Genomic DNA, 174,373 nt, shown 5'->3' with positions numbered 1-174,373 from the left:
GTTGGCCTACAAGGACTCGAACCTTGAATGTCGGTACCAAAAACCGGTGTGTTACCAATTACACCATAGGCCAATAACTTATTGCGGGTGCAAATATAGAACAAAATTATATTTTGACAAATTTTTTGTGTTTTTTTTCATTTAACACAACTTTATATACACAAAGAGTTAGTTAACTACTTCAAAATTATATTTTTGTTTTCAGTAAAAAATCAACAGTTATTAATACTTTCGTACTTTATTATACAAAAAACTATGAACGAATTTAACTACAAAAAGTGGAATATCATTTTAGGATGGTTTTCATTTGCCGTGGCATTAATTACATATACATTAACTTTAGAACCTACCGTTAGTTCGTGGGATTGTGGAGAATACATTTCTACCGCAGTAAATTTAGAAGTTGGGCATCCACCTGGAGCTCCGTTATTTCAAATGCTTGGCGCATTCTTTGCAATGTTTAGTAACGACCCTAGTCAATGGGCTAAAATGGTAAACTTTATGTCGGGCTTAGCCAGTGCTTTTACCATTCTTTTTATGTTTTGGACTATTACCAATTTAGCCAAAAAAATGGCATTTAAAAATGGTAAATTCAGTAAAAACGAAGCGATTGCCGTTTTAGGTAGTGGATTGGTTGGTGCTTTAGCATACACATTTTCTGATAGTTTTTGGTTTAGCGCCGTAGAGGGAGAGGTTTATGCAATGTCATCTTTTTTAATGGCTCTATTATTTTGGTTAGGCTTAAGGTGGGAAAGCGAAATTAACACCCCAAGAGGTAATAAGTGGCTGGTAGTAATTAGTTTTGTAGTAGGATTATCTTTCGGAGTGCACATTTTATCTCTTTTAGTAATTCCATCAATTGTTTTATTATATTTCTTTAAAACATATAAAAACATCAATTTAAAATCAACTGCCATTGCAACACTTATTTCAATATTTGTTTTGGCTTTTGTTTTTAAATTTTTATTCCCGTTTACATTAAAGTTTTTTAGTGTATCAGAATTATTTTTTATCAATCAAATAGGATTACCATATAACTCAGGAACCATAATTGCTGGCTTAGTTTTAATCGGATTATTTTACTTCGGATTAAACTATACACGCAAAAAAAACTTGGTAACGGCAAACACCTTAGTATTGTCGGTTTTATTTATTATGATTGGTTTTTCATCTTGGCTAATGCTACCAATTCGTGCAAATGCCGATACGATTATTAACGAAAACAATCCATCGAGTGCGCGTGAGTTATTAGCTTATTATAATCGTGAACAGTATGGTGATGCTAACGTGTTTTATGATAAGTATTACTCAGTTACTTACGATAGAGAGCAAGATGCAAATCAGCCTTACAAAGATGACAAACCAAAATATGAAAAGAAAAACGGTAAATATGTTATTGTAAACAAATACAAAAACGTATTACCTAATTACTCAAGCAAACACAAAGGTTTTATCCCTCGAATGGTAAACCCTGCTTCTGAGCAACATTACAAACGAATTGCCGGAATTCCTGCACGAAGTAAAAGACGCCCTACATTTATAGAGAACATGAAATTTATGATTGATTATCAATTTGGATACATGTACGGACGTTATTTTATGTGGAATTTTGTTGGTAGACAAAACGATGCACAAGGACATTTAGATATTGAAAACGGAAACTGGTTAAGTGGAATCGATTTTATTGATGAAGCTCGCTTAGGTTCGCAACAAAACTTACCTGACGACATAAAAAACAATAAAGGACGAAACAAATATTTCTTTTTACCTTTAATTTTAGGACTAATTGGGTTGTTTTATCAATATAAAAAAGACAAAAATAATTTATATACACTTGCTTTATTTTTTGCCTTTACTGGTTTTGCAATTATATTTTACACCAACCCAAAACCTTTTGAGCCTCGTGAGCGTGATTATGCCGTGGTAGGTTCGTTTTATGTTTTTGCTATTTGGATAGGTTTCGGAGTGTTAGCATTATATGATTATTTGAAAAATTACGCCAATAAAAAAACTGTTGCCATTGCCGTTTCTACTATTTCATTATTAGCAGTTCCTGTGCTAATGGGAGCTCAAAACTGGGATGATCATGACAGAGGCGATCGCTATATTGCTCAGTTAAACGCACAAACCTATTTAGAAAGTTGCGACCCAAATGCGATAATTTTTACCATTGGTGATAATGATACATTCCCTTTATGGTATATGCAACAAGTTGAAGGTGTACGAAGAGATATTAAGATTGTAAACACAAGTCTTTTTCAAACCGATTGGTACATCGATCAAATGAAAAAGAAAACCTATGAAGCAGATCCTATTCCGTCGCAATTAACGCACGATCAATACAAGTACGGAACCTTAGATGTTGCCTACCACATTCCACATCCAAGGTTTAAAGACTCTATTATCTCTATCAAAAATTTTATGAGATGGATTGAAAGCGACAATGATGCCACCTATTATATTGATGAGGAAAACGATGTAAGAGAAAAATTTTATCCAACAAATAAAATTCGAATTCCGGTAAATAAAGCCAATGTTTTAAAAACAGGCTTAGTAGCACAAAAAGATGCTGATAAAATTCTAGATTATATAGATATTACTGTTGATGCCCAAGCTTTAGCAAAAAACAGAATTTTAATGCTTGATATTTTAAATAATTTTGATTGGAAACGCCCTATTTATTTTACAGGTGGTGCCAATGCCGATGAAGAATATATTTGGTTAAAAGATTATATTCAGTTAGACGGAATGTCGTATAAATTTGTTCCTATAAAAACACCTAACAAAGGAAAAACAATGTTTAATATGGGACGTATCGACACTAAAAAAATGTACGACAACGTTAAAAAATGGGATTGGAAAACCATAAACAATGGCAAAGTTTATTTAGATGAACAAAGCAAACGCAATGCAATATCTATCCGTAATAATTTAATGCGTTTATCTGAAGAGTTTTTAAAAGAAGGAGATTCTGTAAACGCAAAAGATGTGTTAGATTTATCGTTATACAAAATGCCAATTAACGATTTTGGTCATTATAGTATTTCTTTAGGATATCCAGAACTATACTATCGCATAGGCGATATTGACAAAGCTCATGAAACTGTAGAAACTTTGATTACTGTTTTTCAGCAAAAATTAAAGTATTACAGCACTTTTAAAGATGAAGACGTTGATTTGATTCTTGACAATTTAGAGACAACTTTATATATGTATCAAAATCTAATTCAGCAAATTTCACGTTATGACAACGACACTGAATATGGTAAAAAAGCATTTCAGGATTATTTAAACCACGCACGTTTATTTAAACACCTAATGTCTGACGAAGAAGAACAGGAGCAATTTCCTCAAGAATTAGATACTATTAAACCTTAATATTTTAAGAATATTATTATATAAAAAAAGCGCAGTTACTATATCGTAGCTGCGCTTTTAACGTAGTAAGTTTAGCTTTAACACTTAAACTTTAAAAAGACAAGTGAAATAACACCTGTTTTATGGTAATTATATTAAAATGGTTTTAAACGTACTGCTGTACCAAACCAATTAAAGTATTTGCATCTTGTTCACCTGTTTGTCGCCATTTCATTCGCCCCTCTTTATAAATCATAAAAGTAGGGTTACCTTTAACCCGTAAAGCTTCAGCTAAAATTTCGTTTTGTCTAATATCAATCTTAATTACTTTTGCTTTATCGCCTAAAGCTGCAGCAACATCACGAAGCGTATCTAAACTAGGCTCTAACTCACTCCAATCTGCGTAAAAATCAATTAAAACAGGCTTGTTAACACTTATAATTTCACCAAATTTTGTCATGGTATTTTATATTTTTATAAATAAAATCTTTCAAAATTACTATTTTTTTTTCAATTAGATATTAACATTTGTTAAAAACCCTGAAAATCAAGCTTTTTTCAATTCAATTACCGTAATTTCAGGCCAAATACCTACCCTACCAGGAAACGCATGATATCCAAAACCTCTATTTACATTAATGTAACGACCAAACTCTTCATATAAACCAGCCCATTGCTTATAAACATATTGTGACGGACTCCACTTAAACCACCCTGGTATTTCAATACCAAATTGCAACCCGTGCGTATGCCCACTTAACGTTAACTGGTAATTAAAATCATCTTTTTTTACTTTATACTCCCAATGACTTGGATCATGGCTCATTAAAATTTTAAAATCATCTTTTTCAATTCCTTCAGACGCTTTTTTAAGATCACCAGCTTTGTTAAAACCTTTTCCCCAATTTTCTACCCCAACTAAAGCTATTTTTTGACCATCCTTTTCAATATATCGGTTTTCATTACACAATAACTCAAAACCAATTTTTGGATGAATTTCTTTTATTGCTTTAAAATTTGCAGCTTTATCTTCTTCACTTTTCCATTTTGAATAATCACCATAATCATGATTTCCTAATATCGAATATTTACCAACCGGAGCTTCTAATTTTTTAAAAACATCAACCCAATCATCCATTTCATGGGCAAAATTATTTACAATATCACCTGTAAACAAAAGTAAATCAGATTTTTGCTCATTAATCAAATCAACACCATAGCTTATTTCCTCTTTATTGGTAAAACTACCAGAATGTATGTCGGTTACTTGCGTAATCGTAAATCCATCAAAAGCATCAGGTAAATCTTTAAATAATAATTGATATTTTATAACCTTATAATTATACTTTCCTTTAAAAATACCATATAAAATACTTGCAAACGGAATTGCAGCAATACCCAAAGCTATTTTTGCAACAAAACTTCTTCGGCTTGCCAAGGGCTTTGTTTCATTTGCTGATAAAAAAGAAATTCCTTTTTGAATAAACCTAACAACATCTTCGCCAAACATAACTAATAAGATAATTAATTTTGGTATTAATGCTACCAAAAGCATTGCTACTGCCAATTGAAATTGTGGCGTTTGCCCAGAATTTCTATCATAAAAAACCATTGTATAAAAAAAATTAGCGTACGCTAAGAAGCCTAAGAACAACCACCCATAACGGAAAAAATTATTTTTAGTAATTGTTTTTATTGCCTGAAAAGCATAGCTTTCAAACACTATAATAAATAATAAAAAAACAACGATGGTTACCAATAAACGAGACATATACAGTTTTTAAAAGTCATACAAAGATAGGTTGATTATTAAAAATCAATTTTTAACATCTTGTTAAAGTTTTGTAGTTTTACCATCGAAGATAACTTCGATTCTTTTACCGATTAATTTTCGACAAATAATTACTGATAATCAACCTATTTTAATGGGTTTAACATATAAAAATGGCAGATCAAAAACGACTTTTTTTACTCGACGCTTTCGCATTAATATTCAGAGGATATTACGCTTTTATAAAAAATCCACGAATTAACTCAAAAGGAATGGATGTTTCAGCAATTTTAGGTTTTACAAATTCGCTGTTAGATGTTATAAAACGTGAGCGTCCTGATCATTTAGCAGTGTGTTTTGATCGTGGCGGATCGGTTGCCAGAGTGGATGCTTTTCCTGAATACAAAGCCAACAGGCAAGAAACGCCTGAAGCTATAAAAATTGCCGTTCCGTATATCGAAGAAATATTAAAGGCGATGAACATTCCTGCTATTGTAAAAGAAGGATTTGAGGCAGATGATATTATAGGAACCTTAGCTAAAAAAGCCGAAAAAGAAGGCTACCAAACTTATATGGTAACGCCAGATAAGGATTTTGCCCAACTAGTTTCTGAAAATATTTTTATGTATCGCCCACGTTTTGGCGGTGGATATGAAACTTGGGGAATACCCGAAGTACAAGAAAAATTTGGTGTAGAAAGACCCGAACAAGTAATCGATTTTTTAGGGATGATGGGAGATTCTGTTGATAATATCCCTGGATTACCTGGTGTTGGTGAAAAAACGGCCAAGAAATTCTTAGCCCAATATGGTTCTATGGAAAATTTATTGGCAAATACAGCTGATTTAAAAGGTAAAATGAAAGAAAAGGTAGAAGCAAATGCCGAACTTGGACTTTTATCAAAAGAACTAGCAACCATTATGTTAGATGTTCCGGTAGAGTTTCATCAAGAAGATTTTGAAATGTGCCAACCAAATATTGAAGCGACCAAAGAGATTTTTACTGATTTAGAATTTCGTCGTTTAACTGATAATTTTCTAAAAACTTTTGGCGTTTCTGAAAACGCATCCGAAGTTAAAAAAGAGGAAAAAACAACAGCTAAATCAAAAAAGGCAGCTGATAAAAATACCGCTGGACAATTTGATTTATTTGCTACACCTGGCGCAGGAAATTTAACTGAAGATGAAAGTATTTCTGGTTATAAAAACTTACAAAACACTTCTCATTTTTATCAACACATAAATACACTGCTATCAAGAAAGTTATTATTAGCAAAGTTATTACAACAAAAATCCATTTGTTTTGATACCGAAACTACAGGTTTAAAAGCCTTAGAAGTTGAATTAATCGGAATTTCTTTTTCATGGGAAACTGGTAAAGGATACTATGTTTCTTTTCCTGAAAACCAAGAGGAAACCAAAACTATTTTAGAAGAATTTCGTCCGTTTTTTGAAGCTTCTGAAATTGAAAAAATTGGCCATAATTTAAAATACGATATCAAAGTTTTATCAAATTATAACATGCCCGTAAAAGGAAGGTTGTTTGATACCATGATTGCGCATTATTTGATTAACCCAGATATGCGCCACGGAATGGATGTTTTGGCAGAAACGTATTTAAATTACCAACCAATGCCAATTATTGATTTAATTGGTAAAAAAGGTAAAAATCAACTTTCAATGCGACAAGTTGAAATTACCAAACAAACTGAATATGCTGTTGAAGATGCTGATATTACGTTGCAATTAAAAGAACATTTTACAAAAGAGTTAGAAAGCGGAAATGTTACCAAATTATTTAACGATATAGAAACACCTTTAGTTTCGGTTTTAACCGCAATGGAAATTGAAGGAATCAATTTAAATGTGCCGTTTTTAAAAGAGCTTTCTGTTGATTTAGCGAATGATATTGCCCGCTTAGAAAAAAGCATTTACGAACAAGCTGGCGAAGAGTTTAATATTGCTTCACCAAAACAGTTAGGTATTGTATTGTTTGAAAATATGCAATTGGTTGACAAACCAAAGAAAACAAAAACAGGACAGTATTCAACCGCCGAAGATGTATTGTCGTTTTTAGCAAAAGACCATCAAATTATTCGCGATATTCAAGAATATCGCCAGTATAAAAAACTACAAAGTACCTATGTTGATGCTTTGCCAAACGAAGTAAACACTAAAACGGGACGTATTCATACATCTTATGCACAAGCTGTTGCTGCTACAGGTAGATTGAGTTCTAATAACCCGAACTTACAGAATATTCCTATTCGTACAAAACGCGGACAAGAGGTTAGAAAAGCTTTTGTTCCGAGAGATGAAAACCATGTATTACTTGCTGCCGATTATTCGCAAATAGAATTACGAATTATTGCTGCTTTAAGCGAAGAAGAAACGATGATTGAAGCCTTTAAAAATGGAGAAGATATTCACGCTTCAACGGCTGCAAAAGTTTTTAATGTTCCGTTAAATGAAGTTACTCGCGAGCAACGTAGCAACGCAAAAACGGTAAATTTCGGAATTGTATATGGAGTTTCAGCCTTCGGTTTAAGCAATCAAACCGATTTATCTCGTAAAGAAGCAAAAGCATTAATTGATACGTATTACGAAACCTATCCGAAACTTAAAAAATACATGGCTAACCAAGTTGATTTTGCACGTGATAATGGTTATGTAGAAACGATTTTAAACCGTCGTAGGTATTTAAAAAACATCAACTCAAGAAATGCCATTGTTCGCGGAGCTGCTGAGCGTAATGCTGTAAACGCACCAATACAAGGAAGTGCTGCCGATATTATAAAGTTAGCTATGATTAACATTTATAATCGATTTGAAAAAGAAAACTTTACATCGAAAATGCTATTACAAGTGCATGATGAATTGGTTTTTGACACTCATAAAGACGAGTTAGAAATAATTAAGCCGATTATTAAAGAGGAAATGGAAAATGCTTTTAAAATGGCTGTTCCGTTAGATGTAGAAATGGGAATTGGGCAAAACTGGTTAGAAGCACATTAATAAGAAAAAATGGAACTGGATTATATAGCAAATATAAATGGGCATGATGAAAATCTTGTAAGACTCTACAATTTTAATAAAGCAGAGGCTATTAAGTTTAGAAATTTACTTAAAGAAACCATTATTGAAAAAAGACAGAAGTTAGATTTATCTGAAGTAGATTTTATTGAACCCCGTAATTGTAATTTAATATTCGGTTTGTTTAAATCTGATGAAGGCATTTTAACAAAAGATAACGAAACATTTTTTTGTATTCTTACCTTAAGTGGATTTGAAACTATGTTAAAATTAATAGCACCTTTTTGCGAAAAAGAAACCAGAAGTTATCAATATTTATACGATATTGATAACCCTACCGATTTGTTATTTTGCCCAAGTGCTACTAGTTACGAAGAGTAAAAATTATTAATTTATTTAATAACAAAAGTTTCATTTTGAATCCAATTAGCTCTTAACTTAAAAACTTTATCAAAGTATATAACCTGTTCTGGTTGCTTTTTTAACAGAAAACTTCCTGTATCCCAAACATGGTTATTATTTTCATCAATAATTGCTCTAACGGTATACTCTTTTGGTTCTAATAAATTGAATTCTATTTTTTTAGAAGATGAAATATATCTTGTTTTCAACACTTTATCTTTATGTAAAAGTTGAATTATAACGGGGTGATTTGTTTCTTTATTAAGATCTAAAATTATGCTTCCATAATCTTCTGAGGTAAGTGTTTTAAAATTATAGTTTAACGAATCGTTTGGTGTTTCATATAAGTCGATAATCCCTTTTGGTAAAACATCAAATTTATAAGTCATTTTTGGTGTTTTTTCAAATAGAATAGCCAATTTGTTAATTGCTTGTTTTTTTACTTCAAAATTAACATTTACGGTATCTTTATCTACAATCGAAAATTTAGATGTATCAATTCTAACAATGGGATTATTACTTTCTAAAAATAAGGTATCGTTTAAATGTAGTGTTTTACTAATACTTGAAGACATTGTTAACGAGTCTATTTTCTTTTTACGCAAACGAACTTTTATAGTATCAATAAAGTTTTTGTTGGTTACCATAAAGTTTAACGAATCCCTTTTTAAAGGAGTATGCCAGTAATTAAGAGTATCTTTGTCTTTTTCATATTGAAAAAACGATTTAAAAGTATCAGGAACTTTAGACAACAACTTAATGTTCATATTACCCTTTTCACCTTCATAACCAAACTGAATTTTACCTTTTACAATTTCTTTTCCTCTTTTAAATTTAAACGGCTGTTTTTCTTTAAAAATACGAATTGGCTTAGTTATTAGGGTATCTTTTGGTAAAGAAATAGTATCTGTGTAAAAACCTATTTCATCAGTTTTACTATTAAAAAGATAATCACTTGAAGCCTCTTTTAACCCTAGCAATAAATACTTTCCGTCTTTTAAATTGGTAAACTCAAAATTAGTAGAATCTAAGGTATTAGTAACATAATTAGGTTTTTGTTTGTAAATAACCGAATCAGTATAACTACTATCTAATCGGTATAATAAAACACTAATGTTTTTTAATTTTTCTTTGGTAAAAGCTGTTGTTACCGCTCCTTTTATTTTTAAAGAATCAATATAATTTCCGGTAGAAAAAACGTACTTAAAACTCTCTAATGTATTTTTTTCATTATTATCTTGAACTGCGTTTCCAAAATTAAAAGTATAGGTCGTATTGGTTCTTAAAGTATCTAAAATTTCAATATTAATATATTTACTTGGTGTACCTTGAGGGGTTATTATTGGCGGGTATTTCAAGGGTGGTGAAATTACTAATTGCTTAGAAATATTTTTTAGTACAATGTATTCATCAAATTCAATTTTAATCTCTTTTTTATTAAAATGAATCGATTCATAGGGTGGGTTGGCTGTAACCATAATTGGCGCGTCTTCATCTTTCGGACCTCCATCTGGCCTACCTCTACGAGCACAACTTATAATTACAATTGATACTAAAACGACTAAAAATAACACCTTATTTTTCACAAATTGATTGTTTAATTTCAACATCAAAAGTACTAAAATAACAGCAACAAAAATTATCCTTTTTTAGTATATGCCATCGTAGCAATGCTTATCGTAATATTTTTTACTTTTAATAATTCTTTACTACAAGCTACTAAAGTTGCTCCAGTAGTAATTACATCATCAATTAACAAAATATGTTTGTTTTTAAATATTTCAACATCAATTAGCTCAAACGTTGTTTTTACATCTAAAAAACGTTCAAAACGATGCTTAAATGTTTGTGTTTTTGTAATTGATGTTTTTACTAAAACTGCTGGCTTATATTCAATATTTAAAATTTCGCTTAATCTTTGTCCGAACATTGTAAGCTGATTGTACCCTCTTTTTTGCCTCTTTTTTTTGTGCAATGGCACTGGAACAATATAATCTATTTCGCTAAAAACACCTGACTTCTTTAAACATTCGCCAAACCAATTGGCAATAAATATTCCTAGTTCAGGCTGGTTTTTATATTTTATTTCATGAATAATTTTTTGACTAATACCTTTTTTTTGATAATATATAAAGGAGCGTACATGTTTAACCGATACCTTACCATAAAAAGGAGTCAATAACGTATTATTTACATATTCATTGTCATTTATAATAGGTAATTGATTATTACATAATGTGCATAAATATTGTTCGTTTTGTAATAATGTTACACAACAATTAACACATAAATTAGGATAAAATAAATAGAATATGTCTTTTAAATATTGCATATTTACAAGCAAATTTTTCATAGAAATATACAAAAAACATAATAAAACTACATTTTGAGTAAAAGATTTAATTTTTTTAAGGAAGCTATAAAAAACTACAAAACATCTGGTACAATTGTACCTAGCTCTAAGTATTTAGCTAATAAAATGCTTAAATATATCACTTTTAAAAAAGCAAAAGTTATTGTTGAACTAGGCCCTGGAAATGGTGCGATAACCCATGCTATTTTAAATAAAATACAACCAAATACCGTATTAATATGTTTTGAGATTAATACCGTATTTTACAACGAATTGAACAAAATAAAGCATCCACAATTAATTATTTTAAAAGCTTCTGCCGAAAAAATAATCCCCGAAATAAAAAAACTTGGTTTTACAAATGTTGATTATATAATTTCTAGTTTACCCTTAACTATTCTTCCTAAAAAAATATCACATAATATTCTACTTAAAAGTCATCAGGCTTTAAATAATAATGGCTTATTTATTCAATACCAATACAGCCTAACTTATTATCAGAAACTACAAAAAGTTTTTGGTAAAAATATTAAACTAAGTTTTGAGCCACTTAATTTTCCACCAGCGTTTATTTATAACTGTGTAAAAAATAGTATATTAGTGCCAAATACATCAAAATATTCCTTGTAACCCCCAATGAGTACTACAAAAATAAAGAATACTGGTTTTATAGCCTTTTTACTTGTGTTGATTATTACCATTGGGCTATTATCGTATCAAAATGCTAGTGAATATGCTGATTTAAAGGATGCTTTTAAAATAGAAAAAAAAGAGTTAGAAACAGAGTTAAATAGTGTTATAAAGGATTATGAAACGGCTGTTTCAAACAATAATAATATTTCTTTAAACCTAAGCAATAAGCTTTATGATATTATAAAACTTAAAGACACCATTAATAGCTTAAGAACTAGTGATTATAGATCGTTTCGTTTTTATCGTAGACGAATTTCAGAATTAGTTACTCAAAATAAAGCTCTTTTTAACCATATAGATTCTTTAAACTTAATAAATAATCAATTATTAACAAAAAATGATAGTGTAACTGAAGTTTTAATTACAAAAGAAAAGCAAAATATTAAATTAAAACATAAAAACAATTCCTTAGATCAGCAAAAAAAAGAGTTGAAACAAAAAATTGCAATTGCAGAAATTATTGAAATTTCATCAATAAAGGTAGTAGCGATGAAAAAAAGAAGGAGTGGCAAACATACTTCTACCTCTAGATCTAACAAAACAGATGCTTTTAAAATAGAGTTTAATCTGTTAGAAAATAATATTATTAGCCCAGGGCCTAAACCTATTTACATTCAAATAATAAATAATAAAAACGTACTTTTTCCTGCAAAAGAAGTAACCTTAAAAAACAAAGATAAAATACTTTGCAACGATATATTAGCTGCTAAATATCATAATAAACAGCTTTCGATAGTATCATTTATTAATGTAAATAGAAATAAAATTAATAAAGGCCTCTACAAAATTAATGTTTTTGTTGATGGCTTTTATGCAAAAAGTACATCTATAGAACTTAAATAACAATGACATAAAAACGATATAGCTAACTAACCCCCCTTAAATTATGACCCCTCAAAAAAGAAAAAACGCGTTTGTAGTTTTATTACTTGTAATAACCCTCTTCCTAACACTATATTCATTTCAAAAAACCAGTCAATACAACGACTTACAGGAAATATTTCAGCAAGAAAGAGCTGATTTAGAAAAAGAACTAGACGAAATGATAAAAGACTATACAGATGTAGTTGTACGTAAAAAACGTCTTTCTAAACGCCTAAAAGTTGAACTTGTTAAAATGAATAATCTTCGCGATTCTATTAAAAATTTGCGAATAGACAATTATGATTTAATCATAAAATATCGAAAAAAGATTACCACTTTAGAGCGTGAAAACAGAAATTTGTTTATTCGAGTAGATTCACTTAACACAGCCAATCATGTATTAGCTCAAGAGAATATTATTACCAATGAAATTTTACAACAAAAAGAAACAATCAATACTTCTTTAACTGAAAAGAACAAGGAACTAGAAGAAAAACAAAGAAAAATGGAAACCAAAATAGCACTTGGTGGAGTTATTAAAACTAGTTCTGTTAAAGTTGTTGCCATGAAAGAACGTAGTAGTGGAAAACTAACCTCCACTTCAAGGTCTAGTAAGACAGATGCTTTTAAAATTAACTTCGATTTATTAAAAAACTTAGTTGCCAGTTCAGGAGAAAAATCTGTTTATATTCAAATTATAGACCAAAATAAAAAAGTAATCGCTCCAAAAGGAGTTACCAAATTAAAAGACGGAGGAAAAGTACAATACACCGACTCTATTGAAGTAAATTATAATAACGATAGGCTGAGCCTTGTTTCATTAGTTTTAGTTAACAGAGATGACATTAATAAAGGTAAATATACTGTGAGTGCTTTTGTTGATGGCGTTTACTCAGGAGCTACAGCACTTAATCTTAAATAAAATACTTAAAACAACAGAAAAAGTGAAGAATTTACACAAATTCTTCACTTTTTTCTTTTAGAATGGTATTAGTTTAAAACCTTCTTTTATTTTTGCAGTATGGCAAAACAAGAAGATCAATTTAAAAAAGTATTATCGCACGCAAAAGAATACGGTTATGTATTTCAATCTTCTGAAATATATGACGGATTAAGTGCCGTATACGATTATGCTCAAAACGGAGTAGAGTTAAAGAAAAACATTAGAGATTATTGGTGGAAAGCAATGGTGCAAATGCATGAAAACATTGTTGGTATCGATGCCTCAATATTAATGCATCCAACCACTTGGAAGGCTTCAGGCCACGTAGATGCCTTTAATGATCCATTGATTGATAACAAAGATTCAAAAAAAAGATATAGAGCCGATGTTTTAGTAGAGGACTATTGTCTTAAAATTGAAGGAAAAATTGAAAAAGAAGTTAAAAAAGCTGCAAAACGATTTGGAGACTCTTTTAATAAAGATGAATTTATTACTACCAATGGTCGTGTTTTAGGCTATCAAGAAAAAATAAATACCATTTTATCTCGCTTAGGGAAATCTCTAGAAAACGAAGATTTAGATGATGTAAAATTATTAATTGAAGAATTAGAAATTGCCGATCCGTTAACAGGTTCTAAAAACTGGACAGAGGTTAAACAATTCAACTTAATGTTTGGTACTAAATTAGGTGCATCTGCCGAAAGTGCAATGGATTTATATTTACGTCCAGAAACAGCACAAGGTATTTTTGTAAACTTTTTAAACGTTCAAAAAACTGGTCGAATGAAAATTCCTTTCGGAATTGCACAAACCGGTAAAGCTTTTCGTAACGAAATTGTTGCGCGTCAATTTATTTTTAGAATGCGTGAATTTGAACAGATGGAAATGCAATTTTTTGTAAAACCAGGAACACAAGAAGAATGGTATAATAAATGGAAAGAAACACGTTTAAAATGGCATTTATCACTAGGTATGGGTGCTGACAATTATCGTTTTCATGATCATGAAAAATTAGCACACTATGCAGATAATGCTGCTGATATTGAATTTAAATTTCCTTTTGGATTTAAAGAATTAGAAGGAATTCATTCACGTACAGACTTCGATTTAAAAGCACATGAAGAATTTTCAGGAAAAAAATTACAATATTTTGACCATGAAGATAACCAAAGTTATACACCATATGTAGTAGAAACTTCAATCGGATTAGATAGAATGTTTTTAGCGGTATTTTCAAACGCATTACAAGAGGAAACTTTAGAGAACGGGACAACCAGAACCGTTTTAAAGTTACCTGCTATTTTAGCACCAGTAAAAGCAGCTATCTTGCCATTAGTTAAAAAAGATGGTTTACCAGAAATTGCGCGTAAAATAATGGACGATTTAAAATGGGACTTTAACGTTTCTTACGATGAAAAAGATGCTGTAGGTCGTCGTTACCGCCGTCAGGATGCCAATGGTACACCTTTTTGTATTACTGTTGATCATGATACGTTAAATGATAATTGCGTTACCATTCGTCATAGAGATACGATGGAACAAAAACGCGTTAAAATATCTGAATTGAACGAAATTATAAATCAAGAAGTAGCTGTAAAAAATTGGTTACAAAAAATGTAATTTTTTGTTTTTTACAATTTCAAAAAGAAAATCCTAAACTATCTGTTTAGGATTTTTATTTTTACAGCAATTAAAATCATCAGTAAATGAAAACTTTAATCAAAATATTATTTGCCATCTTTTTATGTTGGATGGCTATTGGCGCTTACTTATTAAACACTAATCACTCTAAAGCACAAATAATTATGGGTTTGGGTGTTTTGTTTATGGCTTTTATTTTAATGCCCATATTTATTTATTATCGGTATAGAGACAATAAGTACAAAAAATACATTATCAATGATAAAAAAATAAAAGAATGGATTGATAACAGTAACGAATAAAAAAAGGCTTCATTTAAAAATGAAGCCTTTTTAGTTTATTTATCCGTAACGCTATTAAGTACGCTACATAAAGTTATTCTTAGTTATTGATTGTCCAAGAAACAAAGTACTGAGAACCTATTGCTCCAACACCTGGTGCACTAAAGTATTCTTTACCACCAATATTAGCTGCACCCACTTTAAATGTAGTTTTCCAAGAAGGAATTCTATAATTTAATTGAGCATCAACAACAGTTCTAGCATCTACCATACCATCGTAGAAAGAAGACTCCCATAAGAAAGCATCTTGCCATCTTACGTTTACATTAAATCCTAAGTTTTCAATTATGTTTGTTTTACCAAACTGAAACTTTACTTTATGCTCTGGAGTATTAAATCCTGCTTCAAAATCAGCAGCTTCATCTAAGTCAATTTTAGAATATGTATAGTTTAAACCTACATTAAATCCGTCTAATACTTTTGTATTTAAACCAATTGTTGCTCCATAAGAACTCACATCCTCATCTGAATTACTATCTAAAGCCACACCTTTATAGTCACCAGCTCCTAAAGCTGCAATTGCCATAAAATCTGGAGCTCCAACTGTACCATATAATGGTGCTGCTACATTTTCAGCAGCAATAAAATCTTTGTACTTGTTGTAGTATACGTTTAAATCAATTGCAATCCCTTTAACAACCCCTCTATAACCTACTTCAAACGCAGTAACGTGCTCTGGTTTTACAAAATCTACATCAGATTTTTCTAATAAAGCTACTGCTGTTGGTAATGGTGTACCACTAGCTACTGCTGCTGCAAATGCTCCAGCTGAAGCCTCAGTGTATGAGTTTTCATATGCCATTCTACCTGTTAATACAGCTGTACCTCCAGTACTTAAATTATATGGAGTAGATGTATATCTATCAATATTGTCAGGAGCTGTACCTAATAATATACCATTACCAGCATCTAAACCAATATATTGATCTTGTGTTGTTGGGTTTCTAAAACCTGTTTGTACTGAGGCTCTAAAGTTGTGGTTTTTATCTTCACCTGCTGCATAAGCCAATGATAAACGAGGTGATACATTACCTTTAAAGTTTTGTGCTTTATCATAACGAGCAGAAGCTGTAACTTTTAAACGATCTTCCATTAATTTTTTCTGAATTTGTGTATATACACCATATTCGTCATAATCAATAGGACCATCATAATCTGTAAAAATTGTTCCGCCTGAATTTAATACATATTGTCTGTATGAACCACCTACTTGTACTTCAGCCCAATCAATATAATCTTGTAAATTTAAATTTGCATCTACGTGGTATAGTTTTGTCTCATCTTGAAATTTAGAACCTGTTGCTAAATCTGGATCTTGCTTAACTTTTTCAAAAGCTGAATTATAAGCACTTGATCCTGGCTCAAATCTTCCTGCATCAGCTTGAGAACGGGCGATTGAATGTGCTAAAGGACCGTTACCTGCAGGAACACCTGGTATAGCCCCTCCAAATGCTTGTGCATAAGCACCTACATACTCACCAAACCATTGTGTATCTCCTTTCCATGCTCGGTTGATATTAATTGCAGCAAAACGAGTATCATAAGAATCTCCAGCATCTTCCTTTGTCATGTAACCACGAACAAAGAAACTTTTACCTTTAAATTCTAATTTATGTTGCTCCATGTAAAAATTCTGGATATTATATCTGTTTTGTCCTTGGTAAATAGTGTTACCGGTACCATACTTAGAATTCCAAATAATTTCTAAACGATCATTCCCCCAAGGTCTGTAATGTAATGAACCACCAAATTTTACACTCTTAGCTTCATTAGTCATTAAATCAACGTCTGTATATCCTGTTCTTGAGACAGATTGTGTTCCTTTTGCTGGTAAAGCTGCAAGTGCAGCTGCAGGTAAACGCCCAGCTCCAACTAATAATTCTCCTACAGAATACATATCTTGAGAAACCTCGTCACCATAAGTGTTTAAACCATTATAGTTAGGGTTAGTTGAGTGATTTAGAGAAGTTAAATCTTTTTCATCTCTATAATCAGTTGCATGCCATTCTTCACCTTTTAAGTAAGATAATGTTGCCTTTGCTGCAAATTTATCACTAAAAGCATGTGCCATACGAATGCTTGTATCGTAAAACATATTGTTTCCAGCCGCTTCTTGACTTGTCATTCCTGTTTTTAACACATAGCTGATTCCTTGATCATCAAAAGGACTTTTACTAGTCATAAACATAATTCCGTTAAATGCATTTGCTCCGTATAATGCAGATGAAGCTCCTGGTAATAACTCTACTGTTTTTACATCTAATTCAGACATTCCTAAAAGGTTACCTAATGCAAAGTTTAAGGCTGGAGATGAATTATCCATACCATCTACTAACTGCATAAAACGCTCATTTGCAAACGTTGCAAAACCACGTGTATTTACCGATTTAAATGTTAAACTGTTAGAGTTAATATCTACTCCTTTTAAATTTTCTAAACCATCGTAAAAAGAAGGAGAAGATGTATTTCTAATTGCTCTAGCATCCATTCTTTCAACCGTAACTGGAGATTCCATAATACGTTCTGGAGTTCTAGAAGCTGAAATTACAACTTCGTCTAAAGATGTTGCATTTTCAGTTAAACTAACCTCAACAACTTGATTATTTTTAGTTATTTCAACGTTTTTTGACTGGTATCCTAAAGATGATACTTCAATTGTGAAAGGCGGAGTATCAGTTACCGTCATGGTAAACTTTCCATTAAAATCAGTAGATGTTCCTACAGATTTTCTTAAAACCTTAATGTTTGCTCCTGGTAATGGTCCTCCAAGAGATGCGTCATTTACCGTACCTGTTATGGTCGTCTGAGCAACTATAGTTGCCGTACCAAACAGTACTAATGCAACCAAAAATAGTTTTTTCATCATAATGTATAAAATTTGTTAACTGTAGCGCAAAATACGATTTTTTTTTATTTGTAAAAATTTATCCTTTATTTTATCACTATCCTATTTTAATTGATTTTTATTATCATTTTCATGATTTTATAAGTTTATTTTAACAAATTGTATTTAAGGTCTTTTACAAATTGTATTTTTGCTTAAATTTTGTACTACTTTGAAAGTTATTCACTCTATTTTCGATTTTACTCCAACCCAAAAAACAATAGTTACTATTGGTACTTTTGATGGGGTGCATATTGGGCATCAAAAAATCATAAAAGAATTGGTTGACGAAGCTAAAAAAACAAATAAAAAAGCTGTTTTATTAACTTTTTTTCCGCATCCGCGGATGGTTTTACAGAAAGATTTATCTATAAAACTGATTAACACGATTGATGAACGCGCACAATACCTGAAAAAACTAGGGTTAGATTATTTAATTATTCACCCTTTTAGTAAAGAGTTTTCAAGGCTTACCGCTTTAGATTTTGTTCGTGATGTTTTAGTTAATCAACTAAACACATCGAAATTAATTATTGGCTATGATCATCATTTTGGTAAAAACCGTGAAGGTAATATTGAGCAATTAACCGAATATTCTCATTTATATGACTTTACAGTCGAAGAAATCCCTGCACAAGATATTGATGAAGTTTCTGTGAGTTCAACTAAAATTAGAAAAGCCCTTGCTAGCGGACAACTAAAAACGGCAAATAATTATTTAGGGTATAATTTTTCATTAACGGGTAAAGTAGTTAATGGAAAACAATTAGGTGGACAAATTGGGTTTCCAACCGCAAATATTAATGTTTTAGAAACCTATAAATTAATTCCTAAAACAGGAGTTTATATTGTACAGTCTATAATTGATAACAGTACTATATTCGGCATGATGAATATTGGTAACCGACCAACAGTTAACGGAAATCATCAAACCATTGAAGTTCATTTTTTTAATTTCAACGCCAACTTATACAATCAAACGCTTACCATTGAATTGTTATATTTTTTAAGAGATGAGCAAAAATTCAATTCAGTAAATGATTTAGTTATTCAATTAAAAAAAGACGAAGAAACCGCTATTAATTTTTTAAAAAGATAAAATAACTCAAAAAAAAAGAGCGCTTTGTTTAAAAACATTGCGTGATGAATATAATATTACTTTGAATGATTTTTATATTGATAAAGGCATTCATTTAGCAAAAATTGAACAAGGAAAACTAATGTAACTATATTTACGCTTCACAAAATATGTGATTACTTTAATATAACTATGTTAGATTTTTTTATACGACTTGAAAAAATATAGTCTAAATAATACATTGCCAAAGTCTACTACTTCTTATATCTTTGCGATTCTTAAAAATTTAAAAAGATGTTACAGGTTCAGTTTATTAGAGAAAACAAACAAACTGTTTTAGACGGATTAGCAAAACGTAATTTTGCAGATGCCGAAACAATTATTAACGATGTATTAACTTTTGATGAAACTCGTAGAGCTACACAAGTTTCTTTAGATAATATATTGGCTGAATCTAATAAAATATCCAAAGAAATTGGCGGTCTTTTTAAATCTGGTGAGGTTCAAAAAGCAAACCTTTTAAAAGAAAAAACAGGACAGTTAAAAGAAGAATCTAAGCAATTAACGGAAGATTTAAATCTTACAACTTCTAAACTACAAGACTTATTATATCAAATTCCAAATGTTCCGCATGCATCAGTAAAAGCAGGAAAGAACGAAGAAGACAATGAGAAAGTTTTTAGTGAAGGAATTATTCCTGATTTAGGTGACAATGCTTTACCGCATTGGGAACTAGCAAAAAAATACGATATTATAGATTTTGAGTTAGGAACTAAAATTACAGGAGCAGGTTTTCCTGTTTATAAAGGTAAAGGTGCACGTTTACAACGTGCATTAATCAACTATTTTTTAGATAAAAATACAGATGCTGGTTATAAAGAAATGCAAGTTCCGCATTTGGTAAACGAAGCTTCAGGTATTGCAACTGGGCAATTACCAGATAAAGAAGGCCAAATGTATCATGCTACCATTGATGATTTATATTTAATTCCAACAGGTGAAGTACCAATTACCAATATTCATAGAAATGATTTGGTAAAAGAAGCTGATTTACCTATTAAATATACGGGTTACACACCATGTTTTCGTCGTGAAGCAGGTAGTTACGGTGCACATGTTCGTGGCTTAAACAGATTACATCAATTTGATAAAGTAGAAATTGTTCGTGTAGAGCATCCTGATAATTCATACCAAGCTTTAAACGGAATGGTTGAGCATATTAAAGATATTTTACGCGAGTTAAAATTACCATATCGTATTTTACGCTTGTGTGGTGGCGATACTGGTTTTACCTCAGCCTTAACTTTTGATTTTGAATTGTACTCAACAGCGCAAGAGCGTTGGTTAGAAATTAGTTCGGCTTCAAATTTTGAAACTTTTCAGGCTAACAGATTAAAATTACGTTTTAAAAACAAAGAAGGTAAAAGTCAATTAGTACATACACTAAACGGAAGTTCATTAGCGTTACCGAGAGTTTTAGCTGGAATTTTAGAAAATTATCAAACTGCTGATGGAATTAAAATTCCTGAAGTATTAATACCTTATTGTGGTTTTGATATGATTGACTAAAGTACTAAACCTAAACTTGTTTTAGATTTACATTAACAGAAATCGTTTATAAGATTCTGAAATAAATTCAGAATGATATTAAAAATAAAAAATGCCAAGTTTCAATTAAGAAGCTTGGCATTTTTAGTAATTCACCCTTCAAAATGAATTAATTTTATTTAATTGGCAACAACAGCCACCATTAACCTTTTATATTTATTCATTTCTAATAATGCTTCAAAATACTTTGTTATTTGACCGTTTTTCATAAACTGATCTGCATTATTCTTAGCTATCTGATATTGTATGTTTAAGTTTCTCATAGTATAAATTGTTTGGTCTTGTTATAAGTAAGACAAAGTTCGTGCCAAAATGTTACAAGACTTTCTAAAAAAGGAGCTCTTTTAATACAATTTTAACAATTTTCTTCCCTATTTTTGATAGATGAAAAAAATCATTATCCTATTTAATTTACTCATATTTAGCTTGTTTTGTAACGCGCAACGAAATGAATATATACTTGCTGAAAATTATTATAGAAATAATGAATATGAAAAAGCAATTCAACTTTACAAACAATTAAACAATAAAAATCCTTATAATAACACCTATTTAGTAAGACTTATTACTTGTTATCAAGAAACTGAACAGTTTTTAATTGCCGAAAATTTTTTATCAAAAAAAATAAAAGAAAAACCCGATTTAACCTACCTTAATGTTATAAAAGGGTATAATTATGAGCGCCAACAAAACGATATTGAAGCTACTAAAAATTATCAAATAGCTTTAAAATCATTAAATAAGAAAGGAAAATATGGAAACGTTATTGCCAATCTTTTTAAAAACTACAACAAATTAGATTTTGCAATTGAAGCCTATAATAAAATAATGACTAATAATCCGAAAGCAAATTATGGTTTTCAATTAGCACAAATTCATGGTGAAAAAGGCGATTTCCCTAAAATGTTTGCTTCATACATTAATTTAGTTGATAAAAACGAAAAATATCTTAATAATGTAAAACGTTATACTAGTAAATACATTAATGATGATGCCGAAAATGAAAATAATATTTTATTTAAAAAAGCATTATTACGAAAATCTATCAGTAATCCTAAGGATATTTGGAACGACTTATTAGCTTGGTTATTTGTAAAACAAAAACAATACAACAAAGCCCTTATCCAAAACAAGGCACTACTTGCAAGAAACCCAGATAATTTAGGTAAAATTAATGATTTAGGTAAAATAGCTCTAAAGAATAAAGACTATGAAACTGCAAAGAAGTGTTTTGATCTTATTATTGAGAAAACAAATTATCCAAGAGATAAGTTCAATGCCATAAACAACAACTTAAAAATAGCAATTGATATAAAACAACCTGATGTAGATGAACGTTTTAATTCCATCTTCAAAGAGTATGGAATTAATTCTAAAACTCTTTTTACACAGGTGGAATATGCCAATTACTTAACTTTTACAAAGAACAATCCAAAAGAAGCATCTGCTATTTTAAAAAATGCATTAAACTTTACCAATTCAAAGTTTATAAAAGCTACTATAAAACTTAAACTTGGTGATGTTTTTGTTTATATGGATAAGTTTAACAAGGGGTTAATTTACTTTTCTCAAGTTCAAACACTCTTCAAAAATCATTATATAGGTCAAGAAGCACGTTTTAAAGTTGCACAAACCTCTTATTTTAAAAATGATTTTAAATGGGCAAAAGCACAGCTAAAAGTATTAAAAGGATCAGCAACACAATTAATTGCTAACGACGCGGCAAATTTGTTTTTAACAATTTCAGACAATCAACCAAAAGATAGCATTGCTTCAGGCTTAGAAGAATACGCAAAGGCCGATTTATTAGCCTTCCAAAATAAAAACGAGCAAGCAATTAGTCTTTTAAACGAAGTTATTACAAAGTACAAAGGGCAGCCTATTGAAGACGAAGCTTTGTATAAAAAAGCAACGTTATTGTCAAAATTAAAAAAGTACGATGAAGCAATTTTGAACTATGAGAAAATAATTGCTTTAGATACAAAAGGAATTTATATTGATGATGTATATTATCAATTAGCCGAATTGTATAACATAAAATTAAATAAGCTCGAAAAGGCTAAAGAATACTATCAAAAGATTATTTTTGACCACGCTTCAAGCATCTATTTAGTAGATGCTCGTAAAAAGTTTAGAAAACTAAGAGGCGACCTAATTAATTAATCAATGTACCAATAAGTTAGTATAGCAATTATTGCTATATTATATAATTGCTACATCTTTACATTAAATAACAAAATGTATATATACAATGTAACTATAAATATAGACGAAAGCATTCATAACGAATGGTTAATTTGGATGGAAAATCATATTCCTGAAGTTTTAGCAACTGGCCATTTTTTAAGCGCAAAAATGACACAGGTTTTAGTTGAAGAAGAAATGGGTGGCGTAACTTACTCTGTTCAATACACAGCTAAAACTCGTGAAAATTTAGATAACTATTATAAAAATGATGCTGAAAAACTTCGTATTGCGGGCATGCAAAAATTTGCAGATAAAATGTTAGCCTTTCGTACCGAATTAAAAATAGTTAAAGAGTTTTTTCCTGCGGTAGCTAGTAATTAAAAAACATCTATTATTATAGTGTCAGCACGTCATTCTGAATTTATTTCGGAATTATATTTTTATAATAAATAGTGTATTATGATGATAACCTGAAATAAGTTCAGGTTAACGTATATATTAATTGTTATTAATTTCCCCAAAGTAAAATCTTTTAGCATAAAAACCATGACCGTAAAAGCAAAAAAACATTTAGGACAACATTTTTTAACCGATGAAAACATCGCAAAAAAAATAGCCGATTCGTTAACTGAAAATGGCTATGATAATGTTTTAGAAATTGGTCCAGGAATGGGAGTTTTAACAAAATACTTGTTAGCTAAAAAACCAAAAGTAACGGTAATGGAACTCGATTCTGAATCAGTAGAATATTTACATGATACTTTTCCGTTAGAACACATAAAACTAAACACTACCAAAGATAACTTTACAATTATTGAAGGTGATTTTCTTAAAAAAAACATTGTAGATACTTTTAAACAACAACAAGTTGCTATTATTGGTAATTTCCCTTACAATATTTCAACTCAAATTGTTTTTAAAGCAATTGAAAACAGGGAGTTTGTTCCTGAATTTTCTGGAATGTTTCAAAAGGAAGTAGCTAAAAGAATTGCTGAAAAAGAAGGAAGTAAAGTATACGGAATCATGTCTGTTTTAACACAAGCTTTCTATGATGTTGAATATTTATTTACCGTTCCGCCAACAGTATTTAATCCACCACCAAAGGTAGATTCGGGTGTTATTAGACTTATCAGAAAAGAAAATTACACCTTACCTGTTGATGAAAAGTTATTTTTTAGAGTCGTAAAAACAGCCTTTAATCAACGAAGAAAAATGTTGCGATCTAGTTTAAAATCTTTCAACCTTTCAGATATTTTAAAAGAAGATCCTATTTTTACCATGCGTCCAGAACAACTTTCTGTTGAGCGCTTTATTGAATTAACAAGAAAAATTTCTGAAGACAATAAGTAAAGCTTATTCGAAATAAAATGTAGTATTTTTGAATTTTAATATTCAAATATCGGTTATCCAATAAAATCACAATAGATGGCATTTGAAATCACCCAAGAACTTCTAAATAATGTAACACAGTACATCGAAAATAAAAATAACGATGCGCTTAATCAATTATTTAACGGCATGCACCATGCTGATATTGCTGAAATATTAGACGAGTTATCCTTTGATGAAGCCGTTTACATCATCCGTTTATTAGACAGTGAAACCACTGCCGAAGTATTAATGGATGTTGATGATGATGTTCGAGAAAAAATACTAGAACAACTAACCGCCAAAGAAATTGCGGAAGAAATTGATGAGCTTGACACTGATGATGCTGCCGATGTTATTGCTGAACTTCCTGAAAAAAGGAAAAAAGCTGTAATGCAAGAAATTGAAGATGATGAACATGCCAAAGAAATTGTAGAGTTATTACGCTACGACGAAGATTCTGCAGGTGGATTAATGGCTAAAGAATTAGTAAAAGTTAACGAAAACTGGTCGGTGCCTCGTTGTGTAAAAGAAATGCGTATTCAGGCCGAAGAAGTTACCAGAGTACATTCAATTTACGTTATTGATAATAGTGGAAAATTAAAAGGTCGTTTATCTTTAAAAGACTTATTAATGGCTGAGGCTAAAGCAACAATTGCCGATGTATACATACCAAAAGTAGATTTTGTTACTGTTACCGATGAAGCCGAAGACGTTGCTAACATCATGCGTAAATACGATTTAGAAGCCATTCCTGTTGTTGATGAATTAGGAGTTTTGGTTGGACGTATTACCATTGATGATATTGTTGATGTGATAAAGGAAGAAGCTGATAAAGATTACCAATTAGCAGCCGGTATTACACAAGATGTAGAAGCTGATGATACCATTTTAGAACTTACAAGAGCACGTTTGCCTTGGTTATTTTTAGGGTTAATTGGTGGTGTTGGAGCCGCAAGTATTATGGGCTTTTTTGAAGATGCCATATCTGAAAATGCAATTTTATTTATGTTTACACCTTTAATCGCTGCCATGGCAGGTAATGTAGGGGTTCAATCATCAGCAATTATTGTACAGGGTTTAGCAAATGATGATGTTAAAGGTAGTATTACCGACCGATTATTAAAAGAAGTATCATTAGCAATGGTAAACGGATTGGCTTTAGCTATTTTATTGTTCTTCTTTATTTTTGCAACAGAGCAAGATTTAAATGTTGCTACCGCTATTTCTATTTCGCTTTTTGTAGTAATAATTGTAGCCGGTTTAATCGGTACTTTTATTCCATTATTTCTAGATAAAAGAGGTATTGATCCTGCTATTGCAACAGGACCTTTTATTACAACGAGTAATGATATTTTTGGAATTCTTATTTACTTTTGGATTGCTAAAATGATTATTGGTTTTTAGCCGAATGTTCAATTTTAACGCTATCTAATAAATCGTCAATTTTTTCTTTAGGAATAAAACCTTTTAGCATTAAAACAGCTCCGAAAACAATTAGTAAAACTCCCATACCTCGTTTTATTCTATAAATAACCAACGGGGTTAATTTACTTTTTAGCTGTTTTGCTAGTAAAATTTTGCCTAAATCGGTAAATGCATATCCTAAAATTACAGTTGCAAAATACCAAAATAAATACCTTGGATTCATGTCATAGGTAGGTCCAATAACAACAATTAAACCTAACCAAAAAGCCAATACTCCAATATTTATAAAGTTTAAAAAGAAACCTTTTAAAAATAATTTAAAATAATTATTACTTTCTGGTAAAGTTACATCAGGTGCTTCGGTTTCCTTTTTATTGTTTTTATCTAAATATGTTATTAAGCCATAAACAATAAGTATCAAGCCTCCAATTAAAAATAATCTAGGGTCGTCTTTTATTTTTTCTAACAAACTTCTACTACCAAAATAGGCTATTAACATAAAAGAAATATCTCCTAAAATTACTCCTATATCAAAAGCTATAGCTGCTCTTGCACCTTTTAAAACACTTGTTTTTAAGAGCATAAAAAATACTGGCCCAATCATAAAAGCCATAAAAACTCCTACTAAAAAAGCGTTTTTAAAATCGTAAAAATCCATTATTAAATATGTGTTTATGACTATTTGTAATAAATGACAAACTCCATTCGTCAACCTGAACTTGTTTCAGGTTCTCATCACAAATCATTGTTTAGTTATGTAATGAGATTCCGAAATAAATTCGGAATGACGTTAAAAATTATATACTATACAGATGTTAATATATATTAACTACTAAACATCATCAAAATCAACTACTACTTTCGGGGTTGTAGGGTGTGCCATACAGGTTAATATAAACCCTTCTTCTAATTCACCATCAGATAAAATAGAATTTTTAGACATTACCGCTTTTCCTTCAGTAACTTTAGCAATACAACTACTACAAACACCTCCTTGACAAGAATATGGAGCATCTAATTTATTACGCAAAGAAGCCGATAAAATAGTATCGGTTTTTTCCATCGCAAAAGTAGTTTCTTCGTCATCTAATAAAACAGTAATTTCCGATTTTCCATCAGGATAGGTAAGCGGAATTTCTTCAGATGTTGTGCTTGCGGTAAATAACTCAAAATTGATTTGCTCTTCGTTAAATCCGTTTTCTTGTAAAGTTTCAGATACTAAATTAATCATAGCCTCTGGCCCACATAAATAAGCAGCATCAAAAGAAATATCTTTATGAATATCTTTTATAATATCATTTACATTATTTTTATCGATACGCCCTAATTTGGTATTGCTTTTAACCTCTTTACTAAAAATATAATGTAAATTAAATTGCTGTTTATACTGATCTTCTAAAGCATTTAACTCTTCGTAAAAAATAGTAGTTTCTGCCTTTTTATTCCCAAAAATTAATGTAAAAGTTGATGATGGCTCATTTTCTAATACAGCTTTTATCATTGATAAAACAGGTGTAATTCCACTACCTGCAGCAAAAGCAAGGTAATTTTTATCCGCCGTAGGCTCTAATATAAATTTACCCTCAGGTTCAGAAATCTCTAAAATTGTGTTTTCTTTTAGTTTTGTAGTTGCATACGTAGAAAAAACTCCTTTTTCTACCGCCTTAACTGCAACCTTAATTTGATTGGAATTTGGTGAGGCACAAATAGAATAAGCTCTTCTAATTTCTTGATCGTTCAGGGTCGTTTTAATGGTAATATATTGACCTGCAACATAAGTGTATGCTTCTTTTAATTGGGCAGGAACTGTAAATAAAATAGAAACAGCGTCGGCAGTTTCTTTTATTATTTTTTCTATCGTTAGTTTATGAAATGTAGACATTTATTCTTTTTATAAACGCAAAAATAAGCAATAGTAAACGAACCTTTTGTTAGGAATAACATAAAAATAATACCTAAGAATTTTATACATAAGAAAATTATGTATATTTGTATACCTAAGTTTTTTAGGTATAACAGAATTTATTATGGGAAATCAAAAATTATATAAAGGTTCGTTACAAACTATTATTTTAAAGCTATTGGCACAAAATGATAAAATGTACGGATATGAAATTACACAAAAAGTAAAAGAACTTACCAAAGGGGAATTAAAAATTACCGAAGGCGCTTTGTATCCTGCCTTGCATAAATTAGAAGCCGAAGGTTTGTTAGATGTAGAAGTTGCTAAAGTTGGTAATCGTTTACGTAAATATTATAAACTTACCGAAAACGGCACCAAAGAAACCGCTAATAAATTATCAGAAATGCAAGAGTTTTTAAATACAATGCAACAATTGGTGAATCCTAAATTTAGCTTGGAGTAAGATGGAGTTAACCCAAGAACAAACAAAAAAAATTAACGATTTTTTAGAAGGAATTGGTGTTGATTATATTGATATCCGTTACGAAATGGTTGATCATATTGCATCTGAAATTGAAGAAAAAGTAAGTGATACTGATGCTTTTTTTGAAAACCAACGCTTTCAAACCATTTTTGTAAAGTATATGTTGAGTAAAAAAGATGCGTTGCAAAAAAAGTATCAGAAAATAGTTAAAAGAAAATTTTGGGGAGATTTTAAAACGATTAGTAAAAACATATTGTGGGAATCTGTTAAAATTAAAAATATTGCGATTTTTATAATTTTTGGCGTTTTAACCTATTCTCTAAGTTTATTTAACAAAAAAAAATCACTAATTTTTTTGTTTGTATTACTATTAATTAACTATTGTTATAACGGTTATATATTTAGTAGGGCATATAAAAAATACGGAAACATAAAACTCTTACAGTCGTACACATTAATATTAACATTCTTTTCTTATTTCCCATTATATATAAATAACCCTGTACTAATGTCTTCAAAAACAGATGTTAAAATATGGAATATTTATATACATGTTACTTTTATTTATTTAATGTTTTTACTGTATAAAACATTTATGAATCAAAAAGAAAAAATTGATAAGAAATACCAATATTTAACAGAATAAATGATATTGGAACGTCATTCTGAATTTATTTCAGAATCACATCATCATAATAAACAACATGTTATGATGAGAACCTGAAACAGGTTCAGGTTGACGTAGCGCAAGTTATTATAAAATCAAAAAACATTCATTAAGACTATATGCAGATAACTAACGAACAAATACAGCAAATAGATAATCGTTTAAAAAAACGAGGTATTAAATACTGGGATTTACGTATTGAAATGGTAGATCATATAGTTTCTAACATGGAAAGTAATGCTACAACTAATGATTTTAAGGTTGAATTAGAAAAATCACTAAGAAAGTTAAATTGGAATGGAGGTTTATTTGGTGTAAATACTTTAGGCTGGCAAAACGCCAATAGAAAATATAGAAAAGAATATTTTACAGAAATTACAGCTGTTTTTAAGTCATTTAAAAACATAACAATTTATGTACTGTTTTCAATTTTGTTATACATTATTTCGAATTTTATTGCTTTCAATATTTTCGAATTAATAAGCTTAGGATTATTAATATCACCAATGCTTTTTTTCTTTTTTGTTACAGCAAAACAATTATTTAAAAAGTATGGAAGGTCAGTAAACCTAGATTATGGTGTAAGTTATTTTTCTTTTGCTTTTTTAATGATGATGCTTCCTATTCAATTTCTAAAAGATTTATCTACTGAAATTCGAATAACCGCCTTTATAGTATTTATACCTATCTTATTTGTTACTACTTATGCTGGGTATAAAACATACAAAAAAGCACTTACTAGAGTTGAAAATATGAAAAAAGAATTATCTCTATAAACTATGCAACTAACCCAAGAACAAACCAAAAGAATTAACGATTTTTTAGAAGGAATTGGTGTTGAATATATTGATATCCGTTATGAAATGGTTGATCATATTGCTTCCGAAATTGAAGAAAAAGTAAGTGATACTGATGCTTTTTTCGAAAATCAACGCTTTCAAACCGTTTTTGTTAAATACATGTTGAGTAAAAAAGATGCACTGCAAAAAAAATATGAAAAAATTGTAAAAAGAAGATTTTGGGGCGATGTTAAAACGATAAGTAAAGATATTTTAAGGCTTAGTATTTATCCTAAAAACTTAATAATTCTTATTTTAATTCTAACATTAATACCTAACTTAAGTCAATATAATACTGAATATACTCTTTATTTATTGTATGGTTTTTCTTTAGTTATGTTTTTTATAGGCACTTCTTCTTTGAGTAAATTGGTTAAAAAATATGGAAATATAAAATTTGTGCAAACATATATTTCATTATTTACTGGGTTAGCATATATACCAATATGGATAAATAGTATTAATAATAACTGGCTTATATACATTCAAATAACAGCTCTTTACTTAACATTTTTATTGTTTAAAAGTTTTGAGTCGAAAAAAGAAAATATTGAAAATAAGTATAAATATCTAATCTAATAGACATGAAACTTACCGAACAAAACATAGAGCAATTATACAAATTCACACGTCAACATTATGTTGAGCATTACGATGTACAAACCGAATTGGTAGATCATTTAGCTAATGATATTGAGCTTATTTGGGAAGAAAGTCCAACCTTATCTTTTGAGCAAGCTAGAGATATCTCTTTTAAAAAATTCGGGATATTTGGGTTTATGGATGTTGTTGATCAAAAAATAGTACAATTAAATAAAAAGTACTTCAAGCTTATTTTAAGTTTTGTAAAACAATGGTTTATGTTGCCTAAAATTATACTTACGTTTTGTATCGTTGTATTATTTTATTTACTACAACAAATACCAAATGCATATTATATTTATACTGGAATCTTTTTTACAGTTATCCTTTTAGATACTATTAAAATATTTCAGTCAAAAAGAAAAATCAATAAAAAAGTGGCATTAACGAGTAAAAAATGGTTGTTAGAAGACATTTATTTAAAGCAAAGTTTAGGAAACTTAGCGTTAATTATATTTTATACTTATGATTTGTTTTTACCACACGATAATGGTTTTACAGAAATGAATGAATTTAGCCGGTGGTTATCGGCATTTTTAATCGTTTTTACAATGTTGGTTGGGTATATTACATTAATTGTTATTCCAAATAAATCAGAAGAGTTACTTGAAGAACATTATCCTGAATATAAACTTATTTAACTACTTTTTACCATCAACAACAATCACAATTTCGCCTTTGGCGGGTTTTTCCGTATAATATGATAACACTTCTTTTACTGTTCCTCGCTTGGTTTCTTCAAACATTTTTGTCAATTCTCTAGAAACTGATATTTGTCTGTCCTCACCAAAATACTCGCTAAAATTCGTTAAGGTTTTTAATAATTTATGCGGACTCTCATAAAATATCATCGTACGATTTTCTTCTGATAAAAAAGTTAAACGCGTTTGACGTCCTTTTTTTACGGGTAAAAATCCTTCAAAAACAAATTTATCATTCGGTAAACCAGAATTTACCAACGCAGGTACAAAAGCTGTAGCGCCCGGTAAACATTCCACCGCAATATCTTGCTGTACACAAGCACGCGTTAATAAAAATCCAGGATCAGAAATTGCAGGCGTTCCGGCATCAGAAATTAAAGCACAAGTTTCACCATTTTTCAATCTATTTAAAACACCTTCAACCGATTTATGCTCATTATGCATATGATGACTGTACATTTGTGTTGCAATCTCAAAATGCTTTAATAATTTTCCGCTTGTACGCGTATCTTCCGCCAAAATAAAATCCACTTCCTTTAAAATTCTAAGTGCTCTTAAGGTAATATCTTCTAAATTTCCAATAGGTGTTGGTACCAAATACAATTTGCTCATACAGCAAAGCTACAACAAAGTTTTAGTATCTTTTTAAATTTTACAAATGTCATGTAAAAAACTATGGTTTTGTGAGCTTGAGTAATTTTGAGACACAAAAATTGTATCGATGTATAATTAAAAATTCTACATAATTTACTTCTCTATACAAATTTTATACATTTCAATCTTAAAATTCACTCGAAGTTACAAAATTGACTCTTTTAGCAATGTATTGGTGCTGTTTTGAATTTAAAAAGGTATTACATTTGTACTATGCCAAAAAAGCTATTACAAAATATAAATTTTCCTTCGGATGTAAGGCTATTATCTTCGGATGAATTGCCTTTATTGGCAAAAGAATTACGTGAATTTATTATTGATATAATTGCTACAAAAGAAGGTCATTTAGGTGCAAGTTTAGGGGTAATAGAACTTACCATAGCTTTGCATTATTTGTTCGATACTCCAAACGATCAATTAGTTTGGGATGTTGGTCATCAAGCCTATGGACATAAAATTTTAACTGGTAGAAAAGATGTTTTTCATACCAATCGTCAACTAGGTGGTATTTCAGGGTTTCCAAAAAGAAGCGAAAGCACCTACGATGCTTTTGGGGTTGGGCATTCATCAACTTCAATTTCGGCTGCTTTGGGTATGGCAATTGCTTCTAAGCTACAAGGAAACGATAAGCATCATATCGCTATTATTGGTGATGCTTCTATTGCAAGCGGAATGGCTTTTGAGGCTTTAAACCATGCGGGTGATACCAATGCCAACTTATTAGTCATTTTAAACGACAATGCTATTGGAATCGACCCTTCTGTAGGTGCTTTAAAAGATTATTTGACTAGAATTAAAGCAACAAGATCAGATATTGAGCAACATAATATTTTTGAAGCCTTAAACTTTGATTATTCAGGGCCAATAGATGGGCATAATTTTGATGAACTTATATCAGAATTAGAACGTTTAAAACAAGTAAAAGGGCCTAAATTTTTACATGTAATTACAACTAAAGGTAAAGGATTACGGCAAGCAGAACAAGATCAAGTAAAGTATCATGCCCCAGGTAAATTTGATAAAATATCTGGAGATGTTTTGCCAAAAGAAGCGAGTAAATTTACTAAGTTTCAAGATGTTTTCGGAAAAACAATTGTTGAACTAACACATAAAAACGATAAAATTGTAGGTATTACACCTGCAATGTTAACCGGAAGCTCATTAAAGCGAATGTTAGATGAATTTCCCGAACGTACTTTTGATGTTGGTATTGCCGAACAACACGCTGTTACATTGGCGGCTGGTATGGCAACCCAAGGAATGATTCCTTTTTGTAATATTTACTCTACCTTTTTACAACGTGCCTATGATCAAATAATTCATGATGTTGCTTTACAAAATTTACCCGTAGTATTTTGTTTAGACAGAGCCGGTTTGGTTGGTGAAGATGGTGCTACGCATCACGGAGTATTTGATTTAGCATATTTAAATTGCATTCCGAACTTATTAATTTTTGCACCTCGCAACGAAATTGAATTGCGAAATATTTTATATACAGCACAATTAGGTTTAAAAAAACCGATAGCAATTCGGTACCCTAGAGGATACGGAAAATTAGAAAATTGGCAACTTCCGTTTAAAAAAATTAAAATAGGTAAAGGAACCTGTTTAAAAGATGGAAACAAACTCGCTATACTTTCTGTTGGCACAATTGCTAATAACGTTTCTGAGGCTACAAATCTGTTAAAAAACAAAGATTCCGTTGCGCATTATGATATGCGTTTTATAAAACCTTTAGATGTTAGTTTACTAAATATTATTTTCAATAAGTTTGATACTATTATCACTATTGAAGATGGAACTATTAAAGGTGGATTTGGTACTAGTATTTTAGAATATGCTGCTGAAAAAAAATATAAAGGAATAATTAAAGTTTTAGGGATTCCTGATAATTTCTTTCATCATGGAACTATAAAACAACTTCAAGAAATTTGTGGTATTGATGCTAAAGCTATTCAAAAAGAAGTAGAGAAGTTTTTATATTAACAATATACACAATTAAATAACTTAGCCCTGATTGAACGGTTTGTTTGAGCTCTTTTGAAGTATGAAAAAAGCGAGTAGTGAAAGCAGGTTTTAGCTTCAAAGAATAATAAATAACTGTTTTAGAACAAGATTTTAAACATAAAAAAAATCGAATCACTTTCATGATTCGATTTTTAATATAAAATAATTGCTATTTGCTTAATTATTCAATGCTTCTGCACCACCAACAATTTCTAAAATTTCGTTGGTAATAGCAGCCTGACGTGCTTTATTATACGTTAATAATAATTCGTCACGTAATTCAGTTGCATTATCTGTAGCCTTATGCATTGCAGTCATACGAGCTCCGTGTTCAGCAGCAAATGAATCGCGAATTGCTTTGTATAATTGTGTTTTTAAAGACTTTGGAATCAATTCTAATACAATTTCTTCTTTAGAAGGCTCAAAGATGTAATCTAAATTTACATTTTCATCGCTTTCTACTGGTTCTATTGGTAAAAATTGCTCTACTTGTGGTATTTGTGTTGCAGCATTTTTAAATTGATTGTAAACAAGCTCTATTTTATCGTAAGAACCATCTACATATAAATCCATTAATTGCTCTGCAATTACAGCTACATTATCAAAGGTTAAGTCATCAAAAATATCATTTCTATTTTCTATAACTTTGTATTCTTTTGATAAAATATCGTGTGCTTTTTTACCAATGGTAAATAAATCAACAGTAACACCATTGTATTTATTATCAATAGTTTTAATAGTTTCTTTAACTATAGATGAGTTAAAACCACCACATAAACCTCTGTTTGAAGTAACGGTAACTAGTAATACTTTATTTACCTCTCTTTGTGTTGAATATGCTCCGCCAGCATTACTATCTAAAGTAGCACTTAAGCTTTGTAATAATTCAGTAAGCTTAGATGAATACGGGCGCATTGCTGTAATTGCATCTTGAGCTTTTTTCAACTTTGCAGCCGATACCATTTTCATGGCAGAGGTAATCTGCATTGTTGATTTAATTGAAGTAATTCTGTTACGTATTTCTTTTAAGTTTGCCATACAAATAGTATTTAGCATTAAGTATTAAGTACTGAGAATACTCTCAATACTTAATACTAAAATCTTTTATTAAGCTGAAAATTTAGCAGATACTTCTGCTGCTGCTGAAGTTAACACATCTGTTACTTCATTAGTTAATTTACCTGCTTTTAAGGTATCTAAAGTATCTCTGTGCTTTGCATTTAAATACTCGATATAATCTCTTTCAAATTCTTTTACCTTGTTTACAGGCACATCTTTTAACAAGTTTTTAGAACCTGCATAGATAATTGCAACCTGATCTTCTACGGTAAAAGGATCGTTTTGTGCTTGTTTTAAAATTTCGACATTACGTTGTCCTTTAGAAATCACATTCATAGTAGCAGCATCTAAATCTGAACCAAACTTAGCAAACGCTTCTAATTCACGATACTGAGCTTGATCTAACTTTAAAGTACCAGATACTTTTTTCATTGATTTAATTTGAGCGTTACCTCCAACACGTGATACTGAAATACCTACGTTAATTGCTGGACGAACTCCTGAATTAAATAAATCTGATTCTAAGAAAATCTGTCCATCAGTAATCGAAATTACGTTTGTTGGAATGTATGCTGAAACGTCTCCTGCTTGTGTTTCAATAATTGGTAATGCAGTTAAAGAACCTCCACCTTTTACGATTCCTTTTAAAGAATCTGGTAAATCGTTCATTTCACCAGCAATTTTATCATCGTTGATAACCTTTGCTGCACGTTCTAATAATCTTGAGTGTAAGTAAAATACATCTCCAGGGTATGCCTCACGTCCCGGTGGTCTTCTTAATAATAAAGATACCTCACGGTAAGCAACTGCTTGTTTAGATAAATCATCATAAACAATTAAAGCTGGTCTACCAGTATCACGGAAATATTCTCCAATTGCAGCTCCTGCAAATGGTGCATATACCTGCATTGGTGCAGGATCAGATGCATTTGCAGCAACGATTGTTGTATATGCTAAAGCTCCTTTTTCTTCTAACATATTAGCAATAGCTGCTACTGTTGAAGCTTTCTGACCGATAGCTACGTAGATACAGTACACTGGTTGCCCTGCATCATAAAATTCTTTTTGATTTAAGATTGTATCAATAGCAACTGTTGATTTACCAGTTTGACGGTCACCAATGATCAACTCACGTTGACCACGACCTACAGGAATCATTGCATCAATAGACTTAATACCTGTTTGCATTGGTTCAGTTACAGGCTCTCTATAAATTACCCCAGGAGCTCTACGCTCTAATGGCATTTCATAAGTTGTTCCTTCAATTGGTCCTTTACCATCAATTGGCTGACCTAATGTGTTTACAACACGTCCTACAATACCTTCACCTGCTCTTAAAGAAGCAATTCTTTCTGTACGTTTTACAGTTGATCCTTCTCTTACTGATGTAGAAGCTCCTAATAATACAACACCTGCATTATCTTCTTCTAAGTTTAATACGATACCTTCTAGTCCGTTATCGAATTCTACTAATTCACCATATTGTACATTAGACAAACCATATACACGAGCAATACCATCACCTACTTGTAATACGGTACCTACTTCATTTAATGAAGCTTTAGACTCGAAATTTGTTAATTGTTCCTTTAAAATTGCTGAAACTTCAGCTGGTTTAATTGCTGCCATCTTATTTCTTTTGATGTATAATTAAATTTGTGGAATGTAATGACTATTGTCAAATTCTCTTCTTAATTCATTAAATTGATTAGAGATACTTGCATCATATTGCACATCTCCAACACGTAAAATAAATCCTCCTATAATATTTGGATTTACTATATTCTCTATACTAGCACTATTTCCTGTAATTTCTACAATCTTAGCTTGTATTTTATCTTCTAAAGTTTTTGTTAAAGCTACTGCGGTAGTAACTTTAGCAATTTGTATTCTTTTATCGTAATCGTAAATAATTGAATATTGCTTTGCTATTGATGCTAACATTAGCATACGTTTATTTTCTTCTAATAAGTTAAATAAACCTTTTACAATAGTATCTACTTTATCGCCAAAAAGTGCAGTTAAAACCTTGCGTTTATCTGCAGCTTTAATTACAGGGCTTTTAAGCATTGTTTCTAAATCATTACTTCCTGCAATAGTTTCAACGATTAACTTCATATTATCGTTTACTAAAGAGTCATTATTGTTTTCTTTAGCTAAATTTAATATTGCTTTTGCGTAACGTAATGCTGTTCTTGTTCCTTTCATCGGTTGACTTAATTTAAAGTAACGTCTTCTAACATTTCTTCAACAAGTTTTAAATGATTTCCTTGAGAAGTTAATTCTTTTTTAACAACAGATTGAGCGATACCTATTGATAATTCTGCTACGTTCTTTTTTAGTTCAGCGACTGCAGCTTGTTGTTCTTGTTTGATTGTTGCTTTAGCGTTTTCAATCATAATAGATGTTTGCTCTTGTGCTTCTTCTTTTGCCTCTGCAATGATACTTTCTTTAATATCACGAGCTTCTTTTAACATTGAATCTCTCTCTGCACGTGCTTCTTTCAATAATTTATCATTATCAGCTTGTAAATTTTGAAGTTCTTTACGAGCGTTTTCAGCTTCGTCTAATGCATTTTGAATACCTTCTTCTCTATCATTTAAAGAGCTTAATATTGGTTTCCAAGCAAATTTTGCCAATAAGAAAATTAATACACTTAAAATTACAAGTTGCATAAAAAACAACCCAACTGAAAAATCGTTAAATATTCCCATTATATTTTATTACTTTTTTGTTTAATTTTTTTTTTTAAATACTTCCTGCAACCAATCGTTGCAGGAGTATTAACTTTTTTTCGAATACTATTATCCTAAAAGTAAAGCACCAAATGCTAAACCTTCTAATAATGCACCGATAATAATCATTGCTGTCTGGATTTTCCCAGCTGCTTCTGGTTGACGTGCGATAGCTTCCATTGCACTTCCTCCGATTTTACCTAATCCTAATCCTGCTCCGATTACGATTAAACCTGCTCCTACTAAATTAAGACCTGTCATAATAATTGATTTATATATAAATTAAACAAATTCTCTACTCTAAATAATCATCCTTAATGATGATCATGCTCCTCAACTGCCATACCTATAAACAATGATGATAACATTGTAAATATATATGCTTGTAAGAAGGCTACTAACACTTCAATTAATGTTAAAAATAAGGTTAAAACAAATGAAATTCCGGTTGCTCCCGCAGTTCCAAACTTTGCTTTTAAAATAATCATTAATGCTGCAATACCCATTACTACTGAGTGTCCTGCTGTAATATTTGCAAACAAACGAACTAATAATGAAAATGGTTTTGTAAACATTCCTAACACCTCAATTGGCATTAAAACAATTTTCATAACTGTAGGTACTCCTGGCATCCAAAAAATATGTCTCCAATAATCTTTATTTCCGCTAAACTGAACAATTAGGAAAGTCATTAAAGCTAAACACACCGTCACAGCTATTTGCCCTGTAACGTTAAACCCTAATGGAGTTAACCCTAATAAATTCAAAATCCAAATAAAGAAAAAGACAGTTAACAAGAACCCCATAAATTTACGGTAATGCTTTTCACCAATATTAGGTCTTGCTATTTCATCTCTTACGTAGATAACTAAAGGCTCTAAAACACGAGCAAATCCTGTTGGAATCGGACCTTTTTTGTATCCTTTTGCTAAAGATCTAAATCCGAAAAGCATTAACAACCCTGCTAAAAACATTCCAAAAATACTTTTAGTGATTGAAAAATCTAAAACTTTGTGTGCATTTGTTGCATGATGAGCCTCATCAAAAGTCACCTCATTAGCTCCTTCGTTTAACTCATAAATTTTACTGTGAATTTTAGTCAATTTAACATCTCCCGCATCTACTATCAATTTTCCGTCATCGTTATGATGAAACTTTGAAGACATAAATGTTTTTAACCCCTTACTTGTCCATACAATTACAGGTAAAGGAAAACCTACATGCACACGCTCGTTTGTATCATTTGTATAAGAAAACAGAGAGAAATCGTGAGAATCTGCCAGGTGATGCTTAATGTAAGCATCAATTTCTTTTTCTGTATTAACTCTTCCACCATCATTTTGCGGATTGCTTTGATCTTTTGAAAAAGATGTTAATGAAGTAAATACTAAGGCTAAAGCCAATATAAACTTGATAGTTTTGTTTGCTACCATCATACCTTGCTAAATATAGTTTTTGGTCTGTAAATTTCGGTGCAAAGGTACACATTTAATTAAAACTACAAACCGTTTTTTTATCTTAGTTTTTTCTTTGTTTTATAAATAACCATCTAAAGTAAACTACTTGTTGTTCAACAGCTTTGAAACAACAATAGCTTCTGTTGCTAGGAATATAAATAAAGGAATCACTAAAGATACCTTTTCTAGCTTTACTAATTTCTCCTCACCAAACACAGTGTCTTGAAATATTAGTAAGAAAAAGCCAATTTTTAACAAGATAAAAGCTAAATATCCATAACCAGCTTCATTGGGTAAATTATCTGCTAAAAACTCTAAAGAAACATATATTATAATTGTTGCAATTACGTGGAATATATATATCGAAAGTAATGAATATGGTAAATTTACTTCTTTTAAAGTTAAAACATATTCATGCACACTATAACTCACTAAAAATAAAATAATTACAGTTAAAATTAAATATAAAATTCGTTTAATCATTTTCTTTTGAAATTTTTGATACTTGAATAATTACAGAAAGCATTGCTCCTAAAACAGCAAATAAAGTGCATAATTTCGTATATAACTTATCTTTATTTGAATACAAGAGGTCTAACCATTCTCCGAGTAAGTTACCCAAATAAATGATTAGACCCATTTGAAAAGCAATACCTGTAAACTGAATAAATTTATTAAGCGGTTTTTTCTTTTCTTTTTTGTTCATCTTTATTTAACTCCTTTACAGCGCCCTTCATTGCACATGTTGCATTAAATGATGCTCCAGGCTCTACCGAAAGTTTTCCAATAACAACATCTCCATTAATATTAGCAGATGTTTTTATTGTTAAGGTGTTAGATACCAACAACTCTCCTGAAAACTTACCTTCAACATCAGCATTTTCACACTCTACTTTACCTTTTATAAAACCTGCTTCTCCAATAATAACTCTTCCGTTTGTTTTTATTGTTCCCTCTAAAGTTCCATCAATTCTAAAATCTCCTTCTGAAATGATATCACCCATTATCTGAGTATTTCTTCCTATTATATTTCTTTCTGACACTTTGTTTTCACTAGTTTTTTTGTTTTCTTTACTAAACATAATTTATGGGGAATTTAATTGTATTATTTTTTTAACTGCGCTAATATTTCTTTCGCTTTCACACCCTCTTCTTTATTCGCATAGCCTATTGCTACAAACTCTAAGGCTTTTATATAGGTTTGTTTATCTTTATACTTACCTAAAGATAACGCTTTTAAAAGTGCAAATTTAGGAATCAAAATCGAATTTTTATTTATTTTAGACACACTATCTATCTTACTAACAACCTCTTGAAACTTATGCTGCTTGTATAAATAATAAACCTCTTTGTATTTTTTAGAAACAATATCTTCCTTTTTTTCGGTAATCAGTTTTTCTTTGGGGTTCTTAATTATTTGTGCAAAGGTAGTTTTTGGGTACTTTGTTAAAATAATTTCTTTATGATAAGTTGCTTTTTCACCATCATTAACACTTGTATAGATTTGATATAGATGATAATTAATTGGCAACTCTAAATTATTATTTAATTGCTCTTTTTGTAATCTTTCTAAATTTTTGATTGCTAAACTACTATTTTTAAATTGCTCTTTATAAATTAAACCTAGTTGATACAAAGCATCATTACGACCTTCTTTTAAATTTCTTATTGTATTTTTATTCGTAGGTATTGCATCTAGATAAGTTGCTAATACATATCGTTTATCTATTATTGGCTCAGTCGTCGCTGCAATACTGCTATTATTTACATTGTTTGATTTATCTGACAACCTCCAATTATCTTCTAACGGACGCGTACCCCAAACTTTTTGAAAATCAGCTTTTCCAAAACCTAAAGCCTGTGTATTATAAAAATACCACTTTCCTTTATTACTACTTACAGATGCTACGCCGCCAAAAGAGTTTCCAAAGTTTTGAGCGTTTAGTAATAATTGTTGTTTAGCTGCGTCGGCTTCTTTAATTTTTTCTATATGATTTTCAAAAAAAGATGTTCTTTCATCTGATGTCATTGCAACAAGTTTTAAAATACTGTCATTTTTTTTAATCAGGGCTTCATATTTTCTTAAAGTAGTTAATCCTTTGTTTTTTCTTCTAACTCTTCTAATTCGTTTTTCTTGATCAAACTCTTTTGATGTAACTTGTAAAACACTGTCGTAATAAAAACCTGCCAGTAAATAATCTTGTTTATCAAAGGCAATGTTACCTAAACCTTCGTAAGCATATGTTTTTTGATAATTAGTGTTGTTTTTTGCTGAAATTGATTTTTTAAAATAGCTAGTTGCATTTTCTATTTTATTTCTGCCCACCTCTAAAACTCCTGCCTGATAATAAAGTGCATTTAAAAATTTACGATTATCAGGGTTTCTGATTAGCTTTTTAAGCTTTGCTAAAACAACAATTGATGCCGAATCATTTTCGGTATTCTTAGCCATTTCTATATTTGCTCGTATACGATATTTATAAGGGGCTTTTTTTGTTTCAGCTAGTTTATGAAATACCATTCGTGCAGAATCTCTTCGATCTAGCTCGCTATAAATTTGCCCTAAAACAAACATATTACGTGCTGACTGTTCTTTGTTTTTAAATATTTTTGATGCCGCCGTTAAGTGCTCAATAACTTTATGAATTGTATCGGTTTTTTCATACGCCATTGCCATTGCCGTATGTGCTTGTTCTCTTATACCATCAGGAAGTTCTTCTTCATTTTCTTCAACTTCTAATAAAAACTTTAATGACTCTATTGCTAACTTTTCATTATCTAAACGAATATTTGTTTTAGCTCTCCAAATTTTTGTTTCGTTTATTAGATCTGCATTCGGGTAATTTACGATAATATAATTAAAAGATTCTATTGCAGGTATAAAGCGTTGCGTGTAATATCTTGATTTTCCTAAAAGTAAATAAGCATCATCTATTTGACTGTTTTTTTCATAACCGTTTATATTCATTGAATGCTTCTGGATAGCTTTAACTGCTTTTTCTTCTGCTTTATCAAATGATGTTAAAACTTCTTCACTATCTTCATCATCATTAAATCCAGTACCAGGTTGTAAAACAGGTGTTGCGATTACATTTTCATCAAAACTAATTGGCTCTATCTGCAAACGTTTCCAAAAGTTATCTTCATGCTTACTTTCAATATCTTCAAGCCCTTTTAAATAAGCTTGCTCACCATTAAAAAGCACATTATACTTGGTTGTTAATGCGTGAAAATTTCGATTTAAAAAAGCATCTTTTTTTACACTACATGCTAACATGACGGTTAAGAAAATACTAAAAACTAAGAATTTAAGTGATTTATTCATATAGTTACACTTTCACTGTACAACAACTATTTTAGTGAGTTTATTGTATGTAAAGGTGTAAAAATAACAATAAAATGGTAATTTTTTACGCACCTCTTTAAATTTAAACTAAAAGTGAATGATTCTATAAATCTTTTTTACTTTTATTTATGCCGAAAAATAACTTTCTAATTCTTTTAAAGTTTCTGGAGATGTGTTTATATCTTTTACAACCGTTCCTTTATTTAACACTACTATTCGCTCGCAAACCTCAGTTACATGACTTAAATCGTGACTAGAAACTAGTATAGTAACCTCTTTGTTTTCAGTTAATGCTTTAATAATTTTTTTCAGTCGAATTTGTGTTGTTGGATCTAAATTTGCAAAAGGCTCATCTAAAATTACAACTTGAGGGTTTCCCATTAAAGCAGCTACGATACCTGCTTTTTTCTGATTTCCTTTACTTAAATCACGTAAATATTTTTTCTTTCCTAAAATTTCATCATTAAAAAATTCGGTAAACTGTGTTAAAAATGAAGCTACATCAGCTTTATTCATACCTCTTAAATCACCAATAAAATCGAAGTATTCTTCAGGAGTTAAGTATCCTATTAAAAAAGATTCATCAATAAAAGATCCTGTAAATGTTTTCCAATCTTCGCTTTTATTTACCACAACATCATTATTAGTAATTTCACCTGTTGTTGGTCTAATTAAATCTAGTAATATATTAAACAATGTTGTTTTACCTGCCCCATTGTTTCCTACCAAGCCAAAACTTTGCCCACGAGGAATATCAATCTTTTCAACATTTAAAACTTCTGCTTGTCCGTATTTTTTTGAAACTGTATTTATTGTAATCATTGTTTTTTCTTTAAAATTTTTATTATTTACGCTTCTTTTCCAAAGGCATTAATCATTGCATATTTGTCTTTGATATATTTTTTTTCAATCAAATTCATAAAATAGTTTTTAAAAACCAAACCTAACAACCCAATCAAAGCAACTACTACAAACCCTGAATTATACCCTACAAAATGATTAAATACCCAAAATATAGCCATAGGGAACAACATTAACGGAATAATAATTAAAAACTGTGTTGCACTGGTACCTTGTGTATTACCAAACCCCCCTTTGGTTAAATCAATTCTTTTTCTGTTAAACGAACCCGCATACAATAAAAACAATGAATTAAAGCCAATATTAAAAATTGCCCCACAAGTAATCATTAAGAATATTTTTGTACCAAAATACAAGTAAGGAACACTCATAAAATATAAAATTGAGGTCATTGCTACCATTAAAAACCATTTAGAATCTAAAAATTTTCGATACCTAAAACTCTGGCTCATTAACATTTTGTAATGTGCGCTATCCCAAGCAGGTATGAATTGACCGTAATTTAACGTGAATCCGCCAGAAACAAATAAGGATGCAAACATCAACATTGCTGGCATTTTTTGATAAGTAGGTTGAGTAAAGAAAATCAAACCATAAAACAAAAATAAGAACGACATTAAAAAAACTGTTTTAGTTCTTTTATTTCGCCAAATTAATCGGATGTCATTTTTTATAAACGGTGCTATATCTCCTAGTTTTTCTGTCCAAGATAAATCAGCTGTATTTGCTTCTTCGGTTTTTATAGCAACTAAATCATCTAAATAAACTCTTGCTCTTAATAATTTAAAGTTTAAGTAATACAGTACAATTGCTATAATTAAGGGTACAACTGCTAAAATGGAGTTTACAACAATAGCGTCAAATATTTTTTGACTATATATTGATACATCAAAATCTGTAAAGTTTTGCAACCCTAATAAACAAACAAAAATGGTTGCTATAAAAGCAAATACTTTGTTGTTTTTATTGATTAAAAAATTTAAAAAGTTAGTAGCCTGAATTATAAAAATCATAGCTAACAACCATCCTAAAACCTCAACTGTATTATAATTTTGTGTTATTAAAACAACTGTAAACGGAATGTAAAAAAACAAGGATAAGAAGTTAAATCCTGAAAAAGCAGACTTTCCCAATACATAATGTACCAACTTTTCTTTTTTGATTGGGAGTATTAGCATTGGTTTAATATTCATTACTGGTAATTTTTGCATTAAATAACGAAAAACTAAATCGCCTAAAATAGCAAAAACCAATATTGAGTTTACAATTTGTAATGGATCCTCTGTTGGAAATGATTTTTTCAATATAAAATATCCTCCTACTCCAATACTTAAAAAAACAGCTACCATATATAACACGAAAAAACCCATTATTATTTTTAAAGCAATTCCTTTTTCCCAGTATGATGAACGAAAGTATTGTTTCCATTCTAATTTTAAAAAGTGTGCAATCATTTTTAGTTGTGTATTAATTGATTACTTAATTGGTATGCCTAAAATGAATTTTGTTACAAAAAACATATTTTATTTTTTAAAAAAATCGTGTTTTGCTCTATTTTATATCATTAATACAAAAAACGACACCATTTATACAAAAGTCAAATTTCACAATATGTTTCTGTTATATATTTGCCCTATAATACACAAAGACGTCGTATTGATAAATTGGGGGATTAATCAATAATGATAATAAACAAAAGCACTACTTAAATGTAGTGCTTTTTATTTTGTGAAAAATTTTTATTTTTAAGCACAAAAAAAACTCAAACAACAAGTTGTTTGAGTTTTAATTTCTTAAATCAAAAATTTCTTAAGCCTCGAAAGGAGTTATAGAAACGTATGATCTGTTATTTCTTTTCTTTTGGAATTTTACAACTCCATCAACTTTAGCATGTAAAGTATGATCTTTACCCATGTAAACGTTTTCACCTGGATTGTGAGTTGTTCCTCTTTGACGAACGATAATATTACCTGCAATTGCTGCTTGTCCTCCAAAAATCTTTACTCCTAGTCGTTTCGATTCTGATTCTCTACCATTCTTCGAACTACCGACACCTTTTTTATGAGCCATCTCTCTAAGTTTTTAAAGTTAATTATTTGCTTAATGCTTCAATTAATTCAGCTTTCTTTAAAGAAGTATATCCTGTGATACCATTTTCTTTAGCTAAAGCTTTTAATTCAGCAACAGTCATTGAACTTAAATCTTTAGATGCTGATTTTGCTTCAGTTTTAGGAGCCTCAGTTTTTGCTGCTGCTTTCTTAACACCTGATGCAGAAATTCCTTCAATTTGGATTTCAGTTAAATACTGTCTGTGTCCATTTTTCTTTTTGTAACCTTTTCTTCTTTTCTTTTTGAAAACGATTACTTTATCACCTTTTAAGTGACCTAATACTGTTGCAGTTACTCCTGCACCTGCTATAGCTGGGGCGCCAATAGTTACGTTCCCTTTGTCTTCAATTAGCATTACATTATCAAAAGTTACTTTTGATCCTTCTGCCTCTTGTAAACGGTGTACGTATACTTTTTGGTCTTTTGCTACTTTAAATTGCTGCCCTGCTATCTCTACGATTGCGTACATACTTTTTGTTTTGCGTTATACTTAAATGCACCTTCTTCATGAAAATGCGGATGCAAATATACTATTTTTACATCAAAACAACCTCTTGTTCAGAAAATTAATACAACTTTTTTTTAAATATACATCTTTTTTTATTTTTTATGTTACGAATAACTTAGTTTCACGTCATATATATCAAAATCAGTTAAAATTAAAAATTAATCAATGAAAAAAAGTATCACAACTCTTGCTATTGCTTTGTTTATTGGATTTTCAGCCAATGCACAAAAAGTAGATTTTGAAGAGTACGATTTAGACAACGGAATGCATGTAATTTTGCATCAAGACAAATCTGCTCCGGTAGTAACAACTGCCGTAATGTATCATGTAGGTGCAAAAGATGAACAACCTAACAGAACAGGAATGGCTCACTTTTTTGAACATTTATTATTTGAAGGTACTAAAAATATTAAAAAAGGTGAATGGTTTAAAATAGTTTCTTCAAATGGAGGAAAAAACAATGCAAATACAACCGATGACAGAACTTATTATTACGAAGTATTTCCTTCTAATAATTTAGAATTAGGTTTGTGGATGGAATCTGAACGTTTATTACATCCAGTAATTAACCAAGGAGGTGTTGATACTCAAAATGAAGTTGTAAAAGAAGAAAAAAGATTACGTGTAGATAATCAGCCTTACGGTAGCTTTTTAGAGAATGTTAAAAAGAATATTTTTAAAAAACACCCATATAAAGGAACCACTATTGGAAAGATGAAACATTTAGACGATGCTACTTTAGCCGAGTTTTTAGCTTTCAACAAAAAGTTCTACGTTCCTAACAACGCTACTTTAGTTGTTGCTGGTGATATTGATATCAAAACAACTAAAAAAATGGTGCAAGATTATTTTGGTTCTATTCCAAGAGGTGCTGAAATAACGAGATCATTCTTAAAAGAAGATCCTATTACAAAGCAAATAAATGCAAAAGCATATGATGCTAATATTCAAATTCCGGCAGTAATTAATGCCTACAGAACTCCATCTATGAAAACTAGAGACGCTAGAGTTTTAGATATGATTTCAACATATTTAAGTGATGGAAAAAGTTCTGTTTTATACAAAAAATTAGTAGATCAAAAGAAAATGGCCTTACAAGCAGGTGCCATCAACTTAAGTCAGGAAGATTATGGAACTTACATTGTTTACGGACTTCCTTTAGGAAAAACATCTTTAACTGATTTAACAAAAGAAATTGACGAGGAAATTGTAAAGATTCAAACTAATTTAATTTCTGAAAAGGCATATCAAAAATTACAAAACAAGTTCGAAAACAATTTTGTAAACGCTAATGCAAGTGTAGAAGGAATTGCAAATTCATTAGCGCGCTATAATGTGTTATATGGAGACACTAATTTAATAAACACTGAGATTAATATTTACCGATCTATTACTCGTGAAGAAATTAAAGCAGTTGCTAAAAAATATTTAAATCCTAACCAACGATTAGTTTTAGAATATTTACCAAAAAAGAAATAAATCAAAAGACAATAATATATTATGAAAACAAAAATAGTATCACTTATCGCAATCATAGCAATGTCTTTTGCTACAACTGCACAAATAGATAGAAGCGTACAACCCAAACCAGGACCTGCTCCAAAAGTACAATTAGGTAAAGTTGATAAATTTACATTACCTAACGGATTACAGGTTATTATGGTTGAAAACCATAAATTACCTAGAGCATCGGCAAGTTTAACAATTGATAACAAAGCTGTTGCAGAAGGTAACAAAGCTGGTTTATCAAATATGATGGGAAGCTTATTAGGACGCGGAACGACTAATATTACAAAAGATGAGTTTAACGAAAAGGTAGATTATCTTGGTGCTCGAGTTAATTTTTATAGCTCAGGAGCCTCAGCAGCTTCACTAAAAAAATACTTTCCAGAAATATTAGAGTTAATGGCTGATGGAGTTAAAAACTCTCAATTTACCCAAGAAGAGTTTGACAAAGAAGTTAAAATTACTTTAGATGGATTAAAATCAAACGAAAAAAGTGTAACCGCTATCGCAAGGAGAGTTGAAGATGCTTTAATTTATGGTAAAAATCATCCTTTTGGTGAGTTTACAACCAAAGAATCTATCAGTAATATTTCACTTACTGATATTCAAAACAATTTTAATACGTATTACAAACCAAATAATGCTTATTTAGTAATTGTTGGAGATATTAATCCATCAGAAACTAAAAAATTGGTAACAAAGTTATTTGGTGACTGGAAAAAAGGAAATGTACCAGCGGTTGCGTTTGCAAAGCCAAAGAACGTAAGCACTACTGAAATTAACTTTATTAATATGCCAAATGCAGTACAATCAGAAATTGTAGTTGCAAATAATATCGAATTAAAATTAGGCGATAAAGATTATTACGCTGCTTTATTAGCAAACAGTATTTTAGGTGGCGGCGGAACTGCGCGTTTATTCATGAATTTACGTGAAGATAAAGGATATACTTATGGCTCATATTCAAGTGTTAGGCAAAGTAGAGATGCTGCAACATTTAGAGCAACAGCAAGTGTTCGTAATATGGTAACAGATAGTTCGGTTGTAGAAATACAAAAAGAAATCAATAAAATTCGTTATCAAAAAGTATCTGCTGAAGAATTAAAAAATGCAAAAGCTAAATATGTAGGTAATTTTGTAATGGAAGTTCAAAAACCTGCAACTGCTGCTCGTTATGCTCTAAATATTGCTCTTTATAATTTACCAGCAGATTTTTATGAAAACTACTTAAAAAATATAAATGCTGTAACTTTAGATGATGTTCAAAACGCAGCAATTAAATATTTTAGAGGAGATAAAGCTCGTATTATAATTACTGGTAAAGGAATTGAAGTTTTAAAGAATTTAGAAAAAAATTCTGATTATAAAATCAACTATTTTGATACTGAAGGAAACCCAACTACTAAACCTGCAATGAAAAAGCCTCTTCCTGCAGGGGTTACTAAAACCTCAGTAATTAATAATTATTTTAAAGCTATTGGTGGTATTAATAAAGTAAAATCTTTGAAAACTACTATGGTGGTTTATACTACTGAAATACAAGGAATGAAGATTGAAAGCACAGAGAAAAGAAATACAACTCATTTCTTAACTGCAACTGCAATGAACGGAAATGTAATGCAAAAAGCTCTAATGAATAAGTCATCTCTTAAAATGAATGGACAACCTCTACCTCCTGCCATGGCTAGTGAAATGAGACACTTATTAGGAACCTTACCTGAATTAGGTTTATTAGAAAATGTAGATACTAAATTAACAGGTATCGAAACTGTTGATGGTAAAGAGGTATATGTTATTTCAAAATTAGGAAAAACAGTGTCTACTAATACTTATTTTGATGTTAAAACTGGTTTAAAAATAAAAGAATCTCAAAAAATTATTTTCGGAGGAAGATCTCAAAATCAAGATACATTTTTTAGTGATTACAAAGATTTTGGAGGAATTAAATTTGCAACTAAAAAAATTGGAAGTTTAGGACCACAAAAAGCTAAGTTCACTTTAAAAGACGCTAAAATTAACGAAGGTGTCACTGATGCTGATTTTCAGTAAATAGAAAGCAGTTAATACAATTTACAGAGAGTCAAAGCGAAAGTTTTGGCTCTTTTTTTATAGATATACCCGTAAAGTTTCAACCATTTTTAAACCTTTATCATTTTATCTAGTCAAAAAAGTACAACTTTAAAAATATAAATGATGAAAAAAATCATTCTTTTGTTAATGATTTCTTCTTTAGCACTTCAATCTTGTGCGGTTAGAAAAAGAAATACAGGAGTTCACAAAGTAGTGGCAATTAAAAAAGCTCCTAAAAACCATAAATTAGTAGTTATTAAAAACAAACGTTATTACACATGGGGAGGAAAACATTATAAAAAAATTAAGAGAGAGTTTATAGTAGCGCGTTTATAAACAAAACCTATGCTACTTTGCCCTATTGGTCATCCAAACGCCAAGTAAAATAATTCCGCCTGCTAATAATTGAATTACCCCTAATTTTTCACCATCTATAATTCCCCAAATAACAGCTACAATCGGAATTAAATAGGTTACAGATGAAGCAAAAATTGGTGAAGAAATATGTACTAAATCATTAAATATCACCTTTGCCATTGCCGTTCCTAAAACTGATAAAATAATTATATACAATAGCGCTGACTTAGTTTCTAAATTTAGTTCAAATTCTGTAAAAAAACCAGTACAACCTAATATCATTATAACAGGTATTATTACTAACAAAAAATGTCCCGTAGTAATAGTTAGCCCATCCAACTCATGTAAATGTTTCTTTATAATATTGACATTAAACGCATAACCCACTGAAGATATAATAGGTAACAAAGCATACCAATAATTCTGATTTGGATTTAAATCTGCTCCTTTTAATATTAAAATAAGCGTTCCAATCAGACCAATAAAAATTCCTATAAATTGCTTTTTATTAAATGCAAAACCAAATACTAAAGCACCAATAATAAAAGTATTAAAAGGCGTTAGTGAATTTAATATTGATGCTATTGAACTATCTATCCCTTTAATTGCGTATGCAAACAAAAAAGCAGGAAAAAAAGTTCCTACTAAGGCACTTAAAAAAACATATTTCCAGTGTCTTTTCTTTATTTTTCGTAAACTTTTAAAACCAACAAGAATTACAAAAATAGCAGCAAAAAATGTTCGCAAAGCAGCTACTTGTATGGGCGATATACTAATTAATGCCTTTTTCATTAAAATAAAAGAGCTTCCCCAAACTAGCGAAAGCACTATTAAATACAACCATTTTCGTTGTTGATTACTCATTTTCATGTTATTTAATCACAAAAATCGGTCATTTTCGTTTATAAACTTTAATTTATTAATAACTTTGCTAAATAACCCAATAAATTAAAATGATGAAAATTCAAAAAATAATATTCGCGTTAACTTTTATTAGTTTTTTAGCTGTTGGTTGTAAAACAGAAGTAAAAAAAGAAGAAACTTCTAAAGAAGTAAAAACGGAAGTTGCTGCAAACACAAAAGAACTTTCTTTAAGTATTTCAGGAATGACCTGTGAAATAGGATGTGCTAAAAAAATAGCTTCAGATTTATCTAAAAAAGAAGGTGTTTTAAAAGCCAATGTTGTATTTACTGATAGTATTGCAAACATTAAATACGATGAAAATATTACCAATAAAGCAGATTTAATTGCTTTTGTTGAAGGAATTGGTAGTGGAGACATGTATAAAGCTTCTGAAACTTCTAAAAAAGCTTGTAGCGCTAAAACTGATGCTGAAAAAGAAGCTTGTGCAAAAAAAGAAACTTGTAAAAAAAGTGACAAAAAAAACTGCATTGCCGAATGTAAAAAAGAATGCTGCACAAAAAGTGAAACTGAAAAAGTTGCCTGTGCTACAGATTGTATAAAACCATGTTGTGCTGACACAAAAAAAGCATAGTTTTTATTTCTATAAAAAAAATCAAGCTTCTCAAAAGAGAAGCTTTTTTTATACGATTATAGTATCTTTGTAAAAACTTTATTCTGATGAAAAAGCACTTTCCTCTTATTGTAAAAATTTCGTTGATTGCTGTATATCTTATTTTTTTAGCAGGCTCTGTAGTTCGTATGACAGGATCTGGAATGGGATGTCCAGATTGGCCAAAGTGTTTTGGATATTATATCCCTCCAACATCAGAAGAACAAATTACTTGGCAACCTAATACAACTTATGAAAAAGGAATGATAATCGTTAAAAACGAAGCATTGTTTGTTGCTGAAAACGATTTAAAAACCGCTAAAAAATTTAACTCAAACAATTGGGTTAAATACACTAAGCACAGTTATGCTAAATTTAATAAATTTCATACTTGGACAGAATATATCAATCGATTATCGTCTGCATTGGCTGGTTTTCCGTTTTTGTTTTTAATTTTTGTATCCACTAAATTTTGGAGTGAAAAGAAACTAATTACACTTTTATCTTTCGGCGCTTTCTTTTTAATGCTTTTTGAAGCTTGGTTAGGTAAAACCGTGGTAGATTCTAACTTAAAACCAACCATTATTACCATTCATATGGTAGCCGGTTTAGTTATTATAGCATTGTTATTATGGCTACACTTTATTGTTTCTAAAGATAAAACTACTACAGACGCACTTGAAAAAACAACCTTAAAAAAACACAGTTCGTTGTTTAATAAATTATTAATTATTTCGGTAGTATTTTCTTTAATTCAAATAGCTATGGGTACCCAAGTACGCCAATTTATTGATGAACAAGTAAAGCTATTTGGTTTTGATAATAAACAGTACAGCTTACTAAACCCTAGTTTTAAATTTTATTTTCATCGTTCATTTACCATTGCAATTGTGTTGGTAAACTTAGGTATATTTTATTTGAATCAAATTAAAGATTTGGGTTACAAATTGGTAAACTGGATTGTGTTTTTAATTTTTTTAGAAACCATAACAGGGATTTTAATGTATTATGCTGATTTTCCTATCGGAACGCAAGCAATACATTTACTTTCGGGTGCTATTTTATTCGGATTACAGTTTTATTTATGGTTACAGAGCAGAAATTAAGTTAAAAAACATTTCACTTGTTTTTTTACTTTCTGTCGCTATAGTATATAATGCATGAACATCAAACTTAGTACTAAACACTTCTTTATTTTTATTATCCACCATTTTAAAATTAACGTAATGTTTAGTTTTTCTTTTCTTTACGTATTTCAAATCTCCCCAAGTTTTTGGAGTTTCTGGAAAAGAACATGAAATAACACAAGTATTAACATAGTCACTATCATCTTCTTTACTTTTTGGGATGCTTGACAAATCATCATTTAAAGGATTGACTGATTGCAAATTGTACTTAAACCCTACTGTTATCTTATTTTTTCTCGCTTTTTTCTTTAACTTTTTGGTTAAAATTAAATAATAGTTAATTAAATGTGTGTCTCCTTCAAATGTGAATAAGATTGATTTTGGCGTTTTAAAATCAATATATCTTTTATTTTCAACAACATTAACTCCTTTTTCAAATTTTACATCTTCCTGAGCAAAACAAGTAAATGATGTAAGTAATAGTAATAAAAAATACTTTTTCATGTTCTTTAAGTTAAATTTTAGTCTTCCCAAGTCAGGGTTTCTAACATTTTAATCATATCCTTTTTAATATATTCAACGGCTGGCAATATAGAATCGTAATTAGGTTTGGTGTAAAAAAATAGTGATCCTTTTAAAAAGTGGTTGGTACTATCGGTAACATGAAATTGAATTTGCGATGCCGCATCACCAGATATTTCACACATTTTTCCGTACACTTTTGTTTCTTTATTTGTGTAATCGCGCCAAGAAATATGGTCGGCTTTTACGGTATGTTCTAAAACCAATTTTTCGGCTTCAATTAACAGTTCGCGAAGGTTATTATTAATTGGTCGGTATGTAATATCAACCGATGCCTTTAGTTTAGGGTATTGGATTTTTAACCAGTGATTTGGGAGTGATTTTAAGGTAGTATTTTTCGCTATATCAAAACGATATGGTCTACTTTTATTCAATTTATTATACCCTAACTCTGGATATTCTAAGTTTAAATATGCTTTGGGTTTTGGTAAACTTTCTTCACCACAACTAATTAATAAAACTACGGTTATTAGTACTAAAAACTTACGCATTTCGGGTTACTTTTATTTGTTTTATACGTTTTTTATCAAGAGCTTCGATAGTAAACATATATTTGTTAAAATTTATCTTTTCTTCTTTTTTTGGAAACTTACCTGATACTTCTAAAATAAAACCAGCTAAGGTTTCACTTTCTCCTTTTGCTTCTTCAAATTTTTCTTCATCATCATCTTCTAAAACGCGACAAAAATCTTTTATTGTTGTTTTACCTTCAAAAATATAATTGTTTTCATCAAGCTTTGAATAACTTAAATCATCATCATCAAACTCATCATTTATATCTCCTACAATTTCTTCAATAACATCTTCAAGTGTTACAATTCCACTTGTTCCGCCATATTCATCTACTACAATCGCCAAGTGTTTTTTCATTTCTTGAAATTCGCTTAACAAATCGTCTAATTTTTTGTTTTCTGGAATAAAAAAGGGCTCTCTAAGTAATTTTTGCCATTGAAAACTCTTTTTATTTAAATACGCTAATAAATCCTTGGCATATAAAACTCCTCTAATATTGTCTATATTTTCGTGATAAACTGGTATTCTTGAATATCCGTTTTTTAAAATTATTTTTAGAACTTCTTCATATAAAGTATCGTCAGAAATAGCACAAACATCGGTTCTGGGTTTCATTATTTGAACAGTTTCAGTATTACCAAAACTTACGATTCCTTCTAAAATTTTTTGTTCTTCTTTTGTGGTTGCTCCACTTGATGTTAATTCTAAAGCTTGTGATAAACGCTCTACAGAAAGATTATTGTTTTTGTTCCCTAATTTATTTTCTACAACACTTGTTAATTTGATAAGCGGAGCACTTAATGGCGTTAAAAAAACGTTTAAAACCTGAATCGGTTTAGCCATAAAACCTGCAAATTGCATTGATTTTCTGGTTGCATAGACTTTAGGTAACACTTCACCAAATAATAAAATTAAAAAGGTTACTAAAACAACTTCTATTAAAAACTTTACGCCACTTGATAATCCACTAAAAAAAAACTCTCCTAAGGAAGCAAATATTAATACAATGAGAATGTTTATAAAGTTATTTGTTATTAAAATCGTTCCCAATAACTTTTTAGGGTTTTCGAGTAGTTTTACAACGGTATTATTTTCTTTTGAAGATGCTGAAAGGGAATCTAATTCGGTTTGTGAAATAGAAAAAAAAGCTACCTCAGTTCCTGAGACTAAAGCCGAACAAAGCAATAAAAAAAGTAATAAAAAACAATTTACTGCTGTTAGTAAATCGATACTTGACAGTACTAAAAACAAGGAATTGGGGTCTGTATCCAAAATTTAAAATTTAATTAAACTAAAATGGTAAATCATCTTCTTTTTGTGGTGTTGCATTAGCAGCATTGGTACTTTGAGACACTTGATTTGTATTAGCAGCATTGGTATTTGGGTCTTTTTTTGTTGATAAGAAAGTCATGTCCTGCACCTGAATTTCGGTTGCATAACGTTTTTGTCCATCAACTTCGTACTGGCGTGTTTTGATACGTCCCTCACAATATACTTTATCGCCTTTAGTTAAATATTTTTCACAAATTTCTGCCAATTTATTTCGCACTACAATATTATGCCACTCTACATTGGTTACTTTTTCACCTGTTTGACGATTTGTATATGTTTCGTTAGTTGCTAGTGGAAAACGACCAATAGCATTTCCTCCCTCAAAATAATGCATTTTTAATTCGTCACCTAAATGCCCTATTAAAATAACTTTATTTATTGTTCCTGCCATGACTTATTTTTTTGTGTAATCTCAAATATACAAAATTTACTATTTGTTATTTATAAAATCATTTAAAAACTTATCAATCAATATTGGTACTGGAAACTCTTTAATATCTTTCCATAAAACTGTTTTTTCAGTTATATTACGTGTTCTTACAATCCAAAATTTTGTGTGTAAATGCTGGTGAGATAGTTTATGAACAATATCTTTTGTGTTAAATAATGACAATGTTGTTTCTGTTGGAAAGAGAGCATAAAAATCTTTGTTTTCAATTAATGCTATTTCTGAAATTGGTTTTTCTGTTTCAATCAACGGAAATTGATATAAGCCTTGCCAAATACCTTTACCTTTTCTTTCTTTAATAATTGTTTCATCATTATCAGTAACAATAACTAAAAAATTAAAATATCGTTTTTTTATTTTTAACTTTTTCTCTTTTACAGGAAGCTCTTTAACTAGTTTTTTAGCTAACGCAACGCAACTCTCAGAAAAAGGACAAGTGTCACATAATGGGTTTTGTGGTTTGCATTGCATTGCTCCAAAATCCATTATTGCTTGATTATAAGTTCCTGGTTGTGACACATCAAGTAAACTTTGTGCTAACTCTTTAAATTCTTTAATTCCTTTTGTAGAATTTATGGGTGTCTTAATTCCGAAATAACGCGCTAAAACACGGTATACATTACCATCAACAACCGCTACTGGCTCATTAAAACATATCGAAGCAATAGCTGAAGCAGTATAATCTCCAACTCCTTTAAGTTTTAACAACTCTTTATAGTTATTGGGGAAAACTCCGTTAAGCTCATTAGCTATATATTTTGCCGTGAAATGCAAATTTCTTGCTCTTGAATAGTATCCTAATCCTTGCCATAGTTTAAGAACCTTGCTTTCTTCTGCTTTTGCTAAGTCGAAAACCGTTTTAAACTCACTAGTAAAGGCCATAAAATAAGGTAATCCTTGCGCCACTCTTGTTTGTTGCAACATAATTTCACTTAACCAAACCATATAAGGATCTTTAGTTTTACGCCAAGGTAAATCTCTTTTATTTTTTAAATACCAGTTTAAGAGGTGATTTTTATCCATGTATAAATTATAACTTTAAAACAAAATTACGATTATTAAATTTTTATTGTTTTGTTAATTTATTTAACTTAATTTTAATAAATTTTTAACTTTAAAGTAGGGTAAACATAAATTAACCTGTTTTAAAGTATTAATAGCAAAAACCAAAACAAGGAAATTCCGTTGCTATAAACAAAACGAAGGAATGACTTACAAATACTAATTCAAATATTTAATTTTATGCACAAAATTACAAAAACACTAATACTGTTTTTTATTTTAGCTTTCCAACTCACTTATGGTCAGGAAAACCTGACTATTACAGGTGTAGTCTCGGATCAAACAGGCCCATTGCCTGGCGTTACTGTTTTAGTTAAAGGTACAACTAGGGGTACTGAAACAGATTTTGACGGTAAATACTCAATTAAAACAAAATTAAAAGAAACACTTGTTTTTAGTTTTGTTGGAATGACAACAACAGAAAAAACAGTTAATTCAGCTGCGTCACTAAATGTTGTTATGACTGAAGATAGTAACCTTTTAGAAGAAGTAGTTGTTACAGGTATAACAGTTACTGATAAAAGATTATTTACAGGGGCTTCTACATCAATAAAAGCAGCAGATGCAAAACTAGATGGGGTTCCTGAAATAAGTAGAGCGCTTGAAGGTAGAGCTGCAGGGGTTACTGTACAAAACGTTTCTGGTACTTTTGGTGCTGCACCTAAAATTAGAATTCGTGGAGCTACTTCTATATATGGTAACTCAAAACCTTTGTGGGTTATTGATGGGGTTGTAATGGAAGATGCTATCGAATTAACTGCAGATGCCCTTTCATCTGGAGATGTAACAACTCTTATTAGTTCTTCTATCGCTGGATTAAACTCAGATGATATTGAAAGTTTTGAAGTTTTAAAAGATGGATCTGCAACTTCTATTTATGGAGCAAGAGCTATGGCTGGGGTTATTGTTATAACAACTAAAAAAGGTAAAGCTGGTGTTAGTTCATTTAACTATACAGGAGAAACAACCTTTAGAATGAGACCTTCATATAATAATTTTAATATTATGAATTCTCAAGAACAGATGTCTGTTTATGAAGAAATGCGAAGAGGAGGATGGTTAAACTATAGTGATGTTGCCAATGCTTCTGAAAGTGGTGTTTATGGTGAAATGTACCAATCATTTAATCAATTAGACAGTAATGGTAATTTTTTAGTTGAAAACTCTCCTGAAGGTAGAGCTGCTTTTCTTAAAAAAGCTGAACTAAGAAACACTGACTGGTTTAAAGAGCTATTTAATGTAAACGCTATGCAAAGTCATTCTATTAATATGTCGTCAGGTACTGATAGAGCAACTTACTACGGTTCTTTAAGTGCTTTAATTGACCCGGGATGGACAAAATCAAGTAAAGTAAATAGGTATACTGCTAACTTTAAATCAATTTTTAAACTAAATGATAAGCTAACATTAAACACTGTTAGTAATGCATCTTTTAGAAAACAAAAAGCTCCTGGTACCTTGTCTCAAGATACAGATGTTGTTACAGGTAAAGTAAAAAGAGATTTTGATATAAACCCATATTCTTTTGCTTTAAATTCTTCAAGATCTTTAGACCCTAAAAAATTCTACACAAGAAATTATGCAGATTTTAATATTCTAAAAGAATTACAAGAAAACTATATTGATGTTAATGTAGCTGATTTAAGATTTCAAGGATTATTAAGCTATAAAATAACTCCTCAAATAGAAGCTAATGTGTTAGGGGCTATAAAGTACCAAACAACATCTCAAGAACACCATTCTACTGAGTTTTCTAATCAGGCAAATGCATTTCGTGCAATGGATAACGCAATTATACGAGGTGCCAACCCTTTCTTATATACTGACCCAGATAACGAGTTTGCAGAACCTATTACTGTTTTACCAGAAGGAGGTATATATAGACGTACAGACTACAGTATGTTCGGTTATGATTTAAGAACTACTTTTTCATATAAAAATGTTTTTAATGAAGACCATACATTAAATTTTTATGCTGGTTCAGAAATTAATTCAGCTGATAGACACAGAACAAATTTTACTGGTTGGGGAATGCAATATTCTTTAGGTGAAGTTCCTTTTTATGCTTACGAATTATTTAAGAAAGGTGTTGAAGAAAATAGCTTATACTATGGTTTAAGCAACACAAAGTATAGAAGTTTAGCTTTCTTTGGAAACGCTACATATTCGTGGAAAAGACGTTATACTATTAACGGTACTTTACGTTATGAAGGAACAAACAAACTTGGTAAAGCTACAAGTTCTAGATGGTTACCTACCTGGAATGTATCTGGAGCATGGAATGCTCATGAAGAAGAGTTTTTCGAAAACTTAAATCCTGTTTTAAATAGATTTACCTTAAGAGCTTCTTACAGTTTAACAGCAGATAGTGGTCCATATTATGTTACTAATTCAATTGTTGATATTAGAAGTGGTAACCCTTGGAGACCTTCTTCTGGAGACAAAGAAAGTTCATTATACATTAACTCACTTGCAAATGGTGAATTAACTTATGAGAAAAAACACGAGTTTAATATTGGTTTTGATGCTAGTTTCCTTGAAGATGACCGCATAAATTTAAGCTTAGATTGGTATACTAGAAATAATTTCGACCTAATTGGTAGAATAAATACTCAAGGAATTGGTGGTGAGTTAACAAAATATGGAAACGTAGCCTCTATGAAATCGAGTGGTCTTGAATTATCTTTATCTACATTAAACGTTAAAACTGAAGATTTTTCTTGGAGATCTAATTTTGTATACTCAAAAACCAAAAACGAAGTAACTGACTTAAATACACAACAAAGAGTTATTGATTTAGTTACAGGTACTGGTTTTGCAAGAGAAGGTTACCCTGTTCGATCTATATTCTCTATACCTTTTGACGGGTTAAACGAACAAGGTTTACCTACGTTTATTGATCAAGATGGTAACAAAACTATAGGAGATTTATATTTCCAAGAAAGAGACAAATTAGACTTTTTAAAGTATTCAGGTTCAGCAGACCCAACTGATGTTGGTAGTTTTGGTAACATCTTCAACTATAAAAACTTAACCTTAAACATCTTTACAACATTCTCATTTGGTAATGTTGTTAGATTAGATCCTGTTTTTAGTAGTTCTTACACTGATTTAAGTTCTTTACCAAGAGAATTTCAAAACAGATGGGTTGCTCCAGGTGATGAAGATCATACAAATGTACCTGTAATTGCAACTACAAGGCATAGATTTAATGTAGGTAACACGGCGTTAGCTACTGCTTATAATGCTTACAATTACTCAGATGTTCGTATTGCAAAAGGAGATTTTGTACGTTTAAAAGAAGTTTCTTTAAAATACAATTTCCCTTCTGATGTTGTAAGTAACCTTAACATTAACAGTTTATCACTTAAGTTACAAGCTACTAACTTATTCTTATTATACGCTGATGATAAGTTGAATGGTCAAGATCCTGAATTTTTAAACTCAGGTGGTGTAGCTAGTCCTTTAGCTAAACAAATTACATTTACATTAAAATTAGGTTTATAATTAAAAAACAATAAAAATGAAAAATAATAAAACAATATTATTCGTTTTATTTCTATTCTCTCTATGCATAACATCATGTGATAATTTCTTAGATGAATTACCTGATAATAGAACAGAATTAGATAATAGCGATAAAATAAGAAAATTATTAGTTTCTGCATATCCATCTACAGGAGAAGCTATTGTAACTGAATTTTCATCTGACAATTTTCAAGATTTAGGAGAAGCAAACCCTGATTGGGATAGAGTACATAAAGAACTTGTTTATTGGGAAGATGTTTCTGAAAATGATAATGATGGCCCAAATTCAGTTTGGGAAGGTTGCTATTCTGCTATTGCTGCAGCAAATGAAGCATTAGCCTCTATAAATAAAATTGGAGGAACTTCTTTAAATGCTGAAAAAGGAGAAGCTTTAGTAGCAAGAGCTTATGCTCACTTTGTATTGGTTAATGTTTTTAGTAAACATTATAATGAAACTTCTAGTAATACAGATTTAGGTATACCTTATCTAGAGTCTCCTGAAATTTTACTTGACCCTAAATATGAAAGGGGTACAGTAAAAGAAGTATATGAAAAAATAAACAGAGACTTAGAAGCAGGTTTACCACTTATTGATGATAATATTTATGAAGTATCAAAATATCATTTTAACACTAAAGCTGCTTATGCATTTGCTGCTAGATTTAACTTGTACTACCAGAAATGGGAAAAAGCAAGAGATTATGCTACAGCTGTTGTTACACAAGCACCTTTAGGCCTTTTAAGGAATTGGGAAGCTCAAGGTTTAGTTACATCTGATCAAGATCCACGTACGAGGGCTTATTTTTCTGATAATAGTACATTATTAAATATAACCTCTGGTTCAAATGCTGGTTTAATTTATGGAGGATATCGTATTGTTACACGTTTCAACCATACTCGTTTTATCGCTGACAATGAAACAATGTATGCCCCTTTACCTTGGAGTAATGCTGTATCTACAGCTGACTACCACTATAGACCAGCTAATTATACAGCTACAAATTTTGATAAAGTTGTATTAATGAAGTTACCATTTATCTTTGAATATACTGATGTTGTTGCGGGTATTGGGTATAGAAGAACCGTACATTCTCCTTTTACAACCGACGAAACATTATTAGTAAGAGCCGAAGCAAACGTTATGCTAAATAATTATGATGAAGCTATGAGTGATTTAAACACTTGGTCTAAAAACTTCTTTAAAAACAAAGAAACTACTGTTGCTGGTGTTAATACTTTTTACAATGGAATGGCATACTCTTCAGAGGCTGCTCCTACACAAAAGAAAACGTTAAGCCCTAAATTCTCAATTAGTGCAGGAACACAAGAAAACATGTTACATTATACACTTCAATGTAGACGTATTTTAACAATACACGATGGTTTAAGATGGTTTGATATTAAGCGATATGGTATAAGCGTACCTCGTTATATTTCTGATTTATCAGGAGGAATAAGTGTGGCTGATGTTCTTAGTGTAAATGACCAACGTAAGGCTGTTCAATTACCTGCCGATGTAATTGCTGCTGGATTAACTCCTAACCCTAGATAAAATTTAATTACATATAATTATGAAAAAAATAAAATATATAATACTTATCTGTATAATCTCAATGATTGCTTTTAGTAATTGTCAAGAATCAGATGTGCCAGACCCAAGTAAAAGTGTTATTAAGGTTGATAATGAAAATCAAAATCAATTTGATATCTTTTTAAAAAGAGAATTTGTAGCTCCGTATAATGTTGAGTTACTTTATAAATTACCAGATATTGAAACAAACCTTAATAACTATGTAGTACCATCTGACTATAACCAGTCTATTAAAATGGCAAACCTTATAAAGTATTTAGCGTTTGAACCATATACTAAAGTAGTATCTCAAGAATTTATGCAAAAGTACTTTCCTAAAATGATTGTACTAGTTGGTTCAGGTGCGTATAATAACAACGGTACCGTAATTTTAGGAACTGCTGAAGGTGGATTAAAAATAACATTATATGATATAAATAACATGGATGTTACTGATATTGATAATTTAAATGATCGTTATTTTAGAACTATATATCATGAATTTTCTCATATTTTGCACCAAAACATTCCTTATACTAGAGATTTTAATCAAATAACTTCAGCTGATTATGTTCAAGATGAATGGAATAGATATTGGCCATCTAATGGAGTAACGTCACTTGAAAAAGGCTTTATAAGTGATTATGCAAGTAAATCACCTGATGAAGATTTTGTTGAATTAATTGCTCATTACATGACAAAACCACAATCTGAATGGGATACAATAATAACTAATGCTGGTGCAGGAGGGGCTATTATTACTCAAAAAATAACAATTGTAAAAAGTTATTTACAAAGTAGCTGGAGTATTGACTTAGATACTTTACGTGATGAAGTTCTTTTAAGACAAAATAATTTAGATAGTCAAGATCTTGATAACATAAACTAAAAAGACATGAAAAAAAATATAATAAAAAACTTATTATTTATAGCAATAGCAATCATTACTACTGCTTGTAATAATGATAATTTTGAATCAACGTTTAATGAAACACCTTCTGCAAGAGTTGAAAAAGTAATGAATGAGTACTCTGATTTACTATCTTCTTCTGAAAATGGATGGATTATTGAATATTACCCTGAAAGAAATCAAGTTTATGGAGGTTTCAATTATGCTGTAAAATTTGACGCCGCTAAAGCAGCAATAGTTTCTTATGAAGGGGCTGATGATATTACAAAGACAGAATCTTCAACTTATGATATAATTGCTTCAGGTGGACCAGTGTTAACCTTTAACACTTATAACAAATACATGCATGAATTTGCTAATCCAAGCTTTAGTGAATACCAAGCCAAGCAAGGTGATTATGAATTTTATTTAACATCGAAAGATGATAATACAATCACTATACAAGGTATTAAATCAGGTAATACAATGCGTATGATAAAACTTGATGAAACACCTGAGGTATATTTGACGAAAGTTACTGATGTTAAAAACTATATTAATGGTACTAGTGGTGTAATCGTTATTGATGGGTCTAATTATAGTGTAGCTTTAAATAATCTTCACTTATCTTTATCTATAACTGAAGATGAGGCCTACAATATGGCTTACAATTTTACTGACAAAGGTATAAGATTATATAAACCTATAACTGTAGATGGAAACGAAGTAATCGAATTTACTTTAGACAAAGATAAAAATCAATTAATATCATTAGATGGCAATACCATTATTGAGCTTATAAAATCTCCAATTGATTTTAGTAATATTTATGTAAATCTTGCAACTTCAACATTTTACTCGAATACATTCTTAGCCGCATTTAATACAGCACAAACAATTCAAGCTGGTCAGTTTGGTGGTGCTTACCCTTTACAGAATATTATTAGATTTGGTGGTGCAAACCCAAGATTAATTTTTGACATAAGAGGTCCAATTGGTGCTCATGAGCTAAAGTTTTCAGGAATATTAGGTGATCCAACTGGATTATCAATTGACAAAGGTTCTCCAAGTACCAACTGGGGTTTATTACCTCATTTTACGCCAATGTTAAATTTAATCGTTGATAACTCACCATATAATACGCAGGAATTAGCTGCTAATACATATAGGATAGAAAGTAAAAATGACCCAAGTTTTTGGTTTATAATAACTCAATAATAATATAAATTTTTATTTTAAAAACCGAGATTTAATAGATCTCGGTTTTTTTAGTTCTAATTGTGTTTTTTTATTTTTCATATTAACTTTTTGGAATAGATATAATTATCATATATTTGCACCCTCATTTCAAAAAACAAATATCAAATATATATAGAATGACAAAAGCAGATATCGTATCTAAGATTTCAGATAAGAGTGGAATTGAAAAAGCAGATGTTTTAGCAACTGTTGAAGCGTTTATGGACGAGGTAAAAGATGCATTAGAGAGCGGAGATAATGTATATTTAAGAGGTTTTGGTAGTTTTATTATCAAAACTAGGGCAGAAAAAACTGGTAGAAATATTTCTAAAAATACAACTATTAAGATTCCTGCTCATAACATTCCAGCTTTTAAACCATCAAAAGTGTTTACAGAGGGTGTTAAAACTAAAGTATCTGTAAAATAATAAAATTATTAACCAAAGGTCTTTACTAATAAAGACTTTATAAAACATTTTTAATTATGCCAAGCGGTAAAAAAAGAAAGAGAGCAAAAATCTCTACACACAAAAGAAAGAAAAGAGCAAGAGCAAATCGTCATAAGAAAAAGTAAGCTAACGCTTACTTTTTCGTTGCTTTTATAGCTTATTAAGTTCATTGACATTAAGGTTTTAACACCTTAAAACGGTATAAAAATTATACCTGTTTACAAATTTTAATCCGTCTTCGTAAAAATTTACGTTGGCACAAAACTATATTCAGAATGAAAACAGAATTAATAATTCGTTCAAATTCTTCTGATATTGATTTCGCCTTACTAAGAGATGGTAGACTTATTGAATTAAACAAAGAAACAAGCGATAACAAGTTTTCAGTCGGTGATGTTTTTCTAGCCAAAATAGGAAAAGTATTAACGGGTTTAAATGCCGCTTTTGTAAATGTTGGGTATCCTAAAGATGGTTTTTTACATTATCATGATTTAGGTCCACAAGTACAATCTTTAAATAAATTCATTAAAAAAGTAAGCACAGGTAATTATAAAGAATTCACTTTAAAAAACTTTCGTCCAGAAAAGGATATTAACAAAGACGGAAGTATTAATGATGTACTAAAATCAGGTCAAAATTTATTAGTACAAATTGTAAAAGAACCAATATCTACCAAAGGTCCGCGTATTAGCTCGGAACTATCAATAGCTGGTAGGTTTTTAGTTTTAGTTCCTTTTTCTAATAGAGTTTCTGTATCTCAAAAAATAGCAGATCCGAAAGAAAAAGAACGTTTAAAAAAATTAGCAAAAAGTATCAAACCAAAAGGGTTTGGACTTATTTTACGTACTGTTGCCCAAGGTAAAAAGGTAGCAGAACTAGATAAAGATTTACAAAATTCACTTGATCGTTGGAAAAAAATGTGCAATAGTATTGCAAATCAAAATACCCCAACAAAAATATTAAGTGAGTTGAACAGAGCATCTTCTATTTTAAGAGATGTAATGAACGATTCTTTTACAAGTATTGTAACCAACGATGAAGATTTAATGATTGAAATCAAAGAATATTTACAAGAAATATCTCCTGACAAGGAAAATATTGTAAAACTTCATAAAGCTGACACTCCAATTTTTGAAAAATATGGTATCGAGCGCCAGATAAAAACATCGTTTGGTAAAACAGTTTCTATGAGTAAAGGTGCATATTTAGTTATTGAACACACCGAAGCTTTGCATGTTATTGATGTAAATAGTGGTAATCGCTCAAATAAAGCTTTAAGCCAAGAAGAAACTGCTTTAGAAGTCAATCTAATTTCTGCCACAGAAATAGCACGTCAATTACAATTACGTGATATGGGAGGAATTATAGTTGTTGATTTTATTGATATGAAGACTACTGAAAACAGACAGAAATTATATCAGCATTTAAAAGATGCAATGTCTTTAGATCGTACTAAACATAAAATATTGCCTCCGAGTAAATTTGGTTTAGTACAAATTACAAGACAGCGTGTACGACCTGAATTAGAAATAAAAACACGCGAACCAAACCCAAATAAAAATGGAGAAGTTGAGGCTCCTATTGTTTTAATAGACAAAATGGAAGCTGAATTAGAACGCATATTAAATAGTAATAAAGAATACAAGGAGATAACATTAAACGTACACCCTTTTATAGCTGCTTATTTAACTAAAGGCGTAAACTCTATTCGTTTTAAATGGTTTGTACAACACAAAAAGTGGATTAAAATATTACCTAGAGATGCTTACCAATACTTACAGTATAAATTCTTTTTAAAAAAGAATAAAAGTAAGTAAGGCAATCTTATTATGAAATAAAAACCCGTTTCAAAAGAAACGGGTTTTTTTATGCCCTAAAACCAAAATCCCATATTAAATAACCAGTATTTTTCATTATGGTCTGGCGACCAACTATATTTTAATTCAACTGGGCCTAAAAATGTTTCAACACTATAACCTAAAGCATATCCTGATTTTACATCATCAAAAATATCCTTTAAAATATTTTCTTCTACACGAGCATAATTAGCAATAAAAACAGCATGATGCTTAGGGTATACCTGATATCTGAAATTGAAAATGGTTTTTAAATACGATTGATTAATCAAATCACCTGTATCATAACCATAAAAAGAGGTGAAATTATTAATATAGTTTTTATTGTAACCTCCCAATCTGTAATCAAAAATCTGTGATGATTTTTTACCTAAAGTAAATCCAATCTCACTTGTTTGCTGAAGTGTTAACTTATTAAAAAAACTAGTTACAAAACCTAAAGTTCCTTCAACTTGAGAAAATTGATGAAACGAATCACTGTCATCTATTAATAAATCAATATTATTATTTCTATCAGACCATAAATACCATTTAAAACCAACATCTGCATAAAACCCTTTTGTTGGAAACATTTTTTTATCGTAAGTATCAAATTTTAAAAAAGAATATGCATTTATATAATTACTTTTGTCAAAGAAAACTTCTTTACCATTTGATAAAATATTATCTGAACTTAAACTAACATGTTTATTTTCAACCCCTATACCAAATGCAAATTTTTCATTAATAGTTGTTTGAAAATATATAGCATTAGTAAAATCAGTATAATTAACATTTATTAAATTTTCTTCATGTAAAAAACCACTTGTAAACCTATTATAACGTGATTTAAAACCATAACTAGGTAGTAAACCATTATCTATAAAATAATCTAAATTATAACGTAATCTATCACCCAAACCTACATCAAAAGACAACTCATCATTTTGTGTTAGTAATTTTTTATGCGTGTAATTTAATAATGCTGCCGATTTATATAACAAATCATAATGTAACCCTATTTTAAAATAAGAATGAATTTTTTCTTCCTTGACGATAAGTTCTAACTTTTTGCCTTGAAAGGATTTTTTTAGATGATAATTAATTCGATTAAAATTCTTGGTTGCGGTTAGTTTATTAATTTTTTTAGAAACTTGTTTGTACGAAACACTATCACCTTCTTCAAGTTGTAATTTTCCTAAAATGTAATTTTTAGTATAATTTTTATTTCCTTTGATAACAATTCTATCTACCAAAAACCTTTTTTCTTTTATTTCGTTTTTAATTCGTTCATTTTTAAATATTTGTAATTTAGCAATACTATCAAAAACACTTGAAAATTCTTGTGCATTCTTTACACCTTCTTCAATTATTTCATTTTTCTTATCAAACGATATAACGCTATAATCTAAAATATCGGGATTAAGATAAACATCTAAAATATCAATTTGTTTATCAATATTTTTATACATCTGAAAATTTACTATTTGCATCAACACTGAAGCAACTGAAGACAGTTCTTCTTCTTTCATTAATTTTCCTTGAACATTAACGCCAATAATAATATCTACCTTTTTCTTTTTCATTATATCAACAGGAAAGTTGTTTACCACCCCTCCATCTACTAACAATTTACCATCAATTTCAACAGGGGTTAATAATGATGGAAACGCTGCGCTAGCCCTTAATGCCAAAGGTAAAGAACCTTCATTTAAAACAACTTCATTACCAGTAACAATATCTGTTCCAATACAATAAAACGGTATTGGCAGTTTAGAAAAATTGGTGATATTATCAACAGGTGCTAATAGCTCTGTTAAATAATTTAAAACATTTTGACCTTTTGATAATCCTAAAGGAAGACCAATTTTACCCTCTTTTATTGGTAATGAAATCGCATATTTTTCTCCATTTGTTTTGGTAAAAAAAGGTCTATCACTTCTATCAACTTTATCTTGTATTAACTTCATAAAGTCAATATCTAAAATGATATCTTCAATCTGTTTCGCAGAATAACCCGAGGCATATAACCCTCCAATAATGGCCCCCATACTAGTACCACCAATATAATCTACATGTACTCCAGATCTTTCAAGTTCTTTTAAAACCCCCAAATGAGCAAATCCTTTGGCTCCACCTCCACTTAAAACTAAACCAACTTTAGGTGAGTTTTGAGCCCATGTAAATACCGTAAACAATAATAGTATAAGCAACTTTTTCATTATTTTTCTTTTTGATAAAATTCATGTATTTTTTTTGCTCTTGAAAAACCGACTGTTTCTTTTAATTCTTCAAATGTAGCTTCTTTTACTCTTTTAGCAGACTTAAATTTACGCAATAAATTGGTAATAGTTTGCTTACCAATATCCGGAATTTGTTCTAACTCAGACTGGATAGCACTTTTACTTCGTTTATTTCTGTGCAAGGTAATTCCGAAACGATGGGCTTCATTTCTTAAAAACTGAATTATTTTTAAACTTTCTGATTTTTTATCTAAATATAACGGTACAGAATCTCCTGGATAGTAAATTTCTTCCAGGCGTTTTGCAATACCAATAATGGCAATTTTACCTCGCAAACCTAAAAGATCTAAACTTTTTAATGCTGATGATAATTGTCCTTTTCCTCCATCAATAACAATTAATTGTGGTAATGGTTGCTTTTCTTCCAACAAACGCCTGTAACGACGAAAAACAACCTCTTCCATCGATGCAAAATCGTCAGGCCCTTCAACTGTTTTAATATTATAATGACGGTATTCTTTTTTACTCGGTTTTCCGTCTTTAAAAACCACACAGGCTGCTACAGGATTGGTTCCTTGAATATTCGAATTATCAAAACACTCTATATGACGTGGCTCTTCATGTAAACGTAAATCTTTTTGCATTTGACTCATGATTCTTTTCACATGACGATCTGGATCTACAATTTTTATTTGCTTAAACTGCTCCATACGATAATACTTCGCATTTCTTTCTGATAATTCAACGATTCGCTTTTTATCTCCTAATTTAGGTACGGTCACTTTTATTTGCTCTCCTAAATTAACTTTAAAAGGCACATAAACTTCTCTTGACAACGAGTTAAATCGGTTACGCGTTTCTACAATAAACAACTCTAACAATTGTTTATCAGTTTCTTCTAATTTCTTTTTTATTTCAGTGGTGTATGATTGCACGATTGCGCCATTCATTACTTTAAAAAAGTTTGCATAACCGTGAGTTTCATCAGAAATAATAGAAAAAACATCTACATTATTAATTGATGGATTTATAATGGTAGATTTCGCCTGATAGTTTTGTAGAGAATCAAGTTTTTCTTTTATTTTTTGTGCCTCTTCAAATTTCATATCCGAAGCAAAATCTAGCATTATATTCTTTAAATGCTGTAAACTCTCTTTAAAATTACCTTTTAATATACCTCTTACAGCTTTAATACTTTCTTGGTAATTATCTTCAGTTTGATTCCCTTCGCAAGGACCTTTACAATTACCTAAATGATATTCGAGACATAATTTATATTTACCTGCCGCTACTTTCGACTTACTTAAATCATACTTACAAGTTCTTAGCGGATATAATTCTTTTATTAAATCTAATAAAGCATATACTGTTTTTGTGTTTGTGTAAGGTCCAAAATATTCAGAGCCGTCCTTTATGACTCTTCTGGTTGAAAATATTCTTGGAAAACGTTCTTTTTTAATACATATCCAGGGGTAAGACTTATCGTCTTTTAATAAAATATTATAACGTGGTTTGTATTTCTTTATCAGGTTATTTTCTAACAGTAAAGCATCTGTTTCTGTATCAACAACAACATGTTCAATACGAACAATTTTTCTAACTAAAATACGAGTTTTAGCAATTTCATGGTTTTTGTTAAAATAAGAAGAGACTCTTTTTTTTAAATCTTTTGCCTTACCAACATAAATAATCACATCTTCTTTATCAAAATATTGATAAACACCAGGCGAATTAGGTAAGGTTTTTACTTGAAGTTCTAATGAAGTTGGCATACAACGAAAATACAATTTTATAAAGATATTTACCTAGCTATATGTACATTTACACTAATATTTATTTACCATACAATGCAACAACCAATTCCTTTTTACAAAGAAGAAATCAATAGTTTAAATACCGTTTTAACTGGGTTAAAAAAACGTTTACTTACAACTCGTTTACTACGTCTTTTTGCCTTCTTAACCATTTCTTTATCAGCCTATATAGCTTTTACAAAAAATAACTTATACTTTATTATAAGTGTTATCTCTTTAATCGCTTTTGTTTATTTAGTAACAAAACACTTACGTTTAAAGCAAACAAAAAGTATCATAGAAGCTAAACTGACTATTAATAAAACAGAAATAGCCGTTTTAAATGGTACATTTTCTGACTTAGAGAGTGGAAAAGAGTTTATAAACCCCGAGCATTATTTTAGCAATGATATCGATCTGTTTGGTATTGGCTCTTTCTTTCAATACATAAACAGAACGGCAACCAACGAAGGAAAAAAGCTATTAGCTACTGTTTTAACAAGTAACGATATTAACAGTATTGAAGAAAAACAAAAAGTAACACAAGAACTTGCATTAAAAGTAAAATGGCGTCAACATTTTACGGCTGTTGCTAGTTTAATAAACACAAAAACGGCAATACCTATTATTGTAAAATGGGTGCATTCTTATGAGCAGAAACTCCCTACTTTCTTAACACTGTTTTCGTATATTTTTTCTGCTATTTCAATTGTTTTAATTGGCTTATTAAGTTTTGATGTCATTACGTTTTCTGTACTTTTAATCTGGTTTATAATTGGTTTAATAACTACTGCTTTCTTTTTTAAAAACATTCAAGAATTAGCCACTGAAACTACCAAAGCAAAAGAAACTTTTAATCAATACCATCAGTTATTAGCGCAAATAGAAAACGAAGAATTCACCAATTCGACATTAAAAAACAAACAAGCAAAAATTCAACAAAAAAACAAAAAGGCATCTACTATATTTAAAGAGTTTTCTAAAATATTAGATGCTTTCGATCAACGTAATAACATTATTATTGCTATTATTGGTAACGGACTTTTTCTTTGGGATATTCGCAATACCATTAAAATAGAAAATTGGATTACAACTTACAAAAGCACTGTTGAAGAATGGTTTAATGTTGTTTCTTTTTTTGATGCACAAAACTCGTTAGCAAATTTTGTTTTTAATAAACCTGAATATGTATTTCCTATTATAAATAACGAAAAATCAGTTTTAAATGCAGTGAATTTAGGACATTCTTTATTAAATGCCACTAAAAGAATAGACAATGATTTTGTAATAGATAATGAAGAATTTTTTATTGTTACTGGAGCAAATATGGCAGGGAAAAGCACTTTTTTAAGAGCTGTTTCGTTAGCAATTGTAATGTCTAATAATGGTTTACCAATATGTGCTGAAAAAGTAAAATACAATCCGGTTAAATTAATTACAAGTATGCGAACTTCAGATTCTTTAAGCGATGATGAATCTTACTTTTATGCCGAACTTAAACGTTTAAAATTTATCGTAAACAAAATTAAAACAGAAAATTATTTTATCATTTTAGATGAAATATTAAAAGGAACAAATAGTAAAGACAAAGCAATCGGTTCTAAAAAATTTGTTGAAAAACTTAACAATTCTAAATCAACTGGAATTATTGCTACACACGATGTGAGTTTATGTGAATTATCAACAGAATATCAAACAATTGAAAACTATTATTTTGATGCTGAAATAATTGATAACGAGTTAAATTTTGATTACAAGATGAAAAACGGCGTATGTAAAAACATGAACGCCTCTTTTTTATTAAAAAAGATGGAAATAATTTAATTTTGTTTCTCGTAAACTATGATAAATGACATGAAAAAATTGCAGCATTAAACCGTATATTTGTTAGATGAGCAAACTTATCGACAATTTTGGCAGACAAATTAACTATGTGCGACTTGCTGTTACCGATCGTTGTAACCTACGTTGTCAATACTGTATGCCTGCTAACGGCATTGATATTGTACCACGAAAAGAGTTACTCACCTATAAAGAAATGTACCGAGTTATTCGCGTGCTTACCGAGTTAGGTGTTAATAAAGTTAGGCTAACTGGTGGCGAGCCTTTTGCTCGTAAAGATTTTATGTCGTTTTTAGACATGTTATCTTATAACGACTTGTTAGAGGTGATTAATATTACTACAAACGGAGCATTAGTTGCTAATCATATTGAAACTTTAGAAAAATTAGAGAAAATAAAAAACATAAATTTAAGTATTGATAGTTTAGACACTCATAAATTCGCAAAAATTACTCGCCGCGATGTATTTCCAGAAGTGTATAAAACTTTTGAATTATTAGAACAAAGTTCATTAAGTTTAAAGCTAAACGTTGTGGTACAATCAGGTTTTAATACTGATGAAATTAATGATTTTGTTGGATTGACTAAAGATAAAAATATTGCCGTTCGTTTTATTGAAGAAATGCCTTTTAATGGAAAAGGACAGCGAGAAATTGGTGAAAATTGGAATTACCACAAAATTTTAGAAGAAATAAAATCTGAATATTCTGTAACAAATATAGTTTCAGAAAAATCATCTACTTCTAGAAATTTTTCTATTGAAAATCACATAGGTAGCATCGGAATTATTCCTGCATTTACACGTACAATTTGTAACGATTGTAATCGAATAAGAATTACCTCAACTGGTACTTTTAAAAATTGTTTATTTGATGATGGTGTTTTTAACTTGCGTGATTTTATAAGAAAAGGCGCAAGTAATGACGATTTAAAAAAACTTTTTTTATCATTGATAAAAGAAAAACCTGAAAATGGTTTTGTAGCCGAAGCAAACCGTAAAAAAGGAAGTGTTACTGAAAGTATGAGTACTATTGGTGGGTAACTTAATGTGTCTATTAATTTAAAAATATAACAATACGTTATTCTGAACTTGTTTCATAATAACATCAAGAATATGATTTCAGTACAAAAAGCAAAAAATATAATATTAAGTAAAACCCAAGATTTCGGAACAGAAGAAATTCCGTTTATACAATCAGTTGGTCGAATTTTAAAAGAAGATATTGTTGCTGATAGAGATTTTCCGCCATTCAATCGTGTAGCAATGGACGGAATTGCCATCAACTTTTCTTATTTTAAAAAAGGGCAACGAAATTTTAACATAGAAGGTATTCAACCTGCCGGAAGCGAGCAATTAACAATGCAAAAAAGTGAAAATTGCATTGAAGTAATGACCGGTGCTGTATTACCCAATAATTGTGATACCGTAATTAGATATGAAGATGTAATTATTAACAACGGTATTGCCACCATTACTGTTGATATTATAAAAGACAAACAAAACATTCATGTTAAAGGGTCTGATAAAACTCAAGGACAACTTTTAATACACAAAAACATTGTTATTTCTCCTGCTGAAATTGGAGTTTTAGCCACCGTAGGAAAATCGATGATAAAAGTTGCCAAACAACCCAAAGTGATGATTATTTCTACGGGTGATGAATTGGTTGAAGTTGATGAAAATCCGTTAGCCCATCAAATTCGCAGAAGTAATGTTTATACTTTAGTTGCTTTATTAAAAGAATTAAACATTTTTTCTGAAACTGCACATATTACCGATGATAAAACCATTTTAAAAGAAAAAATAAACAACTATTTACAACAGTATGATGTATTGCTTTTTAGCGGTGCAGTAAGTAAAGGTAAATTCGATTTTTTACCCGAAGTTTTAAGTGAATTAGGCGTTAAAAAGTTGTTTCATAAAGTTGCTCAAAGACCCGGAAAACCTTTTTGGTTTGGTACCAGTGATGCTTTAAACATTAGTGAGCAGCATGTTTATCAGAATAAAAAAAACAAAACAGTTGCCTTTGCTTTTCCTGGCAATCCGGTTTCAACTTTTGTAAATTGTTTAGTGTATTTTTATCCGTGGTTAAAAAAATCTATCGGAATTTCATCCGAAGAAAAAACAGCTATTTTAACTGAAGATGTAAACTTTAAACCCAACTTAACTTACTTTTTACAAGTTAAAATTGAAAATACAAACGGACAAGTATTTGCAACTCCAATAAGAGGAAATGGTTCTGGTGATTTAGCTAGTTTAACAAAAGCTGATGGATTTTTAGAACTACCAAAAACAACAAAAAACGAATTTAAACAAGGAAGTGTTTATCCTATAATTAGATATAAAAGATAACTTCTCTATACAATTGTCAGTTCGAGTGGTTTTATTGAAATGATAATGGAAATAAAAGCGTATCGAGAATCATAGCATATAAAAAATGAACAAATTCACCCACATAAACGAGCAGAATCAACCTAAAATGGTGAATGTTTCTGATAAGAAAATCACCAAACGAACTGCGATTGCAAAAGCAACCATGTTTTTAGGCGCTGAAATAGTTTCTCATTTTAAAAATGATGATTTAATCACCAAAAAAGGCCCTGTTTTTCAAACCGCAATTATTGCAGGGATTCAAGCCGTAAAAAAAACATCTGATATTATTCCGATGTGTCACCCCTTATTAATTAATGGCGTTGATATTGACATTGAAATTATTGATAACGAAAATTTAGAAGTTTTTTGTAAAGTAACTATCGAAGGTAAAACAGGAGTTGAAATGGAAGCTCTAACGGGCGCTTCGGCAACTTGTTTAACAATTTATGATATGTGTAAAGCCATCAGTCAAAAAATGGTAATTAAAGAAATAAAATTAGTAACAAAAACAGGTGGTAAATCAGATATTAACAATGGGTAAAAAGCATCAAAAACACGCAAATATTACTAAAAAACAAAATGATACTTATGCCGTAAATGAGGTTGCTATTTTAGGAACTAAATGTGGAGTGATTGCGGATTTAGTTACAAAAGTATCTACAAAATTATCGAACTATAATTTAGCATATTTTGATGCATCACATGCTAAAAATGCTGCTGATAATGTTTTTACTGAATATACTTTTCATCACGAAGGAAATGTGCAAATAAACACAACATCAATAATAAATAAATTTGAACAACGCTTGCAATTTGTAAATCATGATTTTGTGTTTATCAACGGTAATCATTATCAAGGTGCCAAACAAATTTTAATTTTAGATGATGAAAAAGAAGCATCTATCAAAAAACGCTTAGATCAAATTACCAACATCCAATTTATTGTAAAACTAAATCCTGATACCAAAATTTTTGAATGTTTGGTTGAAAAATTTCCACAGATAAAAAACATTACAAGTTATAACATTAATGATATTAATGATATTACAAATCACATTGAAAATTTAATAAAAGAACATATTGCTCCTGTAAACGGATTGGTTTTAATTGGCGGAAAAAGTACCCGAATGGGAACCGATAAATCTGAGTTAGATTATTACGGGAAACCTCAAAAATTATATGTTAAAGAATTACTTGAAAACAATAATTTGAAAACCTATTTTTCTGTACGCGAAAACTCAGAAAAAAACGATGAAATACATGATACTTTTTTAAACCTTGGCCCTTTTGGCGGAATTTGTTCTGCTTTTCAAAAAAATCCAAATTCGGCTTGGTTAGTTTTAGCTACTGATATTCCTTTTGTAAATGAAGCCTTGATTCAATTATTATTACAAAAACGGAATCCAAGTAAAATAGCCACAACAATTAAAGGTAAAAACAAAGAATTTCCAGAGCCTTTAATTACCATATACGAACCAAAGGCGTACACTAAATTATTACAATACTTAGCTCAAGGATATTCTTGCCCACGAAAAATGTTAATTAATGCAGACATTGAGATTATCCAAGTAGATGATAACTTAATTAGAAATATTAATACTCCTGAAGAATTTAATATTGCTAAAAAAGAGATTAAAAACTATGAGTAAATTAGTAATAATAAAAGGCGGCCAAAAACATTTTATCTTTCGGTTTATGGCTGCCATTCTTTATGCTTTTGCCGTTTTTATTTTAGTGAAGTTTTTTATCAACACCCAAATATCAACTATCGAAAATTATACCATTTCCTTTTTACATGTTCTAGAAATGGAAATTTATGTTATAACACTTGCATTGTTAGCTTCTGTTGTAAATAATCATCATTTTAATCTTAAAGCGAAAACATATCGTAAATACTATTCTGTTGGCCCTTTAGGTTACGGAAAATGGCAAAATATAAGTGACCTTACTTACGTATCTATTTATTTAAACAATAATGATATTTACGAAGTAATTATTTGGGATAAAAACAATGATCGTTTTAAAGTTTCATTTCATAAATTAGAAAAAGATGCTATAGAAACAGCAAAATATGTAGCAGATAAATTAAGTATTGATTATTACACGAAATCAGTTGACAAGTTATTTTAAAAACACGATACTTATAAAACAGTGTAATTTTAAATGTTTCAAATGGAAAATAAATAACAATAAATAGCACTAATTTTTGATGAAAATTTTATATTTTTTTATCAATAACTATTAGTAATTTTACTATTCATATTTTATATAAAAATGAAAATTGTAATTGGTAGGATAGACAAAGCTGATTTTCCTGAATTATCTCTTTCGGGAATAGATTTAAAAATAGATTCAGGTGCATATACATCCTCTATACACTGTACAAAAATTGAAGAAATTAAAATTGATGGAGATAATTTTATTAAATTTACATTATTAGACCCAGAACATTCCTTGTATAATAATAAGGAATTTACAACAAAAAATTATACCTCTAAAGTTGTTAAAAGCTCGAACGGGATTTCTGAAACACGTTTTTTAATTAAAACTGAAATATTTATTTTTAATACATTATTCCCAATCCACTTAACTTTAACAGAAAGAAAGGATATGAAGTTTCCGATATTATTAGGTAGGAAATTTCTGAATAAAAAATTTATTATAGACACAGCAAAAAAGAATTTATCTCACAAATTAAAATATAAAGAATAATGAAAATTGTAATTTTATCTAGAAACCCAAAATTATACTCTACAAGTAGGCTAGTTGAAGCCGCTGAGAAAAGAGGTCATGAAGTTTTGGTCGTAGATCACTTAAAATGCAATATTGAAATTGAAAAAAAAGCACCTAAAATATTTTATAAAGGAGAATATTTAGATGATATCGATGCGATTATACCTAGAATCGGTGCTTCGGTAACCTTTTATGGTACAGCTGTAATTCGTCAATTTGAAATGATGAAAATTTTTAGTGCTGTTTCGTCTATTGGCTTGGTAAGATCTAGAGATAAATTAAGTAGTTTACAAATTTTAGCAAGAGCTGGTGTTGGTTTACCAAAAACTGTTTTTACGAATTACACAAAAGATGTAGAACATGTTGTAGAATCTGTAGGTGGCGCTCCTTTAGTATTAAAATTATTAGAAGGTACTCAAGGTTTAGGAGTTGTTTTAGCAGAAACAAAAAATGCAGCAACGTCTGTATTAGAAGCTTTTAACGGCTTAGGAGCAAGAGTAATTGCTCAAGAATTTATTAAAGAAGCAGGCGGAGCAGATATAAGAGCTTTTGTAGTAGACGGTAAAATTATTGGAGCTATGAAACGTCAAGGAAAAGAAGGAGAATTTCGCTCTAACTTACACAGAGGTGGAAATGCATCTATCATAGAATTAACAGATGAAGAAGAAAAAACAGCTTTAAAAGCAACAAAAGCGTTAGGTTTAGGTGTGGCTGGTGTAGATATGCTGCAATCATCTAAAGGACCTTTGGTACTAGAGGTTAATTCATCTCCAGGTTTAGAAGGAATTGAAACTGCTACAGGAAAAGATATTGCTAAAGAAATTATACGTTATTTAGAATTAAATGTTGAATAAACCTTTTGTTCTTTTAGGGAAAGAAATACCCAAAGGGCAACGCACTGTTTTAGATTTAAAAATTGCCAAATTACATACCAGAACAACTGTAAGTGTTCCTATAATTATTGAGCGCTCTAACAAGCCAGGCCCTGTAGTTTTATTACTTGCGGGTATTCATGGTGATGAAACTAATGGTGTTGGAATTATTAGGGAAATCATCAGTTTAGGTATTAACAAACCTGAAACAGGAACTATAATTTGTATTCCTGTTTTTAATATTTTTGGGTATTTAATTCAAACTAGAGAGTTTCCTGACGGAAGGGATTTAAACAGAATGTTTCCTGGAACTGTAAATGGCTCATTAGCCAGTCAGTTTGCCTATCAATTTACCAAAGAAATAGCGCCTTTTGTAGATTATGTAATAGATTTTCATACTGGTGGTGGTGATCGAGACAATATTGCGCAAATAAGATGTAGCAAGGGTGATGAAAAGGCCTTAGAATTGGCGAAAGTTTTTAATCCGCCAATGATTGTTTTTTCTAACAACATAAAAAAATCTTTAAGAGATACATTACATAAAATGGGTAAAACTGTTTTGCTTTTTGAAGGTGGAAAATCAAAAGATTTAAATCCCACTATTATTAATGAAGGTGTAAATGGAACAAAAAATATATTGATTCATCTAGGTATGATTAAAGGTGAAATTACCGTTAGGGCTACTCCCGTTTTTGTACATAAAGCAAAATGGTTACGCGCATCAGATTCTGGGATGTTTAAAGTAGTTGCAAAAAACGGAACCTTTGTAAAAAAGAAAGAGATTTTAGGTATTATTCAAGACCCTTTTGGTGAATTTAAAAAAGTGGTTTATGCGCCATTTAATGGCCATATTTTTTGCATCAATAAAACACCTATCGTAAATAAAGGAGATGCTTTGTTTCATTTAAGTATAGAGCAATCTGTTGTTTCCAACGACAACTTGTAAAACTTACAATTGGCACCTACCTCCAATCACATTATAAATTATCAAAGTTTATAATATGATTGGAAGTAGCTTTAAAACCATTTTTTTCTTTTAAAGAAATATAACAATCCAAAGAAAATAAAAATCATAAAGCCCCACAAAATATAATATCCGTTCTCATAATGTAATTCTGGAATATTATCAAAATTCATCCCGTAAATACCTGCAATAAAAGTTAATGGAATAAATATGGTAGAAATTACAGTTAATACTTTCATTACCTCGTTCATCCTATTACTAACACTTGTCATGTACATGTCCATCAATCCCCACAACATATCTCTATATATTTCTATGGTCTCAATAACCTGAATTGTGTGGTCATATAAATCTCTAAAATAATTTAGCGTTTTAGTTTTTACTAGTTTACTTTCGGCTTTTTCAAGTTTACTAACAATCTCTCTTAATGGAAAAATAGAGCGTCTAATTTTTAAAGCTTCTTTTTTTAACGCCTGTATTTCTTTAACAGTATCGTTATTGGGATTTGTAAACAAAAGTTCTTCTAAACTTTCGACTTTCTCACCCATGGTTTCTATAATTAAAAAATAATTGTCTACCACAGCATCCATTAAAGCATATAATAAATAATCAGAACCATTGCTTCTTATAATACCTTTTGATGCTCTAATCCGTTCTCTGATACCATCAAAAACATCTTCTTCAGATTCTTGAAAAGAGAGTACATATTTATCACCAAGTATAATACTAATGTGTTCTACTTTTAAATGTTGGTTTGTATCATAGTACAACATTTTAAAAACTACAAAAATATAATCGTCATATTCATCTATTTTTGGACGCTGATTTATATTCACAATATCCTCTAATATTAAAGGGTGTAGTTTATAATGGTTTCCGATTTTTTGAATAGACTCTGAGTTATTAAGTCCGTTTATATTTATCCAGGTAGTAGTATCTGTTTCTTTATAACTAAAACAAGCTTCAATTTTATTTATTTTTTTTTCCTCTAAACTATCTTTTGTATAATCAAAGGTGTTAATAAATAACTGAGTATTTTCTTTTGTACCTGTATAAGTAATTGTTCCAGGAGGAAGACCTATTTTGCTTTTAAATTTAGATTTTCTCATTTAAATAAGTTAAATACTATCACATCATAAACATTTCATCTTCTTCTATACAATGTGTTAAACTCTATTGTGTAACTATTAGGGTGTTTTACAAAACATAAATTAAATAAACCTACACAAAAGTAATCATTATCATCCTAACACAATTAAGTGAAAATTCATTTCTGTGAATAATTAATTCGTCTGATAAGCTTTAAATTTAATAAATAAAAAGCTTATCAGACTATCGTAAATAGGTAAAACTGAAATTAACTATGTACAATATTCTACACAGTTTTTATTTTTTGTGTTAAATTTAAGTTCAAGATTTCTCTTTACTACATACTCTTTCAAACTTCTCAATCCATTTTTATTATAAATACTTAAAGAAAGAGACACCGTTATTAATCTAATATAAGGTTTTAAAAAATTAGATATAAAAAACAACATTAATTTTACCCTACTAACCTCTATTTATTTTTATTTTATCTAAATTAAAACACTAAAAATTAACATTTTTAGTCATATGTTAATTTTTTTAAGATAAAAATCCATTATTTACTTATTATATATTATAAATGTAAACACTTCAATTTCAACCACTAAGAACAAATACATTTTCCTTAACAAAAAAGATTTAAAAAATAATATTGTGTAACATAATGATACTATAGTGCAATATATTAACAACAAATAAGCCTTAAATTTGAATTTATCACAATAGATAAAACCTAACTTTGGAATTAAAAGAACTATTAAAAGAAACGAAATCAAAAGCCATATTCCTTTTAAAAAACGATGGAGAAACTATTGATTTTTACCCTAAAAAAAACGTTTTAGGTGATTTACAAGATAAAATAGCAGTATTTAAAGCTACTATTTTTAATATGAGTAATCATTTTTTTAGCAATTATTTTAATACTGATTTAAAAGAAATCATATTAAAATCTAACAATGAGAATATACTTATAATTAAGCACAACGAATATATTTTGTGTTTTTTATCTGACAAAAGTATAAATGTTGGTTTATTAGAACATCTATTAAAAAAAGAATTTAATCAATAACTATAAACTCAAACGAAATGCAACAAATTTTAGACGACTTAGTAAAAAACGTAAAAGAAAACATTTCTGGATACATAGGGATTAGCGTAGCTGAAATGGCTTCAGGAGAATCACTAATTTCTGACTCTGCTTTAGACGGTTTTGACCCTGCTCTAGCTTGTGCCTACAATGTAGAAATTATTAACTCCAAACGTAAAGCAATGAAATCTTTAGGTTTAAATGAAAACTTAAACGACATTCATTTCAATTTAGACAGTCAAATACACATTATTAACATTTCGCCTAGTGGTGATTATTTTGTTTATTTAGCTGTAGATTCTAAAAAAGCAAACTTAGCGCTTACTAGAACACTTTTAAACAAATATAAACAAGAGCTAAACAATGAGCTATAATGCCATTGATTTAACTAATTATAATTTTGAGGACACATTTATTAATTTTATAAATAAATATCAAGATATTTATACAAAAAAGGTTCTGCAAAATGCAACAGCTCCCCCAGGAGTACAAAAAACTACTTCAGAGAAAAGAGATATTAAAGCAATACTTGAAGATTTCTTTTTTTCTCCAAAATATGATAATCTTTTGGACGCTATAGGTTTTGGAAATACAAAAATTATAGAAAATTAAAAAAAGCGAGAAAAATTTCTCGCTTTTTTTGTACTCGAGGCGGGAATCGAACCCGCACTCTCGAAAGAACTGGATTTTGAATCCAGCGCGTCTACCAGTTCCGCCACTCGAGCATTATAAAGAGAATGCAAATCTATAAAATATTTTAATTAATTCATTTAAATAACTTTTAAACTCTTAAAATAGTTTTACTTTTGCACTAACAACAACACTAACAAAAACAAAAACTACTTTAAATGGCTGTAAATCAATTAAGCCCAAAAATATTTGCTTGTTCTCAAAGTATTGAACTTGCTAAAAACATTGCAAAAGAATACGGAGTTTCACTTGGTAATGTAATAACTACTCACTTTAGTGATGGTGAATTTCAACCAGCTTTTGAAGAATCTATACGTGGAAGGCGTATATTTTTAATCGGTTCAACATTTCCATCTGCAGATAATTTAATGGAAATGCTATTAATGTGCGATGCTGCTAAACGAGCATCTGCAAGACATATTACTGCCGTTATGCCTTATTTTGGGTGGGCACGTCAAGACAGAAAAGACAAACCTCGTGTTGCTATTGGTGCAAAATTAGTTGCAAAATTATTAGAGTCGGCTGGAGCTACTAGAATAATGACTATGGATTTACACGCTGATCAAATTCAAGGCTTTTTTGAAAAACCTGTTGATCACTTATTTGCTTCAACAATTTTTCTTCCTTATGTAAACAGCTTAGGATTAGATAACCTTACCATTGCCTCTCCTGATATGGGTGGATCTAAGAGAGCTTATGCATATTCAAAATACTTAGAAAGTGATGTTGTTATTTGTTATAAGCAACGTGAAAAAGCTAATGTTATTTCTCACATGGAATTAATCGGAGATGTAAAAGGTAAAAATGTAATTCTTGTTGACGACATGATTGATACCGGAGGTACACTTACAAAAGCTGCAGATTTAATGATAGAAAGAGGTGCATTAAGCGTACGCGCTATTTGTACACACCCAATACTTTCAGGAGATGCTTATGATAGAATTCAAAACTCACAACTAACCGAACTAATTGTTTCAGATACAATTCCTTTAAAAAAGAATGTATCTAAAATAAAAGTAGTATCTTGCGCCACTTTATTCGCTGATGTGATGCATAAAGTTCAAGATAACACATCAATTAGCGATGAATTTTTAATGTAAATAAATATAAAAAAGTAATGAAATCAATTACAATCAACGGATCACAAAGAGAAAGCGTAGGTAAAAAAGCAACAAAAGCCTTACGTAATGCTGGAAAGGTTCCTTGCGTATTATACGGAGGAGATAAGCCTGTTCATTTTTCAGCGGAAGCAAAATCGTTCAAGCCATTAGTTTATACTCCAGATGTATATACTGCTACGATTGAATTAGATGGTGCAAAATACACAGCTGTATTACAAGACATCCAATTTCACCCAGTAAATGACAGTATTTTACACGTAGACTTCTACCAATTATTTGACGATAAAATGGTAACTATGGATATTCCTGTACGTTTAGTAGGTACATCTAAAGGTGTTATGATTGGTGGAGCTTTACGTCATAATTTACGTAAATTAAAAGTAAAGGCATTACCAGCTAACTTACCTGACTTTATCCAAGCAGATATTACTGAATTAGAAATTGGTAATAAACTATATGTTACTGAGTTAAAAAACGAAGCTTATACGTTTTTACACCCAGACAACACAGTAGTTGCTCAAGTACGTATGTCGCGTAACGCAACGAAAGCTGCAACTGAAGAGGAAGAAGCTGAAGCATAAAAATAGCAAAACTATTTTAATAAAAAAGCGTTACCATTGTGTAACGCTTTTTTTATTTTTGATAAATAATTGTTATTTAAAACAAAACTAAAAAGATATAGATAGTAAATCTGATGAAAAAATTCTTAATCGTAGGCTTAGGTAATATTGGCGAGAAATACCATAACACACGCCACAATATAGGCTTTAAAATAGTAGATGCTTTTGTAAAAGAGTATAATACTACTTTTGAAACCGATAAACTTGGTGATATTGCTAGACTAAAAATCAAGGGAAAAACTGTTATTGTTTTAAAACCAAGTACCTATATGAATTTAAGCGGTAAAGCAGTAATGTATTGGATGAAACAAGAAAACATTCAAGTAGAGAATCTATTAGTAATTACTGATGATTTGAATATCGATTTTGGTACACTTCGAATAAAAGGAAAAGGAAGTTCTGGTGGACACAATGGGTTAAAGGATATTCAAGAAAAATTTAATACTGGTGCCTATCCTCGTTTTCGATTTGGTGTTGGTGCTGATTACGGTAGAGGTCGCCAGGTAGATTATGTATTAGGTCAATGGAATAAAGAAGAAGAAAGCGAAATGATTGAACGCATACCTACTTCAGTTAACGCAATAACTTCATTTATAAATGCTGGCTTAGCAAACACAATGAACGCCTTTAATGGTAAATAAATTATAATAAAAAAGGCTCAAAAATTAAATTTTAAGCCTTTTTTATTAATTATCACTAGCAAACCACTCGGCAAAGCTAGTTTCGGTTTCTTGAAGTTTTAATGAAAATAATTTAATATTATCAGGAAGTCTTTTCTGAATTTTATCAGCAAAATCAATAACCATCATCTCACTTGTTGGCTGATAATCTACTAAAATAACATGATGATCTCGAGCTTTTAATTCCTTAGCTAACTCAACATGTGGTGTATTTTGATTAAATACCGTAGCATGATCAAAAACATCTACAATTTCTTCTATTACAATTTTCTTTAAATCGCCAAAATCTATGACCATTCCGTATTTAACATTTGATACATCTGTAATTGGTTGTCCAATTACCGTTACTGAAAGCTTATAACTATGCCCATGAACATTTTTACATTTACCATCGTAACCATACAATGCGTGTCCAGTTTCAAAAGAAAACTGCTTCGTAATTCTGATATTAGCCACTATCTTTTAAATTTTTTATTACTTCTATATTTATTGTAAAAATACACAATTGCAACTCCTGCTGCTAATATTGCAAATAAATAATCTCCTCCCATAATATATATTTTATTCGCCGAAAGTACGAATTTGTTTTACAATTTTAGTCAATAACCACACGAAACCTACTGATAATAAAATTCCGATAAGCACCGATAGTGTTGGATGCTGTGCTATCCATTTTCCTACCTCATACCCTGTTTTATATGCGTCACTTTTTTCCATCTCTAAAGATAATTATTTTTTAAACTTTGATAACGCTTTTTTTGTAAAGTCAGACAACACCAATTTTCCTGAAGTTTCAGCTCTTTCTAGCAACAAGTCCTGCCAAGGCTCAGTTCCTTTCCATAAAGCTTTTTTCATTTCTGATAAAGCTTCTGGGTTATACGATGCTATTTTTTCTGACAACACCTCAACTTCAGTATCTAAATCGTTACTATTTTCAAAAACGCGGGCATATAAACCTTTTTCTTTTGCCCAATATGCATTTTTCCAACTTGTAGCATCTAAAGTTAATTCTGCCAATCCACTTACACCTATTTTACGTTCTACGGCAGGCGCAATTACAAAAGGACCAATACCTATGGTAAATTCAGAAAGTTTAATAGAAGCATGCTCAGTTGCCAATACATAATCACAAGCAGCTGCCAAACCAACACCTCCACCAACGGTTTTTCCTTGCACACGACCAATAATTAATTTTGAACAACGACGCATGGCGTTTATCACATTTGCGAAACCTGAAAAGAATGCTTTTCCGTCTTGTAAATTATCAATTGCAACTAGTTCGTCAAAAGAAGCACCGGCACAAAAGGCTCTATTTCCTTCAGATTTTAATACAATTACAGCAACCTCATCATTGTTTGACAAGTTGTCAAATTCATTTGCCAAACGCGCTAATAATTCACTAGGAAATGAATTACTTGCCGGATGCCCAAATTCAACAGTAGCTATTTTATTATCAATTCGTGTATATAAACTTCCGTTTTGTCTTGTTGTAGTCATTGATTTTGATTGTTTTTTCAAAATTACGTTTTTTGAGCTAAGGGTAAAAACTTTCTTCTAAACTTAACAATTAATGGTATCGATCGGGCAATCATCCAAAGAAAAAAGGCAATCCAAATTGCATGTAACTTGTAATTAAAATAATCAAAAATTAGTAATGTAGGTACAAATACAAAAGTGGTTGCGAGTAACAGTAGGTTTCTTAAAAACTTCATTTCGCCCATTCCTTTAAACATACCATCGTAAATAAAGGCAATTGCACAGATAGGTTGCATTAATAAAATTAGCCAAAATGTGTTATAAAACTCAATTAAAACTTCAGTTTCTTTTGTAAAAATGGTTCCGATATACTTATATAAAACAACCCCTATAACTGCTAAAAACAAACCAAATATAAAACCATACTTAATCAATCTATTTCCTAAAACAATTAATGATTCGTATGCTTTTGCGCCTAATAATTTACCTGACAAGATATTTCCTGCGGATGAATATCCATCAATCATAAAAGCGCCCATCAACCATAAATTAAACCCAATTGTATAGGCAGCAATATAGGCATCGCCATAATTTGTTGCGTAGGATGTACCAAAATACAAGGCAATATTTAAAGCAATAGTTCGTACAAATAAGTTTAAAACCATCGTAATAAAGCGTGGTATTTCTTTATTAAAAGGCAGCTGTAACTTTAAGGAAATTGTTGTTGTTTTTACTAATAAAAGTACTGACATTAACGCCATAATAATTTGCGCTATTACACTTGCATATGCGGCTCCTTGAATATTCATTGCTGGGATGACCCCTTCAATTCCATACACTAAAACAATGTCTAATAAAATATTTACAACGGTACCTACTAATGCAATTAACATTGGGTAATAGGTATTTTGTAAACCTCTAAAAGTTCCAAAAATAGCTATGGTAAGTAGTGTAAACGGAAAACCAAATACTCTAATTTTATAATATGCAATTGAATATTCTAATATTACCCCTGAAGCATTGTAAAATTTAAAAATTTCTTCGGCAAACGGGTAACTAATTGCTAAAACAAGCACACTTATACTTACTACAATAAAAATAGCTTGCGCAGGTAAATTTTTAACCTCATCTATTTTATTCGCTCCTAAGTATTGCGATATAATTGATGAAATTCCGCTACGTATTTGTCCAAATACCCAAATTAACATTGATAAAAATGCACCTACAATTCCAATAGCAGCAATGCTTTGCGTACTATTATGAGTTATATTTCCTACAATAGCTAAATCTGCCGTAGAAAGCAGTGGCTCTGCAACACCTGCTATTAAAGCTGGAAAAGCAAGTTTATTAATATTTTTAAAGCTTATATCGTGTTGCAATATTTTTATTTTTTTACCAACATTCGTTTAATTTCATTCAACTTCATTAAAGCTTCAATTGGTGTAAGTGTATCAATATTGGTTGCTAAAATTTCTTCGCGAATATCTTCTAATAAAGGATCGTCTAACTGAAAAAAGCTCATTTGCATTTCTTCATGCTGCGACTCTTTTAGCACCTCTTTTACTTCGGTATTCGATTGATTTTCTTCTAACTTTTTTAATATTTTTTCAGCTCTGTGGATTACCATATTTGGCATTCCTGCTAACTTTGCAACATGAATACCAAAACTGTGATTGCTACCACCAGCCACTAATTTACGTAAGAAAATAATACTATCTTTTAACTCTTTTACAGAAACATTAAAGTTTTTTATACGTTTAAACGTACTCGTCATTTCATTTAACTCATGATAATGCGTAGCAAACAATGTTTTTCCTTTTGATGGATGTTCGTGTAAATATTCGGCAATAGCCCAAGCGATTGAAATTCCGTCATAAGTAGATGTTCCACGACCTATTTCATCTAACAATACCAAACTACGTTCAGAAATATTATTTAAAATAGAGGCTGTTTCATTCATTTCAACCATAAAGGTAGATTCGCCCATCGAAATGTTATCACTGGCACCTACTCTAGTAAAAATTTTATCAACAATACCAATTCTAGCATTTTGAGCTGGCACATAACTTCCCATTTGAGCCAATAAAACAATTAAAGCAGTTTGACGCAATATTGCCGATTTACCCGACATATTGGGCCCGGTAATCATAATTATTTGTTGCTGATTACGATTTAAAACCACATCGTTAGCAATATACTCTTCACCTATCGGAAGTTGTTTTTCAATTACAGGGTGACGACCATTTTTAATTTCAATATCTGTGCTTTCATCTATAATCGGACGTACATAATTATTATCCATCGCTAAAGTGGCAAAAGATAATAAACCGTCTATTTTAGCTACATTCTGTGCATTTTGTTGCACAGGTTGTACAAAACCGATAATAAATTGGACTAATTTTGCAAAAATTTCGGTTTCTAGCTGCTGAATTTTTTCCTCAGCCCCTAAAATTTTTGCTTCATACTCTTTAAGTTCTTCCGTAATATATCGCTCAGCATTTACCAACGTTTGTTTACGAATCCATTCTTCAGGAACTTGGTCTTTATAACGATTTCTAACTTCAATATAATAACCAAAAACGTTGTTAAACGCTATTTTTAAACTCGAAATACCAGTTCTTTCCGTTTCACGAGCCAACATTTTATCTAAATACTCTTTTCCTGAGTTAGAAATGTTACGCAACTCATCTAACTCGGTAGAAACTCCACTTGCAATAGCATTTCCCTTATTAATATTTACAGGAGCATCCTCTAATAAACTCTCGGTAATTTTATCAATCAATATCTTACAATCATGTAATTGTTTTCCGATTTCATTAACCGCTTTGTTCTTGCTTTTTTCTGCGGATATTTTTATCGGTAAAATTGCTTTCAGCGAGTTTTTTAATAAGATAACTTCTCTTGGCGAAACCTTACCTGTAGCTGCTTTTGATATTAATCGTTCAATGTCAGAAATTTGTTGTAGTTGATACGTTACCGTTTCATAAAAAGCATCATTATCAATTAAAAACTTAACCAATTCGTGTCGTTGTTGTATCTGTGATAAATCTTTTAAAGGCAATGCCAACCAACGCTTTAATAATCGTCCGCCCATTGGCGAAATGGTTTTATCAATAATGTTTAAAAGCGAAACCGAGTTTACATCATTACCACCATATAACTCTAAGTTTTTAACGGTAAATCTATCCATCCACACATAATTATCTTCCGCAATTCTGCTAATAGATTGTATGTGTTCTATTTTATTATGTTGTGTTTCTGACAAGTAATACATGGCAGCTCCACCAGCTATAATTCCACTTTCTAACTCAGCAATTCCAAATCCTTTTAAGGTTTTAACTTTAAAATGATTTTGTAATAATTCGGTACCATATTCTTTTTGAAAAACCCAATCATCTAAATAAAATGTATGAAAACGATTGGTAAATAACTCTAAAAATCGCTGCTTGTATTTTTTTTCTACTAAAACTTCACTTGGTGTAAAATTTTGTAATAATTTATCAATATATTCTTCGTTTCCTTGCGCAATTAAAAACTCACCTGTTGAAACATCTAAAAATGATACTCCAACATTTTTTTTAGCAAAATGAACTGCCGCTAAAAAGTTGTTAGATTTTGATTGTAACACCTCATCATTTAACGCAACTCCAGGAGTAACCAACTCTGTAACACCACGTTTTACGATAGTTTTTGTCATTTTAGGGTCTTCTAACTGATCGCAAATGGCAACTCTTAATCCTGATTTTACTAACTTAGGCAAATAGGTATTTAACGAATGATGCGGAAAACCTGCCAAGGCTGTTTCACTTTCGCTACCAGCACCTCTTTTGGTTAAAATAATTCCTAAAACTTCGGATGCTTTTACAGCATCTTCTCCAAAGGTTTCGTAAAAATCACCCACTCTAAAAAGCAACATTGCATCCGGATATTTTAGTTTAATACCGTTGTATTGTTTCATCAATGGTGTTACCTTTTTTGCCTTTGTTTTTGCCAAGTTTATGGATTTTTTGGATTAGTTTTGCGAAGATATAAAAGTTTAGAGTTTCTTTTGTTTCAAGTTATTCACAACTTTATATTTTCAGCTTAAAAACAAACGCATGAGAAAATTAAAAAACAACGAATTAGGACGATTATCGGTTGATGAATTTAAACAAACTGAAAAAACACCGATCATTGTGGTGTTAGACAACATTAGAAGTTTAAATAATGTAGGATCGGTTTTTAGAACTTCGGATGCTTTTTTAATTGAAAAAATATACTTGTGCGGAATTACAGCTACTCCACCCAACAAAGAAATTCATAAAACAGCTTTAGGTGCCACAGAATCTGTTGCATGGGAATATGTAGAAGATACTTTAACGTTGGTTACTAAATTAAAAAACGATGGTGTTTTTGTAGCTTCAATAGAGCAAGCTGAAAACAGTACTATGCTAAATGATTTTATTCCTAAAAAAAATCAGAAATATGCAATTGTAATGGGTAATGAGGTAAAAGGAGTACAACAAGAGGTTGTTTCAACTTCTGATGCATGTATTGAAATTCCACAATTAGGCACTAAACACTCTTTAAACATATCGGTAAGTTGTGGTGTTGTTCTTTGGGATTTATTTAATAAGATGACTTCATAACGTGTCATTACGAGAGAAGAATGAACGAAGTAATCTCTCGATTAAAAACTCCTAAGCTAAAGATTGCTTCGTGCCTCGCAATGACGAAGAAAGAAGCAGTATCATAAAAAACAGCTAATTTTTTTTGTTTTTTATTTAAAACAAGCTAATTTAGTTGCCTTAATTAGTCCCCCACTAAAATTTTTAACTAAAATTATTATTATGAAAAACAAAAAATTACAAGAAGTGGAAATGACATCAAACTCTGTTGTTGCAGATAATCCAAAAACTGGTGGTGGTGGTAACAACACTGGTGGTACAGGTAATACTGGCGGTGGTACTAGTGGTGGTGACGGGGGTGATAAAGTATAAATTCTTCAAGAAGAAATTAAAATAAAACCATTACTTTTGAATAGTAATGGTTTTATTTTATAATTAAAAATGAACAAGCTTATTTATTTTTTTGTTTTTTACTCTTTTTTACTTGTTTCACAAGAAAAAAGGAGTATTAATTCTATTGAAACAAAAGAAAAACTTATAGAAATAGGTAGGCAAGCATATTTTAAAAAAAACCTACCTTATTTATTAAATACAATTACGCAAGTTGACTCTTTATATAAAAAAACGAAAGATTCTACTTTACTCGCAAAATATTATCATTTCAAAGCTCTGCAAAACAAACTTACTTATACTAACGATAGTGCTTTTTACTATTATCAGCTTTCTAAAAATATTTCTATAAAAATAAATGATTCATTAGCAACAGGAAGACGTTTATTAAGTCTTTCCATACTTCAAAAAGAAGCTAAAGATTTTTTAGGAAGTGAAATAAGCTCTATTGAAGCTTTACAGTATTTAGAATTTATAGAACCTTCCGTCTATTTAGGAAGAATTTACAATAATTTAGGTGTTATTTCAGAAGAACTTAATCAAGAAAAAAATGCTATTCAATACTATACTAAATCCTTAAATAATAATAATAAAGTTAAAGATAAGCGTAATTATTTATTTACAATAAATAATTTAGGGCTACTATATCAAAAGAAAAAACATCATCATAAAGCTATTTCTTATTTTAAAAAAGGGCTAGAATTTAATAAAATTAAAGAGAAATATCCAGAACACTATGCTTTACTATTAGAGAACTTAACCTTTAGTAAAAACTCTATTAATAAGAAAGAAAAAACATTAGATAAATATAACGAAGTATTAAAAATCAGAAATAAGTTAAAAAAATATATAGATCTATCTGTAACACATATTAATATATCAAATTATTATAGAGCACTTAATCAAAATGAAAAAGCTATGTTTCACTCAAATGAAGCATTGAGATACGCTAAACAAACTCACAACAACAACAGTTGGTTAGAAGCGCTACAAAACCTTTCAGATTTAACATCTGGAGAACAATCAAAAAAATATTTACAAGAATACATCTATTTAAACGATAGTTTATTTCAAAAAGAGCGACAATTAAAAAATCAATTTGCTAAAATTAGATACGAAACTGATAAAAAAGAAAAAGAAAACACCGTTTTAAAAACTGATAATATAAAAAAACAAGCAGAAATAACTTATCAAAAACAACAAACTACTATTGGTTGGTTAGTAGCTGCAAGTGGTTTATTATTATTTGGGGTAAGTATCTTATTTTATTTCTTTAGAAAAAGAAAACTATTATACTTTGCGCAACTAGAAAGAGTTAAAGCAAGAGAACATGAACGACAGCAAATTGCAAAATCATTACACGATGAGGTGGCTGGAGATTTGCGTTTATTGCATCAAAAATTAGAAAAATCAAATTTATTAGAAGAAGCTAAAAAATTAGATACCGTTAAAGAAAACGTACGTAATTTATCACATCAATTAAGTAGCATTAGTTTTGGTAAAGTTTCGTTTAAAGATCAGATAATTAATTTAGTAAGCGATTATTTTGAACTAGATTTTAGGATAACTGTTGCAGGTTTACAAGAAAACGAATGGCATACTATAAATGATGCTATTAAACGCTTATTATATTTAAGCACTCGTGAAAGTATACAAAACAGTAAAAAATATGCACAAGCAAGTAAAATAAGTATTGATTTTACAGTACATAAAAAATATGTACATTTGACCATTGCTGATAATGGTATTGGTTTTGATACCGCTATTAGTAAAAAAGGAATTGGTTTACAAAACCTACAAGAACGTGTTGAAGAGTTAAACGGCTCTCTAAATATTGAAAGCGAAATAGGTAACGGAATCAAAACTAGCATACAAATCCCCATAAATGTCTAGACAAACAAAAATACTTTTAGTTGACGATCATCAATTAATTATCGAAGGAATTCTTTCGTATTTAAAAGATATTGATAATTTAGAAATAGTAACTGCAAATTCTTGTGATGAAGCTTTTTCTAAAATAAAAACAGCACTTCATAGCAATCCGTTTCATATTGTTTTTACCGATTTAAGTTTTGACAACAATAACGGAAATGTTATTTTAGATGGCGGTGAAGCTTTAATAAAAGCTATTCAACAAAAAGAAATTGATATAAAAACTGGTGTAATTACTGGTCATTCAGAAACAAATCGTGTTTTTAATGTTATTCATAACTTAAACCCTTCTGCTTATATTTTAAAAGGAAATTGTAGTACAGATGAATTAACTTTTGCAATTCAAAAAATGTTAAAAAATGAAGTGTATTACACCCATGAAATACATCAAAAACTTTTAAAAAGAGCATTAGTTGAAATTCAAATGGATGAGATTGCCATTCAAATTTTAAAAGAGCTACCAAACCATGCTAAAATTGCCAATTTAGAAGGTATTATTAAAAAAACAGATGGTTCTTTAATTAAAATACGGTCTATAGAGAGTAAACTAGCCAAACTTCGCACCGATTTACAAGCGCATAACAATACAGATCTAATATTAAAAGCCAAAGAATTAGGTATTATTGATTAACCATACGGTAAACTACACTTTTTTTTGCGGTAATTACATTTTTTAAACACAGTGTTTATTATAGATTTGCTGTATAGTTTAATACTATATGGGGAAATTGAGAAAAGAAAAATCAAAATAAACCTTTCGGGCACTACTGAAAGGTTTATTTTTTTTTACAAAAACACCACCACGGAAACACACATTTTTTTTTGCGGTAATTACATTTTTAAAACAAAAAAACCACTATATATTTGTAACATCAAATTTTCGACTATATGGGGATAAAAACGAAAAAATGATATTTAAGGGGAATAACCTTCTAGAAATTTCTAGGAGGTTTTTTTATTTAAAAAAAAGTTAAAAAACTAATATTCAATTAAATACTGAGTAAAAACACAGTTTTTTTTGCGGCAATCCCTTTTATAAATTTAAAATACTGTTATATATTTGTAATGTTCTTTTGAACAAAATTTAGGGGGTATTAATTAAATTTTTAAAAAAATGGGGATTTTTTTATTAAAGAAAACTACACGTGTTTTTAACGAGTTCTTATCAACTTTATCTGAGTTAGGTAAAGGTGCTGGTTACGCTTTAAAACACTAGTGTTAGTAAACTTAAGGGGTAAAAACCTTCTTGATTAAAATTATCAAGGAGGTTTTTTATTACACAAAATTTAAATTTGTAAATTGCTTTTTTAATTATTTATTACAATTTTAAATGGCAAAATATATTGTTGCGTTAGATCAAGGTACTACAAGTTCTCGTTCAGTGGTTATTAACGAATCTGGAGAAATTATTGCTATAAATCAACAAGAGTTTGAGCAAATTTTTCCACAACATAGTTGGGTAGAACATAATCCTGAAGAAATTTTACAATCACAACTTACAACCTTAAAAAAAGTAATTCAACAAGCAAATATTCATCCATCAGAAATTGTAGGAATTGGTATTACCAACCAACGTGAAACCACTGTTGTTTGGAATAAAAAAACAGGTAAACCTATTTACAATGCTATTGTTTGGCAAGACAAACGAACGGCGGATGTTTGTGAACAATTAAAAGAAAAAGGTTTACAAAATCATGTAAAAAAAACTACAGGCTTAGTAATAGATAGTTATTTTTCTGCCACCAAAATAAATTGGATTTTAAACAACGTTGAAGGTGCAAAATTAGAAGCTGATAAAGGAAATTTATTATTCGGTACTATTGATACTTGGTTGCTTTGGAATTTAACCAACGGTAAAGTTCATGCTACAGATTATAGTAATGCTTCTCGTACAATGTTATATGATATTAAAAAACTGTGTTGGGATAAAAAATTGTTAGAAGAACTCAATATTCCGATTGCTATGCTACCTGAAGTAAAACCTTCTTCACATCATTTTGGAGATTATGACTTAGATGGGTATCAAATTCCGGTTGCAGGAATGGCTGGCGACCAGCAAGCTGCACTTTTTGGACAAGCATGTTTTAACAAAGGAGAAGCTAAAAATACTTATGGCACAGGTTGTTTTATGTTAATGAATACTGGTGAAAATCTTGAATATTCTAAAAACGGATTATTAACTACTATTGCTTGGGGAATTGATAATAAAATATATTATGCTTTAGAAGGAAGCGTATTTGTTGCAGGATCAGCAATTCAATGGTTACGTGACGGATTAGAAATTATTAACAACGCTGATGAAAGTGAAGCTTTAGCAAAAACTATAACAGATGAAAACCCCGTATATGTAGTTCCTGCTTTTGCTGGTTTAGGTGCGCCATATTGGGATATGTATGCACGCGGTGCCGTTTTTGGACTAACCCGTGATACTGGAAAAAATCACCTCGTAAAAGCTACTTTAGATTCACTTTCTTATCAAACTAAAGATATTTTAAAGGTTATGCAAAAAGATAGTGCTATTACTTTAACCTCTTTAAAAGTTGATGGTGGTGCTTGCGCTAATGATTACTTAATGCAATTTCAAGCAGATATTTTAAACACAAAAGTTGAACGACCAGAAATTATTGAAACCACAATTATGGGTGCTGCATATTTAGCAGGTATTTGTGTTGGCTTATGGAAACAAAACGATATTTTAAATAGACGAAAAATTAACAACACCTTTACTCCTACTTTTTCTTCAGAAAAAAGAGAAAAATTATACACTAAATGGCAAAAAGCTGTAGAACGTACTAAAGATTGGATAAATTAAAAATTATGGCAAAATTCAACACTAAAATTACCACTAGAGTTCAGCAATTTATAGCAGCGCAAAAAGTATTTTTTGTAGCAACTGCTCCTAAAAACGGACGTATTAATTTATCTCCTAAAGGAATGGATTCTTTTCGTGTTTTAAACGAAAATCGCGTAGCTTGGTTAAGTGTTACGGGTAGCGGTAATGAAACCTCAGCTCATTTATTAGATGATAACAGAATTACCATTATGTTTTGTGCTTTTGATGGCGCTCCTAATATTTTACGCTTATACGGACATGCTAAAGAAGTTTTACCCGAAGATTCTGAATGGGATGAGTTAATTTCACAATTTCCTAAACTATCTGGTACACGTCAAATATTTGATGTAACCGTTGAAACAACACAAAACTCTTGTGGAATGTCTATCCCATTTTACGAATACAAAGAAGAACGTAACGAATTATTAGACTGGGCAAGTGAAATTGGCGAAAACGGAATAAAACAATACTGGAATGCTAAAAATCAAAAAAGTATTGATGGGTTAGAAACTAAACTTAAAGAACAATCCTAATTATAATTAAATTAGCTTGTCTTTATAGTAACTTTGTATAAATTATTAGAAATGAATGTATTTTTTCTAGTTTTATCACTAGTACTTATATTTTTTAACCTGCTGCCATTTATAAAAAATCAGCATTGGGCTTTTCGCGTTCCTGAATTTATTAAAATACAGTTATTAATACTTCAAATAATTGCAAGTATTGGTCTTTTTGTTTTTACTGATAAAACTAGTTGGTTTTGGTTTGTTTTAATATTTCAGGTAACTTTAATTATTTATAACTTCTACCTTTTAGCTCGTTTTACAAAGTTTTACAAATCCGACAACAAAAAAATCACTGATTTACAGGTGTTTAAAATTATTTCTGCTAATATTTATCAGTTTAATACTCAGTTTAAAAAGTTTAAAGAATTTATCCGAAGTGAAAAACCTGATTTTTTTGTTACTATCGAAAGTAATAAAGATTGGGAAGTTGAAATGCGCAGCCTCGAAAACGATTATCCTTACACCGAAAAGATAACGCTAGAAAACACTTACGGAATGCATTTTTATGCAAAAATTCCGTTTCAAAAAATAAGAACACATTATTTTGTTGCAAATGATATTCCGAGTATTGAAGCTCACTTTAAAACAAAAAAAGGGGAAAGTTTTGTAGTTTTTTGCGTGCACCCGCCACCACCTAGTCCAACAGAAGAAGAAACTTCCAAAGAACGCGATGGTGATTTAATGTGTATTGCAAAACGAGTTAAAGAAATTAATAAACCAACTCTTGTTGTTGGTGATTTTAACACTGTATCTTGGTCTAGAATTGCTAATTTGTTTCGTAAAAACAGTGGCTTAATTGATGGTAGAAATGGTAGAGGTATTCTTGCTTCTTATCATGCAAAATATTGGTTTTTTAGAGCTCCTTTAGACCTAGTTTTTCATAGCACTTCTATCATTATAAAAGAGCTACGTCTTTTAGGTTATACAGGTTCTGATCACTTTCCTATTTGCTGTGTTTTCAACATCAATCCATCCATAATTAAAAATACTACAAAAACAACTACAAAAGAAGAAGATAAAGAAACAACTGAACTAATTAATAGCGGTAAAAAAGAAAATAGCAATAACAGGTCTAAATAATTTTTTTGCAAACTAGTTAAATTAAAAGAACAAAATAAAAGCTATTTTCTAATTATTTTTTTTATGAATATGATTTTTGTCATATTTTATAGTAAGTGTTATATCTATTTTTGGAGTATAATTTATATACAATATGATAAAATTGGTTAATACCCCTTTAGTTTCATGGACAAACGGAACCATTATGATTGCTATTTTTGGTTTTGTTTGTCTTGGTTTAGTTATTACTCTTTTACTTCTTATAAATAGTGGAAATAGAAAGAAATAACAAATGGTATATATCGTTTTTTAATAGTTGATTTTTAGAAGAGGTGCTCTTTATATAATGTTGGTGGTTTAACGTTTAGAGCACTTCTTCTTATTTAAATGCATTTAGTCCTGTAATATCTAAACCTGTGATTAGTAAGTGAACATCATGTGTTCCTTCATACGTAATCACACTTTCTAAATTCATTGCGTGTCTCATTATAGAGTATTCTCCTGATATTCCAATTGCTCCTAATACTTGTCTTGCTTCTCTTGCTATTTTTATAGCCATATCAACATTATTGCGTTTTGCCATTGATATTTGTGCAGATGTTGCGCGTTCTTCATTTTTTAAAACTCCTAAACGCCAAGTTAATAGTTGCGCTTTGGTAATTTCGGTAATCATTTCAGCTAACTTTTTTTGTTGTAATTGAAACTGACCAATAGGTTTACCAAACTGTGTACGTTCTTTTGCGTAACGTAAAGCGGTATCATAACAATCCATAGCAGCGCCAATTGCTCCCCAAGCAATACCGTAACGAGCCGAATCTAAACACAATAAAGGTGCACCTAAACCAGATTTGTTTGGCAACAAGTTTTCTTTGGGTACTTTAACATTATCAAAAATAAGCTCACCAGTAATTGATGCTCTTAACGACCATTTATTATGTGTTTCTGGAGTAGAAAATCCTTCCATACCACGCTCAACAATTAATCCATGAATGCGACCTTCTTCATTTTTAGCCCAAACCACAGCAACATCACAAATTGGCGCGTTTGAAATCCACATTTTTGCTCCGTTTAATACATAATGGTCGCCCATGTCCTTAAACTTGGTTTCCATCCCTCCAGGATTACTTCCATGATTAGGTTCTGTTAACCCAAAACTTCCCATCCATTCGCCTGAAGCTAATTTTGGTAAGTATTTTTTTCGTTGTGCTTCGTTTCCATAATTAAAAATTGGTCCCATTACCAAAGAAGATTGTACCGATGCTGTTGAACGAATACCACTATCGCCACGTTCAAGCTCTTGCATAATTAATCCATAAGAAATTTGATCTAAGCCTGCACCACCGTATTCTGTAGGAATGTATGAGCCAAAAGCACCAACCTCAGCTAAACCACCAACTAATTGTGTTGGAAATTTTGCTTCTTGCGCAGCATCTTCAATAATTGGAGATAAATTTTTCTTTACCCATTCACGGGCTGTATCTCTAACAAGTTTGTGCTCATCTGTTAATAAATCATCTATTTGGTAATAATCTGGTGCTTGAAATAAATCGGGTTTCATAAGTTTACTTTAAAATTAATTACTGATGTTATTTTTGTTGATGATTTATTAAATACAATAAAGTATTCTTCCAAAAATACTCAAAAAAATGGTTTATAGTATCGATTTATGTATGTTTGTAGTAGATGAGATTTACACTAGGAAAACAAGAACGATTAAAGAGCAAAAAGCTAATTGGTAAATTATATGAAGAAGGAAAGGTTGTCAAAAAATTTCCGCTTCGTATGGTATACATACAAACCGAACATACTTCTAAGTTTCCTGTTCAAGTAGGAGTTTCTGTTCCTAAAAGAAATTTTAAAAGTGCCGTTGACCGAAACCGAATAAAACGCTTGTTACGAGAAACTTATCGAAAAGAAAAACATACCGTTTACGATGCTGTTGGTAAACCTTATGTGTTTATGATTTCTTATATTGCAAAAGATGAATGGAAATATGTTGATTTGGAACGTAAAATGCAGCAATTATTAACGCTTTTTATAGCTGAAACTACTAAAGATGAAGAATAGAAAACTTATTTTTTTAAGCACTTTCCTTGTTATTTTCTTATTATTCTCATTTCAATCTCGCTTTTTTGAAATTGCAAAACAAATAGAAATTTATAACAACTTATTTAAGGAATTAAACATTAATTATATTGATGAAATAAACCCTGGTGAGTTAACTAATAAAGCAATTAAAAATACACTTAAAAGTTTAGATCCTTACACTAATTTTTACAACGAGCAAGATGTTGAAGATGCGCGTATTCGACGAGAGGGAGAATATGGCGGTATTGGAATTTCAACTTTTTACATAAAACAAGGTATTGTCATTGCAGATATTCACAAAGGTTTTTCGGCAGATAATGCAGGTTTAAAAATTGGTGATATTATTACTACTGTAAATGGGCAAAAGTTGGCTGATTTAGAAAAAAGTCAGTACTCTCAAATGATTAAAGGAACTCCAAATAAAGAGATTTCATTAATATTTACTAGAAACGGAAAAGTAAAAAAAACACGTTTACAACTTGATAAAATTATTGTAAACCCTGTTCCTTTTTACGATATGATTGATGATGAAACTGGTTACATTATTTTAACACGTTTTACCAATCAAAAAGCAACACAACAAGTAGCAAAAGCTTTTACTGAACTGAAAGAAAAAGGGATGAAAAAGCTGGTTTTCGATTTACGAAGTAACCCTGGTGGCTCGTTATTTGATGCTGTAAATATTACCAATTTATTTATTCCGAAAGGATTAAAGGTCGTAGATACTCGTGGAAAAATTAAAAAAAATAGCAGAACTTATAAAACCAATCGAGAGCCTTTAGATACCGAAATTCCTATTGTAGTTTTAATAAATGATCGTTCAGCATCAGCCTCTGAAATTGTATCGGGCGCTTTACAAGATTATGATCGGGCAGTAATTATGGGCGAGCGTTCTTTTGGTAAAGGTTTGGTGCAACGTTATTTCGAGTTAAATTACGGTACACAAATGAAAGCTACCATTTCTAAATATTATACGCCAAGTGGACGTTGTATTCAGGAATTAGATTATGCTAATCGTGATGCTAAAACAGGAAAAGTGCCTAAATTTTCTGACGGAAATGTAAGTTTATTTACCACAAAAAACGGAAGAACAGTTTATGATGGTGGTGGGGTAACTCCTGATATAAAGATGGGCTTTTCTAAAAAAACATCAGAAACTAAAAAACTGTTAAAATCAAGAGTTATTTTTAACTTTGCTACTGATTTTGCCAATAACAACCCAAATTTTAACACTGAAAATTACCTATTTAAATCTAACGATTTTAAAAAATTTAAAAACTATTTACTTCAAAAAGACACTGCTTTTGTTACCAAAGAAGAAAAGTTATTTAAAAGTGCTTTTACAGCTGTAAAAAACAACACCAATATATCTACAGAATACAGTACAATTTTAGAAAAACTAAAAAAAGAAAAAGTTAAAAAAATAGCTTTAAACGAAGATGTTTTATTAAAAGAAATACAAAACGAAATTATAAAAAGATACGTTTACAAAGAAGGTGTTTTTAAACATCAACTTAAAAATGATAAAACCATCAATAAAGCAGTAAACCTATTAAAGAATCAAAAAAAATATACTGCTATTTTAACAAAATAGTATCCATAACATTATTTGTACCTTTACATTTTAAAAGAATATATGTCAAAACCAAATCATAAAGAACGTACTAGAGCCCAAGAATCTACCAATGCCATCGAAAAACTATATATTTCTATGCGTCATTTATTTAGTCGTGGTTTTTATAAACCAATGGGAATTTCTGGTGAAACTTTGCGTAAATCATTATTACAATTAAGGCCAGAAATTTACGGATCAATCGCTGAAGACAAAACCGAGTTAAACGGGTTGACCTATATTATTGAACGTTTACCTGAAGGAATTGAAGAGTGCCAGTTTATTTATTTAACGGCTGATGAAGGCTATAGAAATTCAAAATTCAAAGCCATCGTTCCGCCAAAAAGAAGAAGAAACTGTTACCGTATCGATAAAGATCAAATGAATATTGAAATTACGCGTGGACGTTCTGAAATTTACGATATTCTTACACACCTTACTTTCTTATTTATCGAATCTCATAAAATTAAAGATCGCGTTGTTATTGATAATGGCGAAGGTTTTATTAGAGAATGGACACATTTAGAAGAAGCTGTTTTATATAACAAAACATTAACCGATGAAGAAAAAGATGTGATTGTTGTACATCTTGGAAATATTTTAGGAAGAACATATGACGAGGTATACGATGCCTATAATACCTTTGCATCAGAAGAAAATCCTAACAGATTTTTTCACCTTATTTATTGGTTAGGTAAATTAGCTATAAACGAGGCACTTTTAGAGCAAAAACGCTCGGTAAAATTTAGTTCGGTTTTAATTGAAGAAATCGGGCATCATTTTTATGGTGAAATCTGGGCAAATAACATTAAAAAGAATCTTTTAGATAATAATTTATTAGAACGCCCTATTCATATTATTAGTGCAAACATGCATAGTGTTATGAACAGTATCTATGCGCAAAAAGCACTACCAAAAGAAGTTAAAAAACACAAAGGTTTTGAACTTTTTGAAATATTAAGTAACGCTAATAGCCAACCTTTACAAAAAGCGGTAAAAAAACATGCTTCAGAAAACGGATTAATCTATTTAAAAGATTCATCAGGAACCAATATCAATGTACAAATTATTGATACTGAAAAAATAGATTTTGATACAACTTTATTTCAAAAAGTAAATTCGGTAGGAGAAAAACCTGTAATTATCGTGATGGATTATGCCTTTGGTGAGCAAGCTTACGAAACGATGGATGAATTATTAAAACCTTATAAAACGGGTAAAGAAACAATTCATTTAAATGTTGATTCAGTTTCAATAATGGGTAAAGCGGGCATCTTAGAAGGAGGAAAAGGAGATATTATGATTCCTTCTTCACATATTTTTGAAGGTACTGCAGACAATTATCCGTTTAAAAATGAATTAACAAAACAAGATTTAGAAGGTTTTGGCGTACAAGTTTTTGACGGAGCTATGGTTAGTGTATTAGGAACATCATTACAAAATAAAGATTTATTAAACTTCTTTCACGACTCAACTTGGAATGTTATCGGTTTAGAAATGGAAGGTGCACATTACCAAAAAGCCATACAATCTGCCTCTAAAATTAGAGGAAACGTACGAGAAGATATTAAAGTACGTTATGCATATTACGCATCAGATAATCCACTAGAAACAGGTGCAACTTTAGCTTCTGGTGGTTTAGGTATGAGTGGAGTTACACCAACATATGCGATTACTCAAAAAATATTAGAGCAAATATTTTAATCGAAAGGCAATAATCAAAAATAAATTTTAAAAAGACTTCTTTTACCTAAAAAGGAAGTCTTTTTTGTTTTTTTGATACTTGTTTTGCTCATAGCCTTTTTTCTTGTTTTATATTTGCAGTTACAACGCAACAACACACATAATGAATATCTTAATTTTAGGATCTGGAGGTAGAGAGCATGCATTTGCTAAAAGCCTGTCAGAAAGTAACAAAACAAAAAATCTTTTTGTAGCACCTGGTAATGCAGGTACAAGTAAAGTAGCCACAAATATTGCTATTAATCCTACCGATTTTAACAAAGTAAAAGAGGTGGTTTTACAACACAACATTACGATGGTGGTGGTAGGTCCTGAAGCTCCTTTAGTGGCAGGAATTCACGATTTCTTTTTAGCAGATAATGACTTGAAAAACATTCCTGTAATTGGCCCTAAAAAAGACGGTGCTTTATTAGAAGGAAGTAAAGATTTTTCGAAGCAATTTATGATAAAACACAACATTCCTACTGCAAAGTACGAATCGTTTACAGCAAACACCTTAACACAAGGTAAAAGCTTCTTAGAAACCTTAAAACCACCATATGTTTTAAAAGCAGATGGATTGGCAGCAGGTAAAGGTGTTTTAATTTTAAATGATTTAGAAGAAGCTAAATCAGAATTAGAAGAAATGTTGTCGAATCAAAAATTTGGAGAAGCTTCATCTACCGTAGTTATTGAAGAATTTTTAAACGGAATTGAACTTTCGGTTTTTGTTTTAACTGATGGAAAAAACTATAAAATACTACCTTCTGCTAAAGATTACAAACGTATTGGTGAAGGTGATACTGGATTAAATACAGGTGGAATGGGAGCGATTTCTCCAGTGCCTTTTGCTACTGATGATTTTTTACAAAAAGTAGAAGATTTAGTAGTAAAACCAACTATTGATGGTTTACAAAAAGACGGAATTGATTATCGTGGATTTATATTTATCGGATTGATGAACGATAACGGAAATCCGTCGGTTGTAGAATATAATGTTCGTATGGGAGATCCGGAAACTGAGGTTGTTTTACCAAGAATTGAATCGGATTTAGTAGATTTATTTGAAGGAGTTGCCAACCAAACTTTAGGAGAAAAATCATACGAGGTTACCAATCAAACAGCGACAACAGTTATGTTAGTTGCTGGTGGATATCCTGAAGGATATGAAAAAGGTAAAGAAATTACAGGTTTCGAATCGGTAAATGATTCTATCGTTTTTCATGCCGGAACTACCGAAAAAGAAGGAAAAGTAGTCTCAAACGGAGGTAGAGTAATGGCAGTTACTTCTTTTGGTAATTCTATTGAAGAAGCCTTAGAAAAATCTTATAAAAGCATTGATAAAATTTCTTTTGAAGAAATGAATTATCGAAAAGATATTGGATTTGATTTAGTGTAAAAACGATAATGTTATATAAAAAAAGCGTCACTTTAAACAAAGTGGCGCTTTTTTTTAATTATCATTATTGATTAATCCCCCAATTTATCAAATATGATTTTCCATGTGTATTATGGTACAAATATCATCATTAAAAACAGTTCAATGAATAAAAATTGTATCAATTGCTTTGAATTTTGTGTAAATGACAATAACATTTACACAACTACACAACCTGTTAAACTTTATAGTTTTTACATCATTTTTTCTAAAGTAAATGAAAATTCAGACCCTTTACCAAAATCACTTTTTAATAAAATAGTTTCGTTATGAGCTTCAATAATATGCTTTACAATAGATAAACCTAAACCTGAACCTCCTTGTTCGCGTGAACGGCTTTGATCTACACGGTAAAAACGCTCAAATAATCGTGAAATATGTTCTTCTTTTATTCCTTCACCGTCATCTGTTATTTTTATAATAAACTTATTTGGGTTATAGCTTTCTATACTCACTCTAGTTACTCCTCCTACTTTTCCGTATTTTATAGAGTTGACTATTAAATTAATTAAAACTTGTTCAATACGTTCTATATCCCCTTTTACAAAGTGCGGAAAATCATAGATACGATCAAACGTTAAGGTAATATTTCGTTTTTTTGCTTTCATTTCAAAAAGATCAAAAACATTTTGAATTAACTCTAAAATATTAAAAGTCTCAACATTCATTTTCATCCCCTCAGTTTCTAATTTAGCAATCATATCTAAATCTTTAATAATTGAGGTTAGCCTTTCTACCCCTTTGTTTGCTCTACTCAAATATTTAGAGCGTATTTCTTCATCATCTGCAGCACCTTCAATTAACGTTAAAATATAGCCTTGTACGGTAAAAAGTGGTGTTTTTAATTCATGTGCTACATTTCCTAAAAAATCTCTTCTAAAAGAATCTCTTTGTGTTAATATGGCTATTTCTTTACTTCTTTCTTCTACGTATTTTTGTACACTTTTTGTTAGTTCTTCAACATCAGTAGTTACCGTTTTTCTTTCTAAATCATTTACATCTAAAATAGAAATGTCTTGATATAATTTTTTTATCCTTTGATAAATAAAATATTCAGCCCTATATTGAATGATAAAAAATGATGCAATAAACATCACAATACCAAAAATAATTATAGCGCTTATTCCCATGCGGTTAATTAAAAGAAAATATGATAATAATGCTATTATTATTGAGATTGAAGTAGAGTAAAATGCCGACCAAAGGGCATATCGATATGTTTTTTTTATTTTATTCATTATAAAAAAATAGATTGCTTATTCAGCAATCTATAAAATTTTTAGCTTTATTTCTTATTTTTCTTCTTCTAAAACAAACTTATAGCCCACACCTTTAACTGTTTTAAAAAAATCATCTCCTATTTTTTCTCTAAGTTTTCGAATATGAACATCAATTGTTCTACCTCCTACCACAACTTCATTACCCCAAACACTGTCTAAGATTACTTCTCTTTTAAATACTTTTCCTGGTTTAGATGTTAATAATGATAACAATTCGAATTCTTTTCTTGGTAAAGCTATTTTTTTATCACCCTTAAAAACCACATACTCATCTCTATTAATAATAATGTCTCCTACTTTAGTTGTTGAGTCGGTTTTTTCATCAGTTTTTAAACGTCTTAGTAGTGATTTTACTTTACTAACCAATATTTTTGGTTTTACTGGTTTTGTAATATAATCATCAGCTCCAGCATCAAAACCTGCCATTTGCGAATAATCTTCTCCTCGAGCAGTTAAAAAAGATATAATTACATCTTCTAACGATTTTACTCCTCTGATTTTTTCGCAGGCCTCAATACCGTCCATTTCTGGCATCATAATATCTAATAAAATTAAATGCGGAATTACCTTTTTAGCTAATTTTACTGCCTCTGCACCGTTATTAGCTGTAAAAACTTGATAGCCTTCTGATTTTAAATTGTACCCAACTATTTCTAAAATATCAGGTTCATCATCGACTAATAAAATTTTAACATCGTTCGTATTCATAGTTCATTTATATTCTGTTATCCAAAAGTAACCATAATATTATAAACCCTATTAACTCTTGTTTAACTTAACATTCATTTAATCTTTCATAAACATTTACTTAAATCTATTTTTTTCTGAGGCAAACAATTAATAGTGGTTTTTGTATCTTTAAAAAAAGAAATAAAAAATGCTAGGTAAAATTAACTTACAGAATATCTTATTTTTAGATATCGAAACTGTTCCTGAAGTGGAATTATTTGCTGATTTATCTGATGAAAAAAAAGAATTGTATGCTTTAAAAACTCAATATCAACGAAAGGATGAAATAAATGTTGAAGATTTTTACCATCGGGCTGGTATTTGGGCTGAATTTGGAAAAATAATATGTATATCAGTAGGATATTTTGTTGAAAATAATGGAACAAATCAATTAAGAATTACTTCGTTTTCGGGAGATGACGAAGCATTAATTTTAAACAACTTTAAAGAATTACTTGATAAGCACTTTAACCAAAATAAACATATATTATGTGCACACAATGGTAAAGAATTTGATTTTCCTTACATCGCACGTCGAATGATTATCAATCGAATTAATTTACCTAAAAAACTGAACTTCTTTGGTAAAAAACCATGGGAAATTCCGCATTTAGATACTTTAGATTTGTGGAAATTTGGTGATTATAAACATTATACATCTTTAAGACTACTAACATCTATTTTAGGCATTCCTTCGCCCAAACAAGACATTGACGGCAGCGAGGTTGCCAAAGTGTATTATCAAGAAAAAAACTTGCCTCGTATTGTGCAATATTGCGAACGCGATACCATAGCCGTAGCACAATTGGTTTTGCGTTTTTTAAATAAACCAATGTTAGATGTTAAAAACATTGTGACTGTATAAACTGGCTGTACATTTTTACAAAACGTTTTTAAACAGATAGAGGTACAATAATTCGATTTATGAAAGACATATGAAAAAATCAATAATATTCTCTAAATTCGTATTCTTTAAAAGATGAATTGAAATATGGCTAATAAATATTTAAGTTTTATATCTGATGAACACCTAATATCTTGTATTGAGAATCTTTATAAATCGTATTTAAAAGCCAAAGCTAATATAAGCAAGAAGAAGTTCTACAAAAACAAAATTGATACTATCAAATTAACTTTTGACGCTAAATTCAATGATTTAGATGAAGAAACATTGATTAAAACCGAAATAAATCGCCAAATAGATAAATCTACCAACAACTCTATTGGAACTTTCCATGAAGAAATACTAGGGGGAATTACAGGTTTTGAAATAGGAAATCTAAGTGGATTTGATATAAAGGCAATTGATAATACTTTATTTGCTGATATTAAAAATAAACACAACACCATGAATAGTAGTTCTGCTGAAAGTTTGTTTCAGAAATTAGCAAAATATGCAGATACATATAAACAAGCCAAGTGTTATTGGGTGCAAGTTTTAGCTAAAAACAGCTTTAATGAAAAATGGTTTGGCGAAATTAACGGAAAGGAATATAGCCACAGTAGGGTATATAAAATATCAGGAGATCAATTTTATAAATTGTTATCAGGAAAAGAAAACGCTTTGTTTGAATTATACCAAGTTTTGCCACAGGCCATTTCTGACTATTTGAAAAAGCAAGAAAGTGAGAAAACGCAAAATAACTCAGCGCTTGAAGAAATTTCTGTAAGTTCTAAAGAATCAAATAGGAGTATCTTAGATGAAATAACTTTTGAAAACTACAGTTATTATGTAGGTTTTGATAAGCTTAAATAGTGAGTATTTAAGAATTTAATTATCGAATAACCTATTTCTCTTCCTAAATTACAAGGAACTGCATTTCCAATTTGCTTATATTGTTGCGAAATTGACCCCATAAACTTCCAATCATCTGGAAAAGTTTGTATTCTTGCATATTCTCTTACTGTAAAAGGACGTGTTTCTTCTGGATGACATCTTTCAGTTTGTTTTTGAGCTGGACTACAAGTAAGCGTTAAACTTGGTTCATCCCAACCTATTCTACGTGCAATACCTGTCTTTCCTCCTCCTAAATAAAAACTTTTCCCCATATATTCCTTTTGAATATCTAAAGGTAAATTTCTCCAATATCCTTTTTGAGGAACTAAATCTAAAACAGCCTTTTTATGATCGGGGTATTTTGAACCTTCAGATTTTGGAACATTACAATCATATAACTCTCCTTTTTTTAGAGCATCAACTAAGTTATAAATTTTGTTATGTGGTTTCGGATATTCATATTTCAAATCAATATCCTTTCTAATTCCGACTAAAATTACACGTTCTCGTTTTTGAGGAACTTTATAATTGATAGCTTTTAAAACTTGTACAGGAACAACATTATAGCCAATTTCATCTAAAATTGAAATCATTCCCTCTATTGTTTTTCCTTTTTCGTGAGACAGTAATCCTTTTACATTTTCTCCAATACAAATAAGAGGATTCACCTCTTTTACAACTCTTGCGAATTCATAAAAAAGCGTACCTCTTGCGTCTTGAAGACCTAATTTTTTCCCAGCATAACTAAACGCTTGACAAGGAAATCCGCCAGTAACGATATCTACTTGATTATTATATTCTGTAAAATCAAAAGATTTAATATCTCCCTCAAGTACATTCCAATTCGGTCTATTTTCTCTTAACGTTTGGCAAGCCCATTTATCAATCTCATTTAGAGCTACACATTTTATTCCTGCTTTTTCCAAACCTACAGCCAAACCTCCTGCTCCAGCAAATAATTCTAAAACTTTAAATTCTTTAACTGGTGCTATAAAGTTGTCTACTGTATCTTCATAATCAATAGATAACTGTGCTAATAGAGCGTTAATTTGTTCTTTTTTGTATATTCTATATTTACTAATAGGTTCTCTAACAGCAGAAAATTTTCCTTCTCTATCCCAACGTCTTAGCGTTTCTTTACTCTTTCCTAAAATTTGAGAAACTTCATTTAACGAATAATACTCTTTTGTAACCATATTACACAACCTTATACATTGGTTACAAATTTACAAAAAAAAGATCTATATAAACAATATTAAGAAAGTAAAGAATACAGTAGGTTTGGTAATTTTATTAAGGTTATCAAATATACTAATCTCTGTAAACTAAAAAATCTTACTCCCCTTCTAATTTCATTGAAAGTTCTAACCAACGTTCTTCTTTTTCTTCTAAATCGTCGGTTATTTGCTGAAGTTCTACAGATTTGTCATTGATTTCTTCTGGTAAAAATTCGGCTCTATTAAACTTACCTTCAATAGTTTCTTTCTTTTTTTGAAGTCTTTCAATATCTTTTTCTAACAAACCCCATTCACGTTTTTCGTTAAAACTTAACACGCCTTTTTTAGCTGTTTTTACAGGAGCTATTGCTTCTTTTTTAACTTCTTTTGCTTCTCTATACTCTTTTACTTTAGAGTCTTCATATGCTCTAAAATCAGAATAATTTCCAGGAAAGTTATCAATTTGTCCTTCGCCTCTAAACACAAATAAATTATCAACGATTTTATCCATAAAATAACGGTCGTGAGAAACCACCATTAAGTTACCTGGATAATCTAATAAAAAGTTTTCTAGTACATTTAGTGTTACAACATCTAAATCGTTTGTAGGTTCATCTAATATTAAAAAATTAGGGTTTTGAATTAAAACCGCGCATAAATACAGACGCTTTTGTTCACCACCGCTTAATTTTTCAACAAAATCGTGTTGTTTTTTTCTATCAAATAAAAAGCGTTCTAATAATTGACCAGCAGATATTTTTCGTCCTTTACTTAACGGTATATACTCTCCAAATTCTTTTATTACTTCAATTACTTTTTGCCCTTCTTTTATTGTAATTCCTTTTTGGGTATAATAGCCAAACTTTACTGTTTCACCTATTACAACTTTTCCGCCATCTAACTCAATAGCTCCTGTTAACATGTTTAAAAAAGATGATTTACCAGTACCATTTTTACCTATAATACCAATACGTTCTCCTCGTTTAAATACGTAATCAAATCCGTCTAAAATTACTTTATCATCAAATGATTTCTTCATTTTATGAAGCTCAATAATTTTGCTTCCTAAACGTTCCATATTAATTTCTAACTGAACTTCGTGCTCATTACGACGTTTGTGTGCTTTTTCTTTAATTGCATAAAAATCATCGGTACGAGATTTAGATTTTGTTGTACGAGCCTTTGGCTGGCGACGCATCCAATCTAATTCTTTTTTAAACAAACTTTTTGCTTTGCCTAAATTGGTGGCTTCTAAAGCTAAACGTTCTTCTTTATTTTGTAAATAATATGAGTAATTTCCTTTGTATTTATATAGTTGACCGTTATCTAACTCGATAATCTCGTTACATACACGTTCTAAAAAATAACGGTCGTGTGTAACCATAAATAAGGTTATTTTTTCTTTAGCAAAAAATGCTTCTAACCATTCAATCATTTCTAAATCTAAATGATTAGTAGGCTCATCTAAAATTAATAAATCTGGTTTTTTAATTAATACAATGGCAAGTGCTAATCGTTTTTTTTGTCCACCAGAAAGCTTTCCTACTTTTAACTGTAAGTTGTCTAGCTTTAATTTAGATAGTATTTGCTTGTATTGCGTTTCAAAATCCCACGCATTGTATTGTTCCATTAGCTCAAAAGCTTCTTGAAACGCATCTGCATTATCAGGATTTTGTACTGCTTTTTCGTATTGTTTTATTACTGATAAAACTTTATTATCAGTAGAAAAAATAGTTTCTTCAATGGTTAAATCAGGATTGTGATTATCCGCTTGCGATAAATATGCGATATCGATTCCTTTTCTACTAACTACTTGCCCAGAATCTGGCTCATCTATTCCGGCAACAATATTTAAAATAGAAGTTTTTCCACTACCATTTTTAGCAACAAAAGCTATTTTTTGATCTTTGTTAATTCCGAAAGAAATGTTATCAAACAGTACTTTTTCTCCGTATGCTTTTGCTATGCCTTCAACTGATAGGTAATTCATATTCTAAATTTTATGCAAAGAAACAAAAAACCCGAGCAATTGCTCGGGTTTTATTTATTTAAGTAAGAAAGTCTTCTTATTTTTTTATCAATTTAGTTTTTAATATTTTTTGACCATCATTAACTTCTAAAATATATACACCTTTCATTAGGCTCGAAACATTTAAGTTATTTAATGAATTTAAGCGTCCTTTTTGTACTACACGACCTACTACGTTTACAACTTTATAAGTTACATTTTTAGCTTTAGATGCTAATTTAACCTGAACATTATCAATTGCAGGATTAGGATATGCCGTTATATTTACGGTTGCTTCATTTCCTAAGTTTTCTGCATTGCTTATGTCTGTAAAAATAGTATTAAAATTAGCTGTTGATGCTGTAATGTTTACAGTATAATCTTCTACTTCACCATCTGCAAAAGTTTCACATGACGTTTGTGCAGCATTATATTTCATTGAAACACGCATTCTTGTTTGTCCTAATAATGCTCCAGACGGAACAGCAACTGTTGCTGTTAAGTTATTAGCACTTGATGAAGATCCTGAAACTACTTTTTCACTATCTGCAAATGTACCATCTTGATTAAAATCAATCCAAACAGCCCAGTGCTCATTATAAGCAGTTCCTGAAAAACCAGCACTTACAACCATTTGATTAGAACTACCTTTAGCTAAAGTAGCTACTTTTGATGTAAAATCTCCATAACCATTATTTCCTGCCGATGCATTGGTCATACCTCCTAATTCTACATTATCAATCCACTCATAACTTGATCTGTTTCCTTTAGAAGCACAGTAACTAACTTGATTTGATAAAGTTGTCACATTTACAACATTACTCGAAGTTGAAACATTATCAGCAGCATCTTTTGCTTTTACAGAAAAAGTATAAGTAGTTGCTGCTGTTAAACCTGTAATATTTGCTGATGTATTTGCTGTTGATCCTATTATTGTTGCTCCTTGATATACATCATATTCTGTAACTGCTACATTATCTGTAGATGCTGACCAGTTTAACGTTAAAGTAGTTTGTGTTACACTTGATGCTGTTAAACTAGTTGGTGCAGTTGGTGCAGTAGTATCTGCCTGAGAATTTCCAATTACTACGGTATAGTCTTCTACTTCACCATATTGAATAGAAGCCTCACATGCTGTTGGTGTTGCATTGTATTTTAATACCACTCGCATTCTTGTTGCTCCGTTTAGTGCTGATGTAGGTACTGTAAACGATCCACTTACTGGAGTTGTTTTAGATTTTGCTTTTGTCCAAACTGTTTCTCCTGCATCAGAAAAATCTCCATCTTGATTATAATCAATCCAAACTCCATAACCTTCATCATAAACAGTGCCTGTCCATTTTGGAGTTATTGTAATAGTATTAGATTCTCCTTTTGATAAGTTTGTTGTTATCGAGGTAAAATCAGAATATCCATTCCCACCAGTTGAAGTATTACTTATAGTACCTAATTCAACTTTTTGAATATACTCATCATTTACACTTGCTCCTTTTGAGTTACAATAAGAAATTACAACTGCTGGTGTTGTAAAGTTTACAGATGTACTATAATTTGAGTTTCCTGAAGAACATTTACTACGCACTTGTACTTCGTATTGAGTTGAAGCTGTTAAACCAGTTAACACTTTTGTTGTTGTTGATACTGTACTAGTTGACCAAGATGAAGCTGACGTAGCTTTATATTTAACATCGTACGTTGCACCTGTAACTGTTGCCCAATTTATCGTTGCGCCTGTGTCAGAAACTCCTGAAACTGTAACTCCTGTTGGTACTGTTGCATTACACACAACTGGTGTACCTGTAATACCTGTTACAATTAATGAGTAATTTTGGCTACCACCAACTAAAGAACCTTTGTGGGTTACGGTAATTGTATATGTGCCTGAAGCTCCTGTAACATCAACTCTTTCAAAAGGATCTACATTATTGTCTCTTTTTGCACTCGTAGTTGCTCCTGTTAACTCGTATGGTAAAAATGTGTTTCCATTTTTAGAAACTCTAATATCTAAATCATTTACTAAAACTGGTGTTGTAGCATTTACTGTTGAAGTAGCTGTACCTGGTCTGTCAGTCCAAGATATTGATGCCAATAATGGATTAACTCCATCAGCATCAACAGTAATTGTATATGTTTGACCAGAGTTTAACGTTAATTCTTCTATTTTAGACTCGTTTCCTTTGTTTGTAATTGCTTCTGCAGCTCTTTTTGTGTGTAATAATCCCCATCCAAAAACAGCATCTGGCCCTGTAGCACCAGCATCATCAGCAGTATGTAAAGCCAATCCTTTTAAAGTAGCAGCTCTCATAAAATCACCACTGTTTAGATTTTTATAATGTTGTTGTAACAATAATAAAGATCCTGCAACATTTGGTGATGCCATTGAAGTACCTGTAATTGAGTTATAAGCAGTATCGCTACTTTCATAAGTAGAATATACTCCTGAACCATTACCGGTAATATCTGGTTTTATACGAAAATCATCCGTAGGACCTTCACTACTACTAGGTGCAATTACTACTGAAATTAAATTTCCGTTTGCATCAACATTTGCGTCTTGAGCATTGGCTACTACTAAGTTATTTTTAGAAACTGAATGCCCTGTTAATTTATCAAAACCATAACCTCCTGTTGGGTTGTTATTTGCAGTATTATCACTACCATCGTTACCCGCTGCTACCACCATTAAATAGTTTGGAGCATTGAATAAAATTTGATCCCAATCTCTAGCTTCATCAATATAACCTCCAAAATAATTTTGAGGTAATTGTACTTGGCCTTGTTGGTTTCTAGTTGCAAAACCATAAGAGTGATTAGAAATTAACATTCCACCAGCTACCGCATTGGTAACTTCTGTTTTATCGTTATTCCAATCATAACCGATTGCTTTTGAATGTGGTGCCATACCTTTTGCATTAGCTACTACACCTGAAGCCATAATCGTTCCTGTTACGTGAGCAGCATGATAATGTCTTGCCGTAGTACCATCACCAACAGAAAAACGATTATTTCCTCCGGCACCATCATATTCTTGATGCGTTATTCTTGCTAAACCACCATCCCAAACATGAGCAGTCATTCCTTGTCCCATTAAATTTAAACCTAATGATCCGCCTGAATTTAAATGGTTTGTTCTTGTAGATTTAGCAGCATCAACATTGTAAGTTGTATAGTAAATTGGTTTTCCGTTTACAACTCTTTGTAATTCAACTAAATTACCTTTACTTGTTGTAAATTTAGTTTTCCAACCTTTTTGTTTTGCTAATTGTACGGCTAATGCCTTTTCTCTTTTTGAAGTCTTTTGAAAATCTCCTTTGATTTTTTGAAGTTTTGCTAAATCATAATTACTACGAATTTTAGCTACTTCGTTTTTGTCTTGAGCTTGTGTTTGGAAATTTAATCCTAAAACAACACCAGCTAATACAAGACTTTTTAAGTACTTGTGTTTCATTTTTTGAAGGGTTATAAAGTTAGTTTTATCTATTAAAAATAAAAATTACAACTTAATATAATTACATTAAAAACTCTTAAATTTTTAATAAATAGACGACAAATATATAAAAAAATACAAAAAATGATATTTTTACACACAAAAAAATACATTTTCAATAAAACCAAAGCGAAAAAATACCTCTTAACCCTATACAAATACTAGGTTTAGTGTTTTTATCTAAAAATCAACAAACTACAACTCAAAGTACTTTTTAAAAGTTAAATATAAATATAAATCGTATTTTTATTAAAAATTACACCAATGCTTCAAGTTAAAAATTTAGCAATAAGTTTTAAAAATGCTCCTGCAATTATTCAAAATGTTTCTTTTAATATATTACAAAACGAAATTGTGGGTATTGTTGGAGAAAGTGGAAGCGGAAAATCAGTAACTTCTTTAGCTATTTTAGGGCTGCTTCCTAAATTTGCAAATATTAAAGGAGAAATTCTGTTTGAAAAGCAAAATTTATTGACCTACAACAACAATAATTTTCAAAAAATTAGAGGGAGTGAAATAGCCATGATTTTTCAAGAACCTATGAGTTCTTTAAACCCTACCTTAACTTGTGGTACTCAGGTTTCTGAAATTTTAGAACAGCATACCAATCTATCAAATAAACAAATAAAAGAAGAGGTTATTTCACTTTTTAAAAAAGTAAAACTTCCTAGAACTGAAACTATTTTTAACTCCTATCCACACCAAATAAGTGGCGGACAAAAACAACGGGTTATGATTGCTATGGCAATTGCTTGCAAACCAAAACTTTTAATTGCCGATGAACCTACAACAGCTTTAGATGTTACGGTTCAAAAAGAAATAATTTTACTTTTAAAAGAATTACAACAAGAGTATAAAATGGGAATTATTTTTATTTCTCATGATTTGGCTTTGGTTTCTGAAATTGCAAACAACGTAGTAGTAATGCATAAAGGAAAAATTGTTGAACAAGGTAAAGTTGATCAGGTTTTTATGAATCCGACAGAAAACTATACCAAGGCACTTATAAACTCAAAACCGAATACTAAAAAGCGTTTTAAAATATTACCAACGGTTAACGATTTTATTAATAATACGGTAAATAAAACTGTTTATTCTGATAGTGAACGTGCTGAATTTCAGCAAAAAATTTACAAAAAATCGCCGTTATTAGAAATTAAAAACTTGCACAAAAATTTTATTTCTAATGCTTCTTGGTTTACAAAACCAACAATTGTAAAAGCAGTTAATAATGTATCTTTTAAAATTTATGAAGGTGAAACTTTAGGTTTAGTAGGGGAGAGCGGTTGTGGAAAAACCACGTTAAGCAGAACTATTTTACGATTAGAAAACGCAACTTCAGGAGAAATAATTTATAACGGAGTAGATATTACAAAACTTTCAAAATCTGGTTTTAAAAAATTAAGGAAAGAAATTCAAATTATATTTCAAGATCCTTTTTCTTCTTTAAATCCAAGAATTACAGTTGGTAGCGCTATTCTGGAGCCCATGAAAGTTCATAATATTTTAAAATCATCAAAAGAACGAAAAGAATATGTATGCGAATTATTAGAGAAAGTTGGGTTAGAAAAAGAGCACTTTTATAGATATCCGCATGAATTTTCTGGCGGACAACGTCAACGAATTGGTATAGCACGTACCATTGCTTTAAAGCCAAAATTAATTATTTGTGATGAGTCTGTTTCTGCTTTAGATGTATCAGTACAGGCACAGGTTTTAAATTTATTAAATCAATTAAAAGCAGCGTTTAACTTTACCTATATCTTTATTTCTCATGATTTATCGGTAGTAAAATACATGGCCGACCAATTAGTAGTGATGAATAAAGGTAAACTTGAAGAAATTGCAGATGCTGATGAAATTTACAACAATCCAAAAACCGAATATACCAAAACATTAATATCAGCAATACCAGAAGGTTTGTAACTTTTTTCAATGCTTTATTAATGGTATATTGCACCGTTAAAAAACGAAAAGAAAAACATGAAGATAATCGTTCCAATGGCAGGAATCGGGTCTCGTTTAAGACCTCATACACTTACAACTCCAAAACCGTTAACCGTTATAGCTGGTAAACCAATTGTACAACGTTTGGTTGAAGATATAACTTCGGTTGTAAACCAACCAATAGAAGAAATTGCCTTTATAATTGGTACAGCTGCTAAAGGTTTTCCTACGGATACTAAAGATAAATTAATAGCAATTGCCGAAAGTTTAGGCGCTAAAGGATCAGTATATGTACAAGAAGAAGCGTTAGGAACTGCGCATGCTATTTATTGCGCTAAAAAATCATTAAACGGCTCGTGCGTTGTGGCTTTTGCAGACACTTTATTTAAAGCTGATTTTACGTTAGATGCTAACGCAGATGGTGCTATTTGGGTAAAGCAAGTAGCAGACCCAAGTGCTTTTGGTGTGGTGAAATTAAAAGACGGATTCATTACTGATTTTGTTGAAAAACCGAAAGAGTTTGTTTCTGATCTAGCAATTATTGGAATTTACTACTTTAAAGATGGTGATAAGCTTCGTGAAGAAATAAAGCATTTAATTGATAATGATATTCGCCCTTCAGGTGAATTTCAATTAACAGAGGTTTTAGAGTCTTTAAAACAACAAGGTGCAAAATTTATACCTGGTAAAGTAGATGCTTGGATGGATTGTGGTAAAAAAGATCCAACGGTTGATACCAATAAGCAAGTTTTAGGTTTTGAGCAAGCTGATGGCAACAATTTAGTTGCTAACGACGTTGTATTAGAAAACTCAGAAATAATACAACCTTGTTTTGTAGGTAAAAATGTGGTTTTAAAAAACACAAAAATTGGACCTTTTGTTTCAATTGGTGAAAATAGTGTTGTTGAAAACTCAACAATTGTAAACTCATTAATTCAAACAAACGTTCATATATCTAACGCAAAATTAGATAATGCAATGATTGGTAATCATGCAAAATACAATGCTAATTATACATCGGTCAGTATAGGTGATTATACAGAACTTACATAGTAAAACAATCCATAAAAAATCAAGAATTAAGATGTTTTTATCTTTTTTCTTGATTTTTTACGCCTTTATATGTTATTCACAAGACAGTATTCCTGGTGTTATAGCTATTAACGAAAAAAACAATATCGATTTTCAAGAAAACTTTTTTAAAGCGCTTTCACAAAAAGCTGTTTTCAATCACAAAAAAGCCATTGAATATTTAAACAACTGCAATGAAATAACACCTGATGATACGGCTGTTTTATTTGAACTTTCTAAAAATTATTTAAAATTAGGTAGAAATATTGAAGCTTTAGAATACATCGATTTATCTTTAAATATAGAGGAAGGTAATCTTTGGATGCTTGAACATAAGGTTGCTATTTTACGAAGAACTGCAGATTTTAAGCAAGCCGTAACAGTTCAAAAACAACTTGCAAAAAAACATCCGAAGAAAAAAAGAGTACTTGTCTATTTGCATCTTCAAAATCGTGATGTAGCTTCAGCTAAAAAAGTCTTATCAGAACTAAGAAACGAAAAATTATTAGATTCAAGACTTCGAAGAATTGAAGAAAGATTGAATAATCAAACAATCAATAAAGTTAAAAAAACACCTAAAAACATTGTAAACGCAGATTTACGTGTAATTTTTGAAAAAGAAAAAACATTTGCAAACTTAAAACCTTTATTAAATAAGTTACATATAAATACTCATACTGATTTATTAAAATATAGTGAGCAAGGTTTAACCTTATTTCCGGCACAGCCTTTTGTCTATTTAATGAACGGTAAAGCACTTAACAATAATCATCAATATAAGAAAGCGCTACAAAGTTTACAAAACGGCATTGATTTTGTAATTGATAACACTAAAATTGAAGCACAATTTTATTTTGAAATGGCAAAAGCTTATCAAAAATTAAATGATACTAAAAAAGCTTCATTTTTTAAAAATAAAGCCGAAAAAACGCTAAAATAGTTTTCCTTTTATAAATTTTATGAAATACGTTACCCTACTTATTGTTTTATTTTTAAGTTTTTCTTCGTGTAAGTCGAGTAAAAACATAGCAAATAAACCAACCATAATTAAAGAAATGTCTGCTCGTAGAGTAGCAAAAAAACATACTAATGCTAATTTTGATGAGAAAACCGTAGATGCTCGTTTAAAAGTAAACTATAAAAGTAATAAAGAAAAAGTAGGCTTTAAAATACGAATGAAAATTAAAAAAGATGAAGTAATTTGGCTTAAAGGAACCAAATATATAACTGTTTTTAAAGCCAAAATTACGCCTACAAAAGTGCAATTCTATTCGCCTTTTTATAAAAACTATTTTGATGGCGATTTTTCAATGCTCAAAAAATTATTAGGTACCGATATTAATTTCAAGCAACTACAAAATATGTTGTTAGGAGAATCGTTATTTAATGTAAGACAAAAAAGACATGCTGTAACAATTACAGATAAATCGTATCAACTTACCCCAAAAAAACAATCCGAATTATTTAATCTCTTTTTTTATGTAAATTCACTTCATTACAAATTAAATAAACAATCGGTTGTAAGCACAAAAAAAAATCAACGTTTAGATATAGCATACCCTAAATTTTTAAATAAAAAAGGAGTGTTATTTCCAGAAAAGATAAAAATCAACGCAAAACAAAACAATAGCTATACAAATATTGATATTTCAACTCGATCTGTTGATTTTAATACTAAGTTAAATGTTGATTTTAAAATGCCTAAAGGTTATAAAGAAATAAAATTATAATGAAAAAAACTGTTTTATATATCTCATTTTTAAGTGTTTTTTTAATAGGTTTTCCCTCTTATAGTCAAGAACGAAAAACACTAGAAAAGAAGCATCAAAAACTAAAAAATGAAATTAAACAGATTAACAATTTACTGTTTAAAACAAAAAAAGAAAAAGGGAATGCTTTAGATGATTTAAAGGACTTAAGTCAAAAAATTAATACTAGAGAACGTTTAATAAAAGTTATTGAGTTAGAATCACAAAAACTATCAAAAGAAATAACATTAAACGAAAAACAACTTTCCACATATAATGAGCAGTTAAAAAAATTAAAAAAAGAGTATGCTGATATGGTTGTAAAAACCCATAAAAGTAAATCGCAACAAAGTAAAACCATGTTTTTACTCTCTTCTGAAAGTTTTTACCAAGCTTATAAGCGATTAAAATACATGCAACAATACAATGATTACCGAAAAAAACAAGGTGAAGATATCATTGTAAAAGCAAATGAAATTAAACATTTTAATGATTCTTTAATACAAAAGAAAAAAGACAAAGAATTATTAATTATTGCTAAAAAATCACAAAAAGAAGAAATAGAATCTGATAAAAAATCGCAAGAAAAATTAGTTTCTAAAATTAAAAAAGAAGAAAGTAAATACAAGCGAAATTTACAGAAGAAAATCAAAGAAGAAAAACGAATAACAGCTCGTATAGATCGTTTAATTAGAGAAGCAATTGCAAAGGCTAATAAAGGAAAAAAGAAACCTAAAAAAGGTGGGACAGGATTTGTTTTAGATGCTGCCGAAAAAAAATTACTGGCAAGATTTGAGCAAAATAAAGGAAATTTACCTTGGCCTGTTACAGGGATTATAACCAGAAGATACGGTGTGCAACCTCATCCAACATTTTCTGGTATAAAAATTAACAGTCCTGGCTTGCATATTGTTACCAAAAAAAATACAGATGCTAAAAGTATATTTAACGGTAAAGTATTAGCATTACAATCGCAATCTGGTGGTAAAAAATCAGTATTAATACAACATGGTAGTTATATATCCTCTTATAATAATCTTGAAAATGTGTATGTTAAAAAGGGTAGTATAATAAAAACAGGCGATAAAATAGGAAAGGTTTTTACCGACAAAATTTCAGGTAAAACCACGTTACTTTTTATTTTATCAAAAAATGTTACTAAGTTAAATCCAGCAACATGGATACGTACTAATTAATATAAGTGTATGAAAAATTCTACAAACTTCATTATTATTTTTGTTGCAATCATAGCTGTTTTAGTTGTTGGTAAAGGAATTTTAATACCGTTTATATTTGCCATAATTTTTTGGTTTCTAACACGTGAAATTCGTAAAACAATTTACAAAATACCGTTTGCTAAAAAATTTATTCCTAGTTGGTTAAGTAATGTTTTTGTATTTACTTTTATTGTATTGGGTTTTGGTTTTGTTTCTGAAATTATTACCAATAGTATTACAAATTTATCAACATCATACTCCAAATATGAGCCAAATATTGATGCAACTATTAAAAGTTTAGATACTTATTTTCATATTGATATCATAAAATCAGTAAAATCGGTAATTGGTGATTTTAATTACGGATCGGTTTTAGGAGATATTGCTAACGGTATTAGTAGTTTATTAGGCGATACTTTTATGATTATCATCTATGCCTTATTTATCTTCTTAGAAGAAAGTAGTTTTAAAAAGAAACTTGTTAAAGTATTTGAAAGAAAAGAAGATAAGCATACAAGTATGCAATTAATGTTAACAAAAATTGAATATTCTATTTCAAATTACTTGCGTTTAAAAACCTATGTAAGCTTACTTACAGGTGTTTTAAGTTATATTGTTTTATTAATTGTAGGCGTAGACAGCGCACCGTTTTGGGCTTTTTTAATCTTCTTATTAAACTATATACCCACCATTGGTTCGTTAATTGCTACAATTTTTCCAGCAATTTTTAGTTTGATACAATTTGGAGAGTTTACTCCCTTTTTAATAGTACTAATTGCTGTTGGTTCAGTACAAGTAATTGTAGGTAATATTATAGAGCCTAAACTATTTGGTAAGTCTTTAAATCTAAGTCCTTTAGTAACTATATTATCCTTAGCTATTTGGGGTAAGATATGGGGAGTAACAGGCATGATTTTAAGTGTGCCTATTACTGTAATTATGATTATAATTTTCTCTCAGTTTGAAAAAACAAAATCTATAGCCATATTTTTATCTGAAAATGGTGATTTAGACAAGATTTAAGCTTTTTTTAACCTAAAAACAATGCTTTTAACTCCTTAGCTTCTTTAGGGTCTAATTTACCTGCTAAAACCAAACTTAATTGTTTTCTACGTAAAGCCGCATCGTAACGTTTTTTCTCTAATTCAGTTTCTGGTTGAATTGGTGGAACCGGAACTGGTTTTCCTGTTTCATCAACAGCAACAAATGTATAAATACCTTCGTTTACTTTTGTTTTTTCACCAGATTGACGATCTTCAATCCAAACATCTACATAAATTTCCATAGATGATTTAAACGCTCTAGAAACTTTAGCTTCTAAAGTAACCACACTTCCAACAGGAACTGATTTTGTAAACGCAACGTGATTTACTGAAGCAGTAACCACAATTCGTCTAGAATGACGACGTGCTGCAATACTACAAGCTCTATCCATACGAGCTAATAATTCTCCTCCAAAAAGATTGTCTAAATAATTAGTTTCTCCTGGTAAAACAAGATCGGTAAGTACTGTTAATGATTCTTTAGGTGTTTGCGCTTTCATCAATTAATTTTTGATGCAAAGATATACATAAAGCTAAAAAAATAAGTAATTTAAAAGAATGATTATTTAACCAATAACCATGCATCTTCACTAACTGTTTTTTTAATTTCTAATAAAGATTTACGAGCTTCTTCTTTAGAATTAAAACTAGTAAATGTTACTTGTGTTAAACCAAATTTATTTTTACCTAATATTTTAGCGTCGTAACCTAACTCTTGCAATTCTTTAAGCTTGTTTTCAGCATTTTTTATTTCCTGAAAAGCACCTGCAATAATATGAAAACTCCCTTTTGATGTTTTCGTTGCGTTTAAATTGATGGTCGGTAACGGGTTATTAATAACAAAAGTTGCTGATTGAATTTGTTTTTTTTCAGCTTGTTGTTTAGCTGCTAACAAATCATTTTCAGGTTGATTTTTAATTCCATTCCAACCAGCATAGCTAATTCCTAATAAAATTGTCACTGTTGCTGCATATTTTAATAAAACAGCTGTGTTACTTTTTTCTTTAACAACTACTGGCAATGGTTTTACTGTTTGCTTAAATCTTTTTACAGATTCGCTTTCTACAGTAGCTAAACCAAAAGATGTTGTTAAAAAATTACTAGTAGTATTTGGTTCAAAAACAATTTGCTTTGCTTCATTTAAAGATAAGCTACCTACAGAGGCAACTTTAACAGCAGTATTGTTTAATTCATTTTTCCATTGAGCCACTTCATTTGCAATAAAAGTAGTTGCCTTTTCAAAAGAAATATTTTTATTTGAAGCAATATAATTTGCCAATAAACCATCATTATGCTGTAAATACGCATTAAAAGTAATTTGCTTTTTCGGCGGATAAAATGTTTGAGTAGCATCGTTCATTTTAGCGCCTATTTTATTGGTTACAAAACCACCAAAATTAGGAACAATTACGCAATCGTATCTGTATAATAAATCGTTTATATAGTTGGCTAATGTCATAATAACAAATATAGTTTTTTTACTAAGTCGTTTTAAGTTTTCATACAAATGTTATCAACAGTTTTTTTGTATATTGATAATCAAATTATTGCTGTATGAAATCTGAAAAATTAGTGGCTATTTTACGATTAAAAGCAACCAAAAACATTGGTGATATTTTAGCAAAAAAGTTAATTACTGCCACAGGAAGTGTAGAACAGGTGTTTAAAGAAAGTGCAAATACTTTGCAAAAAATAAACGGAATTGGCACGCATGTTATAAAACATTTACTGGATACAACTAACTTAAAAAGGGCAGAGGAGGAGCTAAAGTATATTCAGAAAAAAAAATTGCAGTTTTCTTATTTTTTAGAAGATGATTATCCAATTAATTTAAAAAACTGTATTGATGCCCCTATCTTATTTTTTAAAGACGGAACTATTAACCTCAACAGTCAAAAAATTATTTCTATCGTTGGTACACGAAATATTACTTCTTACGGGCGTGATTTTTGTAATCAACTTGTTGAAAACTTAGCAGCATATAATCCCATAATTATTAGTGGATTTGCCTACGGAATTGATATTTGTGCTCACAAAGCCGCTATAAAAAACAATTTGCAAACCATTGGAGTTTTAGCACATGGTTTTGAGCAAATTTATCCGAAAGTTCATAAAAAATATATTAATGATGTAAATAAAAACGGTGGATTTATTACCGAGTTTTATCATAATGAACAACCACTACGCGAAAATTTTTTAAAACGAAATCGTATTGTTGCGGGTATTTCAAAAGCAACAATCATATTAGAATCTGCCGAAAAAGGAGGCTCATTAGTAACTGCCGATATTGCTAATTCTTACAACCGAGATGTATTTGCCTTACCCGGAAAAACTACCGATATGTATAGTAAAGGCTGTAATAAACTTATTAAAAATAATCAAGCGCATTTATTAACCTCAGCTACAGATATTGTAAAAATGTTAAACTGGGATCTTAAACAACCTAAAAACCAACCTTTACAACAACAGTTATTTGTTGATTTAAATAACGTTGAACAAAAAATTTACGACTACCTACAACAAAATGGTAAACAATTACTTGATGTTATTGCACTTGATTGTGAAATTCCCACTTATAAATTAGCATCTATCTTACTTCAAATGGAACTTAAAGGCGTAGTAAAACCTTTACCTGGTAAATTGTTTGCCATTTAGTACCTTTGATGCATGGCTGAAGAAAAATTAATATCTCAAAAAAAACCTGCATATCCTGTTAATAAAAAGCTTTCGCTTTACTTAAAAAGACATAACAGAACCATTCAAATTCCTATTTTTTATGATGATTTATTGCGTTTTCAAGGATCAATAGCTGTATATGATAAAGATGATAATGATACTTTATGGGTCCGTGTTTATTACAACGAGTTTGAACGAGAAGAAATCGATTTAAGTCTTAAAAAAGTGTATAATATTTTACACTCAAACGGTTCAGACGCTAGTATAAAACACTTAAATATTGATGCTGTAGATTTTTGCACCTTTGGTAATTCACAACCTTTTAGAGTAAAAGTTCGTAATATTTTAAATGATAATTACACGTATTTTTATGTAAAAAAAACCGATGCTTCTCGTATTTACGGGTTAGAATTAGAAGATATTTTATCACCTTATAATTTAAATTTTTTGGTGCATAAAGACACCTTAATTGAAGAACATATTTCTGGAATTCCAGGAGATGTTTTTATCAAAGATTATTTGGCCGATTGTTTAGAAATTGAAAAAGCACAAATAGCTAAAGAATTTGTAAAATTTAACGAACGTTGTATGATTCGTTTGTTAGGCGACATGCGCTCGTACAATTATGTTGTAGTACCTACACACGATTTTGAAAACGTAGTGTATAAAATACGTCCGATAGATTTTGATCAACAATGTTATGAAGGAAAATTTAAGGTCTATTACCCTCAATTTTTTAAAGAAAATTTAAAAATGGTTCAATTAGTTACTAAAAAACTTGATTCTGAATCAATAGAACAGTACCAACTTGAAGAACGCTCAATTGTTGCAAAACGCATATTAGGGTCTCGTTCTCGTTTAAATAGATTACTTACTGCCATGAAATCTGATAATATTTCCATTCCTAAACATATTAAAAAATTAAAAACAGAAATTTTTGAATTTACTGGCGATATCAATTTTAGAGATAGTGATGGAATGGGAGAGGTGTTAGATAGTGCCCTTACCTTTGTTCGTAGAAATTATGAAGATGTAACCCTAAAAAGCATTATACAGCAACAACAAAAAATACATTAGGATACTCTTCAACGTACTTGTGTATGGTTTCGTTACGGAAAATTGCTGCGCTCTTTTCCGATTTTAGACCAGAGATTTTGAAAGTGCAAGGATCTTCTGCAAGAATCCCCCGTAATCAAACATATCCATTGTTGTATATAGTGCTTCATTCATACACTTTTCAGTTCAATTTTATAATTCGATTGTTGTATTATTTTTTAATAATTCCAATATCTTTTTGTTGTCAGTTATGTTATCATAAAAAATCCAATTCGACAAGGTTCCATTAGTTTTCTTGTATCTTTTTTCTAATGCTGTTGCGTTTCTGTTCATAAGTGGGTCATTGGTCAAATTGTTTTTAAATTCAGTAATTAGTTTGTCAGCATAAACATCATCTATTTCAAACCAGTTTTCAATTTCAGGCGTAGATAATGATTTCTCAAAATTTTCTAAATCAGTGCTTCTCCAATAATTTCTCAAAAATTCTACATCTATTTTTGTCGAAGATATCTTATTGATTTTTTCAATAGTTTTTTCTGCAGATTCAAGCTCATTTTGAAATCCAATTATTAATTCCTTTATTTCTTTTCTTGTTTTTTCCAATGTTTCTGGGATATTATGCACAACTACCTGCATTGACGAATAAACTCTAACAGTTTTAAATAAAATTTAATACTTCATTTAATGTTATTTTTTACTTCGGATGCTTTCAATAATTACGGTTGCGAGGATTAAACTTCCACCTACAAAAGTGTTCCACGTGGGAACTTCATTTAAAAATAAGAATGCTAAAACAATTCCGAATATTGGTTGTACGCTACTAATAATACTTGCTGTTGAAACTGAAAAAAACTGTAACGAATGTACCATTAAACTATGACCTATTGCTGTAGTTAAAAAAGCAATTAATAGTACATACGGATATTGAGTTTCTAACCCAGAAACATCCATGAAAAACAATACTGGTACTAAACAAATAGTAATTATTAAGGTTTGATAAAACATTAATAATACCCCGTTATACTGCAATACGTATTGTTTTAAAATTAAAATTCTGATAGCATAACATAGAGCAGAGAGTAGTCCAAATAATATTCCTTGAACATTTTCACTTTCTAAATTAAAATCTGGCGCTAGCATATAAATCCCTAACAAAACCATGCAGCCTAGAAGAATATATATTGGATTAAATTTTATCTTTAAAAACAATGGTTCTAAAAAAGCAATCATTACCGGAAAAGTATATAAAGACAGCATACCGATAGCTACATTAGATCGTTTTAATGCGTAGAAATAGGTAATCCAATGCAATGCCATAAAAATTGCGCTAATAATAAATGGAATCACATGTTTGGTAGATTTTAATGGAATATCAATTTTTTTTAAACGGCAAAAAGCGTATAAAAACACCATAGCAAAAGCAGAGCGAAACCATACAATAACCTCTGATGGCATAGCAATATATTTGCCCAAAACACCTGAAGTACTCACAAAAAATGTAGCTACTAATAGGCCTGATATATTTTTAAGATGGTTATTTTGCATTGGTTATTTTTTGATTCTTTTAAAATAGCTCGTAATTAACATATAAATCACACTCGGAATTCCTATCCAAATAAACTCACTCATCAATACTTTAACACCTCTTTCACCAAAAAAACGTTCAATTCCAATCGGCGATACTTTAATTGGTCGCCACGGAAAAAAATAACGACTCGTATCGAAAGGAGAAAAAAATGCAACTCCTAAACCACCAGTTGTTAAAGCATCTAAAATAGCATGTGAAGCGGTACTTATTGTAAAAAATAAAATGAGTGCTACACCTTTTTTTGTAAATATTTCTTTTCTGTAAAATATTAAGGTGATTAAAAACCCTAAAATAAACGCAAAGAAAAGTGAATGCGAAAAGCCGCGATGTCCCCAAAAACTATTGTATTTGATTCCGAAACTAAAGCCTATTACATCAGCGTCTGGTAGTATTGCACAACCAATACCTAATAAAAGGAACTTCCAATTTACAAGCGATTTAGAAAATCCTTTTCCGAGAGCAAACGATGCTAGTGCGTGACCAAATATTGATGCCATTTTATGTTTTTAAGTATCTCCTCAAGCGCAGGCGAAAGGTTAAAAATCTAATCAATATTTATTGACTCCGCTCAAAATGATATGAACCTATACTTTTTGTAATATTTTTAAAGCTGTATTTACCGAATCAATTCTAATAAATGTGATTAATAATCGTAAGCCATTTTTGGTTTTCTTCTCTTTCATAACACAACTCTTCGAGTTTTTTTGAACATACTGCAACATTTTTGTAAATGCTGGAGTTTGATAAAATCCGCTTTGTTGATCAGAAACAAAATAACCAATCATACGTTTTTGCTTTAAAATAATTTTTTCTAAACCGAGTTCCTTCGCTAACCATTTTATACGAACAGAGTCTAATAAATCTTGAACCTGAGTTGGATATTCACCAAAACGATCGGTAATTTGACTTTCAAATTCTACCAATTCTTTTTCTTCGGTTAAGGTTCCTAATTTGTTATACAAACTCAATCGTTCGGTTACTGAATTTACGTAATCATCAGGAAAAAGAATTTCAAAATCAGTATCTATTTGTACTTCTTTTACATACTCTTTTGGTTCATTTTCATCTACCGGATACAGTTCTTTAAACTCGTTTTCTTTTAATTCCTCAATAGCTTCTTGTAATATTTTCTGATAAGCATCAAATCCAATATCATTAATAAATCCGCTTTGCTCACCACCTAATAAATCACCAGCACCACGAATTTCTAAATCCTTCATGGCTATATTTAATCCGCTTCCTAAGTCAGAAAATAATACTAATGCTTCAATACGTTTACGAGCATCATCTGTCATCATATGAAATGGTGGCGTAATAAAATTACAGAATGCTTTTTTATTAGATCGACCTACACGACCACGCATTTGGTGCAGATCAGACAATCCGAAGTTATTGGCATTATTTATAAAAATAGTATTGGCATTTGGTACGTCTAAACCGCTTTCGATAATCGTGGTAGACACTAATACATCAAACTCATTGTTCATAAAACCGAGCATCAATTCCTCTAACTTTTTACCCTCCATTTGCCCATGACCGATACCTATTTTTGCCGATGGAACCAAACGTTGTAACAATCCTGCTACTTCTTTGATGTTTTCTATTCGATTATGGATAAAAAACACTTGACCACCACGAGAAATTTCATAAGAAATAGCATCACGAATCGTTTCTTCGCTAAAGCGGATTACATTGGTTTCTATCGGATGACGGTTTGGTGGCGCCGTTTTTATAACTGATAAATCACGTGCAGCCATCAAACTAAATTGTAATGTTCTTGGGATAGGAGTGGCGGTTAACGTTAAGGTATCTACATTTTCTTTGATGGTTTTCAGCTTATCTTTTACGGCAACTCCAAACTTTTGTTCTTCATCAATAATTAACAACCCTAAATCTTTAAAATTGACTTTTTTATTGGTTAATTGATGTGTTCCTATCACAATATCTACACTTCCGTTTGTAACACCTTCTAAAACACCGTTACGCTGTTTTGTGGTTCTAAAGCGGTTTAGATAATCTATGGTAACCGGAAAATCTTTTAAACGCTCAGAAAAGGTTTTAAAGTGCTGAAACGCTAAAACGGTAGTTGGCACTAAAACAGCCACTTGTTTTCCGTTATCTACCGCTTTAAAAGCGGCTCTAATAGCAACCTCTGTTTTACCAAAACCAACATCACCACACACCAAACGATCCATAGGTTGGGCTTTTTCCATATCATTTTTTACATCTTGCGTTGCTGTAAACTGATCAGGTGTATCTTCATAAATAAAACTTGCTTCTAACTCGTGCTGCATGTGCGTATCGGGTCCGAAGGCATATCCTTTTTGTAATTTTCGTTTTGCGTAAAGTTGAATTAAATTAAAGGCAATATGTTTTACTCTTGCCTTCGTTTTTTGTTTTACTTTTTTCCAAGCATCAGAGCCTAACTTATATATTTTAGGCGGTTTACCGTCTTTACCATTAAATTTTGATATTTTATGTAACGAGTGAATACTTACATATAAAATATCGCGGTCGCCGTAAATAAGTTTAATAGCTTCTTGTTTTTTGCCTTCTACATCAATTTTTTGTAAACCTGCAAACTTTCCAATTCCGTGATCAATATGGGTTACATAATCGCCAATTTCTAACTTGGTAAGCTCTTGTAATGTGATGGATTGCTTTTTCTCGTACCCATTTTTTAAGCGAAATTTATAATAACGTTCAAATATTTGATGATCGGTATAGCAAACAATTTTATTTTCTAAATCGACAAATCCTTGATATAATGGAAATACAATGGTTTCATAGGAAACATCAGCTTCATTATCATCAAAAATATCATGGAATCTTTGTGCTTGTTTATCGTTAGAGCAAAATATATAATTGGTAAATCCTTTTGTTGAAAATTCGTTAAAATTCTGAATTAATAAATCGAATTTTTTATTAAAAGAAGGCTGTGGATGGGTATTAAACTTTATTTCTGAAATATCTCTCGACTGTGTTTGAGATGACATTTCAACCAATGTAAAATCTGTTAATTGTTTTTTAATCAAACTACCATTACAAAATAATTCTGAAGGTTTTGAATGGTTAAGTTCGGTAGATAATTCATTAAATGAAAATTCGGCTTTTTTATAAAACTTATCTAAATTTTCGGTAAGAATCTCAGTATTTTTAACAAAAATGGCTGTTTTTGCTGAAATATATTTTAAAAAACTTTCTCTACTTTCTTGTAATGTTTTGTTTTCTACATTGGGCATTATAGATACTTTCTTAAGTTTTTCTTTAGAAAGTTGCGTTTCCACATCAAAAGTTCGAATACTATCTATTTCATCCCCAAAAAACTCTATTCGATATGGTTCATCATTAGAAAAAGAAAACACATCGATTATTCCACCTCGTACTGAAAATTCTCCAGGTTCTGTAACAAAGTCTACGCGATTAAAGTTATATTCAAATAATACTTCGTTTACAAAATCGGGCGATAAACTCTCTCCAACCGTAATTTTTAAGGTGTTTTTTTCGAGGTCTTTTTTAGTAACTACTTTTTCGAATAAGGCAGTAGGATAGGTAACAATTATGGCTGTTTTTTTTTGCGAATTAATTCGGTTTAAAACCTCTGATCGTAACAACACATTAGCATTATCAGTTTCCTCAATCTGATAAGGTCTTCGATAAGACCCCGGATAAAACAACACGTTTTTATCGCCTAATAATTGTTCTAAATCGTTTAAATAATATGCAGCTTCTTCCTTATCATTAAAGATTAACAAATAGGGTTTATCTGCTTTTTTAAAACTTTCAGAAATAACAAAAGACAACGAAGAACCAACCAAATTCGCTATTTGAAAATGGGGTTGTTCTTGTTGAAGTGCATCTACAATCTGCTTAACATTGCTAGATTGTTGGTAATGATTTACAATAGTTTGCTTGCTCAACCTAAAAAAATTTACGCAAATATACGAGGAATGTTTTTTGTTATAAATTAAAAATAATCTATAAACTTTATTTTTTGGATTACTTTTTTTAAAATTTGTCTTTTGTTACAGTTAAAACAGAAATATTTATTTTAAATATGTTTTAAACTAACAAAAACAATAAATAATAATTATATATCCTCTTATTATTTTATGAGCTTAAAACATATTCTTAGAGATCATTTATTATTAATAATATTTATCAATTTATAAAAAATAATAAGTAAAAATTATCTTTAATTTTTGATAGATTTCTTAACTTTAGTAAAAATTTAAACGGTACTTTTTATCGTTATTATAAAATAATTAAAATAAAAAAAATGGCAATATCAGATTTATATTCAAGTGGAAAACACAAACAAGAAATAGGACACTTTGCAAGTGTTGTAAAAATTGCAAAAACAGATGGAATAATTTCAGAAGGAGAACAACAACTATTAGACAGAGCAGCAAAGAGGTTAAACATTACTCAAACAGAATATGTTGAAATTTTAAAGAATCCTGAAAAATACCCTGTAAACTCACCTGTAAATTACGATGAACGTATTGAACGTTTGTATTTATTAACAAAGATGATTTATGCAGATAAACATGTAGATAAGGAACAAGTTACACTAATGCAAAGAATAGCCGTTGCTTTACAGTTCCCAATAGATAATGTTGAAAAAGTATGTGATGAAGCTATACATTTAGTTATGAATTTAAATGATTTAGAAGATTTTATAATTGCTATAAAAAAAGTAAACAGTATTTAAACCATTTATACTAAATTGCAATTTATTAAGTTATTATAAATAAACCTCCCTATAATTTATGAGAAATAAAATTATACTTATTACCATACTTTGCTTTTCTATGCAATTGTTTTCTCAAAATTTAAACGATTCATGGCAAATAGGTGTTGGAGTAGGAATTACAAAATTTAGTGGTGATGATGTAGATTTTATTGGAGATCGCTATCAATTTCAAGTACCTGTACTTAGTTTAACCATGCCTATTGGTGAGCGTTTATCTATTGACGGTGCTATGTCTGTAAATACAATAGATGATGTTGGTTTTATAGAAAATTCTGTAAGTTATTTTTCTTTAGATGGTTCGTTACGTTATAATTTTAATCCTGTTTTTGAAAAATTTGCACCATATGCTTTTATAGGAGCAAGTGTAGTGGATTCTGAACGAAAAATGACCCCTACATTTAATATTGGAACTGGTGGAATTTATTGGCTAAATGATACAATAGGAATCAACCCACAAGTATATTACAAACATTCTTTAGATAGTTTTGAAAGTATGCGATCACATATTCAAGGAACTTTAGGTGTTGTTTTTAAATTAAACTGGAATAATACAGGAAGTATTAATAGAGGAGGTAAATCTTCATCTTCTTGCTACTACAATCAGTTTTAAACAAAATTTACTACATAAAAAATGCCGCTTTTATAAAAGCGGCATTTTTGTTTTTATGATAATTTTTCAATAGCATTATTGATTCGCAATAATGTATTTTCTTTACCAATCATTGTCATAATATCAAACAAATCGGGTCCTGCTAATTTACCTACCAAACTTAAACGTAGTGGTTGCATTACTTTACCAAAACCTATTTCTTTAGCTGTTATCCAAGCTTTTATTACTGTTTGTGCATTTTCTATTGTAAAATTATCAATAGTGGTAATTAACTTAGCTAATTCTTGCATTAACTCACCAGTAGTTTCTTTCCACTGCTTTTTTGCGGCTTTAGCATCATATTCAATAGGATTTTCGAAGAAAAAACTTGATAACTCCCAAAAATCAGCAACAAAAGTTGCACGCTCTTTAATTAATGAAACTACTTTTTCAGTAAATTCAACCTCAGTAGTGATATTTTTTTTGGTAAGAATATCAGTATATAATGCTGCTAACTCTTTATTTGATTTTTGCTGTAAATATTGTTGGTTAAACCATTTTGTTTTATCGGGACTAAATTTAGCTCCTGATTTACTAACCCTACTTAAATCAAAATCTTCAACTAACGCTTCTAAAGAAAAAATTTCTTGCTCTGTTCCAGGGTTCCATCCTAAAAATGCTAGCATATTTATAAAAGCATCTGCAAAATAACCATCTTCTTTATATCCTCTAGAAATATCGCCTGTTTGTTCATTCGTATATGCTAATGGAAATACTGGGAACCCTAGTTTATCACCATCACGTTTACTTAGTTTACCTTTACCAACTGGTTTTAAAATTAGTGGTAAATGCGCAAATTTTGGTGCTTTCCAATCAAATGCTTTGTATAATAATTCATGTAGTGGGAGCGAAGGTAACCACTCTTCACCACGAATAACATGGCTAATTTCCATTAAATGATCGTCAACAATATTTGCTAAGTGATATGTTGGCATTCCGTCAGACTTAAACAATACTTTATCATCTAATACATTCGTATCAATTTTAATTTTACCACGAATTTCATCTTCAAGTATTAAAGTTTCGTCTTGTGGTGTTTTAAAACGAACAACATATTTATTACCTGCTGCCAATTTAGCTTTAACTTCTTCAGCTGAAAGTGCCAATGAACTATTTAATTTTTCGCGATTATGCCAGTTATAAGTAAATGTTTTACCATTTTCTTCGTGATTTTTTCTGTGTGCATCTAACTCTTCAGCAGTATCAAATGCATAATATGCCCAACCTTTTTCGATTAACTCATCGGCATATTTTTTATATAATTCTTTTCTTTCTGACTGACGGTAAGGACCAAATTTTTCATTTATCCCTGGACCCTCATCAAAAGGAATATTACACCATTTTAAGGCATCAATTATATATTGTTCTGCATTAGCAACATAACGTGTTTGATCAGTATCTTCAATACGTAATACAAAAGTTCCGTTGTATTTTTTTGCGAATAAATAATTAAATAAAGCAGTTCTTACACCACCAATATGTAAAGGCCCTGTTGGGCTAGGAGCAAAGCGCACTCTTACGTTATCAGTCATTGTTATTAATTTGAAAGCCCAAATATAGTCATAAAAAAAGAGCATTTGAAAATTCAAATACCCTTTAAGTTATAAAGAAATAAAAATATTAACAACCAGCTATTTTAGGATCAACACAACAATTATAATCTGGTTCTCCAACTTCATAATTCCTTTTACACCAACCTAAATCTTTTTTTATTTGTGTTCCTCCATTAATTTTTTTTTGTTCTAATTTATTTAATACAGAGCCTAAATTTGAAATACTTTTTAACATAGTTTAAAGTTTATAGATTAATAAAGTAGCAATGTATCTAATTCAAAATACTTTTATCAAAATTTAACCGTAAAATAAGTAAGGTAAAACCATAAAAATTAAAACTTATGATATAAACCAAAACTAATTGCGGGTACTTTTGCTACATTACGTCCTGCAAAGGCACCTCCTAATGCTAAATTAGCACCAAAATTTTTATTTATTTCTCCTATAAATTTTAATCCAAATGCAGCAAAACTTTGATCATTTACATACAAACTTGTACTTAAATTTTCTTGAGGCAATGTTATATCACCATTTTTTAAAGAAGCTACACCATCTAAAAAACCAGCAATCCATAACCAATTTAGAGTTTTATAACCTATTTCACCACCTAATTTATAATTACTACTATAGTTGTTTGTACGAATATCAAAACCTGTAAATGCTTGTATGTACCATTTATTAAAACCGCGTCCTACTAAAAATAATGGGGTAAATGTCCAAGCATCATAACCGCTTCGTAAACCAGCGCTTTCTATATAGCTTCCTGTATTTGCTTCAATTGCTAACTGCCCTGATATAATCCATTTTTTGTTATAAAAATTGTGTTTAATTCCTACTTGAATATTTCCAAGCATTGTTTCAGTTGCTCTTTCAGTAACAAATGTTGGTAATTCTAATGACATATCTTCAGACAAATCACCTGATTTTAACATCTTAAAAGGCAAATTTGCAAATAAACTTGTTTTATTTGTTATTCCGTATTCACCATACAATTGTAAAGTATTATCAGTTATTTTTCTTTGTGTAGTTCGCTCTGGATTACCATAAATTTTATCATAAGATGGAACTGTTGTAAAGGAAACTTGTAAATATGATTCTTGCTTTTTCTTAGTCCACGGACTTTGAGAAAATAAATTATAAGAAATGGTTAATAGTAGTAAAGTAAATAGTTTTTTCATCTTTAAAGTAAATATAAATCAAGTTTAATATAAGTTTTAATAACTTAGTCTAGTATAAACAAAAGTTCTTACAGAAATCTTTAACTAAATTTTACTTTTAAAAATAGTACTTTTATAAATCGATATGGAAGATTTTAATAGAATAACACAGAAATTACAGCAGTTTAGTAAAAAATACTATACCAACAAACTCATAAAAGGAAGTATTTTATTTATTTCTTTAGGGCTAGTATATTTATTTTTCACCTTATTTATAGAATATTTTTTATGGTTAAAACCATTGGCTAGAACAATATTGTTTTGGCTATTTATAATTATTGAACTCCTTTTATTTATCCTTTTTATTTGTTTTCCAATTTTTAAAATTACAGGATTACAAAAAGGAATTTCTGATATAGAAGCTTCAAAAATGATTGGAAACCATTTTCCAGAAGTAAATGATAAACTTTTAAACATATTACAATTAAAGGATACTAACGAGCAATCTGATTTATTATTAGCTAGTATTAGTCAAAAAGCAGAAGAAATAAAGCCCATATCATTTAACAAGGCTATAAATTTTAGTAGTAATATTAAATACTTAAAATACGCTGCAATTCCTGTTTTTATTTGGATACTTTCGTTTATAACAGGAACAACAAAAAATTTATCTGATAGTTTTAACCGTGTTGTAAACCATTCAACAGCTTACCAAGCACCCGCACCTTTTTATTTTAACATAACTACTAAAAATTTAAAAGTTATTAGAGGAGAAGATATAACCATATATATTCAAACCACTGGTAAAATTACTCCAGAAGAAGTAAAAATTCATTTTAATAAGCAACATTATTTTTTTAACAATGAAGGTAATGGTTTATTTTCTTATACATTTATTGATGTTCAGGAGCCTATAATTTTTTATGCAAAAGCAAATAATATTACTTCGTTACAGTATAGTATTGAAGTTATAAAAACACCTGCTATTCAAAACATAGCATTAAATTTAACTTATCCTAAGTATACAAAGAAAAAAAATGAAACCATAAATAATACTGGAAATCTAAATGTTCCACAAGGAACAATTGTAAAATGGCATGTAAAAACATCTGAAACTGATACTGTTAACTTGTTATTAAATAAACTTCGTTATCATTTTAGCAAAAATAAACACAATGATTTTTATTATTCTAAGCAAATAAAAAATTCGATTAATTACCAAATAACTACAACAAACAAAAACCTACGAGACTATGAACAATTACAATTTACTATTAATGTAATTAAAGACGAACACCCTTTAATTAATGTGAGGTCTAATATTGATAGCATTTCACGTGGAAATGCTCAATTTATTGGACAAATAAGTGATGATTATGGTTTTAAAAAATTAGAGTTAGTTTATTATGATAAGAACATTATTGAAAGTAAAAATTATAAATCAATTACTATTAGCAACAACACAATTCAAAGTTTCTTCTTTGAATTTCCTAATGAATTAAACTTAACAAAAGGAATCGATTATGAACTCTATTTTCAGGTGTTTGATAACGATGCTGTAAACGGTAGTAAAAAAACAATTAGCAAAAAGTTCTCGTACAGACAAAAAACAAATAATGAAATAGAAAATGAGTTATTACAAGAGCAACAAAATTATATTCAAACGCTAGAAAACTCCTTAACAAAACAAAAAAAGAGTAAAAAAGAATTGCAAAAAATTCAGTTTAATCTTCAAAATAAAGAAAATGTTAATTGGAAGGATAAGAAAAAAATAAAAAATATAATTAAACATCAAGAGCATTACAAACAGATGATGCAACGACAAACTAAAAATTTACAGCGTAATTTTAGTGAAAAGAAAGAGAAAAACAAGAGTTTACAAGAAAAGAAACAACAATTAAAAAAGCGTATTGATGAACTTAAAAAGCTAGAAAAACAACAAAAATTATTAGATGAACTTAAAAAATTAGCTGAAAAATTAACTAGGGAAGATTTAATAAAAAAAACGAAAGAACTGGCTGAACAAAATAAACAACAAGAAAAGAGTTTAGAGCGTATTCTAGAAATGACTAAACGCTTTTATATTGAACAAAAGCTACAAAAGGCAGCTGATGACTTAAATGAACTTTCTAAAAAACAAAAAGAATTAAGTACTAAAGAAATTAATACTAAGGCGCAAGAAGAAATAAATAAAGAATTTCAGCAGATTAAAAAGGATTTAGATAACATTAAAAAAGAAAATAAGGAGTTAAAAAATCAGATGGAATTACCTGAAATGGATGCATTAGCTAAAAAGACGCAAGAACAGCTTAATACAGCTAATCAAAATATAAAAGATAAGCAACAAGGTGAAGCTAAAAAAAATCAGAAAAAGGCTTCTGAAAAAATGCAAAAAATGAGTCAGAACATGCAACAATCTATGCAGGAAATGAGCATGCAAATGGAAGAAGAAAACATGGAAGGTTTACGTCAGGTATTAGAAAACTTAATTACATTTTCTTTTGATCAAGAAGCATTAATGAATATATTTTCAAGTACTAATTCCTCACATCCTAATTTTGGTAAAAACTTACAAAAACAATATCAACTTAAAACCTACTTTGAGCATATTGATGACAGCTTATTTGTTTTATCAATAAAAAACCCAAAAATATCTTCTAAAATTCAAGATCAGTTATCATTAGCTCATTATAATTTAAATGAATCATTAGAAAATTTTGCAGATAATAAATTTACCAACGGAGTTACAAATCAACGTTATGTAATGACTGCTGCAAATACTTTAATCGATATGTTAAGTAGTACATTAGATGCTATGAAAAATCCAAAACCTGGACAAGGTAAAGGAAAAGGTAAAGGAAAATCTTTTAGCTTACCTGACATTATTCAAAAACAAAGTGACTTAATGAAAAAAATGCAACAAGGTATGCAGCAAAAAGATCAAGGAAAATCAAAAGATGGAAAAAATGGAAAAAGTGAGAAAAAGAATGGAAAAAAAGGTGAAAATGGAAATCAGAATAGTGAACAGCAGGGTGAAGGATTAGATGGAGATTTGTATCAAATTTATAAAGAACAATCTCAATTAAGGCAACAACTTGAAGATGCACTTAAAGGAAATAGAGAAGGTAATGATAAAGCTAAAAAAGCCTTAAAAGAAATGGAACAATTAGAAAATGACATTCTAGAAAAAGGTTTTACACAAAAAACTATTAACAGAATGCAACAGTTAAACCACCAATTATTAAAATTAGAAGGAGCTACATTTAAACAAAATAAGGATAATAAAAGAAAAGCAAATACCAATACAGAAGAGTACAATATTAAAAAAGCGAAAGATTTAAAGTTTAAAAAGTTGTTTTATAACCAAACAGAAATATTAAACAGAGAAGCATTACCTTTGCGCCCTAATTACAAAAAGAAGGTTCAAGAGTATTTTAATCTTCAAAACAACAATAAGTAATCAACATTATTTTATGTTATTATTAAACAATTTAAAGGATGATTGTATTTAATTACGAAACAGATTTTACTCTAAAAAACGAAGACAAAACTTTAAAATGGATTAAAACCTGTATACAAAATGAAGGTTTTGAGTTAGGTGAAATCAACTATATTTTTTGTGATGATGCTTATTTACACAAAATGAACGTAGAGTTTTTGCAACACGATACCTTAACAGATATTATTAGTTTTGATTATACTTTAGGTAAATTAGTTGGGGGAGATATTTTTATTTCAGTTGAAAGAGTAAGAGAAAATTCAAAAGAATTTAATGTGTTATTTGAAAACGAAATACATCGTGTAATTATTCATGGTATTTTACATTATATGAAATACAAAGATAAAACCGATGAAGAGAAACAAATAATGCGCGCTAAAGAAAATGATTCTTTAGAAATTTTAAATAGAAACTAAAATCGTTCCACGTGGAACAGTAGTAAAAAAATGAGTTTATTTAACACAACATACGATGTAATTGTAGTAGGAGGTGGACATGCTGGTAGCGAGGCTGCAGCAGCTAGCGCAAACATGGGTGCACACACTTTGTTAATTACTATGAACTTGCAAAACATTGCTCAAATGAGTTGTAACCCTGCAATGGGAGGAATTGCAAAAGGTCAAATAGTTCGCGAGATTGATGCTTTAGGTGGTTATAGCGCTATTGTAACAGACAAGACAGCTATACAGTTTAAAATGCTAAACAAATCGAAAGGACCTGCTATGTGGAGTCCGAGAGCACAATCTGATAGAATGCAATTTGCAGAGTGTTGGAGAACCATGTTAGAGAAAACTGATAATCTAGATTTTTATCAAGATTCTGTTAACGGATTATTGTTTGATGATGATAAAATTGTTGGAGTAAAAACAGCTTTAGGATTAGAAATAAAAGCTAAAACAGTTATTGTTACCGCGGGTACTTTTTTAAATGGATTAATTCATATCGGTGAAAAAACATTTGGTGGTGGTAGAGCAGGAGAAGGAGCTTCAACTGGAATTACGGAAGATTTAATTGAAAAAGGGTTTGAATCTGGAAGAATGAAAACCGGAACTCCACCAAGAGTTGATGGAAGATCTTTAGATTATTCTAAAATGACAGAACAACCTGGTGATGAAAATCCAGAGAAATTCTCATACTTACCAATCACCAATACATTAACAAAACAACGGTCTTGTTACTTAACATACACCAATCCTGAAGTACATGATTTACTTCGTGAAGGTTTTGATAGATCACCAATGTTTAACGGTAGAATTAAATCTACCGGACCAAGATATTGCCCTTCTGTTGAAGATAAAATTGATCGTTTTGCAGAGAAAGAAAGGCATCAAGTTTTTGTAGAACCTGAAGGATGGAATACAGTTGAAATTTACGTAAACGGATTTTCAACATCTTTACCAGAAGATGTTCAAGATAAAGCAATACGTTCTATTGCCGGATTTGAAAATGTAAAATTCTTACGTTTTGGATACGCAATTGAATATGATTATTTTCCACCAACACAATTAAAACACAACTTAGAAACTAAATTAATTGAAAACTTATTTTTTGCAGGTCAAATAAACGGAACAACTGGTTATGAAGAAGCAGCTGCGCAAGGATTAATGGCTGGGGTAAATGCTGCTTTAAAAACAAAAAATAAAGAACCATTTATCCTTAAAAGGAGTGAAGCTTATATTGGTGTTTTAATAGATGACTTAATTACCAAAGGAACAGAAGAACCATATAGAATGTTTACTTCTCGTGCTGAATACAGAACACTATTAAGACAGGATAATGCTGATTTACGTTTAACTGAAAAATCTTTTAACATCGGTTTAGCATCTAAAGAGCGTTTGGATAGAGTAGAGAATAAGAAGATTAAAACAGGAGCCTTACTTAAATTTATAGAAAATTTAAGTGTAAAACAAGAAGAGGTAAATCCTATCTTACAAAGTAAAGGCTTAAGTTTAGTAAATCAGTCTGTAAAATTATTTAAGATTGCAGCAAGACCACAGTTAACCTTTTTAGATTTTAAATCGATCAAAAAACTAGATAACTATTTAACCGAAAATAATATTGATCAAGAAATAATTGAACAAGTAGAAATTCATTTAAAATATTCAGGATATATTGAAAAGGAAAAAAACAATGCTGATAAATTAAATAGACTAGAAAATGTTCCAATTCCTTCTAAATTTGATTACAGTAAAGTAAAATCTTTATCATTTGAGGCTAGAGAAAAATTATCTAAAATACAACCAACATCTATTTCACAAGCAAGTAGAATAAGTGGAGTGTCACCAAGTGATATTTCTGTTTTACTGGTTTATATGGGCAGGTAAAATTGTATTTAGAATTAAAAAAAATAAAACGTTCCTTGTGGAGCGTTTTTTCTTTTTACGTAATATTGCAACAACAGTAAACATTGTTCCACATGGAACAATATAAAAAGAAAAAGAAATTGAACACAAAAAAAGAACTATATAAAAACTTAACTCCTTTGTTAAATTGTATTGATTATACAGTTTCTGATGAAAGCTATGAAGTAATGTATAATAAAGAATATGAAATGCTTGTTACTTCACCTGTACCTCAAAATTTAGAAGATTATTATTTAAGTGAAAATTATATATCGCACACAGATAGTAAAAAAACTATTTTTGATACTGTTTATCAACTAGTAAAAAATCATACTTTAAAGCAGAAATTAAAATTAATAAATTCATTTAATACTGAAGAGAAATCTATATTAGATGTAGGTGCAGGTACTGGTGATTTTTTAAAAGTTTGTAAAAATAATGGTTGGGAAATTAATGGAGTAGAACCAGCAAAAAAAGCAAGAGATTTTGCTTTTAATAAAAAAGTTAATTTAAAAGAAAGTATTGATGAATATAAAGGAAAACAATTTGATGTTATTTCACTTTGGCATGTTTTAGAACATGTACCTAATTTAATTGAATACATTACTGAGTTAAAAAAATTATTAAAACCAAAAGGCATTTTAATAATAGCTGTACCTAATTACAAAAGTTACGATGCAAAACATTATAAAGAATTTTGGGCAGCTTATGATGTACCGAGACATTTATGGCATTTCTCTAAAAACTCAATAAAAAAATTATTTAGTGAAGTTGAAATGCAAATAGAAAAAATACTACCAATGAAATTTGATGCGTATTATGTTTCATTATTGTCGGAAAAATATAGAACTAAAAAAACAAACCCGATACGTGCTTTTTTTATTGGTTTAACTTCAAATACAAAAGCAAAACGTTCAGGAGAGTATTCATCATTAATTTACCTTGTAAAAAATATCTAAAAGCTATTTTAAAAGTTATTAAGTATGTTTTAATTTATAAAATATACAAACACCTTACTAAAATTAAAAAACCTCTTAAATGTAATATTTAAGAGGTTTTTTAATCAGTAAAAATTATTAAAAAATAAATTAAAATAAGTTTTATTGATTTAATAAATACATACCAAAAATTGTAATAATAAAATAAACTGCTAGCGTCATAGCACCTGCATAATCTTTTGCTAATCTTTGACCAACTAAAAGAAAAATTAATGATAAGGCTGCAATTTGAGTTCCTAATAAAGCTAGGTAAGTATTTCCAGTAGTTACTAAATTAAAAATACCAATAAACATAAAAGCACCCGCAATTAATTCCATAACAAGAATAATTACTAATAAAAGTGGTACAGAGTTTTTTAATGGCGAATTTTTAAAATGCTCTTTTATAAAAGAAGCATTACCATTAAAGTCGGTTACCTTATCAATTCCAGATTGTAAAAAAGTAACTATTAAAAAAAGTAAGATTAAAATCTCGGTAGCATGCTGTTGTATAAGTTCCATATAATTGATTTTATAGCAAATATAATTTATAAATAAATAATGTAACAAAACTAAAAAAAAACGTCCTATATATATCTATTATAAATAGTATCTTTATCTATAAATTACTAACTCAAAAAAACTAAATTATGCCAATCTATTTGTATCCCGTTATTTTTTTCGGAATCATTATTTTCTTTTCATCATTTTTTACAGTAAAACAACAAACCGCAGCTATTATACAGCGATTTGGTAAGTTTCATAGTATTCGTCAATCAGGATTACATTTAAAAATTCCTTTAGTAGACAGGATTGCAGGTAAGTTGAGTTTAAAAATTCAACAATTAGATGTAATAATTGAAACGAAAACGTTGGATGATGTATTTGTTAAATTAAAAGTATCCGTTCAATATAAAGTTATTAAAGACAAAGTCTATGATTCGTTTTATAAGCTAGATTATCCACATGATCAAATTACATCTTATGTTTTTGATGTTGTGCGTGCAGAAGTACCTAAAATGAGGTTAGATGATGTATTTGTTAAAAAAGATGATATTGCTATTGCTGTAAAATCTGAGTTAAACGAAGCAATGATGACTTATGGTTATGATATTATTAAAACGCTGGTTACTGACATTGACCCAGATGCTCAAGTAAAAGAGGCTATGAATCGTATTAATGCTGCAGATAGAGAGAAAACTGCTGCACAATATGAAGGAGATGCACAACGTATTTTAATTGTTGAACGTGCTAAGGCAGAAGCTGAAAGTAAGCGTTTACAAGGACAAGGTATTGCTGACCAACGACGCGAAATTGCTCGAGGTTTAGAGGAATCTGTAGAAGTTTTAAACAGAGCTGGTATTAATTCACAAGAAGCATCAGCTTTAATTGTAATTACACAACATTATGATACCTTACAATCAATAGGTGCAGATACTAACAGTAACTTAATTTTGTTACCAAATAACCCAAATGCGGCTAGTTCTATGTTAAATGATATGGTTGCTAGTTTTGCAGCTACAAATCAAATAGGGGAGAGTATGAAGGAAAGTAAACAGCTTAAAAAAGAAGAATAACTATGATAATATCTACAACACATACCATAGAAAATAAATCAGCTAAAGAATATTTAGGAATTGTTAGTGGTGAAACCATTATTGGTGCTAATATATTTAAAGACTTTTTTGCTGGAATAAGAGATATTGTAGGCGGACGTTCAGGTTCTTATGAAAAGGTTTTACGCGAAGCAAAAGATACATCTTTAAGAGAAATGCAAGAACGCGCTAAACAATTAGGTGCTGACGCAATTGTAGGTGTAGATTTAGATTATGAAACCGTAGGTAAAAATGGTGGTATGTTAATGGTTACAGCCTCTGGTACTGCTATAAAATTTTAAAAACGAAAAACCGAAACTAATTATAGTTTCGGTTTTTTTATTATGTAAGTGAAAAGTTAATTATTTGGTTTCTTCTACTTTACTATTTTCTTCATTTTCATCATCTTTAGTAGCAGTTTTAAACTCTTTAATACCTGTACCTAAGCCTTTCATTAATTCTGGAATTTTCTTTCCTCCAAACATTAATAATACCAATGCAACAACTATAGCTATTTGCCATGGTCCTATCATTCCTAAAAATATACTATGTGAAATCATTTTTAATAAAATTTTACATTACAAAGATACAAAATTAACTTCGGTGTTCTATTACGCCACCGATTACTTTTTTATTTTTAAAAACTTCAGGTTTTCCTTTGTAAAAAATAGATCCTCCGAAAGAAACTTTAGCGTCTAGTGTTTCACCTGCTTGTACTTCTACTTTAGAACCAGAACCAGCACGTACATGATTTAAATCACTTACCATTAATTTATAACCATGATACATACCACCTAAATCAGCATTTACATTTTGATTTTTTGTGGTACCAGAAAGCTTAATAACGGCCCCTGATGAACTTTTAACCTTTAAATGCTTAACATCAACTACCATGTTAATAAAAGCTCCCTCTTGAGCTTTAATTTCAATTTGAGTCTGTTTAATACCTTTACCTGTAATAGTAGCACCTTCATTTGCATCAATTATTTTTAATATTGTTGCATAATTCAGTTTTACTTTTACTTTTCCATCGGCAGTAGTTTCAGGAAATTTTAATGATATTTTTAAAGTATTATTTTTATTTTTTATTGTTACTTTTTCAGCTTTTTCACCAGTAACAGTAATTTTATTTTCTGTAGATTTTATCAACTCTACATCAATTCCGTTATACACTTTTATTGTAGAAAATTCTCCTAAACTTTTTGTAATTGTTGTTTGTGCTGATGCTAAAACGGACATCAAAAACAAACATAAAAGGGTTATTTTTTTCATTTTAATTGTTGTTAATTATGGGGTATACTCAATAATTATACCAATAGTATAAAGACAAATATTAAAATTTATTGTGACAAAAAAGATATATTAATGCGAAATTAAATGAAAATCTAAATGTTTACGTTCTAAATCTGTATTTTTAACTTTAACAACCACTTCATCACCTAACTGAATTACATTGTGTGAAGATTGACCAACAATGGCGTATTGTTTTTCATCAAAAATGTAATAATCATCTTTTATATCTCTGATACGAACCATTCCTTCACATTTATTTGAAGAAATTTCTACATAAATACCCCATTCAGTAACTCCTGAAATAACACCAACAAATTCTTCATCTTGGTGATCTTTCATATATTTAATCTGCATATATTTAATGCTAGATCGTTCGGCTTTAGCAGCTAATTCTTCTCTTTGTGATGAATGTTTACATTTAACTTCATAATCATCTGCTTTTGGTGAAGTTCCACCGTCTAAATAATGTTGTAATAAACGATGCGTCATTACATCGGGATAACGACGAATTGGCGATGTAAAATGACTATAATAATCAAAAGCTAATCCGTAATGCCCAATATTTTGAGTAGTATAAGCTGCTTTACTCATCGATCGGATTGCTAAAGTTTCAACCATATTAGCTTCACCTTTTCCATGAACGTCACTTAATAATTTATTTAAAGATTGTGATGTTTTTTCCTTGGTTTCTGTATTAATTTTATATCCAAATTTATTGATAATGTTTTGTAATGAAGCTAATTTATCAATATTTGGTTCATCATGTGTACGATAAATAAAAGTATTTTTAGTTTCTTTTCCTTTAGAAAAACCGATAAATTCTGCTACTTTTCTATTAGCTAATAGCATAAACTCTTCAATAAGTTTATTAGCATCTTTAGATTCTTTAAAGAAAACTCCCACAGGATTTGCTTCTTCATCTAAATTGAATTTAACTTCAACTCTATCAAATGAAATTGCACCAGCTTTCATACGTTTTTTACGTAGTTTTTTTGCTAATTCATCTAATTTTAAAGTGGCTTCTACAATTTTTGGAGTTACTTGATATTCTTTATCTATAATTGAAACATCAAGTGGCATTGTATAAGGTTGAATATCATCAGAAAGTGTACAATTTTCTATAATAGATTGTGCCTCTTCATACGCAAATCGTTGATCTGAATAGGTTACAGTTCTACCAAACCATTGCTTAATAATTTGTGCTTTTTCATTGATTTCAAATACTGCCGAAAATGTTAATTTTTCTTCATTTGGTCGTAATGAACAAACACCGTTACTAAGCATTTCTGGTAACATAGGTACCACTCTATCAACTAAATAAACTGATGTTGCTCTCTCATAAGCCTCATCATCTAAAATAGTTTTTGGTTGTAAATAATGAGAAACATCGGCAATATGAATACCTATTTCGTAATTTCCATTTTCTAATTTGGTAAACGATAATGCATCATCAAAATCTTTAGCATCTTTAGGATCAATGGTAAAGGTTAAATCGTTACGCATATCTCTTCGTTTCGCAATTTCTGTTTCAGTAATTTCAATTGGTAAACTTTCCGCTTCTTTTTCTACTTCTGATGGAAATTCATAAGGCAATCCGTATTCTAATAAAATAGAATGAATTTCTGTTTCATGCTCGCCTGGTTTACCTAAAACTTGGGTTATTTTACCAAACGGGTTTTTAGAATTATCAGGCCAATCTGTCATTGTTGCAACCACTTTATCACCATGTTCTGCTCCATTTATTTTATTTTGAGAAATAAATAAATCAGCATACATTTTTTGATTATCTGGTATTACAAAACCAAAAGTTTTATTCATTTGTAAAACACCAACAAATTCTGTTTTATGGCGTTCTATGATTTCAACAACTTCAGCTTCTAATTTATTTGAACGTCGTTTTTTATAAACAAACGCCTTTACGGTATCTTGATGTAATCCTTTTCCTAAATTTATTGAAGGTATAAAAATATCATTTTCAAAATCATCACACATAAAATATCCGTTTCCATTAGATGTTACATCTAACGTACCAATATGATATTTACGATCTTCGTTTATTTGATATTTACCTCTATCAATTTCTTTAATTTTTTTGGTAGCTGTTAATTCAGTTAATTTTTTTAATACTTGCGTTTTTCCGTCTGTATCAGAAATTTTCATTTTACTAGCAATTTGCTTGTAATTATAGGTTTTTGAAGTATCTTCTTTAAGTATTTTAAATATATTTCGGGTTAAATCTTTAATTACTTTCCCCTTTTTTTTGTAGATTTTTTTCTTTCTAGTCATTAATCTTTCTTCTTTTTATAATTGTTACCAATTTACAAATAAATACACAGCTTTGTTTATTAAATAAGTGTTATCAATCTATTTTGTATTTTGGCGTTATTATACATTATTATTTATGATACATTCTTGGTTTGTAATTGCTAATCCAGTTTCTGGAAATAAAAAACTTTCTAAAAAATGGAAAGAAATTGAGCAATTATTAAACGAAAAAAATATCGATTTTTTTGTTGCTTTTACAACACATTCTAAACATGAAATTGAATTGGTACACACAGCTATTCAACAAGGGTATAGAAATATAATTTCCGTTGGCGGAGATGGTACACTACATCATGTAGTAAACGGAATTATGACGCAAAGATATGTAAAAACTTCTGATATTACCGTAGGTGTAATTCCTTTAGGTACCGGAAACGATTGGATTAAGACTTATAATATGCCAAATAATGTAGCTAATTCGATAAATTTAATTCATCATAAAAAAACAATTTTACAAGATATTGGGTATTTACAATTAACAAATACTAGTGCTTTTTTTAATAATGTTGCCGGTATTGGTTATGATGGCTATGTTGTTAACAAACTAAATAAATTAAAATGTTTTGGGCCAATAGCTTATCTTTTAAGTGGTATTGCTGGATTATTATTATATAAAAAAACAATTTTTACTATTGAGGTAAATAATCTATCTATAGAAACAAAATGTTTAATGACACTTTTTGGTATTTGTAAATATTCAGCTGGTGGTATGCAATTAACTGATTATAAAGATACTACAGATGGTTTATTTGATATTACAATAGCTAAAAATTTAGCATTAATTGATTTGATTCGTAATATAAAAAAGCTATATAATGGCTTAATAATTAATCATAAAAAAGTAGAAACACATCTTTCAAACACTTTGTTAATAACTCCTAAATACGCTAAAATTCAACCATTTATACAAGCTGATGGCGAATTAATTGGTACCGGAAAAGTAACAGCATCAATAATTCATAAAGCTTTACGGTTTGTAATTCCTTAAAAAGTTAAAAAAATCTTAATAAAATTGTAACATTTTTTAAAATTTTACGTCTTTATAAGTATACAAGTCGTTTTTAATGAAAAACTTACATAAAATAATAGGATTATTTATTTTTATATTTATTACAGGTATTATTGTTACTGTAATAAGTATTAATACGACTTTAAATAAAAAAACGCCTACCAATTTAGTTAAAACTAAAGACTCCGTTTATCTTCTAAAAAAAGGAAAAAGAAACGCTTAAACACTATTAGTATCTTTTATACTTACTTATCAACATCACTAGTTTTATATATACTTTATTAAGAATTTTATATTTTAAAAATATTCTTAATTAGTAAAATATATATTCATTTTAAAATTTCAATTTTCTAAAAACTGTTATTAACATATAATATTATTTATATAAAAGATTTTTAAAATTTAAAAAAAGAAATGATTGTTATTATAGTGTGTTAATATGTAGCATAACTTAGTGTTTAAATTTTTGTCAATATCACTTATTAAATAAAATAAACATGTTATTAGTTAATTAAAAACTTTAAAATCAACTATAAAACAGAGTTATTAACAATAGTTATAAACAATAATTCACTTAATTTTATGAATAGTTAATTGATTTTATATTGTAAACAACAGGTTAATTTTATGTTGATAAATGTTTATTAGAAACTCATAAAAAAAGTTGTGTATGTAATACTTGTTCTTGTATTGTAAAAAAAACGTAAATAATCAAATAAACTTTTTAAAATCTTCTAGTAGTTCTTAACAATTAACTAATATCATTTAAGTACTTAATTTTTAAAGGCTTATTAAGAATACTAAAAAAAGCATTGTTAATTACTGTTGATAACCGTTAATAACTGTATTTTTGTAGTACACAACTAAATTAAAATCAACAAATTATGACAATTGCCATCGGAAATGACCATGCAGGTACCGAATATAAATTTGAAATTATTACTCTTTTAGAAGAATTAGGCCATAAAGTAATTAATTTTGGAACTAATGATACTAGTAGTATGGATTATCCTGATGCCATACATCCAACTGCCGAAGCTGTAGAAACCGAACAAGCTCAAATGGGAATTATTTTATGCGGTAGCGGTAACGGAGCTCAAATGACTGCTAATAAACACCAAGGAGTGCGTGCTGCTTTATGTTGGAATAATGAATTGGTACAATTAACCCGCCAACATAATAATGCAAATATTTTAACTATTCCGGCTCGTTTTGTATCATTACAACAAGCATTAGGTTTTGTAAAATTATTTTTAGCAACAGAGTTTGAAGGAGGTCGTCATGCAAATAGAGTTAATAAAATAGCGTGTAATTGCTAATGATATTTAAAATAAAAACATTTAAAGAATTAACAACTTCAGAACTGTATGAAATACTTCAATTACGTTCTGAAGTTTTTGTTGTTGAGCAAGATTGTGTATATCAAGATATTGATTTTAAAGATCAAAAAGCATTACATGTTTTAGGTTTTAAAGATGATAAAATAATAGCGTACACTCGTTTGTTTGATAGTAAGCAATATTTTGATACGCCTAGTATTGGTAGGGTAGTTGTAAAAAATAGTGAACGTAAATTTGGTTATGGACACGATTTAATAAAAGCATCTATACAAGGAATTGTTGATAATTATAGCGAAAATAAAATTACAATTTCGGCACAAACCTATTTACAAAAATTTTATGAATCTCACGGATTTAAGCAAGTAGGAGAAGGGTATTTAGAAGATAATATTCCGCATATTAAGATGGTTAGAGCATAGTTATTTCTTTTTCTCTTTTTTATTTATTTTATATAACAAGTATCCAAATCCTACTATAAAATGTAAGATTATTATAGCTGCAATTATATAAATAAAAGTATTTGAATTATCTCTCATACAGTAAAATTAATCAAAAGAAAATTTTTAAAAAGTAACATAGGTTACAGTAGTTTTTCTACTTCAATAACGTCACCAGAATCCATTTTACCTAATAAAATATTTCCTACACGAACACGTACTAAACGTAGCGTAGGGCAATCAACAGCCGATGTCATTTTACGAACCTGTCTAAATTTACCTTCGGTTAAAGTAACAGAAATCCAACTCGTAGGTCCATGACGGTCGTCCCGTATTTTTTTAGAGCGTTCTGGAAAATCAGGAATATCAATTAATCGAACTTTACAAGGTTTGGTTTGGTATTTTTTACCATCAAAACCAATTTCAACACCTTTTTGTAATTGTTCAATTTTTTCTTGGGTTATTAGCCCGTTAACTTGTACATAATATTCTTTTTCTACCTTACCCCTGGTGGTAATAAAATCACTTACTTTTCCATCGGTAGTTAATAACAATAAACCTTCCGATTTTACATCTAATCTACCTACAGCCATGGTTCCTTCAGGAAAATCATGTAATTCGCCTAACATTTTATGTTTACCACCTTTTTTTTGATTGGTAATAAATTGTGATAAAAAACCAAATGGTTTGTAAATTATAAAGTGCCTATGTTCCATGTTTTTATAAACTACTAATGGTTACCGAAAATAATTCCTTACCAGTACTTATTCTCATATTTTTTTCTGAATATTTTTGAGTTTTTAACAGTGGATATTGAGTTATAGGCTCAATACAAAGCATGTTATTAACTTCGGTCCATAACATAAAATTATTAAAGTTTTTAGTATTAATTTTTAAGCTAGGAGTATTATTTTTAATTAAAATAATTTCATCAATATTTAAAACTTTGTAAGCCGCTGAACCTACATTTAAAATTGAATTTAAAGTAATTTTTTCCTCTTCTGTTTTTATAATTTCTGTACCTAAACCCGATAATTTAAAACTCGGATGGTACCCAAACATATAAGGCATTCCTTTATCAGAGGTAATTTCAAAATCTATTTTTATGGATGTATCTGTTAATGAAATTATTTTTCTGAAAGTAAAATCATAAGGCCAAAACAAAAATTCTTGAGTTGATTTATGCGAAAATTTAGCATTTTTAACCAAGGTATTTTTTACATATTTTTTTTCAAAAATTACCGTTGTATTATTTTTAGAAATTAATTGATAACTAAGCTCTCTTAATAATCCATGTTGATCTTGTTTGGCAATACCGTTTGTAGTATTAATAGTATAATCATTATTTTTTGTAGGCCCAATAATAGGAAACATTTCAGTATCAGAAGCATTCCAACCAGGAGCCTCTTTACTATGCATAAATTCTTTATTATTAACAATAAAGCTAACAAGCTCACCATTATTTATAGTAGCTAAACTTAGGGTATTTTTTAAAATAACAATCGCACTCATTTTTTTAAATTTAAATGAAAACAATAATACAAATATTGTAACATAAAAGGTAGTAAAATAAAAGTAGTTTTTCATAACTTAGCTGCTCTTATTTTTAATATAATTAGCACGATTTATGGCAGCAGATAAAGAAAAAGAAGCAAAACTAAAAGCGCTGAAACTTACACTTGATAAGTTAGATAAAACTTATGGTAAGGGAACAGTTATGAAACTGGGTGACAGTCAAGTAGAAGATATAGATGCAATTTCATCAGGATCTTTAGGATTAGATTTAGCTTTAGGAGTAGGAGGATATCCTCGTGGAAGAGTTATTGAAATATACGGACCAGAATCATCAGGTAAAACAACCTTAACAATACATGCAATTGCCGAAGCTCAAAAAGCAGGAGGTATAGCTGCTTTTATTGATGCAGAACACGCTTTTGATCGTTTTTATGCAGAAAGTTTAGGAGTTGATACTGATAATTTAATTATTTCACAACCAGATCATGGTGAGCAAGCCCTAGAAATTGCTGATAATTTAATTAGATCAGGTGCTGTTGATATTGTAGTAGTCGATTCGGTTGCTGCTTTAACACCAAAATCTGAGATTGAAGGTGAAATGGGAGATTCTAAAATGGGATTACATGCCCGTTTAATGTCGCAAGCCTTACGTAAATTAACAGGTACTATTAGTAAAACAAAATGTACTGTTATATTTATTAACCAATTACGTGAAAAAATTGGGGTAATGTTTGGTAACCCAGAAACTACAACGGGTGGTAATGCATTAAAATTTTATGCTTCTGTTCGTTTAGATATTCGTCGTAGAACACAAATAAAAGATGGCGACAGAGTTATTGGTAACAGTACCAAAGTAAAAGTGGTAAAAAATAAAGTAGCACCACCTTTTCAAATTGCAGAATTTGACATTATGTATGGTAAAGGAATATCAAAAGTTGGTGAAGTTTTAGATATTGGTGTAGAATACGGAATTATAAAGAAAAGTGGTTCATGGTTTAGCTATGGAGATACAAAATTAGGGCAAGGTAGAGATGCCGTTAAAAACTTAATTAAAGATAATCCTGAATTAATGGAAGAACTTGAAGGTAAAATAAAAGATGCTATTGAAAATCAAGAATAAGTTTTAAATTAAAAGGTTTATTTATTAAAAAAGCTGTTGAGAAATCAACAGCTTTTTGTTTAGTATATTAGTATAAATTTAGATTTTAAAAGAATGATTTACATTTCAGAAAACATACATTTAAAAGAAATTTTGAATACAGATTCAGAGATTTTTTTCAGATTAATGAAAGAAATTTATCCACCAGCTTATAGTCATTTTTGGAAAGATGGAGGAGCTTGGTACGTAAATACGCAATACTCAAAAGAAAAATTTAATAATGAACTTTTAGATAAAAAATCTGAAAATTATTTTGTGATTTTTAATAATGAAATAATAGGTAATTTTAGAATTATTTGGGAAGAAAAACTAGGAGATTTTAACACCAAAAAATGCGTAAAATTACACCGTATTTATTTACATAAAAAAACACAAGGCAACGGAATCGGTAAAAAATTATTAAGTTGGTTAGAAAATCAAGCTATTAAAAAACAATATAAAATAGTTTGGTTAGATGCGATGGATGCGCAACCACAAGCTTTTGAATTTTATAAAAAATTCGAATACCAATATTATTCACATTGTTTTTTAGATTTTGAACTATTATATGATCAGGTTCGTAAAATGAGTCAACTTTATAAAAAAATAACTTAAACTCCCGTACTACCAAAACCACCTGTACCACGTGCAGTTTCATTTAAAACAGTAACTTCTTGCCAGTTTACACGTTCGTGTTTTGCAATAACTAATTGTGCAATACGCTCACCATCATTTATTATAAAAACTTCATTAGATAAGTTTACCAAAATTACACCAATTTCACCACGATAATCAGCATCCACAGTTCCAGGAGCATTTAAAACAGTAATTCCTTTTTTAGCTGCCAATCCGCTTCGCGGACGCACTTGTGCCTCAAATCCAACAGGTAAAGCGATAAATAAACCAGTTTTTATAATAGTTCTTTCTAAAGGTTTTAGTGTAATTGCTTCTTCAATATTTGCACGTAAATCCATTCCGGCAGAAGCTTCAGTTTCATAAGTAGGAGTTTGATGATTTGATTTGTTGATTATTTGTACGTTCATGCGATTTAATTTTTTTAATATTCAAATATAATACCCTTAAGGTTTAGATAGTAGTATATAGTTTTATTAATTTTGTGTAACAAACAAACTACGATATGAGTAAGCAAACTAAAATAGCAGTTTTAGGTGGCGGAAGTTGGGCTACTGCCATTGTAAAAATGTTATCTGAAAATTTAGACACTATTGGATGGTATATGCGAAGTATATATGCTATTGAACATATAAAACGTAATAAGCATAACCCTAGTTATTTAAGCTCTGCAGAATTACATCCAGAACAATTAGATTTATCAGAGGATATGAATTATATCGTTAAAAATTACGATATATTAATTTTTGCAATTCCTTCTGCTTTTGTAAATACTGAACTCGAAAAATTAACTGCATCATTAAAAAATAAAATAATTTTTTCAGCAATTAAAGGAATTGTACCTGAAACAGGATTGATTGTTGGCGAACATTTTCATCAAAAATATAATATACCTTTTAATAATATTGGGGTAATTACTGGGCCTTGTCATGCAGAAGAGGTTGCAATGGAACGTTTATCGTATTTAACTTTAGCTTGTCAAGATCAAGGAAAAGCAACCGATTTAAGTAAGTACATTTCGGGGCGTTATATAAAAACTAAAATATCTGATGATATTATTGGTACCGAATATGCAGCTATGTTAAAAAATATTTATGCTATTGCAGCTGGTATTGCTCATGGTTTAGGATATGGTGATAATTTTCAGGCAGTATTAATGAGTAACGGTATAAGAGAGATGAAACGTTTTATTAAAAAGGTACATAAAATGAAACGTAATATTAATAACTCAGCTTATTTAGGTGATTTATTAGTTACCGGATATTCAGTTTTTAGTAGAAATAGAATGTTTGGTAATATGATTGGTAAAGGCTACACTGTAAAATCGGCAATGTTAGAAATGAGTATGGTTGCTGAAGGGTATTATGCTACTAAGAGTGCTTTTGAAATCAATCAAAAAAATGGCGCAAAAACCCCTATAATTGATGCTGTGTACAATGTGTTATACGGTAAAAAAGAAGCGAAAGATGAGTTTTTAAAGTTAACAAATAGATTAGATTAGTTGTTTGCATTTGTACAAATAATCCTTCTTAATAAAAAGAAGTTGACCCATCAATCGCTTCTGTAATTTAGTTGTGTAGGTTTTGTATAAGAAACAAATTTAATTTAAAATTCTGATTAACAAATATTTTTGTAGTATTTATTACAAATATTTAAAAATAGATTAATTTTACTGTTAGTTATATTTTAATTATTTTTGTTTAAAATTAAACAAATAAATGAAAACAATTCAAGAAGCCGTAGAAATTACAATAAGAAAAACTCCTTTTATTGAAGAGGCTTTAAATGAAAAGTTAATCAATGTATCTTCGTTAGCAAGAGTTGTACTACCAGAAGTATCTAAATTACTTAAAAAGGATGTAAAGGTTGGTGCAGTTATGATGGCTATAAATAGATTATCACCTGCAAATGAACTTCGTGTTCGAAAAAATATTAAAAAATTAGCACTCGATTTAGGAGACGTTATTGTTCGATCTGATTTATGTGATTTTACCTTTAAAAATACGCCATCATTATTAAAAGAAATTGCTAAAATTTTAAGTAAATCAGCTGATAGTAATGATTACTTTTTAACGGTTTCTCAAGGAATTTTCGAAACAAATATTGTTACCAGTAAAAATTTACAACATTATGTAGAAGAAATTTTTAAAAGTGAAACATTAATAAATAATGTTAATGATTTAGCTTCTATAACCATTAAACTTCCTAAGGATAACTTAGAACAGTCAGGGATTTATTACTTTATTTTAAAGCAATTTGCTTGGGCAAATATTGCTGTACAAGAAGTAATTTCTACAACTCATGAAATGACGATTGTTGTAAAAGAAGAAGATGTAAACGAAACTTTTGCTATTTTGATGGATCTAAAACTGAATTAATAAAATGGATAAAAAAGATCCTTACGCATCACTAAGAATCAAAGAGTTTAATATTTTTCTTTTAGTTCGTTTTGCGTTAGTTTTTGCATGGTCTATGCAATTTATTATTATCGAATGGCAAGTGTATAGTATTACTAAAAATCCGTTATCATTAGGTATTATAGGTTTAATGGAAGTAATTCCGGCGGTATCAATGGCATTATTTGCAGGGCATATTGTTGATCAGAAAGAAAAACGAAATTTACTAGCACTCTGCATCGGTGCCTTTTCTTTAATAAGTTTAGGCTTATTTTTTTTAACACTACCAAGTTTTATTGAAGGATGGAAAAAAAACACAGTGTTATATGCTATATACGCATTGGTTTTTTTTGGTGGACTTTTACGTTCATTCTTTGGACCAACTATATTTTCATTAATAGCCTTAATAGTACCTAAAAAATTATATCCTAATGCAGCAACCTGGAGTAGTTCTACTTGGCAAATGGCCTCGGTATTAGGACCCGCTTTTGCTGGTTTTACCATTTCGTGGATGGGCGTTCATTGGTCACTTTGTATTGTTTTCGGATTAGTATTATTCTCTTTCTTAATGGTGTTTTTTGTAAAAAAGAAACCAATATTAAATCCAAAAATTGGAGAACCAGTAATGAAAAGTTTAAGAGAAGGGGTTCGTTTTGTATTTAAAACAAAAGCTATTTTGGGTGCCATTACTTTAGATATGATTTCGGTACTTTTTGGAGGGGCAGTAGCTTTATTACCTATATATGCGCAAGATATTTTAAAAGTAGGACCTGAAGGTTTTGGTGCCTTACGCGCAGCACCAGCAATAGGAGCTTTTTTAACAATGTTAATTACTGCTTATATACCTATTAGTAAAAATGCTGGAATGAAGCTATTAGCGGCTATTTTTGGCTTTGGTATTTGTATTATTGTATTTGGTTTGTCATCCGTATTTTGGATTTCGATACTTGCTTTATTTTTTAGTGGTGTTACCGACGGAGTTTCAATGGTAATACGTCAAACAATTTTACAATTAAAAACTCCCGATCATATGCGAGGTAGAGTAGCTTCGGTAAATTCGATGTTTGTTGGTTCTTCTAACGAATTAGGCGCTTTTGAAAGTGGTGTTACAGCAAAGTTAATGGGAACGGTAACAGCTGTTGTTTTTGGCGGAACTATGACCTTAATTACCGTTGTAACTACAGGAATTATAAACCCTACATTACGAAAGTTAGATTTAACAAAGGATTTAGAGGCGCATGAAAATATAACATAAAAAAAAGAGGTAGTATTTTAAAATACTACCTCTTTTTTTTATTGTTAAAATTAGAAACTTAATTTATGACATATCCATATAACTAATTTTAGTAATAAGGTTTGATGTTTGATCAAATTCGATATTCACAAAAATATCACAATCTTCACAAGTTGAATATAAAATACTTTTAGCACCATTTCTTCCTACGCTAAAAACAATAGTACCTAATTTACTTATATTATCTCCAATAGTAATATTTATATCTTTAATAGCCAAAGTAGCATCCTTACTATTTACTTCAAATGATTCTATATAAGGTTTGCTTTTTCCAAGAGTTGAAAAATCAATTTTAAGGCCATTAAAAACAAAATAATAATACGTTTCGTTTTCGTCAACTTTATATGAAGTTACTGCACCTAATAAGGTTTCAACTTTGGGTTGATTACCTTTAGTTTTTTTTAAATCAACTAATTTTGCACTATTTATTTTAAGATTATCAAAATCAGTATCAGATATAATATTTACTGATTGAGCAAAACTTATAAAGCTTGTGAATAGAAATAATACAACTATAATTTTTAGTTTCATCTTACTGAAATTTAGGGGATAACAATAGTTTTTTAATTTTAAAAAATTAAGGTCAGCAAAGATACAATATTATTGTTAGTTATATATTATATGAAATTTATGGCTAAATCTATTTTACTTTCTAACTCTTGTAGTTGTATTTCAGTAGCTGCTTCTGACCAATTAAAGTATTTAACAAACTCATTTAAAATTGCTTTTTTATAGGTGTCTACACTTGGTTTATCAAAAAATAAACGTCCGGTACGCCTCATAAAAAAGTCAGTTGGTGTACAAGTCATTTCATGATTAATGGTAAACCAAACTTCGGCTTTTAATAAACGAAGTTCTAAATTAGTTTCTTTTAATTCATCAAACTTATCAATAATAATGTCGGTTTGTTTTCCATAATTATGTATTAAATAAGCAGCATCTGTTTTTGTAAATCCATAATTTTTTAGATTTTTAAAAACTTGATTGATATAGATATTTACAGATTTATAATTTTGAAATGGTCCGCCAGCTAATACAATTTCTTCGGTTTGTATTGGGTCAAATTCTGATTCGAAACGACGTTTCATTTTTTTAGCAACCATATCAACAATACGTTCTGCCATTTTACGGTATCCTGTAAGTTTACCTCCAGCAATTGATATTAGTTTGGTGTCTGAAACAAAAATTTCATCTTTACGAGATAACTCTGAAGCCGATTTACCTTCTTCATGTATTAAGGGACGTAAGCCTGCCCAAGACGATTGTATATCATCTAAAGTTAAAGTAACATTTTCAAACATATTATTTACCGCTTCAATTAAATACAAAGCATCAACAATTGAAGTTTTTACTTCATTTTTATCTTGTTGATAATTGGTATCAGTAGTACCAAAATAGGTAACTTTTCCACGAGGAATAGCAAACATCATTCGACCATCGGGCACATCAAAATAAACCGATTGTTTTACAGGTAATTTATCATGAGCTACCACCAAATGTACACCTTTTGTTAAGTGTAATCTTTTACCAATTTTAGAGTTGTTAATTTGTCGTAATTCATCTACCCAAGGTCCTGCGGCGTTTACTACATATTTAGCATTAATATTGTAGTTTTCATTTGTAAATTCATCAGTAACTTTTGCGCCAACAACTCTATTTTTTTCATAGATAAATTCGGTTGCTTTTGTATAATTTAATACTTGAGCATTGTATTGAGTGGCTGTTTTTAAAACTTCTATGGTTAAACGCGCATCATCAGTACGATATTCGGCATAATAACCAGCACCGTTTAAAATAGCTGATGGTAACAAAGGTTCTTTTATTAAAGCTTCATTTTTTGTTAACATTTTACGCTTATCATCTCCTTCAACCGCAGCTAAAACATCGTACACTTTTAGGCCTACAGAGGTTAACCATGAACCATAAGTTCCACCATCAATAAGTGGTAAAATCATTTTTTCAGGAACCACTAAATGTGGTGCTAACTTATGTACAATGGCACGCTCGGTACCTACTTCTTTTACTAACCAAAAATCAAACTGCTTTAAATAACGTAAACCACCATGAATTAATTTAGTCGATTTACTTGAAGTACCTGAAGCAAAATCATTCTTTTCAATTAAAGCAACTTTCATTCCTCGAGAAGCGGCATCTAATGCAATACCTGCGCCGGTAATTCCGCCACCAATAATTAAAATATCATATTCGGTTTCTTGTAATTCTTTTTGAATATTTTTTCGGTTGAAAAAAGAAAAATTGTTCATCGGTAGCTTTTTTATGTAACAAAAATAAGAAAAAAAAGAGCTGAATAATTTCAGCTCTTTTAAAAAGATTTTTTAAAGATAAAATAGTATTAATTAGTTATTTTTTTCCAATTTTTATTGGCTTGTTTCCTTAATTTTTCAGGGTTTTCTTGTTGCCAAAGTTTTAAGGTATTGGTTCCCCAAGAATTGTAAAACAAGTACAATTTATGGTTTCTAATTTCAAAGGTTTTTGGATTAATACTTACTTTTTTTCCTGTTTTACCAATAGCATATGCACAATAACCACCATATTGCGGAATATATTTTACTGGGTTTTTTTGAAATAATTGTAAGTTTTTTTGTGATGAAAATAAAAAAGAGACGCCTTTGTATTTTGCGCTAATTTTTTTATTTCCTTTTACAGCTTTATTTGAAAAATAAGCAACCACGTCATAACCATTTGCTAGTACTCCATTTTTAGTATTGTACTCTTTTTGTTGACTGTATATAGTGGTCGAAAATAAAAAAAGAAAGAGATATAAAAACTTCATGTTATTTATTTTTTAAGGTTTTCCAATTAATATCTCCTTTTTCTCTTCTTTTTTCAACATCTCCTTCTTGCCAATTTTCTAAAACACTACCAATCCATGGATTATAAAAAAGGTATAATTTATGATCTCTAATTTCATAAAATTCGGGATCGATGTACATTTTTTTATTTCTTTCAGCTACGGCATACGCACAATAACCACCATATTGCGGAATATATTTTGTCGGGTTTTCATTAAAAGTCTGTAAGTTTTTTTCGGTTGAAAACTTAAATTTTACACCATCATATGTAGTTTGAAATTTCTTTTTACCTGTTAAAGGTTTTTTATTTACAAAATAAGAAACTACATCATAACCTTCAGCAACAAAGCCTTTTTTAGTATTATAACTTGTTTTTTGCGCAGCTAAATTAAAACTAGCTGTTATGAATAGTAAAACTAGTAGATTTTTCATAAAAAGTAAATTTTTATGAAAGTCGAGAATCAAATAGAAACCTTACAAAATAATTACAAAACCATTAAATTACAGCCACGTATATCAGAATTATCAAAACGACCAATAACCTCAAAGTTATTGTCAGTGTATACTTTTCCTAAATCTTGGGTTGCAATAAAAGAACAAGAATTATAATTAGCTAAGTCGATAACATTAATTCCGCCTGATTTTTCTTTTGGTAAAATAGTTAAAGCATCTTCAGTATCTCTAATTAAAATACTCATCCAAGGCGGGCAATTAAAAACACCATTTCCTTTAGAGTAAGCTTGACTTAACAATTCGGTCATTCCATATTCTGAGTGAATTTTTTGAACACCAAAACCTTCTCCTAAAATTTGATGTAATTCGTTTCTTATAAGCTCTTTTCTTCTTCCTTTCATTCCACCTGTTTCCATAATAATGGTGTTTTTAAGGATAAATTTCTGCTGTTCAATTAAATCTAATAAAGCAAAAGAAACGCCAATAAGTAGTATTTTTTGACCTTTTTTATCTAATTCAATTAGTTTTTTTGCTAATTCCTCTAAATTATCGAGGTAAAAACCACTTTCAGGTTGTTCAGATTTTTTAATTAAATCATCAACCATATACACCAATGAAGATCCTTTACGTTCTAAATAATTAGGCAATAATGCTAAAACAACATATTCTTTTATATCTCCATAGAAATAATTAAAACCATCTAAATAACTAGTTTCATACCAAGATAAATCTGTAACATGATGTTTACTAGTTATACTTCCAGTAGTTCCAGAACTTGAAAATATTTCTTGAATTTTATCAGTAGATGAAAGTATTTCTTTTGTTTTAAAAAATTGAATTGGCAAAAAAGGAATTTGTTCAATAGCCTTTACATCTGATGAATGAATATATAACAAATCACAAAAAGAACGGTACACTTTATTGTTTTTAAATTGATGTTTAAAAACATCTAGAGCAACTTGTTCAAACTCTTCTGAATTTTTAATATTAAAAATCTTGTCTTCCATATATTTTACAAAAATAAGATTATAAAGAGTACTATTTTTTTAAATGTACCATAAAATAAACGAAAAATGAGAGTTTATGTTTTGTTTATAATAATGTTATTATTCTGTAAAACTAGGTGAAGCGTTCATAATAAAACTTTTAGTACTTAATCCTTATAAATTTTCACCACTAAATCACCTTTATCATTCATAGAAGCTCTGTACATCCCTGCGGTATTAAATTCAAAAGACATGTTTCCATTTTTATCTAAAGCCACAACACCACCAGTACCACCAAGCGCAGTAAGTTTATTTTGAATAACATCTTTTGTAGCTTCTTTTAATGTTTTTTGTTGATACTCCATTTGTGCAGAAATATCATAAGCTACTTGCCCTCTAATAAAATATTCACCCCAACCAGTTGAAGAAACACCACAAGTTTTATTGTTTGCATAAGTACCAGAACCAATAACAGGTGAATCACCAATTCTACCCCAACGTTTATTAGTCATTCCACCAGTAGAAGTTCCAGCAGAAATATTTCCACTTTTATCTAAAGCTACACAACCCACAGTTCCGAACTTTGCATTTTTAATATCAGCATCATAAAAAGCAGCCTTTTTATCGTCGTGATCTAAAGCTGTTTTATTTTTATCTTTTATTCTTTGAAGAGATTTAAAACGTTTTTCTGTATAAAAGTAACTAGGATCAACAGTTTCTAACCCTTTTTCTTTAGCAAAAATTACTGCACCTTTTCCTGAAAGCATCACATGGTCTGAATCTGTCATAACTTTTATAGCTAATTCTATTGGACTTTTTACACTTGTTACACCCGCAACAGCACCAGCATTTAATGTTCTTCCATCCATAAAAGAAGCATCTAATTCATTCGTTTCTTCGTGCGTAAAAACAGCTCCTTTACCAGCATTAAATAATGGAGATTCTTCCATAATTTGAATACTTTTCATAACTGCTTCTTGACTTGTACCTCCATTTTTAAGGATAGTATGACCAATTTTGATAGCTTCTTCTAATTTAGCCTTATAAGCAGCTTCATTTTCATCAGACATATTTTTCTTTAAAATAGTTCCTGCACCACCATGAATTATAATAGCAAAATCATTTACTTTTTTAGAAACTTCTTTTGTTGATGGTGTTTTTTCTGTTTTACAACCAAATGAGATTAAAAAAATTGAAGTAATGAAAAGAAGTTTCCTCATAATTAAATGTTTAAAATTAAACAATAAGTATTGTTTTTGTTGAATTTAGATATATGTAAATTTATTTGTAATTTCGTTCTTCTAATGTAAACAACAAAAACGGAACAACAAAATGGCAGATTTTGGAATTAAAGAAGCTTTAGCTCAATTAGGAGTAAAGGATATAAATGATGGAACTTCTACAGGTTCTAACAATTTTTCTAATGGAGAAATTATTGAAAGTTACTCTCCAGTTGATGGAAAGTTAATAGGAAAAGTAAAAGCGACTACAAGAGAAGATTACGATAAGGTAATGGATACGGCAACTAAAGCTTTTTTAAGTTTTAGAGATATGCCAGCTCCACAGAGAGGAGAAATTGTTCGTCAGTTTGGTAATAAATTAAGAGATTTAAAAGAACCTTTAGGTAAATTAGTTTCTTATGAAATGGGTAAATCTTTACAAGAAGGTTACGGTGAAGTTCAAGAAATGATTGACATCTGTGATTTTGCTGTAGGATTATCAAGACAATTAAATGGTCAAACAATTCCATCTGAACGTCCAGGACACGTAATGAGAGAGCAATGGCACCCAATTGGTGTTGTTGGTATTATATCTGCATTTAACTTTCCTGTTGCAGTTTGGGCTTGGAATACAGCTTTAGCTTGGATTTGTGGTGACGTATGTGTTTGGAAAGGTTCTGAAAAAGCACCTTTATGTGCTGTAGCATGTCAGAACATTATTGCTGATGTTTTAAAACAAAATAATTTACCAGAAGGAATTTCTTGTATTATTAATGGAGATTACAAGGTTGGTGAAATGATGACTACCGATACTCGCATTCCTTTAGTATCTGCTACAGGTTCTACAAGAATGGGAAGAATTGTTGGAGCAACAGTTGCAGGACGTTTCGGAAAATCTTTATTAGAATTAGGAGGAAACAATGCAATTATTATTACACCAACTGCTGATTTAAAAGTGGTTGTTCCTGGTGCTGTATTTGGTGCTGTTGGAACTTGTGGACAACGTTGTACTTCTACAAGAAGATTAATTATTCACGAATCTGTATATGATAAAGTAAGAGATGCAATTGTTGGTGCTTATGGACAATTAACTATTGGTAACCCTTTAGATGAAAAGAATCATATTGGGCCGTTAATTGATCATGATGCTGTAAATACTTATTTAGCTGCAATTGAAAAAGCAAAAGCTGAAGGAGGTAACGTATTAGTTGAAGGTGGAGTTTTAGAAGGAGAAGGTTACGAAAGCGGATGTTACGTAAAACCAGCTATTATTGAAGCAGAAAATCATTTTGAAATTGTTCAACATGAAACTTTTGCTCCAATTTTATATTTAATGAAGTATTCTGGAGAAGTTGAAAATGCCATAGCAAAACAAAATGGTGTTGCTCAAGGATTATCTTCGGCAATTATGACGAACGAAATGAAAGAAGCTGAAAAATTCTTATCATATGCTGGTTCTGATTGTGGTATTGCAAATGTAAACATCGGAACATCTGGTGCTGAAATTGGTGGTGCTTTTGGAGGTGAAAAAGAAACAGGTGGTGGACGTGAGTCTGGATCTGATGCTTGGAAAGTTTACATGAGAAGACAAACAAATACTGTAAATTATTCTGATGAATTGCCTTTAGCGCAAGGAATAAAGTTTGATTTATAGGTAAAATTATATTATATAAATAAAAAGGGATATCAAATTTTGATATCCCTTTTTTAATAAAATTCGAGATGTTTTATTTTTTTAATGCTGCAGCAATAACTTTATAGGCATCATTTGCTTTAGACATTTTAGCATACTGCAAAGCTGTGTATCCTTTTTTAGATTTTGTTTTTAATTTAGCACCATTCTTAATAAGAAGCGTTACAATCTTAGTTTTATTATATCTAGCAGCAAACATTAACGGAGTTAAGCCCGTAGATTTTTTGTTAACATCAGTCCCATTTTCAACCATTGCTTTAACAGCTTCGAAATTACCTGAAGTAATTAATTTACAAAAAGTATTTACATTCGGATATTCAATTACTGTATTTAAAGCAGTTTTATTTATTTCTGAGGCAGTAATAGTTCCGAAAGATAATGCGATCGCCAATGTAGTAAAGATAAATTTTTTCATAATGTTAAGTTTTTCAATATTTAGGTTTATTTATTAAAAAGACGACGATTTAAATAAAAGGTTTCAAAGGCTTTGAATACTTAACAAATATTTAGGATTACTTCTTAAAGTATCCTTAAAACGAAGCGTTTGTTGTAAAATAAATAGATGTTTGTATAATAACGTTTTCTTTTTTGATTTACAGAAATTTCTATTTGTTTAAAATTAAACAATATTAATGATAATGTTAAAAATGTTTACGCTTTATGTTTTTAATATTATAAAGGTGCTTTTTTACTTTTTTTTTACTTTTTTAGCAGTATAAATATACTTTTATTAAAAATTATGAAAAAATACAGATTCCTTTTACTAGCCTTAAGTTTTTGTTTATCAATAATAAGCTGTAAAGAAGCACAAAAAGAAAATTTAATAACAAAGGAGATTAAAAAAGATTTTACAAAACATGTAAATCCTTTAATTGGAACCAGTAAAATGGGACATGTTTTTCCTGGAGCAACAGCTCCTTTTGGAATGGTACAGTTAAGTCCGCAGACTAATTTTGAAGTTATGTTTAATAAAAACGGTAGCTACAATAGTAAAACATATGAATACTGTGCGGGTTATCAACATAAAGATTCAACAATTATAGGTTTTGCCCACACTAATTTTAGCGGAACAGGACATGCCGATTTAGGTGATTTTTTGGTAATGCCAACTACAGGAAAATTAACATTAGATCCGTTAAAAACAAAAGAAGGAACTAAAGGATTTTATTCAAGGTTTTCACATGATACTGAAAAAGCATCTCCAGGTTACTATAAAGTTAATTTAGATAGTTACAATATAAAAGCTGAATTAACAGCTAGCGAGCGTGTTGGTTTTCATCAATATACATTTCCTAAATCTAACGATTCTCATATTATTTTAGATTTAGTTTATAACATATACCATCATGATAATAAAAATGTTTGGACATTTATTCGTGTAGAAAATGATAGTTTAATAACTGGTTATAGGCAAACAAAAGGATGGGCAAGAACCAAAAAAGTGTTTTTTGCAATGCAGTTTTCTAAACCGTTTAAAAGTTACGGTCATAAAAAATACAATAAAGAAACGTATGATGGTTTTTACAGACGTTTTAAACAAAATGAAAACTTTCCTGAAATGGCAGGAAAAGATATAAGAGCTTATTTTAATTTTGATACAGAAGAAGGTGAAAAAATAAATGTAAAATTTGCCTTATCACCAGTAAGTACAAATGGAGCTTTAAACAATTTAAAACAAGAAATTCCGCATTGGAATTTTAATAAAACAGTACAAGAAACAAAAGATAAATGGAATAATGAATTGGGTAAAATTGATGTAGAAACAATTTCTGAAAAAGATAAAACTACTTTTTATACCGCTTTATATCACACTAATTTATCACCTATTTTGTACGAAGATGTTGATGGGAGGTATCGTGGACTAGACCAAAACATACATACTTCTGATGGTTTTACTAATTATACGATATTTTCTCTTTGGGATACTTACCGCGCATTACATCCTTTATACAATATAACACAACCAAAGCGAAACAACGACATGATAAAATCGATGTTAGCACATCACGATCAAAGTGTGCATAATATGTTACCAATTTGGAGTCATTATGCCAACGAAAACTGGTGCATGATTGGGTATCATGCTACTTCAGTTATTGCAGATGCATTAGCAAAAAATGTAGGAGATTTTGATGTGAATCACGCACTTAAAGCATCAACAAACACAGCCACTGTTCGTTATTTTGATGGTATTGGAGATTATATAGATTATAAATATGTTCCAGAAGACAAAAGCCACTCATCAGTATCAAAAACACTAGAATATGCTTACAACGATTGGTGTATTGCTCAAATTGCCAAAAAAGTAGGAAATGCTGAGGTAGAAAAAGAGTATTTAACAAGATCAACCTATTATAAAAATGTGTACGATCCAACAATCGGATTTATGCGACCTAAGTTATCAGATGGTACTTTTAGAAAAAACTTTGATCCAATGGATACTCATGGACAAGGATTTATTGAAGGAAATGCATGGAATTATGGATTGTATGTCCCTCAAAATATTGATAAGATGATTGAAATGATGGGTGGTAAAGAAAAATTCAGCAAACAATTAGATGAATTATTTACTACAGAAATAGCTGATAAGTATATTTCGAATCATGAAGATATTACTCGCGACGGAATTATAGGAAATTATGTTCATGGTAACGAGCCAGGACATCACATTCCGTATTTATATAATTGGACAGGGCATCCTAAAAAAACACAACAAAGAGTTCGTATGATTATGGATACCATGTATAGTGATACCGTTGATGGTTTGTGTGGTAATGATGATGCTGGTCAAATGAGTGCTTGGTATATATTTAGTAGTTTAGGGTTTTATCCTGTAACACCAGGTTCGCCAAATTATGCCATAGGAAGCCCAAATATTAAAGAAGCTACTATTTATTTAGAAAATGGAAAAGTCTTAAAAATTACGGCTCAAAATCAAAGTAAAGAAAACGTATTTGTAAAAAGTATAACAGTAAACGGTAAGAAAATAACTGATAATGTACTTTCTCATGCTGATATTATAAACGGAGGAGAACTTATTTTTGAAATGAGTAAAGAGTAAAAATATTATCTATGAAAAATAAAGCTTTCAAATAAGATTACTTATTTGGAAGCTTTTTAAGTTAATTATATTTCACTTTTCGTAATACCCGCATTGCTTCTTTATACTTGATGTAAGTTGTTTTGTTTTCTAAATTTTTAATGTAGGTTTTGGCTTTTTTAAGTTGTTTTGGAGCTTCTAAAAATCCATTTAAATAACAAATTAAGTAGGAGGTAGGTAGTTTATAAATATCTTCATTATCAATTACCGAAAGCGGTTTGTTATTTTCAATTTTAGTAATAATACGATTATTATTATCGTAAATATGTTTTAAAATTATAGGATCAAATAATGGTGCTTTAAATAAAAATTCGGTAATAATATCGTGTTTACCATTGTCTTTAAAATGTATTATAGTTTTTTCTAAAGGATATCGTTTTTGACTTTTATCGATTCCTAATACAATATATTCGGTTATTATAAATGATTGTTCATTATAACTAATTTGAACATCATCTAGGGCAGAAAAAAACAAACGCACTTGTTCATTTATTAATTCAATATCAACACGTGTAAAAAACTCTTTATTATTAATCAATTTCTTTTTACCTGCCCAACACAATACAAATTGTTCTTTAAATACTTTGTATTGCGGATTATATTCAGGCTTATGATTGTTGATAAAATCAAAAACTCCATCGAGCGTTAATTGTATATTATTACTAGCATTTTTTTCAATAGCTGCAACAATAGTGTTATTTTTATTATTAGGTTTAAAATCATTTTCAATAGGTATTGAATTACTTCCTCTGCGAAAAAAAACAGTATTTTTACGATATTTCCAAATGTTTTTTAAAAGTGCTGTTGTTTGATTATTCGGATAAATAGTAACTAAGCCAATTACTTTATGTCTTGGTAAACGCGGAAATGGCACATTTTCATAATCAATTTTAGGAGGATTTTTTAAATAGGCATTTACCAAATTCTGAATTTTACTATCGTCGTAAAAATCAACTCCCATAATTTTATTTTCTTCATCTTCAACCCCAATAACTATATAAGAATTGTTATTGGGGTTAGAGTTTGAAAGCGCACAAATATGTTTTATAAACTTGGCTTTTCCTTCTTTAGAATTTAAAGATAATTTTTGCTTTTTATCATAAAAACTATTCTCATCATTATGAGAAAGTAAGTTTTTAATTAAAAGGCGTTTATTAATCACAATTTACATGTTTTTATTAATTATTGAAGCGGTAGCTTGTGCAGTAGGGTACACCACTAAATCTTCAATATTTACATGGTAAGGCCTGCTGATTACAAAGTAAATAATATCAGCAATATCTTCAGGTTGTAATGCTTTGTAGCCTTGATATACAGTTTTTGCTCTCTCGGTATCTCCTTTAAAACGAACGTCTGAAAATTCAGTTTCTACCAATCCAGGATGAATTGCTGATACTCTAATATTGTGTTTATTTAAATCAATACGCATTCCTTTATTTAAAGCATCTACGGCAAATTTTGAGGCACAATACACATTTCCGTTCGGATATACTTCTTTACTAGCAATAGAGCCGATGTTAAGGATAAAACCGTTATTTCTATTAACCATTTGCGGAATTATAGCTTTCGAAACATATAATAGCCCTTTTACATTTCCATCAATCATGGCATCCCAATCATCAATACTTCCTTCTTGAATGCTATTTAATCCATGGGCATTACCTGCATTGTTAATTAAAATATCTATGTGTTTAAATTCACTAGGTAAGTTGCCAATGGCTTGTTGTACTTGTTCTTTATAACGAACATCGAATTGTAGTGTATGTACTTTTGTTAAGGCAGAAAGTTCGTGTTGTAACTCACTTAATTTATTGGCACGTCTTCCGCAGATAATAAGCTTGATATTATTTTTAGCAAATAATATAGCAGTTGCCTTACCAATACCAGAGGTAGCTCCCGTAATTAAAGCTGTTTGTTGCATGTTTTAGTTTTTTATAAAGGTAAAATATTTTATGTTAAGCATATATTATAAAACATAAAAACCGCTCTATTGCTAGAGCGGTTTCTTTTAGTTGGCTACTACCCCAACCAAAAATCAACTAACCAAACTTTATTTTAAATGTTTTCTATCAACGGTTTTACGTTGTATTTTAGTACGTTTTCTATTGCTATTCCTTACAGTAGATTTTGTAATACTTTTATTTTCTTTTTTTAAATATTGTACAAATTCTCTACCAGAAAAAGTGTATGTTGTTTCAGAACTTAGGTGAAATAATTGTATCCTTTCATCATTTATAACGCTTAACTCAAACTCTTCTGTATCTCCGCCATCATAATTAAGTGTTAAAAGTTTTAAATTATTAAAACCTGATATGTTATCAATTTGATAACCACCTTCGTAGTCCCAATTTATGTAATCAATATTTGTGCCAAAAGCATCGTGTGATGAATAAAAAGTTACATCATTTTCAGGTGTAAATTGTAAAAAATGTTCGTTATCAAAAAGGTTTGGAGTTCCGCCAGAAGTAGCCGTTCTTTCCCAAGCTACATATTCTTGTAAAAAGTATTCGATATTGTCATAAAATAATTTATCATAATTAAAATTGCTTCTTTGATATCCAATTAAGTAGTAGCTTACGTTTTGTGATAAATCATCAATTCTAATTTCATCATCTGCTAATTGCACCACTTCAAAATTATAATTACCATCTAAATCATGATAAGTTTCTAAGACAGTTCCACGAGGAACATAATCACCAACAGCAATTCCTAATCCGTTACCAGTTTTACCAATATCAACAATATTGTTATTTGCATACATGGTTCCGTTTAAAAAAGAAACTGTAAAAGCTTTTGATAAAAACGAAACATCACCATTACCAGTAGTTCTGTGGTAATCGATATACCATAAATCATAGCTTGAAATATATTCGTTTAATGAAAAATCAGTATCCTGAACCACACAAGATGTTAATGTTATACTTGTTACAAGGGTTAATAAGAGTAATTTTACACGTTTCATAAGCATTGGTTTTATGGTTATACTTACTGAATTTCAAAATACGTGCCAAAAATAAAAAACACCTCATATGAGGTGTTTTTTGTTAGTTTTGAGGTTTTACTGTGGGCATAAAAACTCTTTTATTTTTTTTAATACTTTCTATTTTATAATAATGAATTTTCTCATCTACCTTATAAGCAACTATAGCTTCATTCTCTTTTAATTCAAAAGGAAATTCCTCTTTGGTTTTTGGGGTATTTCCATATTCTTTTTTAGGATTTGCATTTAAAATCAAATCTTTTCTATCTTTATTTATTGAGGTTTTATAACGAGCAGCAATGTATTTTTTACTTTGTTTTTGTTCAATTACAGGGGTAATCATTCTATTTTGAAAATATACTTTTTGAAAATCAATAGTCTTATTTGAAGTAAATTCAATCATTAAATTAAGGGTATTGTTGCCTGGTAAACCACCAGTAATATGAGAGTATGCTGCTGATTTTATTATAAAAGGAGGATTAGTATCTAGCTTTGTACTTGCACATTGCGTAAAGCTTAAAGCCAAAATTAAGATTCCGAATAACTTCATAATATTACTTTTTATTGTTTAAATTTAAATATTCAAGTAGTGTGCCAAGGTACAAATATATATGGACTTTAAGATGTTGAATTACAGTTATTGGGAGTTAAAAGAGTGGTTTACAAATGTAGATTTTACCATTATTGGTAGTGGAATTGTAGGTTTAAATTGTGCATTGAATTTAAGAAAAAAATATCCGAAAGCTAAAATAATAATTTTAGAAAGAGGAATGTTGCCTCAAGGAGCAAGTACTAAAAATGCCGGTTTTGCGTGTTTTGGTAGTTTATCGGAACTGATTGATGATTTAAAAACTCATACCGAACAAGAGGTATATAATTTGGTTGAAAAACGTTGGAAAGGTCTACAACTATTACGAAAAACACTTGGTGATAAAAACATCGATTTTCAACAAAATAAGGGTTTTGAATTATTTGAAGGTAAAGAGTTTTATGATGAATGCTTGGTTGAAAAAAATAAGATTAACCAATTATTAAAACCACTTTTTTCTTCGGATGTTTTTTTTGTTGATGATAATATTTTTAAATTTAAAAACATACAGCAAAACTATATAACCAATCAGTTTGAAGGGCAAATTGATACCGGTAAAATGGTAGCGCATCTACTTCAGGTAATTCAGCAAAGTGATATAAAAATTTTAAATAATATTACCGTAAAAAGTGTCGAAGAAACTGGGAATAAAGTAGCTATACAAACCAATAAAATTAGCTTTTCCACCAATAAATTATTGATTGCAACTAACGGGTTTGCAAATCAATTATTAAACGAAAATATACAACCAGCAAGAGCACAAGTATTAATTACAAAACCAATTAAAAACCTTCATGTTAAAGGAACTTTTCATTTAGATAAAGGCTATTATTATTTTAGAAATATTGATGATAGAATTTTGTTTGGAGGTGGAAGAAATCTTGATTTTAAGGCAGAAGAAACTTTAGAGTTTGGAGAAACAACAATCATTCAAAATAAATTAGAAAAGATTTTAAAAACAACTATTTTACCCAATACTAATTTTGAAATTGAACATAGATGGAGTGGAATTATGGGTGTTGGAAGTCAGAAAAAAGCAATTGTAAAACAATTGTCAAATAATGTTTTTTGCGGAGTTCGTTTAGGTGGTATGGGAATTGCGATTGGTAGTTTGGTAGGAAAAGAATTAGCTGATTTATTATGAAAGTAAAAGAAGAATTATACGCTCAATGCATTTCGTATGTAAATAAAAGACAGCAAACGGTTGAAGAGATAATTTTATCCAATCAAAAAGCATTACAATCTGAAACTAAAAGCTCAGCAGGCGATAAACATGAAACTGGTAGAGCAATGTTACAGTTAGAAATGGAAAAAGCAGGGCAACAACTCACCGGAATTACAAAAATGAAAGAAATACTTTCTAAAATAAAAATTGATAACAGTTCAAATATTGCACATTTAGGAAGTGTAGTTAAAACCACTAACGCTACTTTTTTTTTAAGTATTAGTGCAGGTCAATTTGTGGTGAATAATCAAAATTATTTTGCTGTTTCTGTATCTTCACCAATAGGGAGTATTTTATTAGGAAAAAGGGTAGGAGATAGTTTTGCATTTAATAATATAAAACAAGTGATAAAAGACGTTTTTTAATTTTAAAGTAGGGTAATTTAGTAGTTAGCTGTTTGTAAAATAGGAAAGTTTGCTACACCCTTCAAATGAAAAAGAATTTTATAATGCACTTTTATTTAATAAGATAGAAGTGTATTTTTTTAAAAGTCTTAAAAAATTTTAAAAGAGTTGAGTAATTATTTTGAATTAATTTAAAACAGTTTCTTTAAATTTCAAAGAAACTGTTTTTTTAGTTTCTAATACTGATGTATGGTTTAGATATAGAATTTTTCCGTTATAATTTACTTCAATAAGCCAATAATATCCTTTAAAGTAATTGTTAACAACTATAGCTTTTATTTTTGACTTTTCAATAATTTTTATTTGATGTGGGTATAATAAAACTGTTTTATTATTGATAAATACTTCATTCACATCATCAAACAACGAAGCGATATATTTTAATTTCGGATTTTGATACAGGTTTTTAGGGGTATCATTTGCTATTATTTGGTAGTTTCTAATAACAATCATTTTATCAGCAAATGATAGTGCTTCGTTACCATCGTGAGTGGCTACAATACAGGCAATATTTTTTTCTTTTAAATAACTAAATAAGTTTCTACGAAGCGAACTTTTTTTAAAGTTATCTATTTGACTAAAAGGTTCGTCTAACAATAATAATTCAGGCTCTTTTGCCAATGCACGAGCAATTGCAACACGTTGTTGTTGCCCGCCGCTTAAGTTTTTTACTTTTGTGTTAGCAAAAGAAGTCATTTCTATAACTTCTAATAATTCTTGAGTTCTTCGTTCAGCTTCTTGAGGATAAAAACGAGATAAAAACTTTTTAATATTTTCAGTTACGGATGTAAAAGGCATTAAATCGAAATCTTGCGCAACGTATTTAAAAAAATCCATTCCAGGAACTAAGTGATGTTTTGGTCCTAAAATTTGTATGTCATTCCAAAATAAGCTTCCTTTATTTACATCTAATAACCCATAAATGGCTTTTAATAAGGTAGATTTTCCGCAACCACTTTCGCCCATAATACATAAATGTTCTCCTTTTTTAAGTTGAAAATTTATATTTTTAAGTGTTGCTTTTTCTTTAGAATAAGCAAATGAAATGTTGTTAACTTGTAGCATACTTGCAAAAATATGTTTTTATCGTTTGTTGCGTTAGTGATTGAACGGTTTGTTTGAGCTCTTTTTTTGAGGAACGAAAAAAAAAGCGAGTAGTGAAAGCGCGACCACTTGTGGTAACGCCCAACTTCTCGATACAATTTTTTTGTGTTTTAAAAATCACTCGAAGTGACAGGAATAAAAAAAAACCGACACTTTCGTATCGGTTTTCTTTGATATAGTTTGTACAATTACCCGTAAAGAAAATCATTACAAAAGACACTGTGTCTACCAGATTCTAACTCTTTCTTCTGGTTTTAGATACATTTTATCGCCTTCTTTTACGTTGAACGCTTCGTAAAAAGCATCTACGTTTTTAAGAGGCATGTAAGCTCTGTATTGACCAGGTGCGTGGGTGTTTGTCATGATTAAGTTTTTTAAAGCTTCATCACGCATTTTTGTTCTCCAAATTGTTCCCCAAGAAAGGAAAAAACGTTGTTCAGCAGTAAATCCGTCAATATCAGCAGGTCTTCCGTTTTTTGCTAAGAAAATTTGTAAACCTTCATAAGCAGCTTGTACACCACCTAAATCACCAATGTTTTCACCTAAAGTAAATTCACCGTTTAAGTGCATGCTATCAATAGCAACGATATCGCTGTATTGTTTTACTAATTGCTTACCAATTACGGCAAATTTTTCAGAATCAGAATCTGTCCACCAGTTTTTAAGGTTTCCGTCACCGTCAAAACGAGCTCCAGAATCATCAAAACTATGAGAAATTTCGTGACCAATTACTGCTCCGATACCACCATAATTTACAGCTTCATCAGCTTTATAATCATAAAAAGGAGGTTGTAAAATTGCAGCTGGAAATACGATTTCGTTATTTACAGGATTAAAGTAAGCATTTACAGTTTGAGGCGCCATTCCCCATTCTGTTCTATCTACAGCTTTCCCTAGTTTTTCCATGTTTTTGTTGTAATTCCATTTGGTAACATTTTTAGCGTTATCAAAATAAGAACCACCGTTTTCTAATCCTTTTACTTGTAATTCAGAATAGTCTTTCCAAACATCAGGATAGGCAATTTTAACCGTTAATTTGTGTAATTTTTCTAATGCTTTTGTTTTAGTTTCTTCACTCATCCACTCTAAACCAGCAATACGCTTTTCGAAACCTAACATTACATTGTCGATCATTTCTTTTGCTTTCGCTTTAGCTTCTGGTGGAAACATTTTTTCGACATATAATTTACCTAAAGCCTCACCAACAGCACCATTTAAGTTACCTAAAGCACGCTCGTTTCTTGGACGTTGTTGCTTTGCACCACGCATTTCTTTACTGTAA

The 174,373-nt window shown here is 29.9% G+C and carries 160 protein-coding genes and 2 tRNA genes (1 of these 162 cut by a window edge); 88 read left to right on the top strand and 74 right to left on the bottom strand.

Going from position 1 to position 174,373, the window contains the following annotated elements; translation table 11 throughout:
• Position 1: 1 nt before the first annotated feature.
• Positions 2 to 73 (bottom strand) — tRNA-Gln (locus Q4586_RS02345).
• A gap of 182 nt (positions 74 to 255) precedes the next feature.
• Between Q4586_RS02345 and Q4586_RS02340 the strand changes: the two genes are divergently transcribed.
• Positions 256 to 3,378: a glycosyltransferase family 117 protein gene (locus Q4586_RS02340; RefSeq protein ID WP_303525969.1), complete on the top strand. Its 3,123-nt coding sequence runs from the start codon at positions 256 to 258 to the stop codon at positions 3,376 to 3,378.
• Positions 3,379 to 3,523: 145 nt separating this feature from the next.
• On the opposite strand, the gene Q4586_RS02335 is transcribed toward Q4586_RS02340, so the two are convergent.
• Positions 3,524 to 3,817: a thioredoxin family protein gene (locus Q4586_RS02335; protein ID WP_068702276.1), complete on the bottom strand. Its 294-nt coding sequence runs from the start codon at positions 3,815 to 3,817 to the stop codon at positions 3,524 to 3,526.
• 87 nt (positions 3,818 to 3,904) lie between these two features.
• Positions 3,905 to 5,128, bottom strand: coding sequence for a metallophosphoesterase (locus Q4586_RS02330; protein WP_303525967.1), 1,224 nt, complete (start codon positions 5,126 to 5,128; stop codon positions 3,905 to 3,907).
• 173 nt (positions 5,129 to 5,301) lie between these two features.
• Between Q4586_RS02330 and polA the strand changes: the two genes are divergently transcribed.
• On the top strand, positions 5,302 to 8,142 hold the full coding sequence (gene polA / locus Q4586_RS02325) for a DNA polymerase I (RefSeq protein WP_303525966.1): 2,841 nt from the start codon (positions 5,302 to 5,304) through the stop codon (positions 8,140 to 8,142).
• A 9-nt stretch (positions 8,143 to 8,151) separates the two neighbouring features.
• Entirely contained in the window at positions 8,152 to 8,541 is a 390-nt protein-coding gene (locus Q4586_RS02320) for a hypothetical protein (RefSeq protein ID WP_068702270.1), read from the top strand.
• 11 nt (positions 8,542 to 8,552) lie between these two features.
• On the opposite strand, the gene Q4586_RS02315 is transcribed toward Q4586_RS02320, so the two are convergent.
• Together Q4586_RS02315 and Q4586_RS02310 are read right to left on the bottom strand one after the other, a co-directional pair.
• Complete coding sequence (locus Q4586_RS02315; RefSeq protein ID WP_303525965.1) at positions 8,553 to 10,148, bottom strand: Ig-like domain-containing domain; 1,596 nt, start codon at positions 10,146 to 10,148, stop codon at positions 8,553 to 8,555.
• Positions 10,149 to 10,201: 53 nt separating this feature from the next.
• Complete coding sequence (locus tag Q4586_RS02310) at positions 10,202 to 10,894, bottom strand: ComF family protein (RefSeq protein ID WP_303525964.1); 693 nt, start codon at positions 10,892 to 10,894, stop codon at positions 10,202 to 10,204.
• Between the two features lie 54 nt (positions 10,895 to 10,948).
• Between Q4586_RS02310 and Q4586_RS02305 the strand changes: the two genes are divergently transcribed.
• The 5 genes from Q4586_RS02305 to Q4586_RS02285 all read left to right on the top strand — a co-directional run bounded on the left by Q4586_RS02305 (position 10,949) and on the right by Q4586_RS02285 (position 15,358).
• A complete protein-coding gene (locus Q4586_RS02305) occupies positions 10,949 to 11,545 on the top strand; it encodes a class I SAM-dependent methyltransferase (RefSeq protein ID WP_303525962.1) in 597 nt (198 codons plus the stop codon).
• Between the two features lie 6 nt (positions 11,546 to 11,551).
• Positions 11,552 to 12,451: a DUF8428 domain-containing protein gene (locus Q4586_RS02300; protein WP_068702259.1), complete on the top strand. Its 900-nt coding sequence runs from the start codon at positions 11,552 to 11,554 to the stop codon at positions 12,449 to 12,451.
• A gap of 43 nt (positions 12,452 to 12,494) precedes the next feature.
• Positions 12,495 to 13,394, top strand: a complete 900-nt coding sequence (locus Q4586_RS02295; RefSeq protein WP_068702257.1) for a DUF8428 domain-containing protein — start codon at positions 12,495 to 12,497, stop codon at positions 13,392 to 13,394.
• 99 nt (positions 13,395 to 13,493) lie between these two features.
• Positions 13,494 to 15,035 (top strand): glycine--tRNA ligase, encoded by a 1,542-nt coding sequence (locus tag Q4586_RS02290; RefSeq protein ID WP_303525959.1) that lies wholly within the window; start codon positions 13,494 to 13,496, stop codon positions 15,033 to 15,035.
• Between the two features lie 86 nt (positions 15,036 to 15,121).
• Positions 15,122 to 15,358, top strand: a complete 237-nt coding sequence (locus Q4586_RS02285) for a hypothetical protein (protein ID WP_068702253.1) — start codon at positions 15,122 to 15,124, stop codon at positions 15,356 to 15,358.
• Positions 15,359 to 15,437: 79 nt separating this feature from the next.
• Here the strand turns inward: Q4586_RS02285 and Q4586_RS02280 are convergent, their stop codons facing one another.
• On the bottom strand, positions 15,438 to 18,263 hold the full coding sequence (locus tag Q4586_RS02280) for a TonB-dependent receptor (protein WP_303525957.1): 2,826 nt from the start codon (positions 18,261 to 18,263) through the stop codon (positions 15,438 to 15,440).
• Positions 18,264 to 18,453: 190 nt separating this feature from the next.
• On the opposite strand from Q4586_RS02280, the gene Q4586_RS02275 reads away from it, so the two are divergent.
• On the top strand, positions 18,454 to 19,380 hold the full coding sequence (locus Q4586_RS02275; protein ID WP_303525955.1) for a bifunctional riboflavin kinase/FAD synthetase: 927 nt from the start codon (positions 18,454 to 18,456) through the stop codon (positions 19,378 to 19,380).
• Between the two features lie 273 nt (positions 19,381 to 19,653).
• The gene (serS, locus tag Q4586_RS02270; protein ID WP_303525953.1) at positions 19,654 to 20,928 is read left to right on the top strand and encodes a serine--tRNA ligase; all 1,275 of its coding nucleotides are present in this window, start codon (positions 19,654 to 19,656) and stop codon (positions 20,926 to 20,928) included.
• 158 nt (positions 20,929 to 21,086) lie between these two features.
• Here serS and Q4586_RS02265 read toward each other — a convergent pair whose 3' ends face one another.
• Positions 21,087 to 21,230 carry a hypothetical protein gene (locus Q4586_RS02265; protein WP_176714945.1) on the bottom strand — a complete coding sequence of 48 codons (144 nt, stop codon included), beginning with the start codon at positions 21,228 to 21,230 and terminating at the stop codon, positions 21,087 to 21,089.
• Positions 21,231 to 21,351: 121 nt separating this feature from the next.
• Between Q4586_RS02265 and Q4586_RS02260 the strand changes: the two genes are divergently transcribed.
• The 4 genes from Q4586_RS02260 (at position 21,352) to mgtE (ending at position 25,929) form a co-directional block, all read left to right on the top strand.
• Entirely contained in the window at positions 21,352 to 23,130 is a 1,779-nt protein-coding gene (locus Q4586_RS02260) for a tetratricopeptide repeat protein (RefSeq protein ID WP_303525951.1), read from the top strand.
• A 75-nt stretch (positions 23,131 to 23,205) separates the two neighbouring features.
• Positions 23,206 to 23,535 (top strand): DUF4286 family protein, encoded by a 330-nt coding sequence (locus Q4586_RS02255; RefSeq protein ID WP_303525950.1) that lies wholly within the window; start codon positions 23,206 to 23,208, stop codon positions 23,533 to 23,535.
• A 165-nt stretch (positions 23,536 to 23,700) separates the two neighbouring features.
• Complete coding sequence (gene rsmA, locus Q4586_RS02250) at positions 23,701 to 24,504, top strand: 16S rRNA (adenine(1518)-N(6)/adenine(1519)-N(6))-dimethyltransferase RsmA (RefSeq protein WP_068702237.1); 804 nt, start codon at positions 23,701 to 23,703, stop codon at positions 24,502 to 24,504.
• A 75-nt stretch (positions 24,505 to 24,579) separates the two neighbouring features.
• Positions 24,580 to 25,929: a magnesium transporter gene (gene mgtE / locus Q4586_RS02245; RefSeq protein ID WP_068702235.1), complete on the top strand. Its 1,350-nt coding sequence runs from the start codon at positions 24,580 to 24,582 to the stop codon at positions 25,927 to 25,929.
• Here mgtE and Q4586_RS02240 read toward each other — a convergent pair.
• A complete protein-coding gene (locus Q4586_RS02240) occupies positions 25,916 to 26,608 on the bottom strand; it encodes a LysE family translocator (protein ID WP_303525946.1) in 693 nt (230 codons plus the stop codon). The genes mgtE and Q4586_RS02240 overlap by 14 nt on opposite strands.
• Before the next feature lie 174 nt (positions 26,609 to 26,782).
• Positions 26,783 to 27,832: a ferredoxin--NADP reductase gene (locus tag Q4586_RS02235; protein WP_068702230.1), complete on the bottom strand. Its 1,050-nt coding sequence runs from the start codon at positions 27,830 to 27,832 to the stop codon at positions 26,783 to 26,785.
• A gap of 145 nt (positions 27,833 to 27,977) precedes the next feature.
• On the opposite strand from Q4586_RS02235, the gene Q4586_RS02230 reads away from it, so the two are divergent.
• The 5 genes from Q4586_RS02230 (at position 27,978) to Q4586_RS02210 (ending at position 31,126) form a co-directional block, all read left to right on the top strand.
• Positions 27,978 to 28,316: a PadR family transcriptional regulator gene (locus tag Q4586_RS02230; RefSeq protein WP_068702228.1), complete on the top strand. Its 339-nt coding sequence runs from the start codon at positions 27,978 to 27,980 to the stop codon at positions 28,314 to 28,316.
• Between the two features lies 1 nt (position 28,317).
• A complete protein-coding gene (locus Q4586_RS02225; protein ID WP_303525939.1) occupies positions 28,318 to 28,983 on the top strand; it encodes a hypothetical protein in 666 nt (221 codons plus the stop codon).
• Between the two features lie 140 nt (positions 28,984 to 29,123).
• Complete coding sequence (locus tag Q4586_RS02220; protein WP_068702224.1) at positions 29,124 to 29,780, top strand: hypothetical protein; 657 nt, start codon at positions 29,124 to 29,126, stop codon at positions 29,778 to 29,780.
• Positions 29,781 to 29,783: 3 nt separating this feature from the next.
• Positions 29,784 to 30,422, top strand: coding sequence for a hypothetical protein (locus tag Q4586_RS02215; protein WP_068702222.1), 639 nt, complete (start codon positions 29,784 to 29,786; stop codon positions 30,420 to 30,422).
• A gap of 5 nt (positions 30,423 to 30,427) precedes the next feature.
• Entirely contained in the window at positions 30,428 to 31,126 is a 699-nt protein-coding gene (locus Q4586_RS02210) for a hypothetical protein (protein ID WP_303525936.1), read from the top strand.
• Here Q4586_RS02210 and rsmI read toward each other — a convergent pair whose 3' ends face one another.
• Positions 31,127 to 31,798 (bottom strand): 16S rRNA (cytidine(1402)-2'-O)-methyltransferase, encoded by a 672-nt coding sequence (gene rsmI, locus Q4586_RS02205; RefSeq protein ID WP_068702218.1) that lies wholly within the window; start codon positions 31,796 to 31,798, stop codon positions 31,127 to 31,129. It lies immediately after the preceding gene.
• 255 nt (positions 31,799 to 32,053) lie between these two features.
• Between rsmI and dxs the strand changes: the two genes are divergently transcribed.
• Positions 32,054 to 33,826, top strand: coding sequence for a 1-deoxy-D-xylulose-5-phosphate synthase (gene dxs, locus Q4586_RS02200; RefSeq protein ID WP_303525933.1), 1,773 nt, complete (start codon positions 32,054 to 32,056; stop codon positions 33,824 to 33,826).
• A 198-nt stretch (positions 33,827 to 34,024) separates the two neighbouring features.
• Here dxs and atpG read toward each other — a convergent pair whose 3' ends face one another.
• From atpG to rplU, 14 genes are all read right to left on the bottom strand, one after another.
• On the bottom strand, positions 34,025 to 34,885 hold the full coding sequence (gene atpG / locus Q4586_RS02195; protein WP_068702214.1) for an ATP synthase F1 subunit gamma: 861 nt from the start codon (positions 34,883 to 34,885) through the stop codon (positions 34,025 to 34,027).
• A 69-nt stretch (positions 34,886 to 34,954) separates the two neighbouring features.
• Positions 34,955 to 36,535, bottom strand: a complete 1,581-nt coding sequence (atpA, locus tag Q4586_RS02190) for a F0F1 ATP synthase subunit alpha (protein WP_068702212.1) — start codon at positions 36,533 to 36,535, stop codon at positions 34,955 to 34,957.
• A 21-nt stretch (positions 36,536 to 36,556) separates the two neighbouring features.
• Positions 36,557 to 37,114 (bottom strand): ATP synthase F1 subunit delta, encoded by a 558-nt coding sequence (gene atpH, locus Q4586_RS02185; protein WP_303525929.1) that lies wholly within the window; start codon positions 37,112 to 37,114, stop codon positions 36,557 to 36,559.
• Between the two features lie 8 nt (positions 37,115 to 37,122).
• Positions 37,123 to 37,620 (bottom strand): F0F1 ATP synthase subunit B, encoded by a 498-nt coding sequence (locus Q4586_RS02180; protein WP_068702208.1) that lies wholly within the window; start codon positions 37,618 to 37,620, stop codon positions 37,123 to 37,125.
• 90 nt (positions 37,621 to 37,710) lie between these two features.
• Positions 37,711 to 37,902: an ATP synthase F0 subunit C gene (gene atpE, locus Q4586_RS02175; protein ID WP_068702206.1), complete on the bottom strand. Its 192-nt coding sequence runs from the start codon at positions 37,900 to 37,902 to the stop codon at positions 37,711 to 37,713.
• Positions 37,903 to 37,955: 53 nt separating this feature from the next.
• Complete coding sequence (atpB, locus tag Q4586_RS02170) at positions 37,956 to 39,077, bottom strand: F0F1 ATP synthase subunit A (protein ID WP_303525925.1); 1,122 nt, start codon at positions 39,075 to 39,077, stop codon at positions 37,956 to 37,958.
• Positions 39,078 to 39,200: 123 nt separating this feature from the next.
• On the bottom strand, positions 39,201 to 39,581 hold the full coding sequence (locus tag Q4586_RS02165; RefSeq protein ID WP_303525923.1) for a DUF6168 family protein: 381 nt from the start codon (positions 39,579 to 39,581) through the stop codon (positions 39,201 to 39,203).
• Positions 39,574 to 39,804, bottom strand: coding sequence for an AtpZ/AtpI family protein (locus Q4586_RS02160; protein ID WP_068702200.1), 231 nt, complete (start codon positions 39,802 to 39,804; stop codon positions 39,574 to 39,576). The genes Q4586_RS02165 and Q4586_RS02160 overlap by 8 nt, the downstream gene beginning before the upstream one ends.
• Entirely contained in the window at positions 39,773 to 40,180 is a 408-nt protein-coding gene (locus Q4586_RS02155) for a bactofilin family protein (RefSeq protein WP_068702198.1), read from the bottom strand. Before Q4586_RS02155 ends, Q4586_RS02160 begins: the two co-directional genes overlap by 32 nt.
• 23 nt (positions 40,181 to 40,203) lie before the next feature.
• Entirely contained in the window at positions 40,204 to 42,423 is a 2,220-nt protein-coding gene (porW, locus tag Q4586_RS02150) for a type IX secretion system periplasmic lipoprotein PorW/SprE (RefSeq protein ID WP_303525916.1), read from the bottom strand.
• Positions 42,424 to 42,570: 147 nt separating this feature from the next.
• The gene (locus tag Q4586_RS02145; protein ID WP_068702194.1) at positions 42,571 to 43,266 is read right to left on the bottom strand and encodes an ABC transporter ATP-binding protein; all 696 of its coding nucleotides are present in this window, start codon (positions 43,264 to 43,266) and stop codon (positions 42,571 to 42,573) included.
• Positions 43,267 to 43,292: 26 nt separating this feature from the next.
• Complete coding sequence (locus Q4586_RS02140) at positions 43,293 to 44,759, bottom strand: DUF5687 family protein (RefSeq protein WP_303525911.1); 1,467 nt, start codon at positions 44,757 to 44,759, stop codon at positions 43,293 to 43,295.
• 355 nt (positions 44,760 to 45,114) lie between these two features.
• Positions 45,115 to 45,375, bottom strand: a complete 261-nt coding sequence (gene rpmA / locus Q4586_RS02135) for a 50S ribosomal protein L27 (protein ID WP_068702190.1) — start codon at positions 45,373 to 45,375, stop codon at positions 45,115 to 45,117.
• 22 nt (positions 45,376 to 45,397) lie between these two features.
• Entirely contained in the window at positions 45,398 to 45,883 is a 486-nt protein-coding gene (rplU, locus tag Q4586_RS02130; RefSeq protein ID WP_303525908.1) for a 50S ribosomal protein L21, read from the bottom strand.
• A gap of 204 nt (positions 45,884 to 46,087) precedes the next feature.
• Here rplU and Q4586_RS02125 point away from each other — a divergent pair, with 204 nt between their 5' ends.
• The 3 genes from Q4586_RS02125 (at position 46,088) to Q4586_RS02115 (ending at position 49,834) form a co-directional block, all read left to right on the top strand.
• A complete protein-coding gene (locus tag Q4586_RS02125) occupies positions 46,088 to 47,401 on the top strand; it encodes a M16 family metallopeptidase (RefSeq protein WP_068702184.1) in 1,314 nt (437 codons plus the stop codon).
• A gap of 21 nt (positions 47,402 to 47,422) precedes the next feature.
• Positions 47,423 to 49,477, top strand: coding sequence for a M16 family metallopeptidase (locus Q4586_RS02120; protein WP_303525904.1), 2,055 nt, complete (start codon positions 47,423 to 47,425; stop codon positions 49,475 to 49,477).
• Between the two features lie 141 nt (positions 49,478 to 49,618).
• Positions 49,619 to 49,834, top strand: a complete 216-nt coding sequence (locus Q4586_RS02115; RefSeq protein WP_303525901.1) for a hypothetical protein — start codon at positions 49,619 to 49,621, stop codon at positions 49,832 to 49,834.
• Positions 49,835 to 49,846: 12 nt separating this feature from the next.
• Here the strand turns inward: Q4586_RS02115 and Q4586_RS02110 are convergent, their stop codons facing one another.
• The gene (locus Q4586_RS02110) at positions 49,847 to 50,719 is read right to left on the bottom strand and encodes a DMT family transporter (protein WP_303525898.1); all 873 of its coding nucleotides are present in this window, start codon (positions 50,717 to 50,719) and stop codon (positions 49,847 to 49,849) included.
• An 89-nt stretch (positions 50,720 to 50,808) separates the two neighbouring features.
• On the opposite strand from Q4586_RS02110, the gene Q4586_RS02105 reads away from it, so the two are divergent.
• Together Q4586_RS02105 and Q4586_RS02100 are read left to right on the top strand one after the other, a co-directional pair.
• Positions 50,809 to 51,351 (top strand): cation transporter, encoded by a 543-nt coding sequence (locus Q4586_RS02105; RefSeq protein WP_303525895.1) that lies wholly within the window; start codon positions 50,809 to 50,811, stop codon positions 51,349 to 51,351.
• Positions 51,352 to 51,437: 86 nt separating this feature from the next.
• Positions 51,438 to 52,475 carry a COX15/CtaA family protein gene (locus tag Q4586_RS02100; protein ID WP_303525892.1) on the top strand — a complete coding sequence of 346 codons (1,038 nt, stop codon included), beginning with the start codon at positions 51,438 to 51,440 and terminating at the stop codon, positions 52,473 to 52,475.
• On the opposite strand, the gene Q4586_RS02095 is transcribed toward Q4586_RS02100, so the two are convergent.
• The 5 genes from Q4586_RS02095 to mutY are packed head-to-tail and all read right to left on the bottom strand — an operon-like array spanning position 52,458 to position 56,394.
• On the bottom strand, positions 52,458 to 53,000 hold the full coding sequence (locus tag Q4586_RS02095) for a hypothetical protein (protein ID WP_303525889.1): 543 nt from the start codon (positions 52,998 to 53,000) through the stop codon (positions 52,458 to 52,460). The two genes, Q4586_RS02100 and Q4586_RS02095, sit on opposite strands and share 18 nt — an antisense overlap.
• A 17-nt stretch (positions 53,001 to 53,017) precedes the next feature.
• Complete coding sequence (gene gldD / locus Q4586_RS02090; protein ID WP_303525887.1) at positions 53,018 to 53,569, bottom strand: gliding motility lipoprotein GldD; 552 nt, start codon at positions 53,567 to 53,569, stop codon at positions 53,018 to 53,020.
• The gene (gldE, locus tag Q4586_RS02085) at positions 53,562 to 54,863 is read right to left on the bottom strand and encodes a gliding motility-associated protein GldE (protein ID WP_068702169.1); all 1,302 of its coding nucleotides are present in this window, start codon (positions 54,861 to 54,863) and stop codon (positions 53,562 to 53,564) included. The genes gldD and gldE overlap by 8 nt, the downstream gene beginning before the upstream one ends.
• A gap of 19 nt (positions 54,864 to 54,882) precedes the next feature.
• Positions 54,883 to 55,314, bottom strand: coding sequence for a single-stranded DNA-binding protein (locus Q4586_RS02080; protein ID WP_068702167.1), 432 nt, complete (start codon positions 55,312 to 55,314; stop codon positions 54,883 to 54,885).
• A 39-nt stretch (positions 55,315 to 55,353) separates the two neighbouring features.
• Positions 55,354 to 56,394, bottom strand: coding sequence for an A/G-specific adenine glycosylase (gene mutY / locus Q4586_RS02075; RefSeq protein WP_303525880.1), 1,041 nt, complete (start codon positions 56,392 to 56,394; stop codon positions 55,354 to 55,356).
• A 219-nt stretch (positions 56,395 to 56,613) separates the two neighbouring features.
• Here mutY and Q4586_RS02070 point away from each other — a divergent pair, with 219 nt between their 5' ends.
• From Q4586_RS02070 to Q4586_RS02045, 6 genes are all read left to right on the top strand, one after another.
• A complete protein-coding gene (locus tag Q4586_RS02070; protein ID WP_303525877.1) occupies positions 56,614 to 59,940 on the top strand; it encodes a SusC/RagA family TonB-linked outer membrane protein in 3,327 nt (1,108 codons plus the stop codon).
• A 16-nt stretch (positions 59,941 to 59,956) separates the two neighbouring features.
• Positions 59,957 to 61,513: a RagB/SusD family nutrient uptake outer membrane protein gene (locus Q4586_RS02065; protein WP_303525875.1), complete on the top strand. Its 1,557-nt coding sequence runs from the start codon at positions 59,957 to 59,959 to the stop codon at positions 61,511 to 61,513.
• Positions 61,514 to 61,532: 19 nt separating this feature from the next.
• Entirely contained in the window at positions 61,533 to 62,420 is an 888-nt protein-coding gene (locus Q4586_RS02060) for a zinc-binding metallopeptidase (protein ID WP_303525873.1), read from the top strand.
• A 6-nt stretch (positions 62,421 to 62,426) separates the two neighbouring features.
• A complete protein-coding gene (locus Q4586_RS02055; RefSeq protein WP_303525871.1) occupies positions 62,427 to 63,638 on the top strand; it encodes a DUF4302 domain-containing protein in 1,212 nt (403 codons plus the stop codon).
• Positions 63,639 to 63,787: 149 nt separating this feature from the next.
• On the top strand, positions 63,788 to 64,087 hold the full coding sequence (locus tag Q4586_RS02050) for an HU family DNA-binding protein (RefSeq protein ID WP_271407060.1): 300 nt from the start codon (positions 63,788 to 63,790) through the stop codon (positions 64,085 to 64,087).
• Positions 64,088 to 64,383: 296 nt separating this feature from the next.
• Positions 64,384 to 65,925 carry an Rne/Rng family ribonuclease gene (locus tag Q4586_RS02045; protein WP_068702154.1) on the top strand — a complete coding sequence of 514 codons (1,542 nt, stop codon included), beginning with the start codon at positions 64,384 to 64,386 and terminating at the stop codon, positions 65,923 to 65,925.
• A gap of 56 nt (positions 65,926 to 65,981) precedes the next feature.
• On the opposite strand, the gene Q4586_RS02040 is transcribed toward Q4586_RS02045, so the two are convergent.
• Positions 65,982 to 68,165, bottom strand: coding sequence for a patatin-like phospholipase family protein (locus tag Q4586_RS02040; RefSeq protein ID WP_303525870.1), 2,184 nt, complete (start codon positions 68,163 to 68,165; stop codon positions 65,982 to 65,984).
• On the bottom strand, positions 68,165 to 69,958 hold the full coding sequence (uvrC, locus tag Q4586_RS02035) for an excinuclease ABC subunit UvrC (protein WP_303525869.1): 1,794 nt from the start codon (positions 69,956 to 69,958) through the stop codon (positions 68,165 to 68,167). The genes Q4586_RS02040 and uvrC overlap by 1 nt, the downstream gene beginning before the upstream one ends.
• Positions 69,959 to 70,033: 75 nt before the next feature.
• Between uvrC and Q4586_RS02030 the strand changes: the two genes are divergently transcribed.
• The 9 genes from Q4586_RS02030 (at position 70,034) to Q4586_RS01990 (ending at position 78,746) form a co-directional block, all read left to right on the top strand.
• Positions 70,034 to 71,803: a MutS-related protein gene (locus Q4586_RS02030; RefSeq protein ID WP_303525867.1), complete on the top strand. Its 1,770-nt coding sequence runs from the start codon at positions 70,034 to 70,036 to the stop codon at positions 71,801 to 71,803.
• A gap of 67 nt (positions 71,804 to 71,870) precedes the next feature.
• On the top strand, positions 71,871 to 72,863 hold the full coding sequence (gene moaA / locus Q4586_RS02025) for a GTP 3',8-cyclase MoaA (protein ID WP_303525865.1): 993 nt from the start codon (positions 71,871 to 71,873) through the stop codon (positions 72,861 to 72,863).
• Between the two features lie 72 nt (positions 72,864 to 72,935).
• Positions 72,936 to 74,174, top strand: coding sequence for a molybdopterin molybdotransferase MoeA (locus tag Q4586_RS02020; RefSeq protein ID WP_068702143.1), 1,239 nt, complete (start codon positions 72,936 to 72,938; stop codon positions 74,172 to 74,174).
• A gap of 85 nt (positions 74,175 to 74,259) precedes the next feature.
• Complete coding sequence (gene moaC / locus Q4586_RS02015) at positions 74,260 to 74,736, top strand: cyclic pyranopterin monophosphate synthase MoaC (RefSeq protein WP_068702141.1); 477 nt, start codon at positions 74,260 to 74,262, stop codon at positions 74,734 to 74,736.
• Positions 74,729 to 75,844 (top strand): NTP transferase domain-containing protein, encoded by a 1,116-nt coding sequence (locus Q4586_RS02010; protein WP_068702139.1) that lies wholly within the window; start codon positions 74,729 to 74,731, stop codon positions 75,842 to 75,844. Before moaC ends, Q4586_RS02010 begins: the two co-directional genes overlap by 8 nt.
• Positions 75,837 to 76,325, top strand: coding sequence for a hypothetical protein (locus tag Q4586_RS02005; RefSeq protein ID WP_068702137.1), 489 nt, complete (start codon positions 75,837 to 75,839; stop codon positions 76,323 to 76,325). The genes Q4586_RS02010 and Q4586_RS02005 overlap by 8 nt, the downstream gene beginning before the upstream one ends.
• A gap of 144 nt (positions 76,326 to 76,469) precedes the next feature.
• Positions 76,470 to 76,907, top strand: a complete 438-nt coding sequence (locus Q4586_RS02000) for an ATP-dependent zinc protease family protein (protein WP_068702135.1) — start codon at positions 76,470 to 76,472, stop codon at positions 76,905 to 76,907.
• Entirely contained in the window at positions 76,907 to 77,782 is an 876-nt protein-coding gene (gene rimK / locus Q4586_RS01995) for a 30S ribosomal protein S6--L-glutamate ligase (RefSeq protein WP_068702133.1), read from the top strand. Before Q4586_RS02000 ends, rimK begins: the two co-directional genes overlap by 1 nt.
• On the top strand, positions 77,772 to 78,746 hold the full coding sequence (locus Q4586_RS01990; RefSeq protein ID WP_068702131.1) for a succinylglutamate desuccinylase/aspartoacylase family protein: 975 nt from the start codon (positions 77,772 to 77,774) through the stop codon (positions 78,744 to 78,746). The genes rimK and Q4586_RS01990 overlap by 11 nt, the downstream gene beginning before the upstream one ends.
• 71 nt (positions 78,747 to 78,817) lie before the next feature.
• Here Q4586_RS01990 and corA read toward each other — a convergent pair whose 3' ends face one another.
• Positions 78,818 to 79,873 carry a magnesium/cobalt transporter CorA gene (gene corA, locus Q4586_RS01985; RefSeq protein ID WP_303525860.1) on the bottom strand — a complete coding sequence of 352 codons (1,056 nt, stop codon included), beginning with the start codon at positions 79,871 to 79,873 and terminating at the stop codon, positions 78,818 to 78,820.
• Between the two features lie 716 nt (positions 79,874 to 80,589).
• On the opposite strand from corA, the gene Q4586_RS01980 reads away from it, so the two are divergent.
• Genes Q4586_RS01980 through Q4586_RS01970 form a run of 3 tightly spaced genes read left to right on the top strand, consistent with a single transcriptional unit; the run spans position 80,590 to position 81,549 of the window.
• Complete coding sequence (locus Q4586_RS01980) at positions 80,590 to 80,919, top strand: hypothetical protein (protein ID WP_068702127.1); 330 nt, start codon at positions 80,590 to 80,592, stop codon at positions 80,917 to 80,919.
• Between the two features lie 17 nt (positions 80,920 to 80,936).
• The gene (locus Q4586_RS01975) at positions 80,937 to 81,311 is read left to right on the top strand and encodes a hypothetical protein (RefSeq protein WP_303525857.1); all 375 of its coding nucleotides are present in this window, start codon (positions 80,937 to 80,939) and stop codon (positions 81,309 to 81,311) included.
• Positions 81,301 to 81,549, top strand: a complete 249-nt coding sequence (locus Q4586_RS01970; protein ID WP_068702123.1) for a hypothetical protein — start codon at positions 81,301 to 81,303, stop codon at positions 81,547 to 81,549. The genes Q4586_RS01975 and Q4586_RS01970 overlap by 11 nt, the downstream gene beginning before the upstream one ends.
• Positions 81,550 to 81,580: 31 nt before the next feature.
• Here the strand turns inward: Q4586_RS01970 and Q4586_RS01965 are convergent.
• Positions 81,581 to 81,662 (bottom strand) — tRNA-Leu (locus Q4586_RS01965).
• Between the two features lie 123 nt (positions 81,663 to 81,785).
• Here Q4586_RS01965 and Q4586_RS01960 point away from each other — a divergent pair.
• The 3 genes from Q4586_RS01960 to pth all read left to right on the top strand — a co-directional run bounded on the left by Q4586_RS01960 (position 81,786) and on the right by pth (position 84,009).
• A complete protein-coding gene (locus tag Q4586_RS01960) occupies positions 81,786 to 82,727 on the top strand; it encodes a ribose-phosphate pyrophosphokinase (RefSeq protein WP_068702121.1) in 942 nt (313 codons plus the stop codon).
• Between the two features lie 17 nt (positions 82,728 to 82,744).
• Positions 82,745 to 83,329 carry a 50S ribosomal protein L25/general stress protein Ctc gene (locus Q4586_RS01955; protein ID WP_068702119.1) on the top strand — a complete coding sequence of 195 codons (585 nt, stop codon included), beginning with the start codon at positions 82,745 to 82,747 and terminating at the stop codon, positions 83,327 to 83,329.
• A gap of 113 nt (positions 83,330 to 83,442) precedes the next feature.
• The gene (gene pth / locus Q4586_RS01950; RefSeq protein WP_068702117.1) at positions 83,443 to 84,009 is read left to right on the top strand and encodes an aminoacyl-tRNA hydrolase; all 567 of its coding nucleotides are present in this window, start codon (positions 83,443 to 83,445) and stop codon (positions 84,007 to 84,009) included.
• Between the two features lie 45 nt (positions 84,010 to 84,054).
• Here the strand turns inward: pth and Q4586_RS01945 are convergent, their stop codons facing one another.
• From Q4586_RS01945 to mutS, 5 genes are all read right to left on the bottom strand, one after another.
• Positions 84,055 to 84,504 (bottom strand): 6-pyruvoyl trahydropterin synthase family protein, encoded by a 450-nt coding sequence (locus Q4586_RS01945; protein ID WP_068702115.1) that lies wholly within the window; start codon positions 84,502 to 84,504, stop codon positions 84,055 to 84,057.
• A gap of 105 nt (positions 84,505 to 84,609) precedes the next feature.
• Complete coding sequence (locus Q4586_RS01940) at positions 84,610 to 84,765, bottom strand: hypothetical protein (protein WP_176714944.1); 156 nt, start codon at positions 84,763 to 84,765, stop codon at positions 84,610 to 84,612.
• A 12-nt stretch (positions 84,766 to 84,777) separates the two neighbouring features.
• Positions 84,778 to 85,545 (bottom strand): enoyl-CoA hydratase/isomerase family protein, encoded by a 768-nt coding sequence (locus Q4586_RS01935; RefSeq protein WP_303525981.1) that lies wholly within the window; start codon positions 85,543 to 85,545, stop codon positions 84,778 to 84,780.
• A 23-nt stretch (positions 85,546 to 85,568) separates the two neighbouring features.
• A complete protein-coding gene (locus Q4586_RS01930) occupies positions 85,569 to 86,903 on the bottom strand; it encodes an MATE family efflux transporter (protein ID WP_303525846.1) in 1,335 nt (444 codons plus the stop codon).
• A 5-nt stretch (positions 86,904 to 86,908) separates the two neighbouring features.
• Positions 86,909 to 89,518: a DNA mismatch repair protein MutS gene (mutS, locus tag Q4586_RS01925; RefSeq protein ID WP_303525843.1), complete on the bottom strand. Its 2,610-nt coding sequence runs from the start codon at positions 89,516 to 89,518 to the stop codon at positions 86,909 to 86,911.
• 103 nt (positions 89,519 to 89,621) lie between these two features.
• On the opposite strand from mutS, the gene Q4586_RS01920 reads away from it, so the two are divergent.
• The 8 genes from Q4586_RS01920 to Q4586_RS01885 all read left to right on the top strand — a co-directional run bounded on the left by Q4586_RS01920 (position 89,622) and on the right by Q4586_RS01885 (position 97,200).
• A complete protein-coding gene (locus tag Q4586_RS01920; protein WP_068702105.1) occupies positions 89,622 to 90,152 on the top strand; it encodes an RNA methyltransferase in 531 nt (176 codons plus the stop codon).
• Between the two features lie 201 nt (positions 90,153 to 90,353).
• Positions 90,354 to 90,503: a hypothetical protein gene (locus Q4586_RS01915; RefSeq protein ID WP_303525840.1), complete on the top strand. Its 150-nt coding sequence runs from the start codon at positions 90,354 to 90,356 to the stop codon at positions 90,501 to 90,503.
• Positions 90,504 to 90,572: 69 nt separating this feature from the next.
• Positions 90,573 to 92,414, top strand: a complete 1,842-nt coding sequence (locus tag Q4586_RS01910; RefSeq protein ID WP_068702103.1) for a tetratricopeptide repeat-containing sensor histidine kinase — start codon at positions 90,573 to 90,575, stop codon at positions 92,412 to 92,414.
• A complete protein-coding gene (locus Q4586_RS01905) occupies positions 92,407 to 93,084 on the top strand; it encodes a response regulator transcription factor (RefSeq protein WP_068702101.1) in 678 nt (225 codons plus the stop codon). Before Q4586_RS01910 ends, Q4586_RS01905 begins: the two co-directional genes overlap by 8 nt.
• A gap of 699 nt (positions 93,085 to 93,783) precedes the next feature.
• Complete coding sequence (glpK, locus tag Q4586_RS01900) at positions 93,784 to 95,265, top strand: glycerol kinase GlpK (protein ID WP_303525835.1); 1,482 nt, start codon at positions 93,784 to 93,786, stop codon at positions 95,263 to 95,265.
• Between the two features lie 5 nt (positions 95,266 to 95,270).
• Positions 95,271 to 95,819: a pyridoxamine 5'-phosphate oxidase family protein gene (locus Q4586_RS01895; protein WP_068703891.1), complete on the top strand. Its 549-nt coding sequence runs from the start codon at positions 95,271 to 95,273 to the stop codon at positions 95,817 to 95,819.
• Positions 95,820 to 95,870: 51 nt separating this feature from the next.
• Positions 95,871 to 96,932 (top strand): endonuclease/exonuclease/phosphatase family protein, encoded by a 1,062-nt coding sequence (locus Q4586_RS01890; RefSeq protein WP_303525833.1) that lies wholly within the window; start codon positions 95,871 to 95,873, stop codon positions 96,930 to 96,932.
• Positions 96,933 to 97,065: 133 nt separating this feature from the next.
• Entirely contained in the window at positions 97,066 to 97,200 is a 135-nt protein-coding gene (locus Q4586_RS01885; protein ID WP_262509354.1) for a hypothetical protein, read from the top strand.
• A 90-nt stretch (positions 97,201 to 97,290) separates the two neighbouring features.
• Here the strand turns inward: Q4586_RS01885 and Q4586_RS01880 are convergent, their stop codons facing one another.
• Positions 97,291 to 98,469: an acyl-CoA dehydrogenase family protein gene (locus Q4586_RS01880; RefSeq protein WP_303525829.1), complete on the bottom strand. Its 1,179-nt coding sequence runs from the start codon at positions 98,467 to 98,469 to the stop codon at positions 97,291 to 97,293.
• 125 nt (positions 98,470 to 98,594) lie between these two features.
• Between Q4586_RS01880 and rnpA the strand changes: the two genes are divergently transcribed.
• The 4 genes from rnpA (at position 98,595) to purD (ending at position 103,732) form a co-directional block, all read left to right on the top strand.
• Complete coding sequence (rnpA, locus tag Q4586_RS01875) at positions 98,595 to 98,978, top strand: ribonuclease P protein component (RefSeq protein WP_068702093.1); 384 nt, start codon at positions 98,595 to 98,597, stop codon at positions 98,976 to 98,978.
• Positions 98,968 to 100,593 (top strand): S41 family peptidase, encoded by a 1,626-nt coding sequence (locus tag Q4586_RS01870; protein ID WP_176714942.1) that lies wholly within the window; start codon positions 98,968 to 98,970, stop codon positions 100,591 to 100,593. The genes rnpA and Q4586_RS01870 overlap by 11 nt, the downstream gene beginning before the upstream one ends.
• A 42-nt stretch (positions 100,594 to 100,635) precedes the next feature.
• Complete coding sequence (locus Q4586_RS01865) at positions 100,636 to 102,315, top strand: DUF6909 family protein (protein WP_068702089.1); 1,680 nt, start codon at positions 100,636 to 100,638, stop codon at positions 102,313 to 102,315.
• Positions 102,316 to 102,457: 142 nt separating this feature from the next.
• Positions 102,458 to 103,732, top strand: a complete 1,275-nt coding sequence (gene purD, locus Q4586_RS01860) for a phosphoribosylamine--glycine ligase (protein ID WP_068702087.1) — start codon at positions 102,458 to 102,460, stop codon at positions 103,730 to 103,732.
• Between the two features lie 233 nt (positions 103,733 to 103,965).
• Here purD and Q4586_RS01855 read toward each other — a convergent pair whose 3' ends face one another.
• Together Q4586_RS01855 and Q4586_RS01850 are read right to left on the bottom strand one after the other, a co-directional pair.
• Positions 103,966 to 105,009: a sensor histidine kinase gene (locus Q4586_RS01855; RefSeq protein ID WP_068702085.1), complete on the bottom strand. Its 1,044-nt coding sequence runs from the start codon at positions 105,007 to 105,009 to the stop codon at positions 103,966 to 103,968.
• Between the two features lie 54 nt (positions 105,010 to 105,063).
• Positions 105,064 to 105,759: a response regulator transcription factor gene (locus tag Q4586_RS01850; protein WP_068702083.1), complete on the bottom strand. Its 696-nt coding sequence runs from the start codon at positions 105,757 to 105,759 to the stop codon at positions 105,064 to 105,066.
• Positions 105,760 to 105,928: 169 nt separating this feature from the next.
• Here Q4586_RS01850 and Q4586_RS01845 point away from each other — a divergent pair, with 169 nt between their 5' ends.
• Positions 105,929 to 106,645, top strand: a complete 717-nt coding sequence (locus Q4586_RS01845) for a 3'-5' exonuclease (protein ID WP_068702081.1) — start codon at positions 105,929 to 105,931, stop codon at positions 106,643 to 106,645.
• Between the two features lie 126 nt (positions 106,646 to 106,771).
• Entirely contained in the window at positions 106,772 to 107,536 is a 765-nt protein-coding gene (locus tag Q4586_RS01840) for an Eco47II family restriction endonuclease (RefSeq protein ID WP_068702079.1), read from the top strand.
• Here the strand turns inward: Q4586_RS01840 and dcm are convergent.
• From dcm to Q4586_RS01825, 3 genes are all read right to left on the bottom strand, one after another.
• Positions 107,509 to 108,753: a DNA (cytosine-5-)-methyltransferase gene (gene dcm / locus Q4586_RS01835; protein ID WP_068702077.1), complete on the bottom strand. Its 1,245-nt coding sequence runs from the start codon at positions 108,751 to 108,753 to the stop codon at positions 107,509 to 107,511. The two genes, Q4586_RS01840 and dcm, sit on opposite strands and share 28 nt — an antisense overlap.
• A gap of 139 nt (positions 108,754 to 108,892) precedes the next feature.
• Entirely contained in the window at positions 108,893 to 110,764 is a 1,872-nt protein-coding gene (locus Q4586_RS01830) for an ABC-F family ATP-binding cassette domain-containing protein (protein WP_068702075.1), read from the bottom strand.
• Between the two features lie 76 nt (positions 110,765 to 110,840).
• The gene (locus Q4586_RS01825) at positions 110,841 to 114,230 is read right to left on the bottom strand and encodes a GEVED domain-containing protein (RefSeq protein WP_303525818.1); all 3,390 of its coding nucleotides are present in this window, start codon (positions 114,228 to 114,230) and stop codon (positions 110,841 to 110,843) included.
• A 303-nt stretch (positions 114,231 to 114,533) separates the two neighbouring features.
• Here Q4586_RS01825 and Q4586_RS01820 point away from each other — a divergent pair, with 303 nt between their 5' ends.
• Genes Q4586_RS01820 through Q4586_RS01795 form a run of 6 tightly spaced genes read left to right on the top strand, consistent with a single transcriptional unit; the run spans position 114,534 to position 121,275 of the window.
• Complete coding sequence (locus tag Q4586_RS01820; RefSeq protein ID WP_303525815.1) at positions 114,534 to 116,195, top strand: ABC transporter ATP-binding protein; 1,662 nt, start codon at positions 114,534 to 114,536, stop codon at positions 116,193 to 116,195.
• A 57-nt stretch (positions 116,196 to 116,252) separates the two neighbouring features.
• On the top strand, positions 116,253 to 117,269 hold the full coding sequence (locus Q4586_RS01815) for a sugar phosphate nucleotidyltransferase (RefSeq protein WP_068702070.1): 1,017 nt from the start codon (positions 116,253 to 116,255) through the stop codon (positions 117,267 to 117,269).
• Between the two features lie 31 nt (positions 117,270 to 117,300).
• Positions 117,301 to 118,227, top strand: coding sequence for a tetratricopeptide repeat protein (locus tag Q4586_RS01810; protein WP_303525812.1), 927 nt, complete (start codon positions 117,301 to 117,303; stop codon positions 118,225 to 118,227).
• Between the two features lie 19 nt (positions 118,228 to 118,246).
• A complete protein-coding gene (gene lolB1, locus Q4586_RS01805) occupies positions 118,247 to 119,017 on the top strand; it encodes a lipoprotein insertase outer membrane protein LolB1 (protein ID WP_303525811.1) in 771 nt (256 codons plus the stop codon).
• Positions 119,017 to 120,231 (top strand): murein hydrolase activator EnvC family protein, encoded by a 1,215-nt coding sequence (locus tag Q4586_RS01800; RefSeq protein WP_303525810.1) that lies wholly within the window; start codon positions 119,017 to 119,019, stop codon positions 120,229 to 120,231. The genes lolB1 and Q4586_RS01800 overlap by 1 nt, the downstream gene beginning before the upstream one ends.
• Before the next feature lie 9 nt (positions 120,232 to 120,240).
• Positions 120,241 to 121,275, top strand: coding sequence for an AI-2E family transporter (locus Q4586_RS01795; RefSeq protein ID WP_303525808.1), 1,035 nt, complete (start codon positions 120,241 to 120,243; stop codon positions 121,273 to 121,275).
• Positions 121,276 to 121,282: 7 nt separating this feature from the next.
• On the opposite strand, the gene Q4586_RS01790 is transcribed toward Q4586_RS01795, so the two are convergent.
• On the bottom strand, positions 121,283 to 121,795 hold the full coding sequence (locus tag Q4586_RS01790; protein WP_068702063.1) for an acyl-CoA thioesterase: 513 nt from the start codon (positions 121,793 to 121,795) through the stop codon (positions 121,283 to 121,285).
• Positions 121,796 to 121,857: 62 nt separating this feature from the next.
• Positions 121,858 to 122,754, bottom strand: a complete 897-nt coding sequence (locus tag Q4586_RS01785; RefSeq protein ID WP_303525803.1) for an HU domain-containing protein — start codon at positions 122,752 to 122,754, stop codon at positions 121,858 to 121,860.
• Positions 122,755 to 122,849: 95 nt separating this feature from the next.
• On the opposite strand from Q4586_RS01785, the gene dprA reads away from it, so the two are divergent.
• On the top strand, positions 122,850 to 123,950 hold the full coding sequence (dprA, locus tag Q4586_RS01780; RefSeq protein WP_303525801.1) for a DNA-processing protein DprA: 1,101 nt from the start codon (positions 122,850 to 122,852) through the stop codon (positions 123,948 to 123,950).
• A gap of 12 nt (positions 123,951 to 123,962) precedes the next feature.
• On the top strand, positions 123,963 to 125,048 hold the full coding sequence (locus Q4586_RS01775; RefSeq protein ID WP_068702057.1) for a hypothetical protein: 1,086 nt from the start codon (positions 123,963 to 123,965) through the stop codon (positions 125,046 to 125,048).
• A gap of 171 nt (positions 125,049 to 125,219) precedes the next feature.
• On the opposite strand, the gene Q4586_RS01770 is transcribed toward Q4586_RS01775, so the two are convergent.
• From Q4586_RS01770 to mfd, 4 genes are all read right to left on the bottom strand, one after another.
• Positions 125,220 to 125,630, bottom strand: a complete 411-nt coding sequence (locus tag Q4586_RS01770) for a hypothetical protein (protein ID WP_303525797.1) — start codon at positions 125,628 to 125,630, stop codon at positions 125,220 to 125,222.
• 84 nt (positions 125,631 to 125,714) lie between these two features.
• Positions 125,715 to 126,572: a DMT family transporter gene (locus Q4586_RS01765; RefSeq protein ID WP_068702054.1), complete on the bottom strand. Its 858-nt coding sequence runs from the start codon at positions 126,570 to 126,572 to the stop codon at positions 125,715 to 125,717.
• A gap of 3 nt (positions 126,573 to 126,575) precedes the next feature.
• Positions 126,576 to 127,112, bottom strand: coding sequence for a metal-dependent hydrolase (locus tag Q4586_RS01760; RefSeq protein WP_068702052.1), 537 nt, complete (start codon positions 127,110 to 127,112; stop codon positions 126,576 to 126,578).
• Positions 127,113 to 127,199: 87 nt separating this feature from the next.
• Positions 127,200 to 130,535, bottom strand: coding sequence for a transcription-repair coupling factor (gene mfd / locus Q4586_RS01755; RefSeq protein ID WP_303525793.1), 3,336 nt, complete (start codon positions 130,533 to 130,535; stop codon positions 127,200 to 127,202).
• Positions 130,536 to 130,894: 359 nt separating this feature from the next.
• On the opposite strand from mfd, the gene Q4586_RS01750 reads away from it, so the two are divergent.
• Both Q4586_RS01750 and Q4586_RS01745 read left to right on the top strand, forming a co-directional pair.
• Positions 130,895 to 131,329, top strand: a complete 435-nt coding sequence (locus Q4586_RS01750; protein ID WP_068702049.1) for a TerB family tellurite resistance protein — start codon at positions 130,895 to 130,897, stop codon at positions 131,327 to 131,329.
• A gap of 58 nt (positions 131,330 to 131,387) precedes the next feature.
• Complete coding sequence (locus Q4586_RS01745; RefSeq protein WP_084443023.1) at positions 131,388 to 131,981, top strand: outer membrane beta-barrel protein; 594 nt, start codon at positions 131,388 to 131,390, stop codon at positions 131,979 to 131,981.
• 53 nt (positions 131,982 to 132,034) lie between these two features.
• Here the strand turns inward: Q4586_RS01745 and gltX are convergent, their stop codons facing one another.
• The 3 genes from gltX to Q4586_RS01730 form a co-directional block, all read right to left on the bottom strand.
• Positions 132,035 to 133,552 (bottom strand): glutamate--tRNA ligase, encoded by a 1,518-nt coding sequence (gene gltX, locus Q4586_RS01740; RefSeq protein WP_303525792.1) that lies wholly within the window; start codon positions 133,550 to 133,552, stop codon positions 132,035 to 132,037.
• Between the two features lie 88 nt (positions 133,553 to 133,640).
• Positions 133,641 to 133,808: a hypothetical protein gene (locus tag Q4586_RS01735; protein WP_176714941.1), complete on the bottom strand. Its 168-nt coding sequence runs from the start codon at positions 133,806 to 133,808 to the stop codon at positions 133,641 to 133,643.
• A gap of 98 nt (positions 133,809 to 133,906) precedes the next feature.
• A complete protein-coding gene (locus Q4586_RS01730) occupies positions 133,907 to 134,752 on the bottom strand; it encodes a transporter (protein ID WP_303525787.1) in 846 nt (281 codons plus the stop codon).
• A 124-nt stretch (positions 134,753 to 134,876) separates the two neighbouring features.
• Between Q4586_RS01730 and Q4586_RS01725 the strand changes: the two genes are divergently transcribed.
• The 4 genes from Q4586_RS01725 to Q4586_RS01710 all read left to right on the top strand — a co-directional run bounded on the left by Q4586_RS01725 (position 134,877) and on the right by Q4586_RS01710 (position 141,531).
• Positions 134,877 to 138,191, top strand: coding sequence for a DUF4175 family protein (locus tag Q4586_RS01725; RefSeq protein WP_303525785.1), 3,315 nt, complete (start codon positions 134,877 to 134,879; stop codon positions 138,189 to 138,191).
• Between the two features lie 38 nt (positions 138,192 to 138,229).
• Positions 138,230 to 138,646, top strand: coding sequence for an rRNA maturation RNase YbeY (gene ybeY / locus Q4586_RS01720; protein ID WP_303525783.1), 417 nt, complete (start codon positions 138,230 to 138,232; stop codon positions 138,644 to 138,646).
• Positions 138,647 to 138,676: 30 nt separating this feature from the next.
• On the top strand, positions 138,677 to 140,554 hold the full coding sequence (gene mnmG / locus Q4586_RS01715) for a tRNA uridine-5-carboxymethylaminomethyl(34) synthesis enzyme MnmG (protein WP_303525780.1): 1,878 nt from the start codon (positions 138,677 to 138,679) through the stop codon (positions 140,552 to 140,554).
• Between the two features lie 92 nt (positions 140,555 to 140,646).
• A complete protein-coding gene (locus Q4586_RS01710; RefSeq protein WP_303525778.1) occupies positions 140,647 to 141,531 on the top strand; it encodes a class I SAM-dependent methyltransferase in 885 nt (294 codons plus the stop codon).
• A 141-nt stretch (positions 141,532 to 141,672) separates the two neighbouring features.
• Here Q4586_RS01710 and Q4586_RS01705 read toward each other — a convergent pair whose 3' ends face one another.
• Positions 141,673 to 142,071 (bottom strand): DoxX family membrane protein, encoded by a 399-nt coding sequence (locus Q4586_RS01705; RefSeq protein ID WP_068702035.1) that lies wholly within the window; start codon positions 142,069 to 142,071, stop codon positions 141,673 to 141,675.
• Between the two features lie 128 nt (positions 142,072 to 142,199).
• Here Q4586_RS01705 and Q4586_RS01700 point away from each other — a divergent pair, with 128 nt between their 5' ends.
• Together Q4586_RS01700 and Q4586_RS01695 are read left to right on the top strand one after the other, a co-directional pair.
• Positions 142,200 to 143,126: an SPFH domain-containing protein gene (locus Q4586_RS01700; protein WP_303525775.1), complete on the top strand. Its 927-nt coding sequence runs from the start codon at positions 142,200 to 142,202 to the stop codon at positions 143,124 to 143,126.
• Between the two features lie 2 nt (positions 143,127 to 143,128).
• Positions 143,129 to 143,446 (top strand): heavy metal-binding domain-containing protein, encoded by a 318-nt coding sequence (locus Q4586_RS01695; RefSeq protein WP_303525773.1) that lies wholly within the window; start codon positions 143,129 to 143,131, stop codon positions 143,444 to 143,446.
• A gap of 60 nt (positions 143,447 to 143,506) precedes the next feature.
• On the opposite strand, the gene Q4586_RS01690 is transcribed toward Q4586_RS01695, so the two are convergent.
• From Q4586_RS01690 to rnr, 3 genes are all read right to left on the bottom strand, one after another.
• Positions 143,507 to 143,704 (bottom strand): Sec-independent protein translocase subunit TatA/TatB, encoded by a 198-nt coding sequence (locus Q4586_RS01690; RefSeq protein ID WP_068702029.1) that lies wholly within the window; start codon positions 143,702 to 143,704, stop codon positions 143,507 to 143,509.
• Positions 143,705 to 143,738: 34 nt separating this feature from the next.
• On the bottom strand, positions 143,739 to 144,416 hold the full coding sequence (locus Q4586_RS01685; protein ID WP_068702027.1) for a head GIN domain-containing protein: 678 nt from the start codon (positions 144,414 to 144,416) through the stop codon (positions 143,739 to 143,741).
• A 90-nt stretch (positions 144,417 to 144,506) separates the two neighbouring features.
• A complete protein-coding gene (gene rnr, locus Q4586_RS01680; RefSeq protein ID WP_068702025.1) occupies positions 144,507 to 146,723 on the bottom strand; it encodes a ribonuclease R in 2,217 nt (738 codons plus the stop codon).
• Positions 146,724 to 146,838: 115 nt separating this feature from the next.
• Here rnr and Q4586_RS01675 point away from each other — a divergent pair, with 115 nt between their 5' ends.
• From Q4586_RS01675 to Q4586_RS01665, 3 genes are all read left to right on the top strand, one after another.
• Positions 146,839 to 147,750 carry a diacylglycerol/lipid kinase family protein gene (locus Q4586_RS01675; protein WP_303525768.1) on the top strand — a complete coding sequence of 304 codons (912 nt, stop codon included), beginning with the start codon at positions 146,839 to 146,841 and terminating at the stop codon, positions 147,748 to 147,750.
• Between the two features lie 905 nt (positions 147,751 to 148,655).
• Positions 148,656 to 149,090 (top strand): ribose 5-phosphate isomerase B, encoded by a 435-nt coding sequence (gene rpiB, locus Q4586_RS01670; RefSeq protein ID WP_068702021.1) that lies wholly within the window; start codon positions 148,656 to 148,658, stop codon positions 149,088 to 149,090.
• Positions 149,090 to 149,530, top strand: coding sequence for a GNAT family N-acetyltransferase (locus Q4586_RS01665; RefSeq protein ID WP_068702019.1), 441 nt, complete (start codon positions 149,090 to 149,092; stop codon positions 149,528 to 149,530). The genes rpiB and Q4586_RS01665 overlap by 1 nt, the downstream gene beginning before the upstream one ends.
• Before the next feature lie 161 nt (positions 149,531 to 149,691).
• On the opposite strand, the gene Q4586_RS01660 is transcribed toward Q4586_RS01665, so the two are convergent.
• A complete protein-coding gene (locus Q4586_RS01660) occupies positions 149,692 to 150,264 on the bottom strand; it encodes a pseudouridine synthase (RefSeq protein WP_068702017.1) in 573 nt (190 codons plus the stop codon).
• A 4-nt stretch (positions 150,265 to 150,268) separates the two neighbouring features.
• The gene (locus Q4586_RS01655; RefSeq protein WP_303525762.1) at positions 150,269 to 151,060 is read right to left on the bottom strand and encodes an aldose epimerase family protein; all 792 of its coding nucleotides are present in this window, start codon (positions 151,058 to 151,060) and stop codon (positions 150,269 to 150,271) included.
• A 115-nt stretch (positions 151,061 to 151,175) separates the two neighbouring features.
• On the opposite strand from Q4586_RS01655, the gene recA reads away from it, so the two are divergent.
• Complete coding sequence (gene recA / locus Q4586_RS01650) at positions 151,176 to 152,183, top strand: recombinase RecA (protein WP_068702012.1); 1,008 nt, start codon at positions 151,176 to 151,178, stop codon at positions 152,181 to 152,183.
• A 93-nt stretch (positions 152,184 to 152,276) separates the two neighbouring features.
• Complete coding sequence (locus Q4586_RS01645) at positions 152,277 to 152,816, top strand: GNAT family N-acetyltransferase (RefSeq protein WP_303525759.1); 540 nt, start codon at positions 152,277 to 152,279, stop codon at positions 152,814 to 152,816.
• Here the strand turns inward: Q4586_RS01645 and dut are convergent.
• Positions 152,813 to 153,244 (bottom strand): dUTP diphosphatase, encoded by a 432-nt coding sequence (dut, locus tag Q4586_RS01640; protein WP_303525756.1) that lies wholly within the window; start codon positions 153,242 to 153,244, stop codon positions 152,813 to 152,815. The two genes, Q4586_RS01645 and dut, sit on opposite strands and share 4 nt — an antisense overlap.
• Before the next feature lie 95 nt (positions 153,245 to 153,339).
• Between dut and Q4586_RS01635 the strand changes: the two genes are divergently transcribed.
• From Q4586_RS01635 to Q4586_RS01625, 3 genes are all read left to right on the top strand, one after another.
• On the top strand, positions 153,340 to 154,335 hold the full coding sequence (locus tag Q4586_RS01635) for an NAD(P)H-dependent glycerol-3-phosphate dehydrogenase (RefSeq protein ID WP_303525755.1): 996 nt from the start codon (positions 153,340 to 153,342) through the stop codon (positions 154,333 to 154,335).
• A 217-nt stretch (positions 154,336 to 154,552) separates the two neighbouring features.
• Positions 154,553 to 155,212, top strand: a complete 660-nt coding sequence (locus Q4586_RS01630; RefSeq protein WP_068702004.1) for a hypothetical protein — start codon at positions 154,553 to 154,555, stop codon at positions 155,210 to 155,212.
• 4 nt (positions 155,213 to 155,216) lie between these two features.
• Positions 155,217 to 156,485 (top strand): MFS transporter, encoded by a 1,269-nt coding sequence (locus Q4586_RS01625; RefSeq protein ID WP_303525752.1) that lies wholly within the window; start codon positions 155,217 to 155,219, stop codon positions 156,483 to 156,485.
• Positions 156,486 to 156,548: 63 nt separating this feature from the next.
• On the opposite strand, the gene Q4586_RS01620 is transcribed toward Q4586_RS01625, so the two are convergent.
• The 6 genes from Q4586_RS01620 to Q4586_RS01595 form a co-directional block, all read right to left on the bottom strand.
• Complete coding sequence (locus Q4586_RS01620) at positions 156,549 to 157,055, bottom strand: hypothetical protein (protein WP_068702000.1); 507 nt, start codon at positions 157,053 to 157,055, stop codon at positions 156,549 to 156,551.
• Between the two features lie 86 nt (positions 157,056 to 157,141).
• Positions 157,142 to 158,788, bottom strand: coding sequence for a glycerol-3-phosphate dehydrogenase/oxidase (locus Q4586_RS01615; RefSeq protein WP_303525749.1), 1,647 nt, complete (start codon positions 158,786 to 158,788; stop codon positions 157,142 to 157,144).
• Between the two features lie 89 nt (positions 158,789 to 158,877).
• A complete protein-coding gene (locus Q4586_RS01610) occupies positions 158,878 to 159,318 on the bottom strand; it encodes a YHS domain-containing (seleno)protein (RefSeq protein WP_068701996.1) in 441 nt (146 codons plus the stop codon).
• Between the two features lies 1 nt (position 159,319).
• Positions 159,320 to 159,769: a YHS domain-containing (seleno)protein gene (locus tag Q4586_RS01605; RefSeq protein ID WP_068701994.1), complete on the bottom strand. Its 450-nt coding sequence runs from the start codon at positions 159,767 to 159,769 to the stop codon at positions 159,320 to 159,322.
• Positions 159,770 to 159,822: 53 nt separating this feature from the next.
• Positions 159,823 to 160,797 (bottom strand): LuxE/PaaK family acyltransferase, encoded by a 975-nt coding sequence (locus tag Q4586_RS01600; RefSeq protein WP_303525746.1) that lies wholly within the window; start codon positions 160,795 to 160,797, stop codon positions 159,823 to 159,825.
• 146 nt (positions 160,798 to 160,943) lie between these two features.
• Positions 160,944 to 161,996, bottom strand: a complete 1,053-nt coding sequence (locus Q4586_RS01595) for an isoaspartyl peptidase/L-asparaginase family protein (protein WP_303525743.1) — start codon at positions 161,994 to 161,996, stop codon at positions 160,944 to 160,946.
• Between the two features lie 112 nt (positions 161,997 to 162,108).
• Between Q4586_RS01595 and amaB the strand changes: the two genes are divergently transcribed.
• Positions 162,109 to 163,650 (top strand): L-piperidine-6-carboxylate dehydrogenase, encoded by a 1,542-nt coding sequence (gene amaB, locus Q4586_RS01590; RefSeq protein WP_028888108.1) that lies wholly within the window; start codon positions 162,109 to 162,111, stop codon positions 163,648 to 163,650.
• A 73-nt stretch (positions 163,651 to 163,723) separates the two neighbouring features.
• On the opposite strand, the gene Q4586_RS01585 is transcribed toward amaB, so the two are convergent.
• Complete coding sequence (locus Q4586_RS01585) at positions 163,724 to 164,104, bottom strand: ankyrin repeat domain-containing protein (RefSeq protein ID WP_068701988.1); 381 nt, start codon at positions 164,102 to 164,104, stop codon at positions 163,724 to 163,726.
• A gap of 324 nt (positions 164,105 to 164,428) precedes the next feature.
• Here Q4586_RS01585 and Q4586_RS01580 point away from each other — a divergent pair, with 324 nt between their 5' ends.
• Positions 164,429 to 166,750, top strand: a complete 2,322-nt coding sequence (locus Q4586_RS01580) for a GH92 family glycosyl hydrolase (protein WP_303525736.1) — start codon at positions 164,429 to 164,431, stop codon at positions 166,748 to 166,750.
• Between the two features lie 61 nt (positions 166,751 to 166,811).
• On the opposite strand, the gene Q4586_RS01575 is transcribed toward Q4586_RS01580, so the two are convergent.
• From Q4586_RS01575 to Q4586_RS01560, 4 genes are all read right to left on the bottom strand, one after another.
• Positions 166,812 to 167,951 carry an ATP-binding protein gene (locus Q4586_RS01575; RefSeq protein ID WP_303525733.1) on the bottom strand — a complete coding sequence of 380 codons (1,140 nt, stop codon included), beginning with the start codon at positions 167,949 to 167,951 and terminating at the stop codon, positions 166,812 to 166,814.
• A 3-nt stretch (positions 167,952 to 167,954) separates the two neighbouring features.
• Complete coding sequence (locus Q4586_RS01570; protein ID WP_303525731.1) at positions 167,955 to 168,710, bottom strand: SDR family NAD(P)-dependent oxidoreductase; 756 nt, start codon at positions 168,708 to 168,710, stop codon at positions 167,955 to 167,957.
• A 129-nt stretch (positions 168,711 to 168,839) separates the two neighbouring features.
• A complete protein-coding gene (locus tag Q4586_RS01565) occupies positions 168,840 to 169,751 on the bottom strand; it encodes a hypothetical protein (protein WP_303525728.1) in 912 nt (303 codons plus the stop codon).
• 82 nt (positions 169,752 to 169,833) lie between these two features.
• Positions 169,834 to 170,319: a hypothetical protein gene (locus Q4586_RS01560; RefSeq protein WP_303525725.1), complete on the bottom strand. Its 486-nt coding sequence runs from the start codon at positions 170,317 to 170,319 to the stop codon at positions 169,834 to 169,836.
• Between the two features lie 76 nt (positions 170,320 to 170,395).
• Between Q4586_RS01560 and Q4586_RS01555 the strand changes: the two genes are divergently transcribed.
• Both Q4586_RS01555 and Q4586_RS01550 read left to right on the top strand, forming a co-directional pair.
• Entirely contained in the window at positions 170,396 to 171,502 is a 1,107-nt protein-coding gene (locus tag Q4586_RS01555) for an NAD(P)/FAD-dependent oxidoreductase (RefSeq protein WP_303525979.1), read from the top strand.
• Positions 171,499 to 171,948: a 3-oxoacyl-ACP synthase gene (locus tag Q4586_RS01550; RefSeq protein ID WP_303525723.1), complete on the top strand. Its 450-nt coding sequence runs from the start codon at positions 171,499 to 171,501 to the stop codon at positions 171,946 to 171,948. The genes Q4586_RS01555 and Q4586_RS01550 overlap by 4 nt, the downstream gene beginning before the upstream one ends.
• Before the next feature lie 165 nt (positions 171,949 to 172,113).
• Here the strand turns inward: Q4586_RS01550 and Q4586_RS01545 are convergent, their stop codons facing one another.
• Positions 172,114 to 173,052, bottom strand: coding sequence for an ABC transporter ATP-binding protein (locus Q4586_RS01545; RefSeq protein ID WP_303525721.1), 939 nt, complete (start codon positions 173,050 to 173,052; stop codon positions 172,114 to 172,116).
• A 264-nt stretch (positions 173,053 to 173,316) separates the two neighbouring features.
• A protein-coding gene (locus Q4586_RS01540; protein WP_303525719.1) for a M13 family metallopeptidase crosses the window boundary here: on the bottom strand, positions 173,317 to 174,373 show its 3' portion. It continues 1,034 nt past the right edge of the window; only the last 1,057 of its 2,091 coding nucleotides appear in the window; its start codon lies beyond the right edge, outside the window — the gene reads right to left on this strand; it ends in the stop codon at positions 173,317 to 173,319.

The organism is Tenacibaculum soleae (assembly GCF_030549005.1).
In the GTDB taxonomy this organism is placed as follows: Bacteria; Bacteroidota; Bacteroidia; order Flavobacteriales; family Flavobacteriaceae; genus Polaribacter; species Polaribacter soleae.
The sequence above is the reverse complement of the archived record's forward strand: the minus strand, read 5'-3'. Positions and strand labels throughout refer to the sequence as shown.

What these genes read in the sequence shown, in the direction of transcription:
- Q4586_RS01580 (WP_303525736.1), top strand. Translation starts at nt 164,429, where the DNA reads ATGAAAAAATACAGATTCCTTTTACTAGCCTTAAGTTTTTGTTTATCA.
- Q4586_RS02005 (WP_068702137.1), top strand. Translation starts at nt 75,837, where the DNA reads ATGAGTAAATTAGTAATAATAAAAGGCGGCCAAAAACATTTTATCTTT.
- Q4586_RS02230 (WP_068702228.1), top strand. Translation starts at nt 27,978, where the DNA reads ATGGGAAATCAAAAATTATATAAAGGTTCGTTACAAACTATTATTTTA.
- Q4586_RS01725 (WP_303525785.1), top strand. Translation starts at nt 134,877, where the DNA reads ATGGAAGATTTTAATAGAATAACACAGAAATTACAGCAGTTTAGTAAA.
- Q4586_RS02080 (WP_068702167.1), bottom strand. Translation starts at nt 55,314, where the DNA reads ATGGCAGGAACAATAAATAAAGTTATTTTAATAGGGCATTTAGGTGAC.
- Q4586_RS02165 (WP_303525923.1), bottom strand. Translation starts at nt 39,581, where the DNA reads ATGATTAAACGAATTTTATATTTAATTTTAACTGTAATTATTTTATTT.
- Q4586_RS02010 (WP_068702139.1), top strand. Translation starts at nt 74,729, where the DNA reads ATGGGTAAAAAGCATCAAAAACACGCAAATATTACTAAAAAACAAAAT.
- mutY (WP_303525880.1), bottom strand. Translation starts at nt 56,394, where the DNA reads ATGGATAAAAATCACCTCTTAAACTGGTATTTAAAAAATAAAAGAGAT.
- Q4586_RS01705 (WP_068702035.1), bottom strand. Translation starts at nt 142,071, where the DNA reads ATGGAACTTATACAACAGCATGCTACCGAGATTTTAATCTTACTTTTT.
- Q4586_RS01870 (WP_176714942.1), top strand. Translation starts at nt 98,968, where the DNA reads ATGAAGAATAGAAAACTTATTTTTTTAAGCACTTTCCTTGTTATTTTC.
- Q4586_RS01865 (WP_068702089.1), top strand. Translation starts at nt 100,636, where the DNA reads ATGTCAAAACCAAATCATAAAGAACGTACTAGAGCCCAAGAATCTACC.
- recA (WP_068702012.1), top strand. Translation starts at nt 151,176, where the DNA reads ATGGCAGCAGATAAAGAAAAAGAAGCAAAACTAAAAGCGCTGAAACTT.
- Q4586_RS01820 (WP_303525815.1), top strand. Translation starts at nt 114,534, where the DNA reads ATGCTTCAAGTTAAAAATTTAGCAATAAGTTTTAAAAATGCTCCTGCA.
- Q4586_RS01840 (WP_068702079.1), top strand. Translation starts at nt 106,772, where the DNA reads ATGGCTAATAAATATTTAAGTTTTATATCTGATGAACACCTAATATCT.
- Q4586_RS02155 (WP_068702198.1), bottom strand. Translation starts at nt 40,180, where the DNA reads ATGTTTAGTAAAGAAAACAAAAAAACTAGTGAAAACAAAGTGTCAGAA.
- Q4586_RS02310 (WP_303525964.1), bottom strand. Translation starts at nt 10,894, where the DNA reads ATGCAATATTTAAAAGACATATTCTATTTATTTTATCCTAATTTATGT.
- Q4586_RS02180 (WP_068702208.1), bottom strand. Translation starts at nt 37,620, where the DNA reads ATGGGAATATTTAACGATTTTTCAGTTGGGTTGTTTTTTATGCAACTT.
- gldD (WP_303525887.1), bottom strand. Translation starts at nt 53,569, where the DNA reads ATGCGTAAGTTTTTAGTACTAATAACCGTAGTTTTATTAATTAGTTGT.
- gltX (WP_303525792.1), bottom strand. Translation starts at nt 133,552, where the DNA reads ATGACTGATAACGTAAGAGTGCGCTTTGCTCCTAGCCCAACAGGGCCT.
- atpH (WP_303525929.1), bottom strand. Translation starts at nt 37,114, where the DNA reads ATGAAAGGAACAAGAACAGCATTACGTTACGCAAAAGCAATATTAAAT.
- Q4586_RS01550 (WP_303525723.1), top strand. Translation starts at nt 171,499, where the DNA reads ATGAAAGTAAAAGAAGAATTATACGCTCAATGCATTTCGTATGTAAAT.
- Q4586_RS02055 (WP_303525871.1), top strand. Translation starts at nt 62,427, where the DNA reads ATGAAAAAAAATATAATAAAAAACTTATTATTTATAGCAATAGCAATC.
- rsmI (WP_068702218.1), bottom strand. Translation starts at nt 31,798, where the DNA reads ATGAGCAAATTGTATTTGGTACCAACACCTATTGGAAATTTAGAAGAT.
- Q4586_RS02300 (WP_068702259.1), top strand. Translation starts at nt 11,552, where the DNA reads ATGAGTACTACAAAAATAAAGAATACTGGTTTTATAGCCTTTTTACTT.
- Q4586_RS02060 (WP_303525873.1), top strand. Translation starts at nt 61,533, where the DNA reads ATGAAAAAAATAAAATATATAATACTTATCTGTATAATCTCAATGATT.
- rimK (WP_068702133.1), top strand. Translation starts at nt 76,907, where the DNA reads ATGAAAATTGTAATTTTATCTAGAAACCCAAAATTATACTCTACAAGT.
- Q4586_RS02070 (WP_303525877.1), top strand. Translation starts at nt 56,614, where the DNA reads ATGCACAAAATTACAAAAACACTAATACTGTTTTTTATTTTAGCTTTC.
- Q4586_RS02265 (WP_176714945.1), bottom strand. Translation starts at nt 21,230, where the DNA reads ATGAGAAACTTAAACATACAATATCAGATAGCTAAGAATAATGCAGAT.
- Q4586_RS01975 (WP_303525857.1), top strand. Translation starts at nt 80,937, where the DNA reads ATGCAACAAATTTTAGACGACTTAGTAAAAAACGTAAAAGAAAACATT.
- Q4586_RS01855 (WP_068702085.1), bottom strand. Translation starts at nt 105,009, where the DNA reads ATGAATAAAATAAAAAAAACATATCGATATGCCCTTTGGTCGGCATTT.
- Q4586_RS01710 (WP_303525778.1), top strand. Translation starts at nt 140,647, where the DNA reads ATGGAACAATATAAAAAGAAAAAGAAATTGAACACAAAAAAAGAACTA.
- Q4586_RS01765 (WP_068702054.1), bottom strand. Translation starts at nt 126,572, where the DNA reads ATGCAAAATAACCATCTTAAAAATATATCAGGCCTATTAGTAGCTACA.
- atpB (WP_303525925.1), bottom strand. Translation starts at nt 39,077, where the DNA reads ATGATGGTAGCAAACAAAACTATCAAGTTTATATTGGCTTTAGCCTTA.
- Q4586_RS01895 (WP_068703891.1), top strand. Translation starts at nt 95,271, where the DNA reads ATGGCAAAATTCAACACTAAAATTACCACTAGAGTTCAGCAATTTATA.
- serS (WP_303525953.1), top strand. Translation starts at nt 19,654, where the DNA reads ATGTTACAGGTTCAGTTTATTAGAGAAAACAAACAAACTGTTTTAGAC.
- Q4586_RS01795 (WP_303525808.1), top strand. Translation starts at nt 120,241, where the DNA reads ATGAAAAATTCTACAAACTTCATTATTATTTTTGTTGCAATCATAGCT.
- Q4586_RS01570 (WP_303525731.1), bottom strand. Translation starts at nt 168,710, where the DNA reads ATGCAACAAACAGCTTTAATTACGGGAGCTACCTCTGGTATTGGTAAG.
- Q4586_RS01845 (WP_068702081.1), top strand. Translation starts at nt 105,929, where the DNA reads ATGCTAGGTAAAATTAACTTACAGAATATCTTATTTTTAGATATCGAA.
- Q4586_RS02215 (WP_068702222.1), top strand. Translation starts at nt 29,784, where the DNA reads ATGCAACTAACCCAAGAACAAACCAAAAGAATTAACGATTTTTTAGAA.
- Q4586_RS01700 (WP_303525775.1), top strand. Translation starts at nt 142,200, where the DNA reads ATGCCAATCTATTTGTATCCCGTTATTTTTTTCGGAATCATTATTTTC.
- Q4586_RS02125 (WP_068702184.1), top strand. Translation starts at nt 46,088, where the DNA reads ATGAAAAAAAGTATCACAACTCTTGCTATTGCTTTGTTTATTGGATTT.
- Q4586_RS01690 (WP_068702029.1), bottom strand. Translation starts at nt 143,704, where the DNA reads ATGATTTCACATAGTATATTTTTAGGAATGATAGGACCATGGCAAATA.
- Q4586_RS02160 (WP_068702200.1), bottom strand. Translation starts at nt 39,804, where the DNA reads ATGAACAAAAAAGAAAAGAAAAAACCGCTTAATAAATTTATTCAGTTT.
- Q4586_RS02030 (WP_303525867.1), top strand. Translation starts at nt 70,034, where the DNA reads ATGCAACAACCAATTCCTTTTTACAAAGAAGAAATCAATAGTTTAAAT.
- polA (WP_303525966.1), top strand. Translation starts at nt 5,302, where the DNA reads ATGGCAGATCAAAAACGACTTTTTTTACTCGACGCTTTCGCATTAATA.
- Q4586_RS01760 (WP_068702052.1), bottom strand. Translation starts at nt 127,112, where the DNA reads ATGGCATCAATATTTGGTCACGCACTAGCATCGTTTGCTCTCGGAAAA.
- Q4586_RS02285 (WP_068702253.1), top strand. Translation starts at nt 15,122, where the DNA reads ATGAAAACTTTAATCAAAATATTATTTGCCATCTTTTTATGTTGGATG.
- corA (WP_303525860.1), bottom strand. Translation starts at nt 79,873, where the DNA reads ATGAGAAAATCTAAATTTAAAAGCAAAATAGGTCTTCCTCCTGGAACA.
- Q4586_RS02110 (WP_303525898.1), bottom strand. Translation starts at nt 50,719, where the DNA reads ATGAGTAATCAACAACGAAAATGGTTGTATTTAATAGTGCTTTCGCTA.
- Q4586_RS01915 (WP_303525840.1), top strand. Translation starts at nt 90,354, where the DNA reads ATGAAAAACAAAAAATTACAAGAAGTGGAAATGACATCAAACTCTGTT.
- uvrC (WP_303525869.1), bottom strand. Translation starts at nt 69,958, where the DNA reads ATGCCAACTTCATTAGAACTTCAAGTAAAAACCTTACCTAATTCGCCT.
- Q4586_RS01560 (WP_303525725.1), bottom strand. Translation starts at nt 170,319, where the DNA reads ATGAAGTTATTCGGAATCTTAATTTTGGCTTTAAGCTTTACGCAATGT.
- mnmG (WP_303525780.1), top strand. Translation starts at nt 138,677, where the DNA reads ATGAGTTTATTTAACACAACATACGATGTAATTGTAGTAGGAGGTGGA.
- Q4586_RS01850 (WP_068702083.1), bottom strand. Translation starts at nt 105,759, where the DNA reads ATGAATACGAACGATGTTAAAATTTTATTAGTCGATGATGAACCTGAT.
- Q4586_RS02280 (WP_303525957.1), bottom strand. Translation starts at nt 18,263, where the DNA reads ATGATGAAAAAACTATTTTTGGTTGCATTAGTACTGTTTGGTACGGCA.
- Q4586_RS01790 (WP_068702063.1), bottom strand. Translation starts at nt 121,795, where the DNA reads ATGAAAGCGCAAACACCTAAAGAATCATTAACAGTACTTACCGATCTT.
- Q4586_RS01970 (WP_068702123.1), top strand. Translation starts at nt 81,301, where the DNA reads ATGAGCTATAATGCCATTGATTTAACTAATTATAATTTTGAGGACACA.
- rnpA (WP_068702093.1), top strand. Translation starts at nt 98,595, where the DNA reads ATGAGATTTACACTAGGAAAACAAGAACGATTAAAGAGCAAAAAGCTA.
- Q4586_RS01685 (WP_068702027.1), bottom strand. Translation starts at nt 144,416, where the DNA reads ATGAAAAAAATAACCCTTTTATGTTTGTTTTTGATGTCCGTTTTAGCA.
- Q4586_RS01730 (WP_303525787.1), bottom strand. Translation starts at nt 134,752, where the DNA reads ATGAAAAAACTATTTACTTTACTACTATTAACCATTTCTTATAATTTA.
- moaC (WP_068702141.1), top strand. Translation starts at nt 74,260, where the DNA reads ATGAACAAATTCACCCACATAAACGAGCAGAATCAACCTAAAATGGTG.
- mgtE (WP_068702235.1), top strand. Translation starts at nt 24,580, where the DNA reads ATGGCATTTGAAATCACCCAAGAACTTCTAAATAATGTAACACAGTAC.
- Q4586_RS01920 (WP_068702105.1), top strand. Translation starts at nt 89,622, where the DNA reads ATGAGAAAATTAAAAAACAACGAATTAGGACGATTATCGGTTGATGAA.
- rpmA (WP_068702190.1), bottom strand. Translation starts at nt 45,375, where the DNA reads ATGGCTCATAAAAAAGGTGTCGGTAGTTCGAAGAATGGTAGAGAATCA.
- Q4586_RS01655 (WP_303525762.1), bottom strand. Translation starts at nt 151,060, where the DNA reads ATGAGTGCGATTGTTATTTTAAAAAATACCCTAAGTTTAGCTACTATA.
- Q4586_RS01545 (WP_303525721.1), bottom strand. Translation starts at nt 173,052, where the DNA reads ATGCTACAAGTTAACAACATTTCATTTGCTTATTCTAAAGAAAAAGCA.
- Q4586_RS02260 (WP_303525951.1), top strand. Translation starts at nt 21,352, where the DNA reads ATGAAAAAAATCATTATCCTATTTAATTTACTCATATTTAGCTTGTTT.
- Q4586_RS02140 (WP_303525911.1), bottom strand. Translation starts at nt 44,759, where the DNA reads ATGATTGCACACTTTTTAAAATTAGAATGGAAACAATACTTTCGTTCA.
- porW (WP_303525916.1), bottom strand. Translation starts at nt 42,423, where the DNA reads ATGAATAAATCACTTAAATTCTTAGTTTTTAGTATTTTCTTAACCGTC.
- Q4586_RS01785 (WP_303525803.1), bottom strand. Translation starts at nt 122,754, where the DNA reads ATGACATTAGCCAACTATATAAACGATTTATTATACAGATACGATTGC.
- Q4586_RS01885 (WP_262509354.1), top strand. Translation starts at nt 97,066, where the DNA reads ATGATAAAATTGGTTAATACCCCTTTAGTTTCATGGACAAACGGAACC.
- Q4586_RS01695 (WP_303525773.1), top strand. Translation starts at nt 143,129, where the DNA reads ATGATAATATCTACAACACATACCATAGAAAATAAATCAGCTAAAGAA.
- Q4586_RS01935 (WP_303525981.1), bottom strand. Translation starts at nt 85,545, where the DNA reads ATGACTACAACAAGACAAAACGGAAGTTTATATACACGAATTGATAAT.
- Q4586_RS01610 (WP_068701996.1), bottom strand. Translation starts at nt 159,318, where the DNA reads ATGAAGTTTTTATATCTCTTTCTTTTTTTATTTTCGACCACTATATAC.
- Q4586_RS01605 (WP_068701994.1), bottom strand. Translation starts at nt 159,769, where the DNA reads ATGAAAAATCTACTAGTTTTACTATTCATAACAGCTAGTTTTAATTTA.
- pth (WP_068702117.1), top strand. Translation starts at nt 83,443, where the DNA reads ATGAAAAAATTCTTAATCGTAGGCTTAGGTAATATTGGCGAGAAATAC.
- atpA (WP_068702212.1), bottom strand. Translation starts at nt 36,535, where the DNA reads ATGGCAGCAATTAAACCAGCTGAAGTTTCAGCAATTTTAAAGGAACAA.
- Q4586_RS01880 (WP_303525829.1), bottom strand. Translation starts at nt 98,469, where the DNA reads ATGAAACCCGATTTATTTCAAGCACCAGATTATTACCAAATAGATGAT.
- Q4586_RS02105 (WP_303525895.1), top strand. Translation starts at nt 50,809, where the DNA reads ATGATGAAAATTCAAAAAATAATATTCGCGTTAACTTTTATTAGTTTT.
- glpK (WP_303525835.1), top strand. Translation starts at nt 93,784, where the DNA reads ATGGCAAAATATATTGTTGCGTTAGATCAAGGTACTACAAGTTCTCGT.
- Q4586_RS02340 (WP_303525969.1), top strand. Translation starts at nt 256, where the DNA reads ATGAACGAATTTAACTACAAAAAGTGGAATATCATTTTAGGATGGTTT.
- Q4586_RS01645 (WP_303525759.1), top strand. Translation starts at nt 152,277, where the DNA reads ATGATTTACATTTCAGAAAACATACATTTAAAAGAAATTTTGAATACA.
- Q4586_RS02000 (WP_068702135.1), top strand. Translation starts at nt 76,470, where the DNA reads ATGAAAATTGTAATTGGTAGGATAGACAAAGCTGATTTTCCTGAATTA.
- Q4586_RS02115 (WP_303525901.1), top strand. Translation starts at nt 49,619, where the DNA reads ATGATGAAAAAAATCATTCTTTTGTTAATGATTTCTTCTTTAGCACTT.
- Q4586_RS02330 (WP_303525967.1), bottom strand. Translation starts at nt 5,128, where the DNA reads ATGTCTCGTTTATTGGTAACCATCGTTGTTTTTTTATTATTTATTATA.
- Q4586_RS02095 (WP_303525889.1), bottom strand. Translation starts at nt 53,000, where the DNA reads ATGAAAAAGTATTTTTTATTACTATTACTTACATCATTTACTTGTTTT.
- rsmA (WP_068702237.1), top strand. Translation starts at nt 23,701, where the DNA reads ATGACCGTAAAAGCAAAAAAACATTTAGGACAACATTTTTTAACCGAT.
- Q4586_RS01990 (WP_068702131.1), top strand. Translation starts at nt 77,772, where the DNA reads ATGTTGAATAAACCTTTTGTTCTTTTAGGGAAAGAAATACCCAAAGGG.
- dcm (WP_068702077.1), bottom strand. Translation starts at nt 108,753, where the DNA reads ATGGTTACAAAAGAGTATTATTCGTTAAATGAAGTTTCTCAAATTTTA.
- Q4586_RS01905 (WP_068702101.1), top strand. Translation starts at nt 92,407, where the DNA reads ATGTCTAGACAAACAAAAATACTTTTAGTTGACGATCATCAATTAATT.
- Q4586_RS02220 (WP_068702224.1), top strand. Translation starts at nt 29,124, where the DNA reads ATGCAGATAACTAACGAACAAATACAGCAAATAGATAATCGTTTAAAA.
- amaB (WP_028888108.1), top strand. Translation starts at nt 162,109, where the DNA reads ATGGCAGATTTTGGAATTAAAGAAGCTTTAGCTCAATTAGGAGTAAAG.
- rnr (WP_068702025.1), bottom strand. Translation starts at nt 146,723, where the DNA reads ATGACTAGAAAGAAAAAAATCTACAAAAAAAAGGGGAAAGTAATTAAA.
- Q4586_RS01660 (WP_068702017.1), bottom strand. Translation starts at nt 150,264, where the DNA reads ATGGAACATAGGCACTTTATAATTTACAAACCATTTGGTTTTTTATCA.
- Q4586_RS01595 (WP_303525743.1), bottom strand. Translation starts at nt 161,996, where the DNA reads ATGAGGAAACTTCTTTTCATTACTTCAATTTTTTTAATCTCATTTGGT.
- Q4586_RS01585 (WP_068701988.1), bottom strand. Translation starts at nt 164,104, where the DNA reads ATGAAAAAATTTATCTTTACTACATTGGCGATCGCATTATCTTTCGGA.
- Q4586_RS01940 (WP_176714944.1), bottom strand. Translation starts at nt 84,765, where the DNA reads ATGGAAAAAAGTGACGCATATAAAACAGGGTATGAGGTAGGAAAATGG.
- Q4586_RS02120 (WP_303525904.1), top strand. Translation starts at nt 47,423, where the DNA reads ATGAAAACAAAAATAGTATCACTTATCGCAATCATAGCAATGTCTTTT.
- Q4586_RS01630 (WP_068702004.1), top strand. Translation starts at nt 154,553, where the DNA reads ATGAAAACAATTCAAGAAGCCGTAGAAATTACAATAAGAAAAACTCCT.
- Q4586_RS02235 (WP_068702230.1), bottom strand. Translation starts at nt 27,832, where the DNA reads ATGTCTACATTTCATAAACTAACGATAGAAAAAATAATAAAAGAAACT.
- Q4586_RS01635 (WP_303525755.1), top strand. Translation starts at nt 153,340, where the DNA reads ATGAGTAAGCAAACTAAAATAGCAGTTTTAGGTGGCGGAAGTTGGGCT.
- Q4586_RS02065 (WP_303525875.1), top strand. Translation starts at nt 59,957, where the DNA reads ATGAAAAATAATAAAACAATATTATTCGTTTTATTTCTATTCTCTCTA.
- Q4586_RS02210 (WP_303525936.1), top strand. Translation starts at nt 30,428, where the DNA reads ATGAAACTTACCGAACAAAACATAGAGCAATTATACAAATTCACACGT.
- rplU (WP_303525908.1), bottom strand. Translation starts at nt 45,883, where the DNA reads ATGTACGCAATCGTAGAGATAGCAGGGCAGCAATTTAAAGTAGCAAAA.
- ybeY (WP_303525783.1), top strand. Translation starts at nt 138,230, where the DNA reads ATGATTGTATTTAATTACGAAACAGATTTTACTCTAAAAAACGAAGAC.
- Q4586_RS02040 (WP_303525870.1), bottom strand. Translation starts at nt 68,165, where the DNA reads ATGAAAAAGTTGCTTATACTATTATTGTTTACGGTATTTACATGGGCT.
- Q4586_RS01800 (WP_303525810.1), top strand. Translation starts at nt 119,017, where the DNA reads ATGAAAAAAACTGTTTTATATATCTCATTTTTAAGTGTTTTTTTAATA.
- Q4586_RS01955 (WP_068702119.1), top strand. Translation starts at nt 82,745, where the DNA reads ATGAAATCAATTACAATCAACGGATCACAAAGAGAAAGCGTAGGTAAA.
- Q4586_RS02295 (WP_068702257.1), top strand. Translation starts at nt 12,495, where the DNA reads ATGACCCCTCAAAAAAGAAAAAACGCGTTTGTAGTTTTATTACTTGTA.
- Q4586_RS01675 (WP_303525768.1), top strand. Translation starts at nt 146,839, where the DNA reads ATGATACATTCTTGGTTTGTAATTGCTAATCCAGTTTCTGGAAATAAA.
- Q4586_RS01750 (WP_068702049.1), top strand. Translation starts at nt 130,895, where the DNA reads ATGGCAATATCAGATTTATATTCAAGTGGAAAACACAAACAAGAAATA.
- Q4586_RS02320 (WP_068702270.1), top strand. Translation starts at nt 8,152, where the DNA reads ATGGAACTGGATTATATAGCAAATATAAATGGGCATGATGAAAATCTT.
- Q4586_RS01615 (WP_303525749.1), bottom strand. Translation starts at nt 158,788, where the DNA reads ATGAACAATTTTTCTTTTTTCAACCGAAAAAATATTCAAAAAGAATTA.
- Q4586_RS02100 (WP_303525892.1), top strand. Translation starts at nt 51,438, where the DNA reads ATGAAAAAGCACTTTCCTCTTATTGTAAAAATTTCGTTGATTGCTGTA.
- Q4586_RS01810 (WP_303525812.1), top strand. Translation starts at nt 117,301, where the DNA reads ATGTTTTTATCTTTTTTCTTGATTTTTTACGCCTTTATATGTTATTCA.
- atpE (WP_068702206.1), bottom strand. Translation starts at nt 37,902, where the DNA reads ATGACAGGTCTTAATTTAGTAGGAGCAGGTTTAATCGTAATCGGAGCA.
- Q4586_RS02290 (WP_303525959.1), top strand. Translation starts at nt 13,494, where the DNA reads ATGGCAAAACAAGAAGATCAATTTAAAAAAGTATTATCGCACGCAAAA.
- Q4586_RS02045 (WP_068702154.1), top strand. Translation starts at nt 64,384, where the DNA reads ATGAAAACAGAATTAATAATTCGTTCAAATTCTTCTGATATTGATTTC.
- Q4586_RS02240 (WP_303525946.1), bottom strand. Translation starts at nt 26,608, where the DNA reads ATGGATTTTTACGATTTTAAAAACGCTTTTTTAGTAGGAGTTTTTATG.
- dut (WP_303525756.1), bottom strand. Translation starts at nt 153,244, where the DNA reads ATGAACGTACAAATAATCAACAAATCAAATCATCAAACTCCTACTTAT.
- Q4586_RS01825 (WP_303525818.1), bottom strand. Translation starts at nt 114,230, where the DNA reads ATGAAACACAAGTACTTAAAAAGTCTTGTATTAGCTGGTGTTGTTTTA.
- Q4586_RS01775 (WP_068702057.1), top strand. Translation starts at nt 123,963, where the DNA reads ATGGCTGAAGAAAAATTAATATCTCAAAAAAAACCTGCATATCCTGTT.
- Q4586_RS01625 (WP_303525752.1), top strand. Translation starts at nt 155,217, where the DNA reads ATGGATAAAAAAGATCCTTACGCATCACTAAGAATCAAAGAGTTTAAT.
- atpG (WP_068702214.1), bottom strand. Translation starts at nt 34,885, where the DNA reads ATGGCAAACTTAAAAGAAATACGTAACAGAATTACTTCAATTAAATCA.
- moaA (WP_303525865.1), top strand. Translation starts at nt 71,871, where the DNA reads ATGAGCAAACTTATCGACAATTTTGGCAGACAAATTAACTATGTGCGA.
- Q4586_RS01565 (WP_303525728.1), bottom strand. Translation starts at nt 169,751, where the DNA reads ATGAAACGTGTAAAATTACTCTTATTAACCCTTGTAACAAGTATAACA.
- rpiB (WP_068702021.1), top strand. Translation starts at nt 148,656, where the DNA reads ATGACAATTGCCATCGGAAATGACCATGCAGGTACCGAATATAAATTT.
- Q4586_RS01960 (WP_068702121.1), top strand. Translation starts at nt 81,786, where the DNA reads ATGGCTGTAAATCAATTAAGCCCAAAAATATTTGCTTGTTCTCAAAGT.
- Q4586_RS02335 (WP_068702276.1), bottom strand. Translation starts at nt 3,817, where the DNA reads ATGACAAAATTTGGTGAAATTATAAGTGTTAACAAGCCTGTTTTAATT.
- Q4586_RS01600 (WP_303525746.1), bottom strand. Translation starts at nt 160,797, where the DNA reads ATGGAAGACAAGATTTTTAATATTAAAAATTCAGAAGAGTTTGAACAA.
- Q4586_RS01735 (WP_176714941.1), bottom strand. Translation starts at nt 133,808, where the DNA reads ATGTTAAAAAGTATTTCAAATTTAGGCTCTGTATTAAATAAATTAGAA.
- Q4586_RS01745 (WP_084443023.1), top strand. Translation starts at nt 131,388, where the DNA reads ATGAGAAATAAAATTATACTTATTACCATACTTTGCTTTTCTATGCAA.
- Q4586_RS02225 (WP_303525939.1), top strand. Translation starts at nt 28,318, where the DNA reads ATGGAGTTAACCCAAGAACAAACAAAAAAAATTAACGATTTTTTAGAA.
- Q4586_RS02020 (WP_068702143.1), top strand. Translation starts at nt 72,936, where the DNA reads ATGATTTCAGTACAAAAAGCAAAAAATATAATATTAAGTAAAACCCAA.
- Q4586_RS01665 (WP_068702019.1), top strand. Translation starts at nt 149,090, where the DNA reads ATGATATTTAAAATAAAAACATTTAAAGAATTAACAACTTCAGAACTG.
- Q4586_RS02145 (WP_068702194.1), bottom strand. Translation starts at nt 43,266, where the DNA reads ATGATTACAATAAATACAGTTTCAAAAAAATACGGACAAGCAGAAGTT.
- Q4586_RS02255 (WP_303525950.1), top strand. Translation starts at nt 23,206, where the DNA reads ATGTATATATACAATGTAACTATAAATATAGACGAAAGCATTCATAAC.
- Q4586_RS01620 (WP_068702000.1), bottom strand. Translation starts at nt 157,055, where the DNA reads ATGAAACTAAAAATTATAGTTGTATTATTTCTATTCACAAGCTTTATA.
- Q4586_RS01830 (WP_068702075.1), bottom strand. Translation starts at nt 110,764, where the DNA reads ATGAATTACCTATCAGTTGAAGGCATAGCAAAAGCATACGGAGAAAAA.
- Q4586_RS01815 (WP_068702070.1), top strand. Translation starts at nt 116,253, where the DNA reads ATGAAGATAATCGTTCCAATGGCAGGAATCGGGTCTCGTTTAAGACCT.
- Q4586_RS01910 (WP_068702103.1), top strand. Translation starts at nt 90,573, where the DNA reads ATGAACAAGCTTATTTATTTTTTTGTTTTTTACTCTTTTTTACTTGTT.
- Q4586_RS01890 (WP_303525833.1), top strand. Translation starts at nt 95,871, where the DNA reads ATGAATGTATTTTTTCTAGTTTTATCACTAGTACTTATATTTTTTAAC.
- purD (WP_068702087.1), top strand. Translation starts at nt 102,458, where the DNA reads ATGAATATCTTAATTTTAGGATCTGGAGGTAGAGAGCATGCATTTGCT.
- lolB1 (WP_303525811.1), top strand. Translation starts at nt 118,247, where the DNA reads ATGAAATACGTTACCCTACTTATTGTTTTATTTTTAAGTTTTTCTTCG.
- dxs (WP_303525933.1), top strand. Translation starts at nt 32,054, where the DNA reads ATGCCAAAAAAGCTATTACAAAATATAAATTTTCCTTCGGATGTAAGG.
- dprA (WP_303525801.1), top strand. Translation starts at nt 122,850, where the DNA reads ATGAAATCTGAAAAATTAGTGGCTATTTTACGATTAAAAGCAACCAAA.